Origin of the sequence: Roseiconus lacunae, assembly GCF_008312935.1 — a bacterium.
In the GTDB taxonomy this organism is placed as follows: Bacteria; Planctomycetota; Planctomycetia; order Pirellulales; family Pirellulaceae; genus Stieleria; species Stieleria lacunae.
In genome coordinates this window covers 57672-288357 of the sequence record NZ_VSZO01000002.1, presented here as the reverse complement: position 1 = coordinate 288357, position 230686 = coordinate 57672, and the positions used below count along the sequence as shown (strand labels likewise).

Annotated in this window: 148 protein-coding genes and 6 tRNA genes (1 of these 154 running past the window's edge); 73 read left to right on the top strand and 81 right to left on the bottom strand. The window is 55.6% G+C overall.

Annotated elements, in window-relative coordinates; genetic code table 11:
* Nucleotides 1-51: 51 nt before the first annotated feature.
* Entirely contained in the window at nt 52-1806 is a 1755-nt protein-coding gene (gene araD / locus FYC48_RS07405; RefSeq protein WP_149496055.1) for an L-arabinonate dehydratase, read from the bottom strand.
* A gap of 232 nt (nt 1807-2038) precedes the next feature.
* On the bottom strand, nt 2039-5149 hold the full coding sequence (locus FYC48_RS07400) for a [protein-PII] uridylyltransferase family protein (RefSeq protein ID WP_149496054.1): 3111 nt from the start codon (nt 5147-5149) through the stop codon (nt 2039-2041).
* 520 nt (nt 5150-5669) lie between these two features.
* On the opposite strand from FYC48_RS07400, the gene FYC48_RS07395 reads away from it, so the two are divergent.
* Nucleotides 5670-7346, top strand: coding sequence for a sigma-70 family RNA polymerase sigma factor (locus FYC48_RS07395; RefSeq protein WP_149496053.1), 1677 nt, complete (start codon nt 5670-5672; stop codon nt 7344-7346).
* Nucleotides 7347-7535: 189 nt separating this feature from the next.
* Here the strand turns inward: FYC48_RS07395 and FYC48_RS07390 are convergent, their stop codons facing one another.
* The gene (locus FYC48_RS07390) at nt 7536-7889 is read right to left on the bottom strand and encodes a hypothetical protein (RefSeq protein ID WP_235034133.1); all 354 of its coding nucleotides are present in this window, start codon (nt 7887-7889) and stop codon (nt 7536-7538) included.
* 122 nt (nt 7890-8011) lie between these two features.
* Nucleotides 8012-9760 (bottom strand): permease, encoded by a 1749-nt coding sequence (locus FYC48_RS07385; protein WP_315853767.1) that lies wholly within the window; start codon nt 9758-9760, stop codon nt 8012-8014.
* Nucleotides 9761-10063: 303 nt separating this feature from the next.
* Between FYC48_RS07385 and FYC48_RS07380 the strand changes: the two genes are divergently transcribed.
* Nucleotides 10064-10765, top strand: a complete 702-nt coding sequence (locus tag FYC48_RS07380; RefSeq protein WP_149496051.1) for an RNA polymerase sigma factor — start codon at nt 10064-10066, stop codon at nt 10763-10765.
* Nucleotides 10766-11234: 469 nt separating this feature from the next.
* Nucleotides 11235-12290, top strand: coding sequence for an anti-sigma factor family protein (locus FYC48_RS07375; protein WP_149496050.1), 1056 nt, complete (start codon nt 11235-11237; stop codon nt 12288-12290).
* A 224-nt stretch (nt 12291-12514) separates the two neighbouring features.
* On the opposite strand, the gene glmM is transcribed toward FYC48_RS07375, so the two are convergent.
* Nucleotides 12515-13855 (bottom strand): phosphoglucosamine mutase, encoded by a 1341-nt coding sequence (gene glmM / locus FYC48_RS07370; protein WP_149496049.1) that lies wholly within the window; start codon nt 13853-13855, stop codon nt 12515-12517.
* Nucleotides 13856-14047: 192 nt separating this feature from the next.
* On the opposite strand from glmM, the gene FYC48_RS07365 reads away from it, so the two are divergent.
* A complete protein-coding gene (locus FYC48_RS07365; RefSeq protein ID WP_149496048.1) occupies nt 14048-15862 on the top strand; it encodes a phospho-sugar mutase in 1815 nt (604 codons plus the stop codon).
* 285 nt (nt 15863-16147) lie between these two features.
* Here the strand turns inward: FYC48_RS07365 and FYC48_RS07360 are convergent, their stop codons facing one another.
* Nucleotides 16148-16771, bottom strand: coding sequence for a superoxide dismutase (locus tag FYC48_RS07360; protein WP_149496047.1), 624 nt, complete (start codon nt 16769-16771; stop codon nt 16148-16150).
* A gap of 314 nt (nt 16772-17085) precedes the next feature.
* Between FYC48_RS07360 and FYC48_RS07355 the strand changes: the two genes are divergently transcribed.
* Nucleotides 17086-19989 carry a PSD1 and planctomycete cytochrome C domain-containing protein gene (locus tag FYC48_RS07355; protein ID WP_235034132.1) on the top strand — a complete coding sequence of 968 codons (2904 nt, stop codon included), beginning with the start codon at nt 17086-17088 and terminating at the stop codon, nt 19987-19989.
* A 111-nt stretch (nt 19990-20100) separates the two neighbouring features.
* Nucleotides 20101-21528, top strand: coding sequence for a DUF1501 domain-containing protein (locus FYC48_RS07350; protein ID WP_235034131.1), 1428 nt, complete (start codon nt 20101-20103; stop codon nt 21526-21528).
* Between the two features lie 65 nt (nt 21529-21593).
* On the opposite strand, the gene FYC48_RS07345 is transcribed toward FYC48_RS07350, so the two are convergent.
* The gene (locus FYC48_RS07345) at nt 21594-22094 is read right to left on the bottom strand and encodes a DinB family protein (RefSeq protein ID WP_149496045.1); all 501 of its coding nucleotides are present in this window, start codon (nt 22092-22094) and stop codon (nt 21594-21596) included.
* A gap of 340 nt (nt 22095-22434) precedes the next feature.
* Here FYC48_RS07345 and FYC48_RS07340 point away from each other — a divergent pair, with 340 nt between their 5' ends.
* Nucleotides 22435-24183, top strand: coding sequence for an FG-GAP repeat domain-containing protein (locus FYC48_RS07340; protein WP_235034130.1), 1749 nt, complete (start codon nt 22435-22437; stop codon nt 24181-24183).
* 163 nt (nt 24184-24346) lie between these two features.
* On the opposite strand, the gene FYC48_RS07335 is transcribed toward FYC48_RS07340, so the two are convergent.
* Nucleotides 24347-27895, bottom strand: coding sequence for a hypothetical protein (locus tag FYC48_RS07335; RefSeq protein ID WP_149496044.1), 3549 nt, complete (start codon nt 27893-27895; stop codon nt 24347-24349).
* A 440-nt stretch (nt 27896-28335) separates the two neighbouring features.
* Here FYC48_RS07335 and FYC48_RS07330 point away from each other — a divergent pair, with 440 nt between their 5' ends.
* On the top strand, nt 28336-30849 hold the full coding sequence (locus FYC48_RS07330; RefSeq protein ID WP_149496043.1) for a c-type cytochrome: 2514 nt from the start codon (nt 28336-28338) through the stop codon (nt 30847-30849).
* Between the two features lie 196 nt (nt 30850-31045).
* Here FYC48_RS07330 and FYC48_RS07325 read toward each other — a convergent pair whose 3' ends face one another.
* On the bottom strand, nt 31046-31864 hold the full coding sequence (locus FYC48_RS07325) for a sugar phosphate isomerase/epimerase family protein (RefSeq protein WP_149496042.1): 819 nt from the start codon (nt 31862-31864) through the stop codon (nt 31046-31048).
* 79 nt (nt 31865-31943) lie between these two features.
* A complete protein-coding gene (locus FYC48_RS28335; RefSeq protein WP_235034129.1) occupies nt 31944-32198 on the bottom strand; it encodes a hypothetical protein in 255 nt (84 codons plus the stop codon).
* A 208-nt stretch (nt 32199-32406) separates the two neighbouring features.
* Between FYC48_RS28335 and FYC48_RS07315 the strand changes: the two genes are divergently transcribed.
* The 4 genes from FYC48_RS07315 to FYC48_RS07300 all read left to right on the top strand — a co-directional run bounded on the left by FYC48_RS07315 (nt 32407) and on the right by FYC48_RS07300 (nt 41091).
* Nucleotides 32407-33633 (top strand): HD domain-containing phosphohydrolase, encoded by a 1227-nt coding sequence (locus FYC48_RS07315; protein WP_149496041.1) that lies wholly within the window; start codon nt 32407-32409, stop codon nt 33631-33633.
* Between the two features lie 347 nt (nt 33634-33980).
* Nucleotides 33981-35087 (top strand): Gfo/Idh/MocA family protein, encoded by a 1107-nt coding sequence (locus FYC48_RS07310; protein WP_149496040.1) that lies wholly within the window; start codon nt 33981-33983, stop codon nt 35085-35087.
* Nucleotides 35088-35190: 103 nt separating this feature from the next.
* Entirely contained in the window at nt 35191-36789 is a 1599-nt protein-coding gene (locus FYC48_RS07305; protein ID WP_149496039.1) for a solute:sodium symporter family transporter, read from the top strand.
* Nucleotides 36790-37275: 486 nt separating this feature from the next.
* Nucleotides 37276-41091, top strand: a complete 3816-nt coding sequence (locus FYC48_RS07300) for a protein kinase domain-containing protein (RefSeq protein ID WP_149496038.1) — start codon at nt 37276-37278, stop codon at nt 41089-41091.
* Between the two features lie 229 nt (nt 41092-41320).
* On the opposite strand, the gene FYC48_RS07295 is transcribed toward FYC48_RS07300, so the two are convergent.
* Nucleotides 41321-42412 (bottom strand): hypothetical protein, encoded by a 1092-nt coding sequence (locus FYC48_RS07295; RefSeq protein WP_235034128.1) that lies wholly within the window; start codon nt 42410-42412, stop codon nt 41321-41323.
* Nucleotides 42413-43020: 608 nt separating this feature from the next.
* Here FYC48_RS07295 and FYC48_RS07290 point away from each other — a divergent pair.
* The 17 genes from FYC48_RS07290 to FYC48_RS07210 all read left to right on the top strand — a co-directional run bounded on the left by FYC48_RS07290 (nt 43021) and on the right by FYC48_RS07210 (nt 66640).
* Complete coding sequence (locus tag FYC48_RS07290; protein WP_149496037.1) at nt 43021-46068, top strand: DUF11 domain-containing protein; 3048 nt, start codon at nt 43021-43023, stop codon at nt 46066-46068.
* Between the two features lie 712 nt (nt 46069-46780).
* A tRNA-Thr gene (locus FYC48_RS07285) sits at nt 46781-46853 on the top strand.
* 317 nt (nt 46854-47170) lie between these two features.
* Nucleotides 47171-47252: transfer RNA gene (locus FYC48_RS07280), tRNA-Tyr, on the top strand.
* Between the two features lie 78 nt (nt 47253-47330).
* Nucleotides 47331-47401: transfer RNA gene (locus FYC48_RS07275), tRNA-Gly, on the top strand.
* Between the two features lie 68 nt (nt 47402-47469).
* Nucleotides 47470-47541, top strand: a tRNA-Thr gene (locus FYC48_RS07270).
* Nucleotides 47542-47902: 361 nt separating this feature from the next.
* Nucleotides 47903-49099, top strand: a complete 1197-nt coding sequence (gene tuf / locus FYC48_RS07265; protein WP_149496036.1) for an elongation factor Tu — start codon at nt 47903-47905, stop codon at nt 49097-49099.
* 144 nt (nt 49100-49243) lie between these two features.
* Nucleotides 49244-49316: transfer RNA gene (locus FYC48_RS07260), tRNA-Trp, on the top strand.
* Nucleotides 49317-49550: 234 nt separating this feature from the next.
* The gene (secE, locus tag FYC48_RS07255) at nt 49551-50009 is read left to right on the top strand and encodes a preprotein translocase subunit SecE (protein WP_149496035.1); all 459 of its coding nucleotides are present in this window, start codon (nt 49551-49553) and stop codon (nt 50007-50009) included.
* Between the two features lie 80 nt (nt 50010-50089).
* Nucleotides 50090-50773, top strand: a complete 684-nt coding sequence (nusG, locus tag FYC48_RS07250; RefSeq protein ID WP_149496034.1) for a transcription termination/antitermination protein NusG — start codon at nt 50090-50092, stop codon at nt 50771-50773.
* Between the two features lie 56 nt (nt 50774-50829).
* Nucleotides 50830-51255, top strand: coding sequence for a 50S ribosomal protein L11 (gene rplK / locus FYC48_RS07245; protein ID WP_149496033.1), 426 nt, complete (start codon nt 50830-50832; stop codon nt 51253-51255).
* Nucleotides 51256-51613: 358 nt separating this feature from the next.
* Entirely contained in the window at nt 51614-52852 is a 1239-nt protein-coding gene (locus tag FYC48_RS07240) for a hypothetical protein (protein WP_149496032.1), read from the top strand.
* Nucleotides 52853-53426: 574 nt separating this feature from the next.
* Nucleotides 53427-58289 carry a DUF4011 domain-containing protein gene (locus tag FYC48_RS07235; protein ID WP_160149379.1) on the top strand — a complete coding sequence of 1621 codons (4863 nt, stop codon included), beginning with the start codon at nt 53427-53429 and terminating at the stop codon, nt 58287-58289.
* 484 nt (nt 58290-58773) lie between these two features.
* On the top strand, nt 58774-60834 hold the full coding sequence (locus FYC48_RS07230; RefSeq protein WP_160149378.1) for a hypothetical protein: 2061 nt from the start codon (nt 58774-58776) through the stop codon (nt 60832-60834).
* 286 nt (nt 60835-61120) lie between these two features.
* On the top strand, nt 61121-61837 hold the full coding sequence (locus tag FYC48_RS07225) for a hypothetical protein (RefSeq protein ID WP_149496029.1): 717 nt from the start codon (nt 61121-61123) through the stop codon (nt 61835-61837).
* An 83-nt stretch (nt 61838-61920) separates the two neighbouring features.
* On the top strand, nt 61921-63015 hold the full coding sequence (locus tag FYC48_RS07220) for a trypsin-like peptidase domain-containing protein (protein WP_149496028.1): 1095 nt from the start codon (nt 61921-61923) through the stop codon (nt 63013-63015).
* A 52-nt stretch (nt 63016-63067) separates the two neighbouring features.
* Nucleotides 63068-64564, top strand: coding sequence for a hypothetical protein (locus FYC48_RS07215; RefSeq protein ID WP_149496027.1), 1497 nt, complete (start codon nt 63068-63070; stop codon nt 64562-64564).
* 9 nt (nt 64565-64573) lie between these two features.
* Nucleotides 64574-66640: a coiled-coil domain-containing protein gene (locus FYC48_RS07210; RefSeq protein ID WP_149496026.1), complete on the top strand. Its 2067-nt coding sequence runs from the start codon at nt 64574-64576 to the stop codon at nt 66638-66640.
* A gap of 16 nt (nt 66641-66656) precedes the next feature.
* On the opposite strand, the gene FYC48_RS07205 is transcribed toward FYC48_RS07210, so the two are convergent.
* Entirely contained in the window at nt 66657-67688 is a 1032-nt protein-coding gene (locus tag FYC48_RS07205) for an NAD(P)H-dependent flavin oxidoreductase (RefSeq protein ID WP_149496140.1), read from the bottom strand.
* A 339-nt stretch (nt 67689-68027) separates the two neighbouring features.
* Here FYC48_RS07205 and FYC48_RS07200 point away from each other — a divergent pair, with 339 nt between their 5' ends.
* Entirely contained in the window at nt 68028-68654 is a 627-nt protein-coding gene (locus FYC48_RS07200; RefSeq protein ID WP_235034127.1) for a c-type heme family protein, read from the top strand.
* Nucleotides 68655-69154: 500 nt separating this feature from the next.
* Here FYC48_RS07200 and FYC48_RS07195 read toward each other — a convergent pair whose 3' ends face one another.
* Nucleotides 69155-69574: an RrF2 family transcriptional regulator gene (locus tag FYC48_RS07195; protein WP_149496024.1), complete on the bottom strand. Its 420-nt coding sequence runs from the start codon at nt 69572-69574 to the stop codon at nt 69155-69157.
* Nucleotides 69575-70099: 525 nt separating this feature from the next.
* On the opposite strand from FYC48_RS07195, the gene FYC48_RS07190 reads away from it, so the two are divergent.
* Nucleotides 70100-70630 carry a hypothetical protein gene (locus tag FYC48_RS07190; RefSeq protein WP_149496023.1) on the top strand — a complete coding sequence of 177 codons (531 nt, stop codon included), beginning with the start codon at nt 70100-70102 and terminating at the stop codon, nt 70628-70630.
* Nucleotides 70631-70831: 201 nt separating this feature from the next.
* On the opposite strand, the gene FYC48_RS07185 is transcribed toward FYC48_RS07190, so the two are convergent.
* The 6 genes from FYC48_RS07185 to FYC48_RS07160 form a co-directional block, all read right to left on the bottom strand.
* Nucleotides 70832-71947 carry a type 1 glutamine amidotransferase family protein gene (locus FYC48_RS07185; protein WP_149496022.1) on the bottom strand — a complete coding sequence of 372 codons (1116 nt, stop codon included), beginning with the start codon at nt 71945-71947 and terminating at the stop codon, nt 70832-70834.
* Nucleotides 71948-72002: 55 nt separating this feature from the next.
* A complete protein-coding gene (locus tag FYC48_RS07180) occupies nt 72003-74045 on the bottom strand; it encodes a S1C family serine protease (protein WP_160149377.1) in 2043 nt (680 codons plus the stop codon).
* A 110-nt stretch (nt 74046-74155) separates the two neighbouring features.
* A complete protein-coding gene (locus FYC48_RS07175) occupies nt 74156-75163 on the bottom strand; it encodes a S1C family serine protease (protein ID WP_149496020.1) in 1008 nt (335 codons plus the stop codon).
* Nucleotides 75160-77019, bottom strand: a complete 1860-nt coding sequence (locus FYC48_RS07170) for a S1C family serine protease (RefSeq protein ID WP_149496019.1) — start codon at nt 77017-77019, stop codon at nt 75160-75162. Before FYC48_RS07170 ends, FYC48_RS07175 begins: the two co-directional genes overlap by 4 nt.
* A complete protein-coding gene (locus tag FYC48_RS07165; RefSeq protein WP_160149376.1) occupies nt 77019-78191 on the bottom strand; it encodes an NPCBM/NEW2 domain-containing protein in 1173 nt (390 codons plus the stop codon). Before FYC48_RS07165 ends, FYC48_RS07170 begins: the two co-directional genes overlap by 1 nt.
* A 375-nt stretch (nt 78192-78566) precedes the next feature.
* Nucleotides 78567-78782, bottom strand: coding sequence for a hypothetical protein (locus FYC48_RS07160; protein WP_160149375.1), 216 nt, complete (start codon nt 78780-78782; stop codon nt 78567-78569).
* A 273-nt stretch (nt 78783-79055) separates the two neighbouring features.
* Here FYC48_RS07160 and FYC48_RS07155 point away from each other — a divergent pair, with 273 nt between their 5' ends.
* The 3 genes from FYC48_RS07155 (at nt 79056) to xerC (ending at nt 81339) form a co-directional block, all read left to right on the top strand.
* Nucleotides 79056-79634 (top strand): hypothetical protein, encoded by a 579-nt coding sequence (locus tag FYC48_RS07155; protein WP_149496016.1) that lies wholly within the window; start codon nt 79056-79058, stop codon nt 79632-79634.
* 461 nt (nt 79635-80095) lie between these two features.
* Nucleotides 80096-80341 carry a hypothetical protein gene (locus tag FYC48_RS07150; protein ID WP_149496015.1) on the top strand — a complete coding sequence of 82 codons (246 nt, stop codon included), beginning with the start codon at nt 80096-80098 and terminating at the stop codon, nt 80339-80341.
* Nucleotides 80342-80436: 95 nt separating this feature from the next.
* The gene (gene xerC / locus FYC48_RS07145) at nt 80437-81339 is read left to right on the top strand and encodes a tyrosine recombinase XerC (protein ID WP_149496014.1); all 903 of its coding nucleotides are present in this window, start codon (nt 80437-80439) and stop codon (nt 81337-81339) included.
* Here xerC and xseA read toward each other — a convergent pair.
* From xseA to FYC48_RS07130, 3 genes are all read right to left on the bottom strand, one after another.
* The gene (xseA, locus tag FYC48_RS07140) at nt 81336-82565 is read right to left on the bottom strand and encodes an exodeoxyribonuclease VII large subunit (RefSeq protein ID WP_160149374.1); all 1230 of its coding nucleotides are present in this window, start codon (nt 82563-82565) and stop codon (nt 81336-81338) included. The genes xerC and xseA overlap by 4 nt on opposite strands.
* Nucleotides 82566-82575: 10 nt before the next feature.
* Nucleotides 82576-83424, bottom strand: coding sequence for a diaminopimelate epimerase (gene dapF, locus FYC48_RS07135; protein ID WP_149496012.1), 849 nt, complete (start codon nt 83422-83424; stop codon nt 82576-82578).
* Nucleotides 83425-83506: 82 nt separating this feature from the next.
* Nucleotides 83507-85372 (bottom strand): ATP-binding protein, encoded by a 1866-nt coding sequence (locus FYC48_RS07130; protein WP_149496011.1) that lies wholly within the window; start codon nt 85370-85372, stop codon nt 83507-83509.
* Between the two features lie 511 nt (nt 85373-85883).
* On the opposite strand from FYC48_RS07130, the gene FYC48_RS07125 reads away from it, so the two are divergent.
* Nucleotides 85884-86999, top strand: coding sequence for an AAA family ATPase (locus tag FYC48_RS07125; RefSeq protein WP_200836556.1), 1116 nt, complete (start codon nt 85884-85886; stop codon nt 86997-86999).
* Nucleotides 87000-87076: 77 nt separating this feature from the next.
* Here FYC48_RS07125 and FYC48_RS07120 read toward each other — a convergent pair whose 3' ends face one another.
* From FYC48_RS07120 to FYC48_RS07105, 4 genes are all read right to left on the bottom strand, one after another.
* Nucleotides 87077-87382, bottom strand: a complete 306-nt coding sequence (locus tag FYC48_RS07120; RefSeq protein WP_149496009.1) for a hypothetical protein — start codon at nt 87380-87382, stop codon at nt 87077-87079.
* A gap of 289 nt (nt 87383-87671) precedes the next feature.
* Nucleotides 87672-88106, bottom strand: coding sequence for a cytidine/deoxycytidylate deaminase family protein (locus FYC48_RS07115; RefSeq protein WP_149496008.1), 435 nt, complete (start codon nt 88104-88106; stop codon nt 87672-87674).
* Between the two features lie 207 nt (nt 88107-88313).
* Nucleotides 88314-89426: a quinone-dependent dihydroorotate dehydrogenase gene (locus FYC48_RS07110; RefSeq protein ID WP_149496007.1), complete on the bottom strand. Its 1113-nt coding sequence runs from the start codon at nt 89424-89426 to the stop codon at nt 88314-88316.
* 103 nt (nt 89427-89529) lie between these two features.
* A complete protein-coding gene (locus FYC48_RS07105; RefSeq protein ID WP_149496006.1) occupies nt 89530-90543 on the bottom strand; it encodes a hypothetical protein in 1014 nt (337 codons plus the stop codon).
* A gap of 16 nt (nt 90544-90559) precedes the next feature.
* On the opposite strand from FYC48_RS07105, the gene FYC48_RS07100 reads away from it, so the two are divergent.
* On the top strand, nt 90560-91261 hold the full coding sequence (locus FYC48_RS07100; protein ID WP_149496005.1) for an ABC transporter ATP-binding protein: 702 nt from the start codon (nt 90560-90562) through the stop codon (nt 91259-91261).
* 178 nt (nt 91262-91439) lie between these two features.
* Here FYC48_RS07100 and tssH read toward each other — a convergent pair whose 3' ends face one another.
* The 14 genes from tssH to tssK form a co-directional block, all read right to left on the bottom strand.
* A complete protein-coding gene (tssH, locus tag FYC48_RS07095; RefSeq protein WP_149496004.1) occupies nt 91440-94187 on the bottom strand; it encodes a type VI secretion system ATPase TssH in 2748 nt (915 codons plus the stop codon).
* A gap of 65 nt (nt 94188-94252) precedes the next feature.
* Complete coding sequence (gene tssG / locus FYC48_RS07090; RefSeq protein WP_160149373.1) at nt 94253-95341, bottom strand: type VI secretion system baseplate subunit TssG; 1089 nt, start codon at nt 95339-95341, stop codon at nt 94253-94255.
* Nucleotides 95342-95352: 11 nt separating this feature from the next.
* A complete protein-coding gene (gene tssF / locus FYC48_RS07085) occupies nt 95353-97194 on the bottom strand; it encodes a type VI secretion system baseplate subunit TssF (protein WP_149496002.1) in 1842 nt (613 codons plus the stop codon).
* Entirely contained in the window at nt 97191-97685 is a 495-nt protein-coding gene (gene tssE / locus FYC48_RS07080) for a type VI secretion system baseplate subunit TssE (protein WP_149496001.1), read from the bottom strand. The genes tssF and tssE overlap by 4 nt, the downstream gene beginning before the upstream one ends.
* Before the next feature lie 11 nt (nt 97686-97696).
* The gene (locus FYC48_RS07075) at nt 97697-98503 is read right to left on the bottom strand and encodes a type VI secretion system accessory protein TagJ (protein ID WP_149496000.1); all 807 of its coding nucleotides are present in this window, start codon (nt 98501-98503) and stop codon (nt 97697-97699) included.
* A 58-nt stretch (nt 98504-98561) separates the two neighbouring features.
* Complete coding sequence (tssC, locus tag FYC48_RS07070; protein ID WP_149495999.1) at nt 98562-100145, bottom strand: type VI secretion system contractile sheath large subunit; 1584 nt, start codon at nt 100143-100145, stop codon at nt 98562-98564.
* A gap of 128 nt (nt 100146-100273) precedes the next feature.
* Nucleotides 100274-101776: a type VI secretion system contractile sheath large subunit gene (gene tssC, locus FYC48_RS07065; RefSeq protein ID WP_149495998.1), complete on the bottom strand. Its 1503-nt coding sequence runs from the start codon at nt 101774-101776 to the stop codon at nt 100274-100276.
* Nucleotides 101777-102043: 267 nt separating this feature from the next.
* Nucleotides 102044-102559: a type VI secretion system contractile sheath small subunit gene (gene tssB, locus FYC48_RS07060; protein ID WP_149495997.1), complete on the bottom strand. Its 516-nt coding sequence runs from the start codon at nt 102557-102559 to the stop codon at nt 102044-102046.
* Between the two features lie 165 nt (nt 102560-102724).
* The gene (gene tssA, locus FYC48_RS07055) at nt 102725-103870 is read right to left on the bottom strand and encodes a type VI secretion system protein TssA (RefSeq protein ID WP_160149372.1); all 1146 of its coding nucleotides are present in this window, start codon (nt 103868-103870) and stop codon (nt 102725-102727) included.
* A 533-nt stretch (nt 103871-104403) separates the two neighbouring features.
* Complete coding sequence (locus tag FYC48_RS07050) at nt 104404-105114, bottom strand: sigma-70 family RNA polymerase sigma factor (protein ID WP_149495995.1); 711 nt, start codon at nt 105112-105114, stop codon at nt 104404-104406.
* Nucleotides 105111-105488 carry a hypothetical protein gene (locus FYC48_RS07045; protein WP_149495994.1) on the bottom strand — a complete coding sequence of 126 codons (378 nt, stop codon included), beginning with the start codon at nt 105486-105488 and terminating at the stop codon, nt 105111-105113. The genes FYC48_RS07050 and FYC48_RS07045 overlap by 4 nt, the downstream gene beginning before the upstream one ends.
* 35 nt (nt 105489-105523) lie before the next feature.
* On the bottom strand, nt 105524-107215 hold the full coding sequence (locus tag FYC48_RS07040; RefSeq protein WP_149495993.1) for a type VI secretion protein IcmF/TssM N-terminal domain-containing protein: 1692 nt from the start codon (nt 107213-107215) through the stop codon (nt 105524-105526).
* Nucleotides 107216-107356: 141 nt separating this feature from the next.
* A complete protein-coding gene (locus FYC48_RS07035; protein ID WP_149495992.1) occupies nt 107357-107995 on the bottom strand; it encodes a DotU family type IV/VI secretion system protein in 639 nt (212 codons plus the stop codon).
* 266 nt (nt 107996-108261) lie between these two features.
* Entirely contained in the window at nt 108262-109716 is a 1455-nt protein-coding gene (gene tssK / locus FYC48_RS07030; protein ID WP_149495991.1) for a type VI secretion system baseplate subunit TssK, read from the bottom strand.
* 383 nt (nt 109717-110099) lie between these two features.
* Between tssK and FYC48_RS07025 the strand changes: the two genes are divergently transcribed.
* Entirely contained in the window at nt 110100-114896 is a 4797-nt protein-coding gene (locus FYC48_RS07025) for a RodZ family helix-turn-helix domain-containing protein (protein WP_149495990.1), read from the top strand.
* A 130-nt stretch (nt 114897-115026) separates the two neighbouring features.
* On the opposite strand, the gene FYC48_RS07020 is transcribed toward FYC48_RS07025, so the two are convergent.
* Together FYC48_RS07020 and FYC48_RS07015 are read right to left on the bottom strand one after the other, a co-directional pair.
* Entirely contained in the window at nt 115027-115527 is a 501-nt protein-coding gene (locus FYC48_RS07020; RefSeq protein WP_230776483.1) for a hypothetical protein, read from the bottom strand.
* A 376-nt stretch (nt 115528-115903) separates the two neighbouring features.
* Nucleotides 115904-117436: a sulfatase-like hydrolase/transferase gene (locus FYC48_RS07015; protein ID WP_149495989.1), complete on the bottom strand. Its 1533-nt coding sequence runs from the start codon at nt 117434-117436 to the stop codon at nt 115904-115906.
* A gap of 388 nt (nt 117437-117824) precedes the next feature.
* On the opposite strand from FYC48_RS07015, the gene FYC48_RS07010 reads away from it, so the two are divergent.
* The 3 genes from FYC48_RS07010 (at nt 117825) to FYC48_RS07000 (ending at nt 121741) form a co-directional block, all read left to right on the top strand.
* Nucleotides 117825-119717 (top strand): response regulator, encoded by a 1893-nt coding sequence (locus FYC48_RS07010; RefSeq protein WP_149495988.1) that lies wholly within the window; start codon nt 117825-117827, stop codon nt 119715-119717.
* Nucleotides 119718-119976: 259 nt separating this feature from the next.
* Entirely contained in the window at nt 119977-120969 is a 993-nt protein-coding gene (locus FYC48_RS07005; protein WP_230776554.1) for a sigma-54 interaction domain-containing protein, read from the top strand.
* 574 nt (nt 120970-121543) lie between these two features.
* Complete coding sequence (locus FYC48_RS07000; protein ID WP_149495986.1) at nt 121544-121741, top strand: hypothetical protein; 198 nt, start codon at nt 121544-121546, stop codon at nt 121739-121741.
* A 242-nt stretch (nt 121742-121983) separates the two neighbouring features.
* Here FYC48_RS07000 and FYC48_RS06995 read toward each other — a convergent pair whose 3' ends face one another.
* The 3 genes from FYC48_RS06995 to FYC48_RS06985 form a co-directional block, all read right to left on the bottom strand.
* Nucleotides 121984-122571, bottom strand: a complete 588-nt coding sequence (locus FYC48_RS06995; protein WP_149495985.1) for a pyroglutamyl-peptidase I — start codon at nt 122569-122571, stop codon at nt 121984-121986.
* Nucleotides 122572-122697: 126 nt separating this feature from the next.
* The gene (locus FYC48_RS06990) at nt 122698-123120 is read right to left on the bottom strand and encodes a hypothetical protein (RefSeq protein WP_160149371.1); all 423 of its coding nucleotides are present in this window, start codon (nt 123118-123120) and stop codon (nt 122698-122700) included.
* A 157-nt stretch (nt 123121-123277) separates the two neighbouring features.
* Nucleotides 123278-124732, bottom strand: a complete 1455-nt coding sequence (locus tag FYC48_RS06985) for a hypothetical protein (protein WP_149495983.1) — start codon at nt 124730-124732, stop codon at nt 123278-123280.
* Nucleotides 124733-125030: 298 nt separating this feature from the next.
* Here FYC48_RS06985 and FYC48_RS06980 point away from each other — a divergent pair, with 298 nt between their 5' ends.
* Together FYC48_RS06980 and FYC48_RS06975 are read left to right on the top strand one after the other, a co-directional pair.
* Complete coding sequence (locus tag FYC48_RS06980; RefSeq protein WP_149495982.1) at nt 125031-125732, top strand: PTS sugar transporter subunit IIA; 702 nt, start codon at nt 125031-125033, stop codon at nt 125730-125732.
* Nucleotides 125733-125816: 84 nt separating this feature from the next.
* Nucleotides 125817-126608: a hypothetical protein gene (locus FYC48_RS06975; protein ID WP_149495981.1), complete on the top strand. Its 792-nt coding sequence runs from the start codon at nt 125817-125819 to the stop codon at nt 126606-126608.
* A 109-nt stretch (nt 126609-126717) separates the two neighbouring features.
* Here the strand turns inward: FYC48_RS06975 and FYC48_RS06970 are convergent, their stop codons facing one another.
* The 5 genes from FYC48_RS06970 to FYC48_RS06950 form a co-directional block, all read right to left on the bottom strand.
* Complete coding sequence (locus FYC48_RS06970) at nt 126718-128289, bottom strand: HD-GYP domain-containing protein (protein WP_149495980.1); 1572 nt, start codon at nt 128287-128289, stop codon at nt 126718-126720.
* Nucleotides 128286-128741 carry a response regulator gene (locus FYC48_RS06965; protein ID WP_149495979.1) on the bottom strand — a complete coding sequence of 152 codons (456 nt, stop codon included), beginning with the start codon at nt 128739-128741 and terminating at the stop codon, nt 128286-128288. Before FYC48_RS06965 ends, FYC48_RS06970 begins: the two co-directional genes overlap by 4 nt.
* Nucleotides 128738-129916 (bottom strand): response regulator, encoded by a 1179-nt coding sequence (locus FYC48_RS06960; RefSeq protein ID WP_160149370.1) that lies wholly within the window; start codon nt 129914-129916, stop codon nt 128738-128740. Before FYC48_RS06960 ends, FYC48_RS06965 begins: the two co-directional genes overlap by 4 nt.
* A gap of 48 nt (nt 129917-129964) precedes the next feature.
* Complete coding sequence (locus tag FYC48_RS06955; protein WP_149495977.1) at nt 129965-131011, bottom strand: sensor histidine kinase; 1047 nt, start codon at nt 131009-131011, stop codon at nt 129965-129967.
* A gap of 202 nt (nt 131012-131213) precedes the next feature.
* A complete protein-coding gene (locus FYC48_RS06950) occupies nt 131214-132320 on the bottom strand; it encodes a YdjY domain-containing protein (protein ID WP_149495976.1) in 1107 nt (368 codons plus the stop codon).
* A gap of 431 nt (nt 132321-132751) precedes the next feature.
* Here FYC48_RS06950 and FYC48_RS06945 point away from each other — a divergent pair, with 431 nt between their 5' ends.
* Nucleotides 132752-134653, top strand: a complete 1902-nt coding sequence (locus FYC48_RS06945; protein WP_149495975.1) for a hypothetical protein — start codon at nt 132752-132754, stop codon at nt 134651-134653.
* A 2-nt stretch (nt 134654-134655) separates the two neighbouring features.
* Nucleotides 134656-135351 (top strand): YggS family pyridoxal phosphate-dependent enzyme, encoded by a 696-nt coding sequence (locus tag FYC48_RS06940; RefSeq protein WP_149495974.1) that lies wholly within the window; start codon nt 134656-134658, stop codon nt 135349-135351.
* 489 nt (nt 135352-135840) lie between these two features.
* On the opposite strand, the gene FYC48_RS06935 is transcribed toward FYC48_RS06940, so the two are convergent.
* Together FYC48_RS06935 and FYC48_RS06930 are read right to left on the bottom strand one after the other, a co-directional pair.
* Nucleotides 135841-137181 (bottom strand): ATPase, T2SS/T4P/T4SS family, encoded by a 1341-nt coding sequence (locus FYC48_RS06935; protein ID WP_149495973.1) that lies wholly within the window; start codon nt 137179-137181, stop codon nt 135841-135843.
* A gap of 260 nt (nt 137182-137441) precedes the next feature.
* Nucleotides 137442-138650: a type IV pilus twitching motility protein PilT gene (locus FYC48_RS06930; protein ID WP_149495972.1), complete on the bottom strand. Its 1209-nt coding sequence runs from the start codon at nt 138648-138650 to the stop codon at nt 137442-137444.
* Between the two features lie 829 nt (nt 138651-139479).
* On the opposite strand from FYC48_RS06930, the gene FYC48_RS06925 reads away from it, so the two are divergent.
* The 3 genes from FYC48_RS06925 to FYC48_RS06915 all read left to right on the top strand — a co-directional run bounded on the left by FYC48_RS06925 (nt 139480) and on the right by FYC48_RS06915 (nt 141946).
* Nucleotides 139480-140484 carry a sugar phosphate isomerase/epimerase family protein gene (locus FYC48_RS06925; RefSeq protein ID WP_149495971.1) on the top strand — a complete coding sequence of 335 codons (1005 nt, stop codon included), beginning with the start codon at nt 139480-139482 and terminating at the stop codon, nt 140482-140484.
* A 290-nt stretch (nt 140485-140774) separates the two neighbouring features.
* Entirely contained in the window at nt 140775-140978 is a 204-nt protein-coding gene (gene thiS, locus FYC48_RS06920; RefSeq protein ID WP_149495970.1) for a sulfur carrier protein ThiS, read from the top strand.
* Between the two features lie 125 nt (nt 140979-141103).
* Nucleotides 141104-141946: a thiazole synthase gene (locus tag FYC48_RS06915; protein ID WP_149495969.1), complete on the top strand. Its 843-nt coding sequence runs from the start codon at nt 141104-141106 to the stop codon at nt 141944-141946.
* A gap of 55 nt (nt 141947-142001) precedes the next feature.
* On the opposite strand, the gene FYC48_RS06910 is transcribed toward FYC48_RS06915, so the two are convergent.
* Nucleotides 142002-143600, bottom strand: coding sequence for a zinc ribbon domain-containing protein (locus FYC48_RS06910; RefSeq protein ID WP_149495968.1), 1599 nt, complete (start codon nt 143598-143600; stop codon nt 142002-142004).
* 195 nt (nt 143601-143795) lie between these two features.
* Nucleotides 143796-144404, bottom strand: coding sequence for a hypothetical protein (locus tag FYC48_RS06905; protein WP_149495967.1), 609 nt, complete (start codon nt 144402-144404; stop codon nt 143796-143798).
* 384 nt (nt 144405-144788) lie between these two features.
* On the opposite strand from FYC48_RS06905, the gene FYC48_RS06900 reads away from it, so the two are divergent.
* Nucleotides 144789-144861: transfer RNA gene (locus FYC48_RS06900), tRNA-Lys, on the top strand.
* Between the two features lie 619 nt (nt 144862-145480).
* Here FYC48_RS06900 and FYC48_RS06895 read toward each other — a convergent pair.
* The gene (locus FYC48_RS06895; RefSeq protein ID WP_149495966.1) at nt 145481-147271 is read right to left on the bottom strand and encodes a peptidylprolyl isomerase; all 1791 of its coding nucleotides are present in this window, start codon (nt 147269-147271) and stop codon (nt 145481-145483) included.
* 516 nt (nt 147272-147787) lie between these two features.
* Between FYC48_RS06895 and FYC48_RS06890 the strand changes: the two genes are divergently transcribed.
* Nucleotides 147788-148324, top strand: a complete 537-nt coding sequence (locus FYC48_RS06890) for a hypothetical protein (protein WP_315853769.1) — start codon at nt 147788-147790, stop codon at nt 148322-148324.
* A gap of 129 nt (nt 148325-148453) precedes the next feature.
* Here FYC48_RS06890 and FYC48_RS06885 read toward each other — a convergent pair whose 3' ends face one another.
* The 9 genes from FYC48_RS06885 to FYC48_RS06845 form a co-directional block, all read right to left on the bottom strand.
* A complete protein-coding gene (locus FYC48_RS06885) occupies nt 148454-149005 on the bottom strand; it encodes a hypothetical protein (protein ID WP_149495965.1) in 552 nt (183 codons plus the stop codon).
* 28 nt (nt 149006-149033) lie between these two features.
* A complete protein-coding gene (locus FYC48_RS06880) occupies nt 149034-150305 on the bottom strand; it encodes a vWA domain-containing protein (protein ID WP_235034125.1) in 1272 nt (423 codons plus the stop codon).
* Between the two features lie 60 nt (nt 150306-150365).
* Nucleotides 150366-150737 (bottom strand): TadE/TadG family type IV pilus assembly protein, encoded by a 372-nt coding sequence (locus tag FYC48_RS06875; protein WP_149495964.1) that lies wholly within the window; start codon nt 150735-150737, stop codon nt 150366-150368.
* Nucleotides 150738-150891: 154 nt separating this feature from the next.
* On the bottom strand, nt 150892-151416 hold the full coding sequence (locus FYC48_RS28610; RefSeq protein WP_149495963.1) for a TadE family protein: 525 nt from the start codon (nt 151414-151416) through the stop codon (nt 150892-150894).
* Between the two features lie 397 nt (nt 151417-151813).
* Nucleotides 151814-152893 (bottom strand): mannose-1-phosphate guanylyltransferase, encoded by a 1080-nt coding sequence (locus FYC48_RS06865; RefSeq protein ID WP_149495962.1) that lies wholly within the window; start codon nt 152891-152893, stop codon nt 151814-151816.
* Between the two features lie 54 nt (nt 152894-152947).
* Nucleotides 152948-153667 (bottom strand): Dabb family protein, encoded by a 720-nt coding sequence (locus FYC48_RS28325; RefSeq protein ID WP_230776511.1) that lies wholly within the window; start codon nt 153665-153667, stop codon nt 152948-152950.
* A 231-nt stretch (nt 153668-153898) separates the two neighbouring features.
* Nucleotides 153899-154684, bottom strand: a complete 786-nt coding sequence (locus FYC48_RS06855) for a TerC family protein (protein ID WP_149496136.1) — start codon at nt 154682-154684, stop codon at nt 153899-153901.
* A 279-nt stretch (nt 154685-154963) separates the two neighbouring features.
* Nucleotides 154964-155479 (bottom strand): 3-hydroxyacyl-ACP dehydratase FabZ family protein, encoded by a 516-nt coding sequence (locus tag FYC48_RS06850; RefSeq protein WP_149495961.1) that lies wholly within the window; start codon nt 155477-155479, stop codon nt 154964-154966.
* 124 nt (nt 155480-155603) lie between these two features.
* A complete protein-coding gene (locus FYC48_RS06845) occupies nt 155604-156653 on the bottom strand; it encodes an acyl-CoA desaturase (RefSeq protein WP_149495960.1) in 1050 nt (349 codons plus the stop codon).
* 1123 nt (nt 156654-157776) lie between these two features.
* Here FYC48_RS06845 and FYC48_RS06840 point away from each other — a divergent pair.
* From FYC48_RS06840 to FYC48_RS06820, 5 genes are all read left to right on the top strand, one after another.
* Nucleotides 157777-158643, top strand: a complete 867-nt coding sequence (locus tag FYC48_RS06840) for a hypothetical protein (protein WP_230776518.1) — start codon at nt 157777-157779, stop codon at nt 158641-158643.
* Between the two features lie 361 nt (nt 158644-159004).
* A complete protein-coding gene (locus FYC48_RS06835; RefSeq protein WP_149495959.1) occupies nt 159005-159946 on the top strand; it encodes a TIGR03546 family protein in 942 nt (313 codons plus the stop codon).
* Nucleotides 159943-161709, top strand: a complete 1767-nt coding sequence (locus FYC48_RS06830; protein ID WP_149495958.1) for a TIGR03545 family protein — start codon at nt 159943-159945, stop codon at nt 161707-161709. Before FYC48_RS06835 ends, FYC48_RS06830 begins: the two co-directional genes overlap by 4 nt.
* Nucleotides 161710-161722: 13 nt before the next feature.
* Nucleotides 161723-162376, top strand: coding sequence for a hypothetical protein (locus FYC48_RS06825; RefSeq protein WP_149495957.1), 654 nt, complete (start codon nt 161723-161725; stop codon nt 162374-162376).
* A gap of 339 nt (nt 162377-162715) precedes the next feature.
* Nucleotides 162716-163345: a response regulator transcription factor gene (locus FYC48_RS06820; RefSeq protein WP_160149369.1), complete on the top strand. Its 630-nt coding sequence runs from the start codon at nt 162716-162718 to the stop codon at nt 163343-163345.
* Nucleotides 163346-163604: 259 nt separating this feature from the next.
* Here FYC48_RS06820 and FYC48_RS06815 read toward each other — a convergent pair whose 3' ends face one another.
* The 9 genes from FYC48_RS06815 to FYC48_RS06775 all read right to left on the bottom strand — a co-directional run bounded on the left by FYC48_RS06815 (nt 163605) and on the right by FYC48_RS06775 (nt 173164).
* The gene (locus FYC48_RS06815; RefSeq protein WP_149495955.1) at nt 163605-165365 is read right to left on the bottom strand and encodes a carbamoyltransferase family protein; all 1761 of its coding nucleotides are present in this window, start codon (nt 165363-165365) and stop codon (nt 163605-163607) included.
* Nucleotides 165362-165940, bottom strand: coding sequence for an amino acid kinase family protein (locus FYC48_RS06810; protein ID WP_149495954.1), 579 nt, complete (start codon nt 165938-165940; stop codon nt 165362-165364). Before FYC48_RS06810 ends, FYC48_RS06815 begins: the two co-directional genes overlap by 4 nt.
* A complete protein-coding gene (locus tag FYC48_RS06805; protein ID WP_149495953.1) occupies nt 165928-166980 on the bottom strand; it encodes a hydantoinase/oxoprolinase family protein in 1053 nt (350 codons plus the stop codon). Before FYC48_RS06805 ends, FYC48_RS06810 begins: the two co-directional genes overlap by 13 nt.
* A gap of 83 nt (nt 166981-167063) precedes the next feature.
* A complete protein-coding gene (locus FYC48_RS06800) occupies nt 167064-168080 on the bottom strand; it encodes an ATP-grasp domain-containing protein (RefSeq protein ID WP_149495952.1) in 1017 nt (338 codons plus the stop codon).
* A gap of 14 nt (nt 168081-168094) precedes the next feature.
* Nucleotides 168095-168415 carry a metal-sulfur cluster assembly factor gene (locus tag FYC48_RS06795; protein WP_149495951.1) on the bottom strand — a complete coding sequence of 107 codons (321 nt, stop codon included), beginning with the start codon at nt 168413-168415 and terminating at the stop codon, nt 168095-168097.
* Between the two features lie 4 nt (nt 168416-168419).
* Nucleotides 168420-169733 (bottom strand): Fe-S cluster assembly protein SufD, encoded by a 1314-nt coding sequence (sufD, locus tag FYC48_RS06790; RefSeq protein ID WP_149495950.1) that lies wholly within the window; start codon nt 169731-169733, stop codon nt 168420-168422.
* 276 nt (nt 169734-170009) lie between these two features.
* Nucleotides 170010-171416, bottom strand: a complete 1407-nt coding sequence (gene sufB / locus FYC48_RS06785) for a Fe-S cluster assembly protein SufB (protein WP_149495949.1) — start codon at nt 171414-171416, stop codon at nt 170010-170012.
* 100 nt (nt 171417-171516) lie between these two features.
* Nucleotides 171517-172332: a Fe-S cluster assembly ATPase SufC gene (gene sufC / locus FYC48_RS06780; RefSeq protein ID WP_149495948.1), complete on the bottom strand. Its 816-nt coding sequence runs from the start codon at nt 172330-172332 to the stop codon at nt 171517-171519.
* 109 nt (nt 172333-172441) lie between these two features.
* Nucleotides 172442-173164 carry a helix-turn-helix transcriptional regulator gene (locus tag FYC48_RS06775; protein ID WP_149495947.1) on the bottom strand — a complete coding sequence of 241 codons (723 nt, stop codon included), beginning with the start codon at nt 173162-173164 and terminating at the stop codon, nt 172442-172444.
* A gap of 326 nt (nt 173165-173490) precedes the next feature.
* On the opposite strand from FYC48_RS06775, the gene FYC48_RS06770 reads away from it, so the two are divergent.
* Entirely contained in the window at nt 173491-174594 is a 1104-nt protein-coding gene (locus tag FYC48_RS06770) for a glucose 1-dehydrogenase (protein ID WP_149495946.1), read from the top strand.
* Between the two features lie 497 nt (nt 174595-175091).
* Nucleotides 175092-176885: a 30S ribosomal protein S1 gene (locus FYC48_RS06765; RefSeq protein WP_149495945.1), complete on the top strand. Its 1794-nt coding sequence runs from the start codon at nt 175092-175094 to the stop codon at nt 176883-176885.
* 304 nt (nt 176886-177189) lie between these two features.
* Here the strand turns inward: FYC48_RS06765 and FYC48_RS06760 are convergent, their stop codons facing one another.
* The 3 genes from FYC48_RS06760 to FYC48_RS06750 are packed head-to-tail and all read right to left on the bottom strand — an operon-like array spanning nt 177190 to nt 180502.
* On the bottom strand, nt 177190-177621 hold the full coding sequence (locus tag FYC48_RS06760; protein ID WP_149495944.1) for a GNAT family N-acetyltransferase: 432 nt from the start codon (nt 177619-177621) through the stop codon (nt 177190-177192).
* 16 nt (nt 177622-177637) lie between these two features.
* Nucleotides 177638-178780 carry a glycerate kinase family protein gene (locus FYC48_RS06755; protein ID WP_149495943.1) on the bottom strand — a complete coding sequence of 381 codons (1143 nt, stop codon included), beginning with the start codon at nt 178778-178780 and terminating at the stop codon, nt 177638-177640.
* Nucleotides 178781-178819: 39 nt separating this feature from the next.
* The gene (locus FYC48_RS06750) at nt 178820-180502 is read right to left on the bottom strand and encodes an alpha-amylase family glycosyl hydrolase (protein ID WP_149495942.1); all 1683 of its coding nucleotides are present in this window, start codon (nt 180500-180502) and stop codon (nt 178820-178822) included.
* A 338-nt stretch (nt 180503-180840) separates the two neighbouring features.
* Between FYC48_RS06750 and FYC48_RS06745 the strand changes: the two genes are divergently transcribed.
* Nucleotides 180841-181911, top strand: a complete 1071-nt coding sequence (locus FYC48_RS06745; protein ID WP_149495941.1) for an acyl-CoA dehydrogenase family protein — start codon at nt 180841-180843, stop codon at nt 181909-181911.
* A gap of 15 nt (nt 181912-181926) precedes the next feature.
* Entirely contained in the window at nt 181927-182082 is a 156-nt protein-coding gene (locus FYC48_RS06740) for a GxxExxY protein (protein WP_149495940.1), read from the top strand.
* Between the two features lie 355 nt (nt 182083-182437).
* On the opposite strand, the gene mdh is transcribed toward FYC48_RS06740, so the two are convergent.
* The 3 genes from mdh to FYC48_RS06725 all read right to left on the bottom strand — a co-directional run bounded on the left by mdh (nt 182438) and on the right by FYC48_RS06725 (nt 186315).
* Nucleotides 182438-183385, bottom strand: a complete 948-nt coding sequence (mdh, locus tag FYC48_RS06735) for a malate dehydrogenase (protein ID WP_149495939.1) — start codon at nt 183383-183385, stop codon at nt 182438-182440.
* Nucleotides 183386-183487: 102 nt separating this feature from the next.
* The gene (locus FYC48_RS06730) at nt 183488-184840 is read right to left on the bottom strand and encodes a hypothetical protein (RefSeq protein WP_160149368.1); all 1353 of its coding nucleotides are present in this window, start codon (nt 184838-184840) and stop codon (nt 183488-183490) included.
* Between the two features lie 77 nt (nt 184841-184917).
* Nucleotides 184918-186315 carry a hypothetical protein gene (locus FYC48_RS06725; protein ID WP_149495937.1) on the bottom strand — a complete coding sequence of 466 codons (1398 nt, stop codon included), beginning with the start codon at nt 186313-186315 and terminating at the stop codon, nt 184918-184920.
* A gap of 597 nt (nt 186316-186912) precedes the next feature.
* Between FYC48_RS06725 and FYC48_RS06720 the strand changes: the two genes are divergently transcribed.
* The 9 genes from FYC48_RS06720 to FYC48_RS06680 all read left to right on the top strand — a co-directional run bounded on the left by FYC48_RS06720 (nt 186913) and on the right by FYC48_RS06680 (nt 204796).
* Nucleotides 186913-189927, top strand: coding sequence for a hypothetical protein (locus FYC48_RS06720; protein ID WP_149495936.1), 3015 nt, complete (start codon nt 186913-186915; stop codon nt 189925-189927).
* A 105-nt stretch (nt 189928-190032) separates the two neighbouring features.
* Complete coding sequence (locus tag FYC48_RS06715) at nt 190033-191070, top strand: tetratricopeptide repeat protein (protein WP_160149367.1); 1038 nt, start codon at nt 190033-190035, stop codon at nt 191068-191070.
* Nucleotides 191070-191867 carry a hypothetical protein gene (locus FYC48_RS06710; protein ID WP_149495934.1) on the top strand — a complete coding sequence of 266 codons (798 nt, stop codon included), beginning with the start codon at nt 191070-191072 and terminating at the stop codon, nt 191865-191867. Before FYC48_RS06715 ends, FYC48_RS06710 begins: the two co-directional genes overlap by 1 nt.
* Before the next feature lie 225 nt (nt 191868-192092).
* On the top strand, nt 192093-192656 hold the full coding sequence (gene pyrE / locus FYC48_RS06705) for an orotate phosphoribosyltransferase (protein WP_149495933.1): 564 nt from the start codon (nt 192093-192095) through the stop codon (nt 192654-192656).
* A gap of 62 nt (nt 192657-192718) precedes the next feature.
* Nucleotides 192719-193381 carry a hypothetical protein gene (locus FYC48_RS06700; protein WP_149495932.1) on the top strand — a complete coding sequence of 221 codons (663 nt, stop codon included), beginning with the start codon at nt 192719-192721 and terminating at the stop codon, nt 193379-193381.
* A 365-nt stretch (nt 193382-193746) separates the two neighbouring features.
* Complete coding sequence (locus tag FYC48_RS06695) at nt 193747-199776, top strand: hypothetical protein (RefSeq protein ID WP_149495931.1); 6030 nt, start codon at nt 193747-193749, stop codon at nt 199774-199776.
* Between the two features lie 97 nt (nt 199777-199873).
* Nucleotides 199874-201268: an asparagine--tRNA ligase gene (asnS, locus tag FYC48_RS06690; RefSeq protein ID WP_149496134.1), complete on the top strand. Its 1395-nt coding sequence runs from the start codon at nt 199874-199876 to the stop codon at nt 201266-201268.
* 225 nt (nt 201269-201493) lie between these two features.
* Nucleotides 201494-203128: a Na+/H+ antiporter NhaC family protein gene (locus tag FYC48_RS06685; protein ID WP_149495930.1), complete on the top strand. Its 1635-nt coding sequence runs from the start codon at nt 201494-201496 to the stop codon at nt 203126-203128.
* Nucleotides 203129-203476: 348 nt separating this feature from the next.
* Nucleotides 203477-204796: a L,D-transpeptidase family protein gene (locus FYC48_RS06680; RefSeq protein ID WP_149495929.1), complete on the top strand. Its 1320-nt coding sequence runs from the start codon at nt 203477-203479 to the stop codon at nt 204794-204796.
* A gap of 247 nt (nt 204797-205043) precedes the next feature.
* Here FYC48_RS06680 and FYC48_RS06675 read toward each other — a convergent pair whose 3' ends face one another.
* Nucleotides 205044-217808 (bottom strand): Calx-beta domain-containing protein, encoded by a 12765-nt coding sequence (locus FYC48_RS06675; protein WP_160149366.1) that lies wholly within the window; start codon nt 217806-217808, stop codon nt 205044-205046.
* 1051 nt (nt 217809-218859) lie between these two features.
* On the opposite strand from FYC48_RS06675, the gene FYC48_RS06670 reads away from it, so the two are divergent.
* The 4 genes from FYC48_RS06670 (at nt 218860) to FYC48_RS06655 (ending at nt 227448) form a co-directional block, all read left to right on the top strand.
* Nucleotides 218860-219438, top strand: a complete 579-nt coding sequence (locus tag FYC48_RS06670; RefSeq protein ID WP_149495927.1) for an ECF-type sigma factor — start codon at nt 218860-218862, stop codon at nt 219436-219438.
* A 441-nt stretch (nt 219439-219879) separates the two neighbouring features.
* Nucleotides 219880-223326 carry a protein kinase domain-containing protein gene (locus FYC48_RS06665; protein ID WP_149495926.1) on the top strand — a complete coding sequence of 1149 codons (3447 nt, stop codon included), beginning with the start codon at nt 219880-219882 and terminating at the stop codon, nt 223324-223326.
* A gap of 326 nt (nt 223327-223652) precedes the next feature.
* Nucleotides 223653-225134 carry an aldehyde dehydrogenase family protein gene (locus FYC48_RS06660; protein WP_149495925.1) on the top strand — a complete coding sequence of 494 codons (1482 nt, stop codon included), beginning with the start codon at nt 223653-223655 and terminating at the stop codon, nt 225132-225134.
* A gap of 379 nt (nt 225135-225513) precedes the next feature.
* Complete coding sequence (locus FYC48_RS06655) at nt 225514-227448, top strand: YjhG/YagF family D-xylonate dehydratase (RefSeq protein ID WP_149496133.1); 1935 nt, start codon at nt 225514-225516, stop codon at nt 227446-227448.
* 114 nt (nt 227449-227562) lie between these two features.
* Here FYC48_RS06655 and FYC48_RS06650 read toward each other — a convergent pair whose 3' ends face one another.
* Complete coding sequence (locus FYC48_RS06650; protein WP_149495924.1) at nt 227563-228810, bottom strand: glycosyltransferase family 4 protein; 1248 nt, start codon at nt 228808-228810, stop codon at nt 227563-227565.
* Between the two features lie 375 nt (nt 228811-229185).
* On the opposite strand from FYC48_RS06650, the gene leuB reads away from it, so the two are divergent.
* Nucleotides 229186-230262 carry a 3-isopropylmalate dehydrogenase gene (leuB, locus tag FYC48_RS06645; RefSeq protein ID WP_149495923.1) on the top strand — a complete coding sequence of 359 codons (1077 nt, stop codon included), beginning with the start codon at nt 229186-229188 and terminating at the stop codon, nt 230260-230262.
* Nucleotides 230262-230686: the beginning of a phosphatidate cytidylyltransferase gene (locus tag FYC48_RS06640; RefSeq protein ID WP_230778636.1), read on the top strand. The gene runs 661 nt beyond the window's last position; the window shows 425 of its 1086 coding nt (coding positions 1-425); it begins with the start codon at nt 230262-230264; the stop codon falls past the right edge of the window. Before leuB ends, FYC48_RS06640 begins: the two co-directional genes overlap by 1 nt.

The window sequence follows — 230686 nt, the reverse complement described above, 5'->3', positions numbered from 1 at the left end:
GACGAAACATTCGCCGCCAACGTCTTTGGCGTGCGTCGGTCGCATCGCCGGCTAATGGATACCCGGTTCTTCACCGGGAGAGCGTCCGGTCAGGAAATCGAAATCGCATCCCACGTCCGCTTGGGTGACATGCTTGGCATACAGTTGTCCGTATCCACGTGGTGGCACGACGTCGGGGAGCTTGATTTCGGCCTTACGACGTGCCGCTTCGTCTTCGGCAACATCCCAGTGAATGCGACGCTTGGGCACATCGATTTCGATCATGTCTCCCGTTCTTACCAATGCCAGCGGACCACCGGCGGCGCTTTCCGGTGCGATGTGCAGAACGCATGTGCCGTAACTGGTCCCACTCATTCGCGCGTCGCTGATTCGCACCATGTCGCGAATGCCTTCTTGCAGTAACTTCTTAGGAATCGGCAACATGCCCCATTCCGGAAAGCCGGGGGCCCCGAGCGGTCCGGCACTTCGCAAAATGATCACACTGTCGGAAGTCACGTCCAATTCGGGATCATGGATACGGGCTTTCATGTCAGGGTAGTTGTCAAAGACGACCGCCGGACCGCGATGAGAAAGTAAGTCCGGGTTGGCAGCTAACGCTTTGATGACACAACCCGACGGGGCCAGGTTGCCGCGCAGGACACACGTTCCGCCGGCTTCTGAGACCGGGTTTTCACGAATTCGAATGACTTGATCATCGATCACGTCACAGTCCGCGACTTGTTCCCCCAATGTTCCACCGAGAACTGTTTTCGAATCGGCATGCAGTAGGTCTTGCATTCGGTTGAGCAGCGCCGGCAGACCGCCGGCATCAAAAAAGTCTTCCATCAGAAATTGCCCGCCCGGTCGGATGTCGGCAAGCACCGGCGTGGTTTGAGAAAGTTCATCAAACCGTTCGAGTGTCAGTGTCTGTTCCAGTCGGCCGGCGATCGCGATCAAGTGCACGATCGCGTTGGTGCTGCCTCCGATGGCCAGCGATGTCATGACACCATTATCGATCGACTTTTCATCCAAAATGTCCGACGGTTTCCAGTTTGCCCAGGCCATCTCAACCGCATGGCGTCCCGTTTGAGTGGCAAGGCGACTGTGATCGGCGACGACCGATGGGGTACACGCGGCGCCGGGAAGCGACATCCCCATCGCTTCGGTCACACACGCCATCGTGCTAGCGGTTCCCATCGTCATGCAAGTTCCTGCCGATCGACCGATGCAGTTTTCGATGCCTTTCCAATCCTTGTCGCAAAGGTTGCCCGCCAATCGTTCGTCCCAGTATTTCCAAGCGTCGCTGCCACTTCCCAAGGTGACGTTCTTCCAGCGTGCTTTCAGCATCGGGCCGGCGGGGAAAAAAATTGAAGGGATGTCGGCGCTGATCGCTCCCATCAACATCGCGGGCACCGTTTTATCGCATCCGCCCATCAGCACAGCCGCGTCGATGGGATGACATCGCAACACTTCTTCGACTTCCATCGCCAACAAATTGCGATACAGCATCGTCGTGGGCTTCATCAGCATTTCGCCCAAGGACATCACGGGAACTTCGACGGGAAAACCGCCGGCCTGCAAAATCCCGCGACGAACTTCGTCCGCCCGATTCTTGAAGTGCGAATGACACGTATTGAGTTCGCTCCACGTATTCAGGATCGCCACAACCGGCCGATCCTTGAAGTCCACGTCATCAAACCCCATGCCTTTCAAGCGAGATCGATGACCAAACGAACGCATGTCGTCAGGGGCGAACCAACGGGCCGATCGCAAGCGGCTGGGGTCTCGGTCAGACGATGTTAACCGGGATACAAATTCAAGATTCATCGGGTCAAAGCAGGCGGGGAAAAGAAGCGGGGGATTTTTGAGCTAGTTTAACGTGACAGGCGATAGGCCGGAGATTTGAGAGAACGCCGGTGTCGTGACGATTGAATGACAGTCGCCACGAATGATTGCCGTTCGCCGTTTGATCACACTTGATTGGTCAGCTGCGGCGATACACTCAGTGTGTCAGTCAACATTCCTTTGACGCGGGCATTAGTCGAGGGATTTTCCGCGCTCACGACGACGCAAACAATCGCTCAAAGATCTGACGGGTCGATTGCCGCACGTCATCCAGTTCGGCGTCGATTTGTCGATGATCGTTGCGATGCATCAGATAGGCCAAGTCGCGTTTACCGGAATCCGAGAGGGGAAGTTCGTGCCGCGCTTCGTTCTTCATCAAACACAAGTTGGCTTCGATTCCACGTAGCATTCGATAGTTCTTCGCCAGCGTTGCCGCGTCTGTCGCGTCGAGCACCCCGGCGGCGGTAAGTTGTTCGAGCGACGCGAGTGTCCCCGTGGCGAGAATCGAATCGCCATACTCGGCAATATTTGCCAGCGTCAACATCTGCGCGATGAATTCGATGTCTATCGTTCCGCCAACGCCGCTCTTGATATTCTCATCGCTCGACGTTTCCTGGATTCGCATCCTAAGGGTTTCCAACTCACCGAGCATGGCCGGACGCCACTTTGCCGATTTTAGAATAGACCGCAACAGTTCGTTTGCGATGGCTCGTTTGCGTCGACCTCCGGAAACCGCGCGCGCCTTGCAGAGCGCCATTTGTTGCCAAAGCGGCGCGATCCCACGACGGAATCGGATCGCAAATTGATCCAGCGAAACGGCAAGGACGCCTTCTTCACCAGCCGGTCGAAGACTTCGGTCCAACTCGTAAAGCTGGCCGAAGTCACGCGGTTCATTGATCCGACGAACGACAGCCTTGGTCAACATATTGAAGAACTGGGCGTTGCTGACTGTTTTTCGCGGCCCGCCGACACGTCGCCGGGTTTCTCCTTCGTCGGTATACAAAAACACGACATCCAAATCGCTTCGATAATTCGGTTCATGTCCGCCGAACTTGCCGATCGCGACGGCGATCAAGTCGGCCGGTTCACCGTCCGCGTCGACGGGGTCGCCAAATCGGGCCGCCAATTGCTCCTGTTCGAACTCGATCGTTCGTCGTAAGGCCGCTTCGGCGGCATCGCCGAGGGCGGCGAGCAAGTCTTCGAGTGATTCCTTGCCGAGAATGTCGTGAACACCGATCATCAAATGGGCGCTGCTTTTAAAGCCGTGCAGCACCACGTCGATATCCGTCGCACGCCGACAGAGGTCGATGGACTTGGCATCCAGGCGGTCCGCCGACGGGAGTCGATTCATTAACAGTGAATCGATCAGTTCGTCGATCATCCCCGGCATTTCGATCAGCAGATCACTCAGGTACGGCGTCGCGGCACACATGCGAACCATTAATTCAAGTGTTGCCCGGTTGGTATTGAGCAGTTCCCACAGGCTGCTTTTGCCGCCAAGCGAATCGGCAACTTCGGCGAGCGTTTGCAGGGTTCGATCTGGGTCGGGGGTCTTGGCGATTTCGGCTAAAAGCTTGGGGGCTAAGGAAGCGAAAAAGTGATGGCAGCGGCGGCGTGAGAGAAACCGTACCGATTCGGTCGACAACGCTCGAATGTTGACCATGGCCTGATCGATGTCGGTCAACGAATGTCGGATCAGAGTTTGCCGGACAAGTTCTTCGTCAGGCGCCGGGTCGAGCACCAGTTCGGTTTCGGCAGCGTAATCTTCTAGCTCGTCACCGTCGTCGCCCTTGGGCGCATCGACCATCAAGTGGTTAAGGACCTTTCGATTCAGTTCGAACGTTTCTTGTAACTGGCTTTGAAATCGCGACAAGTCGCCGACCGTTCCGTCGTCACCGCGAACCCCCAGGTGCCAAGCGAGTCGGCGACGCATCGATTCATCATGTGGTAGGCAACGTGTGTGTTGGCCGGTCATCACCGATAACAGATGCTGCAATCGACAGAGCCGCGCATAACCCCTGGTCAACAAGCTTGATTCCTGATGGGTCAAGCAACCTTCGCGTTCCAAGCTGGCTATCGCTTCGTAGGTGTTACCGACACGGACGGACGAGATCTCTCCGCCATGGAGAAGCTGTAGAAAACGCATCATCAGCTCAACGTCACGACGACCGCCGGGGGCGAGGTAGACGTCATCGCCTTCGACCGTGCCGGATTCGAATCGTCGCTGCAGTTTTTTTCGTAGCGAGCGAATGTCACCGAAGTCACGTCGACTCATGAAGCGACGATAAATCCAAGGCTGTAGTCGTTGGATCAAGTCATTACCCAGGCCCTGGTCTCCGGCAACGACGCGCGCCTTGATCATCTCGATTCGTTGCCAAGTCCGGCCGTCAGATTCAAGTCGCTTTGCGATGAGGTCGCCGCTACCGATCAGATAAGCTTCGCCAAGCGGACGAAACGAGTGATCGACTCTGATACTAAGCGCCGCCGTTTCCTCGGAATCGGTCAATGCGATCACATCGGAAACCACTTGTTCGACATACGTTCGGTGGGATTCGCTTTTCTCTTCGATCGCATCGTAAAGAAACATGATTTCCAGCGGGCTGCCGTAACCCATTTCGGTTCCACCGAGTTGACCGAGCCCGATGATTGCGAACTTGATCGATTGGCCATCGCTTCGCATCGGCGTGCGATTTTGTGATTCGATTCGCCGAAGCGTGAATGCTAACGCGGCTTCCAGGATTGCGTCGGCGACGAACGCCAACTGTTCGCCGACGTGCTCGGGACTCATGTCGCTGACAAATTCTCCGTAAGCAATCCGCGCGGTTTCCCGGCTGGAGAACTTTCGGATCGCTAATGCTGCTCGACTCGGACTTTCGATCGTCGCCAATTCTGCGACCAGTTCGTCGACCAAGTACGCTCGCTCGGCCGGTTGGCCGTCGCTGGCACGGAGCAGATCAAAGCTTTCCGGATCAGCGATCAATCGGTTGGCCAGTGTTTGGCTCGTTGAGAAGACTTGTAGCAACGTCGAGAGTGCCTTTTCATCGCGTTCAAAGAGCGCTAGCAGTGACGTTGGCGAACGGCTGGCGGCGATGAATCGATCCAAGTTGGAAATCGTGGCATCGAAATCCACCAAGCTGGCGAGCTGCTGCAGCAACCGTTCGCGCAGCATGGTCAGCAAATCGGTTGGCGCACCACAGTTCCAGATCGCTTCGAGGTGATGACGCGCGGTCGTCCAATTGGTAAACCGCCCGGGCTCAATCCAAGCGAACTCGTCTTCAGAAAACTGGCCTGCAGAATCGGCGTTTGAGCGGGGGGGCGACTGCACGGACGGCTCGACGTTGAAAGGAGAACGGGCGGTGAACGACTATTTTGGCTGAACCGTCTCGGGTGAGCCATCGTGCCGAGGCGTGATTTCGTCCCCAAAGGGATTTTACCCCCTCGGGTTGGCGGGCCGTTGATGAATTGATGCAACGACCGGTTGCGGGACGACTTCACAAAAAATCGGCAACTCTGCGAAATCCGAAGTGCCGCCAAATCAGGAACACCGCAGAGATTCGAGGGAACTCGAAATTGGACTTCTAGTCTAAATCCTTGAGGGTTTTCCGTTAAGTCCGTGTCCGATGACCTACGTTTGTCTGCCACCGACTTGACCGGGATCAAGGACACTCGTTGCTCGCCAGAGGCCTGTCAGCGAAATGTTCGGCCGTCGTTTGTTCCCCACGCCGACGACTTGTCGCCTCTTAGGTTGAGTTTTTGCAACACCCGGTTGTGTGCTTTCCGAAACACCCCACGCCGCGGCCGGTGGCTTTTCGCTCGCCTAAACTCTTTCCCCACAACAGGTTGCAATGATCGTTGCCATCCCTAGCGGCAGTATCGGCATCGCGGATGCTGAAACCCTCCCGGACCAAATCGAGTGTTCTAGTCCGGCTTCAGAGGAAAGGTTCATGGGTAACAAGATCAGCGGTCGCAGCTTACAAGACGATGCTTTCGCCGCCGAGGAATCGGTCGATCGACGCTCTCGCGTGATGGGCGAAGAATTCGCAGACCAGCACGCCGAAGAAATGACCGTCGACACCCGTGGCATGGGCGACGAGCTGGACATGGACGCCGACCCGACCGAAGACCCGGTTCGCATGTACCTCATGCAGATGGGCCAAATCCCCTTGCTGACCCGCGACCAAGAAGTCTCGGCGGCTAAGCAAATCGAATTCACCCGCGATAAGTATCGCCACTGCATGCTGGCGACCGACTTCATGTTGCAAGGTGCGTTGAAGTTGCTCCAACAAGTTCGCGACAAACAACTGCGACTCGACCGAACGATCGAAGTCAGCGTGACCAACGCGGCCGAGAAAAAAGCGATCATGCAGCGGATCGTGCCGAACGTCCGTACGCTGGAAGTCCTGCTGAAGCAAAACAAGGCGGACTACTTCACCGCGATCAACAAGCGTTTGCCTCTGCGTCAACGCCGAGCCGCTTGGAAGAACTTGGTCGTCCGTCGCAACAAGGCCGTTCGCTTGGTCGAAGAAATGAACCTGCGTACCGGCAAGCTGCAGCCAATGTTCGACAAGCTGAAAAAGTCTGCCCGTCGCATGATGGAAATCCATCAGCAATTGACGCAGGGCGGTATCGCCGGCAAACCCGGCGTACCCAGCGAAGCGGAACTGAAGAGCGAATTGCACTACCTGATGCGAATGACTTTCGAATCGCCGATGACGCTGCAACGTCGCGTCAACAAGTGCATCGCCCTGCGTGATGACTACGAAGCGGCCAAGCGAGTCCTGTCGGCGGGTAACCTTCGATTGGTCGTCTCGATCGCTAAGAAATACCGTAACCGTGGATTGTCTTTCCTGGATTTGATCCAAGAGGGCAACACCGGCCTGATGCGAGCGGTCGACAAATTCGAGCACGCCCGTGGTTACAAGTTCAGCACCTACGCGACTTGGTGGATTCGCCAAGCAATCACCCGAGCGATCGCCGACCAAAGTCGCACCATCCGCGTCCCGGTTCACATGATCGACACGATGAACAAGATCCGTCAGATCACCCGTGATCTAGTTCAAGAATATGGCCGCGAACCCACCGCCGAAGAAGTTTGTGCTCGCAGCGGTTTGAGCTTGGAAGACACTCGCGTGATCTTGAAGATGAGTCGTCAACCGCTTTCGCTTGACCAGCCCGTCGGCGATCACGAAGACAGCGTCTTTGGCGAGTTCTTGCAAGACCACCGTGACGACGATCCGTTGTTGGAAACCAATCGCCAAGCGTTGAAGGCTCAGATCAACCAAGCGATGGAAACCCTGAACTACCGCGAGCGAGAAATCTTGCGTCTGCGTTATGGCTTGGCCGACGGCTACACGTACACGCTCGAAGAAGTCGGGCGAATCTTCCAGGTCACTCGTGAACGTGTGCGACAGATCGAAAGCAAGGCAGTTCGCAAACTGCAACAGCCCTACCGTTCGAAATCTTTGGCGAGCTTCTTGGACGGTGCCGACTTCGCCCTGATGGAAGGCGGCGAACCGGTTTAGAACCGCGCGAACTTCTAGCGGAGGCCTTCTAGCGGAGGATGAAGCGAACACGTTGCGGCAAGATTACGCACGTCGATCGCAGTGTCTTCGAACGTACTGTCTTCGAACGCCGGTTGCTTGATTTAGCTTTCGAACGACTGTTGGTGGGAAACGTGGAGCTGTCCAAACGGTTACACTCGATTTGGCAATCTACCTCTTGGGCTTTTTCCGCATCGCACTGATCACAGTTGAAAGCGTGATCAGTGCTCCCACCAACGGGATCGCTGGCAAGATTAATCGCGGTTGTGCGGCGATCACGATTAACGCACAAACGCCGATCACCGGCACACTGGCGGGCAACCACTTTGCGGGCCGTTTCAGCGATGGCCAGGCCAACCACAACGCGGCAAGCACGAGTCCAACGCGGCCGAGTGCCGCACTGAAAAACGTTCCCGAGCTGGAATCTGAAAACCAATAAGCCGCTAGGGCCGCCGAAAGCATCCCGATCGCAGCGATCAGCGTTAGCATCCGTCGCGGATCAATCTCTTCACGCCGCTTTCCCATGACATCCTGTTTGTGTTCGCAAGCCTTTCCGAAAAGCGATGCATTCTAGTTCGTATGCCGCACGCGTCTGCCGTGTCCGGTTTGCGGATTTCGCACGGGGCCTTTTAAGTGTCCCGCGGCGTTCACTCGTGATCGCCGGCGATCGTCGTGGTGTCGACAAAACGATCCCAGATCAGGAACAGCACGCCAACGACGGCGTATCCGGCGGCAAATTCAAACACGCGTTCTTGGTACTCGCCACCGAGCACCAGTTCGCCCCAGCTGTCGGGACCAAAGGGGACGAATAGGCGATTGCCTTGTAACGGCGAATGCATCAGTCCCACCAGCGTAAACAACCCGCACGCCAAGTACACACCGCCGGCGACACGTAAGCGCCGGTCGATGGCCGCGGCGAGTCCCCAGGCCCACAACAGGCTGGTCAGGATAAACCCACTGGCAAGCATGGTGATTACTCCGAACGCCTCTTGGAACGGCGGGCTTAAATCAGCCAGGGACAGTCCCGCTCTGCCGAGTGCGGGGTCGCTCAGGATTCGATCGCAAAAGTTAAATACCAGCGAAGCGAGGGCGGGCAAACAAGCGATCGCGACCGCAGCATAATGTCGCTTGGGAGTCGCCGAAAAACTTTGTGCGGTGATTTCCAATCCAATGAAAACCAAGATCGGCAAGACGGCTGGCTTAGGAATCACGTCATTTAGAAACGTGAAGTAGCCGAGTAATCCGGCGCTACCAATGACCAGTGCGGTTCCCAGCGTGTAGCCCGCTCGTCCGCCCATCGCTTTGTAAGCCGGATGTCCAATGTATGGCGTGGTCTGGATCACGCCACCGCACAGTCCGGCCAACAAAGTCGCGACGGCTTCGACACCGACCACCGTCGGGGTGTGATAGTCGTCGCCCGCCGCGGCGGCGCTTTCGGTGCAGTCAATTCCCCCGACGACCGTAGCGATCGCAAACGGCAGTGCGATTGGCAAGTAAGGCAACGCGTCGGCAAACGCACCTAACCAACTTCCCGACGTCGCCTCCATCCAAGCGGTCGGCAACCACTCGATTTCACTGATCGTGGGAAAGTGATAGCCTTCGATTCCCAGCCCGCACATCAAGTAATACACCAAGCCGGCGACAATCAAAGCTCCCAAGGTTCCTGGGATATTTTTCGGTAACGGAATTCGTGCGATAAGCGTCGTCAAGACAATCGACAGGGCAAGAAACCCAGGTAGTGACTGCGCCAAAATCTCGGTCAGCGGAAAGAAGCTGATCAGTGCCAACGCGATCGCGGCAAGCGACCCAAGCAAGCCCGCTCGGGGAATCACCCGCCGAACCCAATTGGTCGCCGGCGCCATCGCCAACTTTAAGAGACCGCTCATCACGATACACCAGATACCGATGTGCCACGTTCGCCGCGCTGCCGCCTCTGGTGATAGCCCCAGCGTATCGACGCCTTGGACGAATGACGGGCCAAGTATCAATAGCGAGATCCCAAACACACTCGGTGTATCCAATCCGAGAGGCATCGCTGTCACGTCGCTGGATTGTTTTTTCTTGGCGAGACGAAACGCGAAGTAAACGAACGCCAAATCGCCGATCAAGACGCCGAGTGCGGTTCCCGGGATCAATGCAGAGATGGCGAAGTCCGTCGGGAAACCGAAGCCAGACAGCAAAATGACAACCAAAAATAGTCCCGTCAGGTTGTCTAGCATTAGCCCGAAAAACGCGTTCACATCACCGGGTGTCAGCCACCGGTATCCACCCCAGGCAGTCGGCGGAGTTGGCGAGCCGAGCATCGGCGATTCTGAGGGACCTGCACCGACCGGTTCGTCGGAGGGGGGCTTGTCCTCGATGGAGCCTCCTGAGTTCGAATCGCTCGATAATTCCAAGGTTCATCCTCTGGGATCGGGGCCTTTCCGGAAGCGAATTTCCTTTTGCTATCGCGTTGTAGCCCCGAAGTCGCCATTCAACCAGTCGTTCCGGACCACGAGTCTGGCTAATTCCCGAAAAATCGCTTTGACCACCGAGCCAATTGACGAGATAATGCGTAGCAACAGGGCACCAGGATTCCGTGCTGCTTGCGGCGGGTTACGCGCACGCAGTACGCGTGTTATGGAGTGTTGGTTTCCCTTGTTGAAGGTTTTTCATCGACACTCGACGAATTCTCCGCTTTTCTTTCTCAGGCTTTTCCAATGTCCGCTTCATCTGCACTGCCACGTTCGAATGCATTGATCGAATCGACGCGGAAGGCATCGGACATTTCATCGCTCCAGCAGCTCTCTGCCGACGAGCGAAACGAACTCAGCGATGAATCGTTGCTGGCTGCCTACCGGGAAACGGGCAATCGTTCATTCTTTGACCAGTTGATGCAGCGTTACCAGCGGGAAATATACAGTTACCTGCGGCGTTACATCGGTGGCGTCGAAATGGCCGAGGACGCTTTCCAAGGAACGTTCTTGCAAGTCCATTTGAAGGCTCATCAATTCGATAGTGCTCGGCGTTTTCGCCCCTGGCTGTATGCGATTGCAACCAATCAGGCCATCGACGTCCAGCGGCGCAACAAGCGACACCGCATGGTCAGCTTGGATCGCACGCCCAATGACTCCGAACAACGCAATGCGAGCTGGGCCGAAAAACTTGTCGGCGGTACCCCCGACCCACTCGCCGCGGCTTCGGACCAGGAGAACGGCCACTGGATGAAACAGTCCATCGAGTCGCTTGGTGAACCAATGCAACAAGTCATTCAGTTGGTTTACTACCAAGGCCTCAAGTACCGTGAAGCCGCCGACGTACTGGGGATCCCGGTTGGAACCGTCAAAAGTCGCCTTCACGCCGCCGTCCAGCGCCTCGGCGTGATGTGGGAAGATTCCCACGACGTGCCGACCGACGAATAAACTAAAGTCGCTTCGGAGTCGGTTTTCCCCATCGGCTCGAACCATTGCCGGCAACGCTTCGTATGCAAAATAACCAGTCCTTTGTCACAGCTTAGGTTCTTGTTCCTAGTGGAGGCCGTCGAGGCTTTCGGCAATTTTAGCTAATCGCTTCGTTTCGATTCGATCGTTGGGTGTGATCAATCAGCCAATGGGGACCAGCCCCAACGATTGATACGCAACCGTGGCTAAGTCCCAAGTCGAACTGGAACAACCCATTTCGCTGGAATCCTTCGTGGAAGCCAGGTCGGAGATGGCGGAATCAAGTGAAGGCAAAGCCTTGGTAACACGAGTCACTGAAAAACGAATCGTAGAGCGTTCCTGCTGACTTGCGTCTTAACCACTCGCTATCATCAACCGAAAGCGAACGCTTCGGTGAAGTTTGGTAGCTTGGTGAAGTCGCCCACCGACCGACAATCCCACCGTTCATTCTATGCACGAAGACCTGCTTGGTTACCTTCTTGGCGCACTCGAACCCGACGAGATGCAGCGTGTTTCGGAGTGGTTGAAGGACAATCCCGAGGGGCAAGCGGAACTGGCGCGACTTGAACGTAGCCTCCGTCCGCTCGAAGACGGGTTCGAAGCGATCGAGCCACCAAGTGAAGATCTGCTTGCCCGGACGATGGCTGCGATCCCCGAGGGGATACCACCGACGAGTGACGAAGCCGTCGGTCGCGACTATCCGGTGACACTCAGTGACGTCGAGTTGTCACGTGAATCTACACGGCCGACGAGTCGCTGGAACGTCGTCGACTCGATCGGAGGCCTTTTGTCGGTGGCGACGCTATTGGCGCTGTTGTTGCCAACGATCGCGGCCGGTCGGTTTCAGGCTCGCAAGGCTGCTTGTCAAGACAATCTGCGGTCTCTCGGCACGGCGTTGCTGCAATATGTTACCCAGGATCATCAAGGGCGATTGCCTCAAGTCCAACCGTCGGGGCCCGAAGCGTTTGCCGGGGTCTATGCGATCCGACTACATGACGTCGGATTGTTGCCCGACGACCAACCTCAGTGGTGCCCGTCGATGGACGTGCCCACGCAGCCTCAGGCCGTCATCAGTAAACCGAACACCGCGGGAGCGTATCGGCTGCCGACGGCAGGTGAACTGCACCAGTTGTCTGTCAATCAGCTGCAATCGGTTCAACAATATGCCGGCGGTCATTACGCCTACAACCTTGGCGTGATCGGCGATCAAGGCTACTCGTCACCCCAGTACGAAGGCCGGGCGACGTTTGCCGTGATGGCGGATTCACCGGTGATCGGTCGAGACGCCAATGGCATGGCGACCACACGTTATGCTCACGGCGAACGAGGGATCAACGTTCTCTATGAAAACGGCTCTGTTCAGTTTGTCAGTTTAGACGCAATCGATTCGCTGCGAGACAACCCGTTTCTTAACCATGCCGGCGCGATCGAAGCAGGCGTTAACATCGATGATGCCGCCCTCGCCCCGAGCGACATCCCGCCATTTAAGATTTCCGTTCAACGTTGAAAGCCTGTCCGCGAAGCGTAAGCCGTATGCGAATGCGTCGGGCCCTGCGTCAGCTAGCGAGCTGGGCGGCAAGTTGCCAACGCCGCGTCGAATGGTGCTCGTCGTTTGCAAATCCGAGCCGTCCGTTGACCGGTACTGACTTTCGGCGAGGCGAGTCCGTTTTCTCTCGCCAAATTCCCGGTCCGACCATCGACGCTGGTACAGAGGCTCTGTCCCATATTCTTTTAAAGCAGCTCACGAGCTGCGTCGCACAACGCTTGTGCTTGCGATTCCGAATCCGCTTCGGCAATCAACCTCACGATCGGTTCGGTGTTGCTGCCGCGAACGAGTAGCCAGCGATCTGGCCAAGCCAATCGCAAGCCATCGCCTTCATCCACGTTCGCTTCGGGGTACTGTTGCTTGAGCTTCGCGAACAACTCTGGCAAGCCATCGGCGGAGACGGATGCCTTGTCCTTGACGATGGCAAACCGAGGCAGTTCGGCGGCCAGCTCGGCGACCGGCTTGCCCGTCGAGGTCATGAGGTCCAGTACTTGCGCCATTCCGACGAAGCTGTCTCGAACGTATCCGACGCGCGGATCGATCGGTCCTCCATTGCCTTCGCCGCCATAGGTCGCTTTCTCGGCGATCATTTTGTCCGCCACGTTGGCTTCCCCGACGGCCGAGCGAAACGCGGCTACGCCCGCTTCTGCGGCTACCCGTTCGCTCATTGAACTCGTCGCACCGTTGATGACAATTGGCCCACGTGTGTCTTCGTTGGCCATCGCCCGTCGTACGCATAAGGCCAACGTGTACTCTTCGCCGACGTACTTGCCATTGCCATCGATAAGTGCAAGTCGATCTGCATCCGGGTCTTGGCAGAAGCCGACGACGCAATCGTTTTTCCGGACCAGATCGGAGATACCGGCGAGGTTTTCCTCGGTGGGTTCGGGGACGTGTTCGAATTGTCCGTCTGGCTCGGCACCGAAAGTGACCACATCGCAGCCGAGCGCTTCGAGCAATCGCACGCCGAGCAGAGCGCCGGCCCCGTGGTTGCTATCGATCAGGACTCGATGCTTGGCGGCGCGAATGGCATCGACGTTCACGGTGGCAAGCACCGCCTGCAAGTGGGCTTCGTGAGGATCGTCGTGAACGGTAGCGTTTCCGATTTTGTCGAAGGACGTCCAGGCGGCGGTTTCTTCATGATAAGCATCACGAATCTTCGCGCCCGTGATGGCGTCTAGCACGCGCCCGTCGCTACCGAAGAGTTTGATTCCGTTGTAGGGCGGTGGATTATGGCTCGCCGAGATCTGCACCGCACCTGCGGCCCCGATGGTCTTGACCAACACACCAATTGTCGGTGTCGCCGCCACGTCTGCGTCGATCACGTCGCGCCCGCATGCGCGCAGGGCGGCGACGATGGTGTCCCGCAACATCGGGCCGCTGCTACGTCCGTCACGACCGACGACAACCGGCCCGGCAGGCAGGTGTGCGGCAAAGGCGGCGACAAATCGAGCCGCGACGACCGGCGTGAGTGTTTCGCCGATGATGCCGCGGAGGCCGCTGACACTGATGATTAGCTTGCTCATGGTTGACTCTGTCGATCGTATCGTTCGAGGGGAATAAGTCGTGTTAGACGCGGGACCATTGCCAGGCCGGAGGGTGAATCGTCGCCACCGTGACGCCGCCCTCGTTGCAGGATCCGCGTGCCACACAATAGAATCGCGTACCGATGTTCCTGGCAACCAGACCTTCACTTTCCCCTGCGAACACAACCGTTTATGAACGCTACCGAGTCACTTGCAGCCGTTTCAAAAGCCGCCGAAGACGGGCAAATCAGTTCTACCGCCCTTGAGAATATCCAATCCTGGCTTACCGAAGACCGCTATGCCGACTACCGCGATCAGGTTGCCGCTGAAATCGAAGCCGGGCATTGGCGCGCCCTCGACGATGCTTTTTGGACGATCATTCCATTTGGAACTGGCGGCCGACGCGGACGCATGAACCCGATCGGGTCCAATGCGATTAACGATCGGACAATCGGCGAAAGCGCCCAAGGGCTGGCCGATTATGTGACCGAGTATCACAAAGGCGCGAAAGAACTTTCTTGTGTGATTGCTTATGACACACGTCATAAATCACGACACTTTGCCGAACTGTGCGCGGGGATCATGGTCGCCGCCGGGTTCAAGGTCTACTTTTTGGACGATTATCGTGCGACGCCGCAGCTGTCGTTTGCCGTTCGCCAGAAAAGCTGCGATTGCGGAATCATGGTGACCGCAAGCCACAACCCGCCGAGCGACAACGCCGTCAAAGTTTATTGGTCCAGCGGGGCACAAGTTCTGCCGCCACACGATAAAGCGATCATCGATCGTGTGATGAATTGTCAAGAAATCAACCAAGTCCCGTTCGCCGATGCGTTGGCTGACGGTCGAGTTGAAATCATCACCGAAGAAATCGATCACGCGTTTTTGGAAGTCACCAAAGCTCAAGCATTCGAAGGCAGTCGAGACGTCAAGATCCTTTACACGCCTTTGCATGGCGTCGGTGCCGAAGCTGTGATTCCGTTGTTGAAGGCCGACGGATTCAACAATGTCGAAGTCTATGGGCCGCACGAAGAAAAAAGCGGTGACTTCCCAAATGTTCCCGGACACGTTTCCAACCCCGAAAATACAGCCGTCTTTGAGAAGCCGATCGAATACGCGTCGGCCAACGGTTTCGATGTGGTCCTGGCGACCGATCCCGATTGCGACCGATTAGGGGTTGCCGCTCCGGTGACAAGCGATCCGTCGGGCGAATGGGCCACATTCAACGGCAATCAGATCGGTGCGTTGTTGGCCGAATTCATCCTCTCCAAACGCAAGCAAGCAGGCACACTTTCGGCCGACCATTATCTCGTCAAGACGCTCGTCACGACCGAGTTGATCCGCCGTATCGCTGATTCGTACGAAGTGAAAACGGTCGGCGATTTGTTGGTCGGATTCAAGCATATCGCGGCGGCGATGGACGCCGGTGGCCCCGATAAGTTCGTGTTCGGAACCGAAGAATCGCACGGCTATCTGGTCGGCCAGTATTGCCGCGATAAAGACGGAGCGGTCGCTTGCATGCTGCTCAGCGAACTTGCCGCGGATTTGAAACAGCAAGGTATCTCGATGCACGAGTACTTGGCTGCCCTCTATCGAAAGCATGGCTATCACAAGGAGTACCTGATCAATCTTGTGATGGAAGGCAGCGAAGGGATGGCGGCGATGCAACGTTTGATGCAGGCCTTCCGGCAATCGCCTCCCGAATCGCTTGCCGGTATTCGCGTGGGGCAAATTCGTGACTATCTCAATAGCACCAAGACCGACACGGCAACGGGCAACTCCGAAGCTCTCGGTGACCCGGTCGGGAACCTGATCATCATGGATCTAGATGAAGAAGGTAATTACGTCGCCGCTCGACCGAGTGGCACCGAACCGAAGATCAAGTTGTATGTGTTCACCCGGTTGCCCGTCGGTGATTCACAGGATCTCGATGCCGCCGAAGCAAAACTTGGCGAGCGTCTCAAGGCGCTCGAAGCCGACATGCGAGCGTTTGCAAAGGCGAATAGCTAACGCGTCGATCAAACAAAGAGACGCACTCGCCGTCGCGAGTGCGGGCCGTCACCATGATGCGGCGCGCGTCCCAGGTTTTTCTGCCTTCACGGGGAAACCTCCGAGGGTTCACATCGGGCGTCGATGACGCGTCGGTGCGTCGGCCGATCCCGCAAAGACGTCAACACAAAAAAAGCTTGGCGCCCGGTCGATGACCGGGCGCCAAGCGATAGGATTATTTACGGTGGATCGTTTATCGCATGGGCCGCAAAGCCTACGCTGATGATCCTATTGACTTCGGTCGGTCTACTTTGCGGCTGCGAAGCGAGCCGCAACGGCATCCCAATCGACGACGTTCCAGAACGCGGCGATGTAGTCGGGACGGCGGTTTTGGTAGTTCAAGTAGTAGGCGTGTTCCCACACGTCGAGGCCTAAGATCGGGGTACCGCTGATTCCGGCAATGTCGGTGCCCATCAACGGGTTGTCTTGGTTGGCGGTGCTGCCGATCTTCAGCGTACCGCCTTCGACGTAAAGCCACGCCCAACCGCTACCGAAACGGGTTGCGGCTGCGGCCTCGAACGCTTCTTTCATCGCGTCAAAGCTTCCGAAGGCGCTGTCGATCGCCGCGGCAAGGTCGCCCGAGGGCGTGCCGCCTTTGCCGGGGCCCATGACGGCCCAAAACAGCGAGTGATTGGCATGTCCGCCACCGTTGTTGCGGACCGCGCCGCGTTTGTCCTCGGGGACCGCAGACAGGTCTGAAACCAGGTCTTCGACCGATTTCGATCCTAAATCAGTGCCTTCGATCGCGCCGTTAAGTTTGGTGACATAGCCGTTGTGGTGCTTGCCATGGTGGATTTCCATGGTCTTAGCATCAATATGAGGCTCCAGGGCGTCCTTGGCATAAGGCAATTCTGGCAATGAGTAAGCCATCGAAGCTTTCTCCACTGGTGTTCGGGGGAATGACGTTCTGGTTCATTGGTTATGATCCGATCAACTGGCGAGCCATTCGGCGCGATTGATTCGGAAACCGTGCTTCGTGAAACGATAGCGACAGCGGCAAGTCCGCGCAAGGTGGCTGATTCTGAACCTTGCCCCCAGTCGTGGTAGAATGGGACTGACAGGGCCTGCTGCGGCTAACAGGGCCTGCTGCGGATCTTCCCCAAAAATAATCTCGCCAAATTCTTGCCCAGAACATGCCGTACCTCTTTCATTCCCTCGTCTCAAAAAAACGGATCGGTCGACTGGTGAATTGTCCTTCGTATGCCGGTGCGCCACTCCATCGAGCAACGATTCGTGCGACTATTTTTCTGGCCATCGCGGTTTGTTGTCTGACGGTCGATCGGTCTGCCCGTGCCGCTCCGATTCCCGAAGAAACAACGGCCGACCAAGACGACCCTCTAGCCGGGGAATCCGAAGCCATCTTCGTTCGCCGGATCGAGCCTTTGTTACGTGAAAAATGCTTCGGATGTCACGGCGCCGACCCTGACTCAGTCGAAGGCGAGCTTGACCTCACCCAACCCAAGTTGGCAATGGCAGGTGGCGAAAGCGGCGAAGCGGCAATCATCGCCGGTCGGCCCGAGGAGAGTTCGTTGTACCTCGTCATGACTCGGACCAATGACGATTGGTCGGCAATGCCACCGAAAGAAGCCGAAGCGATCACCGCCAAACAGCTTGCCGATGTGCGGCGTTGGATTGAAACGGGGGCCGTTTGGCCGAGTCCAGAACGTGCCCAAGAGATTGAAAAGGAGAATGCCGAGCGTTGGTCTGTCGAAGATGGCATTCTCGTCAAAACCTCGGGCGGGCTTGACGCGGCCTGGACCAACCGACGTTATCAACCGGAGTCACTTTGGGGCTATCAACCAGTTGTCCGGCCGCAGATCACCGGTGCGGCTATCAACCCGATTGATGAATTGATCGAAGCCGCGATGCCCAAAGGATTGCCGGCAGCCGAGCCGGCCGATCGACGTACACTGATCCGCCGAGCCACGTTTGACTTGACTGGGTTGCCACCGACGCCCGATGAAGTCGAAGCGTTCGTGCAAAACTCTTTGCCGGATGACGAAGCGGTCGCGAAACTGGTCGATCGCCTGCTCGATTCGCCCCACTATGGCGAACGGATGGCGCAACACTGGCTCGACGTCGTTCGCTATGCCGATTCGTCCGGCTTTGCAAACGATTATCACCGAGGCGGAGCCTGGCGGTATCGCGACTATGTGATTCGTTCTTTCAATAACGACAAGCCGTTCGATCAATTCGCTCTTGAGCAAATCGCCGGTGACGAGTGGAAACCGAATGATCCTGAAATGTTGATCGCGGTTGGTTTTTTGAGGATGGGCCCTTGGGAATTAACGGGAATGGAAGTCGCCAAGGTGGCCCGGCAGCGTTTTTTGGATGACGTGACCAACAGCGTTGGCGAAACATTCCTCGCCCACTCACTTCAGTGCGCCAAGTGTCATGATCATAAGTTCGATCCGGTACCGACCCGCGACTATTACGGCATTCAAGCGGTGTTCAAGACGACTCAACTGGCCGATCGTCGGGCCGAACGATTGTCCTCCGAAAGCACCGATGGGTTTGATCAGGTCCGCCACCTTGCCGAGCGACGTGCGGCCTATCAGGCCATCCTCCAGGATCTCGATCAAGTTTTGCTGGACAACGCTATCGACTGGTACAACGAACACGGATTGGATGATTCAAAGTGGCGGGAGGTGGTCGCCGAAATCAGCCGAGGTCGAAAGTCGGGCGTGTTTAATGCGGCGCGCGGCCGGATCCGAAAGGGACTGCAAGAAGGTCAGTACCCTCCGAAGCTAGTTGGCTTCACACCGCAACAATTCGGACTCGAACGAGTCGCCCGCAAGGGGCTACAGGCACTCGCGTTCGAAGAAGACACGTTCAAGCCCTACGCATTGTCGATCTATAACGGTCACACTCCCGATGTGAAATCGATCTACGCGCCGTTTCGTGTCCCCAGCGATCCGATGAAAGGCGAATTGGAACAGGGGCACATTTTGACCGGAGGCGACCCATTTTCCCCCGGCGAAGCGGTGCAGCCGGGAGTCTTAAGCATCCTAGAAAATTTGCTGGAATCTCCGATCCCGAATTCGGTCGGTGGTCGGCGATTGGCGTTCGCCCGTTGGGTGACCAATGCCGACAATCCGTTGACGACTCGAACGATCGCCAATCGTGTCTGGATGTGGCACTTCGGAAAGCCGATTGCCGGAAACCCAAATAACTTCGGATCCACCGGTAAACGTCCGACGCACCCGGAGTTGCTTGATTTCCTTGCTTCGACGTTGGTCGAAAACGGATGGTCGCTGAAGTCACTGCATCGTTTGATCATGACCAGTGAAGCCTATCGCCGGTCGAGTTCTCATCCCGACGCATCGAAACTCGCCGAGTTCGATCCCAACGGAACAAGCTATGCCGCGTTTGCCCCTCGTCGTTTAACCGCCGAGGAAATTCGTGATGCAATGCTATCGATGTCCGGTGAACTAAATCCAACGCAAGGCGGTGTCCCTTGCCGGCCGGAGATCAACCTGGAGGTCGCTTTGCAGCCGCGGCAGGTGATGGGGACCTTCGCCGCCGCTTGGCAACCCAACCCGCTGCCCGAGGATCGTCACCGACGCTCAATCTACGCATGTCGGCTTCGCGGGCTCGCCGATCCGGCACATGAAGTGTTCAACTTGCCGGGCCCCGATTTTTCGGCCGAACAGCGAGATCAGTCCAACGTCACTCCACAGGTCTTCGCACTGCTCAATAGCGAACGATCGAACAAGCGAGCGCTCGCATTGGCGCACCGTTGTTTGCAGGAGACCGATACCGATCGTCAAGCCATAGAGCGATGTTTTCAGCTTGTCTATGGGCGGTCGGCGAGTGACCAAGAGATACGTTTGCTCGTCGATCACCTCGTGTTGATCGAAAAGCAGTTACCCGATGTGCCTCAACCCTTCAAGCCACAGCCAACCGAGATCCGGCGCGAAGCGGTCGAAGAAAACACGGGCGAACAGTTTAGCTTCGTCGAAGTGCTTCATTCCAATGCGGAGTTTGTCCCAGACTTAAGTCCGCCTGAGGTAGATCGCCATACACGAGCGTTCGCCGATCTCTGCCTCGCGATCTTGAACTCCAACGAGTTTATTTACGTGTATTGATCCCCGGGTCGTACGTCCTGCCACCGATCACAGCAGTTGATCGCAGCCGTCTCGAAGAAAGCCGGCACGCTCGTTGAAACATTTTAGCCGCCGAACCTTATGATCAATGCCATGCCGAAAAAACAATCAACACTGTCGGCCGCACGCGTACCACGCCGCGACGTCTTGTATGGTTTGGGCGCCAGTCTTGGTAGTGTCGCGCTGACGGCAATGATGGCCGATGACCTTGCGGCAAATCCAAATGCCGGCCCGATGTCGCCCAAGCCACAGCACGTTCCGGCTAAGGCAAAACGCTGTATTTTTTTGATGATGGAAGGCGGCCCGTCACACTTGGATACCTTTGATCCGAAACCTAAACTCAAGCAACTCCACCTGAAAGAATTCAATCGTGCCGGTAAGCAGAAATCCGCAATGGAAAGCGGAAAACGGTACTATGTGCAAAGCCCTTTCGATTTCAAGCAAGCTGGCCAGTCGGGCGCCGAAATGGCATCCAATTGGGAGCACCTCGCCGGCGTGGCTGATGAGCTGTGCTTCTATCGCGGTTGCCAGGTTGATAGCGTCAATCATCCCACCGCGATGTATCAGATGAATTGTGGCAATCGATTCGGCGGTGATCCAGCGATGGGCGCCTGGGTCACGTATGGCTTGGGATCAATCAACCAAGACTTGCCGGGATTTGTGGTACTGCCGGCGGTGTCGTATCCACAGGGTGGCTCGGCGAACTGGAGTAACGGATACTTGCCCGCCCAGTTCCAAGGCACGGCACTTCGGCCTAGCGGCAGCCCCATTTTGGATCTAGATCCACCGGCTGGAATCCCTCGTCAACAACAGCGGCTCAACCTTGATCTGATTGCCGAACTGAATCGGCGCCATGCGGCAAAGCACCCGACGCATCAGGACTTGGCGGCTCGGATGTCCAACTATGAACTTGCATTTCGCATGCAAATGCAAGTCCCTACGGTTCTCGATCTTTCGGACGAAACCGAACGTACCTTGCAGCTTTATGGTGTCAACCAAGAACCGACGCGGACCTTCGGACGAAAGTGTTTGCTGGCCCGTAAGTTGATCGAGAACGGGGTTCGCTTCGTACAGTTGTATCACGGGAGTTGGGATAGCCATGATTACATCCAGCGAGCGCACGGCAGTTTGGTTCGCGCGGTTGACCAGCCGATCGCGGCGTTGATTCAAGACCTGAAAGATCGTGGGTTGCTTGATTCAACACTGATCGTTTGGTGCGGAGAGTTCGGCCGCTCACCTGATAACGGTGTCCGTGGTGGGACCGCATATGGCCGAGACCATAATCCTAACGCGATGTCTATTTGGCTTGCCGGCGGAGGTGTCAAAGCCGGCCACACGATCGGAGCGACGGACGAAACTGGCGCCGAAGCGGTCGAGAATGTACATCATGTGCGAGATCTGCACGTGACCTTGCTACGACTATTGGGCTTGGACGATAACAAGCTGACCTACTACCACGCCGGACGTTTCAAGCAGCTTAGCCAATTCGGTGGCAAAGTCATCGACGAATTAATTGCCTGACATGGGGCTTGGGGGCGGGCGTTCGTTGGTGCGACGATCGACGCAGGACCAATAAGATCGATCCGTTATCTTCGCAACGGCGCTCGTCCCAAAACCCGTCGTGAGTCGGTGAGTTGGCCATAGTGCATCAAAGGGTGAAGCGTCAGCACCATCATGCATTGTTCAATCGTTCCAAAGAAATCCTCACGGCCCTCGGGGCACTTCTTTACCGGTTTTTCCAAATCTGCGTCGTCAAGGCGATCTAACAACGCAAGTGTCTTCTCACGCACGGTTTCGAAGGCTTCGCGAAGTTCGTCCCACGGCGGATAGGATTCCAGTTCGGTTGAAGGCTCTTTTCCGGCGCCAAACGTCGCGTCCCACGATAGCAGTGGATTTGGTTTCCCTTCGATGATGCTTTCGACAATATTCGCCTCGCCGTAGGTCAGGTGCCCGAGAATCCAGATCGGTGGATTGCCTCCGTTGGTTGTTGGAACCTGCATCGGCGCGTCTTTTAGATCATCGATCAACGCCAGCGTTAGGTTTCGGCTGGTTTGCAGACTGCGCCGAATATAGTCAATCGTGGACATCGAATGTTCCTACTGAATTGAGAGGATGAAGCCGAAAGCGAGAGGTCGTGACAAGAATCGTTCGTGGAGTTTCCGAGCCCGAGGAGGCCAGATTCCCGACATCTGGTCGTGAAATGGCGTTAAGATCGTCCATCCCGCCTAAATTCACTTTCACCAATGAACGAGGTGCCTCGCTGTGAATCGTCGAGTTTCTTCTTTAATCGAACTCTTAAGATTATCTGTTTATCGACGGGTGAAGAGGCGTGTGGATCATTCGCCACGTCGTCACTTTATCAGACACGAAGATGCGGACCACGTTCGTCTCGCTCGTCTGCTTTTTGTCTTTTGCGGCACAGGATTGTTGAGCATTTCAGTTTTCGGTGAGTCACCGCTTCAGGCAGAAGATAAAACGATCCATACGTTTGAGACGGTGGAACTGACCGACACCTATTTTTCCGAAGGCGCCGGGGCGGGCGATATCAACGGCGACGGAGAGATGGACATCGTTTACGGACCGTATTGGTTTGCCGGTCCCGATTTTCAGGCCAAGCATGAAATTCGCAAGCCGGTCCCGCAGGATCGAAACCGCTATGCGGACAATTTCTTTTCGTGGGTCAACGATTTCAGCGGCGACGGTCATGCGGATATTTTCGTCGTCGGCTTTCCGGGAACGCCTGCGTCCGTCTACGAAAATCCTGGGTCGGACGCGAACGGCAAGGAATACCATGATTCACATTGGAAACAACATCAGGTGATCGATTGGGTCTCCAATGAGTCACCGCAATTGGTGGACATTGTTGGCGACGAACGTCCCGAACTGGTTTGTACGCGTGACGGGATGTACGGATTTGCGACGATCGATTGGAAAGACGGATTGAAGCCCTGGACGTTTCACCCCGTGTCCGAACAAATCGCGGCGTCACGGTTCGGTCATGGGTTGGGTGTGGGGGACATCAATGGAGATGGCTTGAATGACATCCTTTTCGCGGGAGGCTGGCTTGAGCAACCATCGAAGTCGGCAACGACGACACGCTGGCGGCGCCACGAAATCAAGTTTAGTACCGCATACGGCGGCGCCGAAATGTTCGCTTATGACGTCGACGGGGATGGGGACAATGACGTGATCACCAGTGAAGCCGCACATGACTTTGGCCTTTCCTGGTACGAGCAAATTCGAGACAACGGCCAAATCACTTTTAAACAGCACCTGATCATGGGCTCGCACCCGGCTGAAAATCGCTATGGGGTGTTATTCAGTGAACTTCATTCGGTCGCCCTCTCCGATATTGACGGTGACGGATTGAAAGACATCGTGACCGGCAAGACTTACTGGTCCCACCATCGCCAGAGTCCAATGTGGGACGCCGGCGCGGTGGTTTATTGGTTCAAGCTGGAACGATCCGAACAGGGCGTCAATTGGATCCCCTATCGAGCGGCTTCCGACACCGGCATTGGTCGCCAAGTGAACGTCGTTGACGTCAACCATGACGATCTTCCAGACATTGTCCTTGGCGGAATGAAAGGTGGCCACGTGTTGCTACACCGTGCGACATCGGTTAGCCAAGCGGTTTGGGATGCCGCGCAGCCAAAGTTGTACGACGGTCCCAAGCTACCATCGCTCGAAAATGTCAGTCGCAAACGCGGCCCAAAGTCAGGCGGGATTCGACTCGCGTCTGGGAACGCAAATTTAATCGAAGGCGAAGCACTGAAGCCCGAAGTTTCGGCGGGAGCAGTCCGATCGCAATCGATGAGCGGATTCGGCGGAGATCACTGGAGCGGCGACGCACAGCTTTTTTGGACCGGTGCAACCCGAGGTGACACGTTGACGATCGACCTCCCGGAACTGGCCGGAAGCGTCAAGCTGGAGGCAATCCTGACCTGCGCTCGTGACTATGGGATCGTTCAGTTTCTAATCGACGACGAAACGTTGGGTGATCCCATTGACCTATACGAATCGAATGTCGAGACCACCGGACGAATTTCGCTGGGAGAATTTAGCGCCGTCGGAAGCCATCGATTGCGAGTGCAAATCGCCGGCGCGAATCCCAGGGCCAAACAGTCGATGATGTTTGGTCTGGATTGTTTAATCATCCGCCCCGTAAACGATTGATTCATCGTTTTACAAACGAAGGCGACCGCGGGCACGTTCCCGCGATCGCCTTTTGTGTGGTTTGCCAGATGCTAAGTAGGTCAAATGCTAAGCCTGACAGATGACGCAACCGTCGGCATGGTTCATGCTCGCCGGTATTGATCTGCACTCATCAGCGTTAGCCTTAAACCCCGGCCAATTTATCGGCCATCACCGGATCGTTTGCGGAGACGCGCATTGGGTCGGCACCGAGCGTACCTCGCAAACTAGCGACATAGCTTTCCGACTCTGCGTTGGCGAGCTGTTCCTTCGCGTACTTCAAACGGGTCTCAAGGTTCAACTGAGCCATTGGTTTATGGTCCCCGAGTGACTTGAGGTATCGCTCGATTCGATCGATGAAATCTTTCCAGTGCTGAACGTCTCGATCGCGCTGCTCGACCAATCGGCGTTGGTACCAATCACTGTTAAGCATATTTTCGAGCGTGAAGAGATCTCGGACCTCGGGATCGGCGATCGTCTTTCCTTCGTAGGTGCCTTCAACCAAGATGCTCAAAATCGCGCGAAGCGGAGGACACGCGAGTTCATAGCCGCCGTCTTCGAAGTACCGCTTCGCGACCCGCTGCTGGGCTTCGGCGATGTGCAAGATTCCGTCGGCGAAAGACTCCATGTCCTGAAGTTCTGGTTTGAGAATTTCTTCGCTGAATACCTTGCTAGGGTTATCAAAGATTCTCGCCATGTACTTACGGACGAATCGGTTGGTGATCCGATAGCCGAGCCGGCTGGCGGGAATCGATTCACCGTTGTGCTCAAAGTCTTCGATTTTTTCCAGCATGCCGTCTTCGATCATTTTTTCGGGACGGCGTTCTTCGGGCGACAGTCGGCACCAGATCTCGGGAATCAACAGCGAGATGTCGTGCCCTACTTCATAGCGTGGCCCGACGTGACCGGCGGCAGTGCTAAAACCACCTAGCTCGGTCAAGATCATCGCCACGATCATGTTGTTCAAATCGGTCGATGGCATCAACGCATTGAACGGCCCTTTGGTCAGTGCCCCTTCGCTTCCTGCGCCGGTCGTGCTGGGGCTCTTCCCGGTCAGTGAGCAAAGGTAGTCCATGACCAGTTCGGGTAACTCCTGGTAATGAACCGGCGAGTACACGGCGAGCGAACGGATACCGGCTTCTTTGTCCGGCGGGTTGTTTCGGCGACCGCCGAGGACCGCACCGACAGGCAGATGGATCGGGTCATCCGCTTTCAGTCCGCGATGGAACTGCACGCCGCGGCGGGCGACGTAGGTGTCCCGGGCGTTAACCAAGTCGGGACGATCCTGTAGATACCGCGGGTTTTTGGTCCGTTTCCCATCGACCAAACGCGGGTCCGACGTGCTGACGACAAAGCTATCGCCGCGGCGTGCCGCATTTTGCAAAAGCTCTTGAACCGGGGCGGTAAACTTATCGAATTCGATCGAGTCATCGACGATCTCGCGAACTTCTTCTGTTGTCAGTGGGTGAAAGTTACTGATGAAGTTGCCCGACTGGGACAGATCAAATTCAGTTTGCTTGTCCAAGCCACGGTGAATGGCATCGTCGGGACGTTGGAACAGGCGATATTCGCAGTTCTCGACAAACTTGTAGCTATGGGTATCGTCCAGGTTCTTGCCAACCGTTTCCAAGCGATCGGCGGGCACGACGGTGCTTGCGCTGATGTCGTCTTCACGCTGGACCTTGGCGGCGGCGATGAAATCTTGCCGCAGCTTGAACGTTCGCCAACGCGATTGATCCAATCCGACGCGGAGGTATGTCCCGACCAGAGATCGCTCGCCGATTTTCAGTTCATGACCGGGAACACCGTTGACGATGTCGACGCCGAATCGATCACGCCAATTTTCGTCGTGAGTCTCACCGGTGAAACGCTTGATGATCAACGCCATCGAATAAACGTGCGGCGGGATGGTCGCCAACCATTCGTTGTATTTGTCGTTGTAATCGGGCGACGGAGTGAGCAGTTTGATCACACTTCCCAGGCTGCGTTGGTAATTCAGCACGCTGCGGCTGGGGCCGTCGGTGTAGTCCGTCCGCCCGGTGTAGCTGTCACTCCAGCGGTCGGAATAATCTCGCTCGAAAATCTCGTCCAGCTTGGCGAAGTCGCTCTCGCGTTCGCCGATGAAGATCGGACCGTAGAGCATGTAATCGCGAAGGCTCTTGCTGATTTCGCTTTTACCGCCGCCGCTGACCGTACACGGTTTATGGCAGTAGATGCCTTCGCCGACGGTGCCGACCAAACGCCATGACGGGGCGTTGGGGTGTTTTTCGAGTCGAATTTTGTAGCCGCTCGGGGCGATGTAAATTTGCTCGGGACGCAGCCGAATCCGGTGCTCTTTGCCGTCACGCGTCCATTTGATGCAACGTTCGGCGAGCGTTGCTTTGGCGTTTTCGGGGATGTAAATGATCGAACTGTCGTTTTTGTCGATGCCATAACCTTCCGGTTGGACGTCGATGAAATCGGCGTAATCACGGGAAACGTCGGCAAATGTTCGGCCGTTATACCGTTGGCTATCGACTTGGAATTCTTCGCCCAACGAATAGGACGCGAACGCCAACGCACCACCGGCATGTTCTTCCTCGGCTCGCCCCATCAAATTGCAGGCGTAACTGATTTGCGTTTTGACTTCCTTTTTGCAATAGCCGTAGTAGTTGTCGGCGATCAGCGTCACGACCACTCCGCTGCGGTCACGGCAAGTGAGCTTGAATGCGGTGCCGTTGTTATACAGTTCCGACTCATCGCTCCAGCACATGCCATCTGCTTTCTGGCGTTCGGTTGCTTCGCTGATTGGCGGCAGGCCGAGTTCTTTCTTAGTCAACTTGGTTAGGTGCGGTGCCAAAATCACGCAGCCGGTGTGCCCGGTCCAACCATGGACGTCCAATCCGGCGTCGTTGGCGGGGATCAACGGATCGCCTGCGTTGCCAAAGATCGATTCGACGAAGTCCAGATTGCTGATCAAGCAACCGGGGGCGAAGAAGCGAACTTCCATGCGTTTCGCTTCGGTGAAACCAGGGACCTCGGGACAAACCAAAGGCCGCAGCAACAGTGATACCCAGGTCTTCGCCGGCGAGTCGGCTTGGCTGGTGTAGGGCAGCGTCATCAAATCATCGGGCGGCGACATCGCCGCTCGGAACAAATTGACGAACACATTCATCGGCACGGCGCGTTTATCGCCTGGGATCGGCAATCCACCTTGGACCACGTGGAATGTCCCGGCGGTGGTTCGGCGATCGGCCCGCGGGTTATTCAAAATCCCGTTGGCACAGCGATAGGAACTGACCAAGTCGTTGCTGAATTCATCACCATCGAAGGGCAGGCTCAATTCACGGGCCATCCCGTGACGGTCCAAAACCAACGTGCCACTGGGGACGTGCAGCTCCTTGCCTTCGGTGCAGTCGGCAAAGTACCGATTGAGGAACGTTTCGATTCGTTGATCGATCGGGGCTCGGTGCGAAGCAAGCAGCCGAGCCTTTTCCCGGATACTGCCAAGAATTTCACTCGAAAACTCAGTCATTGAGTTCGCGTCTTCGCTGTGTGCGGACAACAAACCCGCCGACGCCAATTGCAATTCCAAATAGGTTCGCAGGTTTTCGCGTTCGGCCGGATCGTTTGTCACCGAGCGGTACCAGCCCACTGAACGCTGTAAATCTTTCGGTTCGCGAAACAACGATAGATTTTCACTGATCAATGACATAGAGGTCCGGTTGGTTAGAGGCGACGAGGACGTTTCATCGATCAACATAGCAAAATGTACGCGGCAATTTGCCTGACTAGCCGGCGACCCTCTGCCGGGCGGGACGGCGTGTGAACTTCAGGCTACCGTCGGCGTCTACTTAGCGTTGCCCAGCGGGCCTTTATGTGGCTATGATGGGGATCTTCCCGCCTCGCTCGGTTGGCCACCTCTCGCCCCCACGTTTTGTTCGTTTGGAAAAAAATCTTCCAAAAAAGACAGGTGGCGTGCCGACGTCCGACGTTCCTCCGGAGGCAAATCAATCATGGCCAGGAAATCTGTCCGGCCCCTCCGGATACCTTGCATTTCACTCTCCCAGCCGACGATTCGGCACCTGTGATAGTTAAATGCGGCGGGCCTGTCCAACAACGTTTTCTAACCACCTCAATCGTGAGTTCAAACGAATGCCGAGACGGCCTTTCAAAACACTTCGCTTCCTCGTCGTGATGATGGCGATGTCCGCCGCCACGACCGTGACGCAATTTGCACACGCCAAACTGGGAGTGACTCCGCCGGAACAATTTAGCGTTCCGGAGGGCTTCGAAGTCCAACTCGTTTACGAAGTCCCCGCCCGTGAACAAGGTTCCTGGGTAAGCTTGACGGTCGATCCCAAAGGCCGGTTGGTTGCTTGCGACCAAGATGGTTCGCTTTACCGTATCGACGTCTCTGGCGAAGAAGCCAAGATCGAAGCACTCGATGTCGAGATCCAGTCCGCCCAAGGGCTGCTGTTCGCCTTTGATTCGCTGTACGTCAACGTCAACGGTCGCAAGCAAAGTGACAACGGTGTTTACCGATTGCAAGATACCAACGGTGATGACCGGTACGATTCTGTCAAGCACATCCTGCCCCTTCAAGGCGGCGGCGAACACGGTCCACACGCGTTGATCCTTTCGCACGATGGCAAGCGAATCATTACCTGCGGTGGCAACATGACCAAGTTGCCCCAAGACATCGCACGCAGCCGAGTTCCTCAGGTGTGGGACGAAGATCACTTGCTCGGACGTATGCCCGACGCGCGCGGGCATGCCAGCGATCGAATGGCACCCGGCGGATGGGTCGGGTCGTTCGCTCCCGATGGAAGCGACTTCGAATTGATCGCGACCGGCTTCCGCAACGAATACGATATCGCGCTCAATCGATCGGGCGACCTGTTCAGCTACGACGCCGATATGGAATGGGATGTCGGTACACCATGGTATCGCCCCACGCGTATCAACCACGTGGTCAGCGGGGCTGAATTTGGCTGGCGAAATGGCACCGGGAAATGGCCGGCATACTACCCCGACTCATTCGGCGCGGCGGTCAACATCGGGCCGGGATCACCGACAGGAATCTGTTTTGGTTACGGCGCAAAGTTCCCTGCGAAGTATCAAAATGCGTTGTTCATCGCCGACTGGAGCTACGGCAATATTCATGCGGTTCATCTCGAAACCGACGGCAGTACTTACACAGGCAATTACGAAACGTTTGCGACCGCTGCCCCACTGCCCGTGACAGACTTGGTCGTTCGTCCCCAAGATGGCGCGTTGTACTTTGCGATCGGTGGCCGAAAAACGCAAAGCGGTCTATACCGAATTGTGTACACAGGCACACAGTCAACCGAGCCGGTGGCTGACCAGCCGAACGAGTCCGGCGAAGCGGAAGCTCGCTTCGTCAAACTTCGCAAGCGATTGGAGTCGTTTCACCTTGGCGGTCCAAAGCCGAAAGCCGTTGGCTTGGCAATGAAGCATCTTGGGTCGAAAGACCGTGGAGTTCGCTTCGCCGCTCGAATCGCACTTGAGCACCAAGGCGCCGATGCTTGGAAAGACCAGCTTGATTCGATCAATGGAGATCATGCAAGGATTATCGCGGTCGTGGCACTGGCCCGGACGGGTGAAAAAGCAGATCAAGCACTCGCTCTCGGCGCGCTCGAAAAATGTGATTGGGGCAAATTGTCTGACCAGGGCAAGATCGATCTATTGCGAGCGTATGCGCTGGTCGCTATCCGCCTCGGCGAATTTAACGACGAGCAGCGTGCCGCAGTGGTCGACAAGATTCAGGGACAGTTCCCTTCCGGGAATGACAACCTCGATCGTGAACTGGCACAGATGCTGACGTACGTCGATGCTCCCGGCGCGACCCGTGCCATCATCGATGCGATGGCCTCCGCGCCCAGCCAGGAAAACCAAATCTTTTATGCACTGACGTTGCGTGATTCGGCCGGCGACTGGGATGAAGGGTCGGCACGTGACTACTTCGGATGGTTCAGTAAGTTGCAACGCGCTCGTGGCGGTATGTCGTTTGGTGGATTCATCAACAACATCAAGAATGCGGCTTTGGAACACGTCGATCCGGCGTTGAAAGAAAAGCTGGCCGACGTGATCAATCCGCCGAAGGTGGAAGAGGGGGAAACTGAACAGCGGGCGTTGGTCAAAAATTGGACGATTGACGAGCTGCTTCCGGTTGTCGATCAAAGCGATGCACCTGACTTCGCTAACGGCGAGAAAGTGTTCGCGGCCGCTCAGTGTTACAAGTGTCACCGAATGGGAATCCAAGGCGGAATCCTCGGTCCGGACCTCACCGGTGCTGGCGGACGGTTCTCCCCGAAGGATTTACTGACGGCGATCATCGATCCCAATCAGGTGATCAGTGATCAATACGGTGCGACTCAGTTTCTAACCGACGAAGGGCGAATCGTTGTCGGTCGTGTGGTGAACATGAGCGGTAACAAGCTTCGCGTGATGACCAACATGCTTGATCCGTCGGCGCTCACCGACGTCGTTCGTGAGTCTGTCGAGGAGACTCGACCTGCGAAGGCCAGCATGATGCCTGCCGGCTTGTTGGATACCTTCACGAAAGAAGAAATCGTCGACTTGATCGCGTACCTACGCGCCGGCGGAAACAAGTCGCATTCGATCTATCGAGCCTCGAAAGACTAGGGCTTCGTCCCATTTGAAGAATGCGGGTTAGAGTCATCAACCGACGGGCGTGAAGCCCCGGTTGTTGCACCGAAACCACGGCTACCGACGAGCGTCTGAATCCGAGAGTCAATTGGGACACCTAGCACTCGTCGCTCGGGTGTCGATGAAAATGCAGGGCGGTCGGCCATTGGTCGACCGCCCTTTTTCGTTGCCCTTACTTCCGTGACGTCCAGTAGCGATACGCACGCATCGTCTGACGAGCCGCTTCGTGAGGGTCCGGCCATGGGAATGCTTCGGCACACAGATAGCCGTCGTACCCAATCTCTCGCAGTGCGTCGATGATCGGAACATACTGCATGTGCCCATAACCGACCGGACGTCGGTTGCTGTCGACAAAATGAACGTGCCCGACCAGTTTGTCACCGATCAGTAGGCCTTGTGCGATGTCCGCTTCTTCGATGTTCATGTGGAACAGATCGCATAGCAGTCGCACATTGTCGGTGTTGAGTGACTGCAGCAACTTAACGCCGTCTTCGACGGTGCAGCATTGGTTGGTTTCGTATCGATTGAGCGGTTCATAGATCAGCGGCACGTTGTATTGGCGTGCGTGTTCGCCACCGTCTTCCAGGGCTTCGGCCAAGTAGCCGCGCGCGGTCGCCGGATCGACTTGATCATCGCTACGTCCCTGCATCGACCCAATAATTGCCATCGCGCCGAATTGACCGGCGGCGTCGATCACGCTGCGGACAAACGCTTTGGCTTGCGCGCGCTTTTCGGCGTCTGCGTCGGCGAGTTGTAGACGGTGCTTGACCCATCCCGCCCCGGTCCCCAGGGCGGCCAGCTTGACGCCGGCCGAATCGAGCAATCCGCCAAGCCTGTCAAGTTTTAATGCTTCGATCGATGGGGCGAAGATCTCGACCGCGTCAAACCCAAGTTCGCCGGCGAAGCGGATCGATTCTTCGAGTCCATCCCATAGGACAAATGGGCCGCCGCGAGCTTCTTCGACGAGAGAGATAGTGATGCATGATTTCATGGTGGACTCCGGTGGAGACGCGAACAGGATGGGAGAGTCGCGTGTCGTAAGAAAAAGTGATCGTTCGATAAAGGGGGGATCAATCGTCGTTGTCTTCCGGTTTGCCTTCGACGTAGACCCAATTGTGAATCGGCTTCAGAATCTCTTTGACTTCGGCGACCAGTGTTTGATCGATCGGTTCGTCCAGCCGGTCGCACCACTGCGAAACACGGTCGGCAACCGCACCGAAAATGGTCTCGCGTTGATCCCTTGGTAAGCCCGAGGAATTGAGGTGCGGAGAGGATAACACACAACGTCTGAGCAAACGATGGTCGACGCACGTGCAAACGGCCATCAGACATCGAATATGATCGATCGGTCGCCGGTACAATCGCGGTTTCGTTTAGCCGATTGGCCGAGTTGTGTGTTTGGCAAATTCGTTGTAACCGGAACGTAAGCAAGAGGGCAAACCTGCATCGTGAACCATCGAACCACGAAAAGTTCCGTTGGTCTTTAGGACGGTCCCAAGTTTGGGAAAAGCCCACCTTCGATCACGAGCGACCATGACCACGACGGTGCACCCACACTCCCCCGCTACGTTTCATTCGGCCCAAGGAATCCCCGTTCCCGAGGTCAACGCGCCACTTGTCTTGAACCCACAGGCACAAGTCGGTCGCGCCGAGAACGTGCCGCCGGGGCGGATCATGATCGTTGACGATGAATCGATCAACGTTGAAGTCGCGAAGCGTCTGCTGGGGCAAGCCGGGCATGAAGATTTTGTAACGACGACCGATTCGACGCTGGCAATCAATCTGCTTCACACGGCCGAACCCGATGTCGTCTTGCTGGACATCAACATGCCCCAAGTCGACGGTATCTCGATTCTTTCGCAGATCCGTAGCGTCCCACGATTTCGCCAGTTGCCGGTGCTGATCCTCACCGCCAACAGCCATAGTGAAGTTAAATTGCGATGCCTGGAATTGGGCGCGACTGACTTTTTACTCAAGCCGATCGACCCGATGGAACTCGCACCTCGGGTTCGCAATGCGCTACAAAGCAAGCAGTACCGGGACACCCTGATCAAATACACACAGAACCTCGAGGGCATCGTTCGCAAACGTACGAAGCAACTCGAAGACACTCGGCGCGATGCGATCCACTGCTTGGCACGCGCGGCCGAGTTGAGAGACAACGATACCGGTAACCATGTGATTCGAGTCGGGCGGTATGCCGGCATCATTGCACGCCAGCTCGAGCTCTCGGAAAGCTTCATCGGTGACCTGGAACTCGCCGCGCAGTTGCATGACGTGGGAAAGATCGCAATTCCCGATTCGATCCTGCTCAAGCCGGGAAAGCTCGAACCGGAGGAGTACGAAGTCATCCAGCGACATGTGAAACACGGACGTCAAATCATACAGCCCTACGTCGGACACGAAGCCGACTTGATGCGTGGGCACGTCAAGTCTGGTGCGGAGATCCTTTCCGATGAGAATTCTCTGATGCGGTTGGCTGCCAGTATCGCGCAAACCCATCATGAGAAATTTGACGGATCCGGTTATCCCATCGGGCTGGCCGGCGAAGACATCCCGATCGAAGGACGAATCACGGCGGTGGCCGACGTTTTCGATGCTTTGTCTTCCGAGCGTCCTTACAAGAAAGCGATGCCACGAGAGAAATGCTTCCGGATTATGGAGGACGGTCGGGGCTCGCATTTCGACCCGGTCGTTCTCGACGCCTTCTTTCGTGGGGCTTCGGAAATCGTTCGTGTTCAGGTCGAATACGCCGACTGATTGTCGCCGGGCTGCCGCGTCGATCGAGTTTGCCCAAAGCGTTAGATCGGTTCCCGCGGGGGTAAGATCGCTTGTCAATTCCTATGAGACGGGACGCACAGCAAGGGCGTTCCATGCTATCCTCTGAGCTTTTCTACAAGCCTTTCTCCTCCCTTCGGTGGTGGAGAATACGGAGTGTCGACATCACCGCCCGCTGAGTTCTCCATCGGGGCACCGTCCGATGTTGCCTTTTGTGCCGTGAGAATTGCGGGAAGGACCGCGACTTTTTCGGATCAAACGCCAACGGTCGAGAACCATCCGGCTGATGAACGCACCCGACCTATGCGATTCTGACGCGAGCGACATTGATGAGTGATTCGATCTGCCGATGGGGAATTTTGTCCTCGGCAAACATTGCCCGAAAAAACTGGAAAGCGATCCATCTCAGCGGAAACGGGGTTGTCAGCGGGGTCTCCAGTCGGAACCTCGATCGAGCCAACCAGTTCATCGACGAGTGCGAGCGGGCCGCGCCGTTTGCGCAGCGTCCCGAAGCCTTCGGTGACCACCAAGCACTGATCGAAAGCGATCAAGTCGACGCCGTCTACGTGCCGCTTCCGACGGGATTGCGAAAGTCTTGGGTGATCGCCGCGGCCAATGCAAAAAAACATGTGCTGATCGAAAAGCCGATTGCCGATACGGCCGAAGATGCCCTCGAAATGCTTCAGGCATGCCGCGACAATTCGGTCCTGTTGATGGACGGTGTGATGTTCGATCACAGCAAGCGGATCGGCAACGTTCGCGACGCCGTTGCCCAGGGACAACTCGGTGATATTCGCCGAATCCAAACGCATTTCTCGTTCACCGGTGACAAGGAATTTCAAAACGACAACATTCGCACCGATCCGGTGCTCGAACGGCACGGTTGCTTGGGTGATCTGGGCTGGTATTGCATCCGAATGATTCTCTGGGCGATGGACTTTCAAGCTCCCGCACAAGTCAGCGGGCGAACCATTCGGAAGCTCACCCGCGACGGCGTCGACGGATGGGTTCCCGGGGAATTCTCCGGTGAACTGGTCTTCGAGAACGGGCCGACGGCATCCTTCTTTTGCTCGTTCTTTAGCGCCAACCAACAAACGGCGACGATTTCCGGTGAGACCGGATACATCTCGCTCGATGATTACGTCTTGCCCCTCTACGACTCGCAAACGACGTTCGAGCTTCATCGGCACGAACTTGAAATTGACAACTGCCAATGGAATTTCAAGCGTCGGACCGACGCACATCGTTTCGATGAATTCCACAGCGGCGAGGCAAACGCGCAAGAGGTTTCGATGGTTCGCACGTTCGCCCAGCGGGTGATCGACAATGACCTTCGCGAAGACCTTACCCGTCGTGGCATCCTGACCCAACAGATCGTAGATGCCTGCCGCCGAAGCGACGAAGCCGGCGGTGGTTTGCTTCCTTTCGGTAGCTAGCGAAAACACGTGTCGCCAGCGCACTTGCTCTCGCTATTTCGATGGCGGTCAATTTTTCCATTCTTTCCCCTGATTCCTTCCCGGCTTTTCCGCCCCCACACCGATGACAATTGCGACCTTTTTCTTTTTTACCGCGCTCGTCGCGGTCGCCACTTGGTTGATCACCCGAGGCGGCGGGGAGGCGACCGATGAAGGTTACTTCTTGGCCGGTCGTTCGCTGACGGGAGTTTTCATCGCCGGTTCGCTACTGCTGACCAATCTTTCGACCGAGCAATTGATCGGCTTGAACGCGGCGGCGTTTGACGAAGGGCTATCGGTGATGGCCTGGGAGGTCGTCGCGGGAATTTCGCTGGTTGCGTTGGCGCTGATTTTTCTACCGCGTTACCTGAAATCGGGGATCGCGACGATCCCACAGTTGTTTCAAGAACGTTACGGCAGCGGCGTCCAAATCGCGACGACGGGAATTTTTGTCGTTGCCTATATGCTGATCCTGCTTCCCTTTGTGCTTTATCTAGGGGCAAGAGGTTTGTCGGGGATGTTGCAACTGGAAAGTCGATTGGGGCTTTCGGAAATCCAAACGTTATGGACCGTCATCATCTTTATCGCCATCGTCGGCGGCGGCTACGCGATCTGGGGCGGCCTGAAAGCAGTCGCCGTGTCGGATACATTTAACGGCGCAGGCCTTTTGATCGGTGGTTTGCTAATCACGTACTACACGCTGAACAAGGTTGCCGATGGCGGAACCCTGTTTTCGGCGTTTACAAAAATCGCCGAGCATGATCCCGATGCCTTTCGGTCGCTTGGCACGATGCAAGAAGACGTTTCGTGGCCGACGCTGTTCACCGGCGTCTTGCTTTTGAACTTTTTCTATTGGTCGACGAATCAGCAAATCATCCAGCGAACTTTCGGTGCCAAGAACCTGGCCGAGGGTCAAAAGGGTGTCATGTTGGCTGCATTCTTTAAGATCTGTGCGCCGCTGATCCTTGTCGTTCCCGGCATCGCGGCGGCCTACCTCGTCGACACCGATCCGGCATTTGCAGAGGTCGTCGACGGTAAAGCTGATAAAGCTTATGGGGCATTGGTCGCAAGCGTTTTGCCCGAAGCCCTTGGTGGTTTTTTTGCGGCGGTCGTCGTCGGTTCGATCCTTTCGACGTTTAATTCGGTCCTCAACAGTAGCGCCACATTGTTCTCGCTGGACATCTACAAGCACCATTTGCGTCCCGAGGCGAGCACCCGCGAAGTCGTGATTACCGGTCAATTGTGCAGCTTCATCGTGGGACTGATCGCGGTCATCCTGGCTCCCACGCTGTTCTATGGACGAGAAGAGATCTTCGGTTTCTTTCAAAAACTCAACGGCGTCTACTTCATCCCAATTTTGGCGATCATGATTGCGGGGATGCTGCATAAGAAAGCCGATGGGTTGTCAGCGCTGACGACGCTGATCGTCGGCTTGGTAATCATGGCCGTTGGGACGTTTTCGGGCACGACGCTATTCGGATCCGGATATCACTTCATGGCAGCGGTCTTCGTCGGGCTGATTGCCTTACAAATGACGCTCGCCGCTTTAGGCCTCCGCCGCGATGAACCCTACGTGCAGAAGGACGTCGGTGCGGTTGACTTGACGCCTTGGCGAGGCGCTCCTTATGTCGGCACCGGGTTGATTCTGTTCGCGATTGGCGTGTACGTGTTCTTTGCAATCTGATTTTTCTGCACTGCAAGCGTTTCAGGCTCTTGGAGCCAAGTTGGCATCGGTGACACCGGCGACGAACAAGCCGACTATTTGCCGGCAAACCTGACAAACCGACTCGAGCGATAGGTAGCGACAAGCGCCAAGAACTCGAAACCCGGCCGACTACATCGCCGTGTGCAAGGACGACGGACGCACCGAAGTTTGTTGAATTTTGTTGTTCGGTTGCCGGTGGCAATCGATGTCAGTCGCTTTGGCGACAGCAGACCGATCGTGGTGGGTTTTCTGTCCCGTCTCAGAAGGGGGGCGCACACCTATTTGGCTGCAGATCGATCAATTCTTAGTGAAGCTATTCGGTTGATGTGCATCAAACTGGCGTTTTACGAGGACTTCGTTTGATAGTTTCGGATAATTGTCACCAGGGAAAATCTTCGTCCGTATATACTTCGTTCTCTCTTATCGACCGTCGCAGCCATGTCGTGACACAGCACTCGAAATACGATGGACGCCCCTCCAGAAGAACCGTTCGTGGACCCATCTGGTGAAACGCCAATCCGCCCGGCGCGGGAAGGCGAAACGAGAATGTCCAATGCGCTAGAAACCAACATGACGTCGCCGCTGGAGCTCGGGCAACGTTTTGGTGATTTCGAAATCCGCGAACTTCTCGGACGCGGCAAGGCTGGCTTTGTTTATTCGGCGCTCGACCTGCTGTCCAAGCGACGTTGTGCATTGAAGTTGCTTTGCCGCATGTCGTCTCACGACTTGTACAGGAACAAGCTGGGCTTTCGGCGGATGTCGCCCTTTCGTCATCCCGCTTTGATGCGAACAGATCGCATCGAAGTCATCGACAAGTACACCGTCTTGACGATGGAGGAGATCGAAGGGGAGACGCTTTATACGTTTGCCCGTCGACTACGAAATCTCCCACGGCAGGTCGCTTATCAAAAACTGCATTCGCTATTACACGATTATGCGTCCGGTTTGGCGGTGATGCATTTCGGTGGGTTAGTTCACAGAGACCTAAAGCCCACAAATCTGATGGTACGCGGCAACGGCAACGGTGTGATTGTTGACTATGGATTGGTCGCCAATTGTGATCCCGAAACCGACCCTTCAGGTTTGCGTCCCTATATTGCCGGAACGCCGCGTTATTTTTCTCCCGAAGCACTTTGGGAGCAGAGTTATACGCCTGCCGGCGATGTGTTCAGCCTTGGGCTGGTGATGCTGGATTGCTTGAACGAGGTTGCCAAGAACGACCAATGGCTTCGCCGCGGCGAGTTTGCCGATTGGGTCCGCGATGAAGATGAGCAGACGATCGCGTCCGCCGTTTCGGAAATGGATGAAGAGATACCGCCGGTCTTACGCATGGCGATCGCCGGTATGTTGTCCGCTGATCGATCTCGTCGACCGTCATCACTGGAAATCGTTTCGATGACCAAGACCGGCGATGACCCCATTCGATTGATGACCACTCATCATCTGTTCGGACGTGACCAGGAACTTGAGCAGTGCAAAGAGTTCATTCGCGATATCTATCGTGGCAAGACCGGCCGGTTGCACGTCTATGGTGTCGCCGGAGCCGGGAAGACTCGACTGCTAGATGAGATCGAACGACAGCTTCGTCAGAGTCAGTGGGGGCAGGTGTTCCGTGTCCGCTGTCGCTCTCGCGAGAAGCAAAACTTGCAAGTGATTGACCAATTGGCCGATCAAGTTGCCCAACGCTACTCCCAACGCGATCGAGAACGGATCACGCTCGATTCGGTCAGTGCCTCGATCCTTAAAAAATCGTTCCCGCAGCTCAAGCATGTGATCGTCGAAGATCTCTACGAGATTCCGGCTTCGTTTGACGGGCAACCGCAGCGCTTGGATGCGTTGACAGCTGCGAAACGCTTAAGCCGCGAATTGAGGAAGGTAGGTCCGCTTTTTATCATCATTGACGACATTCAATGGTCGGACCACGACAGCCATACGATGTGGGACGCGCTGCTTGCCGATACGCACGGATCGTTAGCGATCATCACATCGTCACGGGACGCCGAGACTCAGCTTCGCTACCCGGCCGACCTTCGATTGCATTTGGGGCCGCTTCCTAAAGATGCGGCGATTTCGTTTCTGCAGACCGCCGCGACGCGTTGGGGCGCCAACATCAACGCCGCGGGACTGCAAGAGCTGGTCGGTTTGTCCAAATGCAATGCGTTTCGCCTGCACGAATTGGCCGAAGAATTTCGCCCGGGGGGAATGCTGCACCGCGTCGAAGCGTCGTGTGATGCGTCGATTTCAAACCTCGGCGACGTGGATCGATTCTGGCGAGATCGCTTTGATAGCCTGACCGATGCGGCGAAATCGATCCTGGCGTTCATCGTCGCGGCAAACGAACCGGTTTCGATTGCCGAGCTAGCCAAGTTGACGGGGCTGGGCGAGCAGGTCGACATCTCGGTGTTCGAACTGGTTCGGCAGCGTTTGGCGATCGATGATTCATCGGGGACGGAATGTGTAACCGTGGTTCACGACAAGATAGCCGAAGGCTTGATCGAGAACTTAGACCCCGATGAAATGCGACGTGCGCATTTGGCCTGGGCCGAATTACTGAAGAAACACAATCGCCCACGCGACTTTGCCGCCCGCATTGCCGGTCATTTGTACTCGGCCAAGCAAGACGGGGCCGCGCTGCCATTTGCCATCTTAGCTGCCGAAAACGCCGACCGGGCGTTCATGAAAGCCGACGCCGCGGTTTGGCATGAACGTGTTCTTGAACAAGTTGCCGGTAAAGCCCGGCTAAAACACCTGCGAGACGCGGCGAGGTGTTTTGAAGAAGCTGATCTTCCTGAGCGGGCCGCACCGTATTACGAAATTTTGGCCGACACGGCGACCGACGACAATCAACGACGTCGCTACAAAGCCACCGCCACTCGGTTGCTCGTCCGCAGCGGACGGTTGGATATCGCACGTCCGTTAATCGAAAACCTTTCCGAGGAACTGGCGATCTTGCCGAGGCATGCCATTGCGATGGCGAAGTGTCGATCAGATCTGCAGCAACTTAACGAACAACTCGCTCGGATTGACGTCGAATCACTGCGTCGGCTTGTCCTCGCCGATGCCGAGCACGACCGGCCGGATGATGTCACCACCGCTATGTACTTTTGCAGTGACGCGACCCGATCGATGGTGTTTTTGGATTTTCAAGGGACGATTCAGTTGATGGCCCACGGCGCAAACTTGGCATTGACCAGTGGTACCGATGCCGATCGATTGCACTACGGAATCCGAGCGCAGATCTGGAGCGGATTGCTCGCCGGTGGCGAAGCGAACATGCTGGCCGCTTCACGCAAATATCTTGAAACGCTCGCCAGGCGTCTTGAGTCGGTCCCTCCCGGCCGGACAACCGGCGACGTTTGGTCCGGTCTCGCATTTCTGAATCTTGTTTCGATGCGATGGAAAGGGGTGCCCAAAGCGGTTGACTGTTGCATGACCGATTTTGGGAATGACCTGCGGCGTTTGAGTTTCGAATCGACACATACGCGCTGGCTGAAACTCTGGGCGGACTGGCATTTGGGGCAGTGGGATTCGTTGCGATCCAACGCGAACGATATGGCCGAAGATGCCGATCGCCGCAACGATAACTATCAACGATTTGTCGCGACCTCAGGATTCGCCGGCAACGGATTCTTGGTCAACAACAATCTTCAGCGTCTCAAACAATTCGGTGGTGACAATTGCCGGATCGTCAGCGATACCGGTAACACCGAATTATTGCATCTGTTTCAGTGGATTCATCAAGCTCAAGTTGGCTTGTATGAAGGACGCTTTGGTGAGGCATCGAAGATCGTGCGGATGATGCGTCGTAAGCTTGGCCAAACACCAATTCGCCGGATCACGATCCTGCAGGTCGTCGCCGATTACTTACTGTGTTTGACATCGCTTCATCAGCGACAGCACCATCTTTCGATTCGCGAAGCGGGGGCCCCAGCGGCGGCGGAGCCGTCGAGCGAGCTGGCAGTGATTCGGGGCGCGATTCGCCGTCTTAATCAACAACCCTTTGCGTTTTCACAAATGCTCGGAGCGTTGATGCGTGGTGTCGAGCGGCGGATGGCCGGACGCTCTAAATCGGCCGCGAAGGCGTTTTCCATCGCCGCCGAATTGGCTAGCAAGCAGAGCTTGATGCCGTACCAGCTCGCCGCCGAAGATGGCTTGATGAGTCTGCATCCTGATGCCGAATACGATTCACTGCGGCAATTGATGGTGACCCGCGGGATCGAGTGCCCCGACCAACTCGAACGACTCTACACCGTCGGGTGGCCGACGCCGATCGATCACTAAAAAAAGGAGTGTGCCGAATCGTTCGGCACACTCCTCTTTGAAGTCACTCGGAAAAGCGATGGCGACGCTTTGCGATGTTAAATCCCCTTTTAGTGCTCCGTTCCAATCGAAAGTTCGGGTGCGAGACTTCAACTGACGTGCGATAGTCCCGCCTGATTGCTCGGAAACCGTGGCGAACGCCATTCGGCTAGCCCTGAGATCGAACCGGAACAGAGCACCAGCTGTTTGGTTAGAAACGATAAATCGCTTCGACTTGCAAACGGCTTTCGATCACGTCTTTGAATTCCGTCAATGGAAATTCGTAGGCAAGCCCATACTCGGTCGAGCAATTTGGCTTGTATTTCATGCCGACCGATTGAGTCACCAGATCGTTCCCAGCGACGTCACTCGCTGACAAATTGAACAAGTCTTGACCGGCGACGCCGAGTGGTGTTCCGGCGCTCGCCCCTTCGGTCCAGTGCCACCACGCCACCTCTGTTAACAGGTAGACGCGATCGGTGATTTTCAAGTCGGCGTGATTGGACCAGTGAATCGACTCGGTTTGTACGGAATCATCTGCAGGAACCCGCCATCCGAATGCCGACATCACGTGGGCATTGCCATCGAGTAGACGCTGCCCACCTGTCGCGAACAGGTGGAATTCGCCATCGCCGATGTCCTGCAAAGCGTCTTGGCTGCCGATCGGGAGTTCGTAAGTCCCCCCAACCGAAAACAGCGTGCCGCTTTGCGAATCACGAAGCAAGTTGTACTTCAAGCCAGCCGACACCGAAGCCCAGCCATCATCTAATAGGGTGCCTAACGTTCCGTCAGTATTACCCCAGATATAGCCGTCTTTGACACCGATTAAGCTCAAACGCTCCGTCAACGCGACTCGAAATTGCATCGCTAGCAATTGCACGGTCCCGCCGGCAGACACGTTGTTGCCGATCCGATCGGGAATCCAGTGATTGACAAAGATCGGGCGGATCTCGGTCAATGTACGTGGATCCTCGAAGTGGACAAAGTTGATCATTGGGCTGACAAAGTCGTCAAAGCAATGATCGGTCGGCTTGATCAGGCCGGCCAGCAAGTTATCCCCACAGGACGACATGCAGCCGGAATCGCAACCGCGATCACAACATCCAGGATCGAAGCAGGATGAATCGCATCCGGTCGCACATCCGCAGTCACCGTCACACCCGAGGGTGTCGCAGCATCCCGACGAATCACAACCGCCACCGAGCAGCCCTAGGCCGGCTGCGTTCGCGGCGGGCCCGGCACCGGTGGCAATGGCGATCGCCAACACTAATTTCTGAAGTCTATTTCGTACCGTTGATCTCATCTTTTTCGCCTCCGTGTGATCGGTTCGGTGTTGGACCAAATCGGAAGCGATGACTTTTGACCCGATGCGAAACCCCGAGCGTCGAACAGCCCATACGGTCGTCAAATTTTGATGTCAAAAGTTTGGCAATCCGAAAACCTTGACAGCGCTGAACCGGGGGGTGGGCTGGGATGACCGTTGGTCGCCGTGTGTTTCGTGACGTACCGGCACAATCGATCAGGATCGACCCTCACTCGGTCTCGATCCCTCAAGCAAAAAATGTTTGATGTTCACGAAAAATCGCTGGCCATTTGCCGTCGTTGGGGGGCAACGGCATTTTCTCGCCAGGAAAACGCCGGCAAAAGCGACGGTCCCAGTGCTTTGTTTCAAATGAATCACTCTCAACGATCAGCAACTGGCGTTGGTGATCGTTGATCCCAGCTCAACCGTGGCCGTGTGCCCGTGGGCAAACCCAGAATGAAGGCGACGGAAACCATCAACGCGGGGCAGAGAGAACGCGCCGGCTGCTGGGAATTCTTTAACCGCACTTTTCATCTCCCTGCCATTTTTGCTAAAGCCAACCTTTCAAGAAGGACCAGGACGGTTTTTTCACCAACGGATTGTGACCCATGAAAGCGTTTGGCGTTCGACTCGCCGCAGGTGTTGTGACAATTTTGACGGGCGCCATCATGGCCGCCCAATCACAGAAAGAGAAGCTCGCGGCAACTGAATCGGCCTGGACCGAAGAAAACATTCCTCAAGCTAACGCGGCGATGCCGGTTGGCCTTGCGGATCTCGACAACACTGATCCAGCAACGACGAACGACTTGGTGAGCGCGGACCCTGCCGAGGCTTCAGCGCTTAAACCGTTTGACGCTTCGGGCGAGGAAGGCAAGGCCAAAAGTTCCTCAGACGATTCGGTTCGTCTGGTGCAGCACACCGAGGCAGCCGACGCCGCGATGGCACTGCCTGCCGGTACGCCGTCGATGTCTGGCGTTTCTGAGTCCGGGCCGAGCATGCGTCTGCCGGGCTTCGATGAAATGCCTCCGATGGACGCGTCTGGCGATGGGAACGAGCCTTTGGCCGTTCCACAAGCAACAGAAACCGCTGGCGGTGCGGGCCCCAACTTTGCGATCGGGTTGCCCACAACAGCCGATATGCCTGCGGGGATGCCAAGCCAACCACGAATGTCGTCGATTCAATTCGCCGACACAGCCCAATACGATACAGCCCAACACGATACCGCGCAGCGTCACGACGCGACGTCAAGCAACGCCGGGGCGCAAGGTGCAGCTCCCGCGATGTCGATCGCTAGCGGCAACGCGCCGGTAAACGATCTCCGTGGTGGAAATGATCTTCGCGGCGATTTTGGTGGTGATGAAGGCTTCGCCGATCACGCGCCGGCGATGACAATGGACAGCGGAGCATCGTTTGATCCGTCCGCTGCGGGGATGATGGGAGAATCTGATTCGATCCCAATGCCAACACCGGGATTGGCCGACACCGCCAACCCGGCGTCTGGTCGACCCGCCGCAATGCTGGCACCCGTGATGCCAGGTTCGGACAACCAAGCGATCCGTTTGGCCGAGGCACCGTCGAGCACGATTAAAATCAACCCGGATTCGATGGGGCATCCGGCGATGAATGCGACCGACAATCATGCCCCGCAAGCGGCGATCGGCTTTGCATCGAGTCCAAAAATCGTGGGTGCCGATGGCAGCGTTTCCGAACCCGTTGGCTTGACAGGTCGAGTGGGCGCGTCTGGGCAAGCAGATCAATTCGGTGGTTTTGATCAAGCTTCCGCTGCAAATTTCTCAGGGCCAGCGGACCACACTGGATACGCTGGCAATGGTTATCCCAACGGCGGGCCGACCGGCGAGTTTGCCCAAACAGGTGGCCAGTTCGAAATCCCCGTCGGCGCCGGTCCTAATCCGGGTGCGGGTGGTTATCCAGCAACCGATCAAGCCGGGCAGCTGCCTGCGTTTGCACAACAAAATGCCCCATCGCCCAGTGGTGGGCAGCAGTCGCCAAATCTGCGAATGGGAAGTGTGCAAACCGGTCCTATCGGCGGAACGGCAATGCCGTCGGGGTATGGTGATACGCAGCAATTGCCACAATTGCCTGCTCATTCGCTTCCCGGACAAGGGCCGCCCACGCAGGCTTTCCCGGGACAAGGACAGCAAACCAATGCATCGCAAACCAACCCAGCGCTGAACAATTCGATCTACCACCCGGCCGGATTTAAACAACAAAATGCGGCGTCGGAGAATCCTTCGGGGGTGACCTTGGCATCACCGGGCGAGCGGAACTTAGACGGTCCGCAAGCGCCTTCGGTGATCATCGAAAAACGAGCCCCCCAAGAAGTCAAAGTCGGCAAGCCGGCGTCCTTCGTGATCACGGTCCGAAATGTCGGCAACGCAAAAGCATTGAACGTTCAAGTGTTCGATCGCGTTCCCCAAGGGACGGTGCTGACCGATGCGACCCCACGACCAAACCCGAAATACCAACCGGAACTGTATTGGGAACTCGGTGATTTAGAAGCTGGCCAGGAACGTACGATCACACTGCAGTTGACACCGCAGCAGGAAGGCGAGCTTGGCAGCGTTGCCCGCGTCGCGTTCCAAGCGGCAGCGTCGGTCCGCACGGTCAGTACACGTCCGGAGCTGAAAATCGTTCAGCGTGCACCCGAAAAAGTGCTGATCGGTCAACAACTTGAGATCGAGCTGGAGGTGAGCAATCCGGGGAGTGGTGAAGCGACAGGCGTCTTGCTTCAAGAGGACGTTCCAGAGGGATTGTCCCACCCAGCCGGAAAGCAACTCGACAACTTGATCGGGTCGTTGCGACCGGGTGAGGTGCGGCGGCAAGTGTTGCGGATGAAGGCGGTCAAGCCCGGCGTGATTGAAAACACCATTCGTGTGAAGGCCGACGACGGTCTGGAAACCACCCATTCTGTTTCCGTGAACGTGGTTTCCCCTGATCTAAAACTGGCACTCGCAGGACCATCACGGCGATATCTGGAGCGTCAGGCAACGTATGAGCTTCGGATCGACAACGTTGGGACTGCACCGGCAGACAACGTTGATTTAAGTCTTCAGCTCGATCGAGGATTCACGTTCGTCAAAACGAACTTCGAAGGCCAGTACGACCCGGCACGACATGCCGTGTTCTGGTCACTGGAGGAACTGCCCGCCGGAGAATGGGGCAAGGTCCAAGTCACCTTGTTGCCCGTCGAGGAAGGCAATCGTGTGCTGAGAAGTGAAGCGAGTGCAGACTTGGGCGTGAAGACGGTCGCGGATTCCCAAGTGGTCGTCGATTCGCTGGCTGAATTGACCTTCTCGATTGCCGATACCGCCGATCCGATCGAAGTAGGTGGGGTGACAACGTATGAAATTCGAGTGGCCAATACAGGGTCGCGTGATGACAACAACGTAAACGTCGCGCTGCAATTGCCAGAAGGATTGACGCTTGCCGAACAAGGCGATTTTACCGCCCAAGGCAACGGGATCGTTAGCTTTTCACCCCGTCAACTGCTCAAGGCAAACGACGAAGTCGTCTATCGGGTAAAAGCGAAGGGTGTCGCACCGGGACGTCACTTGGTGAAAGCCTTTGTGATCAGCGATCAGTCCAACGTGCGAGTCACCAAAGAAGAAAGCATCATGGTTTACGCGGACCGATAGGGACGCGTTTGACCGAATCCTTCGAGAACTCGATCAAGCAATAAGGTTGTACCGCTGGCAGCGATGCCGCACCGATCCGGAAGTCGCAAGCCAAACGCTCGCGTCGGGCCGGTCCTAGCATCGGGCCGGTCCTAGCATCGGGCCGGTCCTAGCATCGGGCCTGTGTGGTCAAATGGTTGGCGAAAAAGCACAAGTCAGGGGAGCTTCGAGATCACCGCGGCGCGGGATGGGGAGTCGGGAGTGTGCTCTGGGCAAAAAAGTTTGCCTTCGCAGACTTCGCCTGACGATTGCAATGGCTCCTCATTTGATGAACAAAAACAGCCTGATTTCTCGTCCCAAAAACACCACTCGCGTGTCGCGTCCCCGTCGGCGAGAGCTTTCTCGTGTGTTCCCGGGGCTCAAAAAGGCACAAAGAGTCTCATGCCGGGGCGAGATCATGCCGAATGATTGCGTACCTGCCGAGCCAGACTTGGTTCAAAGCGGGGTTGGTTCGAAGCGTGGCGAGGCGGATCCGAAAGGAAGGCCGAACCGTCGATCGGACCTGCGTGTCGAAGAGGAGTCGATTGGCGGTCAAAGTATTTGCGTCAAGTTGATTCCAAATCCGGCTTGCCCCAAATCGATCGATTGCTAAACTCTGCGTCTCTCAGCGATTGTGGTGCGATACGACCGCATTGGCTGCGATTTGGAGTGTCGGCTTTGGCGAACAACCATTGCCAGCGTAGCTCAGTTGGTAGAGCAGCTGATTTGTAATCAGCCGGCCGTGGGTTCGAGTCCCTCCGCTGGCTTTGTTGACTGAGGACCTGTCCGAGAACCGTGAGTCGAACGGATTTGCGTTTGGCGAGTGGTCGAAGACTCAGGGATTTGTTGGGCTTGCGGTGACCGCCGTCGGCTTGCGTCCTGTGTTTTTAAAGCTTCCGAGAGGTTCTTCGGCAAACTAAGTTGACTAGCCCCAGTGACGGGATGACCGAAACTGGCTAAAACGGCAAACCTAAGAATGAGAAACTGTCCGGCGGCGACCCCGACGGAATTTAACAGCACGGAAACAGCGAGAATACGCAGCACGGAATCGCCGAGAGAGAGAATCGCGTTCGAAAGGACGAAAGGGGGTTTGCCCGAGTGGTTAAAGGGGGCGGACTGTAAATCCGCTGGCTACGCCTACATTGGTTCGAATCCAATAGCCCCCATTTGCGACTGTTGAAACTGGAAGGCAGGAGAGTGAATCTCCTGACTCATCGGTCGCGGCGAAGGAAGTCTTCCAGAAAGCGGGTGTAGCACAATGGTAGTGCAGCAGCCTTCCAAGCTGAATACGAGGGTTCGATTCCCTTCACCCGCTCTTCGTTTGCCGTCGCTCAGTCGACGGCCGATCGAGGGTACGGCTGGCAACGGCCAATACCGACCGTTGCTGCTGTAGCTCAGCGGTAGAGCACTTCCTTGGTAAGGAAGAGGTCATGGGTTCAAGTCCCATCAGCAGCTTGTCGGGCACGCGAAATCGTCGCCGCCTTTCCGGGAATTCAAAACTGGAAAGTTCGTGCCGATCTTGTTGATTTTTCGCAATCAGCAATTGCAAGAATCGAGACTTTTCGCAACAACTACGCACCCTCGCCGGTGGTGGGCAAGAATGATCCTCCCATCGGCCATGTAAAGCAATTCCCACAGCGTCCGTGGTGGACGTTCGTGGATACGATTTTCTGTCTGTTTAGAAGAAAACGTTCGGTCGTTGCGACCGTTGGCGTGGCGAACTTCCGTGGGTGTGAACGCGGCCGCCGTGTTGATGGGCTCGCCTGGGGCGTATCCTCGGGCTGGTAGCAAGTCGCCGGACACAGGTGAGTAAGAAATGGCCAAGGCACAATTTGAACGGACCAAGCCCCACGTTAACGTCGGCACGATTGGACACATTGACCACGGTAAAACAACCACGACCGGCGCTATCCTAGCCGTCCAAGCCGCAAAGGGCCTGGCGGAAGCGAAGGGTTATTCGGATATCGCCAAGGGTGGTACCGTTCGTGACGAAACAAAGACTGTGACGATCGCAGTGGCTCACGTCGAGTACGAATCCGATAACCGCCACTACGCTCACATCGACTGCCCCGGTCACGCTGACTTCGTCAAGAACATGATCACCGGTGCGGCTCAGATGGACGGAGCGATCTTGGTCGTTTCGGCCGCGGACGGCCCGATGCCTCAGACGAAAGAGCACGTCCTCTTGGCTCGTCAGGTCGGTGTTCCTTACATCGTTGTTTACTTGAACAAGTGTGACTTGGTCGACGATCCAGAATTGCTGGAGTTGGTTGAGTTGGAAGCCCGCGAACTGCTTAGCAAGTACGACTTCCCCGGCGATGACGTCCCCGTCATCCAAGGTTCGTCGTTGCCGGCTTACAACAACCCCGCCGATCCTGAGGCTAGCAAGTGCATCAGCGACTTGATGGACGCTCTGGATGAGTACATCCCAGAGCCCACTCGCGAAGACGACAAGCCGTTTTTGATGGCGATCGAAGACGTTTTCTCGATCGAAGGTCGCGGTACCGTGGCGACGGGTCGTATCGAGCGTGGTGTCATCAAAGTCGGCGAAGAAGTCGAGATCGTTGGTCTGAAAAGCGACTCAGCGAAGACAACCTGCACCGGCGTTGAAATGTTCCGCAAGGAAATGAACGAAGGTCGTGCCGGTGACAACGTCGGTTGCCTCCTGCGTGGTGTCAAGCGTGAAGAGATTCAGCGTGGTCAAGTCTTGGCGAAGCCAGGTTCGATCACCCCGCACACCAAGTTCGAAGCCGAAGTCTATTGCTTGAGCAAAGACGAAGGCGGACGCCATACGCCGTTCTTCAGCGGTTACCGTCCTCAGTTCTACTTCCGTACCACTGACGTGACCGGAACGGCGAATTTGGAAGGTGCTGAAATGTGCATGCCCGGCGACAATGTCAAAGTGACCGTCGAATTGCACAAGCCGATCGCGATGGACGACGGTGTTCGCTTCGCGATTCGTGAAGGCGGCCGTACCGTTGGTTCGGGCGTTGTCACCAAGATCGTCGAGTAGTCTCGGCTAACCGATGGGGCCGGTGCCCACCGGTCAAATCTTAGAGAAATCCACCGGAGAGCCAGCGGACCGCCTGTCGGGACGTTGGTTCTCTGCGTTAGAATACGTCACCGAAGTGGCTCACAGATGTGGACACTTTGGCAAAGGAGTGTAGCTCAATTGGCAGAGCTCTGGTTTCCAAAACCAGCGGCTGGGGGTTCGAGTCCCTCCACTCCTGCTTTTTAACAGTCATTTTGCTGGTCTGGTGCCAAGACGGGGCTTGCCAGTACGATGATCTCGTTAACGCCCATGACCCGTCAGGATCCCCTGTCGATTCGGGCCCGTTGGCGGCGCGGACGCACCATTACGGTGCGTGACAGTGACGTCGAGTGGCCCCTCGAAATCGAGGAGCTGTCCGCTGGGGCATTTTCCGTCGGCCAGTGATCGGCCACTACCAACACAAGGACCTACCGTGTCTCGAGATATCGCCGGGAGTAACGCGAATTCGACTGCCAGTGGCGGCTCGCTGCTCAGCGAACTGTTCCATACGAGTGTGTTCAAGCCCAATCAAGGACGCGTCGTTCGTCAATTAACGGCGTTGTCGATTTGGGTCATCGTCGCCCTCGGTTGCTGGTCGCTCTACTCGACGCTCAACGGGTCGTTTAGCAGTAACCTGCTGGTCGTTGGTGCCCCAGGCGCAATCCTGTTGATCGGTTTTTGGATCGGCTTCCGTCTCGTAAACTGGCCGATGTTCGCGGACTTTTTGATCGCCGTCGAAGCGGAGATGAAAAAGGTAAGTTGGCCGGCCCGGGACGAAGTGAAGCGAGCCTCGATCGTTGTCATCTTGACAATTGTGATCCTCGCCGTCTCGCTATTCCTGTTTGATATCTTCTGGCAGGCATTCTTCAACATGCTGTGGGCAACGGCTTAACCGATTGTCGCTCGTCAGCGTTGGCGATGCGATTTGCCGCCAACGTCTCATCGAATCCAAAACACTCCCCCCATCATCTTATGTCGGAAGAACCGCAACCCATCGAACCCGATGAAACCGAGTTGAATTCGGAATCGGAAGTCTCGTCCGAAGGTGATGATGCGACCGAAGCGGCTGCCACTGAATCGGCAAGCGACGACGTCCACGTCGATGAAGACGCGGTCGAAATGGATTGGTACATCCTCAAGGTTGCTTTTAACCGTGAAGATTCCATCGCCGACGCACTGCGAAAGCGGATCAAGATGGAAGGCATGGAAGAGTTCTTCGGCGAGGTGGTCGTGCCGAGCGAAGACGTGGCGACGTTTACACGTGACGGAAAAAAACGAATCACTAAACGCAAGCTCCTTCCCGGCTACATTATGGCCCGGATGGCAATCAACGATGACACGTGGTTTCTCGTCCGCGAAACCGGTGGCATTAGTGACTTCACCGGATCGGCCGGAAAGCCAATGCCAATGGATCCGTTGGATGTCGATCGCTTCATCAATCGTCCCGAAACCGAGGACGAAGAGGACGCGCCGATTAAAGTCGGTATCCCCTTCAAGGTTGGTGACCGAGTGCGTGTGAAAGAAGGGAATTTTGAGAACCAGGAAGGTGACGTCGACGCAGTCGATGAAGCGAACGGTCGCGTGACCGTGATTATCAATATCTTTGGTCGGAGCGTTCCGATGGAGCTACACCACTGGCAAGTTGAGCCACTGTAAGTAACCTATCGGCCCTCCAAATATCAACAAAACGTCTCGAAGACAATTAAGCAGTCATGGCAAAGCAAGTTACCGGCCAAGCAAAGTTTCAAGTTCCTGGTGGACAAGCCACTCCCGCACCTCCCGTCGGTACCTCCCTCGGTAAGTTTGGTGTCAACCTGGGCCAATTCGTCCAAGCGTTCAACGATCGTACCAAAGAGTACAACGGGACCCCAATTCCCGTAATCGTGACGGTTTACAATGACCGTAGTTTCGAATTCATCACCAAGAGCCCACCGGCCGCCTCGCTGCTGAAGCAAGCTGCCGGAATCGCAAAAGGCAGTGGTGTGCCCAACTTGGACAAGGTCGCCAAAGTCACCCGCGCCCAGTGTGAAGACATTGCCACCAAGAAGATGGCTGACCTGAACGCGCGAACGATGGATCAAGCGGTCCGCATGATCGAAGGTACCGCTCGCAGCATGGGCATCGAAGTCGAAGGTTAGGGCTTCGTTTCGTATTGAAAAACACGGGTGCGAGTCATCAACCGACGGGTATTTGCCCCGGTTGATGCACCGAAACCGTGGCTAACGCCAAGCGGCTAATCCTAGAGTTATGCTTGCGTTTGGCCCATCAGCCGACGGGCGTTAGCCCCGGTTATTGCACCGAAATTGTAGCTAACGCCATACGGCTAATCCAAAAATCGTGTTGGAACGAGGCACTCGCTGCGATGCGTGGGGCTGACACTCGAATCGGCGGATTGTTTAGATCACGTGCCCCGGGCGATGGTCTTAAATTTTCGTCATCATGGCGACCTTCATGATCGATTGCGTCTTCTGGTCCGGGCCACAATAGCTCGATCGAATGGCAATACCGGGTGACCTCTTCCAGTTCAACCTCGATCGGCTTGTCAGACTCGAGGCAGTGCTAAAGCCGATCGCGCTGCAGCAACAAGACCTCTCGTCGCATGATCTCATGCGAGCGATTCGAGGTCATTTGAGCGATGACGACTACGGACTAGCAACCGCTGTTCTGGCGGTTCAGGGCAAAGCCAAACGCAAGCTAGGCGAAGGGTTCTGGTGGTGCGATGAGCGATCGCTTGCGCAGTCGACGCCAATCGCGGTTGCCCAGCGAAAATCTCGCTGGACTGGCGATGGGGATGTTTACGATCTGTGTTGTGGAATCGGTGCTGACGCGATCGCATTGACAACGTCGAGCACGAAAGTGGTGAATCTTCAAGCGGTCGATGCTGACGCTTTGATCGCGGCGATGGCCGATCGAAATTTAGCGAACGGAAATGGATCCAGGCTTGATCGTAATTGGACAGTCCTCATTGGTCGCGCCGAAGAGCAACTGATTGGCGATCGCTCGTGGGTGCATCTTGACCCCGACCGCCGTCGTGACGGAGGGCGCACGACTCATGTCGATTATTATTCTCCGACGTGGGATGCAGTCGAAAAGATTGCCGAGAAAGCTTGTGGTGGGGTGGTCAAAATCGCTCCCGCTGCATCGCTAGAGGATCGTCCAGAGCGGCATCGCGTTTGGATCTCGCTCCGTGGTAGCGTTCGTGAGCAGTCGGTTCTGTTTGGCGAGTCGATCGCAAAAGCGAGCGATGACTTAGAGGTTTCACTCGCCGGTGGAGGACGTAGTGCGGTAACGATTTCCGAAGACGGCGATGCAATCGTATTTCATGTGACAGCCAAATTGCTCGGCTCCGACACTGCCCCACACGTCGCTCAGCCGCTGCAGTTCATGATCGACCCCGATGCCGCAATTCGGGCGGCAGGACTAACGGATGCCTTTGCTGTTGCCTACGACGCGAAAACGCTGGGCGGCCCCTCCGGATTTCTTACCTCTGATGCCTCGATCGATACCGCAAACGCAATCTGCAAACGGATTCTCTGGTCGGGTAGTAGTGACGACCGGAAATTGCGTCGAACGTTGCGTCAAATGAATTGTTATCCGCAGCGGGTCAAAACGCGCGGTGCAGCCGGTGACGCCAACACTCTTGAACGTCGCTATCGAAACTGTGGTGACAAGCCTGTCGTTCTTTGGATCGGTAAATCGGGACGCCGACAGTATGCGGTCATCAGCGAGGTCTAACGCGAGGTCACCCGTGACGGCCGAATTGCCAAGTGTTCAACGAAGTTGACGGTCGCGTTTAAAGCGACACATCCGTGGCTAAAGCCAGCGGCCAATTTCAGGCACAACCGTGCCCCAATCTTTTCCTATCCACTGCGATAGTGATCGCTTTGAAGTTATCCGCTTCCTTCGCGGAGAGCGAGTTTTCAGATCCGTAATTCGGCTTGATGGGTTTGCCCAACATCTATGTCGCTAAAACAATGCCACTGAAAAATGCCACACATCAAACCATCACGTCCGCACAATCCGGCCGAGTGGATTGTTCATTGAAATCGTCAAATCGTGATTGCAAATTCGGCAGAGCACTGAGGTTCGACCGTCCTTACCGACGAGCGTGGTAGTATGTTCGCCTAGTGCTTTGTTCCAAAGGCTCTAGCTCGGGTCATGCGGCATTCGCTACGGCCGAACTGCGTTTCCTGCGAGACGTCAGCTCCGGTGATTGCGTCGCAATCGTGGCGAACGCCAATCGGCTAATCCAAAATGAACTGGAACAAAGCACTAGGCACAAGAGTTGGGAGTCTGGGGGGAATCGGAAGTGGAACTTGCCGCCGTTATTGAAAAAACGCGCCGTGATCTTTTAGAGTTGACCGCACGAAATCGGCTGGTTCACACGCCGCTGGACGGCAAACGAAAAAGCTGGTTGCAGATTGAGGATGAACGAAGTGACCAGTTGTTCGACCTGATCGTTCGCCAAGGCAAGACGATGTCGTTTTTGCCATCGAACTCGATACCTGATCCAGACGAAGACCCCGAGCGGACGGAGTTCGTGCGAAGCTTCGATGCCGACTCACCGAACTCTGTCTCCGAGCTCCGGAGCCGCAGTTCCGGGCAGGGCATTGTCGAGTCTCGGTCGAACTTGCATTCAACGGAGGAATCGCCCGGTGGTGAACCGTTGGTCGCCGCTCGGCACACGGATCTGTTTTTACAGACGCAGGTCTCGGCCGACTCGCTTGACGACCGTCTTTTAAAGATCTTTTATGAAGCTAGGACGGCGGAAGAAGAACAAGGCACCAGTATTCTTTACCTGGCTTGTGGTTTTTTGCAGTGGCGAGAATCACCAAATTCAGAAGTCAATCGATACGCGCCCTTGCTCTTGATCCCCGTCGAGATGTCACGTCATTCGGCACGTAGCAAGTTTCGTCTCAGTTTCCGTGACGCTGAAATTGTCACGAACCTGTCGATCCAGGCTCGCTTGCGGCAGGACTTTGATTTGTCACTCCCGGATCTTCCCGAAGAAGTCACCGACGACGACGATTGGAGTCCAAGCAGGTACTTTGACCAGATCCGTGAGTTGATCGATGGCCGCGAGGGGTGGCAGGTGCTCGACAACGAGATCTTGCTCTGGTTCTTTTCGTTCACCAAGTTTTTGATGTTTCGTGACTTGTCACCTTCGGCGTGGCCTGACGATCAGGGACTAGAAAACAACGAATTGCTCGCCGGTTTGTTAGGCCAGGGCTTTGGTGAATCGACACTTCTGCCACCGCTTTGCGGCGACGACGATCCGATCGATGAAATGATCAATCCGGCTGATGTGGTGCATGTGACGGATGCCGATTCATCGCAGGCAGTGGTGATCGAAGAGATTATCCGCGGACGAAACTTGGTTGTTCAGGGGCCGCCGGGGACCGGGAAATCACAGACCATTACCAACGCGATTGCCGCGGCCGTGCACGCCGGCAAACGCGTGCTGTTCGTGGCCGAGAAAATGGCCGCGCTCGATGTCGTCAAACGCCGGTTAGACGCAGTCGGTTTAGGACCGATGACACTGGAGCTGCACAGCCATAAAACTCGTAAGAGCGAAGTACTCGAGGATTTAAAATCAACGCTCGAACTTGGGACGCCTAAAACGGTCTCCGGCGAAACGGCGAATGAGCTGCGTTCGTCCGCTCGCCAACTGCGGCGTCATGATCAATTGCTTCACACACCTGTCGGTCAAAGCGAGCGTTCGCCTTACCATGCGATGGGGCGATGGTTGCGACTTCAGCAGCAAGGGCGATCTGCGCCGGCCTATCGGATCGCTGCTTTATGCGATTGGTCGGCCGAACAGTTCGCACAAGTCAGTCAGCTCTCGCATGAACTCGACCAACTTCTTTCGGCATCTGGGACGCCGTCGGCTCACCCCTGGTATGGTGTCTGCTGCAAGCCGATGACACCAGCGAATGTCGAACGCTTGCTTGCTTCGTTTCCCGATCTGCTCGATCGCCTGGGGCAACTGCTACAAGCGAATCATGAGTTAGCAAACCAGATGGATTTACCCAGCGCGAATTCGCTGCTAGGTACTGCGGAAATCGCCAAGATCGCTCGGTTGATCAAGCGTTGCCCGGCATTCGCCGATCGCGCGGCATTGCAACATTCCTCCTGGGAGTCAGAGCTCGAAAAGCTTGAACGATTGCTTGCCGACTTGGAACAGTTCCAGACCCGGCGAAAGACGCTTGAAGGTCGGATCAATGATGCGGCGTGGTCGCTCGAATGGGCACCGATTCGGATTGCGATCGCTGGGCATGGCAAAAGCTGGTTGCGGTTTTTCAATCGCGGTTATCGCGATGCGGTCGCATCACTGCGAGGTGTTTGTAATGGAACGATTCCCAATGGCGCCGACGATCGTATCGAACTGGTCGATCAAATTATCACGGTGCAAAAGTTGCAGCGTCAAATTGATCAAGCGACAGCGTGGGCCCAACCCCTGCTCGGTCAACTATGGAATGGTACGGACACGCCGGTCGTTCAAGTAATCGAACTTGTTGCCTGGGTAAAAGAATCGATGCAATCCGAGTTGGGGCGAGCACACGCGCGACGCCTCGCCGCAAAGCTGGCTGATAAAGGTTTCAGCGATGCCCCACTCGCCGTCATCTTCAAACAGTTCAAACATATCGACGGGGCGCTGAAGACAATCTCGACAACCTTGGCGATTGACTTTCAAAAAACCTTCGGTGCCAATGACGCTCGTTCGGCAAAATTAACTGGTTGGATCGAGCGTTTGAATCAATGGCGAGTCGCGGGCGAGCAACTCAGTCACTATCTGGCAACGATGTCACGGGTCACAAAGCTACGCTCGCTCGGCCTTGGGAAACTTGGTGATGAGATCGAATCAGGCCAACTCGTCGCGGGCGACGTCGCCGAACAATTGGAACTATTGCGCTGCGATGCGATCCTGGCGACTGCCTGGAAAGAGCGTCCAGCGCTGGGTGACTTTCATGGAGAGACGTACGAAAAACAACGTTCTCGATTTGCGGACTTAGATCTCGATCGGATCGAACAAAGTCGAGTCGATGTGGCCCGCAAGCATCACGAATTCATGCCCGCACGGTCTGCCGACGGCGGTCAAATGAGCGTTGTGCTACACGAAGCAAACAAGAAACGCCGGCACATGCCGTTACGTCGTTTAATTCGCGAAGCCGGCCATGCCATTCAGCGGATCAAGCCTGTTTTTATGATGAGCCCACTGTCGGTCGCTCAATACCTGGAACCGGGGGCAGTTGAATTTGATTTATTAGTGATCGACGAGGCAAGTCAGGTTCAGCCCGTCGACGCGCTGGGGGCGATCGCTCGCAGCAAACAAATCGTCGTTGTCGGAGACCAACGGCAACTGCCACCGTCTGATTTTTTCGGTCGGATGGCAGATGAACGGATCGAAGACGATGACGACGGAATCGAAAATGCAAGTGACTTGGAAAGCATCCTCGGGCTGTGCGAAGCCCGTGGGCTACCCAGTCGAATGTTGCGTTGGCACTATCGTAGTCGGCACGAGTCGTTGATCGCTGTCAGCAACCGACAGTTTTACGATGATCGACTTTATATCGTTCCCAGTCCGTTCGATGGCGGAGACGATTTGGGCTTGAAGTTTCGTTATGTTGCGGACGGTTGCTACGACCGTGGCGGATCGCGTACCAACCGAAACGAAGCAATCGCGGTAGCTGACGCAGTCTTGGAACACGCTCGTCGCCATCCAGAACTTTCGCTCGGTGTTGCAACGTTTAGCGCCGCCCAGCGGGATGCCATCCGGGATGAAATCGAACGGCGCCGCAAAGAAGATGACTCCGTCGAACAGTTCTTTAACGCCGGGGGCGTTGAACCGTTTTTCGTCAAAAGTTTGGAAAACGTTCAGGGGGATCAACGCGATGTTATCTTTATCTCGATTGGCTATGCACGCGATGAAGACAACTATTTCGCACACAGTTTTGGTCCATTGAATCGCCAAGGCGGTGAACGTCGCCTGAATGTCTTGATCAGTCGTGCCGCATCGGCGTGCCATGTCTTCACGTCAATCAAGTCTGATGATATCGATCTGTCTCGCACGCAAAGCGAAGGCATCGCGGCACTAAAAATGTTCCTGCACTACGCCGAACACGGACGTCTGGACGCCGCCAAGTCGCACGGCGGGGCCGACAGCGTATTTGAGGAACAGGTGGCCAAGGCACTGCGCAATCGAGGCTTAGAATTAGATCATCAAATCGGTGTCGGTGGCTTCTTCATCGACCTTGCCATTCGGGATCCCGATCGCGGTGGGCGATACCTGATGGGAATCGAATGCGATGGAGCCCAATACCATAGCGCACGTTGGGTTCGCGATCGTGATCGGATTCGTCAACAGGTCCTTGAGGCTCGTGGTTGGCACATCCATCGAATCTGGAGCACCGACTGGTTTCAACGACCAGAAGAACAAATCGAGAAAACGCTCGCCGCACTCGAAGAGGCAAAGCTGCACTGGAAAGCTCTCGACGAAGGGGACAAATCTACTAAGTCACCTGAATTTGAATCCGACTCGCCTTCTTCCGAGCCGATCGAGATCGACCGCGAAGACACTCCCCAAGTACAGAACTTTTATGGGACCTCGCGGGAAGACTATGTCGAAACATCGCTACAGCAATTTGATCTCGGAATCAGCCCCACCGACCTGGATGACGCAATGTTCGAGTTACTGGCCGGCGAGATTCTGAGCCAGGAGTCACCCATCCATCTCGATGAACTTGGACGTCGAATGATCAGCAATTGTGGTCAGGGGCGACTTGTCGCGTCGCTAAAAAAACGAGTGGCAAATGTCGTCCGGCAATGGATCAACGCCGGCGTGGCTTGCCAGAAAGGCGACTTTGTTTATCAAGCTGATCAACGCACGTTTCCGATTCGCTATCGAAAGCAATTAGACAATGCCAAACTGCGCAGTGCGGATTACATCGCTCCCGAAGAACTGCGTCATGCGATCACAGTGGTGATCGAACAGCAGATCGGTACCAATCTGACCGAAACCAAAGCATCGGTCGCAAAGCTGCTAGGAGTCAGCAACGGAAAAACTCTGCAATCTAATGTCGAGCAACAGATCAAGCACTTGATCCAAAGCGGAGCGATCGAAGATCGATCTGGTGACTTGTTTGTCGCGGCTAACGTGGCAACCAATCGATAAGGGGAGCCCAAGGCTATGACACAAAAGTCTGGCGATGAAAACGTTTTCGAACCGGCGAAGTCACTTGCTTGTTTTTCTCAAACGGGAGCGTTCCCTTCCAGCAACAAGCCCAAATCCGATCGGATCACCGTTCTGGATTGATTCTCATGTCACAACCGATTGCCCGGTGACCAAAAGGATTGACGCGTGACGGTAGAGGCGTTCGCGCTTAGAATATTCGCGGTCGCACGATCGCAGTGCGACTCGAAGTTTCCAAATTTGGGTGGTGAAGACGAACGGTCTAAAACGTCGTAGGTATGTCTGCTGCGTGTTAAGTTCGGCATCGGAATAAGGCACAGCAGGTGACTGCGCATGCCCGTTGGCTGTTGAATCGAAGCCAACGTTGAAAAACGAGATGCATCAGTGCCTGAATGCCTGCGGTGATCGGCGCCGGCACGTTGACTTCACATCCCAGCTCGCCCTTTTCTTTGACTTCACTTCGACGATGCCTCAATTTCAGTGTCAGTGCCCGGCCTGCAAGAAAACGATGCGGCTGAATGTGCAGGGAGCCGGAAAGGTCAAAACGTCTTGTCCAAGTTGTGGCAAGTCGTTCCAGTTGACGGTGCCCGCTACCGCGAACCCTCAATCAAAACCAAGTCATCCGCCTCCCAGTCAGCAGACGCCTCGCCGCCCAGCCACCAATCCCGCTGAGAGCCTCGGTGGAGGCCAGGCGACGCGGCAAAGTCAACCATCGCAATCGTTGCAACACGATCCCTTTGGGAGCGACCCTTTCGGCGCAATTTCGGGGACCAGTGTCTCTGGCGGTCCTGCGGGCAGCCAAGCCACACCGCTTCGGCCTGCCTACTTACAGGCCGGGCAAGCGACCGGGCGTAAAAGGACAGCAGGACAAAAACGGGCTCAAGGTCGATTGCTGAAGTCTATCGCCCTTGGCGGGGGGGCACTGTTGCTCGTCGTTCTCACCGCCGCGGCATTTTTTCTCACTGATTTTTCCAGTCTGAGCCCGTCGACCATCGTTTCAAGTATTCAGTCGTCGTTTGACTCGTCCGATAAGGTTATCGCAGACATGGAAGCGATTGCCGCGGAAGCGGAAGCGATTGGGCGGCAGTTCCCCGAAGGCGACCAGAGCGAAGCGTCGGCAGAAAAGCTATTAGCATTCACCGATCAGTTCGAAGCACTCATGGTTCGTGCTTGCCGATTGTCTCCGGAGTCAAAAGAAGTCGACGAGGCTTCCTTTCGGGTCCACGATGAGCAGGATCGAAACAAACGCCCCGGCGGTGATACAAAAGACGGCGAAGCCGACCAGCGATCATCGTTTTGGCACGCGAACTTAACCGCGGACCCTAGCTTACGTGTGACTCGTGCGATTGCGACATTGACAATGGCTCAGATTGGAATTCGTACAATCGCCGAACACAGTTCAATCGAGTTGCCAGATCCGCGAACCTTCCAACACGAACAGTTAGATTGGACCGACGACGATCGGCGATTGCTTGCGATCATCCGTTTGAATGGTCAATTCAAGCGTGATTTCGCGCGTCACTTGGCCGGGATCGATCGCGACGAACCTTCGCGGTCAAGCATTGATCAGATCCACACACTTCTCGACGATTTTGCCGCCCGGGCTCGTGAACTGATCGATCCGAACAAGAAAAACAAGCTGTTTGTTTCGGTACCTCGGGGCACCGCTTACACCCGACAAGAAAATGCTTCAATGCTGGCCTTACAGACGGTCGGTCGTTGGCTGAAAGACCATGAAGCGATCGAGAATGAAGAACTTATTTTTCTGGTCAAGAGCGCCAGACAACTCGACGAAGACATCGAAGATTTGATGTTTACACCGGCAGGGTCACGTCTGGTGACTGACGAAAAAACATCGTACGAACGTTTCGAAATCGCGACCGCGTCGGCTGCAGAGGAAGAAGCCAAGCGATTAGCCGCAGAACAAAAAGCCGAACGTGAACGAAAAGAAGCCGAGCAACGACGGATCGCTGAAGCGGAAAAGAAACGTTTGGCCGACGAAGAGCGACGCAAGAAAGAAGCTGAGCGACGAGCGGCCGAAAACGATCCTGGTCCCGCGTCGGTCGCCAACGATGATTCAAGTCCCTCAACCCGGCCAGGCTTTGGCGGCCTAGGACGAGGACCCAGGTCGATGGGACCGACGGGCCGATTCGGTGGCCCACGTTTTGGACCGTCCGGCCGAGGTGCATCAAATGCTGGTCCCGCTGGCATCCAGGGCAACCGTTTTGGGCCGGATGCTCGAAGGAGCGATCGCCCCGCGCCACCGCCGCCGGGCCCAAATGATGTGACCATTACGGTCGGCGATGCGGAAGGTCTAGGCGGACCAGAAATGCTCAGGTCATTGCCCGACTGGATTAGGAAATATCCGCTCTCGATGTCACAAACCGGTGGGCGTTTAATTATCCGAGTTACGAACTATGATCGACCGCTGACGGAACTGGAAAAGGCATTCCCACAGCTTCAGTTCGATTCGATCGACGACAGTGCTCGCCAGATTGAGGCAAAGAAAGCGCCGGGGCAGCCTTAAACTCCGCCCGTAGGTCTCCGCCGGCTCTCAAGAAAACGGCTCATCGCGTTGCCCCAGAAGGTCTGCGCGTCAGTCGATCATGTGCTGGCGAAATAATCGCGATGATCGGCAAAGTTAGCGTGGGTGTTTTCTGGTGCACCAATCAGGTGGTTTGGCCGCCAGGTCATCGTTTCTCTGTAGTGAGTAAAGACCGACATTCCGATCTTGGGTCATAACAAGATCGTCGCCCTGGCAGGATGCCTCTGCGGCGGACGAAGGCTATCTCTCATGACGCAAGGATGACCCAATGAGACGAGAACTGTGTACCGGTGCGCTCGCATTGGCGACGATGGTTGCCGGAGGATGTTCATCGAGTCGATCGACGATGCTGGCTCGCAATGAGTGCAACACCGGCTGGAATAAGATCGGCCATCTTCACGGAACACCGATCACGCTACGTGTCCCGACTCACCTTCGGGTCTACGTCTATCAGACACACTACCTGGAGCAAGTCTCCGTCGGAACGATTAAACGTTGGCAGAAGGTTGAACTGCCACCGGTCTATGACTTCGGGTCGGAAACCCTTTACACCGATAAGATTTTTACCACCGATTTCATCCGCCCCGCCGCCGGGGCGTTCAATCTGGATGTCGATTACACCGACGACCAGTACATCCAAAAGGTTCAGCAGGATATCACCGACGAAACCTTGGAAGAGATCGCCAACTTGGTCGCGCAAATTCCCGCGTTGTTTACTCCAACAACAGCCGTGCAAGTTGAAGGGGAAGATGCCGAATCGGGATTGAAAGAAGTCAAAAGCGTTTTGGCGGCGGGGGTCTTTGAGATCGATGACCCCAACTTTGAAACCAACGTCGCCGGATTCGTCGATCGCTATCTCAATTGCCGCGGCCCGCATTGCAACGACTCGGCGCCCTGTCACGAAGAGTTCACGGTCATACCGGGCACGGATGTCGGCGCTCAAGCGTTCACCGATGCGATGCTTGAAGCCGAATCCCCACAGTAGTTTTTGAGGGTTTTTGCTTGAGCGACGTTGTTGGCAAGCTAGCCTCCCTGGGGGGCAAGCGATGACAACCTAAAGGCAAACAGATGGCGAAAAAGAAAGCGTCCCGATCGAATACCTCGGCTCGACGTTCGAACTCGCGGCGATCATCGAAAAAGAAGACCGTCAAGGCGGAGCAGTTCAAATCGTTTCCCGATGAACTCGCGTCCGCCAAAGTCCGGCTCCTTCCGGTCTCGCGGGATGTCGCGTGCGCGAAAGCACGAATGGTGATCGCCCAGGAGATCGAAACACTGAAGAAGCAGCCTGGATTTCAGTTCGCTGACGTCGGTTACAAGTTTACCGGCAACTCTAGAACGGACTACATCGCGCTGCGTCTTCATGTGGATGGGAAGTGTGATGCCACTTCAAGCGACTGTTTGCCCAAAACGTTTTTGGATGGGACGTTGCCGACCGATGTGATCGTTTCCAACTTCGTTCCCGCCGGAACAACTGATGCGGGGGCGAAGATCAGGTCTGACGGAACCCCGGCGTCCAAGTTCGGAACGTTGGGAATGGGAGTCGATGGCGACGCATTCGGAAGCGGGTACTTTTTGACGTGTGCCCACGTGGTGACCGACACACAAAACCCGCCGGACAAAAACTACGACGTCTCGGATATTCAGGGCGACGTGGTTGCAAGAGCGACAACCGAAAGTCCACGTTTCTTTCAGTTCAATGACTTTCTGGACGCCGCCATTCTTGCGCCACACGTCTCGGTGACCGAGAGTGATCTTGGACCGTTTCGACAGTACTTGCCGTCCGATGTTGATCCACCAAACCGAGTCAGCGAAGTCGAGCAAAACGATCTCGATCTGGCGGTTTATAAGATCGGTGCGACGACCGACGCGACTTGGGGATTTATCGATTCGGTTCATCCGATGCCGATTCCAATCCAAGGGACCGGGTTAAACGCGACCGATCACTTCATCGTTCGCTCAGAAAGAGATCAAAATCGACGACATAACGCTCGGAAAAGCTTTGCCAAAGGGGGCGATAGTGGATCGATCGTCTGCACCGCCAACGGTCGAGTCTTAGGAATGGTCCGTGCGGTATTGGATGACAATGATGACAGCGTCGTCGATCGGGTCGTCGTCACACGCATGACAAATTTGATGGCCGTGATGCCATTCCGACTTCGCTGAGACAAACCAAAAGGTGACAAGGAAGTCGCCATCACTATCGAGGATGGATCCGATGATTCAATACGCAAATTCGACACTTGTGATCCCGTGCCTAGGCATGTTGCTGGTGACTTTAAGTGGTTGCACGGCGATCTCCCATTGCACGGCGATCTCACAGCGTCTTCATTTCGAAAGAAACTGTCATGTCACGCGCGGCGAACCGAATTCGGTAGCGAACCACATTCAAACACGTGCAAGTTGTCAAACCGGTTGCGATACGTCTACGAACATCGCTATCGTTCAGACCGGTGGTGCGATTCGAAACCCTACACGCTTCGAGCTTTGCGATGGTGAGTCATTGTCGCTTCGTCAAGCGATTTTGCGTTCTGGCGGACTGGTGCAGCAATCGCATCAGCGAAGCCCACAGGTGACGACGCTAGAGCCGCCAGGGATAAAGCGAACGGCGTCGAAGAATCAAACCCCGCCACGCAATGCGAGCGTCAATCTCGATCCTCTGCAAAAAATCTTCTTGGAAACCGATTCGATCTCTAACCTATTCGAAGGGGATCCAAATTTTTCACCCTATGTGCCGCCACGGGGTGAAGGCTTGATCGGCTACTTACAATCGGCACTGAACTCGATCGATTCGGTGACCACCTACAATGGTAGGCAAACCCGGTTGGATCCGAAAACGATCGATTCGATGTCTGATGACGTGTTGGTCTTAATCGACGCGATGCGACGCTGGTTCAGTGCCTATCGAAGCGTCGAACCTGTGTTCGCCGACCGAGCCTTGGCCGTTATCGCCGACTTGGAAACTCAAGTGATCAGTGAGGTGAATACTAGCGCGGCCGCAGTGATCTCGCCGACAGTCAACGTCGTCATTGCCCCTCCGACCCCGGCTCCGCTGTTGATTGGGATCCGGCCGGCTGATCGATCTGAAGCTACCGAGTATTTTCATCCCGCATTGGTGATGCGAACGTCCATCGGAGACTTACAAACAAAACACGGTGACCTCGTGTTTGCCGTGACGATGGAGGAGACATCGATCGTTGATCGGACTGTTTTTGCCTATCCACAGCCAATCCCGGCGATTGGGATTGCCGATTCCTACAACGCGATCGACCCGACAACTCAGCCGTATGTCAGAGACGCGCTTTATCGACGGCAAGACGAACTAGAGCGACAAAACCGGGCCATCTTACTGGACGAAGTTTGTGTGCTTCGTCGTTCACGATCGTCAAGCCTTGCGGCGGAAAACTACTACCTGCCGATGGTTTCGGCTGTCCCAACTGATGATGTTGCGATGGATGCGCTCGGTACGCTGCGTCCGGGCGATGTGATGATGTTTACCAGCACCGCGAAAACGCCCATCGTGGTCGCGCGAGCTCTCGATCCCATCCGTCAACGCTTAGAAAACTTACGTGCCGAATCGCAATGCCGTTCGGAAACCGGTCGGCAGCTTCAACAAAATCCCGTCATAGCCAAAGCTCGTGCGAACTTCGATTACTACACCCGACCGATAACTCAGTCCGGCGTAGCCCAGTCAGTCAAAAACCTTTTTCGATAGAGCCATCCGATGAACGCCTTTAAGACACGATTGAAAACCGCCAGTCTGTTGTTTGCGCTCCAATGGGTCGGCGTTACTGCGGCAACCGAGCCGGACGCTCAGTCAAATCTGACGCCATTCTTGTCGACCTTAGAAGGTGCAACACCGCAGCTCCATGCCAGCGACGGACCAACCGATGGTAAAGCACCGCTTGAGATCGTTTCGCCTTCGGAAAACTTTGACGCGTATTGGGTAACCTATCCTGATACGGAAACGTTGCTTCCGAAATTGCATCTTTCATTTCGATTTCGTCTTAACACAGTTCCCGATGCCGCGATCATCGAGACCGTCGCCGGCATCGATGGAATCGTTCGCTTGGGACACTACACTGCCAAAGGTACTCGGCACGTCGCGCGGGAACTCCGCGCCGATCAGGAAGAAAAGACCGTCGATAGCGTGAAGCTTACATCGCCGGAAGAGGTGTTCGTCAAAGGAATCAACTTTGTCGAAGTGGTATGTCGTGACGTGAAAGAAGCTCACGGCGTTATCGCATTGCTACAGCTAAGGGTCGCGGGGGTTGCGGTCACCGTTGGAACTGACGAATCAACTTGGGTTTCGCTCGATGGGAAAGCCTGGAAGAAGGCCAGTAAACGTCACGAATTTGATTCAGCGAATGCCCCTGCGGCTGCTAACGCGTTAGCAGCAGACCAAGCTTATATCCGCCAGTACGCCCAATCGCTGGTGGTCGATTGCCAGGCATCCGACCCATCGGTTGCCGGGGATGCTATCCAGCAATTGACGCGTCTGGCGATTAAAAATGGTGGTTCCCGCTATAGTACGAATCGTTATCTGTATCGTGAAAACGTGCTTTGGACACTTCGCGACCAGTACCTCGAAACACTCACGACTCATCTGCAGTCTTCCAATCGGAATCTTCAACTCAACGCGTTGCGAGCACTTACGTTGTTCCTCGATTCGGATGCCCACCCGAAGTCCGTTTTGGCTGGTGCCGGGGCGATTGCTTTGATGCCTTCATCAATCAAGATGTATGCCGAACCGACCGTCTTGTCGGCACTTCAACGATCGGTTATCGAGTTTCAGACCAAACGTTCGACTGCCGCGGTAAAGCTAGCAGCAGCCGAAAACCAAGCGAAGGAGGCAAAGCAAGCTGCGGCAAACGCGAGTGCCATCGTTAGATCTGCGACTGCGGAGCTTCAGATACTCGACGCCGAAATCGAGGAAACCGACCAACTTGTCGGGAAGGCAACCGCAAACATCGAAGTCGCCAATCAGATCAGTGACGGCTTAACCAAAACCATTGGTGCCGATCAAGCGGAGCTCCGTAAACTTGACGCACAGTCTGATCAGGCTAAGACGTTACGCGATAAGATCGAAGCTGCTTTGAATCAGCTTCGTGATCAAGCGTCCGTGATCGGTGTTAACGAACTCAGGATCAAGGGGCTCGAAACAGAAGCTAAGTCTCAGGTCGCCCGCCGGATCGAACTGAAGGCAGCAGTCGGGCAAGCCGAGGCGACGCTGGTCGTTGCAAATACAGCAGAGACGAAGGCGAATCAATCAGTCGAAAAACTGAAGCAAAACGTTGGAAAGCAAAACGAAGGGTTATTGCAGCATCTCACAACAATCGAAGCGTTTTTGGACCTGCACTCGTTTGAAACGCTGACCGGACGTATGCTGGTCCTTCAATTGCACCAAGTCATCGATCAAACCAGATTGACGTTGTACAAAGTCGAACTGGCAGCAGCGGATGAAACCACCACTGAAACCTTCGAGATGTCTCATCGCGGGTATGGGGCTTCGGCGTCTGCGTCGATGATACCAACCGCATCTGATCGAAGTGGAATTCGAAGTCGTCCAGGAATCAGCCGCCCTGCGCCGTACGATTCGGGCTACACACCGCGTGACCGATCGGTGAATGTCAGATCTACTTTCAACCCGATTGATGAACGGTCAAGAGCCGGGCGATTGCTGCGTGATGACGTACAAGCAGGCACACCAGGCGCGGATTCCCCGGCCGAACCAGCACCCGGAGGTAGCGGAGCCACGTCAGCGATTCCAGTCGTCGAAACGACTCCGTAGCTGACAAGGTATCACGCTATTCTTCTCGCCAAACGTCGTCGAAACCGAGTTGTTTCAGTCGCTGGCGAGCATGCCGAATCATTTGATCGACAATCTTTGCAGCCGGTCGGATCTCGTTGACCTGTCCCGTCACTTGGCCGGCGAACAAAGCTAATTGATCAAGCTCTCCGGTCATCGAACGAAGCGGCGAGTCGGTGCTGAAGCGATAGACTGGTCGACCCTCTTCTTCGGCGATCGCGTCATGCGGGAAGCTTTGATCGGAGTATCCCCACAACCGGTCATTCAGACATTGGGTCGTCTTGTTTGCTAGGACACGAACAGGAGATTGGGGCGGCCAATTGATTGCGAATGCATCGGTGTGAACAGTTTCAGTTTCGCGAGCTTGGATGATGCGTTCCTTGTGAATTTGATGGGCAAACGATTCCTCGCTGGCAACAAAGACAGTCCCGCAGTGCACGCCGGCGGAACCCAAAGCGATCGCTGCGATCAAGCTAGCTCCGTCGGCGAATCCTCCCGAAGCGATCACGGGGATTTTCACCGCATTGATGACTTGCGGAAGCAGCGTCAACGAGGTGACATGGCCGTGAACATGCCCGCCACCCTCAACACCTTGCGCAATGATCACGTCTGCGCCCGCGGCCTCCGCTTCGACCGCATCCTCGACGCTACCGACTTGGTACAGAACCTTGCAGCCGCCACGTTTAGCCGCGTCGATCGCCGCAGGAACCACGTCCCAAAAGTAAACGATGTGCTCGACATTCTCCTCAATACAGGCCGCTAACTCTTGGGCAAATAGTTGTGGCGGCGTCGCCGCCGGAATTAAGTTGACGCCGAAGGGGCGGTCGGTCCGCTGACGAACCGCCCTAATTTCAGATCGAATTCGATCTGCTGATTCACGGACCATTCCCAGACAACCAAACGCACCGGCTGCCGAAACTGCTGCCGCAAGTTCCCAACGCGCGACGCCTCCCATTCCCGCTTGAATGATCGGATAGTCGCACCCAACGAGCGAACAAAATTCGGTCTTCAGCGGGTCAGTCTTGGTCATATTCTTAAACGCGTATTGAAACGAGACGTCGGTTTGGATTGTCGTCACAGTCGAAGAGACACGCGATTGTAGCCTTGAACAGCGACGGTCTTGTACGATGTGACTTGGCACAGTGATGATTTTTTTATCACCCAATTCGCGTTTGAATTTCATCGCCAGATGATCACGATTGACGATTTAGAATCCAAACTCTGGATGTTTGGAGTGTGAGACGCCCAGCGGCGCGCCGACATTGACGTCGCCGTATAGCAGATCTATAAAGATGTAGGATTCATGCATCTTTGCTTCACGTGGCGATCGCGTTAGCCTCATCGTTGCACGTACATCAAAGGGAAACGGATGCGGCGAACAATTCAGCTTTCCATCATGCAGTTATACGGTGCCAATCCGATGAACCGACCAATGAACTGGACTTCGCTCGTATTGATTGTTGTGTTACTTGGATTTACCGAACTCGGGCCTTTCGCTGATGGTTCTCTGGCAACCGGTGAGGATGTCGGGACCAGCGGGCCAGCGGAGGCAGGAGATCGTGCGACGCCGCAAGCACCGACGACCGACGAAGCCCGTGGGCGGGCGCGACTGATGCATGAATTGATTCACGGTTCATTGCAAGTAATGCATCGTGATTTTTTTGACGAAGACGATGCGGCGGCGATACCGTCGTCATCGCTGGAGGACGTGTTCGAAGAAATGCTGCAAACGCATCACGTCAAGATTCGCTGGTTGATCGTTGACACCGATATTGTCAACGTCGATCACGAACCGGAGGATGATTTCGAAGAAGCAGCCGTGAGGGCATTGAAGAAAGGAAATCAACGATTCGAATCGGTCGAAAATGGCCGTTACCGCTACGTCGGGGCAATCCGGTTGGCATCACAGTGTCTGAAATGCCACGTCAAACACCGTGCCGATACTCAAGATCGGGTCGCCGGACTATCGATCTCAATGGCCGTTAAAACTCCTTGAGCAATGAACACTAGCCGCCGGTGTTATCGTTTCTTTCTTCAAGCGAAAAACATGATCGCTGCCGGTGAAGTTGCCGCGACGTATTAATGAATGCGTATCGAATCATCGTTTAACTGGTAGCGAATGAACCCGGCTCCTACCGCAAGCTAATCGATCGTGACAATCCTCGTACCTCCAAGTGACGAAGATTCATGTATCAATCGCGTCAGAAACTCTCAATCAAACGAACGATCATGTTTGGAACGCTGCGGGGAGGCAACAGGCTATGTCGGATTCGGAGAAGGCCCAGCATGGTAGTGACAGGATTCGTTGCGACGATGACAGTGCGGTCACTGATTGGATCATTCAATATCCCGAAACAGCTGCGGTGTTTCATCGATTAGGACTCGAAGTCACATGCGCGGGGATCAGCCTCGCTTCTGCATGCCAACGCCATGGTCTGGCAATCGAACAAGTTCGCAGGAGGCTTTGGCAGGCCATCACCGTGCCATCGGAGCTTCCTACTGAACACGATTGATTTGCCGTTTCGTCGGTACTACATCCGCCAGCGTGACGCTGTCGAGATACTCACGCTGAATTCGTTCGGCTTCGGATAGAACCCCCTTTAGCTTGCAGAACGAATGGATCACACACGAGTCATCGCTTCCGACGCAGGGTAGCAAGTGTGTGTCGGATTCGATGGTTGCAATCACTGTGCCGATTGAAATTTCTTCGGGGAGCATCCCCAATTCTATTCCGCCACCGACACCACGAACGCTTTTGACGTAACCTTCGCGGGCAAGAAGATTGACGACTTTTGCGACATGGTTGACCGAGATGCCGAACAAGTTTGCAATGTCAGCGACATTGCAACGTTCCGATCGCGTCGCGAGAAACATTAGTGTCCGCAAGGCGTAGTCGGTCTGTGTCGTCAAGTTCATCGCATGATAAGACTGGAGTGCGTTTGCTCCACGTTTCCAGTCAGTCTAGGCGGGTGAACTAAAACTGCAAACCGGTTGAGTGTCTGCCTCGGCATGAACCCGGAAAACCGGTGGAGCGGAGTTGGTGAGGTGAAATCAACTGCGACATCATTCCTACGGTGACATTTCAAATCGCCGCAAGTGCGATGACGTACCGAAGGGGCGAACTATTCTCCCCCAGGCAAAGTCGTTAGGCTTAGATGCGTCGCGGTGGGTGTGGGATCGTGTGTTTCATGTGTTTCTACGTCAACGCGACCGTTCTTAGGCTGCTTTTTCTGCGTTTGGTGGGTGTCTGTCGTGCAAACGATTGTCGCTTGATGACGCAATCAAAGTCGGCTTACGTTCGTGGGCGAGGTCAGAACGTTCCGTTTCAGAGTCGCGTTCGCTGTATGCTCAAGCGTTGTTGTTTTTACAGGCGAGAAGCAGATCGCTGGTACGCAGGTCCGAGATGTACGCTTTTTCCCTTCACGGAGTCGTCGAGTATTTATGAGTCACGAAGCTATTGTGTTTCGACACGCCAGAACCGTTGTCGTTAGGGTTGCCGGTGTGCTGCTGGTGGTCGCGATCGCGTGCGTTGCCACTCCGGTTTTTGCGCAGATACCGCCCGAGGAGATGTCTGAAAAATCGTCGGCGGAATCTCCGGCAAAGCAAATCATGGGCGATTGGGTGAGATACCAGGACACCGCTAAGGGGCGATTGATGACAATCAAGCAGCACCTTGGTGATCGCACGATTTTGACGATTTACGATCCGAATCAGAAACCGCTGGTTTCCTATCGTTCCCAATACAAGGTCGACGATTCAGGATCCGTTCCTGTGTTTCGATACAAGAATAAGGTGGTCGTGCAAGGGCCAAATCGCGGCGCGAAGGACGCAACGGAGAGGGCCTATATCTTCCGGGTCGATGATGGAAAATTCTACGAAGTCCACGGCATGCTCCCCGGTGACGACAAGCAACCGCAGCTCATCATTTGGGAACGCTTGAAAGACAATCCTGTTCCAAAACAGGCCACTTAAGGCGGCATTTCTGATTTCAGATTTCGCCAACGACGCTAGCTGCACGAACCGTTTTGGCTGGTTTTGCGACACAGGCCGGACGCTAGCGTGATTGGTTCACTTTCTTGGTAGGTTACAATCGATCGCACCCGGTGCCTCAGGGAGGCACCGGGTGATGGATCGAACTGAAAACATTCTGCTCACTGCGATCTCGATGGAAGTCTAAGGACGATCGCGATGGTTCCATTCAGGACTGCCCTTGGGATCAGGAAAGCTGGGAGCTTTTCCGATCGAAAAATCGGATGGCTGGATGTTGAGATTCTTCCAGTAACCCTTCTCACGGATAAAGCCGTAGAACGTTGGGTAGTACGGATCAACGAAGGTCACGTTGGCTTTGGCGGGCACGTCGCGTCCGGTTAAATGGTAGGCGGCGTTGACAATCAAACGGCGCAAATCTTCGTCGGCAAAATCGACACTCGCACCGGCGGTGGTGCAGAACGATTTTCCTGATGTCCCCGATGGCGACGTGTAGGGATGGATCCATGCGAACGGCTGCATTGGGGAGTTCTTTTCGCCACTGACGTTTGGTGACGAAGGATCCAACGTTTCGGTGACGGCCGCTCGAAGCAGGATCAGATCATCGTCGGTCAGGTGAATGACACCGTAAACGTCCGACGAAGCGAAGATCTCGTCGACCGAGCTTAAGATCGGATGGTCCGCGTGCGCGTCGACGACAACACTGCGGGCACCTTCTTTCTTGTGCCGTCCGTGGTGGTTCACCCAGCGTTCACCAAGAATCTTCAATCCGAAATCACCATACGGCAGATCCGGGCCGAATTGCCCCTTGCCGTTAAAGGCGTGGGTCGACGTCCGGAAGCCGATCAACGGTTTTCCCGCATCAATAAACTTCGTCACATGCTTGGCATCCTCGGCGGAAGGTTGGCGGAAACGTGTGCCAATGATCATCAAGTCGGCATCGTCGAGCTGCTCCCAGCCGACAACTCCTTGGGAATTATTCGGATCAACATGCGTACCGTCTTCGCTCATCGAAAACAGCACGACACAGTCATAGCCATGATGTACCGAGAGAATCTTCGCGAGCATCGGCATCGATTCTTCGGTGCGATACTCTTCATCACCAGAAACCAAAACAATCTTTCCGTGCGATTCTCCCTTGGCAGGGAATTTTAGAACCCCTTCGGCTGCGTAGATCGCGGCAGTGGGGATGAGCACCAATGTAAGACAACACAGTGTTTGAAATGCGTTGGTCCAGACGGTGTTCAGTGACGGGAACGCGAAGGTCAAACGAGGGTTCAGTGGAGGTGGGGTAAGCTTCATACCGACAGCAGAGGTTGGGGAATTCCAAAACGATCATCACTGCCGTCAGTTTATCTCAAATCGATTGCAGCAAACGCGTCCAACGCAATAAATCATCGAATTGCAATTCTCCACCAAGCGTAACGGGATAGCCTGCTTTAGAGAGTGGTGCGAGCCATGTGGGGCCATCGTCCACATTTTCGATTGGCAACAAAAGCTGCAAGGAACGATCGGGTTCGTTCTCGCGCAAACGAACCGCCGGAGGACGTGTTTGGTCCGATACCGCGATTCCGTCAAAGTTCTTCCGGTCAGAAAGCGCCATCGCGATCACCATCGAATCAGCCGCCGAGGGCTTGTTGCCCTTGATCGCTCCAGTCGCGGCAATCCCGATCGCTCCCACGGGAATCCGCTGCGCCATCAACGTCGTCATCCGAGAGATCGTATCGATCTCTTTGGGCTGCCATCGCTGGTCGTCTTCGCTGCAGATAGCACAAACGAGCACGCCGTTCTCGGTCGCTGCCTTACGATAATCATTCAGCGCATCTTGAGGATCTCGTTGCTCGGGTGACAACAACAAAACCAGTAACGCCAGACCGTCGATGGATTGATCATTTTCAGGGCCGGCATACGCCCCTAGGTTAGGTACGTCGGGCAAACGCAATTCTTTGACGTCCCAGGGGTCATCCGATTCCGATTCGTTATTCGCTTTCCAAGCGGGAAACGTCGTCGTCGGAAGCGCCCCGGCGACTGATGTTGGCATCACGTTGACGATCTCTTCTGAGTCGTCGCGTCTGACACGGATTTCAATTTCGACATCGGGTTCGGCGGTGACCAATTTGCGTCGTAGTGTGGCGAGAGATTCGATTGCCGCATCATTGACCGATTCGATGACATCACCTTCGACCAGTTTTCCGTCGCTCGGCGATCCAGGGAGCACTCCCGCCACGACGACCTGGACGCCCGGGGCGTCTTCGGTTATTCGATCATCGTCGGTGGTATCTTTCGTAGCTGTCGGTTCAGACTCTTCGGTCAAAGCGGTATCCGTCTCAACCGCCCAGGCTCCGATGCGTTGAGGACGCAACGGTGGGATGGAATCGGCAAGGGTGACGTTGATCGTCGAGGATTGGCCATCGCGTTGGTACTTAATTTCGATTTCGTCACCGGCGTCATAAGGACCGAGTGCTTCCTTGACTTGCTGAAACATCAAAACGGCTTGGCCGGCGACCGATTCGATCACATCACCCGCTTGAAGCCCCGCCTTTTCGGCTGGCGATCGGCTTCGAACGGCTGCCAGTTGGGTGTCTTCTTCGTACGGATCGTTCGATCGGGGAACGATCCCGATTAAGCCTTTTTTAATGTCCTTGCCGTCACGCAACTGTGGAAGCTTGTTCGCGACGATAGGCAACGGAACAGCAAACGCGATCCCACTGTCGTACCAACTGGTGTCATCGGGGGCGCCTCCCGGGGCAACCGCGGGGACAACGATTCCGATCACGTTACCGTATAGGTCGACAAGGGGACCCCCGTAATAGGTCGGTGATACCCGCGCATCGGTTTGCAACATCGTGCCTTCTAGTCGACCGCGTGCGCTTAAGATTCCGCTGCTGACCATCGGCGACTGATCGGTTCCATATCGTCCCACGGCGACGACGGTACCACCGACCGGCGTGCGAACTTCACTCGGCACTTCGATCGCCGGCAGTGATCGATCCGCTTCGGTTTTCAGGAGTACCAGGCCACGGTGATAATCGCGGGCGACGACAGTCGCGGCCAACCGAGTTTGATCTTCGAGGACGACCAGCAAACTTGCCGAAGGCCGACGCAAGATAATATCGGAGGCCAAGATCAGGCCGGAAGGATCGACGACCAAGCCACACGAAGGTGCGTCGTTGGCAACCTCGCTTGAGTTTGAACCGGCTCCTCCTTGCGCGACCCCGATGACTTCGACGGACACCACCGAAGGCAGAACGCGAGTGGCGGCGTTGCGGATTGCTTTGGCAAACTGCTGCCGCTGACTTGCCGTTTGAGCCCTGGCTTGCGAGCACACTAGTGAACTGGCAAAAACGATCATGCCAACGCAGGCGATCACGATTAAACGCACCGGGCGAAGTTGATTCACAGGGTTATTCTCTTGATTGACTGGTCGGGTTGCCGGCTTGTCACGTTGCATTATTCGATGTCGGGCAGAGCGTTCTCCGCGATGACGGGACGCGTCTTCCTGCATTCCGGTTACTGCGGTACTAAACGCACCGGCACGACGTCGCTCTCACGTTGAATTGTCAACGAAACTGCATCGCGTCGATCGATTCGCCGTAGCAGTTCGGTAAAGGATTTCTGATCTCCGACCCGGACCCCATTAACAAGCAGGATGAGGTCATCGGGTTGTAAATGAGCTTTCTCGGCGGCGCTTTCCTTCAGCACCGTGTCGACGTAAACCGGTGTGGACTCGAGCACATTCGGCACCAAGACTAGTCCGAGCGTGGTCAGGTTGTGTGACTTGTCACGCGGCAGGATCGGCGTTTCTTCGGGAGGCGCCGTGGTCGCTCGGCCGGCAATGATGTCGCCAATTGCCCGCCGCAGTGCATCGATCGGAATGGCATAGTTCAACCAAACTCCCGTCGTTGCATCGCGTAGTTCTTTACCGAGCATCCCGACCAACTGGCCGGACGAATCCGCCACCGCACCACCAGCGGCGCCGGGGTTATTCGCGATCAGGTCCAGCACCAATACCTTTCCGCGGTAAGGTGTCTTAAAAACACCGCGGCGGGCATCAAGATTTGTCACACCTGAGATCACGCCCTGCATCACGCTAGCCGCTTCATTTCCGGCAGCGATATTGAACAAATTGCTTGCCGCCAACACGGGATCGCCCCACTGAGCGTTCAACTCTTTACCGACCTCGAAGAATGGCAGTTCTGACGCTTCGATCTTCAGCACCGCGAGTTCCAGCGCCGGTTCGATGCCAACGATCTTTGACTCGAAGCGACGTCCGTCGTCAAGCACGATGATCGGTTCGACATCCAAGACATAGCTCCAGACCGTTGCGATGTGTCCTTCCGGGGAAACTAGGAATCCGCTTTGGTAGGCTTCCAACCCACGCACGCCACCGGCACCGTAGATCTTGACGATCCGTTGTTGCACGTTGCGTGAAACCGCCGAGTGCTCGTCTTGGGCTACTGACCGTTGCCCGATCAAAGTCGCACAAAGCGTTAATGCTATTACTACAAGTCGCATCATGGCGTTGCCACTTCCTCTCGCTTCCAATCGTCGATTTCGACAGTCAGCTTGCTTTCCAAGCCGTACTTCAAATCCAATCGGTTGATCGTGCTCCCGTTGCTTTCGATCCACAACTCTGCAGGGTCGGAATCACGGTCGGCGAAAACTTCGATACACTCAAGCTGACCGGTTTCCGGATGCAGCAACCAACGGACTTCCATTTCGCCATACAGCCCCACCAAACAGTCACGCAGTGGACGTTGACCGGCAAGTGGCATCGTGCCTTGATAGTAGGCTTCACCGAATTGCGTCGTGCCCAGTTCGATCATTCTTCGCCAAGCATCCAGTGCTGCCAAGATGCCTCCGATCGCATCGCGATCGACCGCTTCAAACAACTCTGCGGCATTCGAGGCCGTCATTCGCGTCCCACCGGTGGTCATCGCCAACCCGTCATTGCCAACTTCAAGCACGACGTCGCCGCCATCGGAATTCGTTCCGGTAATCAACCATCGCTGGGTTTGTTCGGCCGTTGCGATCTCTGCCGGGAACTGTGACCTTAGCAATGCTTGAATTCGGTCTTGATGCACTTGGTTGAAGTGGTAGTTCGCAAACCCTTTCCGTTCGTCGATCAGCTTTGCCGCCTGCGCGGGGATCGCGCTAGCGCCGTGAGGCGACCGCTTGGTGCGTTTGGGGGACTGTTTTTCAGACTTGGGGGCGTCCTCTTCCTTGGGCTGGTCGTCGGATTCTTTCGCATTTTCTTCTTTGGAGTCACCATTCCCCTCGGGCGTTTCATCTTCTGGCTGGTCGGGCACCGGCGGAGGCGGTGGAAGGGCCGCCTGCATTTTGGTCAGCAACTCATCGCGACGATGGACGCCCATCAAGCGGATTGGCACACGAGACGTTTTACCGGCTTCGCGAAACGCGACTTCGACCCTCCAGCCACTCGGGAGTGTGCCCAATACGTTTTGCACGTCGTTGGCGGATGTCACTACGCGTCCGTCAATTTCCAAGATCTCGGAATCGTATCGCAGGCCACGGCGATAGGCATCGCTCGATTCCAAGATATTGCTCACGACTACGCTACCGTCCGAGTCGGTCGATACGGTCGCACCTAAAGTGGCGTGATCGACAATTCGTCCACTCTGCAAGTAGCCGAGAAAGTTTTTTGCTTGGTTGATCGAGATCGCATAGCCGACACCCACGTTGACGCGGCCACGTTTTTCGAAGGAGCATCGACCGACGATGCCAAGCAATTCACCACGATCATTGTAAATCGGCCCACCCGAGTTGCCCGGATTGATTGACGCGTCGGTTTGTAAACAATCCGCGTATTCAAGCAGTGTGCCCGAAGGGTACTGGTAACGACCGACACCACTAAGTAGCCCCCAAGTCACGGTGGGCTGCAGATTGGTCGCCAGCAAAAAGGGGTTGCCGATCACCATGCACCAGTCACCGGCGCGAGCTTTCAAACTGTCCGCCATCGTTGCGACGGGAAAGTCATCGCGTCCGAGTAACTTGATCATGGCCAAGTCACCGACCGGATCAAGCCCAACCAAGACCGCATCGTATACGCGTCCGTCACTGAGTCCGCAACGCATGAACGTACCGGCGGGACTGGTCACATGAAAATTGGTTAACGCGTAGCCCTCCGGCGAAATCAATACGCCACTCCCACCACCGCCACCACCGGGGACGAAGACACAGACGGCACTTGGCATCGCGCGCTCGACCGCTTCGACACGTGCATTCTCAATCGCTTCGATTTCGCTGGGCAGCTCCAGCGGCTCGGCCGCGACGCTGGTACCGGCGGCGAAGCAACAAATCGCAATTGCGATCTTCCATCCGGCCGCTTGTTTGGGATTCCGCGAGGTCGCCATCACTTTAACAATCGGGGTTTATAGAATCGAACCAAGTCGCCGACGTCGCCATCGCCAGTCGGAATTACCTTCAATTTTATCCGGCGAGCACCGGCGACCGAGAGTCGAAAACCAGCCGGCTCCCAGTCAGACAACTCTTGCTCCCACTTCACTTCCTCGTCGATCGCAATCTGAACTTTGACGGTCCACTTGCCTTGCGCGGAAGGGTCACGCCCGACGCTGCCCGAAAAAAACTCGAACCCATCTTCGACGCGATACTCAATGCCCCCTCCGGCTGACGCGACGATGTCTTCGTTCTCAGCTGCCGGCGCAAACCAGTCGTCAAATAGTGAGGTCGAGATCGCGGTTTTTAGGTAGGGCCGCATCTGTTTGTCTGCCGGAGCAAGACCGGCGAGTAACTGTTGACCGCTGGCAAATCGAATGCGTTTAAGCTGCGAGATTTTTAGTTCGTGCGTCACCCCGTTGGCGAGTGTGATCCGCAGTCCCGCCGCGTCTTCGATTAGCTCGATACGACTGGCATTAAAGCTTGAACCGTATACGTCCTCGACGACCGTCTTTGAACTCGATGATGCCGGTGAGTTTCGAAAGACAACGCCCTCAAGACGCTCGACTGGCGCTTCGATCGTATCACCATCGAGTTCAAAACTCACCGTTTGTTCGTCGATCGATAAGATGATGCCTTCGACCGGGTCGAGCTGTGCGTTACTTCGATGGATGACCATCAAGTCCGATCGAATTTCTTTGTCGAATAGCCCCAACCACTGAGGATCGGTGTTTGCGTTACTAGGACGGAAGCGGACGGCACGCAGTGACGCCAGCGGCATCTTGATTTCCGCCTGCGTCCGCGGCTTAATCGTGATCGTTTGATCGTCTGCTTGAACCGAATTAGCGCGGACCTGTGAACCGTCGACCAGCACCGCGTTGACGGGGGGGGAGATCGCGGAGGTATCGGTCGATGTGGGGCGAAGATTGACGATCTGAGAGATATCGAGCGTTTGATCGGGGCCCTGCAAGGTCAACGAACTCGTATCGGCTTGGACCCAGTTTCCACGGAGTTTTTCGCCCGAGCTAAGCTCAACCTCGACTTCGGCGGCGATGCCACCATCGGAATACGCCAGGAAACTCAGCAGCAATGCGAGCGTTCGAAGAGGCCAGCGATTGAATCGGCGCATAGTGGGCAGATAGCGAAGGTGCGAGACGGAACGGTGACCCTCGCAGTTTACCATAGCCAGCAGCGAAATCCGCCGGTGACGCCCGAAAATACAATCTTGGGGTGGGAAGACAGAAGCATGCCCGCTTCTGAGCCGACGATGCTAACTTCGCGACGTCTTGTTAGACCATAGACGTTTGCGCCGGCCGTGTACCCTCACAGATAAATCCACCCTTTCGGTTGCCGTTGTGGTGGATCGGAGAATCGATCGATCGCAACGATACGAACCGATCGCGATTTCGCTGCCAGATCGCCGACGATGAACGTTTTGATTCAATGCGACGGCATCTGGCTTGCGAAACCAAGATTGCGTTTTCAATTTTGAAAACCGCGAAGCCTACTCAGCATCAGCTTCGGGTTCAGCTGCTGGCGTTTCCACGGCGGGGGTTTCCGCAGCAGCGGTCGTGTTCGATGTGGTGTTGTCGCTTGCCGCGTCTTCGGTTTCGCCGGCAGGCGTTTCCGGAGCTGGTGGCTTGGGAGGTTGGCACCCGATTGAGACGAGAGCCAAAGTGACGGCCGAGATCCCGAGCAGATTGCAAAGAACTTTCTTCATTTGCCTAGAGCGTTGGTAGGTGGGAAAGATGAAATCCTGATTTGCTTCTTCGATTGTTGGCACGAATCCTCGATTACACCATCCCTGACCACCAGAATTCTTAATTCACGGTGGTTAATGGGGATTTGGACACCCTCATTGCCAAAAAATCGCTATGACCGGTCCATCGGGTGGGTGTTTTGGAAAGTTGGCGAGGGAATCTTTTTGCGCTACCGAGAACCTCTGCCGATAGGCACGTTGGCCATCCCTCCATCTCACAATTCCGCACCTGCCATGAAAATCACCTCACCTGATTCCATTCGCCGCCTCGCGTTCGCCGCAGTAGCCGCTGCGTGCATGACGGGCGTTTCGGTTGCTCAATATCCAAATACAGACTCTTACGGCGAAGACGAAAATGCACCTCGGCTGTTCGAGTCGTCATTGTTTGCCGACGAGCCGGTCGAAGATGAGTTCTCTGTCTTCGAAATGGAGTTGAACTCGACAACGAATGCCAACCCGCGTGCCTCGCTTTCGGAGCATCATTCGGCGTCTGAGCCGGTGGCGGCGATCGCTCAAACTCAGCCGCTCATCGAGGCGCCTGAACCAACGGTACAAAAGCCGCAAGCCGAGCCGGTCGGAGTTTTGGTCGACGAAGTTTCGAGTTCGTCGGACCGATCCATTGATAAACCCACCGTGATGGAGCTGCGTCAGGCCCGCGCCCAACTTCGCGAGAAAGCCCGACTGGAGCGAATGGAACGTAATCTCTGGTACGGTTACGAACCGCTGCGGCCGAACTGGAATGCCGTTCCGATGACACACAGTCGTTACAACCATCGAACGACCTACCTCGTACCGGTCTACTTCGGTCGATAGCGACTCGGTCGCAATGCAGCCTTTCTGGAAACCAATTTGCGTCGACAAATGGTGTGTGTCAGGTTAGTCGCCGGCGCGTTCGACACATGGATTTCAGATCGGACCTTAATGAAAACCCGCTCAGCAGCGTCCCTCATCGAGACGCTGCTTTTCTTTTTTACCGCGGTTCGCGGAGTACCGTTGAGATGATTCCGAGACGGGAAGGTCCGGCGTTTGGTTGAGTTGAACGGTTGCGAGAGATACCGGAGATGCGGTGTCGCTGACGCTCATAGCGAACAGAGCACTCGTAGCGGACAGACGACTCCCTCACCACGGTCAACGGTCGATGAATCGAACCGATCTTATCGGTAGCAGTCGTTCTAGCCGATAGCTGGAACATCGGATCGACCGCATGCGACAAGCGACGTTGGGTCCGAGATGAGCTTTACCAATTGTCGTCTTGCCTCTGGCGATACTTTTCTATGGACAAAGAAATCAACGTTCTGGCTTTAGTCAAAGGAGAGGAAAAGTTTATCTTCTTATTTGACGACGCGAATCGTGACCAAACCCTTCGCCAATTGGCGCGTTATGCGGCCAACCCAGAATTGGATTTTTCTTGGTACGACGCCGCCATGCTCAGTCGCAAGATTCGAGACGCGGTTCCGTCGGACGAAGACATGATGATCGATAACGAACTCGATAACCTGTCGCTCGAAGACTTCAAATAAAGCGTCGCCACGCAGCGTCATCCGGCAGCGACATCCGGATGTTTGGCGACTACGGTCGCTTCGTCGCCCGAACCACATCGCAATGAAAGGATTCTATGAATTCGGCTATCGCCCAGTTCTTGCGCTACATGGTTAACGAGCGTAACGCGAGCGAATTGACCATCAAGTCGTACCGCGAGGACTTGTTCTCGTTTGTCGAATGGCTTGATGTCACTCGAGGAAACGTGCCCGCACCGGCAGAACTATCGCCGCAAGATCTGCGGGCCTTTCAAGCTGCCTTGCAGCAGGCCGACTACGCGCGAACGAGTATTGCTCGCAAGCTGGCCGCTCTGCGGAGCTTTTACAAGTTTGCGATGCGAGAAGGCCTGGCCAGTAGCAATCCGGCCAAACCGCTACGAAACCCGCGACGCCAACGAAAACTTCCGCATGTGCTTTCCGGTGACGAGATTGGGCGTCTACTCCTCGCGCCGCCTCCGGACAAAGTCGATGGCCTACGCGATCGTGCGATCCTCGAAACGATGTATTCGGCGGGGCTGCGTGTCAGCGAACTCGTCGGACTGCAAGACGGTGATCTGGATCTTTCCGAAGGGATCGTCCGTGTCCGCGGTAAGGGACGAAAAGAACGGATCTGTCCGCTGGGATCGTTCGCAATGAAAGCGATCCAGATTTATGCCGCTAAGCGCCAACGAAGCCCCGAAGCGAACTCGCTCGGCCGCGCAGCCCCGGTGTTCGTCAATCGATTTGGCAACCAATTGACCACACGCAGCATCGGACGAATGTTGGAAAAGCACTTGACGACCGCGCGACTAGATTCACGCACCAGTCCTCATACTCTGCGACATTCCTTCGCAACGCATCTCCTTGACCGCGGTGCCGACATTCGTAGCGTCCAAGAACTGCTGGGCCACAAATCGTTGGCCACCACACAGATCTACACGCACGTCAGCGCGGCCAGCTTGCGGCAAGTTTACGAGAAGGCACATCCGCGTGCCGTTTAACGTTTAACTTCATCGACCGTCGATCGTATTTCACCGTCTTCGACGATCGTCCGCAATTGATCTCCCGGAGACAACGTGGACGCGCCATGGATCGTTTGACCGGCTTCGTTCAATGTGACACTGTAGCCCCGGGCGAGCGTCGATAATGGCGATAGCGCCGACAGGGTCGACGCCAGCTTCCCTACCGAGGCTTTGCCATGATCGAGCCGCCGCTGGATCGCTTGTTTGGCTCGTTGATCCAACTCATCCAACAAGCGAGAGCGTAAGTGAACCATCTCCATTGGCTTGTTTAGTGCGGGGTGCCTCGAAAGGGAGGCCAGGAGCATCTTTCGCTGCTGAGTTTGTTGCATCATTGCCCGATGCATTCGGGATTCCAACTCAGTCACGCGCCCTACCGTCGCACCGCGGTCAGGAAAGACGCGAGTTGCCGCGTCGGTTGGCGTCAACGCGCGAACGTCGGCCACCAAGTCAGAGAGTGTGACGTCGACTTCGTGTCCGACCGCCGAAACGGTCGGAATCGGACAGCTCGCGATCGCCCTTACGACACGCTCTTCATTGAACGTCCAGAGATCCTCCAAGCTTCCGCCGCCGCGAGTGACGATCACGACATCCAGCTTTGGCCGGATCATCGAGGCAGCCAACAAACCACGTTCGATCGTTTCGGCGGCGCCTGGACCCTGGACCTGGGCGGGGATCACAAAGATCTCGGCATCTAACATGCGTCGCCGGGCAGAGACGAGGAAGTCGTGAACCGCCGCGCCACTAGGGCTGGTGATTAGCCCCACTCGCCGTGGATGCGACGGCAACGGCTGTTTGCGTTCAAGTGAGAAAAGACCTTCCGCGTTTAGCTTCGCCTTCAGTTTTTCGAATGCGACCTGCAAGGCGCCTACGCCACGCGGTTCCGCTTTGCGGACCACGATCTGGTAGCTACCGCGAACGGTGTATATTTCCAGTCCGCCGAAGCAAAGCAACGACTGGCCGTTTTCCAGGTCAAACCGCAATTTAGACGCGACGCTGCGCCACATTACCGCCCGGATCTGTGAGTCGTCATCCTTGAGCGTGAAGTAAAGGTGGCCGCTTCGTGGCCGCGATACATCCGACACCTCACCGGCGACCCACATCGGTGGAAAGGTCCCTTCGACGACCGCTTTGAGGTGTTGATTGAGTTCGCTGACCGAGATGGCTTGGTTCGGCCCGGCATCTTCGAAATCGATATCGCTACTCACCGACAATCACTCAACGATTCCATTGGCCGGAAAAGACTTCCGTTGCCGGTCCGGTCTTGATGACATGCCCGCTGGCTTCGTCCCAGGTCAACGTCAGGTCACCGCCGAGCAAGTGATTGAGCACCGTTCGCTCGGTTCGTCCGGAAAGCACGCCGGCGACACAGACCGCGGCGGCACCGGTTCCACACGCCCAGGTCTCCCCCGATCCACGCTCCCAAGTCCGCTGTCGAACCTCGTTTCGAGAGAGAACTTCAACGAATTCGACGTTAATTCGATTGGGAAATCTTGGGTCATTCTCGATCTTCGGCCCCAGGCCTAAGACCAGTTCGTCCGTTGCATCGGGAACAAAAATCACGCAGTGTGGGTTGCCCATCGAAACGCAGGTCACCGGAAATGTTTTTCCGTCAAACTCGACGGCACTCTCAACGACCCGGCCGTCTGGATCGACCGGCAGCGTGGTTGGGATTTTTGGCCCGTGAAGTTCTGGAGGTCCCATGTCAACTTTGACACGCGACACCAAGCCATCGCCGCCGACTTCACAATCCAAGCTCAAGATGCCGGCTCCGGTTTCGATCTTTAAGTTCGGTGTGGACTTGATGCCGTGGTCGTACATGAACTTAGCGACGCAGCGAATCGCGTTGCCACACATCTCGCTTTCACTGCCGTCGGCGTTGAACATCTGCATGCGGGCGTCCGCTTGATCGCTCTTGCGGATCAACACTAAACCGTCTCCGCCGACTCCGAAGTGGCGGTGAGAGATTTGGCGAGCTAACTCGGGGAGGTCATCGGGGACGTCTTGCGAAAAGCAATCGATGTAAACGTAGTCGTTCCCGGCGCCGTGCATCTTTGTAATGTTCATGGGGCCCATGCTATGAAAATGATGGCGATCGCGACAGATACCCCCGCAGACGACGCGGGCCAGTCATTGTCGGATCGAACGATCAGGATGGCGGCAGCGGCGGAAGCAGCATGCGAAAGCAACACCCGACACCGGTCGGCGAATCGACGATCGTTAGGCTTCCGCCGTGTTCATTGAGGATTTTGGCGCTCACTGGCAAGCCTAGCCCGGTACCCCGAGCTCCCTTTTTGGACTCGAATAGCGAGAATACCCTTTGCCGATCTTCTTCACTGATCCCCGGACCATTGTCGATCACATCGACAATCCAGCCGATCTCCGGTGCGTACTTAGAAACGATCGATACCTTGGCTGGGGGTTCGGGCAATTCTGGCACGAATTCGGAGATTTCGGCCCTTTGGCTGGTAATGTCACCCTGCCCGGAAGTCTCGTTTGGTTCGTCCGCCGGCGCCGCGTGCCCCTCTTTGACCGCATCAATCGCATTGGTCACCAAGTTCAACAAGGCTTGGTGAAGTGCATCGGGATCAAACGAGGCGAGCGGTAACTCGTCATCTAAAAACGTTTCCAGCAGCACATCGGACTCACGAGCCCGCGATTCCATCAGTTCGAAGACGTCTCGAATGGTTTCGTTCAAGTCTGCTTCGATTTTTTGCGGTTCCCGTTCTTTGGAGAACGTGAGCATGTCCATGACAAGATTAGAAATCCGCTCCTGGTTCCGATCGACCATCGTCCAGCCGCGTTTGACGGCATCGGTATCATCCCGTTTGAGCCCCGATTCAATCAGGAAACTGCCCCCACGGATGCCTTGTAAAATGTTTTTAACGTGATGCGAAAGCGTCGCGATCGTTTGTCCCATCGCGGCCAAACGTTCGCTTTGCAATAAGGCGGAATAGTAGAACGTGTCTTCGATCGCCAGCGCCGCTTGATGGCCGATGGCCGTGATCAATCGCAAGTGATCGTCGGTGAATCGATGCGTGCTTCCACGTTTGACGATCTGGCCGGGTGAGGTGTAGGTATCGATGTACAACGCACCGACAATGTCATAGCGTCCTTGCAGCGGAACACACAGTGCTTCGCGCACGCCGCCTTGAACGATCGATGCGGCGGCATCAAAGCGATCGTCGTCGCAGGCATCGCTGGTTCGCACTCCCTCGGCCCGTTCGAGTACGTAATCCAGAATCGTACTGCTGATACTGATCGGAGCGTCCTTTCTGGCGTTGCTTTTGGATTGACGATCGCAGCGTGCCGCCGGACGCAAGTCGCCGGTCTCGGCATCACGCAACATGACACAACCGCGATCGGCATCGACCCAGTCGAACACCAATTGCAAAATTCGATCGAGCAATTCGTTCAAATCATCCGTTCGACCGACCGCTAACGCGGTCAGGTACATCACTTCCAAGGACCGATCGGTATCGGTCAGCGTGCTGATCGAGGGTTCGCCGGAAGGTTCGCTGGAGTCGGTGGACGGATCGGCGACCGCGGTCTCGAACCGAGGCGCCGCTTCGGCAACCACGTTTGATTCACCATCGCCGCGGAACGGCACCACCGCGGGCCGCGACGTCGGTCGTACAAACGACGAAACGATCCGGCTGGCGTCGGCCGCGCTACCATGACGGACAATGTCGACTCCATGAGCCGCGTCGATTGCCGTCGGTTGTCCGGTCCCGGTGAAGATCAACAACGTTCCACCAATTTCAACCCGATCGCCGCTGGCCAATCGTTGTTCGCTGACGCGATGCCCGTTGACCTGTGAGCCGTTGCTGCTGTTAAGGTCGACTAGTGTGCATCCGCCTTCAGCGTCGATGCGAATTTCGGCGTGATTTCGCGATGCTTCTCCGTCAAGCAACTGCACATCGTTGTGGGTGTCACGGCCAATGCGCACGACGGGGCCTGAAAGCAAAAAATGCTTCCCCTGATCGCGACCCCGGACGACGTACAAAGATGCCATGTGTCAAAAGATAAGCATTTAAGTCACCGGGATTAACCCCGAATCAGCGAATCTGGATTGTTCCCCCACCACCAATCCGCCAACGAACCATAAACCAGGGGGCCGAAGACCGCCCCAATTTCCCCATGCGTTAACATTCGTCCGCGACGGTTTCGTCTTTCACGCTGATTTTAAACCAAAACAACGCCACAGATCGCTGTCTTGATGGCTCATCGTCGCCGTTACCGATTTACAATGAGTCCGAGAACTTATCCAAAAAAAGTGCGCCGGACGCGCTAATGTTCCGTCTGACTCAACTATTTGGGGTCGGCTCATCAGCCGACGGGCGTTGGCAACGGTAATTGCACCGAAGCCTTGGCTAACGCCAATCATCTAATTTGAAATCGTATTGGAACGAAGCGATAGCATCGGGCCTGCATTGGCATCACTCGTTTTTTGGGACAGGTTCGTCACACCAAACGTCGTTTACTACGCCGGAGTCCGATTCATTCATTCGGGCCTCCGCGTCATCATGAAGGATCACCGCATGGTTCAGCCTCCGCCGATCGAATCCAACACTCCCAATCCCGATCGCGGCCCCCATTCCGGTTCCGGTTCGGGCGATTCGAATCCAGGCCGTGATTCACGCAGCGACGCTGAACTGGCGTCCGAACTGGTGAAGTCCTGCAAGGCCATTCGGCATCAAGTCGCACAGGTTGTCGTCGGACAAAACGAAGTCGTCGAACAACTTCTCATTGCGATTTTGTCCCGTGGTCATTGTCTGCTCGAAGGCGTCCCCGGCCTCGCCAAAACACTGATGATCCGGACCCTTGCCGAATCGATGCATTTGGATTTCCACCGGATCCAGTTCACCCCCGATTTGATGCCCGGCGATATCACCGGAACAGACATCATTCAAGAAGACCCCGAAACGGGCCGCCGAAAATTGCTGTTCGAACGTGGGCCGATCTTCACCCAGATGCTGCTCGCCGACGAAATTAACCGTACGCCTCCGAAAACACAGGCGGCGCTTCTCGAAGCAATGCAAGAACACGAAGTCACCGCCGGAGGTAAAACGTATTCCTTGAAGGAACCGTTCTTCGTCCTCGCGACCCAGAACCCGATCGAGCAGGAAGGCACCTACCCGCTGCCAGAAGCTCAACGCGATCGATTTTTATTCCATGTCGTCGTCGATTACCCCACCCGCGACGAAGAATCGGAGATCGTCGATCGTACGACGTCAACGTTTGATGCCGAGGTGAAACCGGTCGTCACCGGGGAACAAATCATTGCCTTTCAGAGGACCGTCCGGCGCGTCCCGTTGCCGCCCCACGTCAAAGACTGGGTGCTCGATGCCGTTCGGTCGGTGCGTCCCTCAGATCCGCAGTGCGCCGACTGGGCAAAAGAACTGGTCGAATGGGGACCGGGACCACGTGCTAGCCAACAATTAGTGCTTGCCGCCAAAGCGCGCGCATTGATGCATGGTCGTCCCCAAGTGACCCTTGAGGACGTCCAGACACTCGCGCTACCTGTCTTACGACACCGGCTGGTCCCGACGTTCACCGCGGAAGCTGACGGCATCACGGTCGACGATCTGATCACGCGGTTGATCAAAGATCTCGCGCCCAAGCAGGCGTCAGCGCTCTAACGCAACATGAGCCACGGATCCGCTCGATGATTCCGTCGCGTATGCGACAATCGTGTCCCCGCTCGCATCCTCGGGCACTACCTTCGCCCATCGCCGTTCTCTTCCGATCTCTCTTTAGGCAATTCATCGGGACGGTGCCCGAAGACGGCATAAAGAGCGAAATCGAGTAGCCCCGCGAATCGAAAGCGGGGATCAACGTAATGCTCGATGACGTAGAACGCGAAGTAGTACGCTCGGCAGAAAGCCCATATGGCGATGGCATATATGACGACATAGCGAAAATCTGTGAGCTGTGTGAACAAGACACCCGATGCGAGAACCCCGAGCAGGACGAATAAGACGCCTTTGAACCAGATCACACGGGCGTTAGTTAAGTTTGCCATGGTTTTTTCACCTGCGTTCCGGCCACACCGCTCAGTGGTCGACGATGACGACCAGCGACGTGCTTGTGAGGTTCACCGTGTGCTTCGTTGAGACAATGTTGTTGAGTTCGGCTCATCCTAAACTCAAGTTCTGCGGTATCGCATAGGGTACCGATCCGACAAGCAATGACACGCACTCAAAGCCGACGCCTCCGCAAGCATCTTTATGGCTGATGCTCGCATTGCGTTCGTCCATCATCGTGTCTGTGCGGTTGCAGACCCAGCAAATATTACTCGAAGGCTACAAGGATCATTGGAGTTTCTTCGGAAGCACGTCACGCCAATAGTGTGGGCGAAGGGCCGATAACGGCAGAAAGTCACAGACTCCATCGATCTTCGTTCCCGGAATTCCGACTACCAAATCCATTCCCCAATAGGAGAGTCGTTCCTGGCAAATTCCGCATGCCGGTACGACTTGTATATCGCCATTGGTAGACTCTCTCATCACGCAAACCGACGCGAGCACCACCTCATTTGTCCGATGCGCTTCACAGATCGGTCCGGTTTCGGCACAGAGTGCAGCGGCGTCGAGCGCCGCATCAATCCAGATCCCTGTGTAGATCTGATGCGATTGAGTCAAGATGGCCGCGGCGACTGCTTCACCAGTTGGGAGTCGACGGGCAACGAGATCTGTTGCCGCTTGAAATAATTGTGAAAGGCCTTTGTCGGTGATGCTGGAGTGCATTGCTAAAGCGGATTGGTTAGACAATGACGTGTCGCCATGCGAAGGGAACATTGCGCGACGATGCCACCGGGAATCGGTTGGTTAAACAGACGGACAGCGATCTCTGTCAGCGTCAGTATACATGTCAAAGGGTTTGCCTCACGACTTGTCGTATAGAACTGTTCCCTTTGTCATCCGACGAAACGGCGCACAGACTTGCCTAAACCTTTAGCGCTCCATCGCATCGATGCCGATGACGTCGGAAAGTTGGTTGACACCATCACGACGAAGTCGCTCGGCTAAATCACGATTGATCTTCGCGACAAGACCTGGGCCATGGTAGATCAGTGCGGTGTAAACCTGAACCAGCGATGCACCCAATCGAATCCTACGATAGGCGTCGGTGGCATTCTGAATCCCTCCCGCTGAAATGATCCGTAGCCGAGTACCGCGTAGCTGGCGAAATAGCCATGCCGTTCGCCGGTCCATCCAGTCCTTCGTTGGACGACCGGCGATCGCGCCCGGTCGATCTTGGTAAGTCGACGGTGCGGACACTAATCCTTCGCGACGGTGCGCCGATAGATTGAACATCACCCCGGCGACTGAGTGGTACTGCAACGCAATGTCCAACAGATCTGCGATCAATGTCTGCTCCCAATCGGGCGACAGCTTTAAAAATACCGGAACATCGCCGGTCACCTCCGTCACCGATCGTAGCAAGTCGTCCAGACGAGAGGACTGTTCAAAGAAACCGCGACCATCGATCGTGTTGGGGCAGCTAAGGTTCAACATCAGATACGAGGTCACATCGGCAAATCGCTTCGCCGATTCACGGTAGTCGTCGATCACCGCATCTGGAGAACTTGGGCCTGACGAAGGCTCATTGGTGTTGACCAAATTGACTCCGATGGGTGTCTTGATCGCATCGCGATTCCGCAAATCTTGCAACCGCTTCGCCACCACAACTGATCCATCATTTGGCAACCCATAGTGGACTAGTACAGCGGCATCATCGATCAAACGCCACAACCGTGGAGTCTGGTTGCCTTTCGACGGTCGGGCCGAGATCGAACCAATTTCGAGATGTCCAAACCCGATCGCTTGCATCGCCGGAACGATTTCACCCGATTTGTCCAAGCCTGCGGCAAGCCCGATCGGATTTGCAAAATCGATGCCTGCGAGCGCAACGCGAAGGATCGGGTCAACGTTGGGGTCGCACCGGATGAACCTAAGAACGCCGGGGATCGATTGGACGATACTTCCGGTGCGAATGCCAAGTTGATGAGCCTTTTCCGGATCCAGAGAAAATAACAACGGACGGATGCCGCGATAAAAAAGCATTTGCTCTCCGGTGATCTTCACTGGTCAAAAAAGCCGGCGTTAGACCTGGTATTCCGTTGAGTCCTTGGTCAACACCGTTCGGCTAAACTTCAGGTAACTGAAACTATGGCTGTGATCGGGGCAACGGATCGGGGGAATTCTTTAGCAATGCAGCTAGATGAATCGAAAGCTTGTTCAATTCTGTGTGGCTATACGAGAAGCTCCCGGCAAGCATGGCTGCTTCCTTTGACCAGCGTATGTCTCTTCCCGGTGGTAAATCGACGAGGCCAAACGCTGCTTCGCTTGGGACGCCTAAAAAATTGAACTCGCCGGCGTCGACAAAAATGTCTCGCGTCTCGACTGTTTCGAACGGCAGGACACGGATTGGGTGATCAATGATCGGATACGCTGTCTTTCCATGTTCGCGACCGAGCGGCGCCATCAACCAAACCATCATCGCTCCCTCGCCAGTCTTAGCATCGAGATAGACAAAATGACGAGTCAGGTAACGTCGGTTCTGATCCCGGCGGTGCATGATCGATGGGGCATCAAAGACGTAGATCTGGTCCGTCTTTCCCACTACCGTGACGCGTTGCAGTTGGGATTCGCTGGACCGCAACACCTGTTTTTGAATCAGCCCCAGAGAGACGCCAAGTTCACTTGCGGTGTCGGCAGAGACGATGATGCGTCCTTGGTCGGACGATATGCTGTAGCCAACGCCGACAGACGCCAATCTGAATTCACCTTGTGGCGAAAGCGGTGGATTGCCTTCGCCAGACAATTCGTCCGGCGAGGTTTTCGTTACTGATGCCATGATCGTTAGCGAGGATTTCGTTGCCGCATCACGTACCGTGTCGCTGACGGTCTTAGCATCACCCGCCGATAGCCTGGGATTCGCTAACAGTACTAACCGGTTGAAAGGCGATTGCTCGCTAGGCGAAGTCACCGAAATGCCGGCAGGGATCTTTGTGATACTCTGTGGAACGAACGTATCATCGAATTTCGATTGAGCCTGCGATGAGGACGCAGAGCAGATAATCGAGACGCAAGCGAAGACTACGGATGATCGTAAATCTCGCATCCACGGTCGCATCGTTTTGCGGTGACGGGTATCTTCCATCGTTTCAATCCATTCCATCTTCAGTCGGTTTCCAATGCCCGGGCAAGCTTCCGTCGATCGCTCTACCGACGCCGTCGTGCAGACCCATTCAGTTTCACGCTATTTTCCCCGGGGCGACGTGCATGCCCTTCACGACGTCAGTTTGGCGATTACCCATGGCGAACATGTCTCGATTGTAGGCAAAAGTGGAAGCGGGAAATCAACCTTGTTGAATCTAATCGGAGGGATGGACCGACCGACTGCGGGCGAGGTGTACTTTGACGGGCAATCATTGGCCACTGCCAATCTGGATCGTTATCGACGTCAGCAGGTCGGATTCGTGTTCCAGCGATACTATTTATTGCCGAACTTAACCGCCGCCGAAAACGTTCAAATTCCCATGTTTGAAACCTCGGCATCCGCGAATGAACGCGCCGAAACAGCCAACTCGCTACTCGCCCAAGTTGGACTCTCTGGCCGTGGACGCCATTTGCCCCGACAACTCTCTGGCGGTGAATGCCAACGCGTCGCGATCGCGCGAGCAATTGCGAACCGCCCTCAAGTGATCTTGGCGGACGAACCCACCGGGGCACTCGATAGTGAATCGGGAATGGCGATATTGGAATTATTAGAATCGCTACGCGAAACCAGTCAGACGACGTTGGTTGTCGTCACTCATGATGAAGCCGTCGCATCCAGGGCGAGTCGGCAAATCGTTCTGGCCGACGGTGAACTGGTCGACTCGGGCGGTGCTTAAAACTGTGGCGTCACTGATCCGCGATTCGATGCGGCCGAGGGACGAAAGTTTGTTCGGCCATTCACCGCTCGACCTCCCCTCGCTGCGCTCGGCCCTCCCCGCAGGAAGAGGAAATGACCTAAGCCGAATCATTCGTATTCAACTGCTTAGAACGTGCGTTCGATAGTTGATACCGCAACTAAGCTTCTGTCGAAACGATGTACTCGAACTGATCATCCTTCATATCAATTGAAACTTTGGAGATCGCTTCGCCTTCGGCCAGATTGGACAAGACTTGCGAAGAGAGTTCGGGAAGCATGGTTCGGTTGAGAATGTGGTCGATGTTGCGAGCACCTGTATCAACTTCGGTACAACGATTTCGAATCGAATCAACGACCGCATCGCTGTAGTCGAACGTTGCTCCGTAGCTTTCGACGACGCGGCGACCGACCTTGCCAAGTTTTAAACGAATGATCTGGCTCATCACGTCGTCGGCCAGCGGGTAATACGGAATCACACTCACGCGACCCAAGAACGCCGGCTTGAACGTTTTCAATAACTCTGGAAAGACGGCTTCGATAAAACCATCCGGGTCTGGCATCGTGTCATCATCGGCGCAAAGGCTTTTGATCAAGTCCGTTCCCGCATTGGTGGTCATGATGATGACCGTGTTTTTAAAGTCGATATCGCGACCTTCACCGTCCTTCATCTGGCCTTTATCAAAGACCTGATAAAAGACATCTTGAACGCCGGGATGCGCCTTCTCGACTTCGTCCAATAGTACCACCGAGTACGGTTTTCGACGGACCGCTTCGGTCAGAACCCCGCCTTCGCCGTAACCGACGTAACCGGGGGGCGAGCCCATCAACAGCGAGACCTTGTGTTCTTCTTTAAACTCCGACATGTTGATCGTCGTCATATTTTGCTCGCCGCCGTAAAGCAGGTTCGCCAATGTGATCGCGGTTTCAGTTTTTCCAACTCCGCTGGTTCCTGCCAGCAGGAACACGCCGATCGGTGTTCGCGGATCTCGCAAGCCGGCGCGACTGGTTCGGATACTTTGGGCGATCCGATCGAGGGCATGAGATTGCCCAACGATCGATTCCTCCATCAACTCTTTTAGTCGCAGGACGGTATTGATTTCGTTGCTGACCATGCGGCCAACCGGGATGCCCGTCCATGCGGCGACGGTTTCCGCGATCGCACCGGCATCGACGGAAGGGAAAAGTAACGGGCGCTCGCCCTGAATCGTTTGCAATTCTTCTTCGGCGGCGACCAATTCCGTCTTCCACCGAGCGATTTGTTCGTCGCTTGGTTCTTCGTTGGAGGCATCTGATTCCGCCGCGGGGGTTTCCTCGGCCGTTGTTTCTTCTTTTGTGGCGTCGATCGTGGCGGCGAGATGCTCAGGCGCGTCCTTGTCGAGCTTCTTTCGTAAGTCGACGATGGTTTTGAGTAGTTGCTTTTCTTCGTCCCACTGCTTTTGCAGCGATTCTAGTTCGCTTTCGACGGCTACCTTTTCGGCTTCGGCTTCTTCGATTGCTTCGCCGTGATCCGCTCCGGTCTGCTGTTCACGATTAAGAATCCGAATCGACACGTCGAGTTGATCGCGTCGGCGCTGGGCGTCTTCGATTGCCGGCGGGGTGGACGATTGGCTGAGTTGGATTCGCGCACATGCGGTGTCGAGAAGACTAACGGCTTTGTCCGGTAACTGTCGTCCAGAGATGTATCGTTTCGACAGTTTCACCGCTTCGACAACTGCTTCGTTCATGATGCGAACGCGATGATGCTTTTCTAACGTTCCGACCAAGCCACGCATCATTTCTACCGCGACGGGCTCATCGGGTTCATTGACGATGACAACTTGGAATCGACGCGCCAGGGCGGCATCCTTTTCGAAATACTTTTTGTACTCCGCCCAGGTTGTTGCCGCGATCGTTCGCAACTCGCCACGCGCGAGAGCTGGCTTAAGCAGATTGGCGGCGTCGCCTTGGCCTGCCTGTCCACCGGCGCCGATCAACGTGTGAGCTTCATCGATAAACAGGATGATCGGTGTCGGCGAACTTTTGACTTCATCGATCACACCGCGTAAGCGATTTTCAAACTCGCCTTTCATTCCCGCGCCCGCTTGCAGCAGGCCGAGGTCGAGCGTGTGAATGCGAATGTTGCGAATCGATTCGGGGACATCACCGGCGGCAACACGCAGTGCGAAGCCTTCGACGACGGCGGTTTTCCCGACCCCTGCCTCACCGGTCAAGATTGGGTTGTTTTGGCGGCGACGTGTCAAGATATCGATCAACTGCCGAATTTCGGGATCACGACCGAGCACCGGATCGATGTGTCCGGACGAAGCACGCTCGGTCAGGTCAATCGTGAATTGATCCAGGGCCGGCGTTTTAGTCATGCCCGGTTTCGCGGCCGACCCGCCACCGGAGGACGAGGACGCGGCGGTCCCGGCTCCCATCGGAACATGCGTTTCTTCGCTATCGCTTAAGACCGTTGCGAAGTCTTGGGTCAACCCATCTCCGTTGATCGAATCGAACTCGCCCGAGGCATCGCGTGCGATCGATCGCAAAGTGCTTGATTTTAATAGCGCCACCAGCAAGTGACCACTACGAACCTTCGCGGCTCCATGATCGACCGATGCGAACAACCAAGCTTCACGAACGAGATCGACGATATTGGGCGACAGTGCCGGTGGTCGGCCGTTTCCGGTTTTGAACTTATCGATCGCTTTGTTCAAATCGGCTTGCAAACTGCTGAGGTCGACGCCGGATGTTTTACAGGCGATCACAAGGTCTGATCGGTCGTTCTCGAGAAGCTTGAGTAGCCAATGTTCGATTTCAATGTTGTAGTTGGTCCTCGAAAGGCACAGCCCTGCGGCCGATTCCAACGCCCCGCGGCAGGTGTCGTTCAGCTTGCCAACCAGTTCTTTTAAGTTGATCTGTGCCATAAGTTTGCAAAATGATGTAGGTAGAGAGGAAAGCTGAATTACCGAATGATTTGTATGTCGATAGGTTACCGCGTCGGTGTCCCATCGTGGTGGAAGACGGCATCGGCACTATCATGAGTTGGGGGGCGACTGCAAAGCCATGTATTCCACCCCAAGTGCGGTGCGGACGAACCGTCCTGCGTTGATCCGGAAGCGACAAAGCGACATGCCGGTATCTCGTCGGCCATCAGGATGACTTGCAAATCGAAGTCAAACTCCATCCCGACATAGCTCCGGATAAACTGACATACCTGGGGCAGCGTTTGTCCGGTCGGTAGTAGACGCGTGAAGTCTTTGAATCGTACCGGACCGATCTGGATTCGAAACTTGGATCCCGGGTCCCATGTCCTGCCGCCCAAAATCGTATCTAACCCAACGATGCAGTGGGCGCCCGTACTTCCAAGTCGTGAGCACTCCGCCGGGGGCAGCACCAGCCATTGGCCGAACATCGACAGCACTTTGGCGGGTAAGCCGAGATAGTCTGATACGATCGCGCGTAGCGATTCGGCGGTCGGGCGATCGTTGAAGACGCCACCGTAATAGATCAATGCATCATCGGTGACCTGCAAACGGTCGCGGACTTGATCGGTTCCCCTGCCAACGATCGAGAGGAGTGTTTCGCGGATCAAATCGGCCTCGGGACGTTGCCGCTGCGCACTCGTTTCGTAGCCTGCCGCTAACGAATACTTCTCCCAAGCTCGATAGAAGAACGAAAGTTGACGATGCGAAAACATGTCAAAGAAACTGCGCATCGCCTGGTCTTTGGCGTGAACGCGATCGATCACCAGTTGTGTGTACTGGGTCGGCAACGCTCCCGCGGGGCCGGTTAAACCCCAAAAACTGACCAGCATCTCGACCAAACCCTCAGTCACTTTGTCCGTTTCGGCATCCTGATGTGGGTTGACCGAAATAACTTCGCTGGGGGCAAATCGAAGCGCCGGTTGAACTTGAAACCGAACGGGTTCTTCATTGATGTTGCTGACCGTTCCGATCCGTCCGGCACGTTTCGGGCCGGCAGGCTGATGTTGTGAGTGCGCATCGGAACGGGTTGCCGAAGGAGCGGCAAGCAGCAATCGCACGGCTTGGAAAAACGTGAACTTGTAGGGTTCACGCATCAAGCGTTGCTTTACAGAAATTCTTGTCTTCCCGACCGCGCCGGCCATTTAGCGATTTCCTGTTCTCGTAGACTGCTGCGCAGTGTCGTTCGGGTAAAAGAATTGATCGAGGCGTACAGGGCGACGAACCGTTCCAAGATGCTGCCCAGCAAATACGCCCCGCCACTACTGAGTTTTTCTTCGTCGATGGTGAATTCCAAATCGAGGCCGCGGCACATCGAAAGTCCACCCGTCGGGGCTTTGCAGCGTGCGACACTCGGTTGGCTAATCACCGAGCGGATCGAATCGATTCGCTGCTGGGAATCGCCTTTCCCGATGAATTCGTAGAGCCCCAGGATCTCACGAATCGCGCTAGCACCGTCGCGGCCATCGAACAGCGAAACATGTCCCAGGGAAAGGTGGCTGATCAATCGCCAGTAGGTGCCTTTTTCCAGTGGCGGACGCAACGGGACGCGCGGCTGAGTCACGCATTTCGGTGGCAATAGCGGTCCACCTTTGACTAACGTCAACGATGGTCGCCCCCCACCAAATTCCAATCGTTGCGGAAGATTACGACTAGTGCACAAGGCACGAATGTCCAAAACAGTTCCGTCGTTTTCGTCCGGATTGAAATCTAAATCGACCAGCGACAAATAAACTTCACTCGCGGATTCTTGGACACCGCCGCTTTGGTCGCTGCGTCGCCGGTGCGTATGGAAAAAGCCACGACGATCGCGTTGTTCGCCTGCATGCCGGATCGAATAGAACGGATGAAATTCTCGATCGGGTTGTTCAGAGTCAATCGCGCGAACGCTTTGGATCGAATGGACTTCGAATGCACGCGGCTGTCGGGCGTCCGCAACGACGTGATATTCGTGGCTGGCATGACCGACCCGAATCGGTTCGCAGCGATGTTCGAACAGGTTCACCATCGGCGTACAACCCAGGCGGATCGTTTCCGGTTCGACAAACTGCTCAACCGAACCGACGTGACGTTTGAGCAACAAGAACACGTGCAACGACTCGCCATAACCGGCGAGTTGTTCTCGATCGATGCCGCGGACGTCGAAAAACATGAATTTCTCGGGAGCGGCAAAGTATTCCGTCAGCAATCGATATCCGCTGAACGTCCGAGGCTCCTCGGGAAACAAGCATTCGCCCGGTTCGAACCCGATCACTCCCAAGTTGTCTTTCGACAGGCGGATCGGATTCGGATCGTTCGCCGACTTTGCGATCAGAATTTCAAGCGTATCGTTGTGTATTAGCTCGTAGAGATCCATCGCGGCGTGTGAAATGCCGCGAATGAAAAATCGTAACGAGTCAAGCTCTATCATTTCAAAACGGACCGATTCGCGAAACGTTTGCAGCGTCAAGTGAATCGCCGCTTCTGCTTTGGGGAGTAACGGGCTGGACGGACTTTGAAACGGTTGGCCCTTGTACGATGCGGCGGCGACCTTGATCGGGAACAGCTTGACGGGATACGCCGTTCGAAATTGGCAGACGCCGTCTTCGGTCGATTCGGTTTCGATCGCACCGCCGGCTTCGATTTCATATCCCGCGACCAAGTCCGCCTGCCGAGGATCGAGGTTGAATTCGACCACCGCCGTCGACGGAATCGGTGCGAGGTAGTGCGGATAGAGCACGCCCAGCAGCGCGTGCGTGATTTCAGGGAAATCGTCATCCAATTTCAACCGAGTCCGCGCCGAGAGCAACGCGAATGACTCGATGATTCGTGAAACGTGTGGGTCTTCGCTTAAGTCGTCTCCCAATCGCAATCGGGCTGCGATCTTGGGATGTTGCTTCGCAAATTCAGAACCGAAGCGACGTAAGAATTGCAATTCTTGGTTGTAGTACGGCAATAATCGATCGGTCATCGACGCACTCCTTTGACCATGAAGTCACCGCTGGTGGCATCCAATTCACTGTCGTAGACCACCGGTTCAGGAGCCGGATTGACTTTCAGCATCGCGTCGATCCGAAATCGAAGTGCCCGGTCGGTTGGATCATTCGTATCGGCAAGTTGAACGCGAACTTTCGTTAACCGTGGTTCGAAGACGTCGATCGCACGGACCATTAGCTTACGAAGCATTTCCTGCTGTTCGCGCGATCCGGTACTGATGCCAACGCAATCGGGAATTCCATACGCAAACACGGATCGATCGAGTTCCTTTAGGTCTGCCGGCCAAGACGTCGCCCGGCACCGTGTGTTGAGTAACGCTTGTAGGTCGCGTCCCACGCTTTCCTTCATCTGGGAGAGGATCTGCGTTCGATTCATCGGCACCTCTGTCTTTTGGTGCGGTTCCAAATCGATCAATCGATCAAGAACACTGGGAATCAACGGACGGTCATTGGGAACTCGGGACATGTTTGATCGGGTCAGTCTTCGCGGCGAATTGTTTTAAGTTCCATGATCGGCAAGTCACTGTCACCGGCCAGTAGCATTCGCTGCCCTCGGCCTCGGACAATTCCTTGTTCGGTGTCGAACCAGTCGGTACCGCGTCCTAGCCGTAAGTTTGCGTCGGGCTGTGAATCTTGGTTCGGTTCGAGGTAGATTGCCGGTACATAAACCTCACCGTCCGGGCCCGATTCGATCGACAAGGTCGCTTGTCGCCAAAGCAAATCAAACGGACGTTCGGGAGCACGTAATTCCAGGTTTAGGATTTGATTCCAATCGACCCAGAAGTACTTTCCCGTCGACGTGTAGACTTCCAGTACCGGGGCGAGCAAGTCATCGAGGTCGCGAATGTCGTCAACCTCAGCTCCGTTGACCTCGATGGGCTGATTGAGGATCGGTGCGTCGGCAAACGGCGCGAGCGTCTTGGCCGCCCCTTCGATGTCACCGCCGCGGTATGCGGTGAGGGCTTCCAGCGATGCCTTCAATCGGGGAGACGGGTCGCCCAGAAATTCCGGTACGCGGCCTTCGAAAAAACACTCTCGCCGCGCGAGTTCTGCTCGAACGAGCTGCCGCAATAGCGCGGCACCGATCGCCGCTTGGGCGTCTTGGTTAGAAACGGTATCGAGTTGCTTGTCGGCCCGATCGAGGTTTCCTGCGATGCATGAAAGTTCGGCCAATTGAAACCGCAGCCCAACGTCTGCCGGTTTCGACTTCACCAATTGCAACGATGCCTCCATCGCTTCGTCCAGTTTCCCGGCTTCGTACAACTCCATTGGAGACGATGTCATGAAAAGATTCCGTGGTGGTTAAGACGAGAGGTCGATGATTCAACGTTGTTGACCGCCGCTATGAGCGACCGATTCGAGTTTGTAATCGGATGCTACCGACCATTTCGTCCAGTTCATAATGCGGTGCCAGACGCATCATACAATAAAAAGCCCCGGGCTTTCCCGGGTCTGGCTGGACGGTGATCGAAGCCTCACGCAGTGGTTTGCGGCTTTTCACATCAGCGCTCGCTTCGCGGTCGGCGGTGACGTATTCGATGATCCAATCGTGTAGCATCCGCTGTAGGTCTTCGGCGGTCGCGAACGATCCCGTTTTAGTTCGGGCGATCACTTTGACATAATGCGCGAATCGTGAAACGGTCAGGATGTACGGCAACATCGCACTGATTTTCGCATTGGTCGTTGCCTCGTTGGTGTCGAAGACCTTCGCACGCTGTAGCGACTGGCCACTGGCGAACACCGCCATCGGTGTGTCCTTGCAATCGCAGATCGGCAATAGCCCGAGTTCGCTGAGCTGTCGTTCCAGAGAATCGCTGACTGCGATTTCGGTGATCGGACGAGGGATGACGCCTTTCGAATCGGTCGGAAACGAAAGGGCCGGCAGATCAGACACCAAGCCACCGCCTTCGACGTTTTGACGCAATCCACGGATGTCGGCAAGCCAACCACTATTGGCAAACGACCGCATCAATACTGACACGTACGCGTATGCCGGATTGCCCCATAAGTAATCGTCGCCGCTTGGGTGGCTGACGTCTTCTTGGAACATAAAACGATCGACGCGGCTGCCGTCGTCTTGATAGGGGCCACGCATCAGGATTCGCGGCAACACCATCCCTAAGAATCGCGAATCTTCGTCGTCTCGGATCGCGTTCCACTTGAGGTAGTCTGGACGAGACAGTCGCGACGCATGATCGCGTGTGACTTGTAAATCACCAAACGATTCCAAGTCTAACAACGCGGGGCTGGCCGCCATCAAGATCGGACAGAACGAACTGGCGGCGACGCCGGCAAGCGAACGAAGCACGAACAGGTCATCGGTCGTTCGTTCCGGCGAGACGCGCGGATGAATGTCATAGTCTCCCACCAGTACGCCGAAAGGCTCGCCACCGGGTGAACCGAACTCGTCTTCATAGACTTTCTTAAAGACCGTACTTTGATCGAATTCGACGCTGCGTTCGAAATCTTTTTCCAGCTCTTTCCAACGTGCCGTCAGGACACGAATTTTGATCATCGGGTCACTTTCGATTTCCGCGCGGTTGACCAGGAATTCCAGTCCTCGCCAAGACGATTCCAGCTTTTGAAATCGCGGGTGGTGCAGAATCTTGTTGACCTGATCGTTCAGTAATTGATCGATCTGCGCGATGTCGGCAGAGAGTCGTCGCAAGACGTGTTCGCGATCGGCAAACCGTGAATCAGATTGCCAGCCTTGCCCGAACCAATCATTCAGTGCATCGCCGACTGTCGAGGCACGGAGGAATTGATCGAGCGGCGCAGCGCCGGCGGATTTTATTTCGGCCGATTTGTCGACCGGTTGTTCTAAGACGCGATCGAGAAAACTAGACGCCAGTCCGCCGGGGGCATGCGATGACCTCGCGGATGCAACTGACGCGGGAGCGGGTTTCGGTAGTTCGGCGGAAGACATGCTGGATTACCGAAACGAGACGATCGGGAAGGGATCATCGAACAACCACGGCGATGCTTTCGGTGACAAAGCAAAAACATCGCCGTGATGTGATGATCAGGCTTGCGTTGCGTTTCTATGAAACGCGATCAGCCGCCAAGCTTTGGAATACTGGCAACCATCCGCATGCTGGTCGTCAGTTCTTCCATTTGCAACCAAGGACGCATCCACGCGACGGCATTGTACGACCCCGGTTTGCCCGGGATCTCCTTGACTTCGACGCGAGCTTCGGCCAGCGGATAGCGGGCGCGAACGTCCGAGGGCGGGTTCGGATCACTGGTCACATAGTTGTGAATCCAGCGATCAAGCCATGCTTCGCAGTCACTCGCTTCCATGAACGAGCCGATCTTGTCGCGTCCAAGAACTTTCAAGTAATGCGAGAATCGGCTGGTCGCCATGATGTACGGCAAACGGGCGCTGATCGCCGCGTTCGCGGTCGCTTCGGGGCGATCGTATTGTTTCGGCTTCTGGCACGTCTGAGCGCCGAAGAAGACCGAATAATCTGTGTTCTTGAAGTGACAGAGGGGAAGGAATCCGAGGTCGCTGAGTTCTTTTTCACGGCGATCGGTGATCGCGATTTCGGTGGGACACTTCAAGTCCGTGTCGCCGTCGTCGGCCTTGAAAATATAGGTCGGCAGGTCTTCGACCTTACCGCCGTTTTCGACTCCGCGGATTGTCGTGCAGAATCCGGTTTTGGCGAACGCGTCGGTCAGCTTTGCTCCCATCACGTACGCGGTATTCATCCAGCAGAATTGGTCATGGTTGACATGGACCGATTCGCCTTGGCTACCGACGGGGACCTCTTCGTAGGCGAACTCGTCGATGGTTTTGGTGTTCGCCCCGTAGGGCAAACGTGCCAAAGTCCGTGGCATCGTCAGGACACAAAAGCGGCTGTCTTCGCTTTCGCGGAAGGACTTCCACTTCGTGTATTCGGCGCTTTCAAAGATCCTCGCCATATCACGTGGCTTGGAAAGTTCGGTCCATTCGTCGAAGCCGAACAGTTGTGGGGCGGTCGCCGATATAAACGGGCAGAACGCCGAAGCGGCAACTCCGCTGACTTTGGACATCAAGTCGATGTCTTCGGGGTGGTTGGTGAATTCGTAGTCACCGATCAAGGCGCCATAAGGTGCGCCGCCGGGGGTGCCGAATTCATCTTCATAAATTTTCTTGAACAACTGACTTTGGTCGAACTCGACGGCCCGGTCCATGTCTTTAAACAGCTCACGCTTGCCGCAGTTGAGCACACGGATCTTCAGCGATTCACCGGTTTCGCTGTTCATTACCAAGTGTTGCAGGCCACGCCACGATCCTTCCAGCTTTTGGAATTTCTCGTTATGCATGATCGCGGCCAATTGCTCGCTCATCTTTTTATCGATGCCGGCGATGGCGGCATTGATCGAACGCATCACGTCTTTATCGAACGAGACGGTTCCTTTGAGCGCTTCTTCGGTCAGCGTCTTGATCAGTTCTTCGGCACGCGATCGTTCGGTCTTCTTTGTCGCCGCGATGGCAGATTCCAACAAACTGCTACCCGCATCGGCGGTCGCTTCGGCTTGCTGTTCTGGTTGGCTTTCGGTCTCACCGGAACTCATGGCCAGGGGACTCCTTGAATCGATAATGGAATGTTCGTGTTGGGATGGTCAATGGCGTCGACCGTTGGTTCTTCGCCAGGCCTTTGGCTTTACTTGCTTACTTGAAGCGTCGCTTGATCGTCCTGCGTTCCGTTTTGATTTCAGGGTAAGCCGCATGGCGTTTGTGACAACGTGTCTGCGGCGATGTGTTTCCGGCGACCGGGACAAACGCCCGTCGGCTAAACAATCACACCCGTATCTCTGTTAGGATCCAATCAACCGTTTGGCTCACTGCTCTTCGTCGTTCGCATCGACACCAAGTTCGCCAGAGAGTTTCTTCAGTTGTTCGCTATTGGTGAGCACTTGCTCGAGCACGTTTTCCAGGTCATCGCTGCGGTCGATTTTGGTCGCCAAGTCGCGCAATTTGTCGCGCGTTTCCATCAGCTTTTTCAGCGGGTCGACTTTTTCGACGATGTTGGCCGGCTCGAAGTCGTCCATCGATTGAAAATCGAGATTGACCGACATTTCGCTGCCGTCGCCGGCAAGCGTGTTCTCGACACGCATATTCAAGCCGGGGGTCATCCGTTGTAGCACGTCGTTGAAGTTATCACGATCGATTTGGATGAACTTGCGATCTTTTAGCGGCTTTAGTTTCGAAGTTGGGTCACCCGAAAAGTCTCCCATCACGCCGACGACGAAGGGTAATTCTTTGACGACCTGTGCCCCTTCGGTCTCGACCTCATAGGTTATATGCACGCGAGGCTTACGGACGCGATTTAGCTTTTGCTGTTGGCTTTCAGCCATCTCAAAATCTCCAGACGCAATTGCGGATCACAAAAATGGAACATTCCCTTGCCAAATCCTTGCCTGCGAAACGGGAACTCAACGGTATCGGTTGTAAATCACCACTCAGGGTGAGACAACCTTTCGCTAAGACGCAGCGAGCAAGAAACTAGCGAAAATTAACGTTTAATCATCATCGTACGAGTCCTCTTTGACCGGGACGCCGACGCGTTCGGAAAAATTCTTGAGGACGTCGTCGTCGCGAATCAAGGTTTGCAGCAAGGTCGGCAAGTCCATCCGCCCAAACTCGACCGCTTGCTGAAGCATGTAGCTGACCGGCGAATGAGGTTCCGTTTTGCGAAAAAATTCGCTCGCTTTCATCAGCATTCGAAACGCGTCTTCGCGGTTGTTGACCTGAGCTTGGGCAATATCGACCGATGGCGCGCTCGGGCTGGCGATGCCGGTGGGGGATCCTTCGTCTGAACCGCCGGCGGCGACTTCACCGCCGCCATCGCTGAGCAAGTTACGTGTCAGCGTGGCGAAGGACTGCTGCAGTGCTTCGAGAGCCCGGCGAATTTGACTGCTCGGCGGCGTGCAGTCTTCGTGCTCGTCACTCTGACATTTCGATTCCAAAATTCCGCACATCCGCGAATATTCGGCGATCGCCTCGGCGATATCCTCTTCATGGGATCGCAGCGTCTCCAAGTCGACCTGACGAACCGCGTTTAGAAAATCGCCTTCAGTCGTTTCGCCGCCACCTCGCTCGGTCGCCTCACGATAGGCGACGAAGGTCAACGCGCCATAACCTGGGACGAGTTCCACTTCTTCCAAAGGCGCGATCAGCGTCCCCGGGCCTTCCATGCCGTTCAAACTGGTGAGTTGTGAGACCGTTTCCGCGTAACCTTCGTCTTCATCGAAGGGCGGGTTGATTCCGTCCCAGTACTGCTCGCACATTTCTGAAACGTACTTAAAACCGTCACGAGCACCGACGATGCCGTGCAGTCGCGTGTTAGCTTCGATCAACCACGTCGCGACCCAAAGGTCTTTTGAATGGCTGGCAAGAATTTCGGTGCATTGCCGATGCACGGTTCGCCAGTCAGGCGGACTAGGAGATTCGACACCTTGGCCTTGGGCGTCGAGTTCGGCCAAGTCGGCTTCGCTAAAGAGCGCGAACTCACGCATCTTACGTTCCGCACCGACGGCCTCGTTCCGTGCGTCCTTGGCGTTTTGAAATCGTTCGAAATCGCTTCGCCGCAAGTATTCACCGGCAGGTGTATCATCCGAAATCGGTGCGAGCAATGCGTCAAAGTCGAGTGTCGGTTCGGATGCCATTGTCGGGTGCTTGGTCGTTGGAAAGGATGGCGTGAGGATTGTTGTCGGTCGAAGCTTGGGAAAGTTGTGAGGAACTTTCAAAAACGATCCCAAGTTCATCGCAGGCCGCTTGTTTGTCGGCCCGCATCTGCGGACTGCTTACAAACGTTGAACCTATCTGGAAATGTAGGTCGAACGCAGGAGCGTCCGGTCTGTGTCACCAACCCCGCTCGTTACGAGTCCGGTTCGCGATTCGGTTTCAATTGGTCGTTCGGGTTCGATGGATCTGCCGTCGGGCGTTGGCCCCGTTGGTTGTGGTTCAATCGCGGCTGAATCAGTGTTCTGTCATTGCGAATTGCCCCTCGCACTTGGAGGTCGTGCGAGTGTGTGTGATTGTTAAACGTGTTCTGACCCCGTTCGGCAAAACCGTGGCAACGCCAGCCGGCTGAACCGTGGCTAACGCCATTCGGCTGATTCGATCCTGTCTTATCACGACGCAACACCGTTGCGACTCGCCCATCATTCTCTCGATAGGTTCTCAGCGAAATGATTCCTCAATCGTTACCGGATCTGCGCAAAGATTGTGCCAATTGATCCAATCCCTTGGCGTGAATCCTGCTCGCCCAACTCTTGCTGATCCCAACCCGTTCGGCGGCTTCGGTCAGCGAAAAACCTTCAAAGTAAATGCTTGAGATCAAACGCCGAGCGTCGGCGGGAAGTTGATCGACGAGCTTTCGAAGGGTTAATTGCATTTCGCGGTTTGCGACGACTTTGCTGGGGATCTCATGCCGGTCGGGGGCATCGTTGAGCGGCCCACCGGCATCGGAGTTCTCATCTCCACTGGCCAAGTAGACGATCGCCAACCGTTCGGTCATCCGTCCCAACCATTCGGCATCGGATTCATTTGGTGATTCCGCGTCGCCTTCCGCCGTCGCGGTCGCATCGGACTGAATGACATCGTCGGCCATTTCACGGAAGCGTGCCCGGCGCAGTCGAGCGCGGCTGGTCCAATTCATCTTCGACACGCCGTCGTAGATTGCACCGCGGACGCGATAGTAGGCAAATGTCGTGAAGCGAACACCCTCGGCGGGGTCATACTTTTGCGCCGCTTCGGCGAGTCCCAGCTGGCCGTAAGCGATCAAGTCGTCGAGGTCCATTGGGATCGGCAGCGACCGATGAACCTTCATCGCCAGCGAACGTACGAGCCCTTGGGCCTCGCTGATCAACTCGGAAACATTCGGTTGTTCTTCCGGCGGCGAAGTCACTTGTCGATCCCCAGGGTGGACCAGAATTGTTGAATCCGTTCACGCGATTGTTCATTGTTCCAGAACGCTCGCCCGACCTCTTCGAAGGCATCTTGAGGCAGTCGTCGAAAGCGATCGCCTAGTCGGTGGCGGAGTACCTGTCGGGCGATTTCGACAAACAAGGACTCGTCACATCGCCGGCCGTCGCATGATCCGCGAAGCTGTTCGAGCGCGTCGATCAGTGACCCACCGTCCTCTTGGTGCCTGGCAAGCGTTTCCCCCAACACGTCATTGAGTAACTGTTGGTTGTCGAAGCGTTCCGCCGATGCCGCATCGTCTTGCGGCTCGCCATACTCGCTAGTGTGGTCCCCGGGTTGGGGCTGCTGGGCGAACATCTCGGTCGGCTCGTTAAAAGGTAAACGTGGACACGTTACGGATTGATATTGAAGTGATAAACCAGCAACCCAATGATCGTCGCCACCAAGGCACCGTTGACAACCATCAGGACTCGGACGCCGGCTTGCATGCGATCTTCTTCGGCGATCGCCTCGCTACCCCATTCAAGTTCTTCTTCTTCGTTCTGTGCCTTCTTGAAAACGCTGGCAAGGAACGCTTGGCGGTCGGGCATCTGACCACTGGCGACGAAGTAGCAACCACTGAAAAGCAGCGGCTCACTGTCGCTTAATTGCGGCCCGGACGGATTGATCCCATACGCCGACTTGATCAGATGCGACAGCCTCGGCTGGAACGTCGATCGGATTCGACACAGTAACGAATACAAGTGCCGGTTGCCGGCTTTGTTTAGGCCGTCGCCTTCACGAAACAGTAGATACGACCAGTCTTCGAACGCACCGCAGGCATGTCGCACGACCGCGTCAAGCTGTTGGGCGTTGGGCAGGTTCCACAAGCCATAGCCTTTGCCAAACCGCTGAACGGAAGACCGCTCGGCACCGACTCGACGAACCAGTTCACGGAAACCGGTTTCCAGTTCCATCGAATCGACGACATGGGTCACACTGCAGCGAATCCGTAGTGTCCCTCGTAAGCAGGCGAGGTCTGCTTTTTGGGCGACCAAAATCTGGTTGACCATTTCCTGCGACCCATCAGCCAAAAAACGAAACGGTGTCGAGACGATGACGCCGTTGATCGGGCACAGGGGATCGCGAAGCTTTCGAAAAAGGCGTGCGAGGTGCGCCAATCGATTCGTCGCTTCGCTGGCATCGCTCGGTGTGAGCGCTGCACTTGCGATCCCGCCACCCTGTGGGGCAGTCGGATTTGCCGCGCCGCCGGAGAGGTCGCCGACCATCATCGTCCCCCGTAAGTCCGCGCCACCGCTAGGCGCCGGCGTGGGGATGTTTAATCCGGCGATGGTGTTCCGAACCTCTGCCGAATAGTTCCCGCCCGGGTTAGCGGCCGCCGGCGGAATCGGTGGTCCGCCGAACGCTTGGCCACCTCCCATCGAGCTGACGTCCATCGTCGCGTTCGGTGCGAATGGCGGGGGCGGTGCGCCAGGCAATTGGTCGGGAACGATCGTCGCGTCGCGTGGCGATCCGAACAGTTTGCTGAGTTGGCAACATTCGGTGCAAACCACATAGATGGCTTGTTGGTTGGCGAACACATGAATCGGGGCGGGCCCGAGTGGCGTTCGAACCGGAAACTGCGTATTGCTGGTCGCCATAAAGGCGTTCACGCTGTCGACGGTGCCGGGCCCGAGGATCATAAAGATCGGCGTTTCGGTGGGATCGATCGAGTGCTCGCGCATCGATTCGAGCGCCCCATCCCAGACACGATCGATTTCCGGAAATTGGGAGGGCTCGCCTTCGAGCCAGAGTTTCAACGCATACCAAACGACGGCCGGAATCGCAAAGCAAAGCAGCAAGACGATGGGCAACTCCATCGCCAAGAACCCACCAAACTGCTCGCGGTCATCGGTATAAAAACGAACAACCGCCCAAATGATCGCTACGAAAAGCAATCCAACCCACAACAACAGCGCCGCCCGGGACTGCAGCGATAACCCAAGAACACGCCTGGGGGTACTGATCACGCTGCTGGGGATCCGTGCCATCAGGCGAAACGGATAAAGCACCGCATCGATAAAGCTTCGAATGGCACTTCCCATCCTAAGTGAACCTCCCCATCGGCCCTGCCGAGATACGGCGTTTTGCGTTGTCGGTCGTGTGGCTGTGACAGCCCTGATTGTATCGAGATTTCAGCCGTGGCATTGATGCGGCGGCCGATCGTCTGGCGTCGCTATGTTGATTCATTCGCCCAGCACCATCCGTGCGATGCCGATGGTGACCGCCGAAAGTAGCACGCAGCAGATCACCGAGCTGATCATCAAATACTTGCCTTCCAACGGTGGGGCACCCATCCCGGGACGTCCCTGTTCGAGGATCGGCGGCCGGCCTTGGCCGAGCTGGATCGTCATCCCGGTCCGGCGAGCCCATTCATTGAGCGACGGCGGGACCTTGAAGTGCTCGTGTTGCGCGGTCGCTTCGGGGTCGCCGTAGAGTCCACGGAAGCCGAGCACGACGCAGACATAAAATACCTCCAGGGCATCTTTTTTGGGCAGCTGTGACGCCTTCTGGCTCTGCTCGTAGAACTTGGAGAACGCGCTGGTCGTGTTGAAAATTTGAAACTCCAGTCGATTCTGTTCCCACCACTGACTGCCATCCCAAGCCGCCTCGATCAGCAAGTCATCGACCCAGGCGACAAGTGCGTACTTCGCCAATTGCCAATCCTGGCTTCCGCCGAGCGCATTTTCGGCGGCGTCCAAGAGTCCGCGGACTTTGGCGTTGACGTCTTCCGGGTTGGGGCTGCGATTAATCTCGATCTCGTCGATCACTAACGAGACATACATAAAGATCGGGTCAACCGCTTTGGCAAATTCTGGCGACATGAATCAAGTCGAGAGGGCAAGTCCAAGATCTAAAAGCTACGTGATGGCATCGAGTCCGGCATGGTTTCATTGAATATTTTGGCTCGCCTCATCAGCGATCTTATCCGCGACGCTTCAAAAACGTCTCGGCTGGCATCAGGATCCAGCACCGTGGGGCGTTAGCAGCGGTTTGTGCGCAATAATCGGGGCTAACGCCAGTCGGCATAACCGGGGCTAACGCCCGTCGGCTGATGAGCCGAACCCGAAAATCTAATTTTGCCAATGCACTAGGACGCCGGAACCGCGAACAGGCTCAGTCGCAGCGTGCCTTCGATCCCATCGACGTTGATTTGAAGTTCTTTCTTTCCTTGCAGGGTTTCAAGATTCGTAATCAGTGCCTCTTTAAAACGCACTCCCAATCGTGGGGAATCATCCGATCGCAAGTCCTCCCACGCCGGACCACTCTTGTTCACGCTGTAAAACAACCAGTTGTCGCCCTGTGGCAGTGCCCGAGGCGCTTTTGTCTCGGTGATGTTCAGGCCTTCTTGTCGGTATCGGAACATGAAATCAACTTTTTCACTTTTTCCGAGTTTCCAGTCTAAACGGCCCGGCACCAGGTAATCGCGGCACTGGGCGGCAGTGATATGCTCGTATTGCACGCCGATGTACCACTCCCAGCCCTGACTCATCCATTTTTGATCGAGCGAAACTTCTTGTCCGCGTCCCGCCCCGATAAAATCTCGACGCTCAAATTTGTATTCTTGGACTTCGGTGATCAGCGACCGAATTTCTTCGCGAACCCAGGTAAAGATTCTCGCCAAGTCATCGTGATCGTACAGCGGGATCTCTCCCGGTCTCCGGTCGGACCGAAAGATCGAAAGTGAACCGACGATGCGACAAAGCTCGGTGTAGGCGACATGCGGGTGGACTCCGCGGGCAAACGCGAGTGAACGCAACGAGGCGAAACCGGCGTTGAGTGCCGTCAGCATCAGCAAACGGTTGATGTCCCCGGCTTCGGGAGAACCCTGCATGATGCCACGCGTGTTGACCTGCTGGGCGAGGACTTCTAGTTTTTGTCCGATGATGTCGTAGACCGCTCGCACGTAATCGCGTGCCAATTCCGGCCACGCGTCACACCCTAAAACCGGTGGGATGTAGTCTTGGTCGAGTTCCGGTGCGGCTTCGGCGGCACCGCTTCGTTTGATCCGGGCGATCGGAAGCGTTTCGTACCCGCCCAGATTGTCTGTCCCTAACAGAATCTGAACATTAAGCGAACGCATCGTGATTTCTTGTTCGTTGCCGCCGGCATTTTCGTCGGCCACCGTTTCGGTTTGACTGACGTAGCGATGCTGGCCGCCAGATTCTTCGAGCGTGTTGGGGCGACCGAGACGCAGTTTGGGGACCGCCAGAAACACATCGATCGATTCCATTTGATCAAATGCATCGGCGAGACTTCGTTTTGCCGCGCCACCAGCTTTTCCGAGATCAACGCGGTCTGGTTGCGTCGCCGCGTCGATCCAAATCACCGTCCCATCGCGCAACCGTGCCTGGCATTCGGACAATTCGAATTGGCCGTTGGCAATTGCATCTCGTGAAAAACTGATCTGGCGAATGCCGTAGTGATAGGCATGGTCAAGCGATGCCTGCTGACGGATGTTGTCATCGAGACTTCGTTCGGCCGACTGCATGTGGTGTGGCCGAAGAAACATCCCTTCCAACCAAGCGACGCTCTCGTTGTGCATCGGTGACTTGTTCCCCCGTAGTCCGTAACGCGTTTTCCAACCGATACTCTAGCATGTGTCGCCTCGGGGCGGCACTGGGCGTCGACGAGAGGCCGCCAAGGCGGTCGATTCTGTCGCTGGAGGATCTCTTCGCCATTGAATCGTGACTTCTTGCGGACTTCCCACAGACGCAAACGGGCGATTCCGTTAGCTTAACATTCGGCCAAAATTTGATGGGGGCCATCAGCCAACGGGCGTCTGTCCCGGCTGCCATAAGGAAAGTGGTCGCCCAGAAACCACGACCGGCGCCCATCGGCCGATCTTAAAATCACAGAAGACTCGCATTCGCGTTTCCTAACCCGTTCGACTGAACACCATTTCTGACGCCACTCCGCAAATCGCTTATGAGTACCGCAGGCAAATACGGCGAACGTCAATCATGGCGAAAAACCACCGGTAGCGAAGCCGACAAACGAAAGGCGACCAAGTCCATCCTGACGGTCTTGGCACTGTTACTGTTGGCGTTGTTCCTGTTCATTTTGCTTCGCCCCCGCCCCAATCGTGAATTGGTCACCATCGTGGTGTCGCCGTCTTATAATTTGGACGTCGTCACACCGTGCTTGTTTGCCGAATCGGCCCGGCAAGCGTTTCGGGATCAATTGGCTGCCGATGTGGTCAACGATTCCAAGGCTACCATTCTCGCACGGTTGCAAGAGACCACGCAAATTGCGAAGTACTTCGATGATAGCGATGACACCTTGTTGGTCGTGATTCGCGGCTACTTGCTCGAAAACGCGGAGGGCGAACCGGCGCTCGCATGTACCGACCTGAACCTTGCCCCCGGGGCTTCTGAACCGACAGGGCTGCTACCGCTTCGCGAAATACTGACCCCGCTTGTCAACCAAGGTCCCGAATCGTTTTCGGGGACTCGGCTGGTTGTGCTGGACGTTGAACCGCTCGCCGCACATTCCGCTCTCGGTCAAGCCAATGAATCGGTCTTCGCATCGCTCGAATCATTAGTTCAAGAGATGACCGGCCCCTTTGTTTCCAACCTTTGGGTTCTCTCAACACGGGCACCACTACAGAACGTTAGCTGGGACCCGCAAGCGAAACTACCGTTGTCAACAAAGACGTTTCTCGACGGACTGTCCGGTCAAGCCGAATTGGATGGTGATGGCGTGATTGAACTGTCTGAACTCTGCGCGTTTATTTCCGATCGCTACGCACGATTGCCACGCAATGCCGATGACGCCCCGCGAATCGTGCTCTATCGCGGCGGTCAAGGAACCGTATCGCCACAAAATCTCGCCGCCGGCGAATTAGATGTTTGGGTCAATCGCTACCACCCAACCGGTCAAGATTCAGACATACAGAATTCAGACACACAAGAGGAACGGTCGGACGCAAAATCAGAGTCTCGCGGCGGTGAAGAGCAGCCCACCGCAGCGCGAGATCAACTTGATGTTCGGTCGGTCGTGTTCCAATCTCCGCCATCGAACGGACAATCGGAACCCGCAGAGGATGGTCGTCCTACCGAGACACCGACGAATCCATCGCAAGCAGACGCGTCATCACCAGTCGCCGATCCGAATCAAGCGACCGAGAATGCTTCCGGACAAAGCAACGACGCTCCGCCTTCGCCGACGGCCGTCCTAGAGCCAATCCAGCGTGACGCCGACAAGACATCCGCTGCACTCGACTTTTGGACCTTGAGGGATCGGTTTCAATCAGTTTCGACGGAGTCAATGGGCGAAGCGTCGACGCTCAGTCCACTCGCATTGTCGCCTCACCTATGGCGACAGCTAACACTTAAGGTACTGGCGGCAGAAATTCAGCGATTCGATCCCGTAGTGACTGATCGTACATCACTGCAGATTCCCGAAATTGTGACAGGCGATTTAGCAAAGCTTCAACGTCTTACTCAGGATGGTTCGGTCTCGGACCCGATCAACGATGACATCGTCGGACAACTTGCAGACTTGATCGTCAATGAACTCGCACGTTCAAACAACCAGCGGCAAGACCGGCGTTTAACAACCGCGAATGCACTGCAACACTGCGTCGCGGCAGCCTATTGTCGACTCTGGTCGTTCTACGAGTTTGAACGTCAAGCGATCTTGGCAAACGCGACGGTGCCGATCAATCAACTTTTGACAGCGGCACGAAATGCCGAGCGAACGCTCGCTTCGGCGCTCGGCGGACAAGCCCCGACACTTGCCGTTCTGGAACGACAGCAACGTGACTTGATCGATTCGATCAATGCCTTTGATCGCAACGTCGACCAAACAATCGAGGACTTGGCAAACGAGTTTTCTCGACGTGACCCCGAACGGACTTGGGAATTGGTCCGCATCGCGTATGCGTGGTTGCGCAGCCCGCTTCCGTCGGCCGATCAACGTCGACGGTTGCGATCGGCCATTGTCGAAGCACCCATCGATAGCACCGACGTCGAAGTGCGGGACATTCAATTGATCAACACTGCGTTCGGCAAGTCACAAGCGAGCGAATCGGATCAACAGCGCGTGGCCCAGTACAACGTTCACGTCCAGGATTTTTATTCGCCGCCGAGTGCATCGGTCGATGCGAATTCGGCTGAGCAATGGCATCGACAGTTCATTTCCAATCCGGATCAAACTTCGTTCGCACAGCGTTTGGCGAGCATGCTTCGTGTCGATCCACGTTACGACGTCGCAGCAATCACGGCACCGCCGCTGCGTCACGCCGTCACCGCAGCACCAATCATTCGCCGGCCATCGGTCGTTCTCGTTGACTCATCCGGCACACCGCTCGTCGCTGAAACAGAAGACTCGACGGTGGTCATTAAAAGTGCGGTGCGGTTGGAATCATCCAATGACTCAAGTTCGCTCACGCTGCGAATCAAACCAGACCGACCGAGTTCGACTCGCTTACTGATCAGCTATCGCATGCGAACTTCGACCAGCGATTTCCGAGATCCGCCGGTTTCGATTGAGCTTGCCATTCCGGGGAAAAACGACCTCGGACCGGATCAAACCACCGGGGTAACGATCGCCGCAGAACAAGTGTATGAGTTACCGATTCGAATAACGGCACGTGGTGTTGCCGAACCGAACGAACAACTTCATCTCGAACTGACGATTCGGGGCGACCGCACCTCCGACCAAATCGATGGGGTTGTCGGGACCTACCAAATTCCGGTCGAGCTTCCGGCCGAAAATCGCTTGGTGGTAGTCGCATCGAACTATCGAGGTATCGGCTGCAGTCGTCCTACCGAGAGCGGCGAAGGAAGTCTGCCAGGCGGGATGTGGCTCAGGACGTTCAATGATCGCAAGACTCCGTTTCAACTGAGCCTTTACAACCAAGCCGACAAAGCGTGCCGGGCAAAGGTCTGGCTGATTCGGCTTCCCAATCCGATGCCGCAAAACGTGCGTGCCTATTGGCCCGATTTCGCTGCCCGGCGTTATTCCGATCCCGTCGACGGTCGAATCCTTGATAACGACGGTCGATTGGAAGAACGCTATCTGCGTCCCGAACGCGTGATCCTTGGCCCAGGCGTGATCGACATCCCTGCCGGAAACGAACACGTTCCGCTTCGGTTTGTCGGCGATAAAACGGCGGAGGAGACAGCGCCGAGTAGCTCGCCACCGGAGGACCTTGATATCTCTCACGGGATGGCATTGGTGTGTCGTCTGATCGATCAGGACGGCAATACACTGGCCGACAAAGATCAAGTCATTTTTCTTGTCGCGCGGCCGTGGTCACCACGCGATTACATCGATACCAAGGTGACTTTCAACGACGGCCGAGTCGAAGTGAACGCAAGCCTGCGGGCAACGCTCGATGGCGACCAAGAACGTGACGAAATCCCGGAGATTCAAACACGCCCCGTGGTCGTCACGTGGCAAGCCGATGACCAATGGGCAAACTTTCAGTCCGGAAATCGCGAACGTCCAGATTTCCGTCCGCTTCGGCTTCGAGGGCAATCCGGTGAACCGATCGGCTTTATCAGCGTGCCGATTAACGAACGAAATTCTCGATCCTGGGTCCGTCTGGACGTCGACGGATGGCCGCGAGCGATCTCGCATCTCGTCGAACACCAATCCGGTAGCGTCGGTCAGAGTAAAACTAGAAACCGAGTCGAAATCGGTTCGGTCATTCATGTCAAACGTCCGAGCGGTGAAAAAACTCCTCCGGCGGAATCGATCTTTGCCCCACGCCGTGAAGTGTACTTTAAAGGCGGTGGCGAGTTACTCCGGACCGTTATCCGAGCCGATTTCTCAGACGGAGATTTCGTGCCTTCGCGTCAACCAGAAATCCGGCTGAGTGTCGAAGGCCGGCCCTACGCGACATATCACACCGATCGGATCGTCAAGACACAGTTGTCTCAAGCGACCCTCGATGGCGTGGTGACGTTGAAAACGACCGTTAGCGATCTATCCGAAGACCTACCACAAGGGCAATACACCGACGAGCGTGTGCCGATTACGGCAACACTATTACTTGACGGCAGAGAAGAAGAATCCACCGCAATCACGGCCGTCATGGATTCCACCCTACCCAATTCGATCACCGTCCGGCCGACCAGCGAAGGTCCCTATATTCAAGGAGCAACGGTCGGCTTCACGATCGCGGCAATCGACGGCGGGGCGGCCGCGTCAGGAATCCAAACGATCGAATACGGCTTGGACACAACCGGCGATGGACAAGCCAACACACAACGCGATCGATACACCTTTGATCCCCCCGTTGCCGGAAGCGTCGCCGTCGTGCCAAGCACTCGGACGAATTTTAAGTTTCCGCTCGCCCAAAACTATCACATCGCGGTGCGCGCCACCGACGCATCGGGCAATGCGTTCGAGTCACAGTACCCGATTCAGTTTGTTAAGCGGCCGGAAACTTCGATGGCTGGGTCACAAGGCAGCAACAAGTCATCGACCCCGGCAAAGAAGGGATGGCTACATGGAAAGATCGATACCCGCGCGGGACTCAATGGCACGTTGACGCTCTCTCCCGCGCCGGACCCGGTTAATATGAAATCGAAAGATATCGTCGGCCAAGACCGAAGCTTCAACTTTGGGTTACTTCCCGAAGGCAAGTACACGTTGAAGTTCAAAGGTTCGGTCAGCAACAAAGCTAAAACACTGACTTGGGAAGACCTCGAAATCGACACCTCCCGAGGTAAAACGCAACCGCTCTCGTTGAAACTTTCCGATGCCAAGTAGAGACAGCTACCTGTCAAAGAAGGCTTGCCGAAAACAGGATACGGCGATTTAGGTTGGTAATCATTGAGAGGTGTTTCAGAGCGATTTTAAATTCGCGTCGGACGTTTGTACGCAGTGGTGTCAATTGATCCTACGAAACGTCCACTTCGTTCTCCTTGCTCGGCGGTGCGAATAGCTGCATACAATCGAAACGAAAGCGGCGATAGCCAAATGAAATGGTCACGAGACAAAACAAAGCGATTGTGATCGGACTCGCACCGGCATCGATCAATCGAGCCGTGTCCAGCAAACGATCGTCCAAAAACCATGCGACGGCCAAGTACGAGCCGTTTGCGAGGATGCAAAAATCGGCGACCAGCCATGCCCAAAAATTTCGCGTCAAACCGGCAACGATGGGCGGCACCAATGCACCGACGATGGGGCCCATCCAAACGGTGATCAAGGGATGCGGGTCGGGCTGATGGATCGAATAGGGCAAACGCCACGGCGCTAGATCACAGCGAATCAATGTCGCCCCGGTGACCCATCCGCCGAACAGGTGACCAAGCTCGTGCGTGACCAGCATCACGCACCAAGCAATGACCATCGCGGCAGCGAAGCGAAGCGTATTGCGAACGAATGAATTTTTCAACGGATCCGATTCAATATCAGCGTCAAGTGACCGTTTCTATTTTTGCGGTAACCAGCATGGATAATAGCCGGGATCGATGACTCGCCACACTCGCACGAAAGTGCTTGCTGGGAGCACCGCGGGCATTGCTCGATATTACACGATGGCACATGGAACTAGCCTTTCAGAACACCACAGTCGCCCAGCGCGTCGTTCGTTTCAGCTACGATCAGAAACGCTCGTTTGAATCGACACGATGAACGATTGCTTCGTTCCGGTGCAGTTTTGGATTCGCCGCATGAGGGCCGTTGCAATTGCTGAGCAACAACCGGGGCTGATGACCATAGGCTGAAACCTGGGAACGGAATTCTTAGTTGGAGCAACGCATTTCCATTTTTTACTCTCGGCCATCCAGCCGAGAATCAAAGGGCGAAGTACCGATCCGTAGGTTCGGTTGCTTGGAATCGAGTTGCCACTTTGACGGTGCAACAAAGCCATCTTTCCCAACCGCGTAAGGCAAGACACTTTCTGAGGGCTGCAGTGATCGATACTCGGCCAGTTGCTTGCCAAGGCGATCGCGAATCCTCGGATGCTTGCTGACCAAGTTCCGTGACTCCGTCGGATCGTCGGCGAGACGAAACAGTTCGACTTTGTGAACATCACCGGTCAATTGTTTGATGTTGACGAATCTCGGACCATTGACCTTCAATTTCCATCCGTCGTCGATGACCGCCAAGTGTTCTGACCCTTCGCCGCTTTGACCGTGATACGAAAACCATGGGCGATCAAATTCAGTTCGTTGTTCGGCTTCGGTCGGTTTTGTTAATCCGGCAAGTAAGTCGATCCCGTCGAGCGGATGATTGGTTTTTGGTTGCTTTAAATTGATGGCGGCGCTTAATAACGTCGGCATCACATCGATGTAGCCACACACTTGTTCCAGTTTCTGTCCGGCAGGCAGCCTCTTCGGCCATTTGATCGCCGCGGGGACACGAATGCCGCCTTCGTAAACCGTCAGTTTGCTACCCCGCAAAGGATCATTGTTTTCTCGAATGTTACCCACACCGCCGTTGTCGCTACAAAACAGAACGATCGTGTTGGTTTCTTCTCCCGAGTCTTTGATTGCTTCGAGGACTTGGCCGATGCCCTTGTCCATTTCCCAGATCATCCCGGCATAGATTTGGCGTCGAGTCGGTTCTTTGCGGTGAGCGGGGACTTTCAAGGATTCGAATGCTTTGATCGCATCTTCGGGAGCCTGGAAAGGGGAATGTGGTGCGTTGAAAGGGATGTAGCAAAAGAACGGCGTGTCCGCTTCGGCGACCTCACGAATCCAAGAGGCGGCCGCAGTTGCGATCAGTCCGGTTGCGTATCCTTGCTCTTCCGATGGCGAAAAGTCGAGTTGCCAATCACGTTCACCTTCACGGGTCAAGTCGAAGTAATCGATCGCGCCATTGTAATGGCCATGAAAATGACTGAAGCCACGCATCAGCGGATGCCATTTGGAGCGTCGGTGACCGAGATGCCACTTTCCGAAGATACCGCGGTGTTGATAGCCAAGTGTTTCAAGAGCCTCTGGTAGCGTGGTTTCGTCAGTCGGTAAACCGAAATCACGATACGGTGGGATGACCGCCCGCGCTAGGCCATAGCGGATCGGGTATCGGCCGGTCATCAATCCCGCCCGAGTCGGCGAGCACATCGGCGCAACATAAAACCGATCTAATTCGACGCCGTCCCGAACGATCGAATCGATGTGAGGCGTTTTGAATTTGGCGTTGTGATAACCGACCGCATTCCAACCCAGGTCGTCGGCCAAAATCACTACGATGTTAGGTGGATCACCGGAGGACTCGGTGGCCGACAGGACCGTACCCGAAAGAAACTGGGTGCCGATCAAGAGCAGGAATGCCAGTGACAGCCCAGTCGGTCGTCGCATTGTGATATCGGAAGTCGGCAGATTAAAAATAGATTGTCGCATCGAAGATTGAACGAAGAGCAAGCAGAAACCTCTGTGCGGGGGCAGGCGTAAGAGCGGAGGCGTGGAATCACAAGTGCAGACGAACGAACCTGTCTTGGACGCACGGATCTTCGTTCGTCATCTGCCGGTATCCGGCCCCCCATGCTACCATCCGGCCGACCGCGAAGTGCCAAAAGTGTTCCGAAAGTGGTGCTTCAATGTCCGATTATGGCGAGTGGTCGGTTGCTAAGGTTTGACGCGAGACGCATTCACTCGGCTTCTTAGGGACGAGGCCACAACTTTTTCGAAGAGGCGATTAAGATAGACGCTTCACTCGTCGCTTTTCGCCTTCAAGTAGACTTCCCCCATGTGGTTTCGACGTTTCGCCCCTACCTGGCTGCTCACTGGATTGTCGCTCACGGTGTTGATCGCACCGAATTTAGCCGCTCAAACGGAAACAGAAACGGCCGCAGAATCCGTGAAACCGGACGAGTTGGTTCGGCAAATTGAAACGCAAGCGGCGCAGGGTGGGGCGAATCTTGCCGAGGCGATCGCGAAATTGGTCCGAGTCGGTGCCTGGTCAGAGGCGGTTCGCTGGACAGAGAAACTGGCAGAAAGCGAGGACGCGTCAGTCTTGGCCGACGCGGCCCGGCAAATCGGCCCCGACGTCTTACTCCGTCTTTCGCTGCGTGAAGAAATGACCGAACCGGCGCGGACGGCAATCACCAAAATGTCCGACGCCTTAAAAAAGCAGAACCAGTCGCGGCCGAAACTCGTTGCCGCAATCGCAGATCTGGCTGGTGATTCGGTGGATCAAAATTTGGCAGCCAATCGAACGTTGCTCCGCGGCGGTGAGGCCGCGATCGCTGAAATGGCAGGGGCGATCGGCGGTGGGCTTCCACCGGCGCAACTAAGCAAGGTACTCGGTGTCCTCAAAACCTTCGGCCCAGAGGGAATCAATGCGCTTGGCGAATTGGCGTTGTACGGTTCTGATCAAGTCCGTGCGAATGCCTTGGTCGCCTTTCAGTCGATCGCCGAACAAGAGCGAAGTTTGGTCTGGTCCTTGGGGGCACAATTTGCATCCAATGCGACGCCGGCTGAGAAACGGGTGGCAAGTCGACTGACAGGCGTCAGTTCACCGGCAGAAGCGGCGGATTATCTAGCCGATCGCTTGGCTCAACAGCGTGCGAATGCTCGAGAAACCAACAACAGTCAAACCGGCGTTACGGTTTGGTCAATCACCGAAGATCGAACCGGGGTGACGGCCGTCCGCAGCACTGAGTTGTACGACGCTTACCGACAAGCGTACGACATCGCACAGCAACTTCGGCGACTTCCAAATCTGACGCCGACGGCGAGCCGATCGGTGTTCTCGACTGACCTCGCTTTACGGGTAATGGCGGATCTTGATTGGGGCGATCAAGATCAACTGGACCGGTTTTCCAAGACCTATGGATCTACGTTCAACACGGAATCGCTGTTGACGGCGGTCAACGAGAATCGTGAACTCGGTGACACGCCGGCGATCATCGGATTGATTCGCGTTTTGGAAACGATGGCAACAGAAGAGTTACTCTATGGGATCGGTGCTCAGCGTTCCCCCTTGGTTCAAGCCGCAATCGACAGCGTCTCACCGCGGGTTCGCTACGAGGCTGCGTCGGTTGTTGCCGATTTAATCGACGCCGCAAAAGCCGAGGGCAAGACGCTCCATTTCCCGGGGTCGAGCGAAGTTCGACGGACGTTGTCTGAAATGGCATCACTATCCGATCAACCCTCTGCGATTTTGATCGAAACCCGACCTGAGATCGCGGTCAGTCAAGAAACGATCTTAGGAGACCTTGGCTACGGGGTTCAGTTGGCGACCTCGGTCAACGAAGCCGAACGCATGGTCGCCCAGGGCGGTGACTTGCGAATGGTGGTCAGTAAAATTCAATTGAGCGACGCCACCGCGGTTGAACTGGTCGATCGCATCCGGCGTCTTCCCCGGGGCCGGCAAGTACCGATCGTGTTTTACAGCGACGACTCGGTCCACCCTGACGCGATCGCCTCGGCTGAACTGGAAACCCGTTCGATGCGATGGGACCGCGATCGTTCACCGGCGGTGTTTGTGGTCCCGCTGCCCGGTGGAACGTCAGCGTTTGCCGATGCGATCGCCGAGGTCGAATCCAAGCGACGACTGCCGGCACTGTCGATCGGCGACCGCTCGCGATTCCGTAAAGTCGCACAAACCGCGCTTCAAAGCGTCTCGATGCGTCCTTAGTTCACGCCGCCTACCAGTCAGCGGCATAAAACGCTAATTTCTTCGGTAGCTCGTGGACGATGGCGGAAGCATCGCATCGTCTAGGCGGAGCGGGTGATCGTCCAACGAAACAGTAGTTCCATCGGCGGTCTGGAATCCTCCATTCCGTCCGGCCGGCGAGCCTTCCACCATCGCATCGACGCCCAACGAAATGCTTGGCAATTCAGCGACAACGACGCACGACACTGCATTACCGGGGATCATCGGTGATTGTGCGGCGATGCGAGAGGTCTTTCGGGTCACCCGACGTGTCGCGGTCAGCAACGCGTCCGTGCTGATTTTGGGAGAAACCGGCGTCGGAAAGGAACTGGTCGCCGGTGCGGTCCACAACCTGAGCCATCGTAGTGGGCGCCCCTTCGTTCGCGTCAACTGTGGCGCACTCAGCGAAAGCTTGCTGGAAAGTGAATTGTTCGGTCACGTTCGCGGCGCGTTTACCGGCGCCGTCAGCAACCGAACCGGTCGCTTCGAAGCGGCCCAGGGGGGCACAATCTTTCTCGATGAAATCAACAGCACCTCGCTGACCTTGCAAGTCAAACTGCTACGCGTGCTTCAAGAAAAAGAATTCGAACGCGTCGGTGACACGAATACGTTGCGGACCGACGTGCGAATCGTTGCGGCGAGCAACCGTGATTTGATGGGCGAAGTTCGGGCCGGCCGATTCCGCGAAGACCTTTACTGGCGATTGAATGTGGTGCCGATTGAGATCCCGCCACTCAGGAAGCGTCGTGACGACATCCCCGCACTTGTCTCTCACTTTCTTGACTACTACAACGAACTGAACGATCGCTATGTCGTTCACATCGGCCCAGGCACGATGGAAGCATTGCGAAACTACCACTGGCCCGGAAACGTTCGAGAGCTGCAGAACTATGTCGAACGCGCCGTCGTCATGGCGGAAACCGATGAACTGCTGATCGAACTGCTGCCTCGTTGCGTGACCGAAAATGAACCGCTGAATACTGAATCACTTTCCGGCGAAAGCCAGCCGCGGAATTTCCAGGCGCTCACTCAATCGGTGGTGCAATCCGGGATTCGTGAAGCCGGCGATGATTCCAGCGAGTTGCACCGGAGTGTCGTCGATCTGGTGGAAAAAGAATTGATCGCTCAGGTACTGGCCGCATGCGGCGGGGTGCAAACCAAAGCGGCTTCGCGACTGGGAATGAATCGCAATACCCTGCACAAAAAAATCAAAGACTACGGCCTAGGTGATTAAGTCGCTGCCCCCGCCGATTCGAAGTTCCTTCTGGCAGTGAATTGCCAACCTAGAGCTTTGTCTTGATTCAATGTTTGCATTGGGCTCATCGGCCGACGGGCGTTCACCCGGTGATTGCGACGAAACCGTGGTTAATGCCATGCGGCTAAACCTGATTTCAAACTGTTGACGAAAGACTTGCGTCTGGATCGCCAGTCGCGGTTTTCGACTCGTCATTTTAGTTGACGAAATTTCAGTTGCCGAGGGAATCTAATCTCAACAGTCAAAACGGGTGGCCATGAGTCACCTGCGGGATTGCGGTACTTTCCGCCATTCCAGTTGGAGCGATGCTTTTTCTTGGCGTAAGTTCCCGTTGTCATTAGTAGGTCTGCCGCAGCCATCAATCCCCCAAGCAAAGGGGCGAAGGCACCGATCGAGCCATCAATCTGAAAGAAGCTGAAGATTATTCCAAACTTGATGCGGACTTACTGAGAACAATCGCGTTCTTCATTGGCACGGAAGACCCTTGAATTGGCTGAGCTAGACCGTGTTAGATGTGCTTTGGTTTAGCAGTAAACGTACGATTAGGTAAGTGATGAAAGACCTGGAATACACCCTTGAGATGGCGGATGGCACGGTCGTGAAAGTGGGATTGATCGAGGGAACCGCACATCCAGACATCAAAGCATTTCAGTTTCCTGCCGGAGCCTTGGTTCCTTTCAGCCATCAAAATTTGCCCACAGCGCGTGATCACCGCGAAAACTCCGAGTATCGCCGTTTCAGTCGCGCGTAACCCGATGTCGGGTTCGGCTCATCAGTCGATGGGCAGTGGTGCCGAGCGATGCAACGAAACCGTGGCTAACGCCATTCGGCTAATTCAAAAACCGAACCGGAACGGAGTATTCGTGCTTTGTCTCGATTCCATGCTTAAGTTCGGCTCATCAGCCGATGGGCGTTAGCCTCGGTTACTGCGCCGAAACCGCGGCTCACACCAATCGACACATCCATGTGGGGCCGACGTATCGCAAGCTTGGCTTAATGCGACGGAGCTTCGGCAAGCTGTTCGACGATCAACGCGATCGCGGCGCTTTCCATCGGCGTACTCATACTGGCATGGCTGGAGCCGTCACTGACGACCTGGGCGGGAGTCAGCGGGAGATGCACAAACAAGCTCTCGGTGCGTCGCCCCATCTCGTGGCTGTAATGCAGACTCATGTACAACGCCGCATTGCAGAGATACGTTCCGGCATGGTGTGATACCGACGTGGGAATGCCTGCGGCGAGCAATCGTTCCTGACAAGCAATCAGATCGAGGCTGGTTCGATAGGCAGCCGGTGCGTCAACCAACAATGGTTCTCCGTTGGTTCTCATATTCAACCCAACCGCCTCAAGCTTAATCAGGCTCGCCCCGGGGGCTTGGCCTAAATGAATGGCGAAATCATAGTTCGCCGCGAGGTCCTCGCGTAACTGCTGTCGCAGTTTGGGCAAGTCAACTGGATAGCGCCGCGTCGTGATGTCATGGCTTCCGTCATACCAACTGGTAAAGTCGATCAGGGCAAGCCAACTACTGTTGTCTTTCCATCGATCATAGGGCTCGAAAGCGGTCAGTAGGATTCGTGTCACAGCAACACTGTCCGATTGGCATCAGGGTTTGTACGTCGCTTCGTTGCTTATGATAGCCGACGTGCAGTGGAAACGGGGAAAGTCATCGGAGTTCGCGACGCGGCCGATCGAGCCAGCCGCGTCAAATCATGGGTCGTAATCAACCGCTGGGGGTGTCCCGTCCTGCGGTCGCGACGAGACTTTGCGGTAAGATTGAGCGATCGCGGTAATTGCGGCGATCGAAGCGATTTGAATGACACCCACCATCAGCGGCGGGGTCGACCGGATTCGGTCCATGACTCGGCGGATCCATCCTGGCTCGCGCTGTTTGTGCTCTTCAATCCATCCGGGAAGCGACTGGGGGACGTCGACAGATTTCCAATGCCACGTCGAGGCATCTTCCCAGCCATCTTTGGTTCGCCGCATCCCGGTCGGGAAAGCAGCCGGGGAATCAAGCGTGGCGTAGACACTCCCTTGTTGTTGACGAAAGGTCGCCGGAGGGGAGCAGCCGACCAACAGAACCAGTGTCGCAAAGGCTGGCAAGAAACTGAGCTGTGATTTCTGGGGCATCATGGACGCCCGAAAAAGCACTCCGTGTGCCAGACCTTGAATTCGTCCTCAACGACGATGAAATCTCAACATAGTCGCTCGGATTGGAAGTTGATGATGACGAAACGCATCATCGTTGTTGCCAATCGGCAACGTCGGCGAAGCGACGGAGCATCGCTCAGTAGCCGACTCCCAGCCGGATCATGAAGGTGTCGTCGAGATCTTGATGCAATGCTTCGTTGACAAAGATTTCGCGATTGAAAACGTAGCCAACTTCGGCAAACCAAGTCCGACGACCCGCGCGGATTAATTCACTGCGGCCAAGCTCCAACCCAAAAATGACACGCATGTCGTTGATGTCCGCTTTGCGTTCATCACCGGCGATGTCGATCCCGCCCATTTGCCGTTCCAATCCCGTGACGCGTCGCGTCCAAGAACCTTCACCGTACTCACCGGAAAGATACCACCACACATCCTGGGTCCCCAACGTGGCGAGGAATCGCGATACCCTTGGTTGTGGAAAGTAGAAATCGATCTTTGTGAAGGGATTGGGTTGCCAGAAGAATCCGCCCGCGGGAAGGATCTTGACCCGCTGCCGATCATAGTACTGCACGCCAAGCTTAAACGTCGTTGCCGGGGAAAGCCGAATCACGCCTAAACCGCGACCACGCAAACGAATACTGTCGGTGTCATAGATGCCGAACTCCGAGAACACACCGGCGCCAAACTGCAGTTCCATGCCTGCGATTTGGCTCGGATCCGATTGCCAAGCAAAGTCGACGAACGCATCGTACAAGTCGTATTCGTGAGGCTGATGCCACGAAAACGATGGGGCGACAAACAATGGCTGGCTGGACCAAAGAAATCGTTGGAACGCAAACGCAAACGCGATGTCGGTCGTATTGATATCGGAGCTGTCGCCGGGATCACCAAGAAACGTGTGACGCAATCGGACACGCTGAATCAAACGATAGGGATCGATCGGCGGAAGCAGTGAACCGGGACGACGAATGATTCCGCCGGGAAATAGCGTCGATGGACTGGCCGATGGGTACGCGGTCGCACCGTAACCGGGGGCCGTTAGTGCCGGGTCGACCATGGTTGTTCCATAGCCTCCGCCGCCGAATAGCGGTCCCGCGTAACCACTCGATGGAATTGCGACCGGCGCGCCGCCGAAGGCATTGGACATCACCGAGGGGGTCCCGATCGTCGATCCTCCTAAAATCGGAGGCGGCTGACTGGCTAGACCGCCATAGGTCGGTCCGGCCCCGTAAGACGGCGTCGCGGGGGCGAACATGCCGCCGGTCATGGGAAGACCACTGTAGGGCGATGGCTGAACATAACCGCCGGCGGGGCCGCCCGCGTAAGGATCAAACGAACCCGACGGAATCGAGGGGGCGCCGAGGGACGTCGCCGGTGCGGCACCGTATGAGGGAGTGATTCCCGCAGGTGACGAAGTCATCCCCGGCTGGGAAGGCATCCCCTGCGGCGTCGTTCCGAGCGGCGCTAAACGTGTCTGTGGAACATCCAATGAGCCACCCGTTTGTGCCTGTAATTCGGCGTGGGGCATCGACTGGATTAAAATCATCAGCCATGCCCAGCGCAGCAATCGACCGGCCGAAGTCAGATTCATCAAACAGGATTCAAGTGAGGCGTTCAAGCTTCGAGGGTCTGCGTCTTCATGAAACGAAAGCGGTCCGAGACCGGGATTTGATTCGGGAATAGCTTTCGATGACCGCCGCGGTCAAGAGCGAGAGTTCGGCGATGCGGTGAAACTTTAGAAAATCCGCCCAGAAACTAAAAACTATCTCGTTGCTAGATCTGCCCCGTTTGACTTACAGTGCCAGCAGTTTGCTAATTGCTCCGCAGTTTGCAAAGTGAATCTGAAAGCACACCGCGTCGACGATGGCGTTTGAACGAACGAAGATCTGATGGAAGACCTCGATTTAGCCCAGCTTGCCCAATACCTTCACATCACGCCGTCACAGGTAGAAAAGATGGCAATGCGAGGTCGTATTCCGGGGCGACGCGTTAGTGGGCAATGGAGATTCAGCGAGGCAGAAATCCATCATTGGTTGGAAGAACGAATCGGCGCAAGTGATGACTCAGCCCAACTGGAGCAGGTGCAGAAGGTCGTCGATCGCATGACGGATCAATCCTCTGATCGCCCCATCCATGAACTTTGCACCCAGGCGACGATTGAAATTCCATTTTCGGCGCGGACGCGCGGATCGGTCATACGCAATCTTTGCGATATCGTTTCCCAGTCCGGCTTGATGTGGGACGCACCGGCGATGGCCGACGCGGTGAAGAGCCGTGAGCAGATGCACCCGACGGCGCTCGATTGCGGCGTCGCCTTGATGCACCCACGACGGCCGCAGACCTCGATCCTCGCCGATTCGGTGATCGGGCTCGCCGTCAGTCCGGCTCGGATTCCGTTCTCCGATACCGGTCACATGACCGACATCTTTTTTTTGATCTGCTCTTACGACGATGCCGCTCACCTTCGTAATCTTGCCAAGATCAGCCGATTGATCTCGGTCGATTCCTTTTTAGATCGTCTCCGTCAGTGTTCGACATCGCGTGAAGCATGGGACTGCTTGCACGAAGCCGAAACACTGATGTCGGTGTAGCCGCTGGCATCACGCTCGACCGCTTTTAGCCATGCCCGCCGTAAAGGCGACGATCATTGCTCGTTCTTAATGATCTCTGTCGCTATGCCCAGAAACTCAACCGCCGCGACGATCGGACTACAATCGCCGCTCGATCGGAGTGTCGGCACCCTGCTTTGGATCGGCGATCGTTCTGCATTGCCATTTCGTGATGCTTACGATTTTTGTGAAACGAGTGTTTCCCAACTGGCCTATCGGCGGACGCTTCACGACGCCCTCGTTCGACCGGCAAGCGATGTCCATGGGATTCTGCTTTGTCAGCCAAACGATGCGAGCGATCGGGGCGTGCAATGGGAGCAAATCTGCGAGCAGCACCCACACGCAGTCAGGCTTTTGCTACTCGGACCGTTGGTCGCGGGCAGTCGCCCTTCGCCGACCGAAACGTTTGCCACCGAAGGAATTTGGTGGCATGGCTGGCAGAACCGATTGCCACAACGCTTGCGAGAATGTGGCGTGATCGACTCGCTCTCTTCGAAGCCACGCAGTTTGGCCATCGTGTCTCAGGACCGAATGATGGCCGAGGCGTTGCTTGCGATTGCTTCGGTCGGTGCGATGCCCGCAGTGATCTGTCGCCCGGATGCGTTAAACTCGATCCAAGGCATTGATGAGTATTGGTGGGATGACTCAGCGACGCGCGGAAAACCGCTTAACGGAGTCGTCTCTTCTGTGCCCGCAAGGACGAAGCATCTTTTGATCAGCCATTTCGTGACTCCACGACTTTGCGAGCAAGCCAAGACCGCGGGGTTCGAGCGAGTCATCGCGAAACCCGGTGACTACCACGCACTCCTGCGGCGTGTCAGTCAAAGCGGCGCACGCGTCGAACGCCATGCCGCGTGAATGTGTATCAGCATCGTATCGGAAGCCGCGGAGGCATCGGCGAGCTATCATTGCCCGTTGCTTTGACCTTCGATTGAGAAGTACCGAAACGCGTTGCTTTATCCGTTGCCTATTCGCTTAAGTTAGCGATCGACGAGACCGAAACTCCTGCGATTCCGATGACTGGCTGACCATCGATCGGTGCGGGGCGTGTGATCGGAACGCGTGGGCGATGACTGCGTCGAACATGATCAATCTCGTCTAGATGCTGTGCGAACACGTTGACGAGGTTAGGATCCCAGAACTGACCGGCACCACCTTGAAGGATACCAATGGCTTTTTCGACCGACATGCCACGCCGATAAGGCCGGTCACTGGTCATCGCGTCGAAGGCATCGCATACGGCTAGGACACGACCATCGATGGGGATGTTCTCGCCGACAAGCCGATCCGGATACCCGCCACCATCCCAATGTTCGTGATGGTAGAGCACACCCGGCAAAATGTCTTGGAGCGCTTCAAGCTCATGGAGGATTCGCCAGCCGAAATCCGTATGCGTCTCGATAATCTCTCGCTCTTCCGGATTCAGTGAGTTCGGTTTCTGAAGAACTCCGTCGGGAATGGCGATCTTGCCGACATCGTGTAGAAGACCGGTCAGATAGATCCGTTCGCATTCGGATGGACTAAATCCAATTTTCGCGGCGATCAGCCGAGCAAACGAGGCGACACGTTCGCTATGGCCACACGTGTAGGGATCTCGTGCCTCGACGGCGTTGACCAATGCTCGAATCACATCGGTAAACAATTCTTCTTTCTGACGAAGCAAGCGAATGTTATTGAGCTGCGACGCCAATTGGTTAGTCACCGTTTCCATCAGAGAAGCCTGCACGGTCGTGAATCCCAACTGGGCCCACGGTAAATCATCTTTTTCGTCACGCATGCGATTGCAGGACAAAATCCAACCGTGCTTTCTTGCTTCGCTGGCGCATTCGACCAACATGATCTCGTGCACCAAATCATCGCAATCGGGATCACAGCCGATATCATGATTCCGCACGACAGGCCGCGAGGCGGCTTCGTCACGCAGCCGTTCGATCAGATTCCAAGTCGCTTCGTTGGACAGAAGTTTCTTTCCCGTCCAGAGCGGTGCCCGCATCTGATTGTCGTCTGTCAAGACAGCCGCGATTGATTCAGCCCCGACGCCACTTACCAACGGCAGCAAGGAAGAGACGACAAACGTATCGATGTCGTTTGTCGATTGTGGCAATTCCAAGCTCGAAGCGAGCGTACGAATCAGTGACAACTCTTCGAAGTCTTGCATCACTTGGTTGGTCAGTGACTGTACCTCGGAAAGCAGTTGATTATTTTCATGTTTCGTGATCGCCAATTGAAGCACCGCGGCGGCGTGGTTGGCGATCCGCTTGGCGTGACCGGATTCACATTCCCAAACGGCGACGGAGCCTTGAGGGAGCGCGAGTGCCGACCGAACCTGTTCACCACGTGTTTCTAATTGAACCTTTCCCGGCTGCGATTTCGCTTGAACGATCAACGTTGTGTCGTCATCGTCTGCGGCGATGCGAATCGACAGTTCAATTTGCTCGGCCAAACGAGCGGCCATCGATTGATCAAGTTGACGCAACTGGCCGCCCGTGGCTCGGATTGACGGACTGTGTTCCGAAGGATCAATGTCATGCGAGTTCATGGACTGGGCCCTGGGATGAATGAACCGCCGGCGGTGGCAGGAAATCGAATGGGAAGCACAATCGGTGGTCCGACGAGCGCGATCTTCAGCGAATCGGCGACCGAATTAACGATGGACGAAGGACTAAACGGTTTCCCAAAAACATCCACAATGCCAAGTTCTTTCACTCGCCGGTCACGGACCAGTTCCAGTTTTCTACCGCTTACTAAAAAGCAGGGCATGTCCGGCCGAACTTGTTTCACTCTGGCGATCAACTCCAGTCCCGACAGCCCTGGCATCTCGTGATCGGTGACTACCGCAGCGATCTCCTGCTGTTCGAAAGCGCACCACGCCGAATGACCGTCGGCGCAAGTGATTGGCTCAAATCCACAGCTCAGAAACTTGAATGACAACACGCGAGCCAATCCCGGATTGTCTTCCGCGAGAAGGATATTCTTGTTTTCGGATGTCATGTGGAATGTTGTAGTGACGACGAAACAATGGGAGCGAAAGACGTCTCCAAATTTGCTTCGCGATTCGGAGTGTCTGCTGCTGGCAGCGAATCAGCCAAGATCATTTGGCAGAACTGCTCCACTAATTTTGGGTCATGCATTCCTTGGATGACGCGATGTTTTAAGATTTCGATCGCTTCGAGCTTAGTTTTGGCCCTCCGAAACGATCGATCGTTCGTCAACGCGCTGAAAACGTCTGCGATCCCTACGATCTGTGCCTTCAAGGGAATCTGATCTCCGCGTAATCCGTCGGGAAAGCCTGTTCCGTCAAAGTGCTCTTTGTGGTGCCGGATAATCGGCAAAACCGGCTCAAGTTGTTTCAGTGACACACAGATGTCGCTGCCGACCCGCGGGTGTTGATGAATGATCGCTCGCTCACGAGGCGTCAGCGCGGTGGTCTTTTCAAGGATCGCGTCAGGGATCGATACTTTTCCGATATTGTGGAGCATCGCTCCGAATCGCAACAAACGCAGATCTTCGTGATCCATCCCAAGCGTTTTGCCAAACGCGACGGCATAGTTGGCGACTTGTTCGGCGTGACCACTGCTGTAACCGTCTTTGATCGCAATAAGATGTGCGAGCGTCAAAGTGACACTTTCGATATCGATCGATGCAGGGCTTTCTCGTTGCGATCGAGTAGCCGAACGAATACGAATGTTCAATTCGTCGCGGTGAATCGGCTTACTCAATACCTCATCCGCGCCTGCCTCGACGGCATCCGAAATCTCCTCATGCGATCCGATTGTGACTAGCATGATGACCGGTATCTTACAGAACTGCAGGTCGTCTTTGAGTGAACGACAAACGTCGTGACCGGTCATTCCGCCACCGAGATTTGCGTCCAGAAGGATCGCAATCGGCTCCGGAGATTCGGTCGCCAAAACGTAGGCATCCGGACCGTTACTCGCTTCGACGATCTCGTACTCATCGTCACGCAGCGCCCACCGGATCAATTTGCGCACCGTCGCGTTACCATCAGCGATTAACACCCGCGGCTTGCGTGGGGCATCGATGCCTACGGCTGATTCGTGTTTCGAATGAATCCAATGATCAGACTGGGAATCCGTTCGAACAAACGAATCCGAGCCGTCGTGGTTGCCGATTTCGTGAACACGGTTTTCGTAATCGTGATTCATGCAGTTTTCCTTCATTGGCTAGTTCGTTCTTATCAATCAGACCGAAACTCACGACGGTTGAGGCCTACCGATCTCCCGCCGACGTCCCCGCTTACCCAGCGGTGCGATACGATCTTCGGGGGTTCGATGAACCCGGTTGGCGAGGTCGCATGTTCGTGGAATGCGCACCATCAATCGAGTTCCCGATCCCAAAACGCTTTGTACGTCGATTGAGCCACCGTGTAGTTCGACCAGGTGCTTCACGATCGCCATATCGAATCGTTGTCCGATTCCCTGGCGCTCGTCGTCCGATTGCACAAAGGGATCGAAGAGGTGCTTCATTTGGTCCGAAGTCATTCCTTGCCCGGTATCGCGAACCGTGATTCGGAAACATCGACCTTCGTCGGGGCGAACCTGGACAATCACCATGCCGCCCGATTGGCTGTTCTTGATCGCATTGGAAATCAACTTCAAGGTGATTTGGCGCAAGCGAATCGGATCGGCGATCACTTCGGTTAATTCGTCGTCGACTTGAGCGGTCAGCGTCAGCCCCTTCTCTTCTGCCCGCGGTGTCAGCATCGCGAGGCATCGGTCCATCAGATCGATCAGAGCCACCGGTTGTGGGATCAAACGAATCGCCCCGGCAGATGCCTTTTCGCAGTCAGATATGTCGTTGACAAAGTTCAGCACATCGAGCGCAGAATGATGAATGTCACGCAAAAACTCACGCTGGTCTGCATCACGATGACGGTCTGTGTTATCGGTCGCGGAATCTTGGCAGCCGCCACCGACATCAAGCAGAGCTTCGCTGATCGCCGTAATGGTGGTCAACGGAGTCCTGAATTCGCGTTCAATTTGCTGAAGCGTCTGGGTGCGAGCCGCCGCAAGCTGCTGCTCAGAAGGTGTGCCAACAGATCGGTCGGTCGATGGTGCGTGATCCCGAAAGCTGGCGACCAAAATATGCAACGACGCGATCGCCGCGACATAACAGAGTATCAGCACCGATCGATTTTGAAGATCGAGATGGTGCAGCGTCGCGAGTGTGACAAGTGAAGTGCAAACGATCAGGCTGCTCAGCCTGAACCAATGCTTCTGTTTTAGTGGTGATACAGCCATGATCCTGGTTCCGAAACGGTCGATCGCTCAACACGAGCGATGATGTCCGAAAACCCTAGGTTCGCATTTGTTGCCGTACACCACCTTTTGCAGTCGGGAGGGAGATAGTCCAATCAGGCTATGAGCGCGGTTCGGATTGAATCAATCGTGCGGGATCGGCAGACGCCCGACCGCCAATCCGGATTTCATTTGCATTTCGCGATCACGAAGAAGCAGAACGTTCTGTGAAATTCTCGCTTTCTTTCGATCGCGGAACGTCATCGGCAGTGGGCCGAATTTGGTCCGGTGTCTGCGCTTTTGAATCAGCCTCATCGGTAGGGTTGGGGACCGGAACGAGCACCAATCGCACAGGGGTTTCGCGGGCCGGAATCTTTGATTCAAAGGGCTCAAAACGCAACGCATCAGCATCGGCACTACTGCTGATCGCCACATCCAGCATCGCACTCGAAAAATTCGAGACGCAAATCATGTCACCCGAATCAGCTTCGTAGTATTCACGATTGTCCTCAGGGTCTTGCCAAAAACCGCTGCCGGCGAAGACCCACTCGGTCGCCATCGCTTTGCCGGTGTCCAGGTCATGAATCCACTCGCGGGCATCGACGGTATGAAATTTTCCGTCCGAATCGTACCAGCACACCCAGACGCGGATGACTTGGCCAGTCGGAGGGACATACTCAGGCCGAAATCGCACCGGGGTTCCCGGGCTTGCCTCGACAGCCAGGAGAGCCGCATGGGCATCGCGCGAACGGCTGAGTGCCGCAACGATCGATTCATGTTCTTTGGTACCGGCAGGGCACGCAAACATTTCCAGTGGGCCACGCGTCATCGCGACATAGCCATCGATGTAAACTCGCTTCTTTTTAGGGTCAATCCAGAGCCGCCCTTCTTTGCTCAGCGATGTCGCTCCGGGAGGTGGCTCGAATGCCTTCGCCGCGATCTCTTGCGCCGATGGGCCGCGATTCCACTGCGAATTCGGAGTCGCCAGGGGCGTCGCATCGTCGGCCATCTCGGTAGGCGTGTTTTCCGGTGACGTGAGGCTGGGGAGGGATCGCTCCTTGGCAGGCACGTTTTCGGTAACTTCATCTGCTTTCAATTCAGACGAAGCGGACGGGGCTGCGGCGATTTCAGACGAAGACTCGACGGATGAATCGGTATCACCCACGATGCCATTTTCACCCTCGAGATTCGACGAACCAGCCTGAGGTGATTTCGACTCACTTGTCTCGCTACGGCCGCCACAGCCTACGACCCCGAGGGGGACGGTCACGAACAACGCAATTAAAATGACATTGGATAACTTGGCAATCACGACAAGTCCTAATCTCTGGGGGGAGGTGCACGCTCGATCCGGACTAGTTAACTTAGGCAAATTCAAAGTTCAGCAAATTCAATGCCGCGCTATTCATCGCCCGGTCCGGGTGGCTGTCAACAGATCATTAGGTTATCGCCCTCAGGACGGATGCCAAAGAGCGTTCGCTACGGTTTCGGTGCAATCACCGGGGCGAACGCTCGTCGGCTGATGAGCCGAACCCGAACATTCACTCATTCCTCACAGCCCGGCTAGCCATTGAATCAGCCACGGCTTGTCCGTTTTGCCTTCTCTTCCCGACCGCTCGATCCTGTCAATCGCCTTTCAGTAACCGGGGCAGAGGGATCTTCACTCTTCTTCGTCTATCTCGTATGTCTCGCCAGTCTGCGAAATCCTCAACGGCAGCAATCGCCAGCCCCGAGCGTCCATCGATGCAAATCTCCAAGTCCCAGGGACTCGACCAACCAACGCGCCAATTGCCAGGAACGTCCTCAAACGTCGACTCGCCGATTTCGCCGCAATGGGTGACGCTTCGCAAACAAATTGCCCAACAACGAAAGAGTACTCCCATAAAAAAGATCTTTGGTGATTCAACCAAAGCAGGCGAGGTCTATCGCTGGGGCATCTCGCCGGCGAATTTTTCGCCGCTTGATGATGAAATCTTCATCGAGTTTCTTTCTCGGTTAGCTGCAGATGCGTCGGTGACAGCGGATCGATTTCGCGCTTTGGAATTCGCTCGGCTCACCGGTGATCTATTCGAGTTGGCCACATTCGCCGGTGACGAGTTGAAACAGTCGAGCCTCCTGGCGATTGCCGCGGCGGCCCTCCCCGGACTGCTCAAACACCTCGATGAACCTACCTGGTGGGAATGGCTCGGTACGATTCAAGAGTTGCGTGAAGGTTGGCTTGATCAGGATGCTTCGCACCCGGCGTACCTGATCGCAACGGGTGAAATTGGGTTGACGCTTAGTCTGACACTTCAGCCGTTGCCATCTTGCCGCCGCATGTTTGAGACGTCGTTGTCGTCGATCGCCCGCTGGGCCGAGCAACCCGAGCGCTGTGTGTGTTCGGCACTGGAGCATCCGCAAGACGTACGTTTGGTTCTCGCGTCAGTGTTGCGTTGTCATTCCTGGCTCGCCGCGATCTTGTCAGCACAGTTTGCGAGCGAGCATTTCAGCCTTAACAAACGCCAGGCAAAGCAGATTCGAAAGACAAGTGACCAATTGCACGAGGTCGCGCGTGAACTGACAACTTGGATGCTCGCCCTTTCACGTGGCGATGGGAGCACGGCATTCGTCCCCAAGTCGGACGGGCGATGGGGCGATACACGCACGACGGGTTTGCTGCGACAAGCAGCGCAGTTAGATCCACCGGTTTTTGTTCCGACGATCGATGCTTTGTTAGGCCAAACGCCATCGATCCGGCGATTGACCTGGATGACATCCCTGCCCGAGTCACTGATGCATCACGAAGGGGCAAAGTTAGCCTGTCTTTTACCCGATTGGGATGCGCGTCGCGGACGGGTGTTCCTAGATTATCGCGGCAAGGAGTTTCATTTCGAAATGGCCACGGGCAAAACCGTATTGTTGTCCGGTCGTTGGAAGACGTCGCTTCACGTCGATGGGATCCAACTCAAGCCGGTCACCGATTGGGAACTGACCTGCGAATACACTGACGATGATGTTCATTACCTTGAGTTCGAACAATCGTACGATGACGGCTTCGCGGTCCAGCGGCAAGTCGCTTTGATTCGCGAAGATCGCTGTTGTTTGATCGCCGACGCGATTGTTCAAACAGACTATCGGAATGCTCCCGAAAATTCGGAACGACGAATTGAGTATCGTTCGACGATTCCCATCTCCGATTCCGTCACATTGACATCACAGGACGACTTGACCGAGATGCTGTTTAAGTCAAAAACTAGTCAAGGGTTGCTTCTTCCGCTTGCGGCAGACGAGTGGACAACGGCACCGAGTTCTCAGCGGTTAAGCGTGAATGACGAAGGTGAATTGCAATGGACGGATCGCGGTGTCGGTCAACTGTTTTCACCGCTATGGATTGATCTCAACAAAAAACGATTTTCGTCGAAACGAACCTGGCGACAGTTGACCGTCGCTGAACAATTAGAACCCGTACCGCATTCGACAGCGTCGGCATTCCGTATCCAATCCGAAGCATCCCAGTGGATCCTTTACCGATCTCTCCATGAAGGTGGCCCGCGAAGTTTTTTCGGAAAGCAAATGATCGTCGATTTTTTTGCCGCCCGATTCTATGCCCACGACCAAAGCTGGGAAGAGCTTGTTGTCGTCGAAGGAAGCGAAGATCACGAGTGAAAATGATCGATCAGATACGAGCGAACTACCAAGCCGTTGTTCAAAAGATTCGTCAAGCCGAGTCGGCCGCCGGTCGACCAAGCGAAAGCGTTCGCTTAATCGGTGTCACTAAATATGTCGATGCCTCGACGACACAAAGTTTGATTGACGTCGGGTGCGCAGACCTTGGTGAAAATCGCCCTCAGGTGCTCTGGCAAAAAGCGGCCGAACTGACTGTCCCCAAAGACTTTCGATGGCACATGATCGGTCACGTGCAAACGAACAAGCTTCGGCGTTTACTAAAACACCGGCCGCTGATCCACTCGGTCGATAGCGAACGCCTATTGCGGGCGATCGAAGAAGAATCTCGACATCAAAACTGTGTGACCGATGTTCTACTGGAAGTCAACGTCAGTGGGGACGAAAACAAAACCGGCTTATCGGTCGAAGAAATTCGCCGCCTCGCCAAGCATTGCGATCCGGCATCGGTAAACTTGCTCGGCCTGATGGCCATGGCCGGTTGGGGAACCGCCGGCGATGAAGCTGCCAGACAGTTCGCCGAGGTCGCCCGACTTCGTGACGAACTCGAAGGTGAACTCGACCGGCGACTGCCAGAATTATCGATGGGAATGAGCGGTGACTTCGGAGAAGCTATCGCCGCCGGGGCGACCATGGTTCGAATCGGTTCGGCTCTTTTCGAAGGCATCCCAAGAAGCTAAGCAGTTGAACACGAAAGATTCGGCTTAAGTCATTTCACTCTCCCACTGGGAGAGTCGGGCCTTCAGGCCCGGAGAGGGCACCCTCCCCGGCCGTTTGCTCGTCCGACCCTCCCGCAAGCGGGAAGGTGTTATCCAGATGTTTAAACCCAAAGATGTTTAAACCCAAAGACTCGTGTTTGCCTGCTTAGAAGTCCGTCACTACGATCGACGTTTCGAACAGTTCTCGATAGACAGTGTAGCCGCCGGCTTGCACGGATCGACGGTGGTCAATTGGACGCGAGCAAATCGCAACGTTGCCATACCCCGGTAGCAACTCCGATTTAATCGACCAGATCGCTATGCGAAGTGGATTTAAAATCGAAATGCTCGATGACCAAACCCGTTAGCGGCCGAGCAAGATTGAAACACTCGGCACTTTTCGCTACCACGTTGATCGGTGTGTCCCGCGAGCGTTTTCTTTCGTCACGTGATGCCGAGTTCAAGCCGGCACTATTGTGTCTTACGGGCGAAGGCTCGCTTTAATTCGTCCAGGCTCGTCAGGCCGCGGGCGACAGTTAAGACGGCCTCAGTTTGCACATTGTGGAAGCCTTCGGACTTTGCGATCGCGGCTAGCTTGGCGAGATCCTGTGTCTTTGTAATCGCATCCCGAAGCTTTGGCCCCGGCAACAACAACTCGTAAATTGCGATTCGTCCGAAGTAACCGCGTCCGTGACAGACTGGGCATGGCGTGATCGGTGCCGGGCGACCATTCTCGTCCACTTGCTGTTCTGGAGGCGGTGGAATGAACGGTTGATACAACAACGCGACACGGCCTTGTGGTATGCCCAATTGTTGCAGCAATTGCGGCGGCGGCTGATAGCCCACTTTGCAATTGTCACACAGACGCCGGACCAGACGCTGGCCGATCACGCATGAAAGCTTCTGTGCGATCGCTTGCCGATGGTCGGCATACTTCGCAACCAATCGTGCGAAGCCTTCGACGGCGCTGTTGGCGACCAAACGGGTGATGATTTTTTTATCCAAGCTTTCGACTTGGTCCAACGCTAACTTGAACGTTTCCGAATCCACCGGTTCGGGGAACATGTAAACGTCGGGCTCTTTCAAGATTGCCTTCCGCAGCGCTTCGTATGGCGTCAAGCCGGTCGAACCACCGAAGTAGTTCGGGTTGATGTTGATGATTTCCGGCTCCGGTTTCGCTTGCTCTTCGAATGACTGAAAGTCACGCACCAAGCGGTCTGCGGCACCGATTGCGATGTTCCAGGAGGTCGTCAAGCCTTCGCCCTTCGGCGCCGTGAGCAGGGCGATGTCGCCATCGGAATTGAGGTACTGTTTGACCGTCGCGACCATCTTGTCACGCATGCCAAGATCGGCCAGCGTCTCAAACGGGACCTGCTGTGCTTCCAGTCGCATCAGGACTCGTTCGCCGGTCGGCACGCCTTGAGATTGCAATAGGACGTCGTATTTCTCTTTCTTCAGCTTGGCCATCACCGACCCCGATTGGGCACTGCGGCGATCGGCGGGGTTCATCAAGCTAAGTTGCTTGAGTGCGATCAGCATCGCATCACTGCTTTCGCGATCGAGTGGGGGCAACTGTTCCCATTGACCATCGATCATGTACCGAATTGTGCTTCCGGCGGCGGTGAAATCGAACAGCACTTGAGTCGCGCGGGACTGAATGGCGTGCGAAACCTGTCCAGCGGCGATCGCGAAACCGGCCCCCTGCCGAGCACCGATCAACAGTGCTTGGGCTTGCGAATTGTCGTTCAGCTTGGGCGTAAACTCGACTGGCGCGACCGATTGCCAGAGCTGAGGCTGATCATCTTGTGGCATTAAGGCGGGGACGGAGATAAGAGGACGGGATGGAAACTGATGTCGGAGACGCGTCGCTCATTCGGCAGAACAATGTCATGCTGGAGGTGTCGCGTTTTCTCCGATCTCGCAATAAGGTACTCACAGCAGCGGCGTCATCGAAGCCGGCATCCGAACAATTCCCGTCAGGGAAAAACAAACGGACGGACGCGTCGTCGTGCGTCGCGGCTAGAGATTGCCGATCACCGCGATGCCCTTGCGATCATGCCACGGAACGATTCTTACAAAATCCCCGGTGCTTTGACGTCGATCCCCTTGAGGGCCATTTTCAAGGCATCCTTGTTCGGCGCGACGGCAAACGCGGTCGGTCGGTCGATCAATTCGTCGTCGATCAGGCCCTTTAGACTCATCGTAAAGTCTTGCATCCCATCTTCGGCGCCGATGCGGATCGCGTCAGGCAGCTTTTCATCTTTACCTTCCAAAACCAGTTTTCGGATCGTCGGATTGAACGTCATCACCTCACACGTCGGGACTCGCGAGACCCCCGGCTTGATGCTCCTGAGCAGCTTCTGAGCGACGATTCCCTTCATGTTAAATGCGATCGCACTGCGGATAGCATTGTGCATTTCTTCGGGGAACAAATCCAAAATCCGCCCGATCGTGGTCGACGCACTCGCGGCGTGAATCGTCCCGAAGACCAAGTGACCAGTTTCGGCGGCGTGGATGGCCGTCATGAATGTCTCTTCATCCCGTAGCTCGCCGACCAGGATGATATCGGGGTCTTCACGAACGGCGTGCTTCATCCCGATGTTAAAGTCTTTGACGTCCTGCCCCATTTCCCGTTGGTTGATCAAGCATTTATCCTCGGTGAAGATAAATTCGATCGGATCTTCCAACGTCAAAATGTGCTTGCGGTAGAGCGAATTGATGTAGTTGAGCATCGAACCGATCGTCGTACTTTTACCGCTACCGGTGACCCCCGCGAGTAGCACCATGCCCTGTTCGAAGTGACAGAGCTGCTCGATCGAATCGGGCAAAAACAGCCCGCGAAAGTCGGGGATAAAATTGTTAATCCGCCGGGCAACTAATCCGATATTGCCAAGTGATTTGAGCATGTTGACCCGGAATCGCCAGCGAACACCGTCGACTTCGCAGAGGTACGCAAAGTCAGCGCCGCCTTCTTCTTCAAAAATCAGCAGGTTTCGCTCGTCCATCATCGGCAGCAACAGCTCGACCATTTCCTCCGAGTCGATTGGGCCGCGATTAAGCGGTTTTAATTCGCCGCCAACACGCACCATCGGCGGTTGGCCAACTTTCATGTGCAAATCGCTGCCTTCCAGTTTGACCAAGGCGCGGAAGAACTTGTCCACTTCAAGCGCGTCGCGTTTCTTCAGCAGACTGCTGCGTAGACGTTCTTTGACCGCCTCCATCGTGGTCGGTTGGGTGACACGAGGAGCTGCGGGAGCCGATTTGCCGTTCTTATGAGCCATTGAGATTTATGCTGGTCGCGAAAAGTTTGCTGCAACGCGGGACAGTTTTGCCCCAAATAGATCTTACCCCGAACAACCGGAACGCGGGGCCGATTGGTCGTCGCAAAGATGTCCAAGCGGACGCGTTGTCCGCATTGCCCGAATTCCACACTCCGGAAATCCAGTCTGCCCGGAATCCGCTCCGCCGAAATACACGCGTTTTGCGATCGCGCAATGGTGGTGCGATCGCGCAATGGTCCCGTGCTCTACGTTTCGGTGCAACGTCTGACCTTCGGTGACGGCCACATTCTAAGCCAAGCGGCCGGACTCTCAACGGATTTGCCAAATGGAATCGCTTTGCGGGCAAAATCAGAATCAATTCTTGAAAATAATGCCAATCCGATTGGGTGGTGGCCTTCCCAATCCGGAGCGACTTCCCATGATCAAGATCGCCCGAACGCGTCCGATAGAACGCCGCTAACGATCGATTCATTCTAGTCCGTAATGCACCCGCCGCAGGCTCGAACACCAGGTACCGGTCCAACATATTGCAGGGGCTGGCGACGTTGATCGAGTGCCAAAGTCGTTTGGTTTACGGTTTTCGCTTCGGTTCTGCAGTCTCTGTCGGCATTTGTCCGGGGGTTGTTGCAGTCGAAGATGAATCCAGCGCACAATACCCCGCGAGTGCTGCGTTTCAATTTGCCTTAAGGCTCCGCCCAAAGGCGTTTACTGCGGATTTGGCGACAATCGATGTCAATGCTCAAGGCTAAGACACGGCGTTCGATTCGGAACAGAGCACTCAATTATCCTCCCGTACGCACGATCACATCTTATTTTATCGGAGTACTCCATGGCGCGCCCCGTCACTCTCTTTACCGGTCAATGGGCAGATCTTCCGTTCACCACTATGGTGGAAAAAACCAAGGGGTTCGGATACGACGGGATCGAACTTGCATGTTGGGGGGATCACTTTGAAGTCGACAAGGCGCTCGCCGAAGTCGATTACTGCGACAACAAACGCCAGGCACTCGACGACGCCGGCTTGCAATGTCATGCGATAAGCGCCCACCTCGCCGGCCAAGCGGTGCTGGACCGAATCGATCAACGGCACCAAGCGATCCTGCCGGACTACGTGTGGGGCGATGGTGATCCCGATGGAGTCAACCAGAGAGCCGCCGAAGAATTGATGAACACGGCCCGAGCGGCGCAAAAATTCGGCGTCGAAGTCGTCAACGGCTTCACGGGCAGCAGCATTTGGCACTTACTGTATTCGTTCCCACCGGTGCCTCCGAGCATGATCGATGACGGTTTCAACCTGCTCGCCGAGCGTTTCAATCCGATCATGGATGTCTTCGGTGAATGTGGCGTACGCTTCGCCTTAGAAGTTCACCCGACCGAAATCGCCTTTGACATTTACACCGCCGAACGCGCCCTCGAAGCGCTCGACAATCGCCCCGAATTCGGCTTTAACTTCGATCCTAGCCACCTGATTTGGCAAGGCGTCGATCCGGTCAAGTTCATCCGTCGCTTTCCGGACCGGATTTACCACGTCCACATCAAGGATGCGATCGTGACGCTCGACGGGTTGAGCGGAATTAATTGTAGCCATATCAATTTCGGCGATGCCCGACGCGGTTGGGATTTTCGCAGTCCCGGACGTGGCGGCGTGAACTTTGAAGAAATCATCCGTGCCCTCAACGATATTGGCTACCAAGGACCGCTTTCGATCGAATGGGAAGACAGCGGGATGGATCGTGATTTTGGTGCAGCCGAAGCCTGCGAGTTCACGAAGAAATTGGACTTTTCGCCCAGCGGTCGCGCCTTCGACGCAGCCTTTGACGAAGCCAACGATTGAGTGCCCTGAGCCGCCAACGCTCCCCACGGCCCTTTATCGGTGCCCCGTAGCGGAAGCCGCCGAGGCTTTCGGTGAGACGGCATTCGTGCGTCCTCTCACCGTTGATCGAACATCATCGAAACGCTTCGCGCGTTCCGCTACCTCCAAATCAAATCGAACCGAAGGCGTCGGAGAGTTGTTCCGGTCGACAACGCGGTGAGTCGGCTCTGTTGGCTGGAACGGGTTCATAAAACGCCTTCGCCCCCATTCGCCCTGTCACCACAATCGGCCGCGGCCAACGACGACATCCTATGATTAGAATCACTGTCAACGGCGACCCGGTTGATTTGGAAACCGAGATGAGCGTTCAACAACTGTTGGACACCGTCGATGTCCCACCCAACTACCTCGCGGTCGAAGTCAACGCCGACGTTGTGCCTCGCGAGGACTACGCGAGCGCGATCGTTCGTGATGGTGACGCGGTCGAAGTCGTCACGCTTGTCGGTGGCGGTTGATCGACCTCGCGTTATCCTACCGTTCTATTTCGCTTGTTTGTGAAATTTGCCATCGGCTCCACCGACCACATCGCCGTCCGCTTTCTACCACCCAATTTCCTGTCACCCAATGTTTGCTACGATTCATGCCAGCGTCTGAGAAACCTTTACGCGTCGGTGGGCATGATTTGCACAGTCGACTAATCGTCGGCACCGGCCGTTACGACACGATGGAGCAAATGCGTGACAGCCTGGACGCATCCGGTGCCGATTGTGTGACCGTCGCCGTTCGGCGTGAGCGATTGTATGAACGCGGCGGCAAAAACATTCTCGACTTCATCGACCTCGATCGATACACGCTGCTTCCCAACACGGCCGGTTGCTACACCGCGGCCGATGCCATTCGAGCGGCCAAGCTCGGTCGTGAAATCTTGCGAACGCTTGGCAACCCGGGTGCCGATTGGGTCAAGTTAGAAGTGCTGGGGGACAGCAAGACGTTGCTTCCTGATCCCGCCGAAACCGTATCCGCGTGTGCAGAACTTGCCAAAGAAGGCTTCCAGGTACTCTGCTACACGAGTGACTGCCCGGTCACCGCGCAACGCCTCAAGCAAGCCGGTGCGGCCAGCGTGATGCCTGCCGGAAGCCCAATCGGAAGCGGCCAAGGTTTGCTCAATCCGAATAACTTGCGAATCATCCTGGAGTACCTCAAGGAGGACGATCCTGAGTACCCGGTGATCATCGACGCCGGAGTCGGAACGGCCAGTGATGTGGCCGAAGCGTTCGAGCTTGGTGGCGACGCCGTATTGCTTAATACAGCGATCGCGCACGCCCGTGACCCCGTCCAGATGGCGATCGCGATGAAGCATGCCGCGGTCGCCGGGCGTCACGCCTTCCTTGCCGGCCGGATTCCCAAGCGTCTTTACGGCACCGCATCCAGCCCCACCGAAGGCGTCATCAGCACGCGTCCTTATCAAAACAACCGCGAATAGATCGTGCCCGGATCGGAACCCCTGCGGGGCATTGTGCGGTCACCGGACAGCGTCTCTAGGACGCCGCTTCTTCGTCGTCACCGGACGGGTTATCAAGGGCCCCCAACTCGACGACGCCGCTAATCGCGACCGCCAGTCGCCCCAAAATGGCGAAGTAAACAAACACGGCCATGATCGAAAAGACGATCCCGATCCCAATTCCCATCGGCGATTGGGGGGCAAATACGAAGTACCCGAATAATGCGGCGAACAACACACCGGTGCTGAAGTAGAAAATGCCCCAGTCGTCCTGGCAGCGAGTCAAACTCTTTGACACGTCTGCCGAAAATGGCATCGTGACCGTTTGCATATCCAGCATCGACAACAGCACGATGGGGAACACCGCGTAGACACAGAACATCACCAGGGAGATTACAAGAATCGGCGGAGCACTGACCAGCGTCGAGATCACGTAAGCGGGGCCAACCGAAATCGCGGTCGCTGCGATTACCAACCATAACGTTTCGAACCAAGCTGCCGGGTCAACCGTTGGCCAGTCTTCGACTCGGTCGGCATCATTGGCGACCGAAAAAAGCACCGCAAACCCACATGACACCGTCAGCGTGATACCCAGCAGTGCCAGCGGTACGAAGATCACCGACAGCGTGGGGTAAGGTGAAATAATTGCAGCGGGAACCGCCAAGATCACCGAAAGCCCCAGCAGATGAACGATCACACCGACATCCAAAAAAATCCCGAAGACGGCGCGCATCCAACTCGCAACGCTCGGCGTATCAAACGCCATCGACAACTTCTGCTCTTCATCCGGTTCCTCACGCGAGGCCTCTTCTAACAGCTCCTCGGCACTGCGTTTCATCGGATCGGCCGGACGACCTTTGGACGTCGTCTCAGTGAAACGAAATGTTGCCGCGGATTCAATCGACGGGGCTTCCGTTTTCTTTCGTTTACGTGGTGGCGGGCCAACTTTTACTTTGCCGTGACAGTCACCACATCGCACCGTTTGCCCACTTTGCGAAGCCTTGACGACCAACATCGATTCACAAATCGGACAACGAATCCGGTACTCATCCTCGTACTCGATTTTCGGTTCCCGAGCCGCTGGCATCGATTGCGACCCCGAGCCACTGCCAGCTTTAGGGGCACCGAACGACTCCAGTTCTGGCAAGGAGGCGAACGGGTCTGATGCATCGGATTGGTCAGCGGCAAATAAATCAGTGAACGGTTGGTCGGACACCGGTCGCTGCGAAACGGGAGCCATCGTGAAGGGATCGTCTTCGTCACCCGAAGGCGGATTGGGGGATGAGGTTTCGATCGAAGCGAACGGATTGTCCGAGTCTTCGTCAGCCAAATCGGCCGCCGAAAGCGATTCGACCTGATCGCGTTTGGCCCCACCACCGGACTGCATGGAATCACTTGGCGCAGGTGAGATGGATGGGGGCACTGTAGGCCCGGTCGATTTTGGGTGGGACTTCGTTGGCTCTGGCGGCGCGAGCGACAACCAGTCCTCATCTTCTTCGCTAGCACCACCGGCACCGAGCACAGCCGGTGCCAGGAAGATCTTTTGGCAGCTCGGGCATTGAACACGCGTGCCCGCTTGCTCCGCCTGAATCGAGACGGCGGACTGACACTTGGGGCAATGCACGATTTGCGTCATGGATCAACGAAGCGGAACGAGCCGAGTGGAGAAAGAAGCGATCAGAATCGTCAATGCGATTGACGAACGTGCTTATTCATAGCACGGTGCTTCATGATAACATCGGACCAGTGATCCAGAAAATCCGATCTCTCCGGTGGGCTTTTCAATCCCGCTCGCGATTAAAGCAACGCCGGGACGCTCCCGCGACCGTCTTTAGCGGCGCAAGACCGCGTTGGTCAAACTTTCCCATGGCGTTACGGACACCTCGGTAACCTGAATTCGGTCGCCCGGACGCAAGCTATAGTCGGTGGTCGGATCAATGGTGTCTTCGTCGACGAAGACGATGTCCATCTTCGCGCCTTCGATAGAATTCGGAGTCGGGCGATACACGGTCGCTTCGATTCGGTCGAGCTTGTTGAGCAATCCGGTCTGGCCGAGTAGTTCACTCACGAAGGCCGTCTTCTCTCCCGGCGGCAGCGGCAGCACACGGATCGGCTCACTGTCGTTGGCGACCTGTAAGACGACCGCGTTTTGTGCCTTTGCTTCACGGATCTTTTGATAGGTTTCCATCGTCATCGAACCGTCTGCCGGATAGTTCATTTGGGCTGGAGATCCGTCGGCATAGCGATACTTGGGGCTATGCTTGGCAAAGGGCGACAGAATACTGGTGCTTGGTGACATCAGGTCCAAAGACTTCATGCCGGGGGTTTTCAATGGGGCACAACCGCCCGCGGCACCGAACAGCAACACCGCGACGGTGGCAAATTTCAAGCCGAAGCGTTGCATATCGACGCGTAAAAAGGTGTTTTGCGGAGTCAGCATGGGGTTTGGCATCGGTGGGGAGGTCTGAGATCGCCTGGGCCGATCGAAGGGGCTGGCAAATCAAACAGGTGCACAGGCGTTGGCGGCAGCCTGTGGGCCGCGGCGTAAATCGGCTTACTGCCGTCCGGTCAGAGGGCCTAGGAAAGGTTTTCGGCCAAACGGTTCGGCATCTTGAAGAATCTCGACTGAATTGCTCAAGAAACGCGATTGGCCCCGGCTTCGCGGAATTGACCCGTTTAGCGGAAATTAACGAGGTCCGCCTTCCGCAGGCCAACGGGATTTGCTAGAGTTTGCCGCTTCGCAGTTGAGTCTTCCAGCGAGACCAACGGCCATCGTCGGGCAGCGGTTGTAATCCACAACCCCGCGCGGCGTAAAAACCACTCCGCCCCTATAGCTCAGTTGGTAGAGCAACTGACTCTTAATCAGTGGGTCCAAGGTTCGAGTCCTTGTGGGGGCATACCGCCGTCCGTCACCAGTCGCCGCAAAGTGGCTGGGACGGCATTCCTGGCGGTTTCTGTTTCGCTGACCGCCGGTGGTGCCGTCTGGCCAGCACTGACGCACCGCCAGCAATTGCACGCGGAATTGTAGATGGTCAGGGACGCCTGAATCTACATCTTAGGGCGAAAGTCCGCTGGGCAACTTGTTGAGATCGCTTTCAGTTATTCCGCTATCGGCGTCTCCCTCCTTCACAGACGCCCGCGAATAGCGGGCAAAGGGAACCTTGAGCCCAAACCAAAACCAAAAGATGTTGCAATCCAATCCGTGTGATTGATCGGCGACACGTTTCGCTGAATTTTGAAGCTAGGAATAGGTGACGGGCGTCTGCCCCGGATGTCACAGCTCCGTTGTATCGAGCGCTTCGTTCCAACTCGATTTTAGGATTAGCCGCATGGCATTAGCCCCGGCTTCGGTGCAAGCACCGAGGCTAACGCCCGTCGGCTGATGATACGAATCCGTATTCGCAAATGGATCTAATCATTAGCGACTTTCGCGAACCGTAGTTGAAGCCGCAGCAGACCAACAGTATGTCAGTCTGTGAAGTTCAGCTTCCCGGTGACCAGTCGTTCGAGCCACTGCTATCGCTGCGTAGCGTTCGAGCGAGAGGCCGAAGCAATCTCTTTAACCGCGGTGAAGTAGTTTTCAATTTCCGCGGTGTCTTTCAGATTGTCGAACTCTTTGGCCATCTCTGCCGAGAACTTTCGCTCGGTAAGATCTCGAACCAGTTCTTCTCGGACTGCCGATTGTTCACTGACCACTGGTTGGGTCCGGCCTTGGCACTTTAGCAAGATGTACTTGTCGCCCACACCGATCACGCCGCTCAGTTCGCCGGGTTTCAACTCGAAGGCTTCCCGTTCGATCGTTGGTTGACCGCTGTACTTGCGAATCGGAGGCACCTTTCCGCTGTTGCTCGCCGAAACCGGTTCGATGCTATAGTCTTCGGCCAACCGTCCAAAGAACTCTTCGGATGGATTGTCGCGAGCCATCTTCCAGACTTTTTGGGCGGTGCGTTGGTCACCGAGGACGCAAGCGAGGACTTCGACGCGAGGGCCAAAGTTGCTTTCGAAGCCGACTTGTAGGTCTTGTTCGGTCACATGGACACGATCTTCGACAAGTTTCTTCAGTGCGACGCTGGGCCAAACCGCATCGTTGACATAGATCTCGTACGTTGTCTCGCCATCGCTGGTGACCGATTCGATCCAGCCATCGATGTCTGCCGAGCCGTCGCCTTTGATAAAGCCATAGCCTTTTGCCGCTCGCTCAATCTCGGCTTGAACGTCTTCGGAAGTCACCTTCTTTTGGGCTTTGGATAGCGCTTGATTCAGAATCTTACGATTGATTTCGCCTTCGAGAACGTCATCGCCGTGACGCTTGACGCACTCGGCAGCCAATTGAGCGATCGTAATTCGGCTGTTGTTGACGACCGCAGCAATACCGGGATACTGTTTTTCGAGCGATTCATCCCCAAAGACTTTAACGACGTTAGCGTCGCGCTGCAGTTGAGTGAACAACTCTGTCGCAGCTGTCTTCATCTTTTGGTCGCGGATGCGATCATTGATCTGTTCGCGAATCGCCGGCATGGCTTGGGCGTTGGGAACCGTCGCGGGCATCCGCCGGACCGCTTGAACGAACATCCATTGATCGCCGACTTGCAAAATCGGCGAAATCTCATTTTTCTCCAGAGCGAACGCGGCTTCTTCGATTCGCGAATCACCCATGTAGCGGCGGATCGGTGGAATCAAACCGCCGACACTCGCACTGACTTCGTCGTCACTGTTTTGTTTGGCAAGGGTTGCGAAATTGCTTGGGTTGGCGACCGCTTCTCGGTGCAGCATCTGAGCTTTTTGTTGATCGGCGACCATGATCATTCGGCACTTGACCGCTTCGCCGTACTGAGCGACGTAGGCTCGGTTGAACTCTTCCTCGGTCGGTTCGACTTGATCGGCAACCAGTTTTCGAAGCGCCAGCATCGGCCAGATGATTTCTCGACCGTAGCGTCCGGGATCGATATTGCGTTCGTCTTGCAACAGTTTCAGGTAGTCTTGGACGCTGAAGCCGAACTTGGTGGCGAGGCGGCCGATTTCTTCGCTAACTTCGGCTTGGGAGACTTGCATTCCACGGTCATTGCAAGCTTCAAGGATCAGTTGACGATTGATGATGACGTTGTCGAGCACGGAATCGCCGTATCGCGCAAGCGTGGCGTCGGCCAGCATTTGCCGCGTGATGGGATCCGCATTGACGACGGCGACGACGGGGTTGGCATCGTCGCCATAGACGGGCGGTTGGCCGGGTAGATTTGCAAGCAACAACGCGCCACACAGGATGGCAAGCGTCCGCATGGTTGCGAAAGGCCGTAGAGGCTGGACCATAACGATCACTCCTTTGAATCGCTGTCTTCTTCGGTAAGGTGGGTCATTTCGAGAACGCTTGTCGCGGTTGACACGGGATCGGTCACTGTGCGACAGGTTGCCGGTTGGTTCGGCGGGCGACGTTATCGAAGCTATTCGCGGTGGAGGCTAGAAAAATCACCGGTTTGTCTCAAGTCCGATCCTGGTCCAGCCGAGCGGATCTGGCGAAATCGTGGCATTGTCTTGAGAAAACGGTGTCGAACGCGTTTGAGCCCTTCGAATCGGCAAAAGTCCTGAATTACCCGCAAGATCCATATAAGTTCACACGATAAGTGACTCTACAAGCGGAAGAGAGCCGCGCGGAGACGCCGGCCCTGTTAACGATCACCATGGAAGGTTGCTCGGATGACCATCAAGACGAACTGTCAACGAACCGGTGCAAAAGAATCGGGTGCTTCGCACCAAGGTTCACACCCTAAAGCACGTCGACGATCGGGTGCTTTAGCCGCACTCGTTCGCAAACTGGGATTGGCAACGATGGCTGTTGCCGCCGTTACTTCGACAGGATGTTACGGAGTAAATGGCGGGTACAGCTTGGGATTTCTTGGATTCCCAATCCCAGTCAGCCCTTATTATCAACACAAGGCTGAAGAAGAATTTTGGAAGCACGAACGATACGATCGTGTCCCAATCCTTGGCCCCACCACGTCCGGTGGCGCCCCGGTCGCTCTGGATCCACCGAGCGATGACGAAATTATGCATGCCTTGGAAGAGGCTCGCCCTGTTCAAGGTGGCATTCCGTTGCTGTATGAAAAGCAACGCAATGACGTCCGAATCATCAAGGAAAAGATCGCCGACTATGTCGACCCACCGCGATTCTATCCACTGATCGGGCCTGCCCAATTGCACCACGCACACTACAAGTGTTCGATCTACTTCGAAGAGAAGACCACGATCGGTTACCCGGTGCCTCACACATTGCATGATCGTGAAGCGGTTGAAGTCGTCTATATCGACCACAACCACTTCCACATGGTGGGCGACGTCGAACCCTACACGACGCCCGAATTGTAGTCCGCCACGACAGGTTTCCGCTTGTACATTGCCCGGGTCCATTGATTTGGATCCGGGCTTTTTTTATGAGCACCGGGAATTTCGGGGATCGCTCGCAGCGACAGCTCACTCAGAGCCGGACACGTTGCATCATTCCGAGAGTGGTGCGTCGTCGGCAACTTTTTCAAGTTCTTTGACGTAGTCCCACTGGATTGTTTTGGGAACCAACCCTTCTTTGCCGGCTTCCTTGTAGATCGACCGCAGGATTTTCTTGCGAGATTCGGCACGCTTTCGGAACTGCTCGGCGACTTTGCGCTTGTCTGGTAAGTCGGCTTCCCGATCGAGCTGACGCTCTCGGATGGTGGACTTCAAGCGGTCGTCCATTTGCCGCGCGTACTGGATGTATTCTTCGGCTGGCAACTGAGCTTCGTATTCTTTGGTGCTCACCTGGCTCGCGTCGACGCCAGATCGATTTTCCATCCGCCGGAACGGAGAGGTGAAGGCAAACGCGAGGAGCGTGATCGAAAAGAGGTAGGACAGAGCGATCAGTGCCAAGCCAAATTTGCTGCGTGGCAAAATCGATTTGCGATCGCTTTGCCGTCTCCCGCCCGCCCGATCTGATGCCGGTGCGTTGCCACGATCTGACGCACGACGTTGTGGATGAACGGTATCGTTCTTCGGTTGCTTGGATGGTTCCAACATGAATCAAATCCCCGTGTGTCCTTGAAGCCTATTCGGTCAAGATGGTTGGAAGGTTGTTGGCGATTTCTTCGAAGATCTGAACCAGATCGGCCCCGGTCGCAGCGTGGTAGTGCTTGCCGCCGCCGATCGCGGCAACGTTTTGCATTGTCGCCTGATCCGCTCCTTCGCCGAACGTCACGGTGTGAATGGTCAGCAGGTTGTTCGCGACAAGGCCTTGGGCAATCGGACCGGCCCACGGCGATTGGTTTTCCATGCCGTCCGTCATAACGACCATCGTTTTTGCCGCAAACGGTCGGGCCCGTCCGTCGATCAATGCTTGGATCCCTTGCTGCATTCCGCGGCCGATCGCGGTCGATCCGCCCGTGTTCAATTGATCCACCTTGTCGCGGATGATTTGATGGTTTTTTTCCAGCAGCGTGTCGAGTGTTGCGTACGTTGAATAGCTTGCGACGGAGACTTGTTCTTCCTGGCTCGTGCCGTCGAGAACATCAAGGAATGCGTTAACGGCAACGACAAGGTCCTGCCAGGCCATGGTCGGCGGCGGACCATTGTTGAAGTAATTCTCCCAGAGGTGCTGCTGGTAAGTTACCGCATCGTAACCGTTGGCATAGTAATACTGGTAACGACCGTTGCTGTAGTAACGCCCAAGTACGCCTTCGTTGTAAGCCCAATTGATCGCCGAGTTTGAATAGGGATTTTCACCGTAACCCCAATCAAATTCGATGTCATCCATTGATCCCGAGCGATCGAGAATCAACGAGATGTCACGGTCGACTTGCATCGCAACCGAATCCGATTGAGTCTCGAATCGATTCATGTTTAGCAAGCCTGGAATGATCAAAGGGACATTTCCCGAAAGCGAATCATTGAGCCGCTTACCATGAATTCGCACCGCACTGGCGACGACCCCGGATCGAACGTCACTGGTCGGGATTTTTTGAAAGTTGTAGCGACTATTGAAACCGCCCTGTTGTTGGGTCGATCCGAATTCAATCTCGCCATCGTTGTCGCCAGTTCGCAGACGCAGTGGATCACCGTTGATGGTATTGAGTGCGGCAGTCGCGACGGCTGCATCGACCGCGGCGTCGACGGTTTGGACTTCACTGAAGGCTCGACCGGCGGCCCGAGCTGCGGCGTCGGTGGCGATCGTCAATTCGGTTCGCGTCAACTGCATGTGGGCCGCATTGATCGCAAAGGCAGCCAGGATCGCCAGGATCGGAAGGAAGACCGCCGTCATGCCCATCACCGACCCACGACGACGCAGGGTCATCTTTCGACCTGCTTGCTGATGGATTGTCATTGCGTTCATCATGATGTTGATACTCGAAGCTTCTGGAAACGAACTTTGACCCGGGGAGGCTTATTGGTGGTAGTAACCGTCGTATCGTTCGGTCTTCATCTGAGCCGTTGATTCGATCGTTGCGTTGGGGAGAAACAGAGGTGCGAACAACGCGATCTGATTGAAGTCGACCTTGACGGTGACTTCGACAACCGGTGAATCTTCGTTGAGCTCGTTTACTTCAACGCTGTAACCGGTTGTGGTCATCATGTCCATCACTTCGGCCGCAGCGGCTTCGGCTTCGGCTGCCGTTGCCCCAGGGACGATCGCATGCCGTGCGGCGAAGTACGCGGCATCTTGTGAAAGGTTGCGGATCATATTCATTCGCGCAAATTCCATGCACGTGAACACGAGGACGAAGAAAATGTTGGCAATGATCGCAAACTCGACCATCGCCGCTCCTTTCCGATCTCGCCGTGCTTGGCGTCGTGTTCGGCAACGGATTCGCCCGGCCGATCGTCGTCGCAAACCTTTGGCACCGAGACGATGGGTGAGACGAGATTGATCGCAGGATGGCCTAACGACTTGGTTTTCCATGACATCCACCTCAGTTAGCGATCAAGTTTTTGTATTCTTTCCGCAGCGTGACGGACGCGGAAAGATCCATGCCCGCAAACAACGCCGAAGGAATCAACAGGTTTCCGTCACATGGCACCGTTACCGTCACCGTGACGTTGTCGAGCGTGTCGGCGGACGTGAAGTCGGGCGATCCGAACGAGCAGGGATTCCCGGTGTACTGAATGTTGCGTTCGTCTAAGAACTGCTGGACGCGAGTCGAGACGTCGCCGTTGGTGCGGTCGCGGCCGACACCCATGCGAGCGCCTTCATACGCGGCGATTGTGATCGATTCTTTGAGAAACAACATCGAACAGATGTCGATGGTACCGATCGTCAAAGCGATCAATGCGGGAAGACAAATCGCGAACTCAACCGTGGCAACCCCACGGCGGTTGGGGCGACGGGATCGGATTCGTTCGTTCGATCTGAGTTGACGTCCTGAACGGTCGGTGCAGATTGTGCGACCGTGGCGAGCTGCTAGCCGACGCTGGGCGGGACGTCTGTGGAGGATCATGGCGGAGAAGTTCAGATGGCGGCTGACGAACTAGGGTTTGTTTTGGGAAACCTAGCTCGAAAAGCCGTCAAAGACGCCAGAATTCAAGGGCGACGCCGGTAATAATCCACCACAAATCGCACCATCGGTCGATTCGGATCGAATGACGTTGACCAAAGACAACATTCGATGAAAAAGGACAGCGCCGGACCGTTGGTTGTCGTCGCAGTCCACGCGACTGAATCAATTAAGCGACAGGTTGTCGGATTCGAGTGCCGATCGAAATGACGAGAACAACCAATGCCACAAGAACAAACGCCTCGCCGATACTCACGCAGTCGCGGTAGTAACCGAAAGGTCGTGGGCGAGGTCGGGGGCGGGGGCGACGCGGGCGGGCGCGTCAGCTTGGTCCGGCGGTCTACAGGCGGTCCACTCGGCCGGTTTCTTCGAGAAGCTTCACCGCCTCGCGGACGCGTTCCTCGGCGCTCTTTGGCGCCACCAACGTTGCGTCTTTGGTGTGAACGACAATCAGGTCTTCGATCCCGATGGTCACAATCGTGTGGTCTGATTCGCCAAAAACAATTGAACCGGATGTGTCAATGGAGACATGGTCACCGACGGAGGTGTTGCCACGATCATCGGCCGAATGCAACCGACCGAGTGACTGCCAACTGCCGACATCGTCCCAAGTAAATCCAGCTTCGATGACAGCGACATTGTCATAGTTTTCCATGACGGCGTAGTCGATCGAAGTTCCTTTGATCGCCTTGAATTCGCGGTCCAATACGGCGTCGTAGTCGGGGCTACCGATCGCTTCGCTAATGACTTTGATGTGATCGAACATCTCAGGCTGGTTTGCTTCTAGGGCCTTCAGAATCGTGCTCGCTTTCCATAGGAAGATTCCGCTGTTCCAGTAGAAGTCACCGGACTGGACGTATTGCTCCGCAGTTTCGCGATCTGGTTTTTCGCGGAATTTTTCCACGTCGAAAGCATTCTCGAGGCCTTTGCCAAGTTTTGCCCCGCGTTGGATATAGCCAAATGACTCTGCCGGATAAGTGGGCTTGATGCCGAAGGTCACGATACGGGTCGGATCTTCTTCGACCAATCGTTCGGCGGCTTTCAGATCCGCACAAAACTGTTCATCGGTGCCGATCACATGATCCGATGGCATCACCGCCATGATCGCTTCGGGATCCCGCGCGGTAATCAATGATGCGGCTAGTCCGATGCACGGTGCGGTGTCTCGTTTGGCCGGTTCGCCAATCAAGTTGCTTTTCGGTAGACCTGGCAATTGTTCTCCGATCGGATCGATCAGGACTTCATTGGTCAGAATTAATTGCCGGTCGACCGGAACCAGCCCACCGAGACGTTCGCTAGTGGCCTGGATCATCGTGTTTGACCCCGATGACAACGCCAGGAGTTGTTTGGGACGCAATTTGCGGCTTGCGGGCCAAAAGCGAGTTCCACTACCACCGGCCATGATCACGGCATACAACATTGGACGCGTTCAGATTTGGAGTCAATCGAGAGGAATGAAACGGATCGTAGACGTTTAAGGGCGTTTGGCCCAGAAGTCCAAGACTCGAACTTTGCTAAGGACGGGTTTAAGCACACTGACGAACGCTTGATGATCAGGATGCGGCAGGTACTCCGCACGCCCTTTCTCACTGTCAAACGTCACCAGAAAGCAGTGCGTGAATCCGTGATCGTGTTTCTCAGGGCTATTGTTGATGCCCCATTCGAATGCCTTGATCTCTTTGATCTTTCCTGGCAATCCTTCGAAGGCCGCTTCCACTGCTTTCACGCCATCTGCGGGCGCTTCGTCTTTGAATTGAAAAAAGACGGCGTGCAGTAGCGGCTGATCGAGCTTGGGCTGCTTCGGGTCACCCCAGTAGTCGATGACAAATACCTTTTCCATGTGAGGCCGCAGCACGTTTCCGAATTCTTTGTGTGCGGGGTGCGGCAAATACTTTGCCCGGCCGGCTTCGTCTTTAAAGGACAACAGAAAACAATGGGTGAAACCATCATCAAGGCCCTCCGGACTGTTGTTGACGCCGTATTGAAAGTCAACGATGGAATCTATTTTGCTGGGCAAGGCGGCGAAGGCATCGACGACTTTCTGGACGTCCGCTTCGCTAGAAGAATCCTTGAAGCTGAAGAACACCGCGTGCCGCAACAGGCCGGTGGGTTCTTTTGCGTCGTCGGCCTGAACACGATCAGAAGTTGACATCACCATTGCCAAACAGATGGAAGGAATCAAGATTCGAAGCATTGGACGGACCGGGGAAAATAAGGAGTGAGGTTGGGGCTGGCTAAATCTTCACGGCATCGAATGGCGATCACCGGTTATTCGTTCGACCATCATAGTCGACTCGGCAATGTCAGGCAGCGTTGCCAATCGCCCAGCGCCTGCTAATCGCCCAGGGGCGTCGACTTTTGGCGAGCGGGGGTGACCGGAGTACTCGTCGAGCATACGAAGACGCACCTTTGCGCTGGCGTACGTTTATGCGTTCGACGCTTGATCAACCGACGTCGGTTTCGTGGCCAGCCGCTCGCGTTCTTTCTGCGCCAACAATTTGCGTTGGTAACGGCCTTGGACGACATCGACGATGATCAGAACGATTAAAACAAAATAGAACGTCGACTTTGCCATCGGGTGAACGTGGTAGCCGAACAATTGGATGTCGGCTAGGTGACCGCCCTCGCTGACCAGCATCACGCCGACGATGAACAGGATGAACAGACCGAGCACTTCGTACATCCGATTGCGTTTGAGGAACTCCGCCACATGGTCTGCCAAGACAATCATCAGCAACCCACTAATCACGATCGCCGTCGCCATGATCGTGATACTTTTTGTGAGTGCCATCGCGCTCAAAATTGAGTCGAAAGAAAACACTAAATTCATCACGACGATCAACGTAATCGCTTTCCCGACGGTCGACTTCGCCTCTTGTCCGTCGGCATGGGCATCGATGTCCTCGACGGCTAGCAAGTGGTAAATCTCTTTGATCGCCGTCCAAAGAATGAATGCCCCGCCGCCGATTACGATCAAACTGTGTCCCGACACATTCATCGAGAGCGGTTTGGAGGCGAAACCAAAGAACGGTTCTTCAAGGAGCGCGATGAGCTTGACGACGACGACCAACAGGACCAATCGAAACACGATTGCCAAGCCGATCCCCCATTTGCGAACCTTTGATTGTTCAGATTCCTTAACCCGTTTACTTTCGATCGAAATGTAAAGCAGGTTGTCAAACCCGAGTACCGCTTGCAGCAGGATTAACATGCCGAGTGTGACAATGCCGCCAATCGAAAAAAGGCTTTCTGCGGCCATGTCACCCGCTTGACGGGCGGCTTCGTGCGTCGCCGCGTCGGCGAACAGCCCTGGCAATCCACCCATACCTAATGTTGCTATTCGATCAATCATCGCGGCCATTGAATTAAGGGGAGCAGTAATAGAGGGCGTGTTTACCAACGACGTTGGCATCTCGACGATCCGTCAGTCGCGCACACCCGACAGCGGATTATGATGCGCCCCCTAGCGCAGACTCAACCCGGGGCCGCTTCAACGTTCGCCCTGCAACGATTGCGATGGCACGTTTGCAAGCTGAAACCCGTTTTTCAAGATCGTCGCTTCGCCACTTGATACCGTGCCTCGGAAGTCAAACCGATTGGCGACTCGGTCCAGCAGTTCGACACGGATTCGCAGTCGATCGCCGGGACGAGCGAAGCCACGGTATTTCGCCCAGTTGACTCGGACCAAAACGCCGAGAGCCATCTCGTTGGCGAACGGATCCGAGGTGTCGAAGTGCTCCATCGGATTGTGTTCCGCCGCGATTAAAATCCCTGCCGATTGAGTCGTCATCTCTTGCATCAAGGCTCCCGGTAAAATTGGCGCGCCGGGAAAATGTCCCGCTGAATAAAACGAGTCGGCTGAAACAGACGACGCGGTAACAATCTGGTCCGAACGGATCTCGACGATCGATTCGACCAACAGGTAGGGCGGTCGATGGTGCAAGTACTCTTCGACCGTTGGAAAGCGATGCTGAAAGGTCGAGGGCGAAAGGGAGGCTCGATTCATTGCAAGTTCCAGTAGAAAACCCGGTCGGAGTCAATCCGACCGGGCTAGGCGATAGTGTTAATTGAGTAGCGTCGGTGCCGGGAGCTATTGTTCCCGATCGTCAAGACGTTCCGCTTGAGCGATGTTAGGACGACGCGGTGACGTTGGGAGTCTTTTGGTCGCGAGCTTTCTTTTCCGCCGCGTTTCGGTAGTCGACGACATCCCAAACCAATCCAATCGCTCGCAAGAACTTGATCGCTTGCCAAGTGATGTCAAATTCCCACCACTTGTGGCCGTGCTTTGCCATGCGTGGGTGGGCATGGTGATTGTTGTGCCAACCCTCGCCGTAGGCGATGATCGCGACCAACCAATTGTTTCGGCTGTCATCGGTGGTTTCATAGTTTTTGTATCCCCACATGTGCGACGCACTGTTGACCAGCCAGGTCGCATGGAGAACACCGACTAAACGAACGAAGACACCCCAGACGACAAGCGAAAGGCCGAGACTGGCGTCGCCAAAGTAGTAGCCGATGCCGAACAGCACCAAGGCCGAGACGATGTGGATAGGCAAAAACATGTAGTCCATGATTCGCATGCCACGAAGCCGGTACAAGTCGGGAGCCCACTTTTGCAGGTATGCCTCGCGGTTCCCGTTGTGGGTGTGGTAAGCCAACCAGAAAATATGGCTCCACCAACTGCCATCTTGTGGCGAGTGTGGGTCACCGGGTTGATCACTGTTCTTGTGGTGATTGCGGTGGTCGGCAACCCAATCAAGCGGCGTCCCTTCGCCAGCTAGACAACCAATGCTGGCGAGAACGTATTTGAACCAAGTCGTGGTCTTCATGCCCGAATGCGTCAGCAAGCGGTGATAGCATAGGCAAATCCCGATGCTGCCGGTGAGCCAGTGCAAGCCGATCGCGACCGCGAGGCCTTGCCATGAAAACGTAAACGGTGCGACGCACAGCACAACGAGGTGGGCCATGCCCAGCCAGCCGATCGCCCACCAAGAAAGATTGGCCGCTCGTTTGCGATCGCTCGCTAGCTCACCCGATAACTTGACAGCCGCGGCGTCGTTTGACGCAATTGTGCCAGAGTCGTCGGAGACTGAACCGTTGGCCAAATCCATGTCGGGATATTCAAGCCGTTCAGGGCTCCCCGATTTCTTCTTCGTTGGGGTTTCGATTACGTTCGCCATCGTGACGTGTCCGTTGTGGGAGGTCTCTATAGGTGGTGGCCGATCGAAGTGTTTCGGGACGCTCAGCGGAGAGAAAATCCTGCCAGCTAAGTCGTTCGACAATCGGAACGCTGGAAAGTTTACGAATTAGTTGTTCCGTGTCTGTCTCGGCGTAGACCTTTCCTTGTAACGACGGTGTAAAAGATCTGACGCCTCCCAGCCAATGAGGGGCGACCAAGGGGACGCCTGGACAGGTTTCGACTGGTGTTTTCCCCCTCTCATTGTCGGCAGGACAAAAAAACATCGGGTACCTGCGAACGGCTCGTGGTTCCGCCGCGGCTTGGAGGGTGATCGGTTTCAGAAAAAGGCTCGCGCCGCCCGCAAGCGTTTTGCCTCACCCAAGTGTCGCTTTGGGGCCGGAAAAGTTTACGCAACGCGACCAAGCCGAACGATTTCGCCGATGCGAATCCACAATCGCATGTTCACCTCCAGAGAAACCGCACCGAAGCGGCGCGGATTGACGATGTACCGAATTACCGGTGAGAGTCAGCTGTTGTGCTGTCTCGGCGCTGGCGAACAGGATTGCGATCTGCTTTTGTCGCTGTGGGAGCGTTAAAGGCGGGCCATCGCAAACTTGCGATTTCAAACGACACGGCTGGGTTCCCGGTTCACCCGGAAACTCGGCCGTTTTTTGTTTACCAACGGTACTAGTAGCGGCGGCTTTAAGAGCTGCACCCCGAAATGGCGGATCGGCCACACCTCGGCACCCCCACCGCGGAGCCGGTTTGGGAGATCTGTTTCGCACAACAGGAGTCGGAATGCCCGCAAGCTATCGGTTTTGCAGATTTCCAACTTTCCCGTTGGATCTTCGGAACCTTTTGGCTTGGTTCTGGCTTTTCGCCGAACTATGCTAACAGCGGCAAGAGGAAACGATTCTGCACATCCCCTGGGGAAAATTGGGACGCGGATCTTAACGCCTTCTTCCTCTCACCCCGGTTTCACCATTCCCTTCGGCTGGTCTCGCAGATTCGGCCGCAAGCGGATTGGTGTTGGTATCCCCAACCCTCGTCGTATCCGGGCGACAGCCTCATCACCGGGCGACACCCATCGCACAAGGAACTCCGCAGTGTTCTATCGAATCGAAATGTCATCTATCGGAAAAATGTCACGTCGCGTTTTTAGCGGTGCCGTAGCGGGTGCTCTCGCCATGGTTGCCTCGGTTGCAATGGCTGATGCACCGGCCGAGCCTCAGACCGCTGACAGTGAATTTTTCAGCGCCATGGATGCGGGCAAGATTGAGGTGAAGTTCATTCCAGTGAATGCATCCAAGGCAAACGTCCTGGTTCGCAATCTGACCGACCAACCGATGACCTTGCAAATGCCAGCAGCGTTTGCGGGTGTTCCAATCAACCGCCAAATGGGAATGGGCGGTATGGGAGGAATGGGCGGCGGTATGGGCGGTATGGGTGGAGGCATGGGTGGTATGGGCGGCGGCGGCGGCCAAGCCATGGGTGGCGGTATGGGCGGCGGCGGCATGGGTGGTGGCATGGGCGGAATGGGTGGAGGCATGGGCGGAATGGGAGGCATGATGCGTGTTGCCCCTAATCGCCAGCAGAAACTTGCCGTGACCACCGTTTGCCTGGAACATGGCAAGCCCGATCCGACCCCGAAAATGGCATACAAAATTGTACCGCTGGATCTAGTGACCACCGACCAACGCGTCCACGTCCTTTGTGAAGCACTCGGCAACCGACAAGTCGCCCAGAACACCGCTCAGGCGGCGGCCTGGAACTTGATGGACAAGATGTCGTGGGAAGAACTCGCGGCAAAAAACCGTGTGGAAAGCAAGTACACCGGCAATATCCGCTGGTTCTCTCCGATCGAAATTCGTTCTGCGATCGCGGTGGTTGGTGAAGCCACCCGGATCGCCGACGCGCGCTCGCCTTCATCGGAAACCGAATCGCTTTCAGATGACTCTCACGTTGAAGAGTCGTTGAGCGAAGATAGCTGAACGACTGATGCTCTAATCATCGAATAACCTAACGAAACGCCGGCGAGTTTGAGATCGTCGGCGTTTTCTTATGCGCCCCGGTACGTGCGGCGAGATTTTACGGGGCTCTTAGGTCGCATTCATCGCCGTTTGTGACGTCGCCTTACCGGGAGGGATTGGAATCGATTCCTGATTCTGATCGGAGCCGTTGCTAGGAATGACTTTGCCGTGGTGATCTTAAACCCGCGTGAAACTGGAAAAGTGCGAATCCCGTCTGGCGTGTGAAAATGTGCCGGTTGTATTGAATGTTTGCCGGCGGGATAGCCGATGACATTTAGCGATAGACAATTTGGTGCTAGGTGTGCGCAGGAGGCGCACTGCGATGGTCGTATTTTCGCTCAAGCTGCTCAACAACCTGCGCAAAGCAATCGCGGACCGTCGATTCCCTCGTCAATTGGCCGCCGGATGTGCCTGTGGCGTGATGTTGGGGATCATGCCCCACGGCAATCTGTTGGCGGTCGTAGTGCTACTTACGCTACTGACTTTTCAAATCAATCATGCCTTGATGGCGGCCGTTGCCATTGGGATTTCGTTCATCGCAACGGGGCTTGATGGCTACTCGCACCAACTCGGCGAGTACCTGTTGACGCATCCCAAAGGTCATCAAATTGCGATGCAGGCATGGGCGTTGCCGTTCGTGCCTTGGACCGATCTGAACAACACCGTCGTGCTCGGGAGTTTTCTGATCGGGCTCGCTTCGGTTTGGCCGGTCTACAAGGTCACGCTTCCGTTGTTCCGGATGGTTGCCCCGGCTGAAGAAGAAACTGACGAAAAAAAGAAGGATGCCGAAGTCGACTCACAAGATCAAAGCGAAACCGCCGTTGCGATCAGTCAGTCACAATCCGCCGAAGCATCGACCGAGTCAAGCCACGCGACCACGTCGGACGCTGTGGCACCGGTTTCTGTCCGAATCGATGATGCAACTTCGGCCTCGCGACCTCCGCGTTGGCAAAAGAAAAGCGAGCACGGTGATGTAACTGCGATTGATCAAGTACACACATCACTGGAACCCCGCGATGAGCTAGCGGTCCGGCCGCCGTCGAGTTTGAAGCCGGCACCGACAACGGCATCTCCCGAAGAGTTGCCGTCGAACGAACAAATGGTTTCGATCGAAACCAAAATCGATGTGATTCGCATGAAGGACTATCGTGACAAAGATGATCCTGCGGGCGATGACATCACCGAACCAACATCCAACGACGAAGCTTTGAACTATCTGCTTCAACAACTCCGTCACTCCCAGCAAAGGAAAGCGGCAGGATGATTCGCTGGCGATTTTTAATCACACGGGCTTTGGTCGTAGTCGCGGTCTTGGCATTGTTACACTTCGGTCTGGGCCCGGTGGCCCGCTGGGTGACTATCCAAGGGTTGCAGGCTTCGACGGGAGCGAAGGTCGAAATTGGTAGCGCGCAGGTGGTCCTGTATCCGCCGCGGATCCGTTACGAAGATTTTCGTGTTGCCGATCCGCGTGACAACAAAGAACTGCGTGATGCGTTGCGCGCCGATTTGATTGAGTTGGAACTCGATGGCGACGCGATGCTGCGTCGACGTTGGGTCGCCAATCGAGGTCGCATTACGGGGCTACAGATCGGTGCCAACCGAACCACCAGCGGACACTTTGAACCTGATCTGACCGAAGATGATGTCGTTTCCAGTCTGTCGGACGAACCGGGGGTAATGAGTCAATTGATCGGCGGTATCTCTGACAAACTCTCCGGTCAGGTCGAACAGGCTACCGGCGAGTTGGAGACCGTTCGCACCAGTCAGGAAATCAAACAGCGTTACGAACGCGAATACGATGACTTGGCCAAACGCGCGAAAGAACTTGAGAACAAGATCCGCGAGTTCAAATCGAACGCGAAGGCGATCGAAAATCCGCTCCGTGATTGGGATCGTATCGGAACGACTGTTAACTTAGCCGACGAAACTCGTGCCGAACTTAAGTCAATCGTCGCTTCGCTAGAGTCTCTTCCGCAACGTTTCAAAGCTGACTTGGCGGCCCTTGAAACGGCCAAAGAGGCCGACCTGAAACGGATCGATCAATACGTTCCGGGTGACCTATCACAATCTGAAAATGCGGGAATCGACCTCGTTACCAATGCCGTCCGCGAACAGATCGCAACGATCAAAGAGTACTGGGAAAATGGTCGGACGATCGCAAACTACACCGTGATCGCTCCAGAAAACGAGCGCGCCCGCGGTGTCGATATCGATCTCATCGGAAAGCATCGACAGCCCGACGTTTTGGTGCGAACGTGCGAGATCCAAGGCCTGATGCGAGCCAGCGGTGAAGCGTATTCACTCACCGGAACGATCGAAAATATGACACCGTCGCCAACCCTGTTGGATGAACCGCTGCGTGCCGAGTTGCAGCTCGATGGACCTCGAGTTGTTAAAGTCGGCTACGTGCGTGACCGTCGAAACGGCAGCGACATCGATCGTTTGACGATTCATTGGCCCGAAAGTGAAGCACCCGCGATGCGACTAGGCAAGGACAACGATGCTATCGTGTCGATTGATGGTGGGCGCCGTGAAATCTGGGTACAGATGCGGAGTGAAGGTGACCAAATCCATGGGATCCTGGCCTGCAAGCAATCCGGCGTCAAAATGGGACTCGATGTTGATTCTAAGTATCAGTCCGTGCCCGCCACAGAAGCGTTGCGGCAGAGCTTATCCTCGGTCGACTTGATCACCATCAAAGCCGAGTTCGAAGGAACTTGGGAACAACTCGCGATGAAGATGGATACCAACCTCGGTGATATCCTGAAAGACGCAGCGACCGAAGCGATCGCCCAGCAAGTCGAAGCGACCAAGCAAAAGATGGCAGCGAAGGCCAACGAGACGCTCGACAAACAACGTCAGGAACTGACCACATGGTTCGCCAACAAGACGTCTAATTCTCAGCAGTTGGTCGCCCAGGCGGATCAACTGCTGGGTGACCTAAGCAAAGAGGTGCTCGGCGGAGTTAATTCCTCGGAGATCACGATCGGTCGATTGAACGACATCTTGAAAAGTCGACTTCGATAAACGGACGCTGATCGTGACGTGCTCTACGTTTTGGATCGGCCATGCGACGACGGAACACTCGGTCGTGATCGATCGGGTGTATGGGCACCATTTGACGAACCAGTTGTTCTACGCACGAGGTAGCGAAGGCACCGGCGGACTCGAAACGTTGCCGAGCCATCCGCTGCAGCAGGCGACGTCTGAACCTAGCATGTCGCTGGAACGGATTTGGCAAGAACGGCAAGACTGGGTCGCGCGGATGAGTCTGACCGATAAGACTGCCGATCATGAGCCTCCTCTTCGACAGGCCTATGCACTACAGAGGCACGGTCAACTCTCTGCCGAGGCATTTGAGGTCCCCTTTGTAGATCAGGACGGCAACTTAAATCTGGTCGAATCGATCTGTCCTGCCGGACGCCATCGTGAATCAGGGCAGTCCGAACTTCTGGGGTACCTTGAAATCGCTCCAGCAAGTCCGAATGTTGCTAAATTGCGTCAGTCCCTTCACAAAATAAATAACGAGCTGTCTGTCGCTTCTCTGGGGGTCCAAGTGGTGGCGATGTTGGTCGGCCGTGGGATTGGTATCGGTGACGCCAAAGCGGTGGAAGCATGTGACAACGCACTCACCGCGGTCGAGCGGATTGCGAGCGATGTCTCCGAAACTCTGCGCGAACTTCCAGGTCGATAGGACGCTTTTAGGCAAGTGTCGTTTGGACAAAAACGAAAAAAACTGTTTCGCAAATGCGAAGTTCCTTGGCGATAGTGCATGAAATCGCATAGACTCAGAGATGGTGTCTAAAGGATCAGCGTCCTCGAAGCAGTCAACACTGTTGCACCGAAGGATCGGCTGTGGCGTCTGATCACTGGAAACATCGCAGCGGTGTTCGTTGTAACACCGTTTGGTTTCATTCTTTTCATTCCGGAATAAGCTCGCTGAAATCAGCATCGTTTATTTTGAGCTGATCTGGCTGGCTTACTTATCCCTGCGGACGGTCACGCCTCTATGATCTCATCACTTTCTTCTCCGGTGAATGAATTCACCGAAAGGGCCCAACCCAAGTCGCTTTACATTGTCGATGACGAGCGAGAGTTTCTCACAAGTCTGGCAATGTCGCTTCGAGAGTTTGGCTATCAACCCGTTACCTTCGATCATCCCAAAAAACTACTCGAGGCCGCCAAGGCTGACGAAGTCGGTTGTGTCATCAGTGACTTACGGATGCCAGAGATGGGCGGTGTCGAATTGATTCGTCGACTTACGGCGAGCGACTCCTGTTTGTCAGTCATCCTACTGACCGCATTTGCCGACGTTCAAACGGCGGTTGATGCGATGAAACTGGGCGCCGTCAGTGTTGTCGAGAAACCATTTCATCTGCAGCAGCTTGCCGATGAAATTGAATTGGCAATGCAGCGTTCGGAGGAAGACCAACAGCGTAGCTCGAAGATCGCAGAAGCCGAGCGGTTGCTTGGCCAACTGACCAGCGAGGAGTCGGCGGTATTAGATTTAGCGACCAAGGGGTTTCCCAATCGCGAGATCTCACGTCAATTGTCGATCAGTCCTAGGACGGTTGACCGGCGTCGACAGTCAGCGTTGCGAAAGTTGCAAGCGGACTCGGTTGCCGACTTTGCCATCCTACGGACTCGGTTGGACACGAAGTAGTCATCGATGCAAGTCGCTTTCGAAAGAACTTCCCTCGCGCCGCCTTCGGGCGGCGTTTTTTGTTGGGCAAATGCTTCGTCAACTTTTGAAATAAGGATTAGCCGCATGGCGTTAGCCACGGTTTCGTTGCAATCACCGGGGTACGCCCGTCCGCTGATGAGCCGAACCCGAAGATTTTAGATGGTCGAAGCACAAGTGCCATCTCGACCCCGTGTTTGGGTTTGGATGATGATAACCCGACGGGCAAATACTCTCCGACTTACCCGGGCGGCGGATGTCGATGAAGCATAAGCGATTTCTTTTCGACGACGCAGTTTTCAATTACGACGGCGTCCATTTCGGTCCTTAGGAAACATCGAAGCGCGTCGTCAGGTGTCCCCACAATTGGTTCACCTCGCACGTTGAAACTGGTGTTGATAAGGACAGGGCATCCAGTCTTTTCGTAAAATGCTTCGAGTAGTCGTGCCAGTGCAGGGTTTTCTTTCCCATCAACCGTTTGCACGCGTGCACTTGAATCGACATGCGTAATTGCCGGTAACGTTGTTGTTTTTACGTCGCAAACTAACAGCATGTAAGGGCTCTCGACGCCTGCTTCCAGATCGAAGTAATCGCGAGCATGATCGGCAAGCACCACCGGGGCGAACGGGCGGAACGATTCGCGAAACTTGATTTTCAAGTTCATCGTTGACTGCATGTCTGTGATTCTGGGGTCACCCATGATGCTTCGGTTGCCAAGTGCTCGCGGACCATATTCGGCTCGACCGGAAAACCGACCGACCACCATTCCGTCGGCTAGTAGATTCACCAAGTAATCGTTCAGCCGTTCTTGGTCGTCAAACCGTTGGTACGGAATCGATCGTTGGTCTAGCATCGACGCTACCTGGTCGCCGTCATAACGCGGTCCGAGCAAACTACCACGCTGGCTATCGTCGGCACTGGCCGCCTTGACCGACGATCGTGAACGCGGTTGCCGTAGTAGCTGATGCCAAATTAGCAGGGCGACCCCGAGAGCACCTCCGGCATCACCTGACGCGGGCTGAATCCAAAGATTCTTGAAGGGCCCCTCACGCAGCAAGCGTCCGTTGGCGACACAGTTCAGCGCGACGCCTCCGGCCAGGCAAAGATTGTCTTTTCCGGTCTTCTGATACAACGTCCGCGCGGTTTTTAAAACGATGTCTTCGGTAACGACTTGGATCGAAGCGGCAACGTCTTGATAAAATTCTTCGAGTGGAGCTTCTGGTGTCCTGGGCGGGCGTCCGAACAAGCGATTGAAGTGCTTATTGGTCATTCGCAACGATTGGCAATAACCAAAATATTCGAGGTTCAACTCGAACGAACCGTCATCGTTGATCCGGATCAGCTTATCCTCGATCAGATCCTTGAAGCGTGGTTTTCCATAAGGCGCCAGCCCCATCAATTTGTATTCACCAGAATTGACGCGAAAACCGCAGTAGTAAGTGAACGCGGAATACAGCAGCCCCAACGAGTGCGGAAACCGTAATTCGTCGGTCAACGTGATTGTATTGCCAGTACCATAACCGAGTGTCGTTGAAGCCCATTCGCCAACGCCGTCCATCGTCAGAACTGCCGCATCATCAAACGGCGATGGAAAGAACGCGCTCGCCGCATGCGATTGGTGGTGCGTGCAAAAAACGATTCGACGTCGATACTTTCGATTCAGCCCGCGTTTAATTTTCCACCGCAATCGCAGTTTTTCAGAAACCCAATTCGGGATCGCGCGTCGGAACGAATGGAAACCCTCGGGGGCGAATGAAAGATACGTTTCCAGCAGGCGATCGAATTTTAAAAGGGGCTTTTCGTAAAACCCAACGAAGTCCAAATCACTCTCATCGATTCCGGCTTCGCTTAGGCAATACCGGATTGCATGTGTCGGGAAGCTTGCATCGTGTTTTATCCGGCTAAAGCGTTCTTCTTGTGCGGCGGCAATGATTTTTCCGTCGACCACCAGTGCGGCTGCCGAGTCATGGTAGAACGCCGAAATTCCCAAGATCGCTGTCATTGGGCAAGCCACTCTTTGAAGTTGACGATTCTAACCGGCGGCATCCCTTCGGCAATCAATGGCATCGCTTCATCGATGATGCCGCGATCGGCCCATCGCTGAAGTGACTCCAGTGAACTGGCGTCACAAGACTTTAACAACACCACTTCATCGGCATCGATGATCTTTCCTAAGTATCCCGCGATCGCATCAGTGGTGGTGCGCCAGTCCTCGGGCAATACTACTTCATCAGTCGGGAAATAGAACGCATCGACTTGGACGAAACAGAGCCGATCGCTGGACGTCTGTTGAATTGACGACTGAAATTGGTCACTTGTCGTAATCGTCGAAGCGTGGGGGAATTGGCTTGATAGCCAGTGAAAAGTTGTCTGCAGAAGTTGAACGCAATTCCAATGCGTCCAAGCGGCCGAGGACGCATGAATGGCATGAAGTTCGCGAACCGCGTCGATCAATCGGCCGCCTCCGACGATGACATAATTGTCCGCCGGGGACTGCTGTGCTAACCAACGTTGAAAAGCACTCGACAAATTTGGACGCAATAGCAGGCTGCCGCCAAGTTTGATCACGCGTCGCACGCCCGTGACTCCCAGAGACGAGTGAGCGCATACGCCGGGGCCGCACGCGAGAGTGCTTCGCCGAGTTCTTCGCTGAGCAGTCTCGGTTGATTAGTTGCGATGCCGGGTAGCAAGTCATTGACATGTCCAGAAACAATCACGGTCGTTCGATCTAACCAAGTCCATTGTTGAGTCAACGTGGTGAAGCCTTCTTCGATCAGACGCTTGGCCGCAAGGTGGACTTGTCCGGCAAGCTGGCGTGCATTTTCAACGGACACTTCGCGATGTCCCAGGCCGATCATTCTCGCGAGTCGATTGGCGGCATGAAAAAGGTCCCGCGGCTTCCCGTCTGCGGTTTCGCAAGAATCCGATTCATTCGAATACCCCAACAATAATCGAACGTCGTCAATCGTGCTGAACACTTCTCGCATGACGGGTACCGATTGGCCGTTCCATTCCAATCGATCGACCAGCGTACAGACCGGTGTGCGTTCGCCGCCGACATACACCAGCGATCCTTCTCGGAGACGATCGAAGTCCGTTCTCGCCTGCGTTGCGACTTGGCCTGCAAAGATCGGAATCAAATCAGTGGTGGTGCTTCCGATATCAACCAGCAACGCGTGCCGGTGCTCCTTAACGAGTTCGCCCGCCGTACTGTCGCTGGTCTCGACGCAACTCCCCCCGATAAAACTGGCCAACGCGTGCCAATTTGCCGCCGCGATGCACTCGACATTTCCCATCGCTTCGTCGGCGGTGAACCATCGATTACCGACGCCATAGATCGTCAACGGAACGCCCAGAAAAGATGCCGCCTGATTCGCCTGCTGGATGATTTCTTCGACGCCTTGCGCACGATCTAGAAAACAATCGGCAAGTTCGCCGGTCATCGTGATGAGCAGTCGCCCCGGAGTGGGGAGTTGTGCGAGATCATCGATCAGTTGACCGGCGAGCTGATCGCTGCGGAGCCACAGCGGGAAGTCGACCGATCGGGTGATGCCGTTTCGGCTGGCGTACTTCAGGTTCGCACCGCCGATGTCGATCCCAATCGATGACGTGACCACTGAAAGATTATCCGATCTCACTATTGCCGTGTATCGATTGAGAACGTTCTACTACCGGCGTCAAGCCAAAGATGCCGACGCACTTAAGTCAGCAATGGTGCGTCGAAGTAAACTTTGCCGTCGGGGGTCCAGCGAACGGTGTCGACCATGGCTTTACAACGCACCGGTCCGGTTTCCAAGTCAAATAGGCGGGCCGCGAGATTGCCATGGATCATTTCGCGCAGTCCGACATAGGAGGTGGTCAGGCGAGGGTTGATCTCGATCACACAATCCTGGCTTGGTTCTTCGCCGAGGATCAAATCCAGGCCGATGAAACCGCGGGCGGTGGGCGGCATGGCCGCGATCGCGCGCGACGCCATCGCGGTGGCTCGTCGCTGCGATTCATCATCCAACGGACCACAGCCGCCGCTGTAATGGCAATGGTGCTTGCTGATCGATTGGCCGACGGCGGGCAAAAAGGTTTGGTAGTTGCCCGATGCAAGGTAAGAAATCGAAATGCTGCGTCCTTCCATCCAACCTTGCATGATCGATCCGGAAGCGAGCGTCTTTCGGGCTTCGCGAAAATCGTCGAACGTCTGGATCTCTTGAGTTCCGCATCCGTCACGTGGCTTAATCACAAACCGCGAGCTATCGGCAAGGACGCCGATCATCCGCTCGTCTTCGGTCGCGATGTAGGGCGGGTGGGCCACTCCGGCGCGATGCAATAATTGGGCGGTGAGTAGTTTGTCGCTGGCGACACGTAGGAAGTCTCCGCTGCCGGCGATGACTTCGCATCCGGCGCTTCGTAACACGGCAACACCTTTGGCCAATAGTCCGTCGACCTCCGGTGCGATCACCAGCGCGGCGTCGCAACCCCGAGCCGCTTCGGCCCATTGGGCCCACAAAGGCTTGGCATGGTCAAACTCGACAATCGTCGTCGCGTTGCAGTCAACGTTCAGTTGATTATCGAGCACGACAGTCGTTTCGGCGAATTGCGAAACATCCGCGACAAGAGCGCGAAGCATCGCCTCGCCTTCACTGCGCAGGTCATCCAATCCTGCTTCGTCGGTCGCCCCGACTAATCCGCCTCCGCAGACATACTCCCCGACGAATATTTTCAATGCACAATCCTTTACTAAAAGATACCCAAATGATCTCTAGCCTCATCCGTCATCCGATCAGGCGACCATGGGGGCTCCATCACAACTTTGACCTCGCAGGAATCCACTTCCTCGAGCTCTTCAGCGGCCGCCTTCGTCCCGGCAACCAATTGTGGTCCCGCCGGGCACATCGGGCTGGTCATCGTCATGTCGACTTGGACATCGTGTCGTCCGTCTTCTTTCTCTTCCAAGATATTGATGACGTAAACCAATCCCAGATCTACAATGTTAACGAAAAGTTCCGGATCGATCACCTGCTTTAGTGATTCACGGACTTTGTCTTCTGCTAAAGCCATCGATTTACTCGTATTCTCGAACTTGGCGGGCGATCGCTGCACCGAGCGCTTCCCGCACACTTTCAATGGTGATTCGGTCAAAGATTTGTTGGAAGAAGCCCGTTACGATCATGCGAGTGGCTTCTTTCTGGGTGAATCCACGGCAGCGGGCGTAGAACAGTTGTTCCTCATCCACCTTGCTGGTCGTGCTCCCGTGGGTACAACGAACGTCGTCAGCTTCGATTTCTAATCCCGGAATCGAATCGGCGCGGGCGGTCGGCGAAAGCACCAAATTGTCGTTCCGCTGATAACCGTCGGTCTTTTGAGCGATCGGGTCAACCTTGATCATCCCACGCCACACAGTGCGACTATTATCCTGCTGTGCGGATTTGTACAAAAAGTCACTGTGACAGCTTGGCGCGCGGTGGTGTTGCTGGGTGTGGTAGGCCAAGTGTTGGCGGCCTTCGGTGAACATCACTCCGTTGACCTGGCTGTCCGCACCGGGACCCACCAAATCGACCGTCTGGTTGACTTTGGAGAGCATCGAACCCATCGCGGCGATCGTCCATTGCAAGTTGCAGTCACGATCGATGACCGCTTTTTGCTGTGCAAAGTGATAGGCCTTGTGTCCCCACTCTTGCAGACTAACAAAACGAAGATTCGATCCGGGCTTTTGAATCAACTCGATCGAACCGAGGTGCAAGCCACCCGCGCTCGGATCGACGCTGTTGTATTCGTGCAGCACTGTTGCTTCGGCGCCCTCTTCGAGCACGACCAGTGTATGCGTCGTGTCGGTACCACCATCGGTCATGATCGATCCGATGTGCAGTGGTTGGCTAATCGTTACACCGCGGGGGACATAAAGGAATTGTCCGCCGGCCATGAAGGCCGCGTGCAGTGCCGCGAACTTGTCGTGATCGGGGTCAAAGGCGGTGAACAAGTGCGGCCGAACGAGATCGGCATGAGAATTAGCGAGTTGGCTGAGCGGCCCAAAGACGACGCCTTTGGATTCGAGTTCCGAAGCCAGTGAGTGGTTGACGACGGCACTATCGACGGTTTCGATTCGGCCGCCAAGTTCAACGCCGCTGATCAACTGGTGCGGTGTCTGGGTAACCGTTGGTTCGGAGCTCTCGAGGCTGGGTAGGCCGAATTTGTTGAGTTGGAATGCGCGGATGTCCGTCCGGATCCACTCCTCGTGTCGGCGGTGTGGCCAATCCATTTTGGAGGCGTGCTCGAACGCTTCACGGCGAAGCGCGACCAACCAATCTGGCTCGGCGACTTGGTCTAACAAAGCATCAAAGCCGGCTTTGTCAAACGCGTAGGCGGTGGAAGATGACATTGAGTGATGTTGTAAAATTTAAAAGGACAGCGTGTGTTGGCAGGCCAACTAGGCGAAAGGCAGAAGTGCTATCTGGGCGGCCACTTCTGTAAGCAATGGCATCGCCACTCCGTCGGCTCGCCGGACTGGGCGGCCGAAAATCAACGAGTGTTATTGCCGGAGCGATGCCGATTGGTTTCGCGAAGCCAATTGGAATCGCGAAGGGAAGTTTGGACCGCCCCAAAACGAATGGCCAATGCCGATTCGTTCGCTCTCGAAGAAGGATGCGTGGTCGAATTAACCGACGCTGCCTTCCATCTGCAGTTGAATCAGCCGATTCATTTCGATGGCGTATTCCATCGGCAACTCTTTGACGAGCGGTTCGATGAAGCCATTGACGATCATCGTGCTCGCTTCTTGTTCGCTCAAACCGCGAGAGAGCAAGTAGAACATTTGCTCTTCGCCGATTCGCGAGACGCTTGCTTCGTGGCCGATCTGGACGTCTTGCTCACCGATCTCGATATAAGGATAGGTATCACTTCGGCTTTCCGGATCGAGGATCAACGCGTCACAGACGACGTTGTTCTTGCTGTTGTGGGCTCCGGGTTGAACGGCGACCAACCCACGGTAGCTGCTGCGTCCGCCATTCTTGCTGATGCTCTTGCTGATAATCTGCCCGGTGGTATTAGGGGCTTCATGGACCAGCTTGGCACCGGCGTCTTGGTGTTGGCCGGCACTCGCAAATGCGATCGACAGGATCTCGCCTCGTGCGCCGGGCTCCTTCATGTGAACCGCGGGGTATTTCATCGTCAACTTGCTACCCAAGTTACCATCGACCCATTCCATGGTCGCGTCACCGTAGGCCCAAGCTCGCTTGGTCACCAAGTTGTAGATGTTGTTCGCCCAGTTTTGGATCGTCGTGTATCGGCAACGGGCGTTGCGTTTGGCGACGACTTCGACGACCGCACTGTGCAGGCTTTCGGTGCTGTACATCGGCGCGGTGCAGCCTTCGACGTAATGGACGTTTGCCCCTTCATCGACCAGGATCAAGGTCCGTTCGAACTGCCCCATGCTTTCGGCGTTGATGCGGAAGTACGCTTGCAGCGGGAAGTCGATCGTGACGCCTTTGGGGACGTAGATGAACGAACCACCGGACCAAACGGCGCTGTTGAGCGCGGCAAACTTGTTGTCTTCCGGCGGGATGACTTTGCCGAAGTATTCACGTAGCAATTCCGGGTGCTCGCGAACGGCGGTGTCAGTGTCGGTGAAGATCACGCCCTTCTTGGCAAGGTCTTCTTCGAGCGATCCATAGACGACTTCGCTTTCGAACTGAGCTTTCACGCCGGCGAGAAACTTCTTTTCTGCTTCGGGAATGCCAAGTTTGTCGAACGTGTCTTTGATTTCCTGGGGGACATCTTCCCAAGTCCGACCTTGTTGCTCGGTCGGCTTGAGATAGTAGTAAATGTCTTGGAAATCGATATCGATCGAGCCGCCCCACTTGGGCATCGGCTTGGACTCGAAAATCTCCAGCGAGCGTAAGCGGAACTCACGCATCCAATCCGGCTCATTCTTGATGTCGGAGATTTGATGGACAACGTCCCGGTTCAAACCCTTCTTGGCTTTGAATACACCGGTCGTTTCGGTGCGGAAGTTGTACTTGTTGATTTCGCCGATTTCGGGCTTTGCCGGTACGTCAGTGCTCATCGTTCTATTTGCTCTCCACGTTCTGGAGCGAAGTGTGTTGGTTTAAAGCTCACGCAATTGGTCGGGGCAAACGGCGCGGCGGTGTGCCGCACCGCAAAAGTTACGCCATCGCTTCTTCGGCGAGCATTTCTTGGTTACGCGCGTCGGCTTCGGGGTAGGCCTTGCGGATGCGATCGTAACCTTGGCGGTGCAATTCGTCGGCCAGTTCTTTCCCACCGGTTTCGACGATACGGCCACCGAGCATCACATGGGTGAAATCTGGTGGGTTGTGTTCGAGCAATTTGTCGTGGTGGGTGATGATCAGCAGACCCATCTTTTGATGCCCGATGTCGGCGATCGACTCACTGGCCAAGCGAACCGCGTCGGCATCCAGCCCAGAGTCAGTTTCGTCGAGCACGGCAAACTTGGGTTGCAGCATCGCAAGTTGCAGGATTTCGGCACGCTTCATTTCACCGCCCGAGAATCCATCGTTGACGTAACGGCGAGCGAACTCGACGTCCATCCGCAAGTGCTGCATTTTGTCCTTCAGCTCTTTGCGGAACTCACGCATTGGGATCAATTCCTCGCCTTCCTTTCGGTCTGGACGGCGGACGTTCGTTGCGGCATGACGCAAAAAGTCAGCCATCTTGACACCCGGGATTGCCACGGGGCGTTGGAAAGCCATGAAGATCCCCGCACGGGCTCGCTCGTCGGGTTCCATCTCCAAGACATCCTGATCGTCAAGCTTGATCGATCCGTCGGTGACTTCGTAACCTGGGTGTCCCATGATGGCCAACCCAAGCGTGCTTTTGCCGCTACCGTTGGGGCCCATCAGCGCGTGTGTTTCGCCATGGTTGATGGTCAAGTTGACGCCTCGCAAGATCGGCTTGTCGCCGACGGAAACGTGAAGGTCTTCGATTTTCAAGACGTGCGTCATATTCGCTAGACTTCTTGCTGGTGACTTAAAACGTACTGTGAGTAAATATTCGATTGGTGCGGAAGTCATCGGCCACCGAGGTGACCGTCACCGATCCGCGATTGGTTTGTCAATGATGGGTTGACCGCGTCGCGTCGGACGATCCAAGCCCGACAGATTCGTTCGGTGCTGCCGGAGTGAACTGGCAGCATGAATCGCCATCCTTTCGACACTGGCTTAACTGCACCGGTTTGCCCAACGCTTCGGAAAGCAGCAGTTCTTCCAGCCGACACATCGAGTGGTCATGCTCTCCGTTGGCCAGCGTCGGGAATGGGCAACATCTAATGTCCAGAACCGGTAACTTGCCATCGGAAACAACGTCGCTGACGACGCGGCGTTCGCTAAGCAGTTCGCTAAGCAGACGCATGCGTTCTTCAAGCGGCGTGCTGGCATCCATCCGAGCATCGGCCAATCGCGAGGCATATTCTTTGCCCATCCGTTTGGCGATGCCGGCCAACATCCGGTCTCGCAATTCTGGATCTTCGATCGCCAGCATCTCCTGCCACATTGCCTCGGCCAACTCCGTCGAATCGGCACTGTTGATGCGGCGTCCTTTCTCGGTCAACCGATACTGGTAGGTCGGGCGACCGCGTCCGGCGACCACTTTTTCCCGTTCGATCAATTCACGCTCCAGCATTCGGTCGATTCGCTGACGAACCGCAGTGGCTGTCACGCCAAGCCGGTCGATCAAATCGCCGACACCGATCAATGCGTCCGCGGGCATCGCGCGTAACAATTCACGGTCGACGGATCGAACCACCGAATGGTCGGACTTGCCGTTAATTGAATGCATGACCAGAATTGGGTCGAATGGATAAAGATTCGTTGTCTACGCTCGCTTCCAACACTTCTACTGTTGCAACCGTCGGCATTTTTGACAACTGCCGTTGTGAAAAATCGGTTAGAACTCACCAGCGACTCCGCTGTAACGGGGCTTGGGACGCCGTTAGACCCTCGTTTCGAGGGGGGAAGGGAATCTAATGACGGCTAGGGACTCGGTGTCGCAGTCGGATTTTCCCAGCGACGCACCCCCTAATACGCTGCAGCCGACCCTGGTAGGATTCGCACCTCCCGGACTTCAGGTCTCCATTTCTACCCAACTCCCAGCAGCCACCAGCTATGAAAGCCGTCGCGGTTAAACCCGGCACACCGAACAGTGTTCACCTGACCGACATCCCCGAGCCCTCGCTCGATGCGTTCCCCGATGGCAATGGGGTATTGGTAAAGACGTTGAAGGTCGGCGTTGACGCGACCGACCGAGAGATTAACGAGGCGTTGTACGGAAACGCTCCCGAGGGCGACGATTATTTGGTGATCGGGCACGAATCTTTCGGCGTGGTCGAGGCGGTCGGTCCGAAAGTTCGCCGCGTCAAGCCGGGCGATTATGTCACCGCCACGGTGCGCCGCCCGGGCGGTTCGATCTATGACATGATCGGCACCAACGACATGACCAGTGAAGAGACGTACTACGAGCGTGGGATCAACCTACGTCACGGTTTCATGACCGAAAAGTTCGTCGACGAGGAGGAATACATTGTCCGTGTTCCCGAAGGTCTCAAGCATTTGCATGTGCTCCAGGAACCGATGAGTTGTGCGGCCAAAGCGGTCCAGCAGGCTTACGAGGCACAGCAGCGAATGAAAGTTTGGCGTCCCCGTTTAGCGTACGTGCTCGGATCGGGTCAGATCGGTTTGCTGACGACGCTGATTTTGAAGCTTCGCGGGCTGGAGGTTTATACGCTTGCTCGTGGCGAAGCGCCGAACCTGAAAAGCGAAATCGTCGAAGGGATGGAGGCACACTATGTCAGCACGCGTCAAACGCCGATGAACGAATTGGTCGCCAAGACCGGCAAGCCAGATTTGATTGTCGACGCGACCGGCAGCAGCAAGCTCGCGTTTCAAGCGATGCAATACGTCGGTCACAACGGCGTCGTGGTCTGGACCAGCATCACCGGCGGCGACCAAAACATCGAGATTCCGTCGGACAGCGTGAACTTGAACTGGGTTTTGGGCAACAAGTTGCTGCTCGGTAGCGTCAACGGTAACCGCACGCACTTTGAAAGCGGGATTCGTGACCTGGCGCTCGGCGACATGATGTTCCCCGGCGTGCTGAGCAAAATATTGACGCACCCGGTCGATGGCTTGGAGAATTACCAGGAAATGATGCGTCTATTGGTCGAGGAAAAAGACGCCCTCAAGGTCTTCGTCAACGTCGCCGAAGAGTGATCTTGCGGCGCCCGCCGCTGACCGGCGTGGGCGGCGATGCTGTCACGCCGCAGGGACTGATTTGTTTAGTCCGATAGGTCGTTTGTCTGTCCAAGCGGACCATTCGGTCAGATTCGCCGAGTTGGCATTGTCGGCGGTGCCGGACTCTGATAGCTTCACGTGAATTGACATTTGGGTACGTTGCCCGAACTTTGCCTCGGCAGGCGTCGAAGATAACGCCGCCGATTGTCTCGCATCGCTTCTAAGACATTTTTTGCGATCGGCGGGACGTGTAAAGCATTCAGTTTCATCCACTGACCCCCCGAATCTGCCGCGAGCAAGTCACAGCGATCGCCTGAGCGAACGATGGACGCCTTCTCATCCTCCGCGGCGTCTGGCGAGAGATCCCACCCTGTAGATCGTCGATCCGGTTGATCTTCACGTGTGACCTTGCCACGCACCGTCTGGAGCGACTCCGTCTGAAGCGACGCTTGCCAACGATTCTCCCGGAAAAACACATGGTTAACCGCAATCTCATCCGTTCCCTCGAAGACGACGACATGCTCGATGATCTGGCGACATTGGCGCCAGAAGAGGAAACGGAAGATTGGCTGCTCGATTTCCTTCAGCACGCCGAGCAGCAGGATTACAGCCAGGGCCAAATCGTCGACGGTAAGATCGTCGAAATGAACGACGAGTGGGCTCTGATTGACGTTGGCTTCAAGAGCGAAGGCACCGTCAGCCTGAACGAATGGGGCCCCGAAGAGGCCAAGCCGAAGGTCGGCGATATCGTCCGTGTCTTGATCGAAGAGATGGAAGATAACTTCGGCGCCGCCGACGATCCTTACGGGATGATCTCCCTGAGTAAGGAAAAGGCCGAAAAGATTATCGAGTGGGAAAAGATCATCTCGACGATCGGCGAAGGCCAGGTGGTTACCGGCTGGGTCATCCGCAAAATCAAGGGCGGTTTGCTAGTCAACATCGGCGTCGATGTGTTTTTGCCAGGCAGCCAGGTCGATATCCGACGTCCCGGCGACATTGGCGATTTCATCGGCCGCGTGATCCAAGCCGAAGTGCTCAAGATCGACGACACCCGCCGCAACATCGTCATCAGCCGCCGCTCGCTGATCGAAAACCAACGCGAAGAAGATCGCGCGTTCTTGATGCAAGAACTCGAGGTCGGTCAGATCCGCAAAGGGATCGTCAAGAACATCGCCGACTTCGGTGCGTTCGTCGACCTCGGCGGTATCGACGGTCTGTTGCACATCACCGACATGGCATGGGAGCGTATCTCGCACCCGACCGAAATGGTTTCCATCGACCAGGAAATCGAAGTCAAGGTGCTTCACATCGACCGCGAAAAGCAAAAAATCGCTTTGGGTCTGAAGCAAAAAGATCGCAACCCGTGGGAAAACATCGAGCAGAAGTACCCGGTCGATTCCAACCACATGGGCGAAGTCGTCAATGTGATGAGCTACGGTGCGTTCGTGAAGCTCGAGCCCGGCATCGAAGGTCTGGTTCACATCAGCGAAATGAGCTGGACCAAACGGGTCAATCACCCCAGCGAATTGGTCAACATCGGCGACAAGATCGAAGTCAAGATCTTGGGCGTCGACCCCGAAGGCCAGCAGCTTTCGCTGGGTATGAAGCAAACCCAAAAGAACCCTTGGGAAGACGTCCTCGAGCGTTACCCCGAAGGAACCGATGTCAACGGAAAGGTCCGCAACCTCACCAACTACGGTGCGTTCATCGAACTCGAAGAAGGCATCGATGGATTGTTGCACGTCAGCGATATGTCATGGACTCGCAAAATCGGTCACCCCAGCGAAGTGCTGGAGAAAGGCCAGGAATTGCAGTGCCGTGTCCTTAGCGTCGACGAGCAGCGTCGCCGAATCGCCCTCGGACTCAAGCAACTCGATAACGACCCCTGGGACGGCGACATTCCAGACAAGTACCAACCCGGTCAACTGGTCAAAGGAACTGTCACCAAGATCACCAACTTCGGTGTCTTCATTGGTCTCGAAGACGGCTTGGAAGGTTTGCTGCACATCAGTGAACTTGCCGAGCACAAAGTCGAGAACCCCGAGGAAGTCGTCAAAGTCAACGACGAAATCGAAGTCAAAGTCTTGCGTGTCGATACCGACGAACGGAAGATCGGCCTCTCGCTCAAACGTGTCGAATGGGGCGAAGAAGAAGAGCGTGCGGCAGCCGAAGCGGAAGCCGCCGAAGCCGGCGATGTTCCTGCTCAAGATGGCGAGCTAAAGGGTGGTCTGGGAAGCGGCGAAGGCCCGCTGTTCCCACCAGCAAACTAGGTTCGGTTGCGTCAGCCGTGCTCGTCGCATCCAGCGTCAAGCACTGCTGATCGTCATGCGAGTTCGATCACAAACCTCTCTTCGTTTCGGCGAAGGGAGGTTTTTTATGGCGCTCAACAGTCTGCAACTAAGCTTCGCCTTCGACGAATGCCCGGTGGGAACGTCGGGGCTCCGGCCCGGTGAGGGCTACACCAGCCGACTGGACCTCGGCCATCCAAGTACCCGCCCTCCGGAGATGATGACGCAGTTCTGTGGAAGGTTTGCCCGGAAACAACGCCTGCCCAGAAGCTCTAACGCAATCGCATCATGGTTTCCGGTCACACTCGTGAGGTGTTTCAGCGGCGCGGCGAATCCAACAAGACGGATGTGATTCCATCCCAATGTATGGGTAGTACGTTGCCGCCGCAGGCGCGGCTAACAGGATCAGATTGGTTTGCAATCCTGCCTGCTGATGTGAAAACTCGATTAATCGCCGGCCGATGCCTTGACGCTGAAATGCTTCGTCGACTGCCAAATCCGACAGATAGGTACAGTAGTGGAAGTCGGTGATCGATCTTGCGACACCGACAAGCGATCCTTCTTCACTCCGCGCGGTTGCAATCACGTCGGCCTTTCGCAGCATCCCTTCGATGATTTGAGGCTGATCGACTGGACGCCGAGCGGCTAGTGTCGACCGGCGCAACAAGTCGACGAACGTGTTGGCCGAAAGTTTCGGTTCGATTTGGTAGGTGATCAATTGTTTGACGCCTTTCTCAGCCGTGTCGCATTTCGTCGGTGATCAGTTCTCCTGCCGCGGACGTCACCAGTTCTGCGGCTCGCCGAATTGTTTCATCTAGGGGGCGATCTTGTCGATGGATCTGGACGACACCAGAAAGTCCCAGGTCGGAGAAAGATTTGCGTTCAAGATTTAGTTGTCCGCAGATCGCTTTGACTGGCACGTTGTACTTTTCGCCCACATCGGCGACACCACGGACGAGCTTGCCGTAGGCGGTTTGGTCATCGATACGGCCTTCGCCGGTCACGATCAGGTCAATCGTTCCGGCGGCGAGTAGCGTTTCCATTTCGGCGAGTGTGAGGACGAATTCAATTCCCGAGATAAAGTCTGCCTTTAAGAATGCTTTCAGACCGTAGCCGGTTCCGCCGGCCGCGCCGGCACCTGGGACCTCAGCCGCGTCGGTTGACAAGTCACGCCGAACGATCGATTGCAAGTGATCAAGGCCGGCGTCAAGGTCGCGGACCATTGCCGCGTCAGCGCCCTTTTGTGGCGCATAAACGAATGCAGCTCCCTCGCTGCCCAGTAGCGGATTGGAGACATCGTTGACCGCGATGATGCGAACGTCGGAGGCTCCTGGCGTAACGGATGCCGAATCAATTCGATCGATGCGGCCGAGTTGTCCTCCGACTGGATCGATCGTATTGCCGGAAGCATCGAAGAAGCGAAAACCAAGAGCCTTCGCGATCCCGCATCCTCCGTCATTGGTGGCGCTTCCTCCCAGTCCAACGTAGATGGTTTTTGCACCACGGCTCATCGCGGCAAGGATCAATCGTCCGGTGCCTTCCGTCGAAGTCTCGGAAGGGTCGCGTTCGTCGGCGCGAAGCAGCTCCATCCCACTTGCCCGAGCCATTTCCACATAAGCGACCGATTCGCTTTCATCGAATCCGAATTCCGCCTCGATGGGGCGTCCCAGAGGATCGACCGTATCGCAACTGACGACGGCAACCGATGGTCGACATTTGATGATCGCATCCAAAAATCCATCGCCTCCGTCGGAGGCAACGACATGATGAACGATGACGTCAGGAAGCTTGCCCTTCAAGCCAGCTTCGATGGCAGCGATGACCTCGCTTGCCGTCAGTGAGCCTTTGAATTTGTCAGGGACGATCAACACATTCATCTTCAGGGGAACACCATATTGAGTGTATTCATTCGGGGCTTAGGTCATCCTGAGCCAGCGGAACTCGAACGGTTGTAACGTGATCGACGTGACATCGGAACCACTGCCGAGTTGTTGACCGGTTAAAAGATCAGTGAGTTTTTCACCCGGCAGTGTGATCGCCTCGTCGGAATCTGAAAAGTTATGAACTGCGAAGAGTGTTCCGTCGTCGTTGGATCGCCGAATGACAAAGACGGGACCGGCCGAGTGATATTCGGCAGCGACAAACGGAGCAAACAATGGCTCGCCCCCGCGAGCGGTCAACATTGTCTTGTAGCGGTTGAAGACCTGAGAGCGAATCGTATCGGGCCGCTCAAGCTCGGCAGCCAGGCTAGGGTAATGCAGCTTAGCACGATTGATACGCCGATTGATTTTCGAATCGATAGCGGCTTGTCGATCGTTTTCCGATCCGATGATCGAATGGTAGTAGATCCCCGGAACGCCCGGCATCGTTAGCATCACTGATTGGGTCAGTAGAAAACGTTGAACGCGGACGCTATCCGACGACGAAGGATCGGTCGCGAAATCAAAGTAGTTGCAGTTAATTTCATACGGCGATTGAGTCCCATCGCCGTTATCACGCATCGAGACAAATCCGCCGTGCGAACGAGCGATCTCGGCTAGTTCCTCGATCGCTTCCGTGCTGACGATCCCTTGCAAAGGACGCACGCCCACTCCGTCATGGCTGGCGGTGAAGTTAAAGAAGCAAGTGCGATCTCCCGGCAAGTCAAGCGAACTGGCCCATCGAGTCAACGTATCAACGTTTTGACGATGAAGCGAATACATCAACAGCGGCGGAAGCGTAAAGTTGTAAACCAGATGTGCCTCATTGCTGCCGTTGCCAAAGTAGGAGATGTTTTCTTCGTGCGGGACATTGGTCTCTGTGATGATGGCAACTTGGGGAGCCAATTGCTCGATGACTTTTCGACAAAGCTGAATGATGCCATGCGTTTGTGGCAGGTGCATGCAACTGGTGCCAAGCTCTTTCCAGATAAAAGCGATGGCGTCCAGTCGAATGTAGCGTGCACCGCGGGCGACATAGAACAGCAGCACATCGAGCACCGCGAGCAGAACGCTCGGACTATGGAAATTCAAGTCGACCTGATCTTCCGAGAACGTCGTCCAAACATGGACTGTCTTGTCGCCTTGTCGAAAAGGATGCAAAAGCGGCAATGCACGTGGACGCGTAACGCTGGAATAATCGGCATCTGGATCAGCAACGATAAAATAGTCCGCGTAGCGAGCGTCACCATCGAGGAATCCTTTGAACCATTCCGAACTTTTGGAAATGTGATTGACGACCGCGTCAAACATCAGTTCATACGACTGCCCCAATTCTTCCATGTCGAACCAATTCCCCAGCGCCGGATCGATCTGGTAGTAGTCCTGTACGCTAAAGCCGTCGTCAGACGTGTAGGGAAAGCACGGCAGCAGGTGGATCGCACTGACGCAGTCACCCAGCTGTTGACAAGCAAACTTTTTGAGACATTGCAGTGGGCTGATCCCGTCTTCTCGAAAACTGTCACCGTAGGTGATCAGAATCGAATCCTTTTGACAAAGTTCGCTCGGGGCGTTTGAGTCGACTGGCTTGATCTCGGCGGCATACTTTTTCAGTAGCGTGTCGATGCCTGCCTGGATCTCTGTCGTGTGGTCGGGGTAAATCGATTGGATCAGTTCAATCATTACGTTCAGCAATTGGAGTTAGGATCATGTGCCCGCCGATCATCCGAAACCGATAGGCACTTCGAGTGCTGGTGTCACGTTGAATTTTTTTGTCGGCGACGAACGCGCCGTGACGCTCTTCGGATTAATCAACGCCCATTGACTTCAACGGGGACAATGCATCTCGGCGGCTCGAACAAGCCACTTGCGTCTGATCCCGCCTTCACATCAGACGCGTGTATTGTGCCCTGCCGGAAACAACGTGGGGGCGGCGAAGCGATCACACGGATACTTGGGGCGTTGAATACGCCGGTACCACCTCTGTTGCGGGAAGCTCCCCCCAGAATAGAATCAAGCAGATGGATCAAAACTTTGAAACTCAATTGGCGAATCTCGAGCTGGCGCTCTACGAACGCGCTTCGCGATGGCGAACGGTGAACGACTGGCCCGCCGAATCCTTGCTGTCGTGTGGTCAGGCGGGAGTGCTTGCTGGGTTAGCGGGGATGTCAGGCTGGTCGGCTTTGAGGCAAGTCCAAACGTTGATCGGTTTGGCGCGAGCCGACTTAGTGACAACCTTTATCATCACTCAGCATCTCGGCGCTCTCAAACGATTGATCGCCAGTGACCGAGCTTCGGAGCAAGCGGATATCATCGAAGCTTTATCCAGCGGACGTTCGATTGGTTCGGTCGGCATCAGTCATTTAACCACCAGTCGGCGGCACCTTGATCGTCCCGTTGTCACGGCATCGCCAGCAGACGGCGGGCTGACCCTTGACGGCTGCATCCCTTGGGTCACGGGGGCCAGCCAAGTCGACTGGATTGTCGTCGGAGCGACGTTGCCCGATGCCACCGAGGTGCTCGCGCTCGTCGATGCAAACACCGCTGGTCTGCAACCGGGACCGGGTGCGAAAATGATCGCAATGGAAGCCAGTTGCACCGACGCGGTTCATCTCAACAGTGTCTTTGTTCCCTGGCTATCGATTCTGGCTGGCCCGGAACTCAATGTCTTAAGCGGTGGCTCGCGAGCGGTAAAAAAATCGAGCGGAGCGGGCGGTCTACAAACTTCGGCCCTTGCGCTCGGGCTGTCTTTTGCCGCCCTTCGATTTCTAGAGGACGAGGCGACTCGTCGCGACAACCTACTTGGAATCGTCGAAAAGTTTTCGGCAGAACATACCCAACTTCGGCAGAGGATCGAATCGGCAACCGAAGCCGACAGCGCGGTCGATCTCGCCGAACTACGAACCCAAGCAAATCAACTTGTCCAGCGAACCACCGCCGCGGCGATGACCACGGCCAAGGGAGCCGGATTGATGGTCGATCATCCGGTCGGTCGCTACTGCCAACAAGCGTTTTTCTTTTTGGTGTGGAGTTGTCCGCAGCCGGTCGCGGACGCACATCTTTGCGAAATGGCAGGGTTGATGGATGCGTGATCGGAGAGCCTTGATTTGGCAACGAAACGAGCCGTCAGGCAAGACCGTTCAATCTTCGCCGCTCAGCTGGTGACGTACTTGAGACTGAAGAACCTCAAGCTGGGCCTGGTGATCAACTCTGGCGAAAAGCTAGTCAAAAATGGGGCCAATCGCGTCGTGAATAAGTTATGAAAAGCGCAGAGACGCGAGGGCGCAAAGTCGCAAAGAAGACAGCTCCGTCAGCTCCCTCCTTTGCGTCCTTGCGCCTTCGCGTTGAAAATAAATTAGACGAATCGTGAACTACACCGAAGCGAAACTCGAAGAAGCATCATCCGCCTCGTTGGCGAGCGACGTTCTTCGCATTCGGAGGTTTCAGGAAGTTTGAGTTAGTGCTGCGTCAGCATCTTAATTTAGGAGAAGCCGCATGGCGTTAGACACGGTAGCAGTGCAATAACCGGGACTAACGCCCATCGGCTGATGAGTGAAACCCCAAGGTTTAAGATGGTGGGGGCACTCGTTTCCTTGATACGCGAACAAGGACGCGCGACTAGCCGGCCAGCAATTCGTCCATGGTCGCGACCAAGCCTTTGACCGCGTCGACGCTCTTTTGGAAGTCCGCGGTCTCTGCATCGGTCAAGTTCAGCTCGATTACCTTTTCGACTCCGCCGCTTCCCATGATCACGGGAACGCCGACATAGTAACCGCCGACGCCATACTCTTTGTCGCACAATGCCGCGACGGGGATACAGCGTTTCTTGTCTTTGACGACCGCTTCGACCATTTGGGCACAGGCAGCAGCTGGTGCGTAGTAAGCACTCCCCGTTTTCAGCAACGAGACGATTTCGGCACCGCCTTTTCGAGTTCGCTCGACAATTTCGTCCAAGCGAGCCGAGTCGATCAGTTGGGTCACGGGGATGCCGCCGACACTGGTGCAGCTGGGGATTGGAACCATCGTGTCACCGTGTCCACCCATCAGAAGCGCGCTGATGTCTTCGACGCTGACGCCGAGTTCCATTGCCAGGAACGTGCGATAACGTGCGGTGTCGAGCACACCTGCTTGACCACAGACGCGTGCGGGATCAAATCCGGTCACCTTCCACATCTGCTGAACCATCGCATCGAGCGGGTTGCTGACGACGATGACGACGGCGTTGGGGCTGGACTTTTTGATTTGTTCGCCGACGCTCGTGACAATTTTGGCGTTGGTGGCGAGCAAATCATCACGGCTCATGCCAGGTTTACGCGGAATCCCTGCGGTCACAACGATGACGTCGCTATCGGCGGTGTCATCGTAGCTGGTCGTGCCAACCACCTTGGAATCGAAGCCCATGATTGGCGACGATTGCATCAAATCGAGTGCCTTTCCGGCGGGCATATCTTCGGTTTGAGGAATGTCCAAGAGAACGATGTCACCGAGTTCAGCCGACGCGCACCAATGGGCGCAAGTCGCTCCTACGTTTCCGGCTCCGATGATCGAAATTTTCGCGCGACGCATGGTGGTTTTCTTTGGCGTTAGAGGTATGCAAGCCGTTGCGGCGGCCGTCCCGCCGAGTTTTAGAGCACCATCGTCGCCACCTAGCCGTGGCGGTCAAGTGGCCTAACGCCGCGTTGTCGATTCTTCCGATGCCAGAGCTTGCCCGGGGATTTCGATCGAAATTGACTCGCGATTCCTTGCCCGGATCGCCGCGTCGTGTCGAGCCGTCTTGATTTGCCACCACAATGTCACCAAAACCGCCCCGAAGATCAGCGCGGCGAGCGCGTAACCGAACCAGGCAATTCCTGATTGCTTTTTTAAGTTCGGATCGATTCGCGACGTCCAACGCGACGCGACAATTAGTGGCCCGACTTGTTTCCCACCGCCTTCGCGGGTCATGAACTCGTTGCTGTAGCTCCAAAGCCGATAGAAAAAACCTTCGACGACGACCGGATGGCTGACGATCGCGACCAATGAATTTTGCCGCTCGAATTCTTGTCGAAGAAACTCCGGGAGACGGGTCGCGACGAAGGTCACCGGATAGGAGCCGCTCATGCGAATCGGATCGCCGGATTCGCCCTCCGCTCGTTCCAATTGCAAGATCCGCTTTCCTAAGTCACCGCTGGCATCGATCTGAAAATAGTAATCTTGCCCGAGTTGTTCTCGTTGGCTTTCCGAATCCAATGCGATACGCGTAATCCGAACCGTCGACGCGTTGATCTTGATCCATTCACCGTGGTACTCGCTCGCCCTCGTCAATAGTGCAACGGGGTCAACGGCCTTGGCCGGTTGCTTGGGAGACGCTTTCGCTGCGGCAGCCAGTAACCCGTAAAACGCCGGTGCGTCCTCCGCTTTTAAGACGAAACGATTGCGCGAGGCGGCGTCGGCAATCAAGCTGAGGTCAAAGCCGACATCGGAAAGCATCTGCCATCCCGCGCGATCAGGGTTTGACGGGAACCAAGAAAGTTTGCCCGTCGCAAACGCGATAGTCGGTGGATTGGTTCCCTCTTCGTCTGAATCTCGGTCGCCCGTCCCGAGATAAACTGCGTGTGCAGTGACCCTGTCACCTTTGGCGATTTTTCCGTTCAGCGGCGGCGCAAAAATTGAAACCGATGTCCCCTTTTGCTGGCGGAAAACGATTTCCTGATAGGCGTTCATGTCGAGGTATTCCGCCAGATCATCGGGCAGGTTGAACTGACGAATCGCTTCGATATGACCTTCGACACGTACCGCGTCGCCCACTTCCAACGTCGCGCGGCCATTGGGATCGGTACCCGACGCGACCTCCCAAGATTGCGACAAAGATGCGAGACGACCGTCGCCGACGTTCTGCAATCGGTACAACAGCTTGCCCATCTCGGCGGCGACATCGGAGTCGCTGATCGGGTAGCACTGCTCGACGCGCGTGTGATCAAAGCCGCTTAAAAACTTCAATGCCGAGTCGGCTTGTGATACGGTCGTTATGGCGACCGACATCAGTCCAAACCAAGCGAACATCGAACAGCGATTTGTGAGTGTCGAGTGTTTGGCAAACATAAGGCGGCGGCCAAGCATCAGGCGGGATCCTTTTGAGTCGATTGGGAGGTCGTGTCCCCGGCGAGTAAGTCGGCATCAAAGCCCTCGCGATCGAGCGAGTTGCGACGCATGTGACGCGTGTGCGCGGCTTCCGCAGTGGCGCGCCGCATCAATACCACGGCAAAACCAACTCCGGCGATGATCGCGACGGCGATTCCCCACCAACGAGCGGCCGAAAGTCGCGAGACGCTTTGCCCGCCGTTCGCCGCTTTGGCGTGGTTGCCGACGGGATGATCGAGGCCATCGGCGATGCCGGACGCTGATGATCGTTGACGCAATCGATCGGCCTGTGTCGCTTCGATGCGTCCGATCACTACCGGAGCAATGTCGGCACCGATCGAAGACCGATAGGGCAGACGCTTGATAAACCGACCGACCGCGATCAACTGATCCGCGTGGGCCTGGACCGCCTGCGGGTCCAGCGACCCGTCATCGGTTAAGATCGGTCGCAATGATTCCGGCAGCGTTGGGACGATCAACACGAGCGGACGGACTCCGCCATCGTTGGGGATGACCCAAAGTTTCCAGTAATGCTTTACCCCGGCACGATTAGGTTGCGCATCGATTCGTGTGGCGCGCCGAAGCGATCCTTCGATACGTACCGTTTGTCCGCGATAAACATCCGGTTGCTGAAGTAGCGGCAGCGTGCCGATCGCGACTGCGCCCGAACGACCGCGTTTTATGGCCAGTTGATCACTACGCGCTAACTGTAGGTAAAACGCATCGCTGTCGACGCTAGTCCAAAATGTTCCGTCTTGAACACGCGACAACGCGGCGCGATCAAGTGCATCGAGCGTGGCCGCCGCCCAAGATTGGATCCTAGGCAAGTGCGAAACCGACAAACGCCCCTGATCGGCGAGCCGGGAAAGTGTTTGAAGTTGATCAAGCACGGTTGCGGTCGACGTCGCTACGGTGTCATCGTCACCTCGTTGTTCAGCTTGCACGCCGCGCAACAGCTCGATCGACTGCTTTATCTGAGTTTCTGAGACCCCGACCCAGTCAAAACTTTCGTCGCTGCCCGGCGGATGCTCTCGCAAATGATGCTGGACCATCAACAGTGTTTGAATCCACGCACGCTGTAGGTCCACCTCCATCGTCTCGACCCAGGCCGCCGCCAATGGCCAGTTATCCGGTGAAGAAGTCGCGATCGATTGTTCGCTCGCAGCTTCGGTTGACGACATGACTTTCGAGGCGTTCGTGAGACCCAGGTTCCCGTCGGTGCGTGACTCCGCGCCGGGCGATTGGGTGGCATGACCGGCTTTGCTGAAGAACGCTTGGTATAGCCTTGGTTGCCGAGCCTGTCGCATGACAACGATCACGAGTGCGAACGCGACGGCCAATCGGATCAGTCGCCGCGCAGTTCCTGAGGGGGGCACGCCGCGCCCCTTGGTGCGGCCTTTGTCCCGCGATCGGGTGCCATAAAGGCTGGAATCGTTAAATTGCGAGGGGATCCGCATAAGGCAAGGTGAACGCGGCGGGTGGAAGCTTGAATGACGGTTGCTCGAATTTACGATAAAATTAGACCATACAGAATTGCCCGCCGCACATCTGAGTTGACCAAAGCATGCTCGTGATGGATCGAAGCTGCCCGGTGACCGATCACAAGTTGCTATGATCCTCTGCCGGCAGATGTTTTTCGCGGAGCTGCCCGAAGCCAGATGCACCATCGTCCAGCCTCGTCGGCCGAGCCATGCGAATGTCGTCCGATTCTGTATTGTCGGCGAGATCACTTCATCGGCAACCTTTTCAAAATGAATCGGACGTTCCCTTTAAGACTCGTCCCAGCCATTCCCTTCTCTCCGTTCCCATTGTTCAACATGACACATCCCGCAACCAACCGATCACGAGCGGCCTCGGCCCTTCGATCAGCAATTGCGACGGCTGCCTCCGGTCACGCCGGGGAATTGATACGAGCTTTGACGTCCGGCAATGGCAGAGGGAGACAACGGTGTCTAGGAGAACGGTGCCTAGGATTGAAACGTCTGATTGCGTTGACTTTGCCGATTGTGATGGCGGCCGGTGGATCCGGCGGTGGGCCGTTGGCGTTATCGACGGTGTACGCGAATGGCGAACCTGCCGAAGCGTTTGTTAAGCAACTTCGCAATGTGGGGTACTTCGATACCGCGATCGTGTATCTCGATCGGGCCAAATCGATCGAGGGAATCGACGAATCGTTTGTCAAAGCGATCCCGCTTGAAAAAGCACAGACGTATATCGAGCAAGCACTCAACACCCGCAGCTCGGATTCACGCGACGAAGCGTTCGCCGACGCGGAACGGACCCTGCAAGGTTTCATCGAATCGCAATCCAGTCATCCCCGTGTCAGTGAGGCGCGGTTGCAACTGGGCAAGCTTCAAATGATCCGGGCGGCGCAGCTTTTGGCCGGTACGCCCAGCGATGACAAAGTCAAACAGGCGCGGACTTCGTATTTGGAAGCCGCAAAAACGTTTGATGCAATTGTCGCGGACCTTCGCGAAAAACTGAAAGAGATCCGTGGGCAGAAAATTGATGCCGATTCCGATCCGGACGCCGCTGCCCGCCGCGACCAGTACCGTTTTGAATTCTTGCAGTCTCAGCTGAATGCCGCGGATGCATTGAAGCTGGCCGCTAAGACATTCGACAATCCGGCCGAGAAAGACAAGCAAGGCCTCGAAGATGCTCGCAATCGTTTGGCCGAACTGAACAAGATTTACTTCAAGTACCCGCCCGGTGCGATCGCCTTGGTCCACTTGGGGGAAATTCACGAATTGCTTGGTGATCAAGCGGCCGCGCTGGATCATTACTTGCGAATGCTGGAAGAACCCGAGGTCGATGTTCTTCGCGATGCGAAGTTTTTGGCCGCCGCCGGGGTGGTACGGATGAAGTTGGCATCCGATCCGCCGAAGTATCAAGAAGCGATCGATCGAACCGAAGCCTTCGCCAATCAGATTCGCCCCAACGAAGAATCGACCGCTTCGGTGCAAGAATACCGGGTCGCGCTCGCCAAGGCATACTTGGCCAAGGCCGCCGATGACTCGCTGAAAAAAGGGGAAATCGGCCGTGCAAAATCGGCCGGGCGCGACCTCCTAAAAGCTGCCAAGAAGATTCCCGGTAAACATGTCGAAGAAGTCGACGCGATGCTGGAGGAAATGGGGATCGAGCCCACCAAAGCGGAATTGCCTACCGCCGAACCGCCAAAGAGTTTTAATGACGCATTGGAAACGGCGACCACGATTCTCGAACAGGCGGGCGAAATCGAATCGACGATCGCATTGCTGGAATCACAACCGAAGTCTGACGAATTAGAAAAGCAAAAAGCGGATTTAAACAAACAGATCGAACAAGCCTATCAGATCGGGATTCAGGTCCTGCGCGGTGGGCTGGGAATGATCAACTCCGAGACGGACATCGAATCGCTTAATCAAGCGCGGCAAATCTTGGCGTACTTTCTTTATCAATCGAAACGTCATCGAGAGACGGTCGTCGTCGGTAGTTTTCTGGCCAAATCGGCTCCCGGTACCGACGTCGGGTTGAAAGGTGGCTTGATGGCGCTGACCTCGATGCAATTTTTGCTCGGCGAAGTCCCCGAGGACGAAAACGATGGTTTGCTTCGTCAACTTGAATCGTTGGGAAAATACTTGGCCAAAACTTGGCCTGACGATCCCAATGCGGCGGCCGCACAAGGACTGCAAATCCGACTGCTGCTCAGCAAAGACGACTTTGACGGGGCGCAGAAACTGATCGACGAAATGGGGGCCGGAAACGAGCGTGCCGAATTTAAACGGTTGCTCGGCCAACTGTTTTGGAATCAATCGATCGTCGCCCGAACCGAAGAAAACGATCCCGAAAAATCGACGGCTTTGGTCACCCGAGCGAAGAAAAACCTGCAAGAAGGCTTGGGCGAAATCGAAGGGAACTTGGTCGAGTTCGAGGCTTTGCAAGCGGCGTTGGTCCTCGCCAAGATCTACTTGATCGATGATGAGCACCGGCAGGCACTCGGCGTCCTCGATCACGAAACTTATGGACCGATCGAACGCGCGACCAAATTGGAAGATCCTTCCGAATCGTTCCTCGGCGAACTGTATGGAAGCGAACTCAAGGCACTCGTCGGTGTGATGCTTGCCAGCGACGATCCCGGTCAGTACCTCGACCGTATGACGTCGACGATGGAGAAATTGCGAAAGGCGTATGAAGGCCCAGAAGCACAAACCAAGTTGACTCAAACTTACATGCGGCTGGCCACCGACTTAAAAGAACAGCTCGATACGGCGACGCCGGCAAAAAAGCAAAAACTGACAACCGCATTTTTGGAGATGCTCAAACGAGTTCGTGACGCGACCGAAGATCAAGCCACGCTGCGGTGGGTCGGCCAAACGTTGATGTCACTCGGGGAATCGGCAATGGCCCCCGGGCAAACGAAAGCCAGTGGCCAGGCGGCCGAGTTGATGACCCAAGCGATCGCGACGTTCAAAACACTTGATGATCAATCGAACGTTACTACGGCGTACCTGACCGCAAAGGCACAACGTTTGTCCGGCGAATATAAGGACGCGCTCGATACATTGCAGGCGTTGCTCGAAAAACAACCGATGATGCTGGAAGCTCAAATCGAAGGCGCACAGGCCTACGAATCTTGGGCCGCGACGTTGAAGCCCAACACCGCGTACAAGGCTTACCGCCTGGCGCTCGAAGGAGCACGTAAAGGCAAGGACGGAAAAAATGTGATCTGGGGCTGGGCTGAAATCAGTAGCAAAACGAGTAAGAACATCCGCCGCAGTGAAAACTTTAAAGAGAAGTTCTTCCAGGCTCGCTACCACGTCGCCCTGTGTTTGTATCTGATGGGGAAATCCGGGAAGCGAGAGACCGATACGAAAAAGGCGATCAAGATCATCCGAGAAGCCGCGACGTTGTTTCCCGACCTCGGTGGTCCCGAAAGCCGTGGCAATTACGACGCACTCATGAAAGAAGCCCAACGCAGTGTCGGCGAGCAACCGACTGGCCTTCCTTAATTTACCTTGTCTTTGACTCGATTTCACACCGGCACCAATCGATCGGCCACCATGCCTATCGCACCGAGCCGAAAAACTTATCTGACTCCGACACCACCCACCGTGATGAATACTCAACAAAGACTGCTAAGCACTGTCGCGTTTACCGCCACACTGCTTTGGTCCGCCGCACCAGCGGAAGCACAAATCGATCGGGTTTATACCTTTGAATCTTCGAGTGCATCGGCCGGAAAAGTGATTGCGGTCAACAAGAATGGCGTCACGATCAAGGCCGGAAGCAACGACAAAAATTTCCTGGAAAATCAGATTCGGAAAATCCTCTTTCAAGGCGATCCACCGGAACTGACCCGAGGTCGTGAATTGGCGATCGACGGACAGTATGAACAGGCGATCGAGGAACTAAAGACGATCAATGCCGATCAATTGTCGCGCGACGTAATCAAGGCAGACGTTGCTTACTACCGTTTGCTCTCACGAGCCAAAATGGCACTCGCCGGGCAATACGATCGAAACGCGGCCAAGGCCGAAGCGACAGCTTTCGGGAAGAATCACGGCAACTCGTATCACTTCTTTTCCGTCGTCAAGTTGCTCGGCGACTTAGAACTCGCATCGAAGAACTATGACGGTGCGGTTCGGATGTACGGGTACCTTGCCAAAGCCCCGTCTCCGGAAACGCAAATTTTGTCGCGATACCTGACCGGCATGGCGATGTTGCAAAAGGACGATATCGAAGGTGCCCAGAAGGTCTTTTCCGAAGTCGTCGCAGTCGATGTGAACACTTCCGATGCGCTCCGGCTAAAGATTCTTTCCAAGGCCGGACAAGCGATCACGCTCTGCAAGGCCGGGAAGGTCGATGAAGGGGTCAAGCAAGTCGAGCAACTGATCACAGAGCTGAACCCTACCGACATTGAAATGAGCGCGAAGATCTACAACGCGCAAGGCCAGTGCTATGAAGCCGGGGGCGATTTGGAAGGCGCAATCTTGGCCTACTTGCACACCCACTTGATGTTTTCTGGTGCGGGCGACGCGCATGCCGAAGCTCTTACGCGACTTGTCCAGCTTTGGCCCAAGGTCGGGCGGACCGAGCGAGCCGCCGCGGCTCGACAAGAATTGCAGCAACGCTACCCCGGCTATGCGAACTGATGAAACGTTTGCTCGTTGCCTATGCCGTCTGCTTTTGCCTTTGGACGCTACTCCCATCGAACGTCACCGCCGACGAAGTTGAGATTGCCGGCGTTGCGTTTGAACTTCACTCGCCCGCTTTCGAAGGGACAGAAACGACGCAGGAACAGCAGGATCATTTGAAAGCGATGATCGGTGGGTTGTCGCTGCGTCAGTTCACCCGAGAGTCACAAGTCGCGCCGGTTCGGATTGACTTGGCGTATCTCAAAGACGCCGACGGCAACCGTGTCGGCCACTCGGTCCACGTCCTGTTTGTTGTCCACTGTAGCCTCGCCCAATTCAGTGATGATGACTTTTCCAAACGATGGACTGGCGATTCGAGTGCACGGTCGGATGACTCGTTCAGTCAGCCGGTCGGTGATGCCGAGCTTGAAGCGAAAGGCATCCGTCGTCAGTCGGGCGAACAATACCGCCGGGTGAACCTGACATTACTCGATCAGATTCAGATCGAAGCTGTTTTGAAAATCACGCATCAGGAATCGGTAACGCAAAACCGAATCGACTTGGTTCTGGACGAAAGGTTCAAATCCACTTGGCATTCGACAGCGGATTCGAGTCGATCAGGCGAGTACTCCGGATTTCGCGGTTGGCTGACGGCGACCGAGCTGGCTGGGCAAGACGCCGTGATCGTGGAAGCCCGCTTTTTGATGCGCGAACCCGAACCTTGGTTTTCCGGATCGAACTTTGTGCGTAGCAAGTTGCCGTTGGCCCTTCAAAAGGCAGCTCGGGATTTGCGCCGGAAACTGAACGGCGACTAACGCGCCTGTTGATTGTTAAGTTTGATCTCCCACACAGTCGGCTTCCGCTCCGCAATACCAGCGGAAAAGAGTGCTCCCAACGCGGGGTGATGGGCGACATTAGAAAATCAACAGGCTGCTGAGATTCATCTCGCGCCAGGAAAGAATCAAACATTGGCACCTTGCAGGTCGGCAAGAATCGTTTTACGGTCAGCGATCTCGCAATCACTTCCTCTGTGACCCCAGATGATCATGGCCTACGACAAACAAGATTTGCTCCGTTTACTTGAATCCGAAGCGTTGCAACGAGGCGAATTTACGCTCGCGAGCGGTAAAAAGGCTTCGTATTATCTTGATTGCCGCCGTATCACGCTTCATCCGCAGGGAGCAAATTTGGTCGCCGCCGGTATGTTGGAAACCATCCAAGCTTCGGGTGATCTTCCGGCGGCCGTCGGAGGGATGGCGATCGGCGCCGATCCGATCACCGCCTCGATCGTCATGCTGGCCGGTCAGCAGGAACTTCCGCTCAAGGGATTCATGGTACGCAAGGAACCCAAAGGGCACGGCATGGGACGCCAAGTCGAAGGCCCAGTTGAAGCGGGGCAAGAAGTGGTCATCGTCGAAGACGTGATCACCAGCGGTGGTAGCGCCCTGAAGGCTGTTGACGCGGCCGAAGCGTTTGGGCTAAAGGTGCGTGAGGTCATCGGTATCATTGATCGCCTGGCCGGTGGTGAAGAGGCTTTCGCAAAACGTGGACTGATGCTGAAAACGTTGACCACGATTCGCGATTTCGGTATCGAACCGGAATAAGCCGACTTTGATTTTCTCGTCGTCGGGCCCCTTCGAAGTTCACGACGCAGCTCGGCAAGCCGATGGAAACGACCCTACATCAGCAATTGAAACTTCACTACGCGAGCGACGAATCGCAAACCGAAGTGCTGATGGGGAATTACCGGATCGATGCGGTTCGCCAGGACGAGCTGATAGAGATTCAATGCGCGTCGCTTTCGGCGATCCGCGGCAAAGTGAAAACGCTGCTCAATCGCCACACCGTCCGCGTGGTCAAGCCGGTGGTGCATCGTATTCGTATCGCCAAAAAGAAAACGAAACGATCGAAAATCTCGTCTTATCGGATGAGCCCTAAACGCGGCGAATTGATCGATGTTTTCGATGATCTTATCTATTTCACTCGTGTGTTTCCTCACGAGAATTTGATCCTGGAATTGCCATTGGTCAACGTCCAGCAGACTCGGATTCCGTCACGGCGGAAACGTGGCTGGCAACGAAAGGACTATCGGGTCGAAGACGTTGCCCTCGAAGAAATCGAGTCGACTTGTGAATTGAGGACGCCCGCCGACTTGTTCGATCTCGTCGGACTTGATCCCGAACGTGACGCTTTCACGACCGAAGATATCGCCTCGATCACTCAGCGCCCTCGCTGGTTCGCCCAGAAAATCGCCTACGTACTCAAGCATACCGGCGCTATCTCGGCTGTCGGTCGCAAGAAAAGTGGGATCCAATATCGAGCCGCCTAACGCGGTGTCCAATCTCATGCTGTGGATTGCCCAAATGATGCTAGCCACGGTTTCCGTTATTGATCGGGGCGTATGACCGTCGTTTGCCCAGCCGACCTTCGACACTTGGCGTAGATAAAGCACTCGCGGCTCTTTGTTTAATAGGCCGGCTTGCTCGCGCATCGTCGCCCCGCTTTGGGCTCTCTACCGATGAAGTGTTTTGTCCCAATCGGTTGATCGGATTCATCCGGTCGCCCGGCGAGTATTCGCCCGGTTGTCTCGGAAAACTGGCACCAACCTCTCGGCGAAATCTAAACTCGAGTTGGAGCAACGCACTCGCATGACGCAGTGGCAATGTTGACAATCGAACGTGGTGGACGGCAGCGATGGAAGTACTATTGGGACTGGCTTTTTTTTGGGCGGTGATCACGCTTGTCGGCCATCTGTCCTGGGTGATCGTTGCGACCGTCGTTCGGTTGATCTTCAAGCCGGCCGAATTGTTGTCTCAGGTGGACCAAACGCCGCCTTTTGATCAGTCCCGAACAGTGGATGCCGATGTAGCGGCGACTCACCGGGTGATCAGCCGTCTTGCAGGCCGCAAGATCATTTCCCCTGAAATCGCACAGACCTGGCGCGGTCATCTCCGCCAGCTATCACGGCCCGCAACGCACGCGGTGTCGGCAGCTCAGCCGAACGTCGAGCATGGTACAGGTCAGCAAGGACCAATTCCGCAAAAGACAAGTCAGCAAAGCGTAAATCCCGAGGCGAGCGACTTCGGACTAGGCGATGGAATGGTTTCATCAACTCGTTTGCCGACTTCAAAACCAATTCCGACGTTGCCGCACCGAAGCGTTCCGGTCGCGCACGCCGCTTCGGCGGAATCGTTCGGCGACGCACCGGTCATCGAACTTTCCGAAGCATCCGTGCCGACTTCTTCGGTGCCCGTCTCGATCAAAGCGAAAGCCGGGCGTTCGATTGGCGAGATGTTGGCAGATCACAACATTCGCTGGGGGGAATTGATCGCGGGAATCCTGATCGTGGTTTGCTCGATCGGCCTGGTGGTCAGTTTATGGAAAACGATCGAACAGATGCACCGGGTCGTCCCGTCATTGATCTTCATGGCCGGAAATGTCTCGATTTGTCTCGCAGGCCTATACACGCTTTTCCGTTGGAAGTTGCAAAGTTCCAGTCGGGCGACCTTAGTGATCGGCTTGTTATTGGTCCCGCTGGGAATCCTTGCGGGGCTTTCGACTGATGGGATTGAAACTTCGACGGTACTGCTGAATGATCCGATCACCGTCGCCGCAATCGTCGGGTGTGGCGCGATCTACATCGCCTTGATTTGGGTTGTCGCAAAGGCCTTGGTCGGTCGTGATAAAGCGTTGGCGATGACAGTCGGGATTGCCGGTACATCGATCGTACTACCCTTCTTGCCCGCCGCGTCACGCACCTTGGAATCGGGTGCAGGATGGGTCGCGATTGGCGGATCGGTTGCCGTCGCGATGATGATGTGGTTACTGGGGCGATCCACGCCGCGTCACCGTTCAATCGGGAGTGCAGGCCGAAACGCAATGGTGGTCGCAGGAACTGCGTTTTCACTGATTGTGATGACCGCGTACGCCGCATTCCTAATGCGGGGCACGTCAAACGGCTGGTTGGCACTCGCCGATGCGACGTTACCCGGATTCGTCTTATTAGCATCGCTATCAATCGATCTGGTTCGTCATCGGCGCCGTCCCCAGTTGTCACTCGCTACGCGTGTCTTCGCGATTTTGTTTCTTGGTGGGGCGATGGTAGTCATCGTGCCCTCGATGCAATCGATGGCGTGGCTGTGGGCTTGGGCGGTTAGCTTCTCCATGACCGCGATCGTCGCGAGTTTGATCAGCCGCAAGATTGACTGGTTCGCAGTCGCACTGGCCCCTATCGGGATCGCCGCTGTTGTATGTTCACCCATGCTGGGCGATCTTCAATGGGAAACGACGAACTTGTCGCGAAAACTGATCGGCGGAGAGTCGATGCTGGTTGCCACCGTTGTCGCGGTCATTCATGTGTTAGCTTTGGCGGGGCTTGCTTGGCGGCGCGCGGTATCGATTCAAACGATTTGCAGGGATCAACCGGTCTTTGCCGGTGCCGCCGCCATCTGGTTCGCCTACTCCGCCGTGGTCGCGGCTTTGCTGGTGGTGTTGCCGGAGGCTTGGATGGGCGTCGTTCCGGCACTATCGGTCAGTCTGGGATTGTTCATCGCATCGATCGCGGGTGTCTGGATGCTGCGGTCGACCCGGCAACTCGTCGCCGCAACTTCGTTGACGATCGGTGCGACGGTGGGGTTTTGGATGTCATTGCTGAAGCCCATTCAATTGGGGCAACCTTGGCCCGGGGTGACGCCGTTGATTGTCACACTCATCACCAGCACCATCACGCTGCTGCTCGTTGGTGAGTATTGGCAGACGCGTCGTTCTCGAATGCGATCCCTCCGCCTCGCGTCCTCGGGGCTCGCCGTAGCGGGAGCGATCATCGGGTTAACGGCTTGGGGCGTCGGGGAACCGTTTTTGATCGATCCCTCAAACGGCGTTTGGCTAGCGACCGGGACGACGGTATTGAGTGCTGCCGTTTTGAGCTTGGTTGGCTTTGGCGATCGATTAACGGCTCTATTGTTGGCGTCGCGATTGTCGTTTGTGAGTGCCGTTTCTATCGTCTGCGTGCACTTCTATTCGCCGTGGTTATTCGATAGCGAACAACTTCGACAAGGGCATGCGTGGTGGGCTTGGAGCGTCGTGATAGCAGGGACGGCGATTTGCTTTTCGATTCGAACCGTGTTTCTTCGTTGGGTCAGTTCAGTCCCCTTGGAACCCGGAAAAGACGCTCAACGATCACCGGTCTCCGTTTGGTTACACGATCGTTTTTCCTGGTACCGGCCAAACGAATCCGCCTGGGACTGGCGTTCTGAACAAACAAGCGTGACGGTGGCAGTCTCGCTGATCGGTATCGCGGCGCTGTATACCTACGGACAATTGCTTGTCGAAGGCTGGCTTACGATGGATGCCAGGATGGTCGATTCCGTTGGACAAATTGACTTGGTATTGCCTTTAGTCGCATTTGGGGTTTCGGCGGTGTGTCTGGGAATTCGTCAATTGGGCGGCCTTGCCGATACCAATGAACGAATGATTGGCAACGCAACGGGAATGGCCAGCTTGATCGGCTGGGGATGTGTGATGGTTGCGGAACTAACGCTCGCCCAACATGCTTGGCAAGTCATCTCGGCGACGTCGTTGATGGCGATCGTCCTTGTGGTGATCGATGGTTGGTCTGCAACCAAAGGTCGTTTTCGTTGGCTAGCCGTTCCAAGCGGTGTCCTTACGACGATCGGATTTTTGTTCATCGGCGTTTCGTCAGCAGGACTGCTGGGGCCGTACTGGTGGACTCCGATCGCCGAGCAAGGACGGATCGATAGCTCGGTTGTCGCTATGATCGCCGTATGGTGGGCGATTGCTTCGCTGGCATTCGCCTCTTTCGACCATCGAAAACCACAACCATTGGTCGGCGTTCTCAGTGGGCTCTTGGTTCCAATGATCGTCGTATTAATGTCGCCGGTCATCCGCTCTGAACCTTGGTTTGATTGGGACGGATCAGTATGGACAGCACAGATTGCTGGGATCGCGGGCGGCATGTCTGCGATGGTCACTTGGGCGGTCGGATTACGTTCCAGGTCTGCTCTTCGAACAAGCGTTCTGGTCTGCACAACGATCGGGATCACCAACGCGATCGCGGTGATCCTATCCGCACTAGGGCTATCGATCGCTTGGCAAGGTCATTCAGTATGGGGGATGGCGTTGACCGCGATGGCTGTTGGTCTGTGGTTTGGAGTTGACCGAATCGTTGAATTGAAACTGCGATTGACGGTGCCTTGGGAAGTGATCGCGTTGCTGATTTCTGGTCATCTCGCGTATTTGCTCGCGGCCTCGCCGATCGAGGGAATATCTGTCTCGCTCGCACTCCACATCACCTGGATCGTGATTGCGGGTGTGTGGACGGTCCTATGGATTTGGCCTGGTGATTGGGCCGTGTCACGGTTCGGTCGGTACCAATCGGCTGTCCTATTGGTCATGACCACGCTGCTCTGTCTGATCCAAGGCTCCGCTAGGATCGATGCGCTGGTCGGATGGCTGGGCTGTGTCATCGCTGTTGTGCTGACTACGCGGTATGCATTTGGATGGCAAAATTGTGGCGCAAGCCCGGCCGCGTTGTCTCGACGTTCGACGGTGTTTTGTCGCGCATTTTCGTCCTATTCACTGACCGTGGGCACCGTTCTAACGGTTTGGTTGGTTGAATCATGGCAATATAGTTCGCTTGCGATCCTGACATGGGCGTTGGTTTGGGTCTGTGCTGTGATGCTAGTTTGGCGAATCGTTGTGCCTGATCGAAGTGACGTTGCGGTTTCGACGCGCCCACGCCGACTGCTGGCAGAACGCGAGGCTTCTTTGCTCGTGCTCGTCGTCGTGTTCTATGAAGTGATGCTTCAAGTGCAGAATGCAAATTTCTTTCGCGATTCGCTCGCCGTTCTGGATCGATGGGCTTGGTTACGTTTTGTCATCGTGACCTTGGCCGGTACATCATTAGTGACGCGTTGTTTCCGCAGAGGAGTGATCGAAGTCGGTGTGCTAACAATCTTGTTGGGTCTCGCGTCGACGATGATCCGGATCGTTCCCGAGCAATCGGCAAACTTGCCAAATTCACTTTCTGTGATCGTTTTAGGGACTTCGCTTGCATTCGCGATGATGGCATTTTGGTCGGCAGGAACGGCAACGTTGCTCAATCGCTTGATCGAGTTGCAGCACCGCTGGATCGGCAGGGAAGTAACTTCGGGAGAGAATCGTTCACGGCTGTCAGTCCAAAATTGGGCAGACGGATTGATCCGCTGTGGAGCATTGGTCGTGTTGGCGCAGCTTGGCATCTGTTTGTTGCTGCTTGTCGGATACAACGCACAGCCAGTCACTCGGATCACAATCTGTGGAATTGTCGTGATGGCGATCGCAGCGGCCGAACTGGCACAGCGTTCGTGCGTGCAGCGACTTCGCGATGTTGCGATTGGGTTGGGGTTCATTGCGATTGGGATGTGGTCCAGCACTGCGGTCGCCGATCAAACGCTTCCACTTTGGGAACTTCCGGCTCGCTGGTTTGTCGCCTGGGTCTTGGTCGCGGCGATCACTGGCGTTGTGATTCCTCGGTTTCTCTTGAAGGCTAACTTTGACAACTGGCAGCCGGTCATTCGGCGGGCGATCATTACGGCATCGTGTTTAGCGCTTGCTAGTCTGTTGGCGATGTTGGTGCAAGAAATTCAAATTCGACTCGCCGAACAAACAGGCCTGCTCAGCAGACCGCTATATCTGGGTGTCGCAGTGATCTTAGGAATGCTCACTGGCCTGGCGACGTTCGTCGCGATTGTTAGCGGTCCTGGCTTTCGCTACCGTGAAATTTGGCAACTGTCCGATCGCCAACGACAGGTTTTTATCGTCGCAGCACAAGCGATTGGCGGTTTGACTTGGTTTCATTTGTTTTTATGCAAAAGTCCGCTGGCAAGTTTGGGATTGCGAGCTTATTGGCCCTACATCGTTATGGCATTGTCGTTTATCAGCGTCGCGGTCACCGAATGGGCACGTCGTCGTGACGACGAAGTGCTGTCAGCGACGCTTAAGCAAACCGCTTTGTTTCTACCGTTGATTCCGGTGCTTGGGTTCTGGTTAAGTGGTTCAACGATGATTGGTTTCGTCGGCGAATCCGAAGGTGGATCCGCATGGACGTTCATCCAAAGTCACGTTTCCTATCAGGCCCTGTTGATTGCCGCGGCGTTCTACTACGGTGTGGTTTCCGTCATTTGGAAAAGTCACCGTTCGCGTCTGGTTTCGATTGTTTTGGCGAACGTTGCCTTATGGGTTGTGTTGATCCAGGTTCCCGAGTGGGGATTCTTGGCGCATCCGCAAGCGTGGCTGATTCCGCCGGCGGTTTGTGTGTTGTACCTGGTTCATCGATACCGGGATGAGCTTGGTCGCGAAACGACCGAAGCGATTCGTTATGCGACGATGTTGACCATCTATGTCTCCAGTTCAGCCGATATGCTGATCCAGGGCATCGGGACCACGATTGCTGGCCCCGTCGTTTTGATTACCCTGGCGCTTCTTGGGGCGGTGACCGGCGTGGTCCTGCGGGTGCGGCCATTTCTTTATCTGGGGACCAGTTTTGTGTTGCTCGGAGTGACCAGCATGGTTTGGCACGCGGGTCAACAAATCGACGCGGTGTGGCCGTGGTGGGTATTTGGGATTGGTACCGGCGTGTCACTGATGGTGGGGTTGATGGCGCTCGAAAAGAACAAGCCACAACTCAAACAATTGGCGTCAACAATGCAGCAATGGGACACCTAAGTTCACGATGCGGGGCAAAACCCGATTGCGAGCGAACGCCGCTAACGATAACTTTCGGAAGTCGAATGTCACTTCACTCGCACCGGAAGATTACAACATGGCTGATTGGATTTCCGTCAAAGAAGCGCGGCAAGCTGAATCCGTTGCCGCCGACCGCGAGGTTCGTGGTTGGGTTCGCACGCGACGGGACAGTAAAGGCGGGTTCAGCTTTATCGAACTCAATGACGGATCGTCACTCGGGAATCTTCAGGTGATCGCCCCCGCTGAATTAGCCAATTACGAAAACGAGATTCAAAAGCTGACCGCCGGCTGTAGCGTGATCGTTCGGGGCGAACTGAAGGAATCGCCCGCCAAAGGACAAGCGACCGAGTTGCATGCGGACGAAATCCGAGTCCTGGGCTGGGCTGATTCGGAAACCTACCCGCTACAGAAGAAACGACACTCGTTCGAGAAACTTCGCGAATGGGCTCACTTGCGAACGCGGACCAATACATTGGGCGCGGTAATGCGAGTTCGCGACCAGATCAGTCAATCCATTCACGGCTTCTTTCGTGAAAACCGCTTCCTCTACGTTCACACACCGATCATTACGGCGAGTGACTGCGAAGGCGCGGGCGAAATGTTTCGCGTTACGACGCTTGACCTTGATCGGCTTGCCGCTTCAGGTGGTCCGGTTAACTATTCACACGATTTTTTCGACAAGCCGACCTATCTGACCGTTAGTGGACAACTTGAAGGCGAAACGTACGCGACGTCGCTAGGTCGCATCTATACCTTCGGACCAACGTTTCGCGCAGAAAACAGTAACACCAGTCGGCACTTGGCAGAATTTTGGATGGTCGAGCCCGAAGCGGCGTTCTTCGATTTGGCTGATAACATGGACCTGGCCGAACGCTTCCTCAAAAATGTCTTCAGTGAAACGCTGAATCATTGCCAGGAGGACATGGAGTTCTTTGACAAAATGATCGAGAAGGGAAAGCTGGAGCAGGTCAAAGCGGTTATCGAGAAGCCGTTTGAACACATGACCTACACCGATGCGATCAAGATCCTCGAATCATGCAACGAAAAATTCGAGTATGAGATCCAGTGGGGAAGCGATCTGCAAGCCGAACACGAACGGTATTTGACGGAAAAGCATGTCGGAGGCCCGTTGATCTTGACTGACTATCCGTCTTCTATCAAACCGTTTTATATGAGACTGAGCGACGACGAAAAAACGGTTGCCGCGATGGACGTTCTCGTTCCGGGGGTCGGCGAAATTATCGGTGGCAGTCAACGCGAAGAACGTCTTGAAGTACTTCAAAAGCGAATGGCCGCCCAATCGCTGCCAGAAGAAGATTATTGGTGGTACGTCGATCTCCGTCGTTATGGCACCGTGCCGCACGCGGGCTTTGGGCTTGGACTCGAACGTGCCGTGCAATACATCACGGGGATGAACAATATTCGCGACGTGATTCCATTCCCGCGGACACCCGGTCACGCCGAGTTTTAATCGCTGTCCCTCAAGTCGCTGCGAGCGAAAAAAGGGGTCAGGACTCAATACTGCGAAGTACCCGTAGTCAGTTCCGACTAATGAGTCCTGACCCCTTTTTCGCGGGAGCGCGTATGGCAGGTTCTGGATCCCAAGCGATTGCTAATGGTTTTGGAAATCCGGTTGAGCAGGCTGAACCGGTAGCCCGACTGGACGAATGCCTTTCGATCGGCGACGATAGGTGGCATGGAATACGGAGCCGCTTCGTTATTGCCGCCGTTGGTGGCTATCGTATTGGCGATCTTGACTCGCCAAGTCGTTCTGCCCCTGCTGTTCGGTGTCGGGGTCGGCGCGTTTATTCTCGCGCCATCAGAGTCTGACTGGTTCGCACCTGCGATCGGTTTGGGACAAGCGATTTGGAATTCCATCAGTGACCACGATCACCTATTGGCGCTCGCATTTAGTTTGCTTTTGGGCGCGATGGTAGGAGTCCTGGAAGCTGGAGGCGCGATGGAAGATTTGGTCACCAAGATCGCCGCTCGCATCAAGAGTCGGCAAGGCGCACAGACGCTGATCGCCTCGACTGGCCTTGCAGTCTTTTTTGACGATTACGCCAATACTCTTTTGGTCGGTGGAACGATGCGTTCGACCGCGGATCGCTATAAGATTTCACGCAGCAAACTCGCTTACCTCGTCGATTCGACCGCCGCACCTGTCGCCGGTTTGTCGTTGGTCAGTACGTGGGCCGCGACCGAAATCACGTACATGTCCGAAGGGCTTAGCGATGCAGGGATCACGACGGCATCGGCGGGATTTGAGCTATTCATGCAGTCGATCCCGTACCGGTTTTACCCGCTGTTGGCGTTAGTGATGGTGTTTGTCATCGCCCGCAGTGGTCGCGATTTTGGACCGATGCGAACCGCCGAGTTGAGGCAATCTGATTCCAACCAAACGGGCGCAGTGGGGGCGGCTTCCCAGGGAAGCGATGTCCATCCGTTGAAGCTCCAACGCGCTCCGATTCGTCATAGCTGGATCCCGACGGTCGTCCCCGTTGGGATGTGCATCATCGCCGTGCTGCTGGTCTTGATTATCACCGGTAGCTGGGAAGTGGGCGAGAAAGACCCTGCGGTTTCCTGGATCCGGCATTTTGGTTTGTTGATCGGTAACGGCCAGTCATACTGGGCGTTGGTGGTCGGCGGTGGTTCCGGCTGGATCGTCTCGCTTTTCACACACCGTGTGGTCTGTCAATCGTCGGCAGATTTTTTGATGAAGTCATCGCTCCGCGGGGCATGGCAAATGATGCCGGCGATCGTCATTTTATGGCTTGCTTGGGCGCTCTCGGCGATGACTGGAAAAGACGGCTTGGACACCGGAGGTTACCTGTCCAGTCTGCTCAGCGAGGCGTTGGATCCCAAGTTGTTGCCGACCTGTGTCTTTGTGATTGCCGGCTTGATGGCGTTCTCGACCGGGACGAGCTGGGGAACGATGGGAATTCTAACCCCACTTTCAGTCACGCTTGCGATCAAACTGGATCAAGCCGCGGGCGGTCCCGGAACGGCTGACACAGCAATCTGCTTGGCTACGTGCGGCAGCGTGTTGGCGGGAGCGATCTTCGGCGACCACTGCTCACCGATCAGTGACACGACGGTGTTGTCCAGTCGAGCGAGTGAATGTGACCATGTCGAACACGTTCGCACACAATTGCCCTATGCCGTCGTCGTCGGGGGGATTTGCATTGTCTTTGGGACGCTGCCAGCAGCATACGGAGTTTCACCCTGGATCAGTCTTGTTGCCGGTGCCGTCGCGATTTTGTTGGTCGTTCGTTTGGTCGGAAAGCCAGTTCAGTCGAGCGCCGACGCGACAGCAGCTTCGGACTCATAGCAGAATTAGGATCGCATCCATTGGGTGATCTGCCGTGCCCGGTGCGAAGTGATCGCGGTATTGCGGCAATCCTCCGCACGGGGGCCGTCTGCTCGATTGATCCAAGCGAGTCGCATTCGACAGGCGATTTCGTCCGACTTGACTGAATTCTGACGCGTGAATACCGCTCGTCGGCGGATTTCGGTGTTTTTGCGGATGCCGTGACAAAAAACTGAGCTCAGGCAAGCAATCGGCAACGGTCCACGAAGGAATTGGGCTAGCATCGCTTCGATTGGATTGATTACGACTACCTATCAACCGAAGATTTCTATTCGAACTATCCGCACGAATCCGTCACGGAGGACTGTCGTGCAAACGATCAAGACAGCCGCAATTGTTGTTCTCATGCTGACCGTTCTTTACGGCGGCTATGTCTCCATGACGACACCACCGGAGCCGCTTCCCGAAGAGATCGAGGAATACTTGGTCATCGATGAAGGCGGTAGTAGCTCGCTGATAGACGATTCCTTCATCACCGGTGAAATGGTTCCCGGGACGGCCGATGATGCGTTATCGCTCAGCCAACCTCCGGCAGGACTGTTCGAAGATGCAGCCGCGCCTCCGGCGGTCGGGCCTTCGCCGCAACCACCAACGACCGCGACGGCGACCGAGATGTTGGCCCCGCCAAGCCAAGGTAACTTGTCGCTTCCGAATACGTCATTCGCCGATCTTGCACCGAACGAAATACCGGCGACACCTGAACGAGAAGCCCCGCGAGCCCTGCCGCCGGTCGATTCGGCTCCGCCTTCGATCACCCCTGGTCCGGCGGACTCGTATGCATCAACGCCGAACCAATTTGCGCTTCCCGATCCGAGTTCGGTCGCGGGACAATTCGATTCGTCCAAAGGAACTCCGTTCGCACCGCCCGCGGAATCTGATTCCACGGCCTCAAGTACTTCTGCCAATGGGCAAGCCGGTGGCGATGAAGCCAACCTAGGATTAACCAATGCGATCGCTGCCGCCGACGAGCTTTACCAAAAAGGGCAACTCAAGGAAGCTCTTGCGACACTGAGTGTTTTCTACGGGATGCCTGGAATCAGCGCTGATCAAGAGCAACAGTTGATGGGGCGACTCGATCCGCTTGCCCGCGAAGTGATCTATTCTCGGCGCCATCTGCTGGAACAACCATACAAAGTCAGTGGCAGCGAATCCTTAGTCGAAATTGCCAAGGGATACAAAGTTCCCTGGCAGTTGTTGGCCAATATCAACGGTGTGGACGACCCCGTCACGGTACTTCCGGGAACCGAACTGAAAATGGTTCGTGGCCCCTTCCGTGCCGACGTCGACTTGAATGGAAAAGTCATGACGATGTTTCTCGGTGATCTTTACGCCGGTCGCTTCGAAATTGAAGTGGGCAAAGAACCGTCCCCAACGCCGGGCGAGTTTACCGTCCAGGATAAACAGACGTCGCGGACATTTTATGGTCCAGCCGGTAAAACCATCCCTGCGGGCAGCCCAGAAAATCCATACGGAAACGCCTGGCTTGATTTAGGCGGACAACTGTGCATCCACGGCAGTTCTAACACGGTGAAACCTACCGATGACGGCTGTATCAGTGTCGCCGGCGATCTTGCCGATGATGTTTTTGCGATCCTCAGCCAAGGATCAACGGTGACCATCCGCCGCTAATGCAACTATGATCTTGCGATTCGACGGAGATAAAACTCTGTCAATTCGCGGCGGCGGTTACAGAACTTGGCGATCACTACTCAGTTGCCCGTTCGGATCGCGGTGTGCAGAATGCTCGTCGTGATCCATCTAGACCAGAGTTTTGGGGGCGGTTCATCAGCAGCCGATAGGTGTCAGCCTCGGTGATGCTACAGCAACCGTGCCGAACGCCAATCCGCAAATCATAGTTTCGAACGTTAGCGAAAGACTAAATGCTTTCCGATAATAGTTCGACCTCTTCGAGTAATGTTTGATTAGCGATTTGATCCTGGGCGTCGCCTTCGCCGAGATTGGCAAAGTACCAATCACGCCCACGGCTACCGATCAGAACGTCCACGACTTCATCATCGAACACCGATTGTTCGCTACCATCGGACGTCAAGACGATGCGTTCATTGTCATCTGTTGTCACATGCTGAGACTCGGGAGCGATACCCAGTAGGTTGTCTCGTCGATCTTGGTAGCTTCGATCGGAAGACCACTCGGTACTGATCGCGATCAGGGCATCACGACGACTATCGAAACTGGTATAGCCGGAAATCAGCAGATCGCTCCCGGCTTTCGCTAGAATCGTGTCCCGGCCGTTGCCACCGATAAGCACGTCATCGCCGCTCAAGCCGTTGAGCCAATCGTCGTCGTCGCCCCCGATCAAGACGTCATTGCCTTTGGCGGATTGAAGGTAATCATTTCCATCGCCACCGAAAAGTAGCATGTCATGGGTGATGTTCGACGATGCTCGAATCCAGTCGTTTCCGTCCCCGCCATAAACTTCGACCCGGGTGTAGGTTGAATGTCGGAACGCCCGTGTGCGAAGCCACCCCGGTAGGAAATTGGCGGTCACGTAATGATGGCTTCCGAGTTGGTTAATCAAGATCACATCGTTGTGCGTGGTGCCGATGATTTGTAGCACGCCATCGCGGACTACCGCACCGGTCACAAACGCTTCCGTTGTTTCAAAAACCGTGCCGCCGTCGTCGTCCGTGACGATCAGCGACACGTCATAGACGCCGCCTTCGGCATACTGGTGCTCAAATTGATGAACGCCAGTACTTGCGTCCACGACCGTTTGCTGGCCATCGCCCCAATCAACGAAGATTTGATGGGTGTCGAGTGACCCGACATCGCTCAATCGAAATCCTAGCGTCGCTTGTTGAGACCAGCTTTCCAATGTGAGTTGACTCAATTCAGGCGGAACATTGCTCACGCCAATGGTGGTTTCGCTCTGGAGCAATCCGTTGGGCTGCTGGTCATCGATTTGGATTGCTACCAGGTATTCGCTGTTGTCAATCCCGTTAGGATCATCCAGGTACAGATGCTCGGCGCTGAATGTGCGACTGACGGGATCGAGATCGGCAATCGAGGTGTTGCCATCGCCCCAGTCGATCGTGATGACGTGTGTATCAAGCTGCCCGGCATCGGTAATCGAACCCTCGATTCGGGCCAGGCCGTTTTCCGCTGCCGATGTTGATTCCAGTAAAGCGAGTACCGGGGCGGCATTATCGACTGTCAAGTTAAACGTGGCTTCGGAAAGGCCGCCATCGTCATCTTCGGCGAAAATCGTGACCAGTGTTTCAGCGAGGTCGTCTTCACCGGTGTAAGTCCACATCCACGTGCCATCGCCGTTGGGGGCAACGTCACCGATGGACGCCGTGACCAACACCGGATCACTTGCAACGTCGGTGGCGGTCACCAGTCGGCTTGCCGATTCACCTTCGACCAGTGTGACATCGGCTGCGTCGACGGACAGCATCGGTGCGGCGTTGGTGATGTCTAGCGCCGCCGTGTCGGTACTCGATTCACCAAAGCTATCGGTGATTAGCAGCGACACACTAAGGTTTCCCGGTCCATTAAGCGTTGACGCATCGAGGGTCGGAGTCACACCGACTTCGTCGCCATACAATGCCTCAATGCCCGTTTCGCCAAACACGCCATCGCCATCGAGATCCCATTGGTACGTCAGTACGTCGTCAGGCAAATCAGGATCGGTGCTAGCGGATGCATCGAGGATCACCGTTCCGCCCTCTTCGACCGTATAAGTTCCTCCGGCATCGGCGGTCGGCGGTTCATTTAGCGGCTGAACGTCAAAATCTTGGACGGCGGAGACGACGGTCGTGTCTTCGAGTGTGATGGAGTAGCTGAGTCGATAGAGGCCGGCCGATGTGGTGGTGAAACTAAACGGGTCGGCCGAATCTTGCGAGTCGACTTCGTTGCCGTCAAGCGTCAAGCTCCAGCGACTGACCGATCCTTCAAGATGCAGTAAGGCCGGGACAGACGCGACGGCGGTGGTCGGCGTTCCCAACGCGACTTCGGATTGCAAGACGAACGTCGGGGATCGTTCGTTGCTTACAAGCGAGAATGCCTGGTAGGAGATCGCTTGGCCTTCGCTGATAAAGCTGCCTTCCGTTGGTGCAACTATCTGGTGGACCACGTTCAGGTCTAACGTGTTATCGATCGCGAGTTGATCGTCCGAAGAGTTCGAAATCAACTTCACGCTGCGATTAACAGTGTCTCCCCGACGGACATCGATATTCAGATTAATGCCTGGGCCCGGTGCGGTATTCAGCACAAAAGCCGCCGACTTATTCAGGCTTCCGTTCAGGATGGTTTCGCCGTCCCGCCGGATCGCGATTTGGTCACCATCAAGTGTCACCAAAACCTCACTCGTTTCCGTCGTCGCCGGAAGTTCAAACGTCATTGCGTCATCAGCCAGGATGGTTCCTCGCCCGATGGAACGTTGGATGATTCCTCCGGCTGCCGATTGCAACACTAAGTCGAAGGACTCATCGAACTCGACATCCGTATCACCAAAGACCGGAATCTGAATCGTTTGAACGGAATCATCACCGGGGAGCCATGTCAATGTTCCCGACGTTGCTTCGTAGTCACCGTCGGCTGTGGTGGCGGCATCGTCCTCGGTGGAGTATTCAACGGAAATGGGGGCATTGAAGAAATTCGAGATCGCGACTCGGAATTCGGCAAACTGCGTTCCAGAATTGCCTTCGACAATTTGCGCGTCGGAAACGGCAATTCGCACCGGTTCGATGGTGCCGACCGTGGCCGCGCCGGCGAGTGTGACTTGGTTTTCCACCGAGTATTGTGTCTCGAAATCCGTTACCGAGAGATCGCCACTTGCCAAGCGGGCAGCGTCCGTCGTCATTGCACCGCGGGCGACGATTTTAAGCTTTGAAACCGATTCCAAGAAAGCCAAGTCTGCTGACACCGGTAGCTCGTAAAGACTGCGACTGTTGTCGGCAATCGCTTGCGAGAGAACATCGACGACGTCAAGATCGGCGACGACTCCCAGTTCGGCCGCAACGGAATTGACAAGGTCGGCAACGTTTAAGGAGTTGTCGAGGTTCAGACGAGTATCCGCCGATTGAATCAGATCGGCCATTCGAGCATAGACAAGATCACTCGCGTGCTCTGGAGTGCTTCCGCTGAGTTCACTGAGGTAACTGCCGATCACGATCGCGGTACTATTGACCGCAATCGTCGCCGGATACGTCTGAGCGGCAACCATGTCACCGGCTGCTGTTGCGGCGATGGCCGAATTTTTCCAGTACTCAAAGGTTGCCAGCTGCAGGCTATCGAGTACCCGCTGATGTGCATCATCGGCGTCGAAGGCGTGTTCGTTGACCAGTTTGCCCGCCAACGTGGTCAGTGGCGTGACGACAAAGGATCCTGCCGGGGCCGTCATCCGCGTGCGTTCGGTGATTCCAGTCGCAGGATCAGTCCCGCCAAAGGCGACGAGTTGCGCTTCGTCGGCTTCGAGTACCCCGCTGCCATCCCGATCCATCTCGGCAGGGAAATCCAACAGGAGCGAACCGTCACTATAGGTCGAAACCAATGGTTCGAGCGGTTCGTCATCATTGTGTAGCCCATCACCGTTGAGGTCGATGAAATCACGCTGCCCATTGAAGTTTCCATCCAGGAAGACTTCGCTCGATCCCAGATAACCGTTGGCGATGACGAGACTTCCTGAGGAACTCGGTGTCCAGTCATTTGCAATCGTCGGACCGCTAGTAGTCGTGCCGGCATCGATCACACAGGTTCCGTCGGAAACGGCGAGCGCGTTGTATTGAACCCCGCTTGGACAGTAGACCGTCTCTTGATCGCTCGAACGTATGCCGACGAATTTGTAGTAGTTCGATCCGACACTTCCGAAGTTGACCCACCGTTCACCCGTGCGATCCCACACCACCGGTTGACCAATGGTCGCTCTGATTTTTTCGCTGTCTTCCTTTCTCAAGTCGTCGATCGTGTGCAGATAGAAGTAGGCGCTCTTTTTGAAAGCCGGGATCTTTAGCCAGCCGTTGCTCAAACCTCCTGTCGTGAAGTCTTGGGAGAAGCCGAGTGTCGAAGCGCGGCCACTGGCATAAGGGAAGCTGACGGGAACCCAAACGTCTCGGTCGGCGGATGTGGGCATCGACACTTGAATTCGAAACGAGCCGCCTTCTCGGATCCACGTCGACGTCGAAGAGTAGCTGGAACTGCCGGGCTGCTTGCCCCGCACTTGCGAGATCGTCGGTCTAGGGCGTTCATCGAAGTCGATCAGGACGGAGGCGTACTTTGATCCATCCAAGGTGGCGTTTGAAAGGGTGGCCGATCCGACCTCCGGACGCAGCCAAATCCCGATCCGCTCCCGTCCCTCGATGACGGCATCGTCTTTGAGCTTCACCTTGATCGTCGCGGTTCGTTCGCCGGGTTCGATTTCAACGTAGTTGGAACGGACGCGGTAGCCGGACTTGGTTTCGCTGACGATCGTATAGTCGTCGCCGATGGTTGCCGAGCCATAGGTCTTGAAGGGAATACGAGCGCGACGGTTGGATTCGGCCGAAAGTGTGACTTTAAATTCGATGGTGCCGGCATCTTCGTCAACCGTGGTTTCTTCCGTTTCGATTTCAACCAGCGGGTCATTGTCGAGGATCAAAATTCGATGGGATGCTGTTTTACCCAGTTTCGCACCCGGAAGATCGCCTGTTCCGAGTGCCAGGTAGCCTCGCTCGGTTGCTTCGTAGATCTCGTCACCGTTCGGTGTGACGGTGAAGGTCACGGTAGTTTGGCCGGCAGGAAGCGTGATCGAATTTGATGGTCCTTCCAGGTCTGCTCCGGATCGGTTGTAGGTCGTTCCCCGAGTCGAAGCACTGAAGTTCAGCGGAATACTGACGTCGCTCGCGAAGCTGATTCCACCGGTGCTCACGGTGACTTCGAACGGCTCGCTGTCCTCCCAGATCGTTGTGTTTTCGGCATGATATGACTCTCCGTCTCGCACGCTGTTTGTTGAGTTGGAACTAATAAAAGTAAGCCTTGCGACATCGTCGTCTTCGATCAGGAGTCGTGTACCTACCGATGGATTGGCAAGTTGAACTCCATCGGGAAGATCGGAGGCAAAGTTAACGAATACTAATTCGTCCGATTCACCGATTTGGTCGTTCGTAACATTGATCACGAAGGTGACGCGTGGTGCTTGGTTCGCCCGGAATCGAATGCTTGACGGACCGGTGAAGTCACCCCCTTGGGTTGCGTCGTTGCTGGTGTAGGTCAACGGGACGACCAAGTCCGTCGAGAGCAATTCTGAAACGGTTGCAACGATTTGCACGCTGTTGCCACCTTCGGTTGCGGTGACGTTTTTCTGCAACAGGTCTAACAAAATCGCGTCGTTCGCTTTAATGACCCCTTGGAACAACGAGTAGCGATTATTGATCGGAAAGCCTTGCTGCCCCGACTGCATTGCGACAGTGAAGGTCTGTTGCGGTTCGGAAAGTTCGTCGTCGATTACGGTGCCGCTGATGCGTCCTTCCAATTGGCCAGCCGGTATCACGATACTCTGTGCCGACAAGCTGACATTACCAGAGTTGAAGAGTGTCAGTGGCACATCGACGTCGACTTGCGCGACATCGCTTAGCGATGCGACAAGATCGAACTCGTCGCCTTCGTTGAACGTTCCGGCTGTCGAAGCGAACGAGATGGTGGGGCGACGGTCGCCGTCATCAATGATCGTCGCGACGAACTGTTGTTCCGAAGCGACACCGCTGATACGGGCGACCTCAAGCGTATCCGGGAAACCGACGACGACGGTTTCACTACTCGGTTCATAGGCCGTATCGTTCAACGTGTTGAACGTCAGTGTGGCGGTCGTTTGAAAAGGATCGAAACGTAATAGTTGATTGGAAAGCTGAAAGTCGCTATCGATCGTTGCGGTTGACTGAGAGAGGTCGATGGGGATGAACGTTTCGACTTCGAAGGGACGATCAAGTCTCACCGTGATCGGCTGAATTCGATAGCTCTCTTGTTCTGGGATCGCCAGGTCGGGAGTGATGATGCTGAGAGTCGGCCGATTGTCGGGAACTGTGAGTGCGAGATCTTCGACATCGACGGCCAAGGTGCTAGTCGTCGTCGCGCCGTCACGGTCGGTGACCGTCATCGTCACTATCTGGTTGATCGTCGTTCCGGTGGTGACTTTGTATTGGTGACTGACAACAAAGCCACGCTCTCCGTCGGATAGCTCGATTGTTTCAACGGGCGATCCGTCTCCATAGTCGACTTCGACCGTGTGTGTATCGTGTGACCCCGTATCAACGAATGGGACCGGCAGGTTCAGTTCCGCATAGTTGTATGCCTTGATCGTTTGCGGCTGCATCGGAGCAATGATTGGCGCCGCATTGACCGTTGAAACTTGCTGGGTGGTGACTGTCACGTTGCCTTCCGTGTCGGTCACTCGCAGGGCAACCATTTGTGATGCGGGACCGTCTGCCCGATAAAAATTGATTTGCTGTCCCGTCGCATCAACGGTGAATTGGCCGGTGAAATCCAGGTCCCACTCAAACGTCAACTGTTCGTTGTTGTCTTCGACGTCAGAGGAGCCGCTCGCGTCGAAGAGGACGGATGTGCCTTCGTTGGGCATGAAATCGCCGGCGAAGTTTGCCACCGGTGCGAATTCATCATTGATCAGTGTCAGCGTTGCCGTCGGGTGGGTCGTTCCGGGGAATCCGTAGTCGCTGAAATTCTCTAACGTCAGCGACAGCGTTTCATTCGCTTCGACCAATCGTTCCCCCAGCACACGGATCGCGACAGTCGCGGTGGTCTGGCCGGGCGCGAAGTTGACGGTGATTGGGGCGGCATCAAAGTCGATGTCGGCCGACGCGGTTCCCGAGTTCAATCGAACGTCAACACTGGTCGCGATACTTGTCTCTTCACTTCGCTGAAGCGATACAACAAGAGTGGTCGCATCGGAGTCACCCTCGTTGACCGAGTATTCGCTGGCAGAGAAATCGTAGATTGGGTTCTTAACGTTAGTCGTCGTCAGCACCACATCATTGCCCGTCGCTCCGTCGACACCCAAGTATGAGATTCTTGCATTCAGCGGCGTGCCTAAAAAGTTTTCTAGGATCGTGCCTTCGGGAAGACCGCCGAAGATCCCGTTGATCGGATCGGTGCCGTCGTTGTCAATCAGGACGAACTGCTGATCCTCCGCCGCCGGATAGGCATTGTTCGTGAGCGTTTCGAGTCGAGTCCCCGGTGCCAGGACAACTTCGCCCAGTACCCGGATTTGGTCATAGCCGTCGCTCGTCGCACCCGCCGTGGGGCCGTCGATGTCAAGGCGAAGCGTATTGGTCGAAGCGAGCACGAGATCGCTATCGACCAGTAATTGACCAAGCGGCGAACCCGGTGTTGCGACGTTCGCAAATGTTATTGGTCCGGCAAGCGATGCGTCTTGTCCGTCTTGATCGGAGACGTCGTTCGCATGAATCGTCAACGCGCTTCTGAGTACGACCTCTGACAAATCAACGTTGGCGACTGGTTGGTTTGGTGTGCCGATCACCAACGCCGCAAGTTCCGATCCGAATAACGCGAGTTCTGAGTTATCGAGTGAGAGTTCAGCCGCACCGTTGCCGAGTGAAACAGACGTTTCGAGAGAACGCGTCTGTAGGTTGACCGTTCCTGATGTTTCGATGATCGCCGGAGTGAGTAGGCCGAATGAATCTACGGTCAGTATGATCTCGGCGGCCGAATTCGATCCGCCAAGGACGCTGCTGCCGGCAACGAAAAGGTCGTCAACGGTTCCATCGCTGACCCCGTTGGCGATAACTTCGATCGAGCCCGCTCCATCCGATTCGATTCTCCCAGAGATCAGATAAACACCACGGCTGGTTGGACTGCTTCCTTCGATCCGAATGTTGGCGGCTTCCGAATCTGTCCCCGACGACCTGATTAAACTCGCATCGCGGATCATGACACCATCGTTCCCAGTGCCGGTGCCAGTACCCGCTTGGCCGACGATGTTGATGTCGCCGGCGACGGAAACGATGTCTGATTGGGAGGATCGGATCTCCACACCGACGAGGTCCGAAGTGCCGGTGCCACCGGTACCGATGATCAAGATTTCACCGGCATGTTGTTTTGTCAGACCGGTTGATTCGATGTAGGCGTTTGTCAGGTAGACACCGAGATTGCGAGATCCAGTACCGCTACCGCCGCTACCGTGAATTTCGATGTCACCGGCGATGGTGGTGATGTTGGGCGATTCGGCATTGCCGCCGGAAATGGCGACACCTCGACCGCCGGATTCATTGCCGGTACCGATCAGTGTGATCGTCGCGGCGGTTGCTTTGTCCGTTCCCAGCGAAACGATTTTTGGACCATAGATTCCGTAGTCGTTGCCTCCGCCGGAGCCACTGAGCCAGATATCACCGACCGTGGAAACTATTTCGCCGTTGTCACCAAAGCTAATCCCGTGGTTGTCCGTGGTGGTCGTCGTTTCCTGAATCGTGATCGTGCCTGCATCGATCGAATCGAGCACCGATTTGATCGTCCCGTTGACCGCGATCGCATCAGCCGAAGTGATGGAAACGTCAGCGACAAACGTGCTGATGTTACTCACGGAAGAACCCTGGCTGGTTCCGAGCAGGGTGATGTCCCGCGTCTGCGCCGGATTGTTGCCCAGTGATTCAATTGAAGCCGCGAGTGCGAAGCGGCTTCCGGTCAGATCGATCGCACCGTCGATGCTTCGGATCGTCAAATCATTTGAGAGACTGACTGAACCATCGCCGCCATCGATCAGGATGTTCGCGGCGTGTTCTCCGAAGCCAGTCGACTCGATTCGTCCTGTTCCCGGGTTGCTGTTGACTTGTGATTGAATCGCGGTCGGTGAACCGGTTCCCGTAAGCGTGATGTCACCGTCAATGCTGTTGATGGCATAGTTGTAATTCACGTTTTGTGAGTTAAGGAAGATACCGGGCTGAGTTAGATTACCGGTTCCCGATATCAAAATTGTTCCCGCGAATTCACCGATGCCGGTGGAGGATAGATGCCAGTCTTCGATGAAGACGCCGGGGGAGTTTCCGAAACCTCCCACTCCATTGACGACGATGTCACCGTCTCGAGAGGTCAGGATTCCGTCGCCGGCGTCAAACTCGATTCCATAGTTGCCAGACGTACTTCCCGTTCCTCCTGTGCCGTCAATCGTGATGTTCGCGGCATGCTCACCCGTGCCCGTGGACTCAATCCTAGTGTTGTAACCACCGAGTTTGATGCCCGAGCTTTCGCTGTAGTGGGGAGCCGTCTCCGAAAGCGTGCCGCCCTGCCCGATCAGGTGGATGTCACCGTAGGCACTGATCAGGTCCAAATTGCTGAACTGGATACCGTACGGTGAATTCCCACCGCCGCCGGTTCCGTCGAAGGTAATCGTCCCGGCGCCGAGTCCATGACCGTTGGAATTGAACGTCGAACTGGCAACCAGCATCCCGACGTTCGAACTTCCGGGACCATTTCCACCGTGACCTTCGACACGCAGGTTGCCCGCAACGGTGCTGAAGTCGATGTTTTGCAAATCAATCCCACGATAGCCACCATTGGTTCCCGATCCGGAATGCCCCGTCAAAGTGACATTACCAAGGCCGGCGGTAACCCCGGTCGATTCGATGCTCAATTCGGTCAGTTTCAATCCGACGCTTGCGCCCGAGCCGTCGACTTCTCCAGACTCACCACGCAATTCCAATTCACCGTCGACAGTCGAGAAGCCGCCGGTGTTGTTGGTATCCGCATCGATACCATACAGCGATCCGCTTGCATCACCGCTCTTGCCGAAGATGCGAATTGAACCGGCATGCTGGCCAACGCCGGTTGACGAAACCCAAACGGTTCCCGACAGGTCCACGCTGCCGCTTAACAGTTCGTCATCGAAAAGGGCCGCATCGTTGATCGTGATGTCACCATCGACTGTCGACAGCGTGGTCCCGGTTTGCATATTAACGACGGCGTCGGCGGACGTTCCGACACTGGAGATGCTGATCCCTTTCGCATCCGGGCCGGTTCCGGTTGAGCGGATGGGCTTTCGTAAGAACACGCCTGCCGTATTCGATTCGCCGGCATCTTCCCGACTGTCGAGGACGATCGCACCGTCGACAGTCGTCAGTTCGCTACTGGTGACAAGGATGCGATGGCCTTCCACACGAATGTCGGCAGCGTCCGGGCCCGTGCCGGTCGAACGAATGCCACTGACATTGACTTGAGGCCCACGAACGGTGATGTCGCCGGTGATCGATTCCACATTGCCGCTGACAAAGGTTTGGCCACCCTGGCCGGTTGCTTCGACGGTAAAACGGCCTTGTCCGGTCGACTGGAAGTTGCCGGAGAAGTTGCTGCCCGAGGCGATCGCGGAGAAATCGCCATCGACAGCGCTGACGGATCCGCTGACTTGAATGCTGCTGCCACCGATTGTCAGGTTTCCGGCAAGCGGGCCAGTACCGGACAGTTCGGTAGCGTTGCGCAACAGATAAACACCGCGTCCGGCGCTTGCATTTCCGGTCAGTTGGACGTCACCGGAGACGCTGGAAAGTTCGCCGTCGGCCAGGTAGACGCCATAGCCGTTGCGGCCACTGTCTCCCCCGGTGCCATGGATGGTGATCAGGCCCGCTTCGGACGTCGTTCCTGCTGACTGGATCGAAACATCAGTAATCGTCACGCCGCGATTTTCGCTGTAGCGGTCGGTCGGATCAGTCCGGTCACCGCCGGTGCCGCTAATGGTGATGTCGCCATCGACGGTACGAATGATCGATGGAGCGCCTCCGGAGTCGCTGATGTTTAAACCATGGCGGTTGGTCGTGCCGTCAGATGTTGTTCCTGTCAGTGTGATTTTCGCAGCGTCAGGTCCGGTACCCGTTGACTCAAGCACACCGAAGTCTGCGAGATACAAACCACCTCCGACCCCCGATTCGGTGACACTCGAAATTGTGATGTCACCGTCGACACTAGAGATACCGATACCCAGATCGCGGATGGAAACACGTTTTTCTTCGATCGTGATCTTGCCCGCATCTGGTCCCGTTCCGGTAGATGCTAGCCCACCGAATCCGTCCAGGTGGACGCCGCTGTCGTCAGTGTCCGCTAGCGTGATGTCACCATCGACGGTGGTGATAGAACCTGCGGAGTTTTCCAGGATCACTCCGCGACCTCGGCTGGCCGATCCGGTGATCAGGATCTCGCCCGCGTCGGTGCCGACTCCCGTGGACACGATTGAATCGATCTCTCGAAGCGACACGCCGTCGCTTCCACGGGAATCCGTGCTCGTGCCGTCGCCGTGAAAGTGGATGTCACCGTCGACAGTCGACCACTGCCCCTTGATGAATGATCCCCATCCGTAAGTGTCGTCGCCACCTTGACCCTCCACAGAAATCTTTCCTGCGTGTTGTCCTATGCCGGTTGACGAAACGGTTGCGTCAACGCTGACTCCATTTCGATTTACACCGCCTTCGCCACCAGATCCGGTGATCATGATGTCGCCATCGACGGTGCTGATTTCGGTTGGCGTTCCGGTAATCAGAACGCCGTAGCCTGCGAGCGCACTGGTTTGTGTTTCTGTCGCAGTGCCGACCGTGCCGTCGATGTGGATGTTGGCCGCGTCCGGGCCGGTTCCGGTAGAGCGAAGATAGGCGATGTTATCGATGACGACACCGTGAGCGGCGGACGTTGTTTCCGATTGTCCGCCTCGACCGGTGAGATTGATGTCCCCGTCGACACTGGAAAAACTGACGTTGGACGAAAGCATCCGCACGCCAAAAGTCGAGCTAGTTTCGGCACCGCCCGTTCCGTCCACCGAGATGGTTGCCGCTTCGGGGCCGCTGCCGGTCGAACTGACATTCAGGCCCGTCAAATAGATTCCGAAGAAGCTTTGCGCTCCGCCGTCGGAACGAAATCCACCGATGCCATCAAGGCTGATGTCGCCGTAGGCACTCTCGATGACGTTTCCCGCATCGCGTGCGACTAAGCCGTGCTTTGACTGTCGGCCATCGGCACCGATCCCAGAAATCGCGATGCCGCCGGCATTGGCATCCAACGAAGTCGATCGGATCGACGAGCCACCTTCGATTCCAACTCCGGCACTGACGTTGCTGCCGCTGTGAATACCAAACCCTTGCAGTTCGATCGCGCCCGACCCTGCCGTCACAAGATTGGCCCCATCGAGGTTCAAACTGAAGTAATCGGTGTTAGACGACGAGGTCGACTGATCCGGATTGGCCGTCATGCGAATGCCACCATCGACTGTGCTGAGTGACGCACCGCTCGTGACCGCGATCGTTTCGGCGGCCACTAAATCGATCCTTCCGTCAGTTGTCGATAGGTTCACGCCAGGTGAAATCGTGATTTCGCCGACACTGAAATGAATCGCCGCAGTCGCGAAATCAAATGTCTCGTTACCTTGGAAATAAATTCGGTCATTCCCACCAAGATCGTCAAATGTCAGCGAGCCGATTTGCCCGAGCAACAGAGCCTGTTCACCCGGAATCGTGGCGTCCAAGTCCCGATCGCTATCGAATCCCGCTTGGCCGCCCAGGTCGTGTTGCAGATAGCCTTCGGAGACTGAAAACCTAACCGTGTTGCTGGCCGCATCACCTCGGAAAACCACCTCGTTGGTTGCGGTGAGCGGATCGGTGGTCACCGCCAATAGCCGGCGATCCTCTAGCGATTCGAGCATACACCGGCGCAGATGGTTGCGTTTGAGTCGGCCGATTGTGTCGCGGAACCTGGCGTTTCTCTTCGCTCGAACGGTCGGATTGGAAAACGCGCGAACAGTCGTGAACATTGAAATGATCTTCCAGGAAAATGACGATATCGGCTTGGTCACCCATGGAGCTCGTGTCACATCGCCAAACGGAATGCCAACCGGAGACACAGCGGTCGGTGGGCTGCGGGGCCGGGCGGTGGAAAAGAGTTGCCGCAAAGACGTGCGGATTCCGTTGACGGTTTGTCCAGTAACTCAGCATTTTTTTTTCTGAGTTCGTTTGATGCTCGGTCTGCGAAAACACAACGTGTCGTATCCGCTCTGATGACCGGCGTCTCTGCCAGGGGCATCGGTTCTTGATCCTTTGGAGAATCTGCCCGCAAAGCTGTCCGGGAGCGAATTTGGATTTGGTGAACAAAGCAGGGCATTCCACGTTCCGAGTGAAGAGCGGAACGAAGGGCGTGAGATCCCGGTTTGAAGACCTCGGCAGTGTTTAAGAGTTGCGGCGGGGCATTGGTGACAGCCTTGGGGGACCTTGGAGAGAACCCGTGTGACGCTGTAAGTCTTTTATGTGCCGAGGTTTAGGGGGGAGGCGGCGGCTCAAGGCAGGGCGGCTGAGGCTGAACGGTGCCCCGAGAAACTGTTTCTCGGGTTGCCATTGAAAACCCAACGCATCGGTGAGCCAAAGAATTCACTTTTGCGCCCTGCTGTGATAAACTGATGCACAGTGTTTCCGGGCTGGGCTTGCGGGTTGGATCAAACGCACAGCGGGGCGTTTTGGGCGTAATTGATTAGCCGGTGGGCACTGGCACCCGTTCAGCAAAGACCACCGTTCATCGCAGACCAGTTGGGTCGATCACCAGCTAAGTCTTCTCTTCCTGAAATCAAACTCGAACAAAGCATTCGGCTAACTAATCTCTTAAGAAAAACCAGGCACCAATCGTCCGTCAACTTCCATATTGAACGCCGGAATCTTGGATTGCGTGTTCAGAGTGGTTCCCAGAATCAACGAACCGGTTAGGGAATGAAAACAGCAGTACCACAATCGTTGCAGCGCATTGACCTGGGGAAGTCGCTGGCTGTCAGTGATCTGTTCCCCAAGGTTTATGCAGAGCTGCGTCTGCTTGCTGCCGCCCGAATGGCTCACGAACGCGGTGATCACACGCTACAGACCACCGGTTTGGTCCACGAAGCATTCATGCGATTGGCGGGGCAGGATTGCAACGGGAGCTTTGAGACGATTCCGCAGTTTTTCGCCGCGGCGGCCGAAGCGATGCGTCGCATTTTGATCGACCATGCGAGGAAACGAAATAGCCTTAAGCGAGGCGGTGCCTTTAGCCGCGTTGATCTCTCATCTTGTGAGTCTGCCAATGGTAACGTGGTGATGTTAGAAGACCTGTTGGATCTAGACGGCTTGCTCGAAAAACTAAAATTAGAAGACCCGGTGGTCGCACAACTGGTTTCGCTTCGCGTCTATGCGGGACTTTCCGTGGCAGACGCTTCCAAGGTCGCCGGCGTCTCACGCAGCACTGGATACCAACTGTGGGATTACGCACTTTCCTGGTTCGCGTTGGAACGGGAGCCTGCCGAGGCGGAAAACTAGTCCTCCGTCTAGATTGAATATGGGAAGATGATTCGCCGAATGGCGTCAGCCTTGGTTATCGATCGGAAACCGTGGCTAACGCCCATCGGCGAATCCGAAAGAACCGTGGCTAACGCCAACGGCTAATCCGAAAGAACCGATGAAAACAGAGCACTGGAGTTCGGTTGCTCTGTTGTGGCTGAGGTTCTGGACGAGATCAGATCTCAAAACGTATCGTTTGAAAGGTTTACAGCATTAAAACCCCAAAGAACGATCTACTGACTCCGCTGCGGATCGCGATGAAAACGTTGTGCCGAAATTGCATGCGTTGCGCCAGCGATCGCAGTCTAAGTCGATCGCAAGGTTGGCGGCTCTTGTACGACCACGCTTCCAATTTCAATCATGTGTCAAACAATCTCTACGCGTCCTGGTGTCGACTGTCTTTGTAACCCCTGATTTTCTATGAACCTATCATCGAGAGATCAAGGATTGACGGCACGCGAGGTCTACTGCCGTGTCGTCGAAGAACCGCGAGTCGAACGGCAAGCGAAACTCGTCGAGCAATTATGTGCGGGGCGAGTCGACCTTCAAGAGCGAGTCGAACGTTTGCTAAAAGCACGCGAGAATGCAGACGATGGATTGCTCGCTCATGTGGTGGGAGCTTGGGAGGAATCAGACACGGCGTTGAAACCCAGGCCGCACGCTAGCACAAGGCCCGGGAACGCCGATTCGAAGACTGATGCGAATGTCATTTCCGGATCACCACCGATCGGCGCCAGACACACCGGGCAATCCATCGGCCCCTACCAATTGCAGGAGATTCTTGGTGAAGGCGGGATGGGGACTGTTTATCGGGCGTTGCAGGAAGCACCGATCAAGCGTGAAGTCGCGCTGAAAATTATCAAGCCCGAGTTATACACCGACGAAGCAGTCGCGAGGTTCGCACGCGAACGTCAATCAATGGCGTTGATGGAACATCCCAACATCGTCAGGGTATTTGACGGAGGTGAAGCGCAGGATGGTAGCCACTATCTTGTGATGGAATTGATACGTGGTGTTCCGCTGGATGAATATTGTCAGTCAAAACAACTATCGATTGTCGACCGACTGAATATCTTCGTCGATCTCTGCCGGGCGATCGAACATGCCCATGCAAAGAACGTGATTCATCGCGACTTGAAACCTCGGAATATTTTGGTCGCCATGATGGAAGGTCGACCGGTCTTGAAAGTGATCGATTTTGGAATCGCGAAATCTTTCGGCGGACAACTCGATTCACAACTCGATCAGACGCGGACAGGACAGGTGCTCGGCACACCGCTCTATCAGGCACCCGAGCAATTGATTGGTAATCCACAGGCAATCGATGCGCGCTGCGATGTCTATGCACTTGGAGTGATCCTGTACAAACTGCTGACCGACTCAAAGCCAATCGGTCGCGACGTGATCGTTAATGCCGGCGTCGATGGCTTGATGGAGAAACTGCATTACCAAGATTACGCAACGCCTTCCAAACGTGTCCGTACACGTGAGAACCCGGAACGACCACATCAACCAAAGCCGGTACTGTTAGACCTTCCGAAAAATCGGCAGCGAGCATTGGATTGGATCACGCTCAAAGCACTCCAGGCAAAACCAGAGGATCGATATCAATCCGTCAAAGAGATGCTTGGTGATGTCACGCGGTTTTTAAACCACGAACCGATTGCAACAGGCCCTCCTCAGCCGTTCGGCAGTTTAAGGAAATGGTTCTATCGCCAAAGTGCGGTTGTGTTCGCATGCGTTTGCCTCGTCGCTCTGCTGGCCTACAGTTTGCTTCAATCGGCAAGTCAAACGCATTCAGCATCCCGACCGACCGTCGAGGCGGGGGAGATGGCAAACGACATGGCAGCGATTTGGCGTGAGACGTCACAATTGCAATCGGCGTTGGCGGCGTTTCGAGAACTCGATTACACGGCGCTCCAATCGATCCTCGCAGAGATGAAGCCGAATCCGAAAGGAACTGTGATAAAGCCTGGCCCGGCCGTGCAGTTCGAACAGCCGAGCAGTCTAAATTTGACGAAGCTATTAAGCGATGCCGCAAGCCCAACCGCAACAGGTCAACTTTCCAATTCGTCCGACATCCAGGCGGCCGATTATTCGCCGCAAAGCGGGCGTTTGCTGGTGGCGACAAAGTCGGGTGAGATTCGCCTTTATCAACGGGAAGGCGGCGAATTCAGTTCCAAGGCAACGGTCGTCGGGACCCATCCCGGACGTGTGGATGCGGTGGCCATTTCACCGGATGGTCAGCGAGCGGTTTCGGGGACCGAGTCGATTTGGTTCTGGGATCTTGAGCAAGGCGAGGTGCAAACCCAAGGTCCTCATCTGGGCGCGGGAATCGAGTCGATCGTGTGGTCGCCTGACGGTCAATTCGTCGCCGCCGGATCTCGGTACGCGATGGCATGGGTGGGGGATAAGGCAGGGCGAGAATTGTTTCGTATTCCGAACAATCACCGTCATGAATCGCTGCTTTTTTCGAATGACTCAAAGTCATTGTTTGTCCCGACTCGTGAGGGGATCGACGAGTATCGAATCCCGACAGGAAAGCGGCTGAGGACGATCGATGTTGGGCCGCTAGAGAACGTTCGCGTCATGACTTTGGCAGGATCAGAGCGACGCCATTTGGTCGTCGCGGATCGCTTTGAAGAGTCAGCATCGGTGATCGAGCTTGGGGGCGGCACCAGGGTTGGGACATTGCCTTTCGAAGGCAGGTATCCGCAGTGCATGCGTGTAACCGGCGACGGGATGACGGTGGCTGCGTTATTCCCTGAAGGGAGATGTTCGATCATGCGGTTGGCGGAGACAACCCAAGGCACCGTAGAACTGAGACGCAAAACCGATTTTCCGATTTTCGAACCTCGATCGCTTGAGGACGACGAACGTCTTGACCTACATTGGATTGATCCAGAACAGACGTTGTGCACGGTCGGTGCTTCGCTGCCTTGCAAGCTTTGGGGCTGGGCGGATTTCCAGGCGATGCAGATCAAGAAACCCCCGATGATCTTGTGGGATCTGGCTCCGGGCAGCGACGACGAACTGGTGTTTTTTCCACATAACAGTCATCGACAAGGAGATCGTGCCTACTACGTCGGTCTCAGAGGCCGTACCGATCGCCCCAGCGGTGAAAAATTAAGCCAACCGACGGGCGCGTTCAGTCGGTGTAGCCGCGATCGTCTAATCGCTTCGCTGGGCGAATCGTTTGTTGAGATCGTTGACTTGGCGAATGGGCAAATTCTGGCGAAGATTGAGTGTGATGGACTTCATCCAAAACGTGAACTCAGCCTAAGCAAGGACGGTACCGCGGTGGCGGCTTTCGCCGGTGGGGTTGCGAATGTGTGGGTGACACGAGATCGCTGGAAGACATGGTCGCATCATCAAGTCGAAGGCGTCGACTTTGATACGATCATCGAAGTAACGGATCGAGGCCAGTCGCTGCTATTGAACGTTGGGCGTGTCGTTCAAGAAATCGATGTTGTCACTGGAAAGTCGGTGCGTCGCTACGATGATCAGTGGGATGCTTCTCCGTGGAAGTTAGAAATCGATGATGTTTATGGCCGGGTGATTATCGGTAAGCGTGGTGTATTGACAATCTTGGAACGAAAGTCAGGAAAGACGCTACATCAATTTCGTATCGATTCGGAAGTCACAAGTATCCTTTCAGATCCTTCGCCATCGTATTTGATCACCGGTCATCGAGATGGGACTATTCGGGCCTGGCATCTTGTCTCGTTCCAACCGCTCGGCGCACTCTTTCAGCCGACAACACGAGTGGGACAGATCAGTCGACTCGAAACGTTTCCCGATCGGAATCGGATCCTGGCGGTCGCACGCGAAAACAACCAGGCGATCCCGATCATCGTCGGCAACTAGATCGGACACCCGGTCCCTCGCTACCGAACTGATTTACGTGTCCAGGACGTGTTGATTCTTGAAATGAAGGGCATAGATAAGCTGATCGCGAATTCGATGTTCCATTGCCGAGGTGCATGAAGCTCGTGAGTGTGAAGACAGGGCTGCGAAGTCAACGATTACGTGACCCATCGGACCTTGTCGATCGTGTACAACAAAGGAGACCGTTCCCCGTTTTCGATTTCTCCCTTTTTGGTGCGTGACAGAAGCCGAATGATTGAGTCGCCTTTGGTAGACCCGTTGTCTTCGGTAAAGCGCGACACGCATCGATCATGACGAGGTTTTCTATGAGTACGACGCTTCCTGAAGCTCCCAAGTCTGCCGCCGAGGTTGAGATCAAACACACCGAGTGTTTTATCGATGGGAAGTGGATGCCTGCGGTCAGTGGAAAAACATTCGCGACCTATAATCCGGCCACCGAGCAAGAGATCGCTCAGGTTGCCGAAGGCGACGCGGCCGATGTCGATGCGGCAGCCAAGGCAGCACGGCATGCATTCGAAACCGGTGACTGGCCAAAGATGGATGCCCGCGACCGCGGGCGATTGATGTATCGTTTGGCCGACCGCATGGAGCAGGAGATTCAATACCTTGCCGCACTTGAGACGCTTGATAACGGAAAGCCGCTCAAAGACAGTCTGAACGCCGACCTGCCGTTGGCGATCGATGCGATCCGTTACTATGCCGGTTATGCGGACAAGCTGCACGGAAGCACCATTCCGATTCGTGGTAATTATCTTTGCTATACACGTCGTGAACCGATCGGCGTGGCCGGACAAATCATTCCATGGAATTTTCCACTGTTGATGCTGGCTTGGAAATGGGGACCTGCTTTGGCGGCCGGTTGCACCGTGGTGATGAAGCCTGCCGAGCAAACGCCGCTGACTTGTTTGGCGATGGCCCAGATGGCCAAAGAGGTTGGCTTTCCCGATGGCGTGATCAACATCGTTCCGGGGTTCGGTCCGACTGCCGGCGCGGCCTGCGTCAAGCACCCGTTGATTGACAAGATTGCGTTCACCGGCGAGCACCGGACGGCGCAAATCATCACTCGAGAGTCCGCTGATACGCTGAAACGGTTGACATTTGAGTTAGGCGGGAAAAGCCCCAACGTGGTGTTCGCAGACGCCGACATGGACGCCGCCGTTCAAGGCGCATACATCGGTTTGTTCCTCAACCAAGGTCAGTGCTGTTGCGCCGGAAGCCGAGTGTTTGTCGAGAAATCGTGTCACGACGAATTCGTCGAAAAGTTGACCGCGCTGACGCTCAAACGCAAAGTCGGTGACCCCTTTGCCAGCGACACCGACCAGGGGCCTCAAGTCGATCGGGCACAGTTCGACAAAATCATGTCGTACATCGAGAAAGGCAAAAACGAAGGGGCAAACTGTGTCGCCGGTGGCGGACGAGTCGGTGATCAAGGCTACTTCGTCGAGCCCACGATTTTCGATAACGTTTCCGATGACATGTCGATCGCAACCGACGAAATCTTCGGTCCCGTGATGAGCGTGCTGACGTTCGATGACAAAGAGGACATGATCCGTCGCGCGAACGATACGTTCTATGGTTTGGCCGCCGCCGTCTGGACCCGCGACGTCGCGAATGCCCATGATTTTGCGGCACGCGTTCGTGCCGGAACCGTCTGGGTGAATTGCTACGACGTTTTCGACGCCGCCGCACCGTTCGGTGGGTTCAAGATGAGCGGCTACGGGCGAGAGCTTGGCGAAGAAGGCCTCAAACCCTACACCGAATCGAAGACCGTTACCGTGAAGCTGTAGTCACAGTGTCAGCTGAAGTCACAGTGTCAGCTGAAGTCACAGTGTCAGCTGAAGTCACAGTGTCAGCTCGGAGAGGGCGAGGCGAGAATCCTCGCCGGAGGGTGATTTCGCCCGTTAGATAGAAACTTTCTCTGAGCGAAAGGGCTCAAGACGCGACGACTCGGAAAACATCGGTCGAACTTCGGGTTTTCGGGGGTGGCGAATTTCAAACGGTCAGCCTCGTTCGACCGTTACTGATGGTCGCTTCGTCCGTTATGATCTTCGCACGTCTCCCCGTGCCTTTCCGCTGAGAAATCAACCTGTGAACCGAGCCGCGTCATCGTCTGAATCCGAAACTCGTAAGCCAGCCTATTTTGATCTTCCCGATCGACCCGACGAGTTGATCACACACGCCGCCGGGCCGTCGGGGTCATTGCCACTGTCCGACGAAATCTTACGCAACTGGTCGTCGGGGGATCTGTTCGGGTTAACACAAAGTGTCGGCATGGGATATGACCCGCGTCGTGTCCTGGGGGATCAGTACTTGATCTTGAGCACACAAGGTGGTTTGCGTGAGCCTGATGGGACCGCGACCGCGCTTGGTTACCACACCGGCCACTGGGAGATCGGCCTCTTGGTTCGGGCTGCCGCCGAGCAGTTGTCAGCGAACAAGGCGGTTCCATTTGCGGCTTACTGCAGCGATCCCTGCGACGGTCGTAGCCAAGGAACGCGCGGCATGTTCGATTCGTTGCCATACCGAAATGATGCAGCAATCGTGTTTCGCCGATTGATACGATCGCTTCCACAGCGCAAAGGAGTGATCGGGATCGCAACATGCGATAAAGGGTTGCCCGCGATGATGATGGCCCTCGCGGGTAGTCCAGCCTTGGCATGCGTTCTGGTACCCGGTGGTGTGACCCTTCCGGCAACAGTCGGCGAAGACACGGGCAAAGTTCAATCGATCGGCGTTCGTTACACGCGTGGTGAAATGTCGCTTGAAGAGGCGGCACTGGAAGGCTGCCGCGCGTGTGGGACACCCGGTGGCGGTTGTCAATTCCTCGGTACCGCGGCGACCAGCCAAGTCGTCGCAGAAGCGTTGGGGATGACGGTGCCGCATGCGGCACTGGCCCCGAGTGGGCTACCGATCTGGACCCAAATGGCTCGTCAGTCGGCCGCCGCGTCCATGCAGATGGTGGCCCACGGAACGACGATCGGCGATGTATTGACCGACGATTCGTTGTACAACGCGATGTTGATCCACGCCGCGGTAGGCGGAAGCACAAATCTGCTCCTGCATATTCCCGCGATCGCGGCCGCTGCTGGACTGAAACGTCCCGATGCGGATGCGTTTAGTCGTATCAATCGGTCGGTTCCGCGCTTCGTTGACTGTTTGCCCAACGGACCGGTAGGGCATCCAACGGTTCGCTTCTTTTTGGCCGGTGGTGTCCCGGAAGTCGCGTGGCATCTGCGTGAAATGGGATTGCTGCGGAGTGATGCGAGGACCGTTAGCGGGATGACTTGGGACGAGATCCTCGACGGATGGATCGATTCTGATCGACGTCGTTTTTGTCGCGAACGGTTGGCCGAGTCTGATAAGGTTGATCCCGACGATGTGATCGTTCCTCCGGCCAGGGTCGCCGCAAAAGGTCTCACGCCAACGGTGTGCTTTCCGTTTGGGAATTTGTGCCCCGAAGGTTCGGTGATCAAAGCCACCTCGATCGATCCGGAAGTTATCGACGACGATGACGTGTATCGCAAACGCGGTCCGGCGCGCGTTTTTACCAGTGAGCGTGACGCGATCGCGGCTGTCAAAGGCCAGCGCGAACCTGCGATCAAGGCGGGCGATGTGATTGTGTTGATCGGTCGCGGACCACTCGGATGCGGAATGGAAGAAACGTACCAAATTACGTCCGCGCTGAAATACCTTTCGTTCGGAAAGCACGTCGCCTTGATCACCGACGCGAGATTCTCCGGGGTCAGTACGGGAGCTTGCGTCGGACACGTCGGGCCGGAAGCGTTGGCCGGTGGCCCGATCGCCAAAGTGCGCGACGGCGATCTGATCGAGATTGAAATCAACCGTGCGACTTTGGAAGGAACCGTCAATCTGATCGAATCGAACGACGGCAAACCGGCCGCTGAAGTTTTTGAGCAACGCTCGCCGCATCCCGATTTGGCGGTTGAAAAAGATATCCCGGATGACACGCGTCTCTGGGCGGCGCTACAACAAGTTGGCGGTGGGGCTTGGGGGGGCTGTGTCTACGATGTTGATGAAATCGTCGAAACACTTCGTGCCGGCATGGAAGCCCGTGCCGCAAAGAAACTCACACAGGACTGAACCCCCATCGAAGAACCGACGCTTGGTTACACAGGCCCGACGCAAGTGCGTATGGCTCAGGGGCATGGCCCGACGCTGACGCGTTCGGATTAGAGTTCTGGTTTCGGTTCGGCATCAATCCCGCACGGCGGCGGCAACGTTGCGATAAACGGCCGCGGTTCCTCGCGCCATCGCGACATCAGAGAAGTCCCGACCGTGGCGTTCGACCGCTGCCGCAGACATTTGTTCCCAGTCGTGAGTCCCGTCGACAAGTGATTCAATTGCGGCCGCCAAGGAATCTGCGTCGCGAGGTTCGGCGAGTAGACCCTCGACACCGTCGGTGATCGCTTCTGGGGTCCCTTCGACGCGGGTCGCGATCACCGGAAGCCCGGCCGCCATCGCTTCGAGGACTACCATCGGTAGGCCTTCACCGAATAGGCTTGGTAAAACCATCGCGTCTAGCTTGGCGAGTTCGGCTGGCACGTCATCGGTAAAGCCGACTCGCTCGATCAAACTTGAAATCTGTAACTCAGCGATTTGATCGTTGATCGTCTCTTCGTATTCCGTCGTTTCGAATGGGCCGATGATCCGCAATCGAACATCGACCTTGTCGCGGAGTTTTGCCAACGCGTCGAGTACGATTTCCAAGCCCTTACGAGGACGAACCAATGCGACCATGCCGATTGTCCACGTCGCGCCGACTTGGGGAGTTTGTTGACGTGGCGGACAGATCGACGGAACTCCATTATGCACGACGGTCACTTGACTTTCATTGGTGCCACGTCTCATGCAGTCCAGGCGTAAACTTTCGGAGACCGTGATCAAGTGGCGACAACCGATCAGTGATACTTTTTCGATCAACGCGTTTAGATGATTGCTAATCGGATTCGCCGAATCACGCGCCGCCGGACTGTGGACGTGATAGACCCAAGGGATCCCGGTCAGACGTGACGCCATCGAAGCAATCATCGCGGTTCGCGGGGTGTGCGCGTGTAAAACGTCATACCCTTGCCGCAGGATCAGTTTGCGAATACTCCAAACACATCGCAGATCAAATCGATTGGCCATCGGGGCTTCGAAGCATTGCCCCCAGCTTCCGTTTTGCTCACGAAGGACTTGCGCAAACCGACCAGGTTTCAGGCAGACGAAATCCGCGCGAACTCCATAGTCGGGCAGGCAGCGTCCAAGATGGGACTGAACTCGTTCGGCTCCGCTGAAATGTTCCCCGTTGACTAAATGCAATACCGAAAGCTGCGGTAACGAGTCCGCTAAAGGGGAGAGATGGTCGGTGGTAGCCGACGCCGCTGCCGAGGGTTGGACGACGATGGGGTCAAGCGTCTGCCCCCACGAAGGTGCTTTCGGAGACGGTTCTAAAGGAAGCATGATCGCGACAGATCCCGATTGGAGAACTTCAATGGGGGATTGAGACTGTTTAAATGACCGTGCAACGCAGCTAGGCCGTTGGCGATCAATTCGATTCGCTTCAAGGGTGCAACGCTAGAATCTTCTCGGGTCGACGGGACCCTATCGCTTGCAACGATTATCCCATCGTCAGTCGTGTGAACGAATCGCAGAATACTGGGAAAGGCGTTCGCACGTTTGGAAGGGAAACTCGGCCGCTCCAGGACTTATTTGGCTCTGACTCCCTCTCTCATTGCACCACTGGGGAAAGCCGATCGGCTCGGTTAAAGTATCGGATTGTTGAACAATCGCACCGATCTTTCTTCACATTCCTTCCCCGCAGAAAAAGCAATCACCTTGAAAGCCTCAATCGTTTTGCTGCCTGGCGATGGCATTGGCCCCGAAATTACCGCTCAAGCGCACCGAGTTCTGCAAAAGATTGCCGCCGAGTTCGGACATGACTTTGAATTTTCGTCTCACCTGATCGGAGGTATCGCCATCGACGAAACTGGCGATCCTCTTCCCGAAGCGACCGTCGAGGCTTGCCGTCAATCGCAAGCGATTCTTTTGGGGGCCGTCGGTGGTCCCAAGTGGGATGATCCGACCGCCAAGACTCGTCCGGAAGTGGGGTTGTTGAAAATTCGTAAAGAGCTGGGCCTGTTTGCGAACTTGCGGCCGATCAAGTTGTTCGATCAACTCGTCGATGCATCGCCGCTCCGACGCGAGATTATCGAGGGGACTGACATTCTGTTTTTGCGTGAACTGACCGGCGGGATTTACTTTGGCCCATCGGGAAGAACTGGTAGCGGCGAAAACGAATCGGCATCTCAGGCAATGGTCTATTCGGTTAGCGAAGTCGAGCGAATCGTTCGCTTGGCGGCCAAGGCGGCCCAGGGACGTGGCAACCATTTGACGAGCGTTGACAAAGCAAACGTCTTGGAACCGAGTCGATTGTGGCGCCAAGTGGCGGCCCGCGTGATGGAAACCGAATTTCCCGACGTCAAATATGATGTTGTCTTAGTCGACGCGATGGCGATGCACTTGATCAATCGACCGAAGGACTTTGACGTGGTGGTCACTGGAAATATGTTCGGTGACATTTTGACGGACGAAGCGTCGATGTTGCCCGGATCTTTGGGGATGCTTCCGAGCGCGTCGCTGGGAAGCGATGGCCCCGGACTGTATGAGCCGATTCACGGTTCGGCACCCGATATTGCGGGGCAAGGGATCGCGAACCCATTGGCAACGATTTTGGCGGCAGCGATGTTGCTCCGCCATTCGCTTGGCTTGGAAACCGAAGCGACTGCAATCGAAGCCGCGGTGAGTGGAGTATTGGAGTCGGGATTGCGAACCGCCGACTTAGCACGTGGTGGGGAATCGATCGGTACCGAAGCAATGGGTGATGCCGTCGTGGAACGAATCAAGGCGTCGTAATGTTGGACATGATTGCGGTTCTGATTCAAAGCACCGTCGCGGCGGCGTCCGAAAAAACGGATGTCGCTTCGGTCGCCGATGCCGCGGTGCGTGTTTGGTTGACCACGCGATCGATGATCCTGATCGCGGTGATCCTAATCGCACTCGGAATCGCATCCTTGGTTGGTTTCCTGCTAGCCCGTCGCGAAACGATGGGCGTTGACTCTGCGCTCGTCGCTCGATTCAACCAGAAACTTCGTGTTTGGTGGTTGATGCTGGCGATTTTTGTCGTTGGCTTTTTATTGCAACGCATCGGTGTCGTCGTGCTCTTCGGGTTGGTGTCGTTTTGGGCGTTGCGTGAGTTCATCACGATGACGCCGACACGGCGAGGCGATCACCGCACTCTCTTCTGGGTGTTCTTTTTCTTCACACCGCTGCAATACAT

Bases quoted from the DNA above. Each gene is read 5' to 3' on its own strand.
- araD (WP_149496055.1), bottom strand. From the start codon at position 1,806: ATGAATCTTGAATTTGTATCCCGGTTAACATCGTCTGACCGAGACCCC.
- FYC48_RS07395 (WP_149496053.1), top strand. From the start codon at position 5,670: ATGATCGTTGCCATCCCTAGCGGCAGTATCGGCATCGCGGATGCTGAA.
- FYC48_RS07390 (WP_235034133.1), bottom strand. From the start codon at position 7,889: ATGGGAAAGCGGCGTGAAGAGATTGATCCGCGACGGATGCTAACGCTG.
- FYC48_RS07380 (WP_149496051.1), top strand. From the start codon at position 10,064: ATGTCCGCTTCATCTGCACTGCCACGTTCGAATGCATTGATCGAATCG.
- FYC48_RS07375 (WP_149496050.1), top strand. From the start codon at position 11,235: ATGCACGAAGACCTGCTTGGTTACCTTCTTGGCGCACTCGAACCCGAC.
- glmM (WP_149496049.1), bottom strand. From the start codon at position 13,855: ATGAGCAAGCTAATCATCAGTGTCAGCGGCCTCCGCGGCATCATCGGC.
- FYC48_RS07365 (WP_149496048.1), top strand. From the start codon at position 14,048: ATGAACGCTACCGAGTCACTTGCAGCCGTTTCAAAAGCCGCCGAAGAC.
- FYC48_RS07360 (WP_149496047.1), bottom strand. From the start codon at position 16,771: ATGGCTTACTCATTGCCAGAATTGCCTTATGCCAAGGACGCCCTGGAG.
- FYC48_RS07350 (WP_235034131.1), top strand. From the start codon at position 20,101: ATGCCGAAAAAACAATCAACACTGTCGGCCGCACGCGTACCACGCCGC.
- FYC48_RS07345 (WP_149496045.1), bottom strand. From the start codon at position 22,094: ATGTCCACGATTGACTATATTCGGCGCAGTCTGCAAACCAGCCGAAAC.
- FYC48_RS07335 (WP_149496044.1), bottom strand. From the start codon at position 27,895: ATGTCATTGATCAGTGAAAATCTATCGTTGTTTCGCGAACCGAAAGAT.
- FYC48_RS07330 (WP_149496043.1), top strand. From the start codon at position 28,336: ATGCCGAGACGGCCTTTCAAAACACTTCGCTTCCTCGTCGTGATGATG.
- FYC48_RS07325 (WP_149496042.1), bottom strand. From the start codon at position 31,864: ATGAAATCATGCATCACTATCTCTCTCGTCGAAGAAGCTCGCGGCGGC.
- FYC48_RS28335 (WP_235034129.1), bottom strand. From the start codon at position 32,198: ATGGCCGTTTGCACGTGCGTCGACCATCGTTTGCTCAGACGTTGTGTG.
- FYC48_RS07315 (WP_149496041.1), top strand. From the start codon at position 32,407: ATGACCACGACGGTGCACCCACACTCCCCCGCTACGTTTCATTCGGCC.
- FYC48_RS07310 (WP_149496040.1), top strand. From the start codon at position 33,981: ATGAGTGATTCGATCTGCCGATGGGGAATTTTGTCCTCGGCAAACATT.
- FYC48_RS07305 (WP_149496039.1), top strand. From the start codon at position 35,191: ATGACAATTGCGACCTTTTTCTTTTTTACCGCGCTCGTCGCGGTCGCC.
- FYC48_RS07300 (WP_149496038.1), top strand. From the start codon at position 37,276: ATGGACGCCCCTCCAGAAGAACCGTTCGTGGACCCATCTGGTGAAACG.
- FYC48_RS07295 (WP_235034128.1), bottom strand. From the start codon at position 42,412: ATGAGATCAACGGTACGAAATAGACTTCAGAAATTAGTGTTGGCGATC.
- FYC48_RS07290 (WP_149496037.1), top strand. From the start codon at position 43,021: ATGAAAGCGTTTGGCGTTCGACTCGCCGCAGGTGTTGTGACAATTTTG.
- tuf (WP_149496036.1), top strand. From the start codon at position 47,903: ATGGCCAAGGCACAATTTGAACGGACCAAGCCCCACGTTAACGTCGGC.
- nusG (WP_149496034.1), top strand. From the start codon at position 50,090: ATGTCGGAAGAACCGCAACCCATCGAACCCGATGAAACCGAGTTGAAT.
- rplK (WP_149496033.1), top strand. From the start codon at position 50,830: ATGGCAAAGCAAGTTACCGGCCAAGCAAAGTTTCAAGTTCCTGGTGGA.
- FYC48_RS07240 (WP_149496032.1), top strand. From the start codon at position 51,614: ATGGCAATACCGGGTGACCTCTTCCAGTTCAACCTCGATCGGCTTGTC.
- FYC48_RS07230 (WP_160149378.1), top strand. From the start codon at position 58,774: ATGCCTCAATTTCAGTGTCAGTGCCCGGCCTGCAAGAAAACGATGCGG.
- FYC48_RS07225 (WP_149496029.1), top strand. From the start codon at position 61,121: ATGAGACGAGAACTGTGTACCGGTGCGCTCGCATTGGCGACGATGGTT.
- FYC48_RS07220 (WP_149496028.1), top strand. From the start codon at position 61,921: ATGGCGAAAAAGAAAGCGTCCCGATCGAATACCTCGGCTCGACGTTCG.
- FYC48_RS07215 (WP_149496027.1), top strand. From the start codon at position 63,068: ATGATTCAATACGCAAATTCGACACTTGTGATCCCGTGCCTAGGCATG.
- FYC48_RS07210 (WP_149496026.1), top strand. From the start codon at position 64,574: ATGAACGCCTTTAAGACACGATTGAAAACCGCCAGTCTGTTGTTTGCG.
- FYC48_RS07205 (WP_149496140.1), bottom strand. From the start codon at position 67,688: ATGACCAAGACTGACCCGCTGAAGACCGAATTTTGTTCGCTCGTTGGG.
- FYC48_RS07200 (WP_235034127.1), top strand. From the start codon at position 68,028: ATGCGGCGAACAATTCAGCTTTCCATCATGCAGTTATACGGTGCCAAT.
- FYC48_RS07195 (WP_149496024.1), bottom strand. From the start codon at position 69,574: ATGAACTTGACGACACAGACCGACTACGCCTTGCGGACACTAATGTTT.
- FYC48_RS07190 (WP_149496023.1), top strand. From the start codon at position 70,100: ATGAGTCACGAAGCTATTGTGTTTCGACACGCCAGAACCGTTGTCGTT.
- FYC48_RS07185 (WP_149496022.1), bottom strand. From the start codon at position 71,947: ATGAAGCTTACCCCACCTCCACTGAACCCTCGTTTGACCTTCGCGTTC.
- FYC48_RS07175 (WP_149496020.1), bottom strand. From the start codon at position 75,163: ATGATGCGACTTGTAGTAATAGCATTAACGCTTTGTGCGACTTTGATC.
- FYC48_RS07170 (WP_149496019.1), bottom strand. From the start codon at position 77,019: ATGGCGACCTCGCGGAATCCCAAACAAGCGGCCGGATGGAAGATCGCA.
- FYC48_RS07165 (WP_160149376.1), bottom strand. From the start codon at position 78,191: ATGCGCCGATTCAATCGCTGGCCTCTTCGAACGCTCGCATTGCTGCTG.
- FYC48_RS07160 (WP_160149375.1), bottom strand. From the start codon at position 78,782: ATGAAGAAAGTTCTTTGCAATCTGCTCGGGATCTCGGCCGTCACTTTG.
- FYC48_RS07155 (WP_149496016.1), top strand. From the start codon at position 79,056: ATGAAAATCACCTCACCTGATTCCATTCGCCGCCTCGCGTTCGCCGCA.
- FYC48_RS07150 (WP_149496015.1), top strand. From the start codon at position 80,096: ATGGACAAAGAAATCAACGTTCTGGCTTTAGTCAAAGGAGAGGAAAAG.
- xerC (WP_149496014.1), top strand. From the start codon at position 80,437: ATGAATTCGGCTATCGCCCAGTTCTTGCGCTACATGGTTAACGAGCGT.
- dapF (WP_149496012.1), bottom strand. From the start codon at position 83,424: ATGAACATTACAAAGATGCACGGCGCCGGGAACGACTACGTTTACATC.
- FYC48_RS07130 (WP_149496011.1), bottom strand. From the start codon at position 85,372: ATGGCATCTTTGTACGTCGTCCGGGGTCGCGATCAGGGGAAGCATTTT.
- FYC48_RS07125 (WP_200836556.1), top strand. From the start codon at position 85,884: ATGAAGGATCACCGCATGGTTCAGCCTCCGCCGATCGAATCCAACACT.
- FYC48_RS07120 (WP_149496009.1), bottom strand. From the start codon at position 87,382: ATGGCAAACTTAACTAACGCCCGTGTGATCTGGTTCAAAGGCGTCTTA.
- FYC48_RS07115 (WP_149496008.1), bottom strand. From the start codon at position 88,106: ATGCACTCCAGCATCACCGACAAAGGCCTTTCACAATTATTTCAAGCG.
- FYC48_RS07110 (WP_149496007.1), bottom strand. From the start codon at position 89,426: ATGCTTTTTTATCGCGGCATCCGTCCGTTGTTATTTTCTCTGGATCCG.
- FYC48_RS07105 (WP_149496006.1), bottom strand. From the start codon at position 90,543: ATGGAATGGATTGAAACGATGGAAGATACCCGTCACCGCAAAACGATG.
- FYC48_RS07100 (WP_149496005.1), top strand. From the start codon at position 90,560: ATGCCCGGGCAAGCTTCCGTCGATCGCTCTACCGACGCCGTCGTGCAG.
- tssH (WP_149496004.1), bottom strand. From the start codon at position 94,187: ATGGCACAGATCAACTTAAAAGAACTGGTTGGCAAGCTGAACGACACC.
- tssG (WP_160149373.1), bottom strand. From the start codon at position 95,341: ATGCGTGAACCCTACAAGTTCACGTTTTTCCAAGCCGTGCGATTGCTG.
- tssF (WP_149496002.1), bottom strand. From the start codon at position 97,194: ATGACCGATCGATTATTGCCGTACTACAACCAAGAATTGCAATTCTTA.
- tssE (WP_149496001.1), bottom strand. From the start codon at position 97,685: ATGTCCCGAGTTCCCAATGACCGTCCGTTGATTCCCAGTGTTCTTGAT.
- FYC48_RS07075 (WP_149496000.1), bottom strand. From the start codon at position 98,503: ATGACATCGTCTCCAATGGAGTTGTACGAAGCCGGGAAACTGGACGAA.
- tssC (WP_149495999.1), bottom strand. From the start codon at position 100,145: ATGTCTTCCGCCGAACTACCGAAACCCGCTCCCGCGTCAGTTGCATCC.
- tssC (WP_149495998.1), bottom strand. From the start codon at position 101,776: ATGAGTTCCGGTGAGACCGAAAGCCAACCAGAACAGCAAGCCGAAGCG.
- tssB (WP_149495997.1), bottom strand. From the start codon at position 102,559: ATGGCTGAAAGCCAACAGCAAAAGCTAAATCGCGTCCGTAAGCCTCGC.
- tssA (WP_160149372.1), bottom strand. From the start codon at position 103,870: ATGGCATCCGAACCGACACTCGACTTTGACGCATTGCTCGCACCGATT.
- FYC48_RS07045 (WP_149495994.1), bottom strand. From the start codon at position 105,488: ATGTTCGCCCAGCAGCCCCAACCCGGGGACCACACTAGCGAGTATGGC.
- FYC48_RS07040 (WP_149495993.1), bottom strand. From the start codon at position 107,215: ATGGGAAGTGCCATTCGAAGCTTTATCGATGCGGTGCTTTATCCGTTT.
- FYC48_RS07035 (WP_149495992.1), bottom strand. From the start codon at position 107,995: ATGTCGCCAGAATTTGCCAAAGCGGTTGACCCGATCTTTATGTATGTC.
- tssK (WP_149495991.1), bottom strand. From the start codon at position 109,716: ATGCACAACGAGAGCGTCGCTTGGTTGGAAGGGATGTTTCTTCGGCCA.
- FYC48_RS07025 (WP_149495990.1), top strand. From the start codon at position 110,100: ATGAGTACCGCAGGCAAATACGGCGAACGTCAATCATGGCGAAAAACC.
- FYC48_RS07015 (WP_149495989.1), bottom strand. From the start codon at position 117,436: ATGCGACGACCGACTGGGCTGTCACTGGCATTCCTGCTCTTGATCGGC.
- FYC48_RS07010 (WP_149495988.1), top strand. From the start codon at position 117,825: ATGTGGTTTCGACGTTTCGCCCCTACCTGGCTGCTCACTGGATTGTCG.
- FYC48_RS07005 (WP_230776554.1), top strand. From the start codon at position 119,977: ATGCGAGAGGTCTTTCGGGTCACCCGACGTGTCGCGGTCAGCAACGCG.
- FYC48_RS07000 (WP_149495986.1), top strand. From the start codon at position 121,544: ATGAAAGACCTGGAATACACCCTTGAGATGGCGGATGGCACGGTCGTG.
- FYC48_RS06990 (WP_160149371.1), bottom strand. From the start codon at position 123,120: ATGCCCCAGAAATCACAGCTCAGTTTCTTGCCAGCCTTTGCGACACTG.
- FYC48_RS06985 (WP_149495983.1), bottom strand. From the start codon at position 124,732: ATGAATCTGACTTCGGCCGGTCGATTGCTGCGCTGGGCATGGCTGATG.
- FYC48_RS06980 (WP_149495982.1), top strand. From the start codon at position 125,031: ATGGAAGACCTCGATTTAGCCCAGCTTGCCCAATACCTTCACATCACG.
- FYC48_RS06975 (WP_149495981.1), top strand. From the start codon at position 125,817: ATGCCCAGAAACTCAACCGCCGCGACGATCGGACTACAATCGCCGCTC.
- FYC48_RS06970 (WP_149495980.1), bottom strand. From the start codon at position 128,289: ATGAACTCGCATGACATTGATCCTTCGGAACACAGTCCGTCAATCCGA.
- FYC48_RS06965 (WP_149495979.1), bottom strand. From the start codon at position 128,741: ATGACATCCGAAAACAAGAATATCCTTCTCGCGGAAGACAATCCGGGA.
- FYC48_RS06960 (WP_160149370.1), bottom strand. From the start codon at position 129,916: ATGAATCACGATTACGAAAACCGTGTTCACGAAATCGGCAACCACGAC.
- FYC48_RS06955 (WP_149495977.1), bottom strand. From the start codon at position 131,011: ATGGCTGTATCACCACTAAAACAGAAGCATTGGTTCAGGCTGAGCAGC.
- FYC48_RS06945 (WP_149495975.1), top strand. From the start codon at position 132,752: ATGCAAATCTCCAAGTCCCAGGGACTCGACCAACCAACGCGCCAATTG.
- FYC48_RS06940 (WP_149495974.1), top strand. From the start codon at position 134,656: ATGATCGATCAGATACGAGCGAACTACCAAGCCGTTGTTCAAAAGATT.
- FYC48_RS06935 (WP_149495973.1), bottom strand. From the start codon at position 137,181: ATGCCACAAGATGATCAGCCTCAGCTCTGGCAATCGGTCGCGCCAGTC.
- FYC48_RS06930 (WP_149495972.1), bottom strand. From the start codon at position 138,650: ATGGCTCATAAGAACGGCAAATCGGCTCCCGCAGCTCCTCGTGTCACC.
- FYC48_RS06925 (WP_149495971.1), top strand. From the start codon at position 139,480: ATGGCGCGCCCCGTCACTCTCTTTACCGGTCAATGGGCAGATCTTCCG.
- thiS (WP_149495970.1), top strand. From the start codon at position 140,775: ATGATTAGAATCACTGTCAACGGCGACCCGGTTGATTTGGAAACCGAG.
- FYC48_RS06915 (WP_149495969.1), top strand. From the start codon at position 141,104: ATGCCAGCGTCTGAGAAACCTTTACGCGTCGGTGGGCATGATTTGCAC.
- FYC48_RS06910 (WP_149495968.1), bottom strand. From the start codon at position 143,600: ATGACGCAAATCGTGCATTGCCCCAAGTGTCAGTCCGCCGTCTCGATT.
- FYC48_RS06905 (WP_149495967.1), bottom strand. From the start codon at position 144,404: ATGCTGACTCCGCAAAACACCTTTTTACGCGTCGATATGCAACGCTTC.
- FYC48_RS06895 (WP_149495966.1), bottom strand. From the start codon at position 147,271: ATGGTCCAGCCTCTACGGCCTTTCGCAACCATGCGGACGCTTGCCATC.
- FYC48_RS06890 (WP_315853769.1), top strand. From the start codon at position 147,788: ATGGCTGTTGCCGCCGTTACTTCGACAGGATGTTACGGAGTAAATGGC.
- FYC48_RS06885 (WP_149495965.1), bottom strand. From the start codon at position 149,005: ATGTTGGAACCATCCAAGCAACCGAAGAACGATACCGTTCATCCACAA.
- FYC48_RS06880 (WP_235034125.1), bottom strand. From the start codon at position 150,305: ATGACAATCCATCAGCAAGCAGGTCGAAAGATGACCCTGCGTCGTCGT.
- FYC48_RS06875 (WP_149495964.1), bottom strand. From the start codon at position 150,737: ATGGTCGAGTTTGCGATCATTGCCAACATTTTCTTCGTCCTCGTGTTC.
- FYC48_RS28610 (WP_149495963.1), bottom strand. From the start codon at position 151,416: ATGATCCTCCACAGACGTCCCGCCCAGCGTCGGCTAGCAGCTCGCCAC.
- FYC48_RS06865 (WP_149495962.1), bottom strand. From the start codon at position 152,893: ATGTTGTATGCCGTGATCATGGCCGGTGGTAGTGGAACTCGCTTTTGG.
- FYC48_RS28325 (WP_230776511.1), bottom strand. From the start codon at position 153,667: ATGCTTCGAATCTTGATTCCTTCCATCTGTTTGGCAATGGTGATGTCA.
- FYC48_RS06855 (WP_149496136.1), bottom strand. From the start codon at position 154,684: ATGTTAATCCTGCTGCAAGCGGTACTCGGGTTTGACAACCTGCTTTAC.
- FYC48_RS06850 (WP_149495961.1), bottom strand. From the start codon at position 155,479: ATGAATCGAGCCTCCCTTTCGCCCTCGACCTTTCAGCATCGCTTTCCA.
- FYC48_RS06845 (WP_149495960.1), bottom strand. From the start codon at position 156,653: ATGGCGAACGTAATCGAAACCCCAACGAAGAAGAAATCGGGGAGCCCT.
- FYC48_RS06840 (WP_230776518.1), top strand. From the start codon at position 157,777: ATGTCATCTATCGGAAAAATGTCACGTCGCGTTTTTAGCGGTGCCGTA.
- FYC48_RS06835 (WP_149495959.1), top strand. From the start codon at position 159,005: ATGGTCGTATTTTCGCTCAAGCTGCTCAACAACCTGCGCAAAGCAATC.
- FYC48_RS06830 (WP_149495958.1), top strand. From the start codon at position 159,943: ATGATTCGCTGGCGATTTTTAATCACACGGGCTTTGGTCGTAGTCGCG.
- FYC48_RS06815 (WP_149495955.1), bottom strand. From the start codon at position 165,365: ATGACAGCGATCTTGGGAATTTCGGCGTTCTACCATGACTCGGCAGCC.
- FYC48_RS06795 (WP_149495951.1), bottom strand. From the start codon at position 168,415: ATGGCTTTAGCAGAAGACAAAGTCCGTGAATCACTAAAGCAGGTGATC.
- sufD (WP_149495950.1), bottom strand. From the start codon at position 169,733: ATGTCATCTTCCACCGCCTACGCGTTTGACAAAGCCGGCTTTGATGCT.
- sufB (WP_149495949.1), bottom strand. From the start codon at position 171,416: ATGAGCACTGACGTACCGGCAAAGCCCGAAATCGGCGAAATCAACAAG.
- sufC (WP_149495948.1), bottom strand. From the start codon at position 172,332: ATGACGCACGTCTTGAAAATCGAAGACCTTCACGTTTCCGTCGGCGAC.
- FYC48_RS06775 (WP_149495947.1), bottom strand. From the start codon at position 173,164: ATGCATTCAATTAACGGCAAGTCCGACCATTCGGTGGTTCGATCCGTC.
- FYC48_RS06770 (WP_149495946.1), top strand. From the start codon at position 173,491: ATGAAAGCCGTCGCGGTTAAACCCGGCACACCGAACAGTGTTCACCTG.
- FYC48_RS06765 (WP_149495945.1), top strand. From the start codon at position 175,092: ATGGTTAACCGCAATCTCATCCGTTCCCTCGAAGACGACGACATGCTC.
- FYC48_RS06755 (WP_149495943.1), bottom strand. From the start codon at position 178,780: ATGAATGTGTTGATCGTCCCTGACAAATTCAAAGGCTCACTGACGGCA.
- FYC48_RS06750 (WP_149495942.1), bottom strand. From the start codon at position 180,502: ATGATTGAACTGATCCAATCGATTTACCCCGACCACACGACAGAGATC.
- FYC48_RS06745 (WP_149495941.1), top strand. From the start codon at position 180,841: ATGGATCAAAACTTTGAAACTCAATTGGCGAATCTCGAGCTGGCGCTC.
- mdh (WP_149495939.1), bottom strand. From the start codon at position 183,385: ATGCGTCGCGCGAAAATTTCGATCATCGGAGCCGGAAACGTAGGAGCG.
- FYC48_RS06730 (WP_160149368.1), bottom strand. From the start codon at position 184,840: ATGTCGGTCGCCATAACGACCGTATCACAAGCCGACTCGGCATTGAAG.
- FYC48_RS06715 (WP_160149367.1), top strand. From the start codon at position 190,033: ATGAATACTCAACAAAGACTGCTAAGCACTGTCGCGTTTACCGCCACA.
- FYC48_RS06710 (WP_149495934.1), top strand. From the start codon at position 191,070: ATGAAACGTTTGCTCGTTGCCTATGCCGTCTGCTTTTGCCTTTGGACG.
- pyrE (WP_149495933.1), top strand. From the start codon at position 192,093: ATGATCATGGCCTACGACAAACAAGATTTGCTCCGTTTACTTGAATCC.
- FYC48_RS06700 (WP_149495932.1), top strand. From the start codon at position 192,719: ATGGAAACGACCCTACATCAGCAATTGAAACTTCACTACGCGAGCGAC.
- FYC48_RS06695 (WP_149495931.1), top strand. From the start codon at position 193,747: ATGGAAGTACTATTGGGACTGGCTTTTTTTTGGGCGGTGATCACGCTT.
- asnS (WP_149496134.1), top strand. From the start codon at position 199,874: ATGGCTGATTGGATTTCCGTCAAAGAAGCGCGGCAAGCTGAATCCGTT.
- FYC48_RS06685 (WP_149495930.1), top strand. From the start codon at position 201,494: ATGGAATACGGAGCCGCTTCGTTATTGCCGCCGTTGGTGGCTATCGTA.
- FYC48_RS06675 (WP_160149366.1), bottom strand. From the start codon at position 217,808: ATGCTCGAATCGCTAGAGGATCGCCGGCTATTGGCGGTGACCACCGAT.
- FYC48_RS06670 (WP_149495927.1), top strand. From the start codon at position 218,860: ATGAAAACAGCAGTACCACAATCGTTGCAGCGCATTGACCTGGGGAAG.
- FYC48_RS06665 (WP_149495926.1), top strand. From the start codon at position 219,880: ATGAACCTATCATCGAGAGATCAAGGATTGACGGCACGCGAGGTCTAC.
- FYC48_RS06660 (WP_149495925.1), top strand. From the start codon at position 223,653: ATGAGTACGACGCTTCCTGAAGCTCCCAAGTCTGCCGCCGAGGTTGAG.
- FYC48_RS06650 (WP_149495924.1), bottom strand. From the start codon at position 228,810: ATGCTTCCTTTAGAACCGTCTCCGAAAGCACCTTCGTGGGGGCAGACG.